The organism is Pseudomonas khavaziana, from assembly GCF_036704165.1.
In the GTDB taxonomy this organism is placed as follows: Bacteria; Pseudomonadota; Gammaproteobacteria; order Pseudomonadales; family Pseudomonadaceae; genus Aquipseudomonas; species Aquipseudomonas khavaziana.
The window spans coordinates 4,592,942-4,821,279 of sequence record NZ_CP129946.1 but is presented as its reverse complement, the minus strand read 5'-3'; the positions used below and the strand labels follow the sequence as shown (position 1 = coordinate 4,821,279).

Genomic DNA, 228,338 nt, shown 5'->3' with positions numbered 1-228,338 from the left:
CGCGGCTTGCGCTGGATTCGCGGCGAGGCTACGCCTGAGGAGTTGCCGGGAGGTGGAACGCTTTGGCACGGTTATGTATCGGATATCTCCGACCTTAAACGGGTCGAGGAAGAACTGCGTGCGCTGTCGATCACCGATTCCCTGACGGGGATCTATAACCGTCGCTACTTCCAGGATCGCCTCAAGGGCGAGGTGCTACGGCTTAATCGCAACTGCGGTGCGTTGTCGCTGATCATGCTTGATATCGATCACTTCAAGCGCATCAATGATCAGCACGGGCACGGGGTGGGCGACGCAGTGCTGCAGGAGTTGTGCAAGCGCATAGGCCAACGCGTACGCCGCACCGACGTGTTTTGCCGGCTGGGTGGGGAAGAGTTCGCGGTGCTGTGCCCCAATACTGATGGCACCCAGGCCTATAGCCTGGCGACTCAGTTGTGGCAGTCGTTGCGCGACACGTCGATGGAACCGGTGGGCATCGTCACCGCCAGCTTTGGCGTGGCCAGCTGGCGGATCGATGAAGATATCGACGGATTGCTGCTGCGCGCTGATTCGGCGGTGTATGTGGCCAAGCAGGCGGGCAGGGACCGGGTCGAGGCGTGTGGAAGTGGGCAAGCCCTAATGCCAGACGGTTTGTAGGAGCGAGATTGCTCGCGAAAAAAACATCGGCGCCGCGTTTATTCAGGAGTCACGCGTTATCGCTGAGGTTTTTCGCGAGCAAGCTCGCTCCTACAGGGTAGTGTGGTGCTTTAGAGAACCGGCGCGGCGGCAACGGCCTTCGGCTGGCGATACAGGTCCAGCAGCACCTGGTCCAGCACCGACGAGGCGCCCCACGGTTTGTTGTCATTGAGGATCGCCACCACCGCCCAGGTATTGCCGTTGTTGTCGCGGCTGTACCCGGCAATGGCACGCACGGTATTCAATGTGCCGGTCTTCACATGGGCTTCGCCGCGCATGGCGGTGGTCTTCAGGCGTCTGCGCATGGTGCCGTCGGTGCCAGCGATTGGCATCGAGCTGATGTACTCCGCCGCATAGGGGCTTCTCCAGGCCGCTTGCAGCATGGCCGCCATTTCGCGGGCGCTGACCCGTTCGGCGCGGGACAGGCCAGAGCCGTTTTCCATCACCAGGTGCGGCGCGGTGATGCCTTTCTTCGCCAGCCACTGGCGCACGACGCGTTGCGCGGCCTTGGCATCGTCTCCATCGGCATCGTTGCGAAACTGCGCGCCCAGGCTCAGGAACAACTGCTGGGCCATGGTGTTGTTGCTGTACTTGTTGATGTCGCGGATGATTTCCGCCAGGTCCGGTGAGAACGCACGGGCCAGCACCTTGGCGTCCTTGGGCACCGGCGCCTGGATATCACGGCCCTGGATGGTGCCGCCCAATTCCTTCCAGATTGCACGCACGGCACCGGCGGTGTAAGTGGCGTGGTCAAGCAGCGACAGGTAAGTCTGCGAGCTGCAGCCATCGGCCAGTTGGCCGCTGACAGTCACGGTCACACTGCCGTCGGCGGCAGTCACGGGGCTGTAGCGCACATCACCGGTGCACTGCTTGGCGTTGGTGACCTTCACTTGGTTATCTATACGAATGCTGGCAATCGGCGGCTCAACCGACACGATCACCCGCCCCGAATCGTTGCGGGTCACGAAGCGCAGGGCCTTGAGGTTGACCAGCAGGGCATCGGGCTTGACCAGGAACGGCTTGTTTTCGTCATTGCCGTCGTCGTTGAACTCAGGCAATTGCGGCTGGTTGAAGAAGTTGCGGTCCAGTACCAGGTCGCCAGTGACTTGCTGCACGCCGTTGGCGCGCAGGTCGCGCATCAGCAGCCAGAGTTTTTCCATGTTCAGCTTGGGGTCGCCACCGCCCTTGAGGTACAGGTTGCCGCGCAACACGCCGCCGCTGAGGGTGCCGTCGGTGTAGAACTCGGTCTTCCACTGGTGGTTGGGGCCGAGCATTTCCAGGGCCGCGTAGGTGGTGACCAGCTTCATGGTAGAGGCCGGGTTCACTGAGACATCGGCGTTGAAGACGGTGGCTGTGCCGGGGCCGTTCAGTGGCAGCATCACCAGGGACAGCGCGGTGTTTTGCAGCTTGGCTTTCTGCAGGGCCTGGGCAACGCTGGGCGGCAGGGTGGTATTAATAGGGGCAGCAGTGGCACAGAAGGCCAGTGGCAAGAGGAAACTGGCGACTAACACTGAACGTAAAGATTTGATCATAAGAGGTAAAACCCTACTGCTGAGGAGGGTGAAAAGGTGAGGGGTATGAAAGAAAATCCCTCAATGGTCACGAAAGTGTCGGCATTATGCCCCAAGCTGGAACCACTTGTAGCTCAACGATAGCTGCTAATCGCGGTTTTTTTGTCGGCAATTGCCCGCCCGTCCCAGAGAGTCGGGCAATTGCCGCCTTAAACTGCTAAAGTGCCGCCCGTTATTACTTATGAGGATTGTTCCAATGGCGACTAACCGTTCCCAGCGTCTGCGCAAAAAACTGTGCGTTGATGAATTTCAAGAGCTGGGTTTCGAACTGAACCTGGACTTCAACGAAGGCCTGAGTGAAGAAGCTATCGACGCTTTCCTCGAAGCATTCATCAAAGAAGCCATGGAAGCCAACGGCCTGGGCTATGTCGGCGGCGACGACTACGGTCTGGTTTGCCTGCAGAAGCGTGGCTCGGTTTCCGAAGAGCAGCGCGCTGCTGTTGAAGCCTGGCTGAAAACCCGTTCCGAGCTGACCAAGGCTGAAGTCAGCCCGCTGCTGGACGTGTGGTATCCGGAAAAGCCGATCAACGCGGCCAAGTGATACTAAAAAAAACGGCGACCTGAGGGTCGCCGTTTTTTTATGCCTTGCGCCAATTCAGAATCAGCAACGTCAGCACCCCCGCCACAATCCCCCAGAACGCCGAACCGATGGAAAACAACGTCAAGCCTGACGCCGTGACCATAAAGGTGATCAGCGCCGCTTCCCGTTCTTTCGGCTCATTCATGGCAATACTCAGGCCGTTGATGATTGAGCCAAACAGCGCCAGGGCTGCAATCGACAGTACCAATTCCTTTGGCAGCGCTGCGAACAGTGCCGCCAACGTGGCGCCGAATACCCCGGCAATCCCGTAGAACACCCCGCACCACACCGCTGCGGTGTAGCGCTTGTTGCGGTCTTCATGGGCATGGGGCCCGGTGCAGATCGCCGCGCTGATGGCCGCCAGGTTGATACCGTGGGAGCCGAACGGTGCCAGCACCAGCGAGGCCAGGCCGGTGGTGGTGATCAGCGGCGACGCCGGCACGTTGTAGCCGTCGGCCCGCAGCACGGCAACGCCGGGCATGTTCTGCGAGGTCATGGCCACCACGAACAATGGAATGCCGATGCTGATGGTCGCCGCCAGTGAGAAGTGCGGCGTGGTCCACACCGGGGTCGCCACTTCCAGGTGGAAGCCGCTGAAATCCAACAACCCCATCAACCCAGACAGCGCGGTGCCAATCAGCAACGCGGCGAGCACGGCATAACGCGGGGACAGACGCTTGATGACTAGATAGGTGAAAAACATCCCCAGCACCAGTCCGGTACGATGCTGCGCGGCGACAAAAATCTCGCTGCCGATCTTGAACAGGATTCCCGCCAGCAGTGCCGCCGCCAGCGACGCCGGGATCCGCTTGACCAGCTTTTCAAAGCTGCCGGTCAACCCGCAAATCGTTACCAGCACCGCGCAGGTGATGTAGGCGCCAATGGCCTCGCCATAACTCACGCCGCCTAAACTTGTGATCAACAGCGCCGCGCCGGGTGTGGACCAGGCGATGGTAATAGGCGTGCGATAGCGCAACGACAGGCCGATGCTGCACACCGCCATGCCGATGGAAATCGCCCAGATCCACGAGGAAATCTGCGCCGTGGTCAAGCCGGCGGCCTGGCCGGCCTGGAACATCAGCACCAGGGAACTGGTGTAGCCGGTCATCATGGCGATAAAGCCGGCGACGACGGCCGACGCGGAAGTATCGGCCAGCGGGCGCAAGGGCGCTTGGGTGGCATCGGTCATGGAGGGGTATTCCTTTTACCTGACTACGCACAGTGTAGGAGCGAGCTTGCTCGCGAAAAACGCCAACGATGACGCGCGGTTTCTGGAGGATTGCTGCGCTCTCGGATTTTTCGCGAGCAAGCTCGCTCCTACAGTGCGATATCGTTTATGGGAAATCGTGGAATCAAGCCTAAACTCAAACGTAACGAGTCATTGCAATACAGCCGGGGCCGCAAACAGCCGTACAGTGTGTTGGCGCATCGGGTTGTGTACAATGTGCACTGTTTTTAGGTGATACTTGCCAGCAAACCTTTGTTGCCGTATTACCGTTATTTCGCCGCCGTTCTCCCTACCCGAGTGCCCATGAACGAACAGTTGCAACCTCTCAAGAAACAACCGCGAGCCGGCAAGGCCGGTCGCAGCGGAACCCAGGACGATATCGTCTACGCGCATATTTTCGAGGCGATCCTCGAACAACGCCTGGCGCCCGGAACCAAATTGAGTGAAGAGGCACTGGGCGAGATCTTCGGCGTGAGCCGCACCATTATCCGCCGTGCGCTGTCGCGCCTGGCCCATGAAGGCGTGGTGCTGCTGCGGCCCAATCGCGGCGCGGTAGTTGCCAGCCCAAGCGTGGAAGAAGCGCGCCAGGTATTCATGGCCCGGCGCCTGGTGGAGCGGGCGATCACTGAATTGGCGGTGCAGCACGCCACCGCCGAGCAGTTGGCCGAGTTGCGCCAGATGGTCAACGACGAGCGCGACAGCTTTTCCCGTGGCGATCGCGGTGCGGGTATACGCCTTTCGGGCGAATTCCACCTGAAACTGGCCGAGGCAGCAAAGAACGCGCCGCTGATCAGCTTCCAACGCAGCCTGGTGTCCCAGACCTCATTGATCATCGCCCAGTACGAAAGTGGCAACCGCTCGCACTGCTCCTACGATGAACACACCCAGTTGATCGACGCGATCGAAGCCCGCGATGCGGTGCTGGCGGTGAACCTGATGATGCATCACATGGACCACATCGACAGCAAGCTCAACCTCGATGAAGAAAGCGCGTCGGATGACCTGCATGCGGTGTTCTCGCACCTTTTACAGACCAAGAAGCCAGGGCGCCCGTCGGTAAAACTCTAATCTCCCTGATTCACTGGGGGACAAAAATGTGGGAGGGGGCTTGCTCCCGATAGCAGAGTGACAGTAGCAGATAGGCTGACTGACACACCGCTATCGGGAGCAAGCCCCCTCCCACATTGGTTTTGTGTTGTGGCTGGAATCAGCGTTGATGCACCAACTGCCCGGCCGCATAGGTCTGCAACACCGCTCGATCATCCCCCAGTGTCATCAGCACAAACAACGTCTCGGCAATATTATTGGCCTGCTTCAAGCGATAGCTGAGCAGCGGCGTGGCGTTGTAGTCCAGCACCAAAAAGTCCGCATCCGTGCCAGGCTGCAACGTGCCGATCCTGTCTTCCAGGCGCAACGCCCGCGCACCACCCAGTGTCGCCAGGTACAGCGACTTGAACGGGCTTAACCGTGCGCCCTGCAACTGCATGACCTTGTAGGCTTCATTCAATGTTTGCAGGAGCGAGAAGCTGGTACCGCCACCCACATCGGTGCCCAGGCCTACGTTGAGTTTGTGTTTTTCCGCCATCGGCAGGTTGAACAAACCACTGCCGAGAAAGAGGTTCGACGTCGGGCAGAATGCGACCGCCGAGCCGGCCTCTGCCAAGCGTGCGCACTCGTCATCACACAGGTGCACGCCGTGGGCAAATACCGAGCGCTCGCCCAGCAGTTTGTAGTGGTCGTACACATCCAAGTAGCCGCTGCGCTCCGGGAACAGTTCCTTCACCCACTCGACTTCCTGCTTGTTCTCGCTGATGTGGGTCTGCATGTACAGGTCCGGGTATTCCCCCAGCAGTTTCCCGGCCAGCGTCAATTGTTCCGGCGTGCTGGTGGGGGCGAAGCGAGGCGTCACCGCATAGTGCAAGCGGCCCTTGCCGTGCCAGCGTTCGATCAGCGCCTTGCTTTCCTGGTAGCCGGATTCAGGCGTATCAGTCAGATAGTCCGGCGCGTTGCGGTCCATCATCACCTTGCCGGCGATCATGCGCAGGTCGAGCTTCTCGGCCGCTTCAAAGAATGCATTCACCGATTGCGGGTGCACGCTGCCGAATACCAACGCAGTGGTGGTGCCGTTGCGCAGCAGTTCCTTGATGAAGATGTCCGCGACTTCCTCGGCGTGGGCCTTGTCGGCGAACTGGCTTTCACACGGGAAGGTGTAGGTGTTGAGCCAATCCAGCAGTTGCTCGCCATAGGCACCGACCATGCCGGTCTGCGGCAGGTGGATATGGGTGTCGATCAGGCCGGGGGTGATCAGCGCGTCCTGGTAGTGGGTGATGTCGATATCGGCAGGCAGGCTCGGCAGCAGATCGCTGGCGTGACCGAGCGCGCTGATCTGGCCATTGTCGATCACCAGCAGGCCATCTTCGAAATACTCGTAGGAGGCTTCGATGCCAACCACGGCAGGGTCGTCGATGCTGTGCAGTATGGCGGCACGGTAGGCTTTGCGAGTCAAAGGCATGGTTATCTCAACTTAGATAGCTTGGCTGCGGCGCGAAGCCGGCAGCAATTTGGCAATGGGTTCGGCGCCGGCAGTGTGCTGTCCGAAATTGGCGTTATAGGTGGCGATGATTTCGCCGGCAATGGAGATAGCGATCTCCACCGGCAACTTGCCCTTCACCTCGGTGAGGCCCATGGGGCAGCGCATGCGTTGCAGCTGCGCGGTGTCGAAGCCGCGGTCACGCAGGCGGTGTTCGAATTTCACGCGCTTGGTCTTCGAGCCGATCAGGCCGAAGTAGGCGAAGTCATTGCGCTTGAGCAGGGCGGCAGTGAGTTCCAGGTCCAGCGAGTGATTGTGGGTCATGACGATGCAGTAACTACCCGCTGGCAGGTCGGCAATTTCATCGACCGGCTCTTCGCTGACGATTTTACGCGCGCCTTGCGGGATGTGCTGCGGGAATTCCTGCTCGCGGGAATCGATCCAGCGCACCCGGCAAGGCAGGCTCGCCAGCAATGGCACCAACGCACGGCCGACGTGGCCGGCGCCAAACACGGCGATGTGCGCCTGCGCCTGGCCCATGGGTTCGAACAGCAGCACGGTCACGCCACCGCAGCACTGGCCCAGGCTGGCGCCGAGGCTGAAGCGCTCCAGATGGGTGTTCTGCTGGCCGCGCACCAACATGTCTCGGGCGATCTGCATCGCCTTGTATTCCAGATGCCCGCCGCCGATGGTGTCGAAGGTATGGGCGGCGCTGATGACCATCTTTGAACCGGCATTGCGCGGCGTGGAGCCGAGCTCTTCGATGATGGTCACCAGTACGCAGGGTTCGCCCTGGTCTTGCAGGGTGGCGAGGGCGCTGATCCAGTTGTTCATGTTCACCTCAACATTACTGTTGTCAGTTCGGTCGTCATCGGGAGCAAGTCGAATCGTCGCACCGCCCCTCCCACATTTGCTCTGTGAATACCTTCAAATGTGGGAGGGGGCTTGCCCCCGATGGCAGCGCCGCGGTCTAGAGCGAAGCCATCTCAGTTTCAGCCTCAATGGCCTTCACCGCCTGTACCTGCCGCATCTGCTCACACCCCCACAACACCCGCTCCGGCGTCGCCGGCGCATCGATCTTCGGCTGCTGGCGATAGTCAGCCAAACTCGCCACCGCATCCTTGATCGCGCACCACGAAGCAATCCCGAGCATGAACGGCGGCTCACCCACGGCCTTGGAGTGGAACACCGTGTCTTCCGGGTTCTTGCGGTTTTCCACCAGCTTGACCCGCAGGTCCAGCGGCATGTCCGCTACGGCGGGGATCTTGTAGCTGGCCGGGCCGTTGGTCATCAGCTTGCCCTTGTCGTTCCACACCAGCTCTTCCATGGTCAGCCAGCCCATGCCCTGGATAAAGCCGCCTTCGACCTGGCCGATGTCGATAGCCGGGTTAAGCGAGGCGCCCACGTCGTGGAGGATGTCGGTGCGCAGCATCTTGTATTCGCCGGTCAGGGTGTCGACGATCACTTCACAACAGGCGGCGCCGAAGGCGTAGTAGTAGAACGGCCGGCCCCGCGCCTGACTGCGGTCGTAGAAGATTTTCGGGGTCTTGTAGAAGCCGGTGCTCGACAGCGATACCTGGGCGAAATACGCCTGCTGGATCAACGCTTCGAACGTCAGGATCTGCTCGCGTACGCGCACATGGCCGTTGCGGAACTCCACGTCCGCTTCGCTGACGTCGTACTTGCGCGCGGCAAATTCCACCAGGCGCTGCTTGATGGTCTCAGCGGCATTCTGCGCCGCCTTGCCGTTAAGGTCCGCACCGCTGGAAGCGGCAGTGGGCGAGGTGTTGGGCACCTTATCGGTGTTGGTGGCAGTGATCTGTACGCGGTCGATGTCCACCTGGAACACTTCAGCCACCACCTGGGCGACCTTGGTGTTCAAGCCCTGGCCCATCTCGGTGCCGCCGTGGTTCAAGTGGATGCTGCCGTCGGTGTAGATATGGATCAACGCACCGGCCTGGTTGAGGAAGCTGGCGGTAAAGGAAATGCCGAATTTCACCGGGGTCAGCGCCAGGCCTTTTTTCAGGATCGGGCTGTGGGCGTTGTACAGGCGAATCGCGTCGCGGCGCTCGGCATACTGGCTGCTGGCTTCAAGCTCGGCGGTCATCTCTTCGAGCATATTGTGTTCGACGGTCTGGTAGTAATGGGTGACGTTGCGCTCGGTCTTGCCGTAGTAATTGGCCTTGCGCACCACCAACGGATCGAGGGCCAGATGGCGAGCGATGGCGTCCATCACTTCCTCGATGGCGACCATGCCCTGGGGGCCGCCGAAGCCGCGATAGGCGGTGTTGGACGCGGTGTTGGTCTTGCAGCGATGGCCGTTGACCGTGGCATCGCCCAGGTAATACGAGTTGTCGGCGTGGAACATGGCGCGGTCGACAATCGAGTTGGACAGGTCCGGCGAGCAGCCGCAGTTACCCGCCAGTTCCAGGTTGATGCCGTGCAGGCGACCGCTGTCGTCGAAGCCCACGTCGTATTCGATATAGAAGGGGTGGCGCTTGCCGGTCATCAGCATGTCTTCGACCCGTGGCAGGCGCATCTTGGTCGGCTGACCAGTGAGGCGCGCCACCACCGCGCACAGGCATGCGGGGCTGGCGGCCTGGGTTTCCTTGCCGCCAAAACCACCGCCCATGCGGCGCATGTCGACCACGATCTTGTTCATCGACACGTCGAGTACTTCGGCCACCAGCTTCTGCACTTCGGTGGGGTTTTGCGTGGAGCAGTAGACGATCATGCCGCCGTCTTCGGTGGGCATGACCGAGGAGATCTGGGTTTCCAGATAGAAGTGTTCCTGGCCGCCGATGTGCAGGGTGCCCTGGATACGGTGCTTGGCGCTCGCCAGCGCCGCGGCCGAGTCACCGCGCTGGTGGGTGTGGCTGTCGAGCACGAAATGCTTGTTGCGAAAGGCCTCGACTACATCCAGTACCGGCTCCAGATCTTCGTATTCGATCACGGCGGCCATCGCCGCCTTGCGGGCAGTCTCCAGGTCGCGGGCCGCCACGGCCAGCACCACCTGGCCTACGAACTGCACGGTGTCGATGGCCAGCAACGGGTCGCCGGGCATCAATGGGCCGATGTCTTTCAGGCCCGGTACGTCTTCATGGGTGATGACAATGCGCACGCCATCAAAGGCATAGCAGGGCGCAGTGTCGATGCTGAGGATGCGGGCGTGGGCACGGTCGGACAGGCGCGCATACAGGTGCAACTGGTTGGGAAATTCCAGGCGGTCATCGATGTACTGCGCTTCGCCGCTGACGTGTTTGGCGGCGCTGTCATGCTTGACGCTGCGGCCGACCCCGGAGGTCAAGTCCTGGGCAAACAGCTCGGCCAGTTCGGCCTGGGTCTTTACGACGGCGTGATGGTTAGACATAAGCGGTCACCCGAGTCTCGATGTGCGGCGTTTGCAGCTCGATGAAGTATTTGCGCAGCAGGTTCTGCGCGCTGAGCAGGCGGTATTCCTTGCTGGCGCGGAAGTCCGACAGTGGGGTGAAATCCTCGGCCAGGGCGGCGCAGGCTTTTTCCACGGTGGCGCTGTTCCAGGTAGCGCCCACCAACGCGGCTTCGCAGCTTTTTGCGCGTTTTGGCGTGGCGGCCATGCCGCCGAAGGCAACGCGGGCTTCGTTGATTACCCCATTGTCGATCTTCAAGTTGAACGCGGCGCAGACTGCGGAAATATCATCGTCCAGTCGCTTGGACACCTTATAGGCACGAAACAGCGCATGGCCTTTGGGTACGATGATCTTCTCGATGAACTCGCTGTCCTGGCGAGCGGTGACGCGGTAATCGATGAAATAGTCTTCCAGTGCCAGGGTGCGGCGGGTGTTGCCTTTGCACAGGACGATCTGCGCACCCAGGGCAATCAGCAGCGGTGGCGAATCACCAATCGGCGAGGCGTTGCCGATATTGCCGCCCAGGGTGCCCTGGTTGCGGATCTGCAGGGAGGCGAAGCGGTGCAACAGCTCGCCAAAGTCCGGGTAGTGGTGATGCAGCGCGGCGTAGCAATCGGAGAGGGCCGTGGCCGCGCCGATTTCCAGGTGGTCGTCGAAATCTTCGATGCGCTTCATTTCTTCAATGTTACCGACGTAGATCATCACCGGCAGGGTGCGATGGAACTGGGTGACTTCCAGCGCCAGATCGGTGCCGCCGGCCAGCAGGCGGGCTTGGGGGTAGGCATCGTAGAGGTCAGCCAGGTCGGCGACGGTCAGCGGCACCAGGCAGCGTTTGTCGCCGCTGTTGAGTTCGCCGGTCTGGGTTGGTGCGATGCTTTTGAGACGTGCAATGGTGTCGGCCTGGCGACTGTCGAACTGGTCCTGGGGCTTGTTGCAGCAGGCTTGTTCAGCGGCGGCGAGGATCGGGCGATAACCGGTGCAGCGGCACAGGTTGCCGGCCAGGGCTTCATGGGCTTTCTGGCTGTCGGGGGCATCGCTGTTCTTTTGCAGGGCAAACAGCGACATGACGAAACCCGGGGTGCAAAAGCCGCACTGCGAGCCGTGGCACTCGACCATGGCCTGTTGCACGCTGTGCAGCTGGCCCTGGTGCTTGAGGTCTTCGACGCTGATCAGTTGCTTGCCGTGCAACGACGACACAAAGGTCAGGCAGGAATTGAGGCTGCGATAACGAATCTGCTCGGCACCCTGATCGTTGGTGTGCAATTCGCCGACCACCACGGTGCACGCACCGCAGTCGCCGCTGGCGCAGCCTTCCTTTGTACCGGGCTTGCCCACATGCTCACGCAGATAGTTGAGCACGGTCAGGTTGGGGTCCAGGGCGTGCTCACTACGGAGTTCCTGGTTGAGTAAAAACTGGATCACGGAAGGCCTCGCAGACTCATTATTGTTGTTAACCGCTTTGCGCCGAATCTAGTCATGTCTGACTTTTCGGTCAATGGTTTTCTGACTTAAGGGTCAAGAAAATGCGGTCGCAACACTTTCAATTATGGTTCAGTCTTCTGGAACCGGTGTTTTGGGCGGTGTGCAGGCTTTGCACATTGCTTATTTCATGCCAAATTCGCCACGGTGGGCGTAGCGCCATCAGCGGGCCAATGCGCTACACTGCCGCGCTTGTACCGATAGAAGATTTTGAAGGGAAAACATGACGTTCAAGGCGCCGGACAGTCTCGCCGAGCAAATTGCTCACCACCTCGCCGAACGTATCATTCGCGGCGATCTCAAGCCTGGGGAGCGGATCCAGGAACAGAAGGTCACGCTGGCGCTCAACGTCAGCCGTGGTTCCGTGCGTGAAGCCTTGCTGATCCTTGAGCGTCGCCACCTGATCGCAATACTGCCGCGCCGTGGCGCCCATGTCACCGAGCTCACCGCGCACAAGGTGCAGAGCCTGTGTACGTTGATGGGCGAGATGTACATCCTGCTCGGCAACGCGGTAGCCGAAGGCTGGCAAACCCAGGCCGACATGGCGCCGTTCCTGCAGATCCAGCAACGGCTGCAAGCCAGTTACGAGCGTGAGGATATCCGCGCCTTCGTCGAAGAAAGCTTCAATGTGATGCGCGCCGCCTACCCCTTCGCCAACAATCCGTATCTGCAGGAAACCGTCGAAAACCTGCAACCGGCGATGAACCGCGCTTATTACCTGGCCCTGGATCAGCGCAAGGCGTCCATGAGCGAATATCTGGCGCTGTTCGAGCAATTGCTGGCTGCCGTACTGGCCCGTGATCTGGTGCAAATTCGCCTGGTGCTGTCGGCTTACTGCGAGCGCAGCAGCTCGCTGGTCATCGCTGCGCTGGCGGACGCCTAGACGTGCGGCTCAAGTGCATCAAGTTGGCGGGGTTCAAATCCTTCGTCGACCCCACTACGGTGAACTTCCCCAGCAACATGGCGGCAGTGGTTGGGCCCAATGGCTGCGGCAAGTCGAATATCATCGACGCCGTACGCTGGGTGATGGGCGAGAGCTCGGCAAAAAACCTGCGCGGCGAGTCGATGACCGACGTCATCTTCAATGGCTCCACCAGCCGCAAGCCGGTGAGCCAGGCCAGCATCGAGCTGGTGTTCGATAACTCCGACGGTACTCTGGTCGGTGAGTACGCGGCCTATGCGGAAATCTCGATCCGCCGCAAAGTCACCCGCGACAGCCAGAACAGCTACTTCCTCAACGGCACCAAGTGCCGTCGTCGCGACATCACCGACATCTTCCTCGGCACAGGCCTGGGCCCGCGCAGTTATTCGATCATCGAACAGGGCATGATCTCCAAGCTGATCGAAGCCAAGCCCGAAGACCTGCGCAATTTTATCGAAGAAGCGGCGGGTATCTCCAAGTACAAGGAGCGTCGTCGCGAGACCGAAAACCGCATCCGCCGCACCCATGAAAACCTCGCCCGCCTGACTGACCTGCGCGAAGAGCTGGAGCGCCAGTTGGAGCGCCTGCACCGCCAGGCCCAGGCCGCCGAAAAATACCAGGAATACAAGGGCGAAGAGCGTCAACTCAAGGCGCAACTCTCGGCCCTGCGCTGGCAGGCGCTGAATGACCAGGTGGGCCAGCGCGAAGCGATCATTGGCACCCAGGAAATCAGCTTCGAAGCGCTGGTGGCCGAGCAGCGCAACGCCGACGCCAGCATCGAGCGCCTGCGTGACGGCCACCATGAACTCTCCGAACGCTTCAATCTGGTGCAGGGCCGTTTCTATTCAGTGGGCGGCGATATCGCTCGAGTCGAGCAGAGCATCCAGCACGGCCAGCAGCGCCTGCGCCAGTTGCAGGATGACCTGAAGGAAGCCGAACGCGCGCGCCTGGAAACCGAATCGCACCTGGGCCATGACCGCACCTTGCTGCTGACCCTCGGCGAAGAGCTGGACATGCTCACCCCCGAGCAGGAAATCACCAACGCTGCCGCCGAAGAAGCCGCCGCCGCCCTGGAAGAAGCCGAAACCACCATGCACGGCTGGCAGGAGCAGTGGGACGCCTTCAACCTGAAATCGGCCGAGCCACGCCGCCAGGCCGAGGTGCAGCAGTCGCGCATCCAGCAGCTGGAAACCAGCATGGAACGCCTGGCCGAGCGCCAGCGCCGTCTGCAGGAAGAGCGCGTATTGCTCGCCGCCGACCCGGAAGACGCGGCGATCATGCAGTTGAGCGAGCAACTGGCCGAAAGCGAAATGACCCTCGAAGAGCTGGAGGCCAGCGAAGAACAGCAAGTGGAGCGCCTGGAGCAATTGCGTCAGCAATTGCACACGGCGACCCAGGCGCAGCAACAGGCCCAGGGGGATTTGCAGCGTCTCAATGGTCGCCTGGCATCCCTTGAAGCGCTCCAGCAAGCCGCGTTGGACCCTGGCACAGGCACGGCCGAATGGCTGCGCGACCAGCACTTGGCCGAGCGTCCGCGCCTGGCCGAAGGCTTGAAGGTAGAGGCCGGTTGGGAGCTGGCGGTGGAAACCGTTTTGGGCGCCGATTTGCAAGCCGTGCTGGTGGACGATTTTGGCGGCTTTGACCTGGCCGGCTTTGCCCAGGGCGACCTGCGCCTGCTCAGCCCTGCGGCCGATGGCACGCGGGTGCCGGGCAGCCTGCTGGACAAGGTTGAGGCGGCGATCGACTTGTCGCCGTGGCTGGGCCAGGTCAAGCCGGTTGAGTCACTTGAGCAGGCCCTGGCCCAGCGCGGCCAGTTGACGGCCGGCGAAAGCCTGATCAGCCGCGACGGTTATTGGATCGGCCGCCACTTCCTGCGGGTACGCCGTGCCAGTGAAGCCGAAAGCGGTGTATTGGCCCGAGGCCAGGAAATTGTCAATCTGACCGCCGAGCGTGAGGAGCGCGAAGCCACCCTCGAAAGCCTGGAAACCGAACTGCAAACCCTGCGCGCCACCCAGCGCCAGCAGGAGACCGGCCGCGAACACCTGCGCCGGCTGTTGCAAGACGAGGCGCGCCAGCAGGGCGAATTGAAAGCCCAACTGTCGGCGAGCAAGGCCAAGGTCGAACAACTGACCCTGCGCCTCACACGCCTCGATGAAGAAGTGGCCGAGATGGGCGAGCAGCGCGCCCTGGAACACGAACAGATCGGTGAAGCACGCCTGCAATTGCAGGAAGCCCTCGACAGCATGGCCCTGGACACCGAGCAGCGCGAGTTGCTGCTGGCCCAGCGCGACAGCCTGCGCGAGCGCCTCGACCGCGTACGCCAGGAAGCGCGCCAGCACAAGGATCACGCCCACCAGTTGGCAGTGCGCCTCGGCTCGTTGCGCGCCCAGCATGATTCCACGCGTCAGGCCCTCGAGCGCCTGGAGATGCAGTCCGAACGCCTGACCGAAAAGCGCGAGCAACTGAGCCTGAACCTGGAGGAGGGCGAGGCGCCACTGGAAGAGCTGCGCCTCAAGCTCGAAGAGTTGCTCGATAAGCGCATGACCGTCGACGAAGAACTCAAGACCGCGCAGATCGCCCTCGAAGATGCCGATCGCGAACTGCGTGATGCTGAAAAGCGCCGCACCATGGCCGAGCAGCAATCCCAGTTGATCCGCGGCCAGCTCGAACAACAGCGCATGGAATGGCAGGCCCTGACTGTGCGGCGCAAGACCTTGCAGGACCAGCTGCTTGAAGACGGCTATGACCTGCACGGCGTGCTCAACACCTTGACCGCCCAGGCCAATGAGAAAGACGCCGAAGAAGAACTTGAACGGATTGCCGCACGCATCCAACGCCTGGGCGCGATCAACCTCGCGGCCATCGATGAGTACCAGCAGCAGTCCGAGCGCAAACGTTACCTGGATGCCCAGGACGCCGATCTGGTGGAAGCCCTGGACACCCTGGAAAACGTGATCCGCAAGATCGACAAGGAAACCCGCAACCGCTTCAAAGATACCTTTGATCAGATTAATGGCGGTTTACAGGCGTTATTCCCAAAAGTTTTCGGTGGTGGCAGCGCTTACTTGGAACTGACGGGCGAAGATCTACTCGATACAGGGGTAACGATCATGGCGCGGCCTCCGGGCAAGAAGAACAGCACCATCCATTTGTTGTCCGGCGGCGAAAAGGCGCTGACCGCATTGGCCCTGGTATTTGCCATCTTCAAGTTGAACCCGGCGCCGTTCTGCATGCTCGACGAAGTGGATGCGCCGCTGGATGACGCTAACGTGGGACGCTACGCTCGGTTGGTCAAAGAGATGTCCCAGACCGTGCAGTTCATCTATATCACCCACAACAAGATCGCCATGGAAATGGCCGATCAGTTGATGGGGGTCACGATGCACGAGCCGGGTTGTTCGCGATTGGTCGCGGTGGATGTGGAAGAAGCGATGGCGATGGTGGAATCCTGAACCACGCCAGGAGAGAGAATTTTCAGCACGATGTAGGGCGGTTTACCGGTCTGGCGAAAGTGGCAAATGGACATATTTGTTCAAGGCATTTTGACAGACGGTGTAAAGTTGTCTTTGGTCGTGCTAGTTTAATGTCAATTTTTCGTGTGCGTGGGCAAAACGCCAGTCAGAACATAGAGTTGGCGCCACGTTTTAAAGCGGTTTGCACGGTGCTAAACCCCTTATTTTTCAGCATTTTTTATAGAGGCACGGGATTACATGGAAATCGGTCTGCGCGAGTGGCTGATCGTCATCGGCATTATTGTCATTGCCGGTATTCTTTTTGATGGCTGGCGCCGGATGCGCGGTGGCAAGGGCAAGCTCAAGTTCCGCTTGGACCGAAACCTGTCCAACCTGCCCGACGACGACAGCAGCGCCGAGCTGCTGGGGCCGCCCCGTGTGCTGGATACCCATAAAGAGCCGCAACTGGACGAACACGACTTGCCGTCGATGAGCGCGCCGGTGCGTGAAGCTCGCGAGCCGTCGTCCAAGCGCGGCAAGCGTGGCAGTGCAGCGGTAGCCGAACCGCACCAGGGCGACCTGAACCTCGACGTTGATGACGGCCCGAGCTTCAGCAGCCGTGACAACGATTTCCCCGACGAGACCCCGACCAAAAGCGCAGCGCGCCAATCGGTGAACGATCAGCCGGCCGCCGAAGAAGTGCTGGTGATCAGCGTGATCTGCCGCGATGCCGGTGGTTTCAAAGGCCCGGCACTGTTGCAGAACATCCTCGAAAGCGGCCTGCGTTTTGGCGAGATGGATATCTTCCACCGCCACGAAAGCATGGCCGGCAATGGCGAAGTACTGTTCTCCATGGCCAACGCGGTCAAGCCGGGCACCTTCGACCTGGACGATATCGACCTGTTCAGCACTCCGGCGGTGAGTTTCTTCCTCGGCCTGCCGGGCCCGCGTCACCCGAAACAAGCGTTCGACGTGATGGTGGCTGCGGCCCGCAAGCTGTCCCAGGAACTCAACGGCGAGCTCAAGGACGACCAACGCAGCGTCCTGACCGCCCAGACCATCGAACATTACCGTCAGCGCATCGTCGAGTTCGAGCGTCGCGCCCTGACACAGAAACGCTGAGGTTCGATCATAAGCGTTGTCTGTAGAATCCATGCACTAACATATTGAGCAGCTTCGGCTGCTCTTTTGCTTTATGAGAGAACACCCATGACCGCCGCCCATACCCGCATCCTCGAACTGCGCGCTGAACTGGATCAGCACAACTATCGCTACCACGTGCTCGACGAGCCGAGTATTCCGGACGTCGAGTACGATCGCCTCTTCCACGAACTCAAGGCCCTGGAAGCCGAGCACCCGGAACTGGTGACGCGCGATTCTCCGACGCAGCGGGTCGGCAGTGCAGCGCTGTCGGCGTTCACCCAGGTCAAGCACGAGATCCCAATGCTCAGCCTGGGTAACGCCTTTGATGAAACCACCATGCTCGAATTTGATCGCCGGGTCACCGAGGGCCTCGACCTGCCGGTGGGCGATCTGTTCGGCGCTGGCGCGGCGGTGGAGTACAGCTGCGAGCCGAAGCTGGACGGCCTGGCAGTCAGCCTGTTGTACCAGGATGGCGAGTTGGTGCGCGGCGCTACCCGTGGTGATGGCACCACGGGCGAAGACATCAGCGTCAATGTGCGCACCGTGCGCAATATTCCCTTGAAGCTGCATGGCACGGGTTGGCCCACCACCCTTGAAGTGCGTGGCGAAGTGTTCATGTCCAAGGCCGGTTTCGAGCGCCTGAACGCCTCGCAACTGGAAGTGGGTGGCAAGACGTTCGCCAACCCGCGCAATGCTGCGGCCGGGAGCCTGCGCCAACTGGATTCGAAGATCACCGCCAGCCGCCCACTGGAATTCTGCTGCTATGGCATCGGCCAGGTGACCGCAGATATCAGTGACACCCATATCGGTAACCTCAAGCAGTTGCAGAAGTGGGGCATGCCGATCAGCCACGAGCTGAAGCTGGCCAAGGGCATCCAGGAATGCCTGGACTACTACCGCGATATTGGCGAGCGGCGTAATGCGCTGGGCTATGAGATCGACGGCGTGGTGTTCAAGGTCAACAGTATTGCCTCCCAGCGTGAACTGGGCTTCCGCGCCCGCGAACCGCGCTGGGCCATCGCGCATAAATTCCCGGCGATGGAAGAGTTGACCGAGTTGCTCGACGTGGAATTCCAGGTCGGCCGTACCGGCGCCGTGACGCCAGTGGCGCGCTTGAAACCGGTCAAGGTGGCCGGTGTGACCGTGGCCAACGCTACCTTGCACAACATGGACGAAGTGGCACGCCTGGGACTGATGATTGGTGACACGGTGATCATCCGCCGCGCCGGTGATGTGATCCCGCAAGTGGTCTCGGTAGTCACCGAGCGTCGCCCCGAACACGCCCGTGCGGTGCAGATCCCCGACAGCTGCCCGGTGTGCGGCTCCCATGTGGAGCGCACGCAGTTGGTTAAGCGCAGCAAGGGCAAGGAAACCGTCAGCGAAGGCGCGGTGTACCGTTGCGTCGGGCGCCTGGCCTGTGGCGCGCAGCTCAAGCAGGCGATCATCCATTTCGTCTCGCGTCGTGCCATGGATATCGACGGCCTGGGTGACAAGACCATTGAGCAACTGGTGGATGAAAAACTCATCGGCTCGCCGGCGGATCTCTACAAGCTCAAGTATGAACAGATCATCGACTTGGAAGGCTTCGCCGATATCTCCAGCAAGAAGCTGATCAGCGCCATCGAAAACAGCAAGACGCCGACCCTGGCGCGCTTTATCTATGCCCTCGGCATTCCCGATGTGGGCGAGGAGACCGCCAAGGTGCTGGCGCGCTCCCTGGCTTCGCTGGAGCGTGTGCAGAAGGCCTTGCCGGAGGTGCTGACGTATTTGCCGGATGTGGGGTTGGAAGTGGCCCATGAGATCCATAGTTTCTTTGAAGACGACCACAACCAGGAAGTGATCGGTGCGTTGTTGGCAGCGGACGAATGCGGTCTGCAATTGCAGGACCAGGGCGACCTGAGCGCCGAATTCGCTGCCAGCACCACCTTGGGCGGCTTGCTCGACAAGCTGCACGTGCCTTCCGTAGGGCCGGGCGCCGCGCAGAAACTCGCGGACAAGTTCGGCACCCTTGAAGGCGTGATCAAGGCTGACTGGCTCGACATGCGCCAGGCGCTGCCCGAGAAGCAGGCCAAGGCCGTGCGCGACTTTTTCGACAATGCCGACAACGCCCATCGCGCCCTGGCCATCGAGCAACAGCTCAAGGACTTCGGTATGCACTGGCAGAGTGAGAAGAAGGTGGTCGAAGGCTTGCCGGAAGCCGGGCACACCTGGGTGCTTACCGGCTCCCTGGAGCTGATGAGCCGCGATGTGGCCAAGGACAAGCTCGAAAGTCTGGGAGCCAAGGTGGCCGGTTCCGTTTCGGCGAAAACCCACTGTGTGGTGGCGGGACCGGGCGCCGGCTCGAAACTGGCCAAGGCCAGTGAGCTGGGCCTGAAAGTACTGGACGAAGAGGCCTTCGTCGCCTTCCTGGCCAAGCACAACATCACCGTCTGATTGATCGTGGGAGCGATCTCTCAACACTGTAGGAGCGAGCTTGCTCGCGAAGAACCGGAGGACGCCGCTGTGAACCAGGCGCCCCGCGTTATCGTTAAGGCTCTTCGCCAGCAAGCTCGCTCCTACAGGGAGCAGAGGCGTGTTGAACGATCTCTCACGAGAAATGATCTAGTCTCTGTCACTCCAGGGGGAGATCGCCATGTTCCGCTACTTCGAGCAACTCAGTTCGCGCATCGCCGCGCCGTTCATGGCCCAACCTTCGCGCAACAGCAAGGTGTGGCAATGCCGGTGTGGCCAGTCGCTGTTCTTTCGCAACAGCCAATGCCTGGCCTGCCAGGCGGCGTTGGGTTACCGGCCGCAGCAAAGCCGCCTGTCGTCCTTGCAACCTGGGCCTGCGGTCGGCACTTGGCTGGCGGACGATCATCTCGATGCCGGCGCTTTCCGGCGCTGTGCAAACCTCGATTCACCCGCCGCCTGCAACTGGCTGATTCCTGCCCACAGCACCGCGACGCTGTGCGTGGCCTGCAGCCTGAACCGCACCATTCCCGATCTGTCGATTGCGCAAAACCCCGAACGTTGGCGCAAGGTCGAAACGGCCAAGCGCCGGCTGGTGGCACAACTGATCAGCCTGGGCCTGCAAGTGCTGCCCAAGAGTGTCGACGAAGACACTGGCCTGGCCTTTGACTTCATCGGCACCGACCTGCAAGGCAATGCGCCCACCACCGGGCATGCCAATGGCCTGATCACCCTGGACATCAAGGAAGCCGACGACGCCCACCGCGAAAAAGTCCGCGTACAGATGCACGAGCCGTACCGCACCTTGCTCGGCCATTTTCGCCATGAAGTCGGCCACTATTACTGGGATCGCCTGATTGCCGACAGCCACTGGCTTGAACCTTTTCGTGCCCTGTTCGGCGATGAGCGCGCCAGTTACGCCGACGCCCTCGACCAGCACTACCAGAACGGCCCGCGCCCGGACTGGCAACAAAACTGCGTCAGTGCCTACGCCACCATGCACCCTTGGGAAGACTGGGCCGAAACCTGGGCTCACTACCTGCACATGATGGATGCGGTGGACACTGCCCTTGGCTTTGGCATGAGCGCCCGCGAGATGGACCTGGATTACCAGCCGTTTGCCCTGGCGACGCTGTACGATCCCGAGCATCCTGGTGGCCCGGCATTCCTCAGCTTCGTCAACGCCTGGATTGAACTGGCCGGCATGCTCAACGAACTGTCCCGCGCCATGGGCCAGGCGGATTTCTACCCGTTCGTGCTGCCGTCGGCGGTGATTGCCAAGTTGCACTTTATTCACCTGGTCATCCAGGAAGAGGGCGGCAGGGCCGATGCGGTCCTGCAGGCACAATGATTAACCCCTGTGGGGAGGGGTAAGCCCCCACATTGGATGGCGCAATTGTTGAACGCCATGGCAAGTACTTGAAGCTTCTCATTTTTTACGGTTGTAACTTCCGATGAGATGGGTACAATGGCGCGGCTTGCCGAGAGGCCAGCGTCGTTATGGTGACCCCATCGGTCCCCCCGCAACGATTACCCGTGAACCTGGTCAGAGCCGGAAGGCAGCAGCCACAGCGGGAACATTGTGTGCCGGGGTGTGGCTGGTGGGGTTGCCTCCATAACGCTCCCTCCTGCGGTCCCTTCTTCGATTTCCATTCTATCCTGCCAGTGCGACGCCTGCCGTACAGTGCATGACGGTCATCTCACGACCAGTGGCATACTCCCAAGCGTCTCTTTCCACTGGCTACGAGGCTATATGCACTCGGAACATTTTGATTTATCCAGCCCTGTGTTCTTGCCAATCACCGATGAAACCTGTTCGGGTTTGTTGGTTTGCGACGGTGCTGGCGCGCTCGTAGCCCTGAGTGAACCGGAGTTGGCTGCAGTGCTGGTTATCCAGAATCTGGCGCAGGTGCCGGAGCCCGACCTGAGCGCCAGTGGTGCGGAAAAAGTCTTGGCCAAGCTCATTGACTGGGCGGCAGAGGCCAGCCATTCGACAAGCGTGTCCCTGCTCTCCGAAGCACAGCGGCTGTTCGACCAAAGGAAACTGTACTTCGGCCTCAATGTGGTCAAAAGCCTCAGGCTGCGTTTTCTGCTGGCGGAGGAAGTACAGGCGCGAGACTACCTGTTGCCCAGCGGCAAATGGGACTTTGAATATAAAGTGCGCCACCTCAAGGCAAATGACCCGTTCAGCAAACAGATGGTCACGCCCCGGCACCGCGAACGCTGGTTGAGCGCCGAGCAAGACAAGCTGGTCAGGACCTTCCGTGCCAACCTGAACGAAGACCTGCATGTCCAAGGCTACGCGGGCATCGGTAAGAGTCACCTGCTGGTGGCCTTGATGGAGCACCTGCGCCCGGAAAAAACCTTGCTGCTGGCGCGTACCCCGGCAAAACTGGAAACCCTGCGTGCGCGCATGGTGGGCGTTCGCGAGCGAAAGGCCGGGCATACCTTCTACGCGTTTGCGCATGCCCTGTTGCATGGCCCAAGGCCCAAGCCGTTGGATACTCAAGCAAGGGCGCCGAGCAAGCAGGCACTGGCTCGGGAGCTGAATATCTTCGGCTTCCGGCGCTTGGAGGGGCAGGCGGTGGTGGATGTCTGCCTCAAAGTGCTTGAAACCTACTGCCGCTCCTGGGAATACAGCCTGTCGGCGAAGCATCTACCGCATTTCAAGCAGCCGCTGTCCAGCGTCGATGCGCGGGCACTGCTCGAATATGCCAGCCGGTTGTGGAGCTACCTTGAGGCGAATCCGGCCTGGGGCAGCCAGACGGGCTTTGAAGCCTTGTTGATGATCAAACGCGCCAGCCTCGCCGGCTGCGTGGTGCCCGAGCGCTATACCCACGTACTGATCGACGAGAGCCAGGACATTCCGGCGCCGCTGTTACAGATCATCGAACGCGGCCGCCAGGTGCTGATCACGCTCGGGGATGAGTATCAACAGGCCAGTGGCGGTGTGGTCAAGCGCTCCCGTGAAGTTCGCCACACGGACGTGTGCTACTCCGTGCGTTCGGGACGCAATGTCGAGCGCCTGGTCAACCCACTGATCAGCCAGCACTCGGATAAAAGCAAAGTGCTTTTCGAGGGCGCACGGGATGCCGACGTGGGTATCGAGTTTTACCCGCAGGGTTTCGTACCCCCGCAGGGTTGCGTGGTGCTGACCGCGTCCCATTGGGACACCATGAAGTGGGCCATGCAACTGAGCGAAGCCCGTTGCCCCTTCGGCCTGGCGAGCAAAGAGGCGCAGCAGTCGCTCAAATACTTCATGGATACGGTTGTAGCGCTGTTCAAGCCGGACTTCTACAGCAACGAGTTCAATGACAGCGGCCCTCATCCGTTTTTCAGCGATATGGCTGATTGGCAGCAGGTGCGTGAAGCCTGCCAGTTCGACGAGGCGTTCCTGTGGGTCGAGGCCGAGCTGGAAAAAGGCTTTAACCTGTCTGATGTCACGCGTTTGAACAGGCTGAGCGGTCATCCGGATGAGCGCTGCCTGTTGATGCTGGCCCAAGACGCCGGTGGCATGGAATTCGACCGGGTGCTGCTCACGCCCGAGTTGCTGACCAACGTGAAGTTCAAGGACGCCTACGCGTTCGACCAGCGGCTCTGCGCGGTCTATATCGCGATTTCCCGGGCCAGGATGCAACTGTACCTGCCCTACGATGTGGTGGAGTGGCTTGACTACCACCAGTATCAGAAGACCCGTGAATCCCATGGTTACTGACGGATTTACCAGGCTGTTTCACAACTTTCAAAAAGCCTTCTGGACAATCCGCAGACCACCTTGCTAGCTTCCGCCAGCCACTTGTTTCAGAGTATGACAAGGGTATGGAATTGACATTGAAGTGCTATCACTTCTTTCACTCACAAGGATGTCTGTCATGAAAAGCCTGCAAGGGTTGCCTCGTCTTATCAGTGCTTCGGTAGGCGCCCCCGGTAAAGCCCGCAACTTGGCCGCCGATGTTCAGTGCATCCAGTATTTATTCAACCTGATCATTCCAAAAATGGGCTTCGCCCTGCAGGAAAACGGCAAGTGCGACGGCCAGTTGGTGCAGTGCATCAGTCAGTATCAGTTCCGCCATCTCAAATACGCCCATCCCGATGGAGTGATCGACCCCACGGGGCGCACGTTCAACAGTCTGATCGAAGAGGCGGTAAAGGTACCGGTGAAGGCTTTCCCGACTATGCGCATTCCGACTTTTATCAATGTGTTCGGTAATAACAACGTCGATGCGGTGCAGGCCACGGTGAACGTTTATCTGGACCGTGTGCGTGCGATGATCGAAGCCGAGCGGCGTAACCGTCAGTTGATGCTTCAGGCCACCTGCGACGGCGGTACCACGCTCAGCGATACGGATTTCCAGAATGCCGCCAAGCAACTGGGCAACGGCATCTCGGTGAATGTGGTCAAGGCCTTCGCTACCGTGGAGTCCGGTGGGAAGGTGGGCTTCGGGCCGGCCAAGTTGCCGATCATCGCCTTCGAAGGCCATCATTTTCGCAAGTACACCAAGCACATCTACGACCAGTCGCACCCGCTGCTGTCGTACATCTACAAGAAAAAAGCCGGGCCGCAGTGGCAGACCAATAACAAGGACCAGGTCAAGGCCTGGGAAACCATGGCCACCGCATTCGCCCTGGACCAGGAAGCGGCATTGATGTCGGCATCCTGGGGCATGTTTCAGGTCATGGGATTCAACTTCGCATCCTGCGGTTTCAAGACGGTGTTTGAGTTTGTCGCCGCGTTGAAAGTGAACGCCGGTAATCAACTCAAGGCCTACATCAGCTTTTGCAGCAAGAGCACGGCGTTGATGAGTGCGATGAAAAACAAGGATTTCACGGCCATGGCCCGTAACTATAACGGCGACGACTACGGCAACTATGACGTGCTGATGAAACAAGCCTACGAAGCCTTTGAAGGGAAGAAATAAGATGATTCGTTTTCTGGCGATGGGCGTGTTGTCATTGTGCACGGTGGCGTCGGCACTGGCTGGCTCGCCAACCTTGCATTCGGGCAAGTACGAAGGGCTGATGCTGGCGGTGACGCCTGGGCATCAGGTCGAAGGTTTCTATGCCGAGGCGATGGGCGAGGGCGTGAGCCGCCGTTGCACCTTCTACCTGCAAGGCAAGCCTGAGGCGCTTACCACCTGGTTGGACGCCGCCTACCCAGGCAGCGTGGCTGTGGCGCCCGACGGGGTGATCCTGATGGTGGAGCAGGGCCGTCAACACCCCGGCTGTATCAACGTGCTGATGCCGGAAATCGCCACCGGCCTGGACCTGACCCAGACCGCCAGCAAAAAGTGGATCGGTTTGGTGACCGTATCCGCCGACAAGGCTTACCTGCTTAAAGCCCCGGGTGCCAAGGCCGCCAAGCGTCCCTACATCGTCAAGGATGATGTGGTGGGTGTGCTGGCGTTCAAGGATGGCTGGGCGCAGGTGGAGTTTATCAATGCTGACGAGCGCTCCTTTACAGGGTGGATCAGCCAGGACCAGTACGCGCGATTGGTTGCACCGAAGCGCTGAACATGTGGACAAGCCCTAATGCCAGTCAGTTAAGGCTTCTGTAGGAGCGAGCTTGCTCGCGAGAAACCCATAGACGCCGCGTTTATTCAGGAGGCACGCGTTATCGTTGACGTTTTTCGCGAGCAAGCTCGCTCCTACAAAGGGCAATGAAGCCCCCTCCCACATTTAGGAATGTGTCAGCCAAAGGTTTCGCGCAGTAGCCCGGCAAATGCATCCCGCGCCAGATGCCGCTGGGTGTCCTTGTGCCAAAACAGCAGGTTGTCTACCGCTGCCAGTTCGTCAAACCGATAGGACGCCAGCTGATTGGCTTGTTCATAGCGCGCCAGAATGCCCTCGGGCGCCAGTGCCACGCCAATCCCCGCGCTGACGCAGCCGATGATCGTGCCCCAACTGGCATAGCTGGCAATTGCCGGCTTGAAGTCATGGGGCTTGAGCCAGTTTTCCAGGGCGGCGCGATAGGGGCAGCCTGGCGGCCATACCAGCAGCGTGCGACCGGCCAGGTCCTCGGCGCTGTGGATGGGGGCGCTGGAGGCGCTGGCGATCAACACCAGGCGCTCGCTGTAGACCACACTCTGCTCCAGCTTCGTACGTTTGCCACCGGCGGCCACCAGGGCCACGTCCAGGCGGTGGTGTTGCAGGTCGTCCAGCAATTGTGCCCAGGCGCCGGTGACCAGTTCCAGGCTGACGTCGGGGTAGCGTCGGTGGTATTCCGCCAGCAGCGGTGGCAGGCGGCCGCTGGCGCTGGATTCCACCGCACCGATGCGCAAGGTGCCACGGGGAATGGCGTTGGCATCCACCGCACGTTTGGACTCGTCCACCAACGCCAGGATGCGTTCGCAGTAATCCAGGAAGATCTCACCCGCGGCGCTGATCGCCAGGCCGCGGCCGGCGCGAATAAACAGCGGCGTGCCCAACTCGCTTTCCAGCTGCTTGATGCGTGTGGTGATGTTGGACGGCACACAGTGCAACTGCAGGGCAGCCTGGGCCACGCTGCCGGTTTGTGCCACGGCGCGCACCATTTTCAGTTGGGCCAGTTCCATTGCTCAGTTCCCTTGATTTCAGAAGTCAGAAACACTTAATTGTCCCAGGCCCGGCCTGGGCCAAGACTGACGGCATGCCTTCTCAATGTGTGGATGCCGTCGATGAATACCCCGTCACCTCTAAAGCTTACGCTAGTCATTGCCGGCGTCATCCTCTGTTGGGCCTATTCGCCCATCGGCGTGCACATGGGGCTGCACAGCTACAGCCCCGGTCAATTGGCGTTGCTGCGGTTCCTGATTGCATCGGTATTCATGGGGGGCGTGGCGCTGGTGGTCGGTATCGGCCGCCCGCAGGTGCGCGATCTTCCCTGGCTGCTGGTCTTGGGTTTCTTCGGGGTGTTCCTGCACCACACCAGCATCAATAGCGGTCAGCAATGGGTGACGGCGGCGGCGTCCAGCGTGTTGGCACAGTCGGCGCCGTTGTTCAGTGTGTTGATCGCGTTTTTCTGCTTGAAGGAACGGGTCAGTGCCTGGCGCTGGGCCTGTGTGCTATTGGGCCTGGCCGGCGTGCTGGTAGTGATCTGGGGCGACCATGGCGTGGGCGACATCGACCCTCGGGGCTTGCTGATTCTGCTGGCGGCGTGCTCGTGGAGTGTGTATTTCGCCATCGCGCGGCATTACGCCCATCGCTACAGCCCGTTGACCCAGGCGTGCTACATGGTGTGGTCCGGCACCTTGATGCTTTGCGTGAACCTGCCGGGCCTGCCTGCTGCCGTCGGACAGGCGCCACTGGCAGAAAACTCCGCCGTACTGGTGCTGGGCATTTTCCCCAGCGCCCTGGCGTATCTGGCCTGGGGTTATGTGTTGAAGCACGTTGAAGTCAGCCGCGCTTCGGTGGCGATGTACCTGATTCCACCGGTGGCCATGGTGATGGCCGCGACGCTGCTCGGCGAGCATGTGGCCCTACAGGTGATGCTGGGGGCGGTGATCGTGCTGGCCAGCGTGGCCGCTATCAGCCTGGAGGGCCACTGGCGTTCAATCGTTCATGCAGGACGTGCGCAAAAGCCCGCTGTGGGGCGAATCGGGCCAGCTTCGTCAGATTAGACGAGCGTGCCGGATGCAATTTCCCCCTTGCTCCGCTAGCATTACCGGCTTCCGCTTCCCAGTTGCGACGGTTTTCGATGAGTTATCAGGTTCTTGCACGTAAATGGCGCCCGCGCTCGTTCCGCGAAATGGTCGGCCAGACCCATGTGCTCAAGGCTCTGATCAATGCCTTGGACAGCCAACGGCTGCACCACGCCTACCTGTTCACCGGTACTCGCGGGGTGGGCAAGACCACGATTGCGCGCATCATCGCCAAGTGCCTGAATTGTGAAACCGGTATCACTTCAACGCCTTGCGGCACCTGTTCGGTATGCCGCGAGATCGACGAGGGGCGTTTTGTCGACCTGATCGAGATCGACGCCGCGAGCCGCACCAAGGTCGAAGACACCCGCGAGCTGCTCGACAACGTGCAGTACGCGCCGAGCCGTGGCCGCTTCAAAGTCTACCTGATCGACGAAGTGCACATGTTGTCCAGCCACTCCTTCAACGCCCTGTTGAAAACCCTGGAAGAGCCGCCGCCCTACGTTAAGTTCATCCTGGCCACCACCGACCCGCAGAAACTTCCTGCAACGATTTTGTCGCGGTGCCTGCAGTTCTCCCTGAAAAACATGACCCCCGAGCGGGTGGTCGAGCATTTGACCCACGTGCTGGGCGTCGAGAACGTACCGTTCGAAGACGACGCGCTGTGGTTGCTGGGCCGCGCTGCCGACGGTTCGATGCGTGACGCCATGAGCCTCACCGACCAGGCCATCGCGTTCGGCGAAGGCAAGGTCATGGCTGCCGATGTGCGCGCCATGCTCGGCACCCTAGACCACGGTCAGGTGTTCGATGTGCTTCATGCGCTGATCGAAGGCGACGCCAAGGCGCTGCTCGAAGCGGTGCGCCACCTGTCGGAGCAAGGCCCGGATTGGAACGGCGTGCTCTCGGAGATCCTCAATGTGCTGCACCGCGTCGCCATTGCCCAGGCCCTGCCGGAAGGCGTCGACAACGGCCATGGCGACCGTGATCGCGTATTGGCCCTGGCCCAGGCGTTGCCGGCCGAGGATGTGCAGTTCTACTATCAGATGGGCCTGATTGGCCGCCGGGACCTGCCCCTGGCGCCGGACCCGCGCGGTGGCTTTGAAATGGTGCTGCTGCGCATGCTGGCGTTCCGGCCGGCGGATTCGGCAGACGCGCCGAGACAGCCGCTAAAGCCAGTGGGGATCAGCCAGGCCACAGTTGATTCCGCCAAACCAGTGGCTGGCGCGGCAGTTGTTGCGCCAGTAGTCGCTGCGCCCGTACCGGTTGCACCGACGCCTGAACCTGTGCCGGTTGCAGCAGCGCCTGTGGTTGAACCTGCGCCGGTTGTCGAGCCAGAGCCTGTGGTCGACCTGCCCTGGAATGACCCGGTCGAAGCCGAAGCCGAGCCAGAGCCTGAGCAACAACCCGCCGTGGAGCCCATGCTGGAAACCGCCGGCGAGCAGCCCGAGCTGACGCCGATGCCGGCGCCGACCCCGGACAGCGTCGTGCCGGATGCCCCTGAATGGGGGTCGGCACCGGTCCCCGAGCCGACGGTCGCCCAGGTCGAGGCTGCAACCCCAGGCATTGACCTGGACGATGAACCGCCGCTGGATGAAGACTACATCGAGCCGGACATGGACTCGGCCTACAGCTACCTGGACGAATTGGCCAGTGAGCACACCGCCGAGCCAGCGCCCGAGCCCGAGGCAGAACCGGCTGCGGCCCCGGCCACCGGCCTGGCCCTGCAATGGCTGGAATTGTTTCCGAAATTGCCGATCTCCGGCATGACCGGCAGTATCGCCGCCAACTGCACCCTGATTTCCATCGAGGGCGACCACTGGCTGTTGCACCTGGACCCGGCCCATAGCGCCTTGTTCAATGCCACCCAGCAGCGCCGGCTCAACGATGCGCTCAACCAGTACCATGGGCGCACGCTGACCATCGCCATCGAGCTGATCAAGCCCGAGCAGGAAACCCCGGCCCAGGCGGCGACCCGTCGGCGCCTTAACCGTCAACGCGAGGCCGAGGATTCGATCCACGCTGATCCGCTGATCCAACAAATGATGCAACAGTTCGGTGCGGTCGTCCGTCACGATACTATTGAACCTGTCGAAGCCCCGGTGTCCCAGGCGTCATGACTCCGGGCTACTAACTTGATCCACGTACTTTTGAGGTGATTCCCATGATGAAAGGTGGCATGGCCGGCCTGATGAAGCAGGCGCAGCAGATGCAGGAAAAGATGGCCAAGATGCAGGAAGAACTGGCCAACGCCGAAGTCACCGGTAAAGCCGGTGGCGATATGGTCAGCGTGGTGATGACCGGTCGTCACGACATCAAGCGCGTGAGCATCGACCCGAGCCTGCTGGAAGGCGTCAGCGACGATGACCGCGAAGTGCTCGAAGACTTGTTCGCCGCTGCCGTCAACGATGCCGTGCGCAAGATCGAGGCCAACAGCCAGGACAAAATGTCCGGCGTGACCGCTGGCATGCAATTGCCACCGGGCATGAAGTTGCCGTTCTGATACACACTTTGGCTGGACTCAAATGCCGGGCATTGCGCCTGGCATTTTTTTTGGGCCGACGAAACATCGAACCTCAACCCGTTACCCAGGGTCTGCACCCTATACCGTTGAATTTTCATCGATAACAGGAGCCCCGCTGATGCCTCAAGAAATGACGCTCAATCAACGCATCGTTCTGGTCTCACGCCCCCAAGGCGCGCCCACGCCAGAAAACTTTCGCCTGGAGCGCGTGAGCCTGCCAGACCTGGCAGATGGCCAAGTGCTGTTGAAGACCCTGTACTTGTCGCTGGATCCCTACATGCGTGGGCGCATGAGCGACGCACCGTCCTACGCCGCGCCCGTGGAAATCGACGAGGTAATGACCGGAGGTGCTGTCAGCCGTGTCGAGCAATCGCGCCACCCGAAATTCGAGGTGGGCGACCTGGTGGTGGGCTCCACCGGCTGGCAGAGCCACTGCATTTCCGATGGGAGTAACCTCATGCCAGTGCCCAAGGGCTTAGCGAGTCCGTCGATGGCGTTGGGTGTGCTGGGCATGCCGGGCATGACCGCCTACATGGGCCTGATGGACATCGGCCAGCCCAAGACCGGGGAAACCCTGGTGGTGGCCGCTGCGTCCGGTGCGGTGGGCTCGGTGGTGGGCCAGGTGGCCAAGCTCAAGGGCTTGCGTGTGGTGGGCATCGCCGGTGGTGCGGACAAGTGCCGCTATGTAGTGGATGAGTTGGGCTTTGATGCCTGTATCGACCACAAAAGCGCGGACTTTGCCAACGAACTGGCCATGGCGTGTTTCAAGGGTGTAGACATCTACTTCGAAAACGTCGGCGGTAAAGTCTTCGATGCCGTGCTGCCGTTGCTCAACCCCAAGGCACGCGTGCCGCTGTGCGGGTTGATTGCCGGTTATAACACCCATGAAGCGCCGAGCGGCCCTGATCGCCTGCCGGCACTGCAGCGTACCTTGCTGACCAAGCGGGTGCGTATCCAGGGTTTTATCGTGTTCGACGACTATGGCGACCGCCAGCCGGAGTTCCTCAGCGCCATGGCGCCTTGGGTGCGCGATGGCAAGATCAAGTTCCGCGAGGACGTGGTCGATGGCCTGGAGCAGGCGCCAGAAGCTTTTATCGGCTTGCTCGAGGGACGCAACTTCGGCAAGTTGGTGGTGCGCGTCGCACAGGATTGAGTATTTGACGCTAATCCGGGGCGCGGGTATAAACCGCGTCTCGTTGTTTTGTCGGACCCTTCGCCCATGAGCTTCAGCCCCCTGATTCGCCAACTGATCGACGCCTTGCGCACGCTGCCCGGTGTCGGCCAGAAAACCGCCCAGCGCATGGCCCTGCAATTGCTGGAGCGTGATCGCAGCGGCGGCACCCGCCTGGCCCAGGCCCTGAGCCAGGCCATGGAAGGCGTGGGCCACTGCCGTCAGTGTCGCACCCTCACCGAAGAAGAGCTCTGCCCCCAATGCGCCGACCCACGCCGCGACGACACCTTGCTGTGCGTGGTGGAAGGGCCGATGGATGTTTATGCAGTGGAGCAGACCGGCTATCGCGGGCGCTACTTCGTGCTCAAGGGCCATCTGTCGCCCTTGGATGGCCTGGGGCCGGAAGCCATTGGCATTCCGCAACTGGTCGCACGGATTGAAGCGCAGGGCACCTTTACCGAAGTGATCCTGGCGACCAACCCGACCGTGGAAGGTGAAGCCACGGCGCATTACATCGCCCAGCTGCTGACCAATAAAGGCTTGATCACCTCGCGTATTGCCCATGGTGTACCGTTGGGTGGCGAGTTGGAGCTGGTCGATGGTGGCACCTTGGCCCACTCGTTCGCGGGTCGCAAGCCGATCGCGCTCTAACATCCGCAGCAGGATCAAATGTGGGAGGGGGCTTGCTCCCGATTGCTGTGTGTCAGTCGACAGGGTTATTGGCTGATCCACCGCTATCGGGAGCAAGCCCCTTCCCACAGTAGTTTTATGGTGCCAGTGATAACTGTGCATGGCTTGATAACCAAGCAAGCGCTTGGTAAGTTCGCTCCATCTCGCCATGGAGCTTGCCGATGTCTGCCTATCAGGAATACTTCGATCCCAGCCACCAGTTGATCCGCGACAGCGTGCGCCGTTTTGTCGAGCGCGAAATGTTGCCCGGCGTCGAGCAATGGGAGGAAGCCGGCAGCTTTCCCCGTGAGCTCTATCGCAAGGCCGGCGCGGCGGGCATCCTCGGCATCGGTTATCCCGAAGCTTTTGGAGGTAACCACGAAGGCGATCTGTTTGCCAAGGTCGCCGCCAGCGAAGAACTGATGCGCTGCGGTTCTGGTGGCGTGGTGGCAGGGCTCGGCTCCCTGGATATCGGCCTGCCGCCCATCGTCAAATGGGCCCGGCCCGACGTGCGTGAGCGCATAGCGCCTCGGGTGCTGGCCGGCGAAAAGATCATCGCCCTGGCGGTGACCGAGCCCAGCGGTGGCTCAGATGTAGCCAACCTGCAAACCCGCGCCGTACGTGAAGGCGAGCATTACCGTGTAAGCGGCTCCAAAACCTTTATCACCAGCGGCATTCGCGCTGACTTCTACACCGTAGCCGTGCGCACAGGCGGGCCGGGCTTTGGCGGCATCAGCCTGTTGCTGATCGAAAAAGACACCCCGGGGTTCACCGTTGGCCAGCCGCTGAAGAAGATGGGGTGGTGGGCATCGGACACCGCCGAGTTGTTCTTCGACGATTGCCGCGTACCCGCCGGCAACCTTATCGGCGCTGAAAATATGGGCTTTGCCTGCATCATGAGCAATTTCCAGAGCGAGCGCCTGGCCCTGGCCTTGATGGCCAACATGACCGCGCAACTGGCCCTGGAGGAGAGCCTCAAGTGGGCCACCCAGCGCGAAGCATTCGGCAAGCCCATCGGCAAGTTCCAGGTGCTCAAGCATCGCCTGGCGGAAATGGCCACCGCCGTGGAAGTCTCCCGGGAGTTTACCTACCGCCAGGCTGCCAGGATGGCCGCCGGCAAGAGTGTCATCAAGGAGATTTCCATGGCCAAGAACCTGGCCACCGATACCGCTGATCGGGTGACTTATGACGCGGTGCAGATATTGGGGGGGCAGGGGTATATGCGTGGCAGCCTGGTGGAGCGGCTTTATCGCGATAATCGCATCCTGTCTATTGGTGGGGGGACGCGGGAGGTGATGAACGAAATCATCAGCAAGCAGATGGGGCTGTGATATGTGTTGGTCTTGAGGGCCTCATCGGGGGCAAGCCCCCTCCCACATTTGACTGCGTTCACAGAACAAAGGTGGGAGGGGGCTTGCCCCCGATGGGGTCAGTCCTGACAAAGACTATCTTTCAGTCAACCCAAACTGCGTCAGGCAAAACGTCGGAATCCCCATGTCTTCCAACCGCTGCGACCCACCCAGCTCCGGCAAATCAATAATCGCCGCGGCTTCAAAAATCTTCGCGCCCATGCGTCGCACTAGGTTCGCCGCCGCGATCAAGGTGCCGCCAGTGGCGATCAGGTCATCGAACATCAGCACCGAATCTCCTTCGCACAGGCTGTCGGCGTGCACTTCCAGGAAGGCTTCGCCGTATTCGGTCTGGTAACCCTCGGCCAGCACGTCTGCAGGCAGCTTGCCCTGTTTGCGAAACAGGATCAGCGGCTTGTTGAGCTGGTAGGCGATGATCGAACCGATCAGGAAGCCCCGCGCATCCATCGCGCCAATATGGCTGAAGTCGGCTTCGACGTAACGCTGGGCAAAGCTGTCGGCGACCAGACGCAGGGCGCGGGGCGATTGGAACAGTGGGGTTATGTCACGAAAGATAACCCCAGGCTTGGGGAAGTCGATGACAGGGCGAATCAGGGATTTGATGTCGAACGAATCGAAAGTCATCGTCGCAGAGTCCTGGGCGGAAAATGGACTCGAAGTATACCTGCGGCCTCGCTGATTGGCGCGGCCGCAGTCTGGATCAGACCTCCAGTGAACCCCCGGCCAGTGCGCACAACTGGATTGGATCAAGGATATGCACTTCCTTGCCCTCGGCGGCAATCAGCTGGTTCTGCTGGAAGCGGGTAAATACGCGGGACACGGTCTCTACCGCGAGGCCCAGGTAATTGCCGATTTCGTTGCGTGACATGCTCAGGCGGAATTGGTTGGCTGAGAAACCACGGGCGCGGAAGCGCGCCGACAGGTTGACCAGGAATGTCGCGATGCGCTCGTCGGCGGTTTTCTTCGACAGCAGCAGCATCATTTGCTGGTCGTCACGAATCTCACGGCTCATCACGCGCATCAACTGGCGACGCAACTGTGGCAGCTGCAGGGCCAATTCATCCAGGCGCTCGAAAGGAATTTCGCATACCGAAGTCGTTTCCAGCGCCTGGGCCGATACCGGGTGAACCTCAGTGTCCATTCCCGACAGCCCGACCAACTCGCTGGGCAAGTGGAAACCGGTGATTTGTTCTTCGCCGCCATCGCTGAGGCTGAATGTCTTCAACGCACCCGAACGTACTGCATAGACCGAATCGAACTTGTCGCCCTGGCGAAACAGGAACTCGCCTTTTTTCAACGGGCGGCCGCGTTTCACGATGTCGTCCAGCGCATCCATGTCTTCCAGATTCAATGAAAGTGGCAGGCAGAGGGGGGCCAGGCTGCAATCCTTGCAGTGAACCTGGTTGTGAGCGCGCAGTTTGGCTGGCTCAGACATTTCTTAAATCCTTGTGGGAAAACACACATAAGACGTAAGGGTAACGTACTGGGGGGCATGGAGGCCAGCGTGTACAAAAAACCTGTCGGAATATAAAGATTTGCCCGAAGCGGCCGATAGCACTGCCATCAAATATGAATGCGGGTAGTTCAAACCATGTTATCTCTCAGTACTCAACTCGCGTCGCGAACTCAGATCCAGGCGCTGCCCGAAACCAAGAAGGCTACTGAATCCGATGTTGCCGAGATCCCGACGACTGATGCAGCCAAGCCCGCCGTTTCAGTGACCATTTCAGGTGCCGCGATGAAAGCTGCGGCCGCTGAAAAAACCTCAAACAGTGATATCGACGACAGCGGCTTGGCGGACAATGTCAAGAATCTGCTCAAGATGATTCGCGAGATCAAGAAGCAAATTGCCGAGAAGCAGGCTGAGATGGCGGCGGTGATGGCCGACAAGAACCTCAGTCCGGAACAGGCCCGCGCCCGACTTTCCGGCCTGCAATCGGCATTGAGTGGGCTGCAGGCGAGCTTGACCAGCGCCCAGGCGTCTCTCACCAAGGCGATGAAAGACATGAGTGCCGGTGACGCGGTCAAAGCGGCCAGCCTGGCAATGAAGTAATAGCCTTTAGATGACCCGCGAAAATCGCTGCCTGTTCTGGTGCTCCAGATAGGCATCGAACACCATGCACACCGAGCGCACCAACAGGCGCCCCGCCGGCAGTACACGGATGCCCAGGGCATCCAGCTCGATCAAGCCATCGGCAGCCATGGTCTCCAGCTGCGGCCATAGCTCGGCGAAATAGCCGCGAAAATCGATGTTGTACCTCTGTTCGATCTCCCCGAATGCCAAGCTGAAATTGCAGATCAGTTGTTGGATTACTTCCCGGCGCAGACGATCATCCGTGGTACAGACCAGGCCACGGCTGGTCGCCAACTGCGCGCCCGCCAAGGCATTCTGGTACTGGCTCAGATCACTGCTGTTCTGACAGTACAGGTCGCCGACCTGGCTGATCGCCGACACTCCAAGCCCAATCAGGTCGCAATGCCCGTGGGTGGTGTAACCCTGGAAGTTGCGCTGCAGCGTGCTTTCTTCCTGAGCGATGGCCAGCTCGTCGTCAGGTAGGGCGAAGTGGTCCATGCCGATATAACGGTAGCCGGCCTGGGTCAGTTGCTCGATGGTGGTTTGCAGCATCAGCAGTTTCTCGCTCGGCGAGGGCAGGTCGTCGGTGTTGATCCGCCGTTGCGGCATGAAGCGCTCCGGCAAGTGCGCGTAGTTGAACACCGACAGGCGGTCGGGCTGCAGGCGGATGACTTCCTCCACGGTACGAGCGAAATTCAGCATCGACTGCTTGGGCAAGCCGTAGATCAGGTCGATATTGATCGAGCGAAATTGCAGGGTGCGTGCCGCATCGATCACCGCGCGGGTTTCTTCCAGGCTTTGCAGGCGATTGACCGCCCGTTGCACCTCGGGGTCGAGGTCTTGCAGGCCGATACTCACGCGGTTGAAGCCCAGCTCACGCAACAAGCCCATAGTGGCCCAGTCGGCTTCGCGTGGGTCGATTTCGATACCGTAGTCGCCTGAGTCGTCATCCAGTAAATTGAAGTGCTGACGCAGGCAGGCCATCACCTGGCGAAGTTCGTCGTGGCTGAGAAAAGTGGGTGTGCCGCCGCCCAGATGCAGCTGCTCAACAGTTTGCTTGGGGTCGAGGTGACAGGCCACCAGCTGGATTTCCTGCTCCAGGCGCTGCAGGTAGGCCTGGGCGCGGCCGCGGTCCTTGGTGATGACTTTGTTACAGGCGCAGTAGTAGCAAATGTTGGCGCAGAACGGCACGTGCACATATAGCGACAATGGCCGCACGGCCTTGCGGCTGTCACGCAGGGCGTGGAGCAGGTCGAAGGTGCCGACCTGGCTGTCGAATTGTACGGCGGTGGGGTAGGACGTGTAGCGCGGCCCCGCTAAGTCGTAGCGGCAAATCAGATCTGTGTCCCAACGAATGGCGTCGAGCATGCGGGCGGTCCCCGGGAATGGCTAGTGGGCCGAGTCTAGGGGCAGGGCTGGGCAGGCATCTTGATTTGCATCAACGGGGAGCGGCGCTATGCCACATGGCCTTTAGTGCCCCATCAGCCAGTGCTGATGCGGGCCCGGCAGGGTCCAGATACCGAAGATCATCACCAGCACGCCCCCGGCGACGCGCACGCTGCGCTTGCGCAATAACGCGGTCACGCGTTCGGCCGCCAGTCCGGTGGCGAGCAGCACCGGCCAGGTGCCCAGGCCGAAGGCCAGCATCAGCACTGCACTGTCCAGCGCATTGCCCTGGCTCGCCGCCCAGAGCAGGGTGCTGTAGACCAACCCGCACGGCAACCAGCCCCACAACGCGCCCAGCAGCAAGGCGCGAGGCAGGCTGGACACCGGCAGCAGGCGGTTGGCAACAGGTTGTATATGCCGCCACAGGCCGCGCCCCAGGCTTTCGATACGGGTCAGGCCGCTCCACCAGCCGGCCAGATAAAGGCCCATGCAGATCAGCAGCAGCCCGGCGAGCACGCGCATGAACATCGCCGCCGGGCTGTTGGCCACCGCCCAGCCAGCCAGGCCAATCAGTAACCCCGCCGTTGCATAGCTGAGGATGCGCCCCAGGTTGTACGCCAGCAGTAGGCGAAAGCGGCGGCTGCGTTGCTCCTTGGGGATCGCCAGGGTCAGCGCGCCCATCAGCCCGCCGCACATGCCCAGGCAATGGCCGCCGCCGAGCAGGCCAAGGATCAGCGCCGAGACCAGCAGGGGCGCCAGCTCAAGCATGGGGCGGGTCTTTGGGCGGTTGCTCGGGGCCATTGGCTTCGTCGATGGCGGCCAGGTGATTCGGATCCTGATCGTCGAACAACACGCTGTGGGCCGGGCCATCGAGATCCTCGTACTGGCCGCTGTCCACGGCCCAGAAGAAGATGTAGATCGCCACTCCCACTAACAGCAGCGCCGCCGGAATCATCACGTATAGAGCTGGCATCTGCACTCCATGCCCACGCGGCTCAGGCCGGCAGTGGGCGGGTTATCAAGGTGGTGCCAGTTGCCGGCGCGCTCGGCAGGCGAGTCAGGCGCAAGGCGTTGAGCACCACGGTCAATGAGCTGAGGGACATGCCGATTGCCGCCCAGATTGGAGTAATCCAACCCAGGGCGGCAAATGGCAGCATGAGGCCATTGTACAGCCCGGCCCACAGCAGGTTCTCAATGATCACCCGGCGAGTGCGTCGCGCCAGGCTGAAGGCTTGTACCAAGGCATCCAGGCGGTTGGACAGCAGCACCGCGTCGGCACTGGTTTTCGCCAGGTCCGTAGCCGAGCCCATGGCTACGCTGATATCGGCGGCGGCCAGCACCGGCACATCGTTGACGCCATCGCCGAGCATCAGCACTTTGCGGCCTTCCTTGTGCAGATTCTGTAGCACCCGCAGCTTGTCGTCAGGGCGCAGGCCACCGTGGGCTTCGTCGATGCCCAGCTCAAGGGCGACACTGGCGACCATCGGCGAACTGTCCCCCGAGAGCAACAGCGTACGCCAGCCGCGTGCCTTGCATGCTGCCAATAAGGCGGGAGCATCGCTGCGCAGGCGGTCGTCCAGCACGAACCAGGCGAGGGCGCCGTTACGATCGCCCAGCAGCAGCCATTGCCCGGCTTCATCCGGCGCCGCCGGCATCGCGCAACCACTGAGCGCGCAGACAAACGCCGGTTGGCCGATTCGCAAATACTGCTCTCCCACACGACCCTCCAGGCCGAGCCCCGGAGCGCTGAGCACTTCGTCGGCGGCTAGCGGCGCACGCCCGAATGCGCGGGCAATCGGGTGTTCCGAGCGGTTCTCCAGAGCGGCGGCGAGGCTCAGGCATTGGTCGCTGTCCAGCGTGCCCAGGGGCCGGATGGCGCGCAATGCCAGGCGTCCTTCGGTGAGGGTGCCGGTCTTGTCGAAAATCACCGTATCGATCTGGTTCAGGCCCTCGAGCACATGGCCACGAGTCAATAGCAACCCAAGGGTGTGCAAGGTGCCGGTGGCAGCAGTGAGGGCGGTCGGCGTGGCCAGGGACAGCGCGCACGGGCACGTGGCCACCAGCATCGCCAATACGATCCAGAACGCCCGGGATGGGTCCAGCTCCCACCACAGCAGGCCGATCAGCGCGGCGGCGATCAACGAGCACAGCAGGAACCACTGCGCGGCGCGGTCGGCGATCTGCGCCAGGCGGGGCTTCTCGGCCTGGGCGCGCTCCAGCAGGCGCACGATGGCGGACAACCGTGTGTCATGGCCAAGGGCGCGCACTTCGACGCTCAGAGCACCTTCCACATTTAGCGTGCCGGCGGTGACGCTGTCACCAATCCCCCGGGGTTGCGGCAGGTACTCGCCGGTCAGCAGGGATTCATCGATGCTGGATTGGCCATCGAGAATCACGCCATCCGCCGGCAGCACCGCACCGGGGTGCACCAGCACGCGGTCACCCAGCGCCAACTCACTGAGCAGGATGCGTTCGCTCTGGCCATCCTCTTTCAAGCGCAGGCAGGAGGCAGGCAACAGATTGACCAACTGAGCGGTGGCCGCTGCGGTGCGCTCCCGGGCGCGACGCTCGAGGTAACGCCCAGCCAGCAGGAACAGCGCAAACATGCCCACCGCATCGAAATATAATTCGCCCACACCGGTGATCGCGGTCCAGATGCCCGCCACGTAGGCGCCGCCAATCGCCAGGGACACCGACACGTCCATGGTCAGGTGGCGCGTGCGCAAGTCGCGCAGGGCGCCCTTGAAGAAGGGTGCGCAGCTGTAGAACACGATGGGCGTGGTCAGAAACATCGCGACCCAGCGCAGGATCACATGCAGCTCCGGGCTCAGGTCGATATTGAATTCCGGCCAGGTAGCCATGGTTGCCATCATCGCCTGGAACCACAGCAAGCCGGCGACGCCCAGTTGACGCAGGGCCAGGCGGTTCTCACTGGCCAATTGCTCGGCGGCGCGGTCGGCGTGGTATGGGTGGGCGGCGTAGCCGATATGGCGCAGTTCGCTGAGCAATTGGCTCAACGGCAATTGCCCATCGGCCCAGCGTACCTGCAGGCGGTGATTGGACAGGTTCAGCCGGGCCTCGGCCACTGCGGGCAGGCTGCGCAGGTGTTTTTCGATCAGCCAGCCGCAGGCGGCGCAGCTGATACCCTCCATCAACAGGGTGGCTTCGGCAAGGTCGCCTTCATGGCGCACAAAGGGTTTTTGCACATCGGCGCGGTCGTACAGCGCCAGCTCATCCACCAGTTGCACCGGTAACGTCTCGGGGTTGGCCGAGGCTTCGCTGCGGTGCTGATAATAGCTTTCCAGCCCACCGGCAACGATGGCCTCGGCGACCGCCTGGCAGCCCGGGCAGCACAGTTCGCGGCGCTCGCCGAGGATCTGGGCGGTAAACCGGCTGCCGGCGGGGACGGGCAGGGCGCAGTGGTAGCAGGGGGTGGGTTGGGTCATGGCTCAGTTCCGCAGATCGTTCCCACGCTCTGCGTGGTAACGCCTCGCTGGACGCTCCGCGTCCGCTTTTGTGACGCAGAGCGTCACGGGCTGCATTCCCACGCAGAGCGCGGGAACGATCAAGTTACGGCTTCAGGTCTTCGGCACCCTGCAACGGCTCGTCACCCAGCAGCAAGTCCTTGTCATGGCTGACCTCTTCTTCTTCGAACATCCGCCAGGTCTGGTCACCTTCCACGCCGAGCAATTCCACGAAGCGCCGGCCTTCGACCTTATCGGTGACCTGACCGATATAGCGGCCCTGCCCAGTGTCACTGCGGGCCAGGACGATCTTGCGATCCTTCTCCGGCTGGGTTGGGGAAATCAGGTTCAGTTCCAGGGTCGCCGGGCCGCTGTTGCCGGTCAGTTGCAGTTCGACTTCGCCGGTCAGTTCATCCAGGTGCAGCCTGGCGCGCAATTGCAGGGTCTGGGCCAGGCGTTCGCGGTCCAGGGAGCGGTTGATGCCTTTGCCGGCCTCGTAGTAGTTGTCGTTGACCAGGTTGTCCGGGTTGTTCACCGCGATGGTCACCATGGACAAGGTCAGCGTCACCGAACAAGCCAGGATCGCGATGATGATCCAGGGCCAGAGGTGCTTGTACCAAGGGCTTGCGGCAGTGGCTGAGGACATTGGTTCTATTCCCTGTTAACGGACTTGTGGGCCGATGAATCGGCTCTTGGCTTCAATATGAATGCTGGTGTCATCGGCGTCCTTGAGGATGAACGTCACCTCGTTGGTGCTCGACGGCAACTGCTCAGGCGCACTCGACAGCTCTACCGGCATGCTGACGATATCGCCGGCAGCCACCTTGATTTCGCGTCGGCCTTGCAGCTTGAGGTCCGGCAGGCCGGCGGCGTCGAGCACGTAGGTGTGGTCGCGCTGGTCCTTGTTCATGATCTTCAGGCTGTAGACGTTCTCGATGCGCCCTTCGGCGTTTTCGCGGTACAGCACGCGGTCCTTGCTGACATCGAAGCCGACCAGCGAACGCATGAAAAATGCGCCAACCAGCAGGCTGATCATTGCCAGCAGCACCAGCGCGTAGCCGATCAACCGTGGGCGCAGCTTATTCGTCTTCTGCCCGGACAGGTTGTGCTCGGTGGTGTAGCTGATCAACCCGCGGGGGTATTCCATCTTGTCCATGATGGTGTCGCAGGCATCGATACAGGCGGCGCAACCGATACACTCGATTTGCAGGCCGTCGCGGATATCGATACCGGTCGGGCATACCTGTACGCACATGGTGCAGTCGATGCAATCGCCCAGGCCCTGGGCCTTGTAGTCGACGCCCTTTTTGCGCGGGCCGCGTACTTCGCCGCGCCGCGGGTCGTAGGAAACGATCAAGGTGTCCTTGTCGAACATCACGCTCTGGAAGCGCGCATACGGGCACATGTAGATGCACACCTGTTCACGCAGCCAGCCGGCGTTGCCGTAGGTGGCGAGGGTGAAGAAACCCACCCAGAAGTATGACCAGCCGTCGGCCTGGCCAGTGAAGAAGTCGAACACCAGTTCGCGGATCGGTGAGAAATAGCCGACGAAGGTCATGCCAGTGGCAAAGCCGATCAGCAGCCACAGCGTGTGCTTGCTGAACTTGCGCAGGAACTTGTTGGCGCCCATGGGCGCCTTGTCCAGCTTGATGCGCTGGTTGCGGTCGCCTTCGGTGACCTTTTCGCACCACATGAAAATCCAGGTCCACACGCTTTGCGGGCAGGTATAGCCACACCACACACGCCCGGCGTACACGGTGATAAAGAACAGCCCGAAGGCCGCAACGATCAGGATGCCCGAGAGCAGGATGAAATCCTGGGGCCAGAAGGTCGCGCCAAAAATGAAGAACTTACGCTCCGGCAGGTTCCACCACACAGCCTGGTGGCCGCCCCAATTCAGCCACACGGTGCCGAAGTAGAGCAGGAACAAACCGGCGCCACCAAGCATGCGCAGGTTGCGGAACATGCCAGTGAAGGCGCGAGTGTAGATTTTCTCTCGCGAGGCGTAGAGGTCGACGCTGTTGCTCGCGTTTTTGGCAGGCGGGGTAACGTCATGTACCGGTATCTGGTTGCTCATCATTGCATCCCACGGCGGTGGAGATTTGCCTCGGCCAGTACGTGCCAGCCGCGGTCAAATTGGGGGTATTGCAGTGGCCTGATGATACGCCCCCGAGGGTATGTCAGGGGTGCGACCTTTGGTCGCGTTGGGGGAAATCAATTGATGGTGTACATGACCTGGATCAATTGACTTGTGAAGTATGGACGTTTTTTGCTCGCAAGACGGTCATTCGTCCCATGGATTGATCAGCGCAACGCCGCTGGACTTGAAGTCGCTGACATTGCGTGTGACCACGGTAAGCCCATGAACCAGAGCGGTTGCGGCAATCAACGAGTCACTTTCGTTGGCGCGGTCTGGAACATGCAAGTGTGCGCAGCGCAACGCGACAGCAGCATCGACGGGCAGGATTCTGGCATCAAAGGCGGGCATTACGTGACGCTTGAGCCAGGTCCGCAATACCTTCCCCTGAGCCGGGTCTCGCCGTTCGATGCGCAGGACGCCGGTTTCCAGTTCCTTCAGCGTGATCGCCGAGATAAACATACGCGGCGCAATCACGCTTTTTGCCCAGGCAACGACATTTGCATCAGCCTGGGGTTTACGCAGTTCAGAAATTACATTGGTGTCGAGTAGATACATCAAGAAAGGTCCACGGGTCGATGAATGATCACGGCACGTTCGGTTTCGAAGTCGATATCGGCCGCTTCCGGCATCACCAGCAGGTCAACGATGTCGGCATTCAAACCTGTGAGTTTCTGGTAGTCCTCAATGCTTAGCAGTACATGGGCAGGCTTGCCGCGATCGGTGATGAAAACCGGGCCGTTGCGGGCGGCTTTTTTGGCACCACTTGTGTCTTGGTTGAATTCGCGGCTGGAAATTGTCGTGATGGTCATGGGGCAACCCCCTTCGTTAGACTTGATGTAGTTACGTTACTACTTTGGCGGGGCGCGTGGCAAGTTCGAGGTATGAGCGGTACTCAATGACAGTCTTGAATGGCCGACGGGAGCCAGAAACAAAAAAGCCCCGCCAGCTTTCGTTAGGCGGGGCTTTTTTATGTGCGAGGATTTATTGCTCTTCTGCCTTCTTATCCCCATGGGACAGGCTGTACACATACGCCGCCAGCAAATGCACCTTGTCGTTCCCTTGCAGTTGCTCCTGCGCCGGCATCTGGCCTTGGCGACCATAGCGAATGGTCTGCTGCAGCTGGGCAAAGCTCGAACCGTAGATAAACGCCCCCGGATGAGTCAGGTCCGGCGCGCCCATTGCAGGCGTGCCTTTACCGGCCGGGCCGTGGCAGGCCACGCAGTTGGCGGCGAAGAGTTTTTCACCGTTGGCCACGTCGGCCTTGGCACCTTCCGGTAGCTTGCGGCCGTCAAGGTTGGTCACCACAAAGCCCGCGACGTCAGCCACCCCTTGCTCGCCGATGACTTCGGCCCAACCTGGCATCACCGCGTGGCGACCCTGCATGATGGTTTGCTTGATCGTCTCCGGTTCGCCACCCCAGCGCCAATCGGCGTCGGTCAGGTTGGGGAAGCCGTAGGCGCCCTTGGCGTCGGAGCCGTGGCACACCGAGCAGTTGGAGGCGAACAGGCGGCCGCCCATTTTCAAGGCTTGCGGGTCCTTGGCAACTTCTTCAATGGGCATCGAGGCGAATTTGGCGAAGATCGGCCCAAACTTGGCGTCCGACCTGGCCATTTCCTTTTCCCATTCGTGCACGCCGGTCCAGCCGGTCTGGCCGTTGGCGAAGGAGGTTTGCTTGTCGTTGTCGAGGTAGTTGTAGCCCGGCAACAGGCCCTTCCAGTTGCCCAGGCCGGGATACAGCACCAGGTAGCCGAGGGCGAAGACGATGGTGCCGACAAATAGCATGAACCACCACTTCGGTAGTGGGTTGTCGTACTCCTCGATGCCATCGAACGAGTGGCCGACGGTCTCGTCCGTCTGTTCGCTGCGCTGGCCCTTGCGGGTCGACAGCAGCAGCCAGGTCAGGGCGAAGATGGTACCCAGGCTCAGGACTGTGACGTACAGACTCCAGAACGTAGTCATTCTTTGTTACTCCTAGACGCTTGCTCGACGTGCTTGATGGCTTCGGGGTCATCCGCGAAGGGCAGCATGGTCGCGTCGTCAAACTCCGACTTGCGCCGTGGGCTGAACACCCACAACGCCAGGCCGATAAAGGCCAACATCACCACAACGGTGCCCAGGCCACGAATCATCCCGATATCCATGTAGGTCACCGTTTGCTTTTGATGATGGTGCCAAGGCCTTGCAGATAGGCCACCAGTGCGTCCATTTCGGTCTTGCCCTTCACAGCGGCCGCTGCACCGGCGATGTCTTCGTCGGTGTAGGGCACGCCAAGGGTGCGCAAGACTTCCATCTTCTTCGCGGTGTCCTTGCCGTCGAGCTTGTTTTCCACGAGGAACGGATACGCTGGCATTTTCGACTCAGGCACCACGTTGCGCGGGTTGTAAAGGTGCGCACGCTGCCAGTCATCGGAGTATCGCCCGCCGACACGGGCCAGGTCCGGCCCGGTGCGCTTGGAGCCCCACAGGAACGGGTGGTCCCATACGCTTTCACCGGCGACCGAGTAGTGGCCGTAGCGTTCGGTTTCGGCACGGAACGGGCGGATCATCTGCGAGTGGCATCCTACGCAGCCGTTGGCGATGTAGACGTCGCGGCCTTCCAGTTCAAGGGCGGTGCGCGGCTTCATGCCTTCGACCGGCTTGTTGGTCACGTCCTGGAAAAACAGCGGCACGATCTGGGTCAGGCCGCCGATGCTCACGGCGATGACCATGAAGAAGGCCAGCAGGCCGATATTCTTCTCGACTACTTCATGCTTCATCAGTGGGCTCCCACTACGGCGATCTTGGCGGCGGCTTCGGCTTCTACAGGGTCAGAGGCACGCACGGTGCGCCAAACGTTATAGGCCATCAACAGCATGCCGCTGGCAAAGAACGCTCCGCCCAGGGCACGCACGATAAAGCCCGGGTGGCTGGCCTGCAGCGCTTCGACGAAGGAGTAGGTGAGGGTGCCGTCATCGTTGATCGCACGCCACATCAGGCCCTGGGTGATACCGTTGACCCACATCGAGGCGATGTAGAGCACGGTGCCGATGGTGGCCAGCCAGAAGTGCGCATTGATCAGCCCGACGCTGTGCATCTGCACGCGGCCGAACAGTTTGGGGATCATGTGGTACAGCGCGCCGATGGAGATCATCGCCACCCAGCCCAGTGCGCCGGCGTGTACGTGGCCGATGGTCCAGTCGGTGTAGTGGGACAGCGAGTTGACGGTCTTGATCGCCATCATCGGCCCTTCGAAGGTCGACATGCCGTAGAACGCCAGGGACACCACCAGGAAGCGCAGGATCGGGTCGGTGCGCAGCTTATGCCAGGCGCCCGACAGGGTCATCATGCCGTTGATCATGCCGCCCCAACTTGGGGCCAGGAGGATGATCGACATCGCCATGCCCAACGATTGTGCCCAGTCCGGCAGCGCGGTGTAGTGCAGGTGGTGAGGACCGGCCCAGATGTACAGGGTGATCAGCGCCCAGAAGTGCACGATGGACAGGCGATAGGAGTAGATCGGGCGCTCGGCCTGTTTCGGTACGAAGTAGTACATCATGCCGAGGAAACCGGTGGTGAGGAAGAAGCCTACGGCGTTGTGGCCGTACCACCATTGGATCATCGCATCCGTCGCACCCGAGTACGCCGAGTAGGACTTGAACAGGCTGACCGGCAAGGACGCATGGTTGACGATGTGCAGCATCGCCGTGACCAGGATGAATGCCCCGTAGAACCAGTTGCCCACGTAAATGTGCTTGGTCTTGCGCTTGACGATGGTGCCAAAGAACACCACTGCGTAGGTCACCCAGACAATCGCGAGCAAAATCGCGATCGGCCATTCCAGTTCGGCGTATTCCTTGGTGGTGGTGTAGCCAAGGGGCAGGCTGATGATGGCGCCGACGATGACCGCTTGCCAGCCCCAGAAGGTGAAGGCAGCCAGGCTGTCGGAGATCAGGCGGGTCTGGCAGGTGCGCTGCACGACATAGTAGGAAGTGGCAAACAACGCACACCCACCGAAGGCAAAGATCACCAGGTTGGTGTGCAGCGGGCGCAGGCGACCGAAGGTCGTCCATGGCAGGTCGAAATTCAATTGCGGCCAGACCAGTTGCGAGGCGATGAACACCCCGAGCCCCATGCCAAGGATCCCCCAGACCACCGTCATGATGGCGAACTGGCGGACTACCTTATAGTTATAAGCAGTCGGACTGATTGCTGTGCTCATTCTAAGGTTCCACGGTTTAGGTTTTTTTATAGGTAAAATCGGTCGCAAGTATGTAGAAAGCGAGGGGCCATTGCAACGCAATGGCTGACCTGTATCAATGCGTTCCACGCCAGATTCTGCGCCCTTTCCATGTTTGGCGTAAGGATTAAATCCGAAATAGAAAGCTGATCAAGTGGACAGGAATTTTAGGGGGCGCAACGGATACCGTCGCCTACGCCAGAATTGCTCCACTGTGGGAACAAGCGTAGACCCGAATATGAGGGGGGGAAAGTTGGGTGTTGCGAGGGTGCGACACTTGGTCGCGACTGGAGCATGTGGCGAGGGAGCTTGCTCCCGCTGGGCTGCGCAGCGGCCCCAAAATCTTGGGAGCGCTTCGCACTCCAGCGGGAGCAAGCTCCCTCGCCACAGGTAGACCTCTTACTGCGGTTGGCTGTCTGGCGTTGCACCTTCAGTATTATGGGACAGGCTGTACACGTAAGCCGCCAGCAGATGCACTTTGTCATTACCTTGCAGCAGTTCCTGAGCAGGCATCTGGCCCTGGCGCCCATGGCGAATGGTCTGCTGCAACTGCGCCAGGCTGGTGCCGTAGATAAACCCGCTTGGCTCGGTCAGGTTCGGCGCGCCCATGGCTTCCACGCCGTGGCCTTGTGGGCCATGGCAAGCCACGCAGGTGGTGCTGAATGCGGCTTGGCCGGCGGCCAGGTCAGCGCTGTTGTCCGCTGGCAAGGGCAGCTTCGCCAGGTCGTGGCGCACATAGGCGGCGACGTTCTTCACGCCGTCCTCACCCAGCACTTCACCCCAGGCCGGCATCGCCGCGTGACGACCGGCCATGATGGTGGCCTTGATCGCTTCGGCCGAACCGCCCCAGCGCCAGTTACTGTCCGCCAGGTTCGGGAAGCCATAGGCGCCCTTGGCATCCGAGCCGTGGCACACCGCGCAGTTGGAGGCGAACAGACGACCGCCCATCTTCAACGCTTGCGGGTCCTTGGCGACTTCTTCCACAGGCATCGCCGCGAATTTGGCGAAGATCGGCCCGAACTTGGCGTCGGCCTTGGCCATTTCCTTGTCCCATTCCTTGGTCTGGGTCCAGCCGTCCTCATAACCTGGCAGCACGCCTTTCCAGTTGCCCAGGCCCGGGTAGAGGATCAGGTAGCCGACGGCAAACACCAGGGTGCCGGCGAACAACATGAACCACCACTGGGGCAGCGGGTTGTCGTATTCCTCAATGCCGTCGAAGGCGTGGCCCATGGTCTGGTCGACGCTGCCCTTGGTTTCGCCCTTGCGGGTGCCGACCAAGAGCCAGGTCAGGCCGATCAGGCTGCCGAGGGTCAGTACGCAGATCCATGTACTCCAAAAGGTGGTCATGGCCGAGTGCTCCTTGTTGCTGGCTCTGCTTGAGCGTCGGTTGGGGAGGGTTCATCGGCAAACGGCAGCATGGTCGCATCGTCAAACTCCGACTTGCGCCGTGGGCTGAACACCCACAGCGACAGGCCGATAAAGGCGATGGCGACCACCAGCGTACCTAGGCCGCGGATGGTGCCTGCATCGAATTCAAATCCCATGGCTCACCTCTTGCTCTTGATGGCAGTGCCGAGCACTTGCAGGTAGGAAACCAGCGCGTCCATCTCGGTCTTGCCCTTGAGGCTGGCGACCGCGCCATTGATGTCGTCGTCGGTGTAGGGCACGCCGAGGGTGCGCATCACTTTCAACTTGGTCTCGGTGTGGCTGCTGTCGACGGCGGCGGTGACCAGCCATGGATAGGCCGGCATCTTCGACTCCGGTACCACGTTGCGCGGGTTGTACAAGTGCGCGCGGTGCCAGTCGTCCGAGTAGCGCGCGCCAACGCGGGCCAGGTCTGGCCCGGTGCGCTTGGAGCCCCACAGGAACGGGTGGTCCCACACGCTTTCGCCCGCCACCGAGTAGTGACCGTAGCGTTCGGTCTCGGCGCGGAACGGGCGGATCATCTGCGAGTGGCACTGCACGCAGCCTTCGCGGATGTAGATGTCGCGGCCTTCCAATTGCAACGCGGTGTAGGGCTTCATGCCTTCCACCGGTTTGTTGGTCACGTCCTGGAAGAACAGCGGGACGATCTGGGTCAGGCCGCCGATGCTTACGGCGAGCACCATCAGCAGCATCAGCAGGCCGACGTTCTTTTCAATCGTTTCGTGTTTCATCATCGACTCCTCAGGCCATCTGCGCTGCGGCGGTGTGTTCGGCGGCTTGGAGGGGTGGCGCCGAACGCACGGTGCGCCACGTGTTGTAAGCCATCAGCAACATGCCGGTGAGGAAGATCGCACCGCCCACCAGTCGCACGATGAAGCCTGGGTGGCTGGCCACCAGGGTTTCGACGAAGGAGTAGGTCAAGGTGCCGTCTTCGTTGACTGCACGCCACATCAGGCCCTGGGCGATGCCGTTGACCCACATCGAGGCGATGTAGAGCACGGTGCCGATGGTGGCCAGCCAGAAGTGCGCGTTGATCAGGCCGAGGCTGTACATCTGCTCGCGACCGAAGACTTTCGGGATCATGTGGTACAGCGCGCCGATGGAGATCATCGCTACCCAGCCCAGTGCACCGGCGTGTACGTGGCCGATGGTCCAGTCGGTGTAGTGGGAGAGGGCGTTGACGGTCTTGATCGCCATCATCGGACCTTCAAAGGTCGACATGCCGTAGAACGCCAGGGACACCACCAGGAAGCGCAGGATCGGGTCGCTGCGCAGCTTATGCCAGGCGCCCGAGAGGGTCATCATGCCGTTGATCATGCCGCCCCAGCTCGGGGCCAGCAGTACCAGCGACATCACCATGCCCAGGGACTGAGCCCAATCCGGCAGCGCGGTGTAGTGCAAGTGGTGGGGACCTGCCCAGATGTACAGGGTGATCAGCGCCCAGAAGTGCACGATGGACAAGCGATAGGAATACACCGGACGTTCGGCCTGTTTCGGCACGAAGTAGTACATCATCCCCAGAAAGCCCGCGGTGAGGAAAAAGCCCACAGCGTTATGCCCATACCACCACTGCACCATGGCATCCGTCGCACCGCCGTACAGCGAGTAGGACTTGGTCAGGCTGACCGGGATTTCCAGGTTGTTGACGATATGCAGGATCGCCACGGTGAGGATAAACCCGCCGAAGAACCAGTTACCCACATAGATATGCTTGGTGTTGCGCTTGGCCACGGTGCCGAAGAACACAATGGCGTAAGCGACCCAGACGATGGTGATGAGAATGTCGATCGGCCATTCCAGCTCGGCGTATTCCTTGGAGCTGGTGTAGCCCAGCGGCAAGCTGATCGCGGCCAGCAGGATCACCAGCTGCCAGCCCCAGAAGCAGAACGCTGCCAGTTTCGGCGCAAACAGCTGGGTCTGGCAGGTGCGCTGTACCGAGTAGAACGAGCTGGCGAACAGCGCGCAGCCCCCAAAGGCAAAGATCACCGCGTTGGTGTGCAACGGACGCAGTCTCCCGAAGCTGGTCCAGGGCAGATCGAAATTGAGCGCAGGCCAAACCAATTGGGCGGCGAGAAAAACCCCGAGCCCCATGCCGACGATGCCCCACACCACCGTCATAATGGCGAATTGGCGGACCACCTTGTAGTTATAGGCGGTACTTAAAGTAGTGTTCATGGTTCCCCATCCACGGTTCAACCCAAGCAGATGCGGCACTTGGGCTGGAGTTATAGGCAGACTAAAAAGCGAGGCAAGCATGGGCAAAGAGCACAAGGCCAGTATTGACGGGGATCAATGGGCGCAGTGTGTGCGCGAACGCGGCTGGCTGTGGGATGTCGCCACGGGTACGGCTTCGAGCGAGCCGGTCACCCTGATCCTGGCCCATGGCGCCGGCGCGCCAATGGACTCGGCATTCATGGATGACATGGCTGCACGCCTTGCCGGGCATGGCGTGAACGTATTGCGCTTCGAGTTCCCGTACATGGCCCAGCGCCGTGTGGATGGCGGCAAGCGCCCGCCGAATCCGGCGCCAAAACTGCTGGAATGCTGGCGCGAGATTTATGCCGAGGTGCGACGTCATGTCGCTGGGAAACTGGCGATTGGCGGCAAGTCCATGGGCGGGCGCATGGCGAGTTTAGTTGCCGACGAGTTGGGGGCCGATGGCTTGGTGTGCCTGGGGTATCCGTTTTATGCGGCGGGCAAGCCAGAAAAACCACGGGTCGAGCATCTGGCCGGGCTGAAGACGCCGACATTGATTGTGCAGGGTGAGCGCGATGCGCTGGGTAATCGGGCGGCGGTGGAGGGTTATGATTTGTCGCCGGGCATCGAGGTGATGTGGCTGGTGGCAGGGGACCATGACCTGAAGCCGTTGAAGGCTTCGGGGTTTACCCATGAGCAGCATCTGGAGGCTGCGGCGGTGCAGGTGTCGAGTTTTTTGCTGAGTCTTGAATGAAACCTGTGGCGAGGGAGCTTGCTCCCGCTGGGCTGCGCAGCGGCCCCAAAAGTCTTGGGAGCGCTTCGCACTCCACCGGGAGCAAGCTCCCTCGCCACAGTGGTCTACCGGTTGAAGCGCTCTACCAGCGAATACTGGGTATTGGCGGTATGCGTCAGCTCTTCACTCAACTGCGCCGAGTTCATCGCCTGCTCCGACGTCTGATCGGCCAACAGCGCAATGGTGCTGATATTACGGCTGATCTCTTCGGCCACTGAGCTTTGCTCTTCGGTGGCGGCGGCAATCTGGGTGGTCATGTCGGTGATATTCGCCACCGCTTCGCTGATGCCCACCAACGCCTGGTCCGCTTCCATCACCCGCGCCACACCTTCTTCAGCCTGGCGATGCCCGGCGTCCATGGTTTGCACGGCCGCAGCCGCGGTGTGTTGCAGCTTGGCGATCAGGGTATGGATCTGCCCGGTGGACTCTGCTGTCCGCTGGGCCAACTGGCGCACTTCGTCAGCCACGACGGCAAAACCACGGCCCATCTCACCGGCACGCGCCGCTTCGATGGCGGCGTTGAGAGCCAGCAGGTTGGTCTGGTCGGCGATGCCTTTGATCACATCGACCACGCCGCCGATCTCATCGCTGTCCTTGGCCAATTGGGTGACGGTTACCCCAGTCTCGCCCACGGCCGCCGACAGCCGCTGGATCGCTTCGCGGGTTTCCCCGGCGATATCGCGACCGCGCCCGGTCAGGCGGTTGGCTTCCTGGGTAGCGTCGGCGGTGCGCTGCACATGGCTGGCAACTTCCTGGGTGGTCGCGGCCATCTGGTTGACCGCAGTGGCGACCTGTTCGGTCTCCACACGCTGGCGTTCCAGGCCACTGGAGCTGTTGTGCGCCAGGGTGTTGGAGCGTGCCGCCTGGTCGTTGAGGTGTTCGGCGGTGTCCTGCAAGCGCGTAAGACAGGTCTTCAGACGTGCTTCCTGGCTGAGGATCGACATCTCCAGGCGCGCCTGGGCGCCACGGCTGTCGGTGTACATCTGTGCGATCAACGGGTCGGAGGTAGTCTGCTCGGCCAGGCGCAGCAAACGCTTGAGGCCGCGCTGCTGCCAGCTCAGGCCCAGCAGGCCCAACGGCACCGACAGCGCCGCCGCCAAGGCGAAGCCCCATTGGGACGTAAGGGTGGCGCCGATCATGAAGCTCAATTGGCTGACCAGGATAAACGGCAGCCAGTCCTGCAGCACCGGCAGCCACTTGTCCCGCTGGGGAATGGCCGACTTGCCTTGGTTGATACGTTGGTAGAGCGCTTCGGCCCGGCGGATCTGCTCGGCGGTGGGCTTGATGCGCACCGATTCGTAGCCGACCACCTGGTTGCCGTCGAAGACCGGTGTCACATAGGCGTTAACCCAGTAGTGGTCACCGGTCTTGCAGCGATTCTTGACAATGCCCATCCATGGCAAGCCTTGTTTGAGCGTTGACCACATGTGCGCGAACACCGCCGACGGCACATCCGGGTGACGCACCAGGTTGTGCGGCGCCCGGGTCAGCTCGTCGCGGGTGAACCCACTGATTTCGACAAACGCATCGTTGCAGTAGGTAATGACACCCTTGGCATCTGTGGTGGAGATCAACCGTTGCTGAGCGGGGAAGGTACGTTCGCGCTGGGTAACGGGTTGGTTATTACGCATGATTGTTCAATCCGCAAGGCTTTCAGGGGTTATCGGCCATGGCGGGCATTTATTTAACTTATTTTTGCAACAATCCGGACGAGCGGGTTTACGCTCAGCCGGCCAGCATCGGATACGTAAACAGCCCGAAGTGAAGCAGATTCAAGCCAAAGTGCGTGGCAATCGCCGCGCCCAACCCGCCGAAGCGATACGCCAGGCCGTAGCCGACGCCGGCAATACTCGCCAGCAGCACCCACTGCCAACCGGCGCCCAGGTGTACCAGCCCGAATAACAACGAGGCCAGCAGCAGCGCGAGGTTCTCGCCGTAGGGCAGGTGCTTGAAGCGCTGACCCAGGCCGCCCTGGATATAGCCACGGAACAGCGCCTCTTCAACCAGCGTCACCAGCAGCAGGTTATTCAATACCCACAGCCACGCCTGGTCCGGCCACTTCGGTGCCCAGCTGATCATGCCCAGCAGGGCGGCGCCACCCAGGGCGGCGATGGCGGTCAGGGTCAGGGCCATGGCCGTGATGCAGATCGACAGGCGCAATGACCGCCGCGCCACAATCCATGGGCAGGCCAATAGCAGCCAGAAGCCGATCAGCGGTTTGTCCTGGTTCAGGTACATCGAGAAGGGCACGGCGTCAGGGGTAAAACGCTGGGGTGCGATGCCCCGACCGTTGTAGAAACCCGGGAGCCAGTGCATCGCCAGGCCCAGGGCCAGGACGATGAACAACCCGTGGCCCAGGTAGCGGGCCCAAGGGTTGCGTTGCTGGCGTACGGCATAACCGGCCACCAGCAGCAGCGCCACGGACACCGCTGCCAGCAGGCCCAGTTGGCCGTAGAGCAAGGCCACGACATAGCCAATGGAAAGCAGCGTGAGGTACAGCCAGGGCAGGGCAATCATGTGAAATCCTTGGAAAAAACTGGGCGGCATTATAGCGAGCGGCCTGGTCCGACGGCATGAAAACTCCTCCACGCAAAAAGGCTGTAGGGAAAGGATTGCCAAGTAAGTTTGCGGGTGGTTATAGTCGACGCGTCTTTATCCCTTCAAAAAGATCAGCACATGCCAGCTTCCCAGCGCATAGCGGTAGTCGATTCAGCGGTCAACGCTGTGGTCGTGCCGTGCGGCGCCAAGCAGCCTGCGCAGATCAGTCACTACCCCCCACCTGTCAGTAGCACGCCGGTGTACGCAGTCGTATCACCGCCGGGTGTTGGCATTTCGGGCTGATCAGCTGTTCGCTGTAGCCCTGTGCCTACCTGAAAAAACCTACTGAAATTCGGTATTTACCGAGTCGGCTTTTTTGCCTGATCACAGGTGGTAACTCATGTCTGTTCTTTCGAAACAATCCGTGGCCGCGGCGGCCTCGACAAGCCTGTTTGTGCTGCTGTGGAGCAGCGGGGCGATTTTCTCCAAGCTGGGCCTGGCTCATGCTTCCCCCTTTGCCTTTTTGCTGATCCGGTTTGCCATCGCCCTGGTCGGGCTGGTGGTGCTGGTGCCAATCCTCAAGTTGCAGCTGCCACGTCCCGGCAAGCCCATGCTGTATGCGGTGTCGACGGGCCTGGTGCTGCTGGGGGCCTATCAGATTTTTTATCTGCTGGCCCTGGATCTCAAAGTCACGCCTGGGGTGATGGCGACCATCATGGGCGTGCAGCCGATCCTCACCGTGGTGCTGGTCGAACGCCAGCGCTCCTGGCGCCGGTTGTTCGGCCTGGGGTTGGGCCTGGCCGGGTTGATCATGGTGGTGTACCAGGGTATCGGGCTGGCAGGCATGTCCCTGGCCGGCATGCTGTTCGGGCTGCTGGCGCTGGCGAGCATGACGTTGGGCTCGATCATGCAAAAGCGCATTACCGACAATCCGTTGGGCACGTTGCCGCTGCAATACCTGGCCGGGCTGTTGTTATGCGCGGTGTTCGTGCCATTCCAGCCCTTCCATTTCGAGCACAATGCGAGCTTTTACCTGCCGGTGCTGTGGATGGGGTTGGTGGTATCAGTGCTGGCAACGCTGTTGCTGTACCGCCTGATCGCCCGGGGCAACCTGGTGAATGTCACCAGCCTGTTCTACCTGGTGCCGGCGGTGACGGCGGTGATGGACTACTTGATCTTCGGCAATCGGCTGGCGCTGTTGAGCCTGCTGGGGATGCTGTTGATCATCGTCGGTTTGGTCTTTGTATTCCGTAAAAACTGAAACCCAGCCCTGTAGGAGCGAGCTTGCTCGCGAAGAACGTCAACGATTACGAGGGCATCCTGAATGAACAGAGTGCTCTCAGGTTTTTCGCGAGCAAGCTCGCTCCTACCTTTGGGGGTGTAATTTGGCCGGGCGCAGCACCAACCACAACGCGCCTGCAATCAACACACCGCCATACAGATGGGCCATGGACAACGGCTCATCCAGCAGCAACGCGCCCCAGAGCACGCCGAATGGCGGGATCATAAAGGTTACAGTCATCGACTTGACCGGGCCAATCGATGACAGCAAGCGGAAGTACAGGATGTAGGCAAACGCCGTGCACACCAGCCCCAACCCCAGCAACGACGCCCATACCTGCCAGCCGCCCCAGCTCGCCGGTGGCTGGCTGATGGCGCTGTAGGCAAAAAACGGCAGCAGGAACAATGTAGCGCCCAGCATGCTGCCCAGGGCCGACAGGCGACTGTCCAACCCGCCGCGCTGATCCAGCCAGCGCCGCGCCAGAAAACCGGCAAAGCCATAGCAGGTGGTCGCCAGCAGGCACGCCAGTGCGCCCATCAACAATTGCAGATCAAAGGCCACCGGCCCCGCACGCGTGAGCACGGCTACGCCAAGCAGCCCCAGGGCTACCCCCGCGACTTTCGACGGTGTCAGGCGTTCGCTGAAGAACACCCCGCCAATCAGCACGCCCATCAGCGGCGTGGTGGCATTGAAGATCGCCGAATAACCCGCCGGCAATACCTGGGCCGCCACCGAGTACATGGTCGCCGGGATCCCTGAGTTGATTACGCCCAGCAGCAGTACCGTCTTGAACTTGCCCTGGAAATCCCAGCTCACGCGCATCATCGCCAGGATCACCAACAACCCCGCGGCAGCAATCGACACGCGGAAAAATGCAGTCGGCACGGTGCCGATTTCCGGCGCGATGATGCGCATGAACAGGAAACTCGCGCCCCAGATGGCCGCCAGTCCCAGCAAGTAGAAGGTATCAACAGGTCTCACGGAAAACTCCTACGCCAATCAGGCGGGGAGTGTTGCCCAGCGTCTTGGTCGACACAATCTCTAAGTACCGCGGCCCATGAAAAATCTTCCTTCTCCTGCCACCGTTCACTGGCTAAGCTCTGGGCTTCCAGCTACCCGCTCGAGGTTTCCCGCATGTCGCAGCCCGCCCTCGCTATCGCCCGGATGATCCTCGACGGTTTTGATGATTACCGTGAGCACTTTCGCCTGATCACCGATGGCGCCCGCGAACGTTTCGAGAAGGCGCAGTGGCAGCAGGGGCAGGCCGCCTCGGCGGCGCGTATCAACCTCTATGAAGAGAAAGTCGCCGAGGTCACCACGCGCCTGCGAGCCAGCACCGAAGCGGCCGCGCTGCTGGACATCGACCTGTGGCCCCAGGTGAAAAGCGCCTATATCGACCTGATCGACCTGCGCTTTGACGATGAACTGTCCGAGACCTGGTACAACTCGATCTTCTGCGGCCTGTTCAGCCATGACCTGATCAGCGACCGCTGCATGTTCATCCACACCACTCGGCCAAGCCAGCGCCGTGCAAGGGCGGCGCAAACCCGGATCTACACGCCAACCGGTAATATTGCGCAGATGCTCGCGCAGGTGTTTGCTGACTACAGTTTCAGCGAGCCCTACGCCGACCTGCCGGCAGACCTGCAACGCCTCGAAGCCCAACTGCGGGAAAACCTGCCGGATTGGGTATGCAAAGACCCGGACCTCAACGTCGAGTTGTTTTCCTCGGTGCTCTACCGCAACAAAGGTGCCTACCTGGTAGGGCGCATCTACACACGTGACGAACAATGGCCCCTGGTCATTCCGCTGCTGCACCGCGAAGGCCGTGGCATCCAGATCGATGCGCTGATTACCGACGAAGCCGACGTGTCGATCATTTTCTCGTTCACCCGTTCCTATTTCATGGTCGATGTACCGGTGCCCGCCGAATTCATCGGCTTTCTCAAGCGCATCCTGCCGGGCAAGCACATTGCCGAGCTATACACTTCGATCGGCTTCTACAAACACGGCAAATCCGAGTTCTACCGTGCGCTGATCAACCACCTGGCCACCACCGATGACCAGTTCATCATGGCCCCCGGCGTGCGCGGCATGGTCATGAGCGTGTTTACGCTGCCGGGCTTCAACACCGTATTCAAGATCATCAAGGACCGCTTTTCGCCGTCAAAAAACGTCAACCGCGCCACGGTGATCGAGAAGTATCGCCTGGTTAAGAGTGTCGACCGGGTGGGGCGCATGGCCGACACCCAGGAGTTCGCCGACTTTCGCTTCCCCCTGGGCAAGTTCGAGCCAGAGTGCCTGGCCGAGCTGCTGGAAGTCGCTGCCGGCACGGTCCAGGTCGAAGGCGACACGGTACTTATCCGCCACTGCTGGACCGAGCGGCGCATGACCCCGCTCAACCTCTACCTCGACAACGCCAACCCCGCCCAGGTACGCGAAGCCCTGGAAGACTACGGCCTGGCGATCAAGCAACTGGCAGCGGCGAATATCTTCCCCGGCGACATGCTGCTGAAAAACTTCGGCGTCACCCGTCACGGCCGCGTGGTGTTCTACGACTATGACGAAATCTGTTTCCTTACCGAAGCCAACTTCCGGCATATCCCCGCGCCGCGCACCCCCGAGGATGAAATGGCCTCCGAGCCCTGGTACTCCATCGGCCCGCTGGACGTGTTTCCCGAGGAATTCCCACCGTTCCTGTTTGCCGACGCCGGCCAGCGCAAGCTGTTCGACGAGCTGCATGGCGAGTTGTACAACGCCGATTACTGGAAGGGCCTGCAGGACGCAATTCGTGCCGGCAAGGTCATCGATGTGTTCCCCTATCGCAGAAAGGACCCGCTTTAACGCATCCCGGTGAGGGAGGGGGCTTGCTCCGATGGCGGTGAATCAGTCAACACCTTCATTAACTTACCCGCCGTCATCGGGAGCAAGCCCTCTCCCACATGTTTGACCTGCCAGATGAGTCGCTTTTCTGCCACACTTGCCGGCCGCGTATAACATAGATGACCGTCGAAGTAGCTGATGACTGACCAAGCACCCACCATCGACCAACTGCTCAAAACCCTCGATCACGCCATGCTCGCCGACCGCCACCGCTTGCGTCGGCAGTTGCTCGAGCTGCGCAAGAAGCCCGATGAGGACAAGCTGGCGCAGTGGGTGGCGCGCATGCAAGCGTCCTGTGCCCAGGTCACGGCACGGCGCGCCAGCCTGCCGGTGATTCGCTATGACGACAGCCTGCCGATTGCCGCCAAGCGCGATGAGATCAAGGACGCGCTGCTCAAGCACCAGGTACTGATCATTGCCGGCGAGACCGGTTCGGGCAAGACCACTCAGTTGCCGAAGATCTGCCTGGAAATCGGCCGCGGCCAATACGGCCTGATCGGCCACACCCAGCCGCGCAGGATTGCGGCGCGCAGTGTCGCCAGCCGTGTAGCAGAAGAGTTGGCCACGCCATTGGGCGCGTTGGTCGGCTATCAGGTGCGCTTCGAAGACCAGAGCGATGCCAACACCCTGGTCAAGCTGATGACCGACGGCATCCTGCTGGCCGAGACCCAGAACGACCGTTACCTCGAGCGCTACGACACGATCATCGTCGACGAAGCCCACGAACGCAGCCTGAACATCGACTTCCTGCTCGGCTACCTCAAGACCCTATTGCCGCGTCGCCCTGACCTGAAAGTCATCATCACCTCGGCGACCATCGACCTGGAGCGCTTTTCCAAGCACTTCGACGACGCGCCGATTGTCGAGGTGTCGGGCCGCACCTTCCCGGTGGACACCTGGTATCGCCCGCTGACCCTGGAGCAGGACGAAGAGGGCAACCGTGTCGAGGACGACCTGACCGTCGACCAGGCGATCCTCGCCACCCTCGATGAAATCGCCGCCTATGAGCGCAGCGAGCGACGCAGCCCCGGCGACGTGCTGGTGTTTTTGCCCGGCGAGCGTGAGATCCGCGACGCGGCCGACATGCTGCGCAAAGCCCAGCTCAAGCACACCGAGATCCTGCCGCTGTATGCGCGCCTGTCACCGGCCGAGCAGCAGCGCATTTTCCAGTCCCACCCAGGGCGGCGCGTGGTGCTCGCGACCAACGTCGCAGAAACCTCCCTGACCGTGCCGGGCATTCGCTACGTGATCGACAGCGGCACGGCACGCATCAGTCGCTACAGTTATCGCGCCAAAGTGCAGCGCCTGCCCATCGAGGCGATCTCCCAGGCCAGCGCCAACCAGCGTAAGGGGCGCTGTGGCCGGGTCGAGCCGGGCATTTGCATTCGCTTGTACAGCGAAGAGGACTTTATCGGCCGCCCGGAATTTACCGACCCGGAAATCCTGCGCACCAACCTCGCCGCGGTGATCCTGCAAATGCTGCACCTGCGCCTGGGCGAGATCACCGATTTCCCGTTTATCGAACCGCCGGATGGCAAGGCGATCAGTGACGGTTTCAACCTGCTGCAAGAACTCTCGGCGGTGGACCGCAACAGCCAGCTCACACCGCTGGGCCGCCAGCTCGCCCGCTTGCCGGTGGACCCGCGCATGGGTCGCATGTTGCTGGAAGCGGCCAAGCTCGGCAGTTTGCAGGAAGTGTTGATCGTCGCCAGCGCCATGTCGATCCAGGATCCCCGCGAGCGCCCACCAGAACGTCAGCAAGCCGCCGACCAGGCCCATGCGCAGTGGAAAGATCCGGACTCGGACTTCGCCGGTTTGGTCAACCTGTGGCGTGGCTTTGAAGAGCAACGCCAGGAATTGACCGCCAGCCCGCTGCGCAACTGGTGTCGCAAGAACTTCCTCAACTACCTGCGCCTGCGCGAGTGGCGCGATTCCCATCGCCAGTTGAGCCTGATCTGCCGCGACATGCAGTTGAGCGTCAATAAAGAACCGGCGGACTTTCCCAAGCTGCACAAGGCGGTGCTGTCCGGCCTGCTCAGCCAGATCGGCCAGAAGACCGAAGACGGCGATTACCTCGGTGCGCGGCAGCGGCGTTTCTGGATCCACCCCTCGTCCGGTATCGGCAAGAAGCGCCCGCAATGGCTGATGACTGCCGAGCTGGTGGAAACCACCAAGCTCTATGCGCGCATGGTGGCGAAGATCGACGCCGACTGGATCGAACCGCTGGCCGGGCACCTGATCAAGAAAAACCATTTCGAGCCCCATTGGGAGAAGAAGCGCGGCCAGGTGGTGGCATTTGAGCAGATCACGCTGTTCGGGTTGATCATAGTCGGGCGTCGGCCGGTGCATTACGGGCCAATTGACCCGGTGGTGTCCCGCGAGTTGTTTATCCGGGAAGGCTTGGTACGCGGTGAGATTCAGTCCCGGGCCAAGTGCCTGGCAGCCAACCAGCGCCTGCTGGAGCAACTCGACGAACTGGAAGCCAAGGCCCGCCGTCGCGACATCCTGGCCGACGAAGAAACCCTCTACGCCTTCTACGACGCGCGCCTGCCGGCGGAGATCCACCAGACGGCCACCTTTGACAGCTGGTACAAGGTCAACAGCCAGAAAGATCCGCAATTGCTGATCATGCGCGAAGAAGACGTGCTGGCCCGTGAGGCCAGCGAAGTCACCGCCGCGCATTATCCGGACACCTTGCACCTGGGCGACCTGGCGCTGGCCTTGAGTTACCACTTCGAACCCAATCACCCCCGCGACGGCGTCACCCTGCGCGTGCCGGCGCCGTTGCTGCCGGCCTTGCCGGCCGAGCGCCTGGAGTGGTTGGTGCCCGGCGTGATCGAAGCCAAGTGCATCGCCCTGGTGCGTAACTTGCCCAAGGCGCTGCGCAAGAACTTCGTGCCGGTGCCGGACTTCGTCAAGGCGGCACTGCAACGTATCGAGTTCGGCCAGGGCTCGCTGCCCCAGGCGCTGGGGCGCGAACTGCTGCGCATGACTGGTGCGCGGGTCAGCGATGAAGCCTGGGCCGAAGCGGCACAACAGGTGGAAAGCCACCTGAAAATGAACCTGGAAGTGGTCGACGGCCAGGGCAAGTTCCTTGGCGAAGGCCGCGACCTTGCCGAGTTGACCGCACGGTTTGCCGAAGCCAGCCAGGCCGCCCTGGCCGTGCCGCAGACCGCGAAAAGCCAGCAGCCGGTGGAGGCCAAGGTGTTCGCGGCGGTGGCCGAAAAGACCCAGCAAAACATCGCCGGGCTGTCGATGACGGTGTACCCGGCGCTGGTAGAAGAAAACGGTACGGTCAAGGAAGGCCGTTTCTCGACCGCCGCCGAGGCTGAGTTCCAGCATCGCCGCGCGTTGCAGCGTCTGCTGATGCAGCAATTGGCCGAGCCGGCGAAATTCCTGCGCGGCAAATTGCCGGGCTTGACCGAGTTGGGCTTGATGTACCGCGAGTTGGGGCGTATCGACGCGCTGGTGGAAGACATCCTGCTGGCCAGCCTCGACACCTGCGTCCTGGAAGGCGAAGCCAGCCTGCCTCGTGATGGCGCCGGCCTGGCGGCTTTGGCGGAACGCAAGCGCGGCAGCTGGACCGAACACGCCGAACGCCTGGCGCGCCTGACCCTGGAAGTACTGAAGCTGTGGCACGGCCTGCAAAAGCGCTTCAAAGGCAAGATCGACCTGGCCCAGGCGGTAGCCTTGAACGATATCAAGCAGCAACTGGCCAACCTGGTGTACCCGGGGTTCGTGCGCGAAACCCCGGCGCAATGGTTCAAGGAACTGCCGCGTTTCCTCAAGGCCATCGAGCTGCGCCTGGAAAAACTGCCGAGCCAGGTGCAGAAGGACCGGGTGTGGAGCAGCGAACTGGGCGGCCTGTGGGTGCAATACCAGAATCGCCTGAACAAACACACCCAGGAAGGCAAGCGCGACCCGCAGCTGGAGCTGTACCGCTGGTGGCTGGAAGAATATCGTGTGTCGTTGTTTGCCCAGCAGTTGGGCACCAAGGTACCGATTTCCGATAAGCGCTTGAGCAAGCAATGGAGCCAGGTGGAGCCCTAATTCCGAAGCTGAACAGACCCAACTGTAGGAGCGAGCTTGCTCGCGAAAAACGTCAACGATAACGCGTGTTTCCTGAATAAACGCGGCGCCTATGGGTTTTTCGCGAGCAAGCTCGCTCCTACAGGCATTAGGGCTTGCCCCTCCCACAATTGGTGTTTGCGTGGCCTATAGCGCCAAATCCTTGGGGTTGTGGCAAACTTCGCGGTCACAAGATTGAATAACGAATTGCCAGTTTGATGCCTGCCTGATGGACTCAAACGACTTACAGTTTGGTACGACGGTACCAATATCTTCTGCCTGACAGATTTAGAGGAACGACCGTGCATAACGTCGTCATCAGCGGCACCGGCCTGTATACCCCGGCCAACAGCATCTCCAACGAAGAGCTGGTGCAGTCTTTCAATGCCTACGTACAACAGTTCAACGCAGACAACGCTGCCGCCATCGAGCGTGGCGATGTGCAAGCGCTGACTGAGTCGAGCGCGGCATTCATCGAGAAAGCGTCCGGTATCAAGAGCCGTTTTGTGATGGACAAGGACGGCATCCTCGATCCTCAGCGCATGGCCCCACGCTTGCCCGAGCGCAGCAACGACGAATGGTCGGTGCTCTGCCAAATGGCCGTCGGCGCCGCCGAGCAGGCCCTGCAACGCGCCGGCAAGACAGCCGCCGATATCGACGGCGTGATCGTCGCCTGCTCCAACCTGCAGCGCGCCTACCCGGCGATTGCTATCGAAGTCCAGGAAGCCTTGGGTATCCAGGGCTTCGGTTTCGACATGAACGTGGCGTGCTCCTCGGCCACCTTCGGCATCCAGAACGCGGCCAACAGCATCCAGTTGGGCCAGGCCCGGGCGATTCTGATGGTCAACCCGGAAGTCTGCACCGGCCACCTGAACTTCCGTGACCGCGACAGTCACTTCATCTTTGGTGATGCCGCCACTGCGGTGATCCTGGAGCGCGCTGACCTGGCGACGTCCGAGCACCAGTTCGAGGTGGTGAGCACCAAGCTGCTGACCCAGTTCTCGAATAACATCCGCAACAACTTCGGCTTCCTCAACCGCACCGCGGAAGAGGGTGTCGGCGCCCCTGACAAGCTGTTCGTGCAGGAAGGCCGCAAGGTCTTCCGCGATGTCTGCCCGATGGTGGCCGAGTTGATTGGTGCCCACCTGGCGGAAAACCAGTTGGACGTCACCGATGTGAAGCGCTTCTGGCTGCACCAGGCCAACCTGAGCATGAACCATCTGATCGTGAAGAAACTGCTGGGGCGCGAGGCGTCGGTGGAAGAAGCGCCGGTGATTCTCGATACGTATGCCAATACCAGCTCCGCTGGTTCGGTGATTGCGTTTCACACCTATCAGGACGACTTGCCCAAGGGCACCGTGGCGGTGCTCAGCTCGTTCGGCGCCGGCTATTCCATCGGCAGCGTGATCCTGCGTAAACGCTGATTGCACGGCCGGACGCGGTCAAATGTGGGAGCTGGCTTGCCTGCGAAGGCATCGGCTCGGTGTGCCTGAATCACCGAGTTGTCTGCATCGCAGGCAAGCCAGCTCCCACATTGACCGTATTTCCAAGGCAATATCGAGGTAAACGATGGCAGCAGCGGACGACGCGCACCTGCTTGAACGCCTGCTCAAGGGAGAGCAGCGGGCCTATAAGGAATTGGTCACCACTTACCAGAGTGCAATGCGAGCGGTGGCCTATGCCATCGTCGGCCAGCGCCACGCCGACGAAGTCGTGCAAGACGCCTGGCTCTCGGTGGTGCGCAACCTGGCCAAGTTCGAAGGACGCTCCAGCCTCAAGACCTGGCTGCTGACCATCACCGCCAACGCTGCCAAAGGCCGTTACAAACACAATCGCCGGGAAGTGCTGCTCGACGATTTGCCTTCGCCCCACGGCACCATTGGTGATGACCGCTTCAGCCCGGATGATGGCCATTGGGCGGTCGCTCCGTATGCCTGGCACCAGGACACCCCGGAAGCGTTGCTGACCGAAGATGAATTGCGCAAATGCCTGGAGCATACGATTCTGAGTCTGTCCCAATTGCAAAGCGCCGTGCTGGTGTTACGTGAGCGCCAGGGCCTGGAACTGGAAGAAATCTGTAATCTTCTAAGCCTTTCGCTCTCCAACGTGCGTGTGCTGTTGCATCGGGCACGGCTTAAAGTCTTCGCCACTGTGGAGCATTTTGAGGAAACGGGCGAATGTTGACCTGTAAAGAACAAGTAGCACGCTCCAGCGACTATCTCGATGGGCAACTGACCTTTCGTGAACGTCTGATGGTGCGTCATCACTTGATGTTCTGCCCGAACTGCCGGCGCTTTATCCGTCAGATGCGCCTGATGCAGGCGACGCTCAAGCGTATGCCGCAGGAGCCGGTGAACGGTGCTGATGCGCTGGCTGAACAACTGGCCGCCGAGAGGCGTAAAGACATCATGTAGGAGCGAGCTTGCTCGCGAAGAACCCACAGGCAACGCGTTTATCCAGGATACCGCGTTATCGTTGACGTTCTTCGCGAGCAAGCTCGCTCCTACATGTTAAGCGTTAGAACTTGGCTTCAGCATCCAACTGCAAGGTGTTGGTATTGGCATCCCGCTGAGTGCGGCTGGCGAAGTCAGCCTTGGTCAGGAAGTAGGTGGCGCCGAGGGCAAAGTTCTTGTCGATGTCGTAGCTGACCTTCATCTTATGGCCGCGCGAACCGGTGGTGCCGTTGGCGAAGTCCGAATCGGTGAAGGCGCCTACGACGGCATTACGTTGAACGTCGCGGTAGTTGTAGTCCAGGTTGAAACCGAACACCTTGGACTTGGCACCCAGCAACCACGCGGTGTCCTGGTCGGTCACCGCATCGTTGTTCTTCACGTACTGGCCGTAGAACGCCAGGGGCACTGCCAGGCCGCCGATATCTGCCTGGGCAAAACCTTCATACAGGCGGAATTCGTTGTTGGCCGAGTTGCCGTTGACCGCCAACGCGCAAGGCGTGGTGGTGGTTGTGCAGCGGCTGTCCTCGTCATTTTTGTAGGCGTAGACGCTGCCGCCCAAGGTCATTTTCAGGTTGTCGGTGACCGAGAAACGCGTACCCAGCTGGCCGGATGTCAGGCGCAGGTCGTGGCGGAACTGCACGCCGTCGCCGTCGACGTTGTCCTTGAGATTGTAGTTACCGAGGCTGCCGAACAGTTCGGCGCTGCTGCCCAGTGGGTATTTGTAGGTGACGGCCAGGCCTTCCGGGTTGATGTCGCTATCCCAGATCACGTCGCCCATGCTCACCCATGGCTGCAGCATCTTGCCGCCGATCACGTGCAGGTTCTTGATCTGGTCCGGGTGGTAGTCGATGTAGCCCAGGTCCAGCCAGATCGATTTTTTATCGAAGTAGCCATCCTGATCCTGGTTGGTCGAGCGCGCGTCGTCGCCGCCACCGGTGGCGATGCGGATGCCGGTGTCCACCTGTGGGTTGATCTCGGTGTAGGCACCCAGGCGGGCACGGATACGTTGACGGTCCTTGTCACGCCCGCCGTTGTTGGGCTCGCCATCGATCTTGATGGTTTCCTGGCGGAAGCGTACGTCACCCTTGAACTGGGTCTTGGCGGCCCAGGCCAATTTTTGATCGAAGCTGCTCAGCTCGTTGGTTTTTTTCGCGGTGGCCGCGATCTGCTCGTTGGTCTCTTGTTGAGCTTGCCGTGCGATCTGCTGTTCTTTCTGGTCCCTGGCCAGCTCTGCTTGCAGTTCGCTGTACTGCGCTGCAGTGATCTGGCCGTTGGCCTTGAGCATGTCGAGCAATTTAGCGTCGACTGCAGCGCTGGCCGGTAGACTCAGGGCCAGCAACAGGCCGCCACACAGGACCGCCGCAGTTTTAGTGGAAGCAAGACGCATATCAATCTCCGAAAGTGAGGAGGGATGGCAAACCATCCAGGACACAACCGACCAATGACGGACGGAAAAAATGTCGCCCGGTAGACCCAGGCGCTCTAAAAACTGGCGTCAGTATCGCGACCGTTTATGACGGAGTAGTGGCTAAGTGATTTCATCTAGATGACAAATGGGGTGAGACTGGAACTATTTATTTCCAAGTCTGTCAGCGTGTTTTCAAGGTGTGCACGGGGTTGCGATAAGCGATACTCGCCAGGCTTTAACGCCAAGAATCAGTGAGGATGCCGATGCCGTTGCAACGCCTGGACAGCCTGTCCGAAATCGCCCCTGAGGTCTGGGACGCCCTGGTGCCGCAGGCGCAGCCGTTTGTACGGCATGGGTTCTTGAGCGCGCTGGAGGACAGCGCCAGCCTGGGGCCGCAATCGGGCTGGCAGCCTGAGCATCTGCTGCACTGGGAAGGGCAGCGCCTGGTGGCGGCGCTGCCGAGCTATCGCAAATGGCATTCCTATGGCGAGTATGTGTTCGACCATGGCTGGGCCGATGCCTGTGAGCGCGCGGGTATCGACTACTACCCCAAGCTGCTGACGGCGGTGCCGTTCAGTCCCGTCAGCGGCCCACGCGTTTTGGCCGCCAATGCCGGGGACGGCTTCGAGTTGCTCAAAAGTCTGCCGGGCTACCTGGAGATCGAAGGGCTGTCCAGCGCCCATATCAATTTCACTGACGCCTTGGCCGATGAGGCCTTGGCCCGGCAGCCGGGCTGGATGCAACGCCTGGGTTGCCAGTTTCATTGGCAGAACCGCGGCTACCGCGACTTCCAGGATTTTCTCGATGCCTTGAGTTCACGCAAGCGCAAGCAGATGCGCAAGGAGCGCGAGCAAGTGGCGGGGCAGGGCATCGAATTCGAGTGGCTGCAGGGCCATGAACTGAGCGAAGCTCAATGGGATTTCGTCTATGCCTGCTATGCCAATACTTATGCAGTCCGCCGCCAATCGCCCTACCTGACCCGCGCGTTTTTCAGCCTGCTGGCCGAACGCATGCCCGAGGCTATTCGAGTGGTACTGGCCAAGCAAAGCTCGCGCCCGGTGGCCATGGCCTTCAGCCTGATCGGTGGCGACAGCTTCTACGGCCGCTACTGGGGCTGCCTGGCGGAATTCGACCGACTGCACTTCGAAACCTGTTTCTACCAGGGCATGGACTACGCCATCGCCCACGGCCTGCAACGCTTCGACGCCGGTGCCCAGGGCGAGCACAAATTGATTCGCGGGTTTGAGCCGGTGATTACACGCTCATGGCACTACCTGCGTCATCCGGGGCTCAAGAGTGCCGTAGCGGACTTTCTTGAGCGTGAACGGGTGGGCATCCTGGCGTATGCCGAAGAGGCGAGGGCAGCCCTGCCTTATCGGCAGGGCTGAACCATCGGTCTGGCAGTACTGCAGGTGAACGGTCAAATCGCTATTCTGTATGTACAAAAGTACATACAGGATGTGCCATGCATTTTGAGTGGGATGAAGCCAAGAACAAAGCCAATATTTCTAAGCACGGCATCGATTTTAACGACGTCCCTGATATTTTTAGACACCCAATGCTGGCCTTGCGCGATGATCGGGCGGATTATGGCGAAGAGCGTTGGATCAGTATTGGCTGGATCAAACTGTTAGTGGGTGTGGTCGTATATACCGAGCGGCGTGGTGATGTGATCCGTATCATCTCCGCCCGAAAAGCAACCAAGAAGGAGGCCAAATACTATGACGCAAACATCGAAAACTGATTGGGAGCGCTTGGCCAAGATGAATGAAGAAGAAATCGATACCAGTGATATCCCCGAGCTGGACGCCGAATTTTTCCGGCGTGCCGAGCTTCGTGTCCCGGTGAAGCAGGCGGTGACTATTCGACTGGATGCCGACGTTCTCGAGTGGTTCAAAGGCCAAGGCACCGGATATCAGACACGTATTAATCAATTGTTGCGTCAGTATATGCAAGCCCACCAAGGTTGAAGCGCATTCAATTGAAGTCAGTAAAACACCCTGTAGGAGCGAGCTTGCTCGCGAAGAACATGCAGACGACGCGGGATTACAGCTGTCAGCACTGCGTCATCGTTGGCATTTTTCGCGAGCAAGCTCGCTCCTACAGGGATTGGGTCAAGCGGGTTTTTCTTCACCCAACCATCGGTAGGTAATACCGCCGATCACCGCGCCGAGGATCGGCGCGAGCCAGAACAACCATAACTGCTGGAGTGCCCAACCGCCGACAATCAAGGCAGGCCCCGTGCTGCGGGCTGGGTTGACCGACGTGTTGGTGACCGGGATCGAGATCAGGTGGATCAGCGTCAGCGCCAGGCCAATGGCGATAGGCGCGAGGCCTGCCGGGGCACGGCGGTCGGTGGCTCCAAGGATGATCAGCACGAACATCGCTGTCATCACCAGCTCGCAGACCAGCCCTGCCGCCATTGAATACCCGCCCGGTGAATGCTCGCCATACCCATTGCTTGCCAGCCCGGAGGCCAGTTCGAACCCCGGTTTGCCGCTGGCGATGAAGTACAGCAGAGCGGCGGCGAGGGTGCCGCCGATTACCTGGGACACGATATAGGCCGGCAACTCCTTGGCTGGGAATCGTCCGCCTACCACCAGACCCACCGAAACGGCCGGGTTAAGGTGGCAGCCGCTGATGTGCCCGATGGCAAATGCCATGGTCAGCACTGTGAGCCCGAACGCCAGGGCCACACCGAGCAGGCCGATTCCGACATTGGGAAACGCTGCGGCCAGCACCGCACTCCCGCAGCCGCCCAACACCAGCCAAAACGTACCCAGCCCCTCTGTGATTGAACGTTTGAACAAAGACATGTGCCACGTCCTTGATAGATAGCTCTACCGAATCAGTAAATCAGTGATGCTCCCTGCAGATTTACTTCAGCGCCCATCTGGGCACTGCACTGAGTACAGCAGGGTTTTTACACAAATCCAGGCCATGAAAAAACGCCAGATGCCTATGGGCACTGGCGCGTGTTGTAAATGATACTGAGTGGATGCGATCAAATGTGGGAGGGGGCTTGCCCCCGATAGCGGTAGGTCAGCCAAGATCACTGTTGCTGGGGCGACGTCTTCGCGGGCAAGCCCCTTCCACCCCTTAAAAGGTATTTGCATCAGTCGATGCCGACGAATCCTCCGGTCTGGTGCTGCCACAATCGCGCATACAGCCCCTTGTGGGCCAGCAACTGGGCATGGCTGCCGCTCTCGGCAATCTGGCCTTTTTCCAGTACGACCAGGCGATCCATGCGTGCGATGGTCGACAACCGGTGGGCGATGGCAATCACCGTCTTGCCCTGCATCAGGGTTTCCAGGCTTTCCTGGATCGCCGCTTCCACTTCCGAGTCCAGCGCCGAGGTGGCTTCGTCCATGATCAGGATCGGCGCGTCCTTGAGCAGCACGCGAGCGATGGCGATACGTTGGCGCTGGCCGCCGGAGAGTTTCACCCCGCGCTCACCCACATGGGCGTCCAGCCCGGTGCGGCCTTCGGAGTCCGACAGCAGCGGGATGAACTCATCGGCGCGGGCCTTGTGCACTGCGGCCCAGAGCTCTTCGTCCGTGGCGTCGGGCTTGCCGTACAGCAGGTTGTCGCGGATCGAACGGTGCAGCAGCGAAGTGTCCTGGGTGATCATGCCGATCTGTTCGCGCAGGCTTTCCTGGGCGACTTCGGCGATATTCTGGCCGTCGATCAGGATACGTCCGCCCTGCAGGTCGTAGAGGCGCAGCAGCAGGTTGACCAGGGTCGATTTGCCCGCGCCGGACGGGCCGATCAGGCCGATCTTCTCCCCGGCCTTGATCTCCAGGTTCAGGCCACCAATGATTCCGCTCTTCTTGCCGTAATGGAAATCCACCTGTTCGAAGCGCACTTCACCCTGGGGCACGCTCAGGCGTGGGGCGTTGTCGCGGTCAGTCACGGCCAGTGGCTGGGCAATGGTTTTCAGGCCGTCCTGCACCATGCCGATGTTCTCGAAAATGCCGTTGACCACCCACATGATCCAGCCGGACATGTTGACGATACGGATCACCAGGCCGGTGGCCAGGGCAATCGCACCCACCGAGATCAGCGAGTGGGTCCACAACCACAGGGCCAGGCCGGTGGTGGTGACGATCAGCAGGCCGTTCATGGTGGTAATCGCGATATCCATGCTGGTCACCACGCGGCTGGCCAGTTGGGTTTTTTCGGTCTGCTCGATGATTGCTTCCTTGGCGTATCGCTGCTCGTATTGGGTATGGGCGAACAGTTTCAAGGTGGTGATATTGGTATAGCCGTCGACAATTCGGCCCATCAATTTGGAACGCGCTTCGGAGGAGATTACCGAGCGTTCCTTCACACGTGGCACGAAGTAACGCAGTGCCAGGCTGTAGCAGATGATCCAGCTCACCAGCGGGATCATCAGGCGCCAGTCGGCCTCGGCGAACAGCACCAGGGCGCTGATGGCGTAGATCGCCACGTGCCAGATCGCATCCACCGCCGCCACGGCGGAATCGCGCAGCGAGTTACCGGTCTGCATGATGCGCTGGGCAATGCGCCCGGCGAAGTCGTTCTGGAAGAAATTCAGGCTCTGCTTGAGCACGTAGCTGTGGTTCTGCCAGCGAATCAGGCTGGTCATGCCGGGGCTGATGGTCTGGTGTACCAGCAGGTCGTGCAGGGCGCCGAAAATCGGGCGCAAGAGCAGGGCGACCACGGCCATCCAGATCAGCTCGGTGCTGTGGATCTGGAAGAAATCGGCGGGCGGCGTGCCCTGGGCCAGGTCGATGATGCGGCTCAAATAGCTGAACAACGCGACTTCGATCAGCGCGCCAATCAGGCCCACCACCAGCAAGGCGGCGAAATGCGGCCACACCTGGCGCAGGTAGTAGAGATAGAAGGGCAGGACTTTATCGGGAGGCGCGGCGCTGGGCGCGTCGCGGAAAATATCGATCAGTTGTTCAAAACGACGATAGAGCATTAGGCTTGACGCCCGCCGTGCGGGCTCTCCTTTCAAATGCGCGCGCTGCCTTGTGGGCTGCGCGCGAAGCTTGCTGCTGACCTCAGTCGATGCGCTTGGCCGACTTGATCAGGACAGGATCGATTGGCACGTTCTGCATGCCTTGCTTGGTGGTGGTCTGGGAGTTGACGATGATGTCGACCACATCCATGCCCTTGACCACTTTGGCGAACACGGCGTAACCGGCATCGCGGCCCGGATCCAGGAAGGCATTGTCGGCGACGTTGATGAAGAATTGGCTGGTGGCCGAGTTCGGGTCATTGGTGCGCGCCATCGACAAGGTGCCACGCACGTTATGCAGGCCATTGCTGGCTTCGTTCTTGATCGGCGCTTCGGTCGGTTTTTGCGCCATTTGTGCAGTGAAGCCGCCGCCTTGGACCATGAAACCCGGGATCACGCGGTGGAAAATCGTGTTGGTGTAGAAGCCTTTGTCGACATAGGCCAGGAAGTTCTTGGTACTGATCGGCGCCTTGACCGGGTCCAGTTCGATTTCAATGTCGCCATTGGTCGTGGAGATCAATACGTGAGGCGCCTTGGCAGGTTCGGCCGCCATCAGGTTGGCAGCGAACAGAACGGAACCGGCAAAGAAGGCGATTTTTTTCAGCATGGGTCAGTGATCCTGGGTAGTGGTTTCGACGGTCTTTAGAAAATCGAGCAAGGTCGCGTTAAAGACTTCGGGTTGGTCCAAGGGCGTGGCATGGCGGGAATCTTCAATGACGACCAGCCGCGCATCGGGCAGCAGTTTTACATAGTTTTCTTTCTGCGCCACGGGGGTGTAGTCGTGGTCGGCGCTGATGACCAGGGTTGGACAGGTAATCCTCGAAAGTTGTTCCTGCACGCCCCAGCCCACAATCGCGTCGAAGCTGGCGAGATAAGCACGTTTGTCGTTCTTTGCCCAGCGTTTGGCCATCTTGCGCCGCAGGTCGGCTTGCTCAGGTTTTGGGAACAGCCGTTCGCCCAGGGCATTGCCGATGGTGCTCAGGTTCAGCACGCGGGCCAGGGTCCAGCGCTTGGCCCACTGCCAATAGTCATCGGCGCTGCGTACCTTGACCTCGGGCGCGCTGTTGACGATGCACAGGCTCTTAACCCGCGTGGGTTCATCCACCGCCAGTTGGAAGGCGATCATACCGCCCATGGATAACCCCACCACGTGGGCCGCGGGCAGGTCCAGATGTTCGATCAGCGCGACCAGGTCGAAGGTGAACCCCTGGATGCTGTAGCGCTCGCGGGGTTTATCGGAGCGCCCATGACCGCGCACATCGACCACGATCAGGCGATAGTGGCGGGCTAATACCGGCACTTGCAGCTCCCAATCCTGGCTGCTTGAGCCCAGGCCATGGATCAGGATCAGCGGGCTGCCGTGGCCGTATTCCTCGTAATGCAGGCTGCAGCCTTCATGCTCGAACCAGGCCATGGATGAACTCCGTTTCAGGCTTGCAGGGGCGCGGCAAAGGGCGCGTCCAGGGGAGCGGTATCAAAGGTGCGCAGCAGTTCCACGAGGATCTGCGTCGCCGGCCCCAGGGGTTTGTCTTTGTTCGAATACAGGTAGAAGGTCGGGTGGCGGCTGCCGCCCTGTGCCAAAGGCAGCTGCTTGAGCACGCCTTCGTTCAGTTCGCGCTCGACCATGTGCCGGGGCAGCCAGGCAAAACCCAGGCCGCTGCTGACGAAGGCGGCGGCGGTGGCCAGGCTGCCGACGGTCCAGCGCTGTTCGGCGCCGAGCCAGCCGACATCCCGCGGTTGCTGGCGACCGGAGTCGCGGATCACCACCTGCATCTGGCCTTCCAGGTCCTGGAAGCTGAGTTCGCGGCCCATGCGGTGCAAGGTGTGCTCGGGATGGGCGACGGCAATGAATTCCACCGCACTCATTTCAGTGCCCAGGTAACCGGGGATGCTGAAGCTGCAAATCGCCAGGTCGGCCACGCCTTCCATCAGCAATTCTTCAACCCCCGACAGCACTTCTTCGCGCAAGCGTACGCGGCAACCGCGGCTTTGGGGCATAAACGCGGTGAGGGCGCGCACCAGGCGCGCATTGGGATAGGCAGCGTCCACCACCAGGCGCACTTCAGCTTCCCAGCCCTGTTCCATATGGTGGGCGAGGTCTTCCAACTGGCTGGCGTTCTTCACCAACTGCCGGGAGCGGCGCAGCAGCACTTCACCGGCCTCGGTCAGCACCGCCTTGCGCCCGTCGATGCGCAGCAGCGGCACACCCAGTTGGTCCTGCATACGGGCCACTGTGTAGCTCACCGAGGACTGTGAACGGTGCAGCGCTTCTGCGGCCTGGGCGAAGCCGCCGTGGTCGACCACGGCTTGCAACGTGCGCCATTGATCAAGGGTAACGCGGGGCGCTTTCAAGATGAGCTCCTCTTGTCCTAAGCTGGCGGTCCTTATTGGAGACTGCCGAATGAGAAAATTCTGTTGTGTGTTGCTGGCGCTGCTGCCGTTGAGCGCATTTGCCTACCCCATCGACGTGACTAAAAAGATCGACGGCGTAAGCGTGGACTACACCGCATCCGATGTGGACGCCGACATCAGTTCGATCCAGTTGAGTAACTACGGCACCCACGATGCGGTGTGTTCGGTAATCTTCACCAACGGCCCGGAATCGCCGCGCCGTCGCACCGTGACCGTACCCGCCGGCAAAAGCACCAACACCACGGCCAAGTTCAACCGCGCGATTATCAAAATGCGTATTGCCTTGGACTGCGCTCCAAAATAAAGCAGCGGAGCATGCCAGACAGGAATACTCCGCTTAACAACAAATTTCTAGATGGGTTATAGCAGTTTTTTGCGCTTTTTTATCGAATAGGCCCTGGTTAACCTTCGCTCCATCGACTTACAGCAATTACCGATGGAGCCTACCAAGCCATGTCCAATGTCCTGATCATCGAAAGCAGTGCGCGCCAGCAGGATTCAATCTCCCGCCAGCTCACCCAACAGTTCATCGGTCAATGGCAGGCAGCCCATCCGGCGGACCGCATCACCCTGCGTGACGTGGCGCGCAATCCCGTTCCCCACTTGGACGCCAACCTGCTGGGTGGGTGGATGAAACCCGCCGAGCAACGCAACGACGATGAACAGGTGTCCCTGGACCGTTCCAATGAATTGACTGACGAACTGCTGGCTGCCGATGTATTGGTGATGGCTGCGCCGATGTACAACTTCTCCATCCCCAGCACCCTTAAAGCCTGGCTGGACCACGTGTTGCGGGCCGGTGTGACTTTCAAGTACACCACCACCGGGCCACAGGGTTTGTTGACCGGCAAGCGTGCCATCGTACTCACTGCTCGTGGCGGCATTCACGCCGGCGCCACCTCGGATCACCAGGAACCGTACCTGCGCCAGGTCATGGCTTTTATCGGGATTCACGACGTGACCTTCATTCACGCCGAAGGGGTGAACCTGGGGGCGGGCTTCCAGGAGAAGGGCGTCAATCAGGCTAAAGCACTGCTGGCGCAGGTCGCTTGAAGCGTTAATCGCCAGATAATCCCGCGCTGGTTATATAGCGCCACGCAAACCCTTCAAGTACGCGTATCGAACCTCCCTTTGCACTTGTTGCTCCTGAGTGCTCCTGCCCGACTGCCGCTTAAGCGAGGTCGGGTTTTTTTTGCGCCGAGTTTCTTCAAGCCACGAAAAGCTTTAATGTCGCGACCATTCGAAATGAGGCGCGCATGGGCTATCTACTGGTTGTCACCCTGATTCAGGCATTTTCCTTCAGCTTGATCGGCGAATACCTCGCCGGTCACGTCGACAGCTACTTTGCGGTGCTGGTGCGCGTGGTGCTGGCGGGGCTGATCTTTATCCCGCTGACCCGCTGGCGCTCGGTGGAGCCGGCGTTCATGCGCGGCATGCTGGTGATCGGTGCATTGCAGTTCGGTGTGACCTATGTGTGCCTGTACCTGAGCTTTCGCGTGCTGACGGTGCCGGAAGTGCTGCTGTTCACCATCCTCACGCCGTTGCACGTGACCCTGATCGAAGACGCGCTTAATCGCCGTTTCAACCCTTGGGCGCTGGTCGCAGCCTTGGTGGCGGTGAGCGGTGCGGCAGTGATTCGTTTTGATCAGATCACTCCACACTTCCTGATGGGGTTCTTGCTGCTTCAACTGGCCAACTTCACCTACGCGGCCGGGCAAGTCATGTACAAGCACCTGGTGGCGCGTTATCCGAGTGACCAACCGCATTTCCGGCGTTTCGGTTATTTCTACCTGGGCGCCCTGCTGGTGGTGTTGCCCGCATTCCTGCTGTTCGGCAAGGCTGATTTCCTGCCGCAAGCGCCGCTGCAGTGGGGCGTGCTGGTGTTCCTGGGAGTGGTCAGCACCGCGCTGGGCATGTACTGGTGGAACAAGGGCGCCTGCCTGGTCAATGGCGGCACCCTGGCGGTGATGAATAACCTGCATGTGCCGGTGGGGCTGCTGCTGAACCTGCTGATCTGGAACCAGCACGAGCCGCTGGGGCGTTTGGCCTTGGGCGGCCTGGTGATTCTGGCGGCGGTGTGGATCAGCCGGCTGGGTGTGCGTCAGGCGGTATCGTCTCCTCTATCGTGATCACGACTTTACCTTTGGCCCGGCCTTGTTCCAGATAACTCAAGGCCTCGGCCGTCGACTCGAAAGGGAAGATACGGTCGATCACCGGCTTGATAATGCCGGATTCAACCAGCGCGGTGAGTTCATCCAGTTGGGCGCCGCTGTCGCGCATGAAGACGAAGTCATAACGGACGTTTTTTCTGCGCGCTTTGCGGCGAATGCCGCTGCTCAAGACACCCATGACCAAGCCCAATCCCCACGACAGGTTTTGCTCGCGAGCGAATGCCGGCGTCGGTGGCCCTGAGATGGAGATGAGCTGGCCGCCCGGCTTGAGAATGTCGAGTGACTTTGCCAGCGCATCCGGGCCGAGGCTGCTCAAGACCACGTCGTAGTCTCTGAGCACGGTTTCGAAGTCTTGCTGCTTGTAGTCGATCACTACATCCGCGCCCAGCGCCTTGACCCACTCGACGTTGGCGGTACTGGTGGTCGTGGCGACAAAAGCGCCCAAATGCCTGGCGAGCTGGATGACGATACTGCCGACACCACCGGAGCCGGCGTGAATGAAGACCTTCTGGCCTTTTTTCAGCCGCGCCGTTTCAACCAACACCTGCCACGCCGTCAGCGCGACCAGGGGCAGAGAGGCGGCTTGCTCCATCGTGAGGTTTGCAGGTTTGCGTGCCACTGCGTCTTCGCGTACCGCAATCAGCTCGGCGAACGTTCCGATGCGCTGCTGGGGAGGGCGAGCATAGACTTCGTCACCCGGCTTGAAGCGTCGTACCGCCGACCCCACGCTGAGCACCACACCGGCCAAGTCATTGCCCAGGGTCAACGGCAACGCATACGGCAGGATCAGTTTGAATTCGCCTTTGGCGATTTTTGCATCCAGCATATTGACGCTGCTGGCATGCACTTGAACCAGCACGTCATGTTCACCCACCGCCGGTGCCGGGGCTTCGGTGAGGCGGCCTGTGTGCTTGCCGTAACGCTCGATTGAAAATGCCTTCATGGTTCAACGCTCATGGCTTGGACGGGAAGGGCAGGCGCCTATGCATCGCAGTAGCACAGCACGCCTGCAAAAGGGTTGATCAGGCTTTGACCAGGTAGCGTTCGGCTACCTCGGACTGCTTGATCTGCGCCAGCAAGCCTTGTCGCGCTGCCTGCAAGGCATCCCAGCGTGCGCCGTCCTGCAACGGCGGGATAGTCACGGGCTCGCGCCGGTCAAAGCCGATCAACGCCGCATCAACCAGGTCACCCACTTCCATCACGTCCGTGAGGGTATTGATGTCAATGCCAGCCCGCTCCCAGATCTCGGTACGCGTGGCCGCCGGCAGCACGACTTGTACGTAAACGCCTTTGGGAGCCAGCTCAAGGCTCATACCCTGGGACAGGAACAGTACGAACGCCTTGGTGGCGCCATACACCGTCATGCCGAACTCCGGCGCCAGGCCCACGACCGAGCCTATGTTGATGATAGCGCCGTCACCTGCTGCCGCCAGGCGCGGGGCGATGGCGCTGGCAAGTCGCACCAGCGCCGTGGTGTTGAGCGCAACCAACTGAGCGACGCTGTCGCTGGACTGTTCAATAAAGCTGCCGGACTGCGCGGCCCCGGCATTATTCACCAGCGTGCCAATGCTGGCGTCCTCGCGCAGGCGCGCTTCAACCGCTGCCAGGTCAGCGCTTTGAGTCAGGTCGGCGGGGAGGATATCAATGGTGATGGCGTGCTGTTGGCGCAGGCGGGCGGCGAGCGCTTCCAGGCGCTGGATGTCACGGGCGACCAATACAAGATTGTGGCCGCGCTGGGCAAAACGCTCGGCGTAGGCGGCGCCAATGCCGGTCGAAGCGCCAGTGATGAGAACGGTAGTGGAAGTGCTCATGGTGTGATGCTCTGTGGATGCGATGAGGTTTTATGATGTCGATCATAATCAAAACTGTCAACGGTTTTGATTATGATCGACATCATAGTAAGATGCCTATATTGCAGGGCAGCAGGAGGGCAAAAAATGAAGATCACCAAGACGCAATCACAGAGCAATCGAGCGCATATCGTCGCGACGGCTTCCGAACTGTTTCGTGAACGCGGTTTCGATGGGGTAGGTGTGGCCGAATTGATGGCTGCCGCCGGTTTTACCCAGGGCGGCTTTTACAAGCACTTCGGCTCCAAGGCGGATTTGATGGCGGAAGCGGCCGCCAATAGCCTGGCGCAGTCGCTCGCGAGCAGCGCGGGGATGGAGGCGGGGGAGTTTTTCGAGGTGTACCTGTCCAGGCAGCACCGCGATCATCCCGGCGGCGGATGCACATTAGCGGCGTTGTGTGCAGACGCTGCGCGTCAATCGGACACGCTCAAGCAGACCTTCGCCAACGGGTTGGAAAACACGCTGCAAGCCCTGGAGGCAAAGTACAACGCGGCGCAGGACGAATCACAGGAAGACGGGCGCGCGAAAATGCTCAACCGGATGGCCCACGCCATCGGCGCCATTGTGTTGTCGCGGGCGTGCCCGGATGATTCCGCCCTGGCCGATGAAGTGCTTGAGGTGTGTCGCAAGGAGATTACGGCATCACTGCCGTAATCCCGTTCGGGTCACATCACGCCGTTTCGACGTTGGACACCTGGGTGGCCCCGGCCAACGCAGGCAATACGCCGGCGCGCAGGTCATTGCCGCTCGGTTGCTGATACAGGCTCAACCCGAACTCCGGCAACACCGCCAGCAGATAATCAAAGATATCCCCCTGGATCCGCTCGTAATCGCCCCACGCGGTGGTGCGGGTAAAGCAGTAGATCTCCAGCGGCACGCCTTGGGCGGTGGTTTGCATCTGGCGCACCATGCAGGTCATGTTCGGCTGGATGTCCGGGTGGCTTTGCAGGTAGGCCAGGGCATAGGCGCGGAACGTGCCGAGGTTGGTCATTCGCCGGCGGTTGGCCGAGAGCTGCGCGCTTTGGCCCTGGGCTTCGTTCCAAGCCTTGAGTTCGGCCTGCTTGCGCCCGATATAGCCGGTGAGCAGGTGCACCTGGGTCATGCGCACTTCTTCGTCATCGCGCAAAAAACGTACGCCGCTGGCGTCGATATACAGGCTGCGCTTGATGCGCCGCCCACCGGAAGCCTGCATGCCGCGCCAGTTCTTGAACGACTCGGACATCAGGCGCCAAGTGGGGATGGAGACAATGGTCTTGTCGAAGTTCTGCACCTTGACCGTATGCAGGGTGATATCCACCACATCACCGTCGGCGCCCACCTGGGGCATTTCGATCCAGTCGCCGACCCGCAGCATATCGTTGCTGGTCAACTGCACGCTGGCGACGAATGACAGCAGGGTGTCCTTGTACACCAACAGGATTACGGCTGACATGGCACCCAGACCCGACAGCAACAGCAGCGGCGATCGGTCGATCAGCGTCGCGACAATGATGATTGCGCCAAATATGAACAACACCATCTTCGCCAATTGCACGTAGCCCTTGATCGAGCGGGTGCGTGCGTGTTCGGTGCGTGCGTAGATGTCCAGCAAAGCATTGAGCAGTGCGCTCATGGCCAGGACCAGGAACAGAATGCTGATCGCCAGGGCCACATTGCCGATAAACAGGATGGCGGTCTTGCTCAGGCCCGGCACCAGGTAAAGGCCGAACTGGATCACCAGGGACGGCGTCATTTGTGCCAGGCGATGGAAGACCTTGTTGTGCTGCAGGTCGTTGAGCCAGTGCAGGGCCGGTTGCCGGCCAAGCAACTTGATGGCGTGGATGATCAGGTAGCGCGCTACCCGTCCGAGCAGCAGGGCCACCACCAGCAACACCAGCAAGCCGAGGCCGGCGTGCAGCAGCGGATGTTCATCGAGGGTGCCCCAGAGGTCCTGGGCGTTGAGCCAGAGCTGTTTGATATCCATGAATGAAACCGATTCTTCTGTAAGGCAAGACGAGGGGGGATTAGAGCATTTAAGTGCAACAAAGTTGACGCTGTAGACAAATACGCTGACAAAAAAGCAGCTGATTAGCCCTGTTCGCGTAAAGAAACTCGGTTTGGACGCGCGAAACCGGTAACCTATGCCGCTGATATTTTGTATTTCTTCGAGGTAGCACCCGTGTTTTCCCAATTCGCCCTGCACGAACGCCTGCTCAAAGCCGTGGCCGAGCTTAAATTTGTCGAGCCTACGCCTGTGCAAGCAGCGGCCATCCCGCTCGCGCTCCAGGGGCGTGACCTGCGGGTGACGGCTCAAACCGGCAGCGGCAAGACTGCTGCTTTTGTCTTGCCGATCCTGCACCGCCTGATCGGCCCGGCCAAAGTCCGTGTGAGCATCAAGACCTTGATCCTGCTGCCGACTCGCGAGTTGGCCCAGCAGACCTTGAAGGAAGTGGAGCGCTTCTCGCAGTTCACCTTCATCAAGTCCGGCCTGATCACCGGCGGCGAAGACTTCAAGGTCCAGGCTGCCATGCTGCGCAAGGTGCCGGACATCCTGATCGGCACCCCGGGGCGCATGATCGAGCAACTCAATGCCGGCAACCTTGATCTCAAGGAAGTCGAGGTGCTGGTGCTCGACGAAGCCGACCGCATGCTGGACATGGGCTTCGCCGATGACGTGCAGCGCCTGGTGGCCGAGTGCGTCAATCGCCAGCAGACCATGCTGTTCTCCGCCACTACTGGCGGTTCGACCCTGCGCGACATGGTCGCCAAGGTCCTGAACAACCCCGAACACCTGCAGGTCAACAACGTCAGCGATCTCAACGCGACCACGCGCCAGCAGATCGTCACCGCCGACCACAACGTGCACAAAGAGCAGATCCTCAACTGGCTGTTGGCTAACGAGACCTATCAGAAGGCCATCGTGTTTACCAACACCCGGGCCGCGGCTGACCGCATCTACGGTCGCCTGGTGGCGCAGGACTACAAGGCGTTCGTGCTGCACGGCGAGAAAGACCAGAAGGACCGCAAGCTGGCCATCGACCGCCTCAAGGCAGGCGGCGTGAAGATCCTGGTGGCCACCGACGTCGCCGCCCGCGGCCTGGACGTGGACGGCCTGGACATGGTGATCAACTTTGACATGCCCCGCAGCGGCGACGAATACGTACACCGTATTGGCCGTACCGGGCGTGCCGGCAACGATGGCCTGGCCATCTCGCTGATCTGCCACGGCGACTGGAACCTGATGTCGAGCATCGAGCGCTACCTCAAGCAGTCGTTCGAGCGCCGCACCATCAAGGAAGTCAAAGGCACCTACACCGGGCCGAAGAAGGTCAAGGCGTCGGGCAAAGCCGTGGGCGTGAAGAAGAAAAAGACCGACGCCAAGGGCGACAAGAAAAAGGCAGGCGCCAAGTCGCCGACCAAGCGCAAGATCGCCAACCGGCCGAAGACCGACAACCTGTCGCTGGTCAGCAAGGACGGCATGGCGCCGCTCAAGCGCCGCAAGCCAGAAGCACCGGCTGCCGAATAAGCAGATGGGCAAAAAAACCGGACAATGTCCGGTTTTTTTATGCCTTTATCGTTCCCACGCTTTGCGTGGGAATGCCTCCCGGGACGCTCTGCGCGCCGCCGTACTCAGCTTTTGGCCTTGGCGGCAGCTTCTTTCAGTTCCTTTAGCCGGGCATCAATCAACTGGCACTTGTCGGGAAACTCTGCGCTCTCAGTATCCAGATCCATTTTCTGCAACTCGTCATTCATCTCCTTGGCCTTGGTTGGGTTCTGCTCGGTGAGCTTGGTCACTTCCTTGGCCAGTTCTTCGCGCTTGGCCGTGGCCTCGTCGAGCGTACAAGCCCAGGCGGGCAGGGCGGCAAGCAACGTGGCGGCGATGGCCAGGTTTCTCAGGGTTTTCATGGTCGGACCTCCTTGGCGGTATAGGCAGTTGAGGCGGCGAACGTCTGGAAAGTTCAGAGAAATGACGCCCGTCTATCCGGGTGAACGGCCAGTGCCCGCACGTGTCACTACCTATGACGGGCTAATTTTCCATCGGCCTGCAGGAGGAATCAGGATGACGACTTACAACTGGGATCTGATCGAACGTCTGCTGCATGAAGTGCAGAACGGCGAGGGCAGCTTTGCCCCGCGTAAATACGCCGAGCAGGAAGCCGCTGATAAAGCGACGGCTGGCGAGGACACCGGCAACCTGGATGCGCTGAAAAAAACCGCTGCGGACTACGAAGCGTTGTTGTTCAAGCGCGGGTTCATTGAGTCGCGTCCCGAAGAGGAAGGCGGCAACGGTGAGAACTTCATCTTGACTGAGCGGGGTGCAAGGCTATTGGCGTTGATCGACAGCTCGATTCCTGGCAATGAGCACCCCCGTCAAGTGATGGACGAGCAGGAGGACGCGCTGGATGAAGCGACCTTCGATCAAGTCTCTTCCAAAGCTGCGATTGCCGGTGGCGCTATATAACCCCTGAATCCAATGTGGGCGGGAGCGATGCTCCCCTCCCTATTGATTTGCGCCAGCCTTGAGGCATTTAAGGGCTTTGAAATCGCCCCGTACGCCGTCGATTTTTTGCTTCAGTTTCTGCCGCTGTTGCACCGTGCTCTCAGCCATCAGGTCCACGATCAGACTGCGCGCTGCTGCTTCGGTCTGGGCATAGGCAGCACGGTATTCAGGCGTCCATAGGCTCTCCCTGTCCACCAGCAAACGTTGCATCTTCTGCGGGAAGTCGGCGTCGTGGCGGTGCTCGACGGCCTCGATAAACTGCGCCTGCCAATGGGCGCGGTTGCCGATCCACGCGTGGTTCTGTTCACCCAGGGCGATGGACCAGGCCGTTACGCGGTTTTGCTGGCTGGCGCTCAGCGGGCCGATCCAGGCGTCCAGGCGCTTGCTCATGCGCTCGGCGCGTTCTTTGATCTGCTGGGCCAGCGGTGGCTTGAGGTATTCGTCCTGGCGTTTGCGCAGGTCCTTGGCAAGGGCCTCGCTCATATCCTTGACCTGTTGATCATCCAGACCCTGCAGCAACTGCACGGCGGACGGGGTGATCTCCCGCGCGATCTCGGCAATCGCCTGCTTGGCTTCGGCGGTTCGGGTCTGCAGCGCAGCGTCAGTGATTTGGTTGCTGTCGACCATTTGCTGCAAGCGGTCCAGCCAGTCCAGGTAACCCGGCAATTGCGTGGTGCAATGCCAGGCCAGGTGTTCCTTGAGGGTGTCGTTGAACCAGCTCTTTTGCCCGGCGTTCATGTCCAGGTAGTCGTTGAGGGTCCAGGGGATGATCACGTCGAGATTACGGTAGGCCAGGCCCACGCGATTGCAGCCGGCGAGCACCAGGCTCAGGGTCAACAGTACCATCAGGAGTTTGAGCCGGCGCAACATGGGCGAGTCCTTGCACGGATGGGGTTAATGCATGTGAACCTGCGCGAGGTGCGACAGTTCAGCCCATCAATAAAACGGCCGGACAGCCTTCAAGGTCAACAGGCCGTCACATTGCGAATTATGTCCGGAGTAGGCCGAGCAGTCACCGCCGCTGAGGCTGGAATCGCTGTAGATCAGGTCCAGGTCAATGCCTTTCCACGCCCGGGAAAATTGCACCGACCAATCGCTGAAACTGCTGATGGCGCCGTTCTCCACCGAGACCGGTGTGCCCAATTGGTGGGTGGTGTACTTCATGCTGACGCCGATACCGAAAGGCTGGGTGCCGCCGAGGTCGGCAAACAGGGTGCTGTCCTGGCGGTCGGGGTCGTTGCTGAAAGATACGCCAAAGCGGTTACCCAACAGATTCAGGCCGCCATAGAACTCCTGGCTGTCGAGGGGGCTGACCTTGGGGTAGCTGTAGTGAATCAAGCCCACTTCATAGCCCAGGGTCTGGTCGAAAGGGCGTTTGAAACCCAGGTAGGAGTCGACTTCGAGATTGTTGGGTGAGGACAGGCCCATGTTCGGCGAAAACTGGCCGAAATACAGGCCGCTGTCGTGGCTCAAGTCCAGGCCGCCGTGGAACGAGTCGCTACCAGGGGAGGTCGGCTTGACCAGGCCCTGAGCCATACTCCGGCTGGGGGTGGTGCCCAATTTCAGGTCGAAGTCACCCAGTTCGCGCTGGAAAATCTGCGCTTCGGCCAATGGGCTGGCGACTAGGATACTGACCAGGAAAATACAGCGTTTAAGCATGCTTCACTCCATGAAAAGCGAGGAGCAGTAACGGATGGGTTCGAGCAGATGCCCGTGCTAGACGTGTGCAAGGATACCGGCGAATGCCAGGCGTTGAGACCCGTTCGTCGATTAGCTTGATATTGGATGCGGTGCGAGGGTGTTTCGAACTCTAGTCCTAGCGCCTTGAGGGCAAGACGCTTAGGGACCAGATGCAGTGCGCAGGTATTACTTCTTGCCCAGGCTGATCTGCTTGGACGGGCCGAAAGTCTGGCCACTCACGCCCTTGGCAATCTGCTGGATTTCGCCACCGGACTTGAGGAACGCAGCAATCTGGCTGTTGATCGATTCGCTGGTTTCAACGGCGGGAGCTGGCTTTGCTTTGCTGTTGGATGCTTTTACGCGCATGGCGGCCACTAACCTGTAGAAAATTAACTTGGCCAGGCATCGTACAGGAAATACTTGACAATTGCTTGGCAAATATCCCCGGGCAATAAGTTACAGGCCTCGGGATAAACGCAGATAATCGATGAAATAAAGCGCTAACTTACTGTTTTAGCTCGGAACCATTGGGCGGGCCGAAGAGGGTGACACGGCAAAATTCAACCGATTGATCAGACGAGTGGAGCGTTGCCAGTGTAACGCCATGCCAGCCCGTGATTTTTCAGGCGTACGCGCGTGCAAGGCGCAACTCGGGTAGAATGCCGCCCACGCAATGAGGGTATTGGAAATGGCTTTAATCGGGCGCTACAACAGCTTGCAAGTGGTCAAGCATACTAACTTCGGTTTGTACCTGGATGGTGCGCAAGATGGGGAAATCCTCTTGCCTAATCGGTATATCCCTAAAGATATTCCCAGTGAAGATGAAGACTGGCTTAACGTTTTCATTTATCTGGACAGCGATGACAAACTTATCGCCACCACCGAAAAACCCAAAGTTCAAGTCGGCGAATTTGCCAGTTTGAAAGTTGTGGAGGTCAACAGCATCGGTGTATTCCTCGATTGGGGGTTGCCAAAGGATCTGCTGCTGCCGTATTCGGAAGAAAAACGCCAATTGACCGCGGGTGAGTATTGCGTGGTGCACGTCTACCTCGACAAGCACACCAAGCGCATCACCGCCACCGCACGTCTTGACCGCTACCTGGACAAGACGCCAGCCAACTACCAAGTGGGCCAGGAAGTCGACCTGCTGGTGGCCGAAGCCACGGACATGGGCTTCAAGGCGATCATCAACAACAAGCACTGGGGCCTGATCCACAAGAACGAAGTGTTCAAGTTCCTGCGCCCGGGCAAGGAAGAAAAAGGCTTTATCAAGGAGATCCGTGCCGATGGCAACATCAGCCTGAGCCTGCAACCGGTTGGCCAGGAAGCAGCCTCCAGCCTGAACTCCAAGATCCTCGCCAAGTTGCGCGACAACAATGGCACGCTGCCGGTCAGCGATAAAAGCGATCCGGCCGTGATCAGCAACTTGTTCGGCGTGAGCAAGGGCAACTTCAAGAAGGCCATTGGTGCGCTCTACAAGCAGGGCCAGATTGTGATTCATGCCGATCGCATTGAACTAAGCTGATCGCGCCTGGATCTTTGTAGGAGCGAGCTTATTGTGGCGAGGGAGCTTGCTCCCGCTCGACTGCGCAGCAGTCGCGAGCTTTTGGGGGCGCTTCGCACCCCAGCGCAAGCAAGCTTGCTCGCCACAATACGCTCGCTCTTACAAAGGCTTGTGTCATGTCCAAGAGAACGCTCTTCGCCTACCTCGGCACCCTGCTCGCCTTTCTCATCCTTGACGGCCTATGGCTCGGCGTCCTGATGGGTCCCACCTACAAATCCCTGCTCGGCCCGCTGATGCTTGATCAGCCGCGCCTGTTGCCGGCGGTATTGTTCTATCTCCTGTATGTGCTCGGTTGTGTGGTGCTGGTGATCTTGCCCAGCGCAAGCTGGCAACGCGCTGCGCGTTTGGGCGCCCTGCTTGGCCTGGTGGCCTATGGCACTTATGACCTGAGCAACTGGGCCACGCTTGAAGGCTGGTCAGCCGGGCTGGCGGTGATGGACATGGCGTGGGGCACCTGCCTAACGGCGATGTGCTGCACCGTCGGCCATCTGTGTGCACATCGGCTGCGTCGGTAGGGAGCGGTTGATCAACACTGAGCCTGCCAATAACAACCCGGTGCCTGCGATGGCCAGCGCCGGTTGCAGGCCACCACTGAGGTGGCTGCTCACCGACGCCAGCAGCGGCCCGCTCAGTTGGCCGATGGCAAAGCTGGCGGTCAACAGCCCGGTGCTGCGTTGGTAGCCGTGGGGCGCGACTTCCCGCAAGCGGGCCATAACCAATTGCATGCAGGCCAGGAAGGGCGCACCGCACAGCAACACACCGAGCGCCAGGCCCCAGCTATTGCCGAGCAGGCAGGCAAACACGCCTGCTGCTTGCAGCCACAAGGTCGCCATCAGCCAGTGGCGGGTGGTGTGTGGGTCCTTGCGGCGCAGGCTTGCCACCGCCACACCCAGCGCGGCCGCCAGGCCAAAGCAGGGCCAGAACAGATCGGCCTGCCAGGCGCCTTTGAACTGTGCGCTGGCCATCTGTGAGAGAAAGGTCGCCGGTATGATGTAGCCCAGGCCGTATAAAAAGTAAATCCAGCACAGGTGCGCGATGCTGCCGTTATTACCTGCGCTGGTGGCCTGTGCAGGTGCGAGGGTCGGCTTGGGTAAAAACGCCAGGATCGCCAGCAGCATCAGCAACGCCACCACGCCGTAGATCAACCACAGCGTGGCAGAACTTTGCCCCCTGAGATTCGAGCCCAGCGCCAGCAAACCTGTCAGCAAGATCCCCAGCCCCGGCCCGGCAAAGATCAACGCGCCCAGGCGTGGTCTTCCGGCGGCAATCGCCAGCGGTTGGCTCAAACTGGTGATCATCACCAACACCCAGGCGCTTGCCACGCCGGTGCCGAAGCGCAACAGCAAGTGTGGCCAGAACCCGTTGGCCCAATACGACGCCAGGGTCAGCAATACGCAGAGCCATAGCCCGCCGTAGAGGCGCCCGCGTACATGCTGATGGCTGCGGGCAAAGATCGAGTCCACCGCGCCCACGAAGTAGCCCAGGTAGTTGGCGGCGGCGATCAGCCCGGCGCCGGTCAGGTCGATCTGACCTTCGCTGAGCAGATGTGGCATTTGCGGAGTGAGGGCAAAGCGGCCAATGCCCATGGCCATCATCAGGGCGATGAAGCTGGCGAGTAAACGAATCAGCGGTGACATGCTCAGGGTTCCTGCAAGAAAGCGAATGACTTGCAGGCTAAGGTGGATTGACTTTCTGTAAAAATGAATAATAGTGAGAAACTTGTTCAGTTTTGGAGAAAGGTATGGAGTTCAGTCAATTGCGGATTTTCCAGGCGGTGGCAGAAGAGGGCTCCATTACCCGTGCGGCTGAGCGTCTGCACCGCGTGCCCTCGAACCTGTCGACTCGGCTCAAGCAGATGGAGGAACAGCTCGGCGTCGAGCTGTTCGTCCGTGAGCGCCAGCGTTTGCAGCTTTCTCCTGCGGGCAAGGTGCTGCTGGACTACAGCACTCGGCTGCTGGCGCTGCATGACGAAGCCCACGGCGCCGTACAAGGCGGGCAACCGGCCGGTGACTTTGTGTTGGGTAGCATGTACAGCACCGCGGCAGTCCACTTGCCGAAACTGCTGGCGCGTTATCACAAGACTTATCCCATGGTGAACCTGCAGGTGCAGTCGGCACCCAGCGGGGAACTGCTGGAAGGTTTGATCACTGGGCGTCTGGACGCAGCTTTTGTGGACGGTCCGATGACGATCGCCAGCTTGGATGGCGTGCCTTTATGCGAAGAGCGTCTGGTACTGATTTGCGAGGCTGATCACCCGCCGGTGCGCGGTCCACAGGACGTGGCTGGCCGTTCGGTGTTCACTTTTCGACGCAGCTGCGCCTACCGCACCCGCTTGGAAACCTGGTTTTCCCATGATCGCGTCGCCATGGGGCGGGCGATCGAGATCGAGTCCTACCAAGGCATGCTCGCTTGCGTGATCGCCGGTTCCGGGGTGGCGTTGATGTCCGAATCCATGCTCAACAGCCTGCCAGGCAAGGACAGCGTGTCCGTTCATCCGCTGACTGGGCCTTTTGCCACTGCAACCACCTGGCTGATGTGGCGAAAGGGTATGCTCGGCGCTAACCTCAATGCATGGATCGACCTGCAGCAAGAGGGTAGGGCCGAGTCTTTGCCAGATACCCGTGCGATTGCTTGAACGATCCGTCAGGATTCGGATCAATCCAGTAATAGTTCGTTGTGGTTTCGTTCAAGCAATACCTAGGACTTAAGGCTACTATCACTGTAGGAAACGGCGACAAAACTCACGCCGACCAGCACTACCCTCAAAGGGGGCAACCATGAAAGAGAAAATCCAGAACTGGCTCCATGACCTTGGCGTTGCGCTGGGCTTGATCGAGCCACCGCTGCAACCGGTGCCGATCCGTACTGATGATGAGCAGCGTCGGCCACGTCGCCGCTAAGCATTCGCTCTCGCATTTGTTTGCTCAAGGCGAAAAAAAACGGGCGCGACCTCCGACGTCGCGCCCGCTGAAGAAACTCGCTAAATCCTTTTATAGCTCAAACCGTCCGAGCCGCCACTGTATCCGGTCGGCGCGACACTAAGCTCACCAGCACAAAACTCACCAGCGCGACCGCCAGGCTGTAGTAAATCGGCGTGTTTGCGGCCAGCCCATCCTTGAACATAAACACCAGTGCGGTCACAAAACCCAGGGTCATGGACGTAATTGCGCCCGAGGTTGTTGCGCGCTTCCAGAAGATCGCGCCAATCAATGGCACCAACATACCGCCTACCAGCAGGTTATAGGCCAGGGTCAGGGCGCTGATCACATCGTTCACCACCAGGGCAATACACAGTACGGCGACGCCGGTCAGCAGGGTGAACAAGCGGTTGATGCGCAGGCTCGATTGCTTGCCACCGCGCAGCCGTGGCAGCAGGTCCTCGGTCAGTACGGTGGAGGCGGCGAGCAAGCCGGCGCTGGCGGTAGACATCATCGCGGCCAGTGCGGCGGCGATGACCAGGCCACGGATGCCATCCGGCAACGAAGCTTTGACGATGGCGGCGAAGGCATTGTTGACGTTGTCCAGGTCCGGGATCAGCACATGGGCGGCCATGCCGATCAGCGCACAGGCCAAGCCGTAGAGGATGCAGTAGAAACCTGCGAACGTGCCGGCGTATTGGGCGACCTTTTCATCACGGGCAGTGAACACCCGTTGCCAGATATCCTGGCCGATCAGGATGCCGAAGAAGTAGATCATGAAGTAGGTGATGATCGTGTCCCAGCCAATGGCGGTGAAGCTGAAGCTCGACGCTGGCAGCTTGGCCACCAGTTCGTCCCAGCCGCCGACGCGGTACAGGCAGATCGGCAGCAGGATGAACATCAAGCCGACGGTCTTGATCACGAATTGCACGATATCGGTGAGGGTCAGCGACCACATGCCGCCGATGGTCGAATACACCACCACCACCCCACCACCTACCAGTACCGACATCCAGAACGGCAGGTCGAACAGCACTTGCAGCACAGTGCCGATGGCCAGGATCGAAGTCACCCCGATCATCAGCGCGTAGGCCAGCATGATCACCGCACTGGCCTGGCGCGCCATGGGGTTGTAGCGTTTTTCCAGGACCTGGGTGACGGTGAATATCTTCAACTTCAACAGCGGCTTGGCCAGGAACAGGTTCAGCGCGATGATTCCCGCACCCAGCGCGGCGCACAGCCAGAAACCGGAAATGCCGTGCACGTAGCCCAGGCGCACGGTGCCGACGGTGGAAGCGCCGCCCAATACCGTGGCGGCCATGGTACCCATGTACAGCGACGGGCCGAGGTTACGGCCGGCCACCAGGTAGTCTTCGTGGGTTTTAGCACGGCGCATGCCGTAGTAGCCGAGCACGAGCATGCCGGCGGCGTAGAGGAGTACGACGAATAAATCCAAAGCCATGGCGGTGATTCTCCGATTATATTTTTTATGGTCGATCAGGCGGCAGCCGGCTCCGTAAACACGCGAGCGAAAGTCAGGTATCTCGAGGAGGGGGCTCTACGACCCCCTTGGTTGTCAGTGTGTAAAGACGGTTCTTGTTATTTTCATACCCCGTGTGCGTTCATCAGCGATGCGCCACGCCCGGCAGTACGCAAAGCATCTCGTACAGCAGGTTGGCGCCGAGCAGCGAGGTGTTGCCGGTGGTGTCGTAGGGCGGCGAAACCTCTACCAGGTCGCAACCAATCAGGTCGAGGCCCTGGCAACCGCGGATGATCTCGATGGCCTGGATGGTGGTCAGCCCACCGATTTCCGGGGTGCCGGTGCCGGGCGCCCAGGCGGGGTCGATGCCGTCGATGTCGAAGCTCAGGTACACCGGGCCGCCGCCGACTTTCTCGCGTACTTCGGCCATCAACGGCGCGAGGGAGTGATGCCAGCATTCTTCGGCCTGTACCACGCGAAAGCCCTGTTTGCGGCTCCAGTTGAAGTCTTCGGCGGTGTAGCCCTGGGCACGCAGGCCGATCTGCACCACGCGGTCGCAATCGAGCAAGCCTTCTTCCACGGCACGGCGGAAGGTGGTGCCGTGGGCAATTTTCTCGCCGAACATATGGTCATTGACGTCGGCGTGGGCGTCGATGTGCACCAGCCCGACCTTGCCGTGTTTCTTGTGGATCGCCCGCAGGATCGGCAGGGTGATGGTGTGATCGCCCCCCAGGGTCAGGGGGATCACATCGTGCTCAAGGATTTCATCGTAGGCTTCTTCGATGATGCGCACGGCGTCGAGCAGGTTGAAGGTGTTGATCGCCACGTCGCCGATATCGGCCACCGACAGCGAGTCGAACGGTGCCGCGCCGGTGGCCATGTTGTACGGACGGATCATCACCGACTCGGCTCGGATCTCCCGTGGGCCGAAACGCGTGCCGGCGCGCAATGAGGTGCCGATATCCAGGGGCACGCCAATAAAGGCGGCGTCCAGGCCCTTGGCCGTTTGCAGGTGAGGAAGACGCATCATGGTGGCGATGCCGGCGAAGCGCGGCATTTCGTTGCCGCCCAGTGGTTGGTGGAAAATCTTGTCCACGGGATTGCCTCATCGTTGTTTTGTTTATTAGTGGGCGATTCTGCGAAAAGCCTGGCGTAGGAAGAATCGGCTGGGGCAAATACTTAGTTCAGATTTTTCTAAACTAATGACTGGGGTAAACTCCCTGATCCTGTAGGAGCGAGCTTGCTCGCAAAAAACGTCAGCGATGACGCAGGCATCCAGAATGTACGCGGCGTCCTCAGGTTTTTCGCGAGCAAGCTCGCTCCTACAGTTAGTTGAAGTTTGTGGAGACCCTATGGCCAACGCCTTGCCCGACCTGAAACTGCTGCGCATCTTCGTCAGCGTCGTGCGCCATCAGGGTTTCGCCAATGCCCAGCACGAACTCAACCTGTCCACATCGGCCATCAGCACCTATATGAGCCAGCTGGAATCAGCCTTGGGCCTGGTGCTGTGCCATCGTGGTCGTGGTGGTTTCAGCCTGACCAGCAAGGGCGAGCTGTTTCATCAGGAAACCCTGCGCCTGCTGGGCGAACTGGAAGGCTTCGAACAATACGCCGCGGCGTTGAAAGGCGAGCTGCGCGGTACCCTCAAGCTCGGCGTGCTCGACTCCACCGTCAGCGACAAGGCCTTGCCCTTCGCCGAGGTGATCGGCGCCTACAGCCTGGAGCACCCGGCAGTGCACCTGCACCTGTCGGTGATGAGCCCCTATGAACTACAACTGGGTGTACAGGACAACCGCCTGGACCTGGCCATCGGCGCGTTTTCCAATCGCATGAGCGGACTGGTCTACATGCCGCTGTACCGTGAACAGCACTGGCTTTATTGCAGCACCCGGCATCCGCTGTTCAATGAGCGGCGTATCCCTGAACAAGTGATCACCCAGCAGCGCATGGTCGGCCGTGGCTATTGGAGCCAGGCCGAGTTGGCGCGCCATGGTTTCAAGCACAGTGCCGCGACGGTGGAAAGTATGGAGGCTCAACTGATCCTGGTGCTGTCCGGCGCGTACATCGGCTACCTGCCCGAGCACTACGCCCAGGCGTGGGCCGACAAGGGCGACCTGCGTGTATTGCTGCCCGCCACGTTCGGCTATCAGGCACCGTTTTCGATGATCATGCGCCGTGGTCGCAGCCGTGAACCGCTGATCCAGACTTTCCGCGACTTGCTCAAGACCCAGCTCAACCAGGCCTGAAAACACATGTCCAGACCCCAATGCCCGCGATGCCTGCGGCCGACCACTCACTGCCTCTGTGCGCTGATCCCCCACCTCGACAGCCGTACCCGCGTGTTGTTGTTGCAGCATCCGAGCGAGGTCAACCATGCGCTCAATACCGCACGGTTGGCGGCGTTGGGCTTGAATAATGCGCAGTTGCTGGTGGGCGAGGTGTTTGATGACCTGGCGACGTTATTGAGCGCGCCTGGGTATCAGGCTCGGCTGTTGTTTCCTGCCGATGATGCCCAGCCTTTGCAAGCCTACGCGCCCGATGACCAGCCGCTGTTGCTGGTGGTGCCCGATGGCACTTGGCGCAAGGCGCGCAAACTGTTGCACCTCAACCCGTTGCTGGCGGCGTTGCCTCGGGTGACATTGGCCAACGGCGGCGTCTCCCGGTATCGCTTGCGCAAGGCGCCGGGGCCCGGAGCCTTGTCGACGCTCGAAGCCATCATGCAAGCGCTGCAGGTACTGGAAGCGCCGGTATCCTTCGAGCCGCTGCTCAAACCCTTTGAAGCATTGATTGAGGGGCAGATTGCGGCGATGGGGGAAGAAATTTTCCGGAGAAATCATGGCGGCGGACGGCAGGAGTAGCAGGTTTATCGAGGCGCGACCATCGGGAGCAAGCCCCCTCCCTCATTCGACCGCATTCTCATGATGGAATGCGATCAACTGTGGGAGGGGGCTTGCTCCCGATGGCGTCCGAACAGTCGCCAATTTGTTCGCTTATTCCTATAAGCCATAAGCACCACACTTTGCGTGATATGGCCCGCCGGCCTTTCCCGGTATGATGTTCGCCCCGCAGTCTGGATTGCGAATACGCCATGACCTTGCAGTACCCAACAATCGCCGATTGCGTCGGCAACACGCCCCTGGTCCGCTTGCAACGCATGGCGGGTGAAACCAGCAATACCCTGTTGCTCAAGCTCGAAGGCAACAACCCGGCCGGCTCGGTCAAAGACCGCCCGGCACTGTCGATGATCGCGCGCGCCGAGCTGCGTGGGCAGATCAAGCCCGGCGACACCCTGATCGAAGCCACCTCCGGCAACACCGGGATCGCCCTGGCCATGGCCGCCGCGATCAAAGGCTACAAAATGGTGCTGATCATGCCCGACAACGGCAGTGCCGAGCGCAAGGCAGCAATGACCGCCTATGGCGCTCAGCTTATTCTGGTGAGCCAGGAAGAAGGCATGGAAGGCGCCCGTGACCTCGCTGAGCGCATGGCCGCCGAAGACCGTGGCGTGGTACTGGACCAGTTCGCCAACGGTGATAACCCCGAAGCGCACTACACCAGCACCGGTCCGGAAATCTGGCGCCAGACCCAGGGCACCATCACTCATTTCGTCAGCTCCATGGGCACCACCGGTACCATCATGGGTAACTCGCGCTACCTCAAGGAGCAGAACCCGGCGATCCAGATCGTTGGCCTGCAACCGATGGAAGGCGCGGCCATCCCAGGCATCCGCCGCTGGCCCGAAGAGTACTTGCCCAAGATCTACAACGCCACGCGGGTGGACCGCATTATCGACATGGCCCAGCGTGAAGCCGAAGACACCACACGCCGCCTGGCCCGTGAAGAGGGCATATTCTGTGGCGTGTCCTCCGGTGGTGCCGTGGCCGGTATGTTGCGCTTGTCCAAAGAGGTGGAAAACGCGGTGATCGTCGCGATCATCTGTGACCGAGGCGACCGCTATCTGTCGACCGGCATTTTCGACGAACCCAACTGATGGCCAAGCACGAGAGAGGCCTGCGCTTCCAACCGACGGGCGGCAGCCGGGCCCCACAGATACCCGTGGGCAAGAAACAGCGCCTGACCATTGAGCGCCTGGCCAATGACGGTCGGGGCATCGTGTTCTTTGAAGGCCGCACTTGGTTTGTAAATGGTGCGTTGGCCGGCGAAGAGGTGGAAGCACGGGTGTTGGGCGCCCATGGCAAAGTGGTCGAGGCGCGCACCGAGCGGGTGTTCCAGGCCAGCGAACTGCGTCGCCCGGCACCCTGCGCCCACGTTGGCCGTTGCGGTGGTTGCAGCGTGCAGCACCTGCCCCATGAAGAACAACTTGCCCTGAAACAGCGCATGCTCGCCGAGCAATTGTCGCGGGTGGCCGGTGTCGAACCGCAAGAATGGGCGCCGCCATTGAGCGGGCCGGAGTTCAGTTATCGGCGTCGCGCCCGTGTGGCGGTGCGTTGGGACGCCAAGGCAAAGCAACTCGAAGTGGGTTTTCGCGCCGTAGCCAGCCAGGACATCGTCGCTATCGATGATTGCCCCGTGCTGGTACAGGCCTTGCAACCGATCATGCAGCGTCTGCCGAACATGCTGCGTCGTTTGAGCAAGCCGCAGGCGCTGGGGCATGTGGAGTTGTTCAGCGGCTCCACCATCGCGGTGTTGCTGCGGCATATGGCGCCGTTGTCCGAGGCTGACGTGCAGATCCTCAAGGAGTTCTGCGCCTTCCATGACGCCCAATTGTGGCTGCACGGGGAAGGGCAACCGGAACCCGTCGAACCCGACCTGGCCCTGGGTTTCCGACTGGACGCCTGGGATCTGGAGCTGGCTTACCGGCCGGGAGACTTCGTGCAAGTCAACGCCGGGGTCAACCAGGCGATGGTTGCCCAGGCCCTGGAATGGCTGGCGCCACAGTCCGACGAACGGGTGCTCGATCTGTTTTGCGGCCTGGGCAACTTTGCCTTGCCACTGGCTCGTCAAGCACGCGAAGTGGTGGCGGTGGAGGGCGTACAGGCCATGGTGGACCGCGCCGCACTCAACGCTGAGAGCAACAATGTGCATAACGCACAGTTTTTCCAGGCGGATTTGTCCCAGCCTTTAACGGACGCGGAGTGGGCCAAACAGGGCTTTTCTGCGGTACTCTTGGACCCACCCCGCGATGGTGCCCTGGAGGTTGTGCGCAAGCTCGCCACCTTGGGGGCCAAGCGCCTGGTGTATGTGTCCTGCAACCCGGCCACGCTGGCGCGGGACACGGTTGAGTTGGTCAAGCAAGGCTACCGGCTAAAGCGTGCCGGGATCCTCGACATGTTTCCGCAGACCGCGCATGTCGAGGCCATGGCGTTATTTGAAGCGGGCTAGGATGCCCGTTTAATCCGACTGGCCTGCATTCTCCAAGGCCCTGATCCGCCAGGGAGTCTGCTGCAAAAGGTCAGCGATGATTCATTGGCGCACTGAAGGTGCGTCGTAGGGAAGGTAAGCAAGATGGTACAGGTGAGAGCACACCAGCCGATCAACACCGACGGCAGTATCAATCTCGAGGCATGGCTGGATCATGCCGTCAGTGTCGACCCGGCACTGGACCGTGAAGCCTTGAAGGCAGCCTGCGAGTTCGCTCGTGAGTCTGAGCAGCAAGACAATGCGGCCAAGAACCTGTGGGCCGAAGGCACTTCAAGCTTTCGCACCGGGTTGGAAATCGCCGAGATCCTGGCCGATCTCAAGCTCGACCAGGATTCGCTGATCGCCGCCGTGCTCTATCGCGGCGTGCGTGAAGGGCATATTCCGTTGGCAACCGTTGGCCAGCGCTTCGGCTCAGTGGTGGCCAAGCTGATCGACGGCGTGCTGCGCATGGCGGCCATCAGTGCCAGCCTCAGCCCGCGCCAGTCGATGGTGCTGGGCACCCAGGGCCAGGTGGAAAACCTGCGCAAGATGCTGGTGGCGATGGTCGACGACGTGCGCGTCGCCCTGATCAAGCTGGCCGAGCGTACCTGTGCGATCCGTGCGGTAAAAACTGCCGACGACGAGAAGCGCAACCGCGTCGCCCGCGAAGTCTTCGACATCTATGCTCCGCTGGCCCACCGCCTGGGTATCGGCCATATCAAGTGGGAGCTGGAGGATCTGTCCTTCCGCTACCTGGAACCCGAGCAATACAAACAGATTGCCACGCTGCTGCATGAGCGGCGCCTGGACCGCGAGCGCTTTATCAGCGATGTGATGGGCCAGCTGCGTTCCGAGTTGCAGGCCACCGGCGTGGACGCCGACATCAGCGGCCGCGCCAAGCACATCTATTCCATCTGGCGCAAAATGCAGCGCAAAGGCCTGGCTTTCAGCCAGATCTACGACGTGCGCGCCGTGCGCGTGCTGGTGCCGGAAATGCGCGATTGCTACACCGCGCTGGGTATCGTCCACACCCTGTGGCGCCATATCCCCAAGGAATTCGACGACTACATCGCCAACCCCAAGGAAAACGGCTATCGCTCGCTGCACACCGCGGTAATCGGCCCCGAGGGCAAGGTGCTGGAAGTGCAGATCCGCACCCACGCCATGCACGAAGAGGCCGAGCTGGGCGTGTGCGCACACTGGCGCTACAAGGGTACCGACGTCAAAGCCGGGTCCAACCAGTACGAAGAGAAAATCTCCTGGCTGCGCCAGGTGCTGGAATGGCACGAAGAACTTGGCGACATCGGCGGCCTGGCCGATCAACTGCGCGTGGATATCGAGCCGGACCGGGTCTATATCTTTACCCCTGACGGCCATGCCATCGACTTGCCCAAGGGCGCCACGCCGCTGGACTTCGCCTACCGCGTGCACACCGAAATCGGCCATAACTGCCGCGGCGCCAAGATCAACGGGCGCATCGTACCGCTCAACTACAGCCTGCAAACCGGTGAACAGGTCGAGATCATCACCAGCAAGCACGGCACGCCGAGCCGCGACTGGTTGAACCCGAACCTGGGCTACATCACCACCTCGCGGGCGCGGGCGAAAATCGTCCACTGGTTCAAGCTGCAGGCGCGCGACCAGAACGTCGCTGCCGGCAAGACCCTGCTCGAACGCGAGCTGGCGCGTCTGGGCCTGCCCCAGGTGGACTTTGACAAGCTGGCCGAAAAGGCCAACATGAAGATCGCCGAAGACATGTTCGCTGCCCTCGGTGCCGGCGACCTGCGTCTGGCGCAACTGGTCAACCTGGCCCAGCAACTGGTCGAGCCGGAGCGCGGCAACGAACAGCTGGAACTCATCCCACGCAAGGCCACCGGTTACAAGCCGGGCAAGCGTGGTGATATCCAGATCCAGGGCGTGGGCAACCTGATGACGCAAATGGCCGGCTGCTGCCAGCCGCTGCCGGGCGACGCCATTGTCGGCTACATCACCCAGGGCCGTGGCGTGAGCATTCACCGCCAGGACTGCGCCTCGGTGCTGCAACTGGGCGGGCGCGAGCCGGAGCGGATCATCCAGGTCAGCTGGGGCCCGGTGCCGGTGCTCACCTACCCGGTGGACATCATCATTCGTGCCTACGACCGTTCCGGTTTGCTGCGGGACGTCTCGCAAGTGCTGCTTAACGAGCGGATCAACGTGCTGGCGGTCAATACCCGTTCGAATAAGGAGGACAACACGGCGTTGATGTCCCTGACCATCGAGATTCCTGGGTTGGATGCGCTGGGGCGTTTGCTCGGGCGGATTTCCCAGTTGCCGAACATCATCGAGACGCGGCGTAACCGTACCCCATGAGTAACTGGGTGAACGCCGTTTAAAGTGTGGGAGGGGGCTTGCTCCCGATAGCTGCCTATCAGTTGATACATCTGGTGACTGAAACACCGCTATCGGGAGCGAACCCCCTCCCACATTAGATCTTCAGTGGAAAGAGATTGATGTATTCACTAGATGACCTGCTGCACCTGATGAACCGCCTGCGCGACCCGCAATACGGGTGCCCGTGGGACATCAAGCAAACCTACGCAACAATCGTCCCGCATACCCTCGAAGAAGCCTACGAAGTGGCCGACGCCATCGAGCGTGGCGATTTCGATCACCTGCAAGGCGAGTTGGGCGACCTGTTGTTCCAGGTGGTGTATTACAGCCAACTGGCCCGTGAAGAAGGTCGCTTCGAATTTGCCGGCGTGGTTGATAGCATCACGCGCAAGCTGATTCGACGCCATCCTCATGTGTTTCCCACCGGCGACCTGTATGCACCGCTGGATATTCCGCAATTGAGCGAAGAACAGGTCAAGGAGCGCTGGGAGCAGATCAAGGCCGAGGAGCGTGCGGAAAAATCCGATGCACCCGAGCAACTTTCCCTTCTGGATGATGTGCCAACGGCCTTGCCTTCACTGTCCCGTGCGGCCAAATTGCAAAAGCGCGCCAGCCAGGTCGGTTTCGACTGGCCAGCCGCCTTGCCGGTGGTAGACAACGTGCGTGAAGAGTTGGATGAAGTGCTCGAAGCCATGGCCGATAACGATCCGCAGGCCATTGCCGATGAAGTCGGTGACCTGCTGTTTGCCGCCGTCAACCTGGCCCGTCACCTCAAGGTCGACCCGGAAACTGCGTTGCGCGGCGTCAATGCCAAGTTCGAGCGACGTTTCCGTTTTATCGAACAGGCATTGCGCGATGCACACCAACCCATAGAAGATTGCACCCTCGAAGCGTTGGACGCCCTGTGGGGCGAAGCAAAACGCCAGGAAAAGAATGTGTCCAGCTGCGGTTGAGCAGTTGCCTAAGTGAGTAAGCACCATGAGCCTTTCCCTTCGCGACCAGTTGCTCAAAGCAGGTCTGGTCAACCAAAAGCAGGCCAAGCAGGTCGGCAAAGAGAAACAGAAGCAGCAGCGCCTGGTCCACAAGGGCCAGGCCGAAGTCGATGACACCCAGGCACGCCTGGCCGCCGAGGCCCACGCCGAGAAGGTCAAGCGGGACCAGGAGCTGAACCGTCAGCAACAGGAAAAAGCCGAGGCCAAGGCCCGTACTGCGCAGGTCAAGCAACTGATCGAGACCTCGCGCCTGCCTAAGCTGACCACCGAGGACTACTACAACTTCGTGGATGACAAGAAGGTCAAGCGCCTGTCGGTCAACACGTTGATGCGCAACAAGCTGAGCAACGGCTCCCTGGCCATCGTGCACCACGGTGGCGGCTACGAGGTGATCCCACGGGAAGCGGCGCTGAAGATCCAGGAGCGCGCGCCTGAGCGTATCGTGCAGCTCAATATCCTGACTGAAAGCCAGGTGCCGGATGAGGATGATCCGTACGCCGCCTACCAGATTCCGGATGACCTGATGTGGTAAACCTTTAGATATGAAAAACCCCGCTCGAAAAGGCGGGGTTTTTGTTTGCAGGCACTCCAGCTGCGTGGGGCTGGGATGGCTGCTGGATTTCAGGGTTTCAGGAGCTTTGTGCCTGGCGTTGCAGTTCAAGAGTTTCAAGCTCGTTTTTATAATTATGAGCGTCGCTCTCGTTGTGAAACATGCCGACCAGCAAATCTTGTTGGTGTACATCCCAGATGTGAATCCCATGGCCCAGTGCTTCGTGGGACATATGTGCATCGTCGCGTTCAGTTACTTTTACAGTCATCTGCTTGCTCCAATCTCTGGTTGATCTGCGGCAAGTCGTCGCAGGCCTTTGTTATATGTTTTGTTAGCTTGCTAAGTAAACGGTTTTTGCACGCAACAATTTATTGCAGCAGGCGCAACAATCGCGCAGGCCGCTAAAACCGGGGCATTCGGTCGCAGGGTCATGAGTTTTATGACAAAAGTTTCATGTTCCAGCCTGGCTGTGAGCCTTTTATCGGCTCTGCCGTCGCTATCGGGAGCAAGCCCCCTCCCACAGTGGAATGCATTTCAAATGTGGGAGGGGGCTTGCTCCCGATGGCGTCAGAATCTTCACAACAAACTTTCCAGGCAAAAAAAAGCCCCGCATTCAGCGAGGCTCTTTTGCAGCACATCAGCAATCAGCTGCCCTTGACGGCCTGACCATCAACAGTGCCATCCTGCAGCATGATGTTGTATTCCTTGCCATCCGTCTCAACCTGGCGCAGGGCTACCAGGATGCCGCCCTGGTCCTTGGCAAACCACATCTGGGTAATGCGCTTGCTCTGTGACGGGTCACGCACGCGCTCGACCTTGATCGCATCGATCGAGCCCACCTTGGTCTGGACTTTTTCCGGGCCGATTACGCGGAAGTCGTAGGTATCGGTATCAGTGCCTTCGACCACGCGGTAGCTCATGCTTTTCTTGCCGGCGGCGACGTCGCGCTGCAAGGCGAGCTGGTAGGTGGACTTGTCGAGCATGCCACTTTCGAGAGTGACATTGACCGGGTCTTTGTTTTCAAAGCCGGTGACTTTCTTGGCGCTCTGGTCGAAGTCCAGATTGATTTTCTTCGCCTTGCCCAGCCCACCGCGCTCGAAGCTGTAGCTCTTGGGTTGCAGGGTGTCCTTGTCGAACAGGATCACGCTGGTTTCGGTCAGGCTGGCAATCATCATCGACGCCTTGAAGTTCAAGGTCCAGGTGCCGTCGCCATTCTTGACCAGGCTGCGTTCAGCCGAACCACTCATGGGCAGCTGTTTCCAGTCGGCGGTGTAGCTGACGGAGAAAGGGTGAAGGTCTGCCGCTTGTACGGCAGGCAAAGCGAACAGCGCAAAAGCGAAGAGCAGGGCGCGACGCATAAAATCTCCTAGGTTCGAATCAAGTGGCCGCTGGCCGCGAGTAACTGACCGTCCAATAATGCACCCTGTTCACCAAGAATCAACCGCCCCTCGGCAAACCAGCGAACAGCCAGCGGGTAAATCCTGTGTTCCTGGGTATGAACCCGTTGCGCAAGCGTCTGCGCCGAGTCGCCTGACTCTACCGGAACCACTGCCTGTACGACCAGAGGCCCGCCATCGAGTTCCTCGGTGACAAAGTGCACGCTGCAGCCATGCTCGCTGTCGCCAGCCTCAAGGGCGCGCTGATGGGTGTGCATTCCTTTGTACTTGGGCAGCAGGGAAGGGTGGATATTGAGCAGGCGTCCTTCGTAATGCCGCACGAAATCAGCGCTGAGGATACGCATGAAGCCGGCCAGCACCACCAGTTTGGGCTCAAAGGCGTCAATCAGTTCGATCAAGGCGCGGTCGAAGGCTTCGCGACCATCGAACGCCTTGTGATCCAGGGAGCGGGTTTCGATACCTGCGTCCCTGGCGCGTTGCAGGCCGTAGGCGTCGTTGCGGTTGGAAATCACCGCAGCGATGCGCACCGGGCTGTCGCCGATGCGCGTGCTGTCGATCAGGGCCTGCAAGTTACTGCCGGTGCCGGAAAGCAGCACCACGACATCACAGGTCGAAGGCATCAGTGAGCCTTGAGGTTCTTCAGTTCAACCTGGGCTGCGCCTTCCGGAGCAGTGGCGATCTGGCCAATGACCCAAGGTTGCTCACCGGCTTCACGCAACACGTTCAGCGCGGTTTCAACGTGCTCTTGCGCCACGCAGATGACCATGCCCACGCCGCAGTTCAGCACGCGGTGCATCTCGGTTTCGTTGACGTTGCCTTTCTCCTGCAGCCAATCGAAGACTGCCGGGCGCTGCCAGCTGGCCACGTCGACAATCGCCTGGGCGCCTTTTGGCAATACGCGCGGGATGTTGTCCAGCAGGCCGCCGCCAGTGATGTGGGCCATGGCCTTGACTGCGCCAGTGTCCTTGATCAGCTTGAGCAGCGGCTTGACGTAGATGCGGGTCGGGGCCATCAGCAGGTCGGTCAGTGGCTTGCCGTCCAGCTGGATGTTCTCGATGTCGGCGCCGGAGACTTCGATGATCTTGCGGATCAGCGAATAGCCGTTGGAGTGCGGGCCGGACGATGGCAGGGCGAGCAGGGCGTCGCCGGCCGCCACCTTGGAGCCGTCGATGATCTCGGCCTTTTCCACCACACCGACGCAGAAGCCGGCCAGGTCGTAGTCCTCGCCTTCGTACATGCCTGGCATTTCAGCGGTTTCGCCGCCGACCAGGGAGCAACCCGACAGTTCACAGCCGGCGCCGATGCCGGTCACGACCTGGGTCGCGGTCTCGACATTGAGCTTGCCGGTGGCGTAGTAGTCGAGGAAGAACAACGGCTCGGCGCCGCACACCACCAAATCGTTGACGCACATGGCAACCAGGTCGATGCCGATGCTGTCGTGCTTGTTCAGGTTCAGCGCCAGGCGCAGCTTGGTGCCCACGCCGTCGGTGCCGGACACCAGTACAGGCTGCTTGTAGCCGGCCGGGATTTCGCAGAGGGCGCCAAAACCGCCCAGGCCGCCCATGACTTCGGGGCGCGCAGTGCGCTTGGCGACGCTCTTGATGCGTTCGACCAATGCTTCACCGGCGTCGATGTCTACACCGGCGTCCTTGTAGCTCAGGGAGGGTTGCTTGCTCATGATCCAGGCCTTTAGGGGGGATTTCTGGGTAACGACCGAGCGGGCAGGCGCTTTTGGTAAAAGGCCCAGCCGTTGACGGTCTGCGAAGGCGCGCGATTTTATCAGGCTTGAGGGGCAGCGGCCATCCTCGGGCCGACGGGCAGGGCCATATAGGTAGAAAACCGCTGAAAAAATCCTGATCGGCTCTGCTTGGGTGGCTGTTAAGGTATAGCCTTGGAACCGTAATCGTTATGACAGCACCAAAACTTATCGAGGCCCTGTGAATGTTTTGCTGGCTGGTGTGGTCACAGCCTGGCTAAACCGGTTTCACACGGTCTGTTCCAGCCGCTAATTTGTCGTTCGGGAATCTTCCATGCGTCTGTGTAAATTCTTTTTTGTAGGCTGCTTGTCGTTGGTCAGCCTGGCGAGCCATGCCGAAACCCTCAATGGCCTCTATCAAGTACTCGAGCCCGTCAGCAGCCAGTCGCCCCAAGAGCGCGACCAGGCCACCCAGCGTGCCGTGCAGACCCTGGTGATCCGCCTGACCGGCGACGCCAAGGCGGCCGACGGCCCCGGGCTGGCGGCAATCCGCAAGGACCCGCAACAAATCATCAGCCAGTACGGCTACGACGCCGGCCCACCGGAAAGCCTGCAAGTGGACTTCGACCCGGTCAGCACTGATCGCGCCTTGCGTGACGCGGGCCTGTCGATCTGGGGCAGCAATCGGCCGTCGATCCTCGGTTGGTGGCTGAACGATTCCACCGAAGGCAGCAGCCTGGTCGGCGATGGCCAGACGGTTGCCCAGGCGCTGCGCCGGGCCGCGCAACACCGTGGCTTGCCGCTGCGCCTGCCGCTGGGCGACCTGGATGAGCAGGTGGTTGCCACTGCGCCAAACCTGGAAAGTGCCGACGCCACGCCCTTGCGCGCAGCCTCCGAGCGCTACGGCGCCGATGCTTTGCTCGCTGTGCACGCGCGTCAGGAAGGCAATCAGTGGCAGGCCAAATGGCGCCTGTGGCTGGGCGACAAGGCCGAGCAGGGCACTGCCCAGGGCGCTGACACTGCCGCACTGGCCGATGCTGTATTGCTGGCGGTCAGCCAAGCGCTGGCGCCGCGCTTTGCGGTCAAGCCGGGGGTGAGCAGCGAGCAGATGCTTGAAGTGCAAGGCATGAACCTGGAGCGCTACGCGGCATTGGGCCGCTTGCTGGAGCCTTTTGGTGGCCAGCCGCAATTAGTGGACGGCAATCGCATTGTGTATCGCGTCAATGGCAGCGCCGAGCAGCTGCGTACCCAATTGAGCCTGGCCAAATTGCAGGAAATTCCCGCAGGTGAAGTCCCGGTTCAGCAACCGCTGGTGGATGACACGCAACCGGCGCCTGCACCTGAGCCCCAGGCACAACTGCGTTTTCGTTGGTAAATGGTGCTCCTCCTTCTATATAAAAGGAGGGCGTAGATAGATAACAGATGGAGTGGTTTATGGCGGATACGCGTCGTTGGGTGTGGCTTGGCGGGATTGTCCTGCTGTGCGGTTTTGTGTTCTTGCTGCATTCGATCCTGACGCCGTTTCTGGTGGCGCTGCTGCTCGCGTATCTGTTCGATCCCGTGGTGGATCGCCTGGAAAAAGCCGGTATGTCGCGCACCTGGGGTGTGGTCACGGTGTTTGCGCTGTTCACACTGATTATCACGGCGCTGGTGTTGATACTGGTACCGATGTTGGCCAAGCAGCTGTTTCGCCTCTATGAACTGGCGCCGCAGATGCTCGACTGGTTGCAGCACACGGCAATGCCGTGGGCGCAGTCCAAGTTTGGGCTGGCGGATGGTTTCTGGAAGTTCGACAAGGTCAAGGCGGCCATCAGCGAACATATGGACAAGACCACCGACATCGTCAGTGTGGTGCTCAGCCAGGCGACCGCTTCAAGCCTGGCGCTGATCGGCTGGTTGACCAACCTGGTGCTGATCCCGGTGGTGGCTTTCTACCTGCTGCGGGACTGGGACATCATGATGGCCAAGATCCGCAGCCTGCTGCCCCGTGACCGTGAAGAACGCATCGTCTCGCTGGCAGGAGAATGCCATGAGGTGCTCGGTGCATTTGTCCGCGGCCAATTGCTGGTGATGCTGGCCTTGGGGGTTATCTACGCTGCCGGTCTGATGGCGATCGGCCTCGAGCTGGGGCTGTTGATCGGCCTGATCGCGGGCCTGGCGGCTATTGTGCCGTACATGGGCTTCGTGATTGGCATCGGTGCGGCGCTGGTGGCGGGCTTGTTCCAGTTTGGCGGCGACCTGTACCCGATGCTGGGGATTGTCGCGGTATTCATGGTCGGCCAGGCCTTGGAAGGCATGGTGCTGACGCCGCTGCTGGTGGGTGATCGGATTGGCCTGCACCCGGTAGCAGTGATCTTTGCGATCCTGGCCGGTGGCGAGTTGTTCGGCTTTACCGGCATCCTGCTCGCGCTGCCGGTGGCGGCGGTGATCATGGTGCTGGTACGGCATGTACACGACTTGTATAAGGATTCGGACGTGTACACGGGCATCGATGAGCCTGATTTGTAATCGTGATGTCACAAACCCGGCCCAGGCCGGGTTTGTTGTTTATGGCGGCGGGTGCGTCAAACAATCCGCGTAAATTCACCAGGTTAACGCAAACCTTTGATTTTGCTTGTGGTCTGCTGCATTGTGCGCCCGGCGTCACGGGTATAAACTTTGCAAACTTTACATAGAGGCCACTAACGGTTCGATGGGAGCCGTTCAGTCAGCATGAAACCGATTCAGCTGCCCCTAGGTGTGCGTCTGCGTGATGACGCTACCTTTATCAACTACTACCCAGGCGCCAATGCCGCTGCACTCGGCTATGTCGAGCGGCTCTGCGAAGCCGACGCCGGGTGGACTGAAAGCCTGATCTATCTGTGGGGCAAGCATGGCGTGGGGCGTACCCACCTGCTGCAGGCCGCGTGCCTGCGCTTCGAGCAGATGGGGGAGCCGGCGGTGTACCTGCCCCTGGCCGAGTTGATGGATCGCGGTATCGGCATCTTCGACAATCTTGAGCAGTACGAACTGGTGTGTCTCGACGACTTGCAGGCAGTGGCCGGCAAAGCGGAATGGGAAGAAGCGCTGTTTCACCTGTTCAACCGCCTGCGCGACAGCGGCCGGCGCCTGCTGATCGCCGCATCGACTTCACCGCGTGAGCTGCCGGTGAAGCTGGCTGACCTCAAGTCTCGCCTGACCCTGGCGCTGATCTTCCAGATGCGCCCACTATCCGATGAGGACAAGTTGCGTGCCCTGCAACTGCGTGCGTCCCGTCGCGGCCTGCACCTGACCGACGAAGTCGGGCACTTCATCCTTACCCGTGGCACGCGCAGCATGAGCGCGTTGTTCGATTTGCTCGAACAGCTCGACCAGGCGTCGTTGCAGGCCCAAAGGAAATTGACGATCCCTTTCCTGAAAGAGACGTTGGGTTGGTAAGCGGTTGATTTGCCACGGTTCGGCACTTTTCAGGCGCCAGAAAACCCGCGTTCGAGCCCAGCAGGCCACGCAGCAGCAGCGATAATTGGAGTTACGGCTTAGATGTCATAGTCGAAACCAGAAGTCACATAGATCACGATTGAATTTGCAAATCGATGTGATAGAGGGCATAGTCTCGGCTTCTTTACACATCAGCCACGGTCGTGCCCATGCTAAATCGCTTCGCACCCCTCGTGCCTCTCGCACTCGTTACCCTGTTGTTTGGTTGCGCCTCCCACCCTCAGCAGGTGGTAGAGCAGCAGCAGAAGCCACAACAGCAGACTCAACAAAAATTTGTCGCCGCCCAGTCTTCCACTGTTTATGAGGAAGAGCTGGCCACTGAAAAGGAACTGGCCGATTTCTCCGGCAGCAAGCCTTACCAGCTGCCTTTGCTGGCCGACAGCATTCTTGAACGCGGCAAGTCTCTGATCGGTACCCGTTACCGTTTTGGCGGTACCTCTGAAGCTGGTTTCGACTGCAGCGGCTTCATCGGCTACCTGTTTCGTGAAGAAGCCGGCATGAATCTGCCTCGCTCGACGCGCGAAATGATCAACGTGGATGCACCGTTGGTCGCACGCAACAACCTCAAGCCGGGTGATCTGCTTTTCTTTAGTACCAGTGGTCGCGGGCGTGTCAGCCACGCTGGTATCTACTTGGGTGATAACCAGTTTATTCACTCCAGCAGCCGCCGCAGTGGTGGTGTCCGGGTCGATAACCTGGGTGACAGCTACTGGAGCAAAACCTTCATCGAAGCCAAGCGCGCACTCGCCATGGCCCCGACTACGGTTACCGCTAGTAAGTAAAGTTAAAGTGATACTTGAAGTTTGACGTGTAAGCGCTAGAATCCCTGGACATTGTTGTCATCCGTTCGCGCGAGCTTTGCTTGCGCGTTCTGGTTTTCAACGTTCGGCAGCGAAAGCCGCATCCAGACCAGGATTGTTCTGCACATGTCGACCTCGGCCCGCCTGATTCTTATTGTTTGCGCCGCGCTGCTCAGCGCCTGCGCAAGCCGTCCACCGCCGCCCGCGCCTGTAGCGGTCAAGCCCAAGCCGGTGTTCAACTACGCTACCCAGAATTTCTCGCCCGCTGCCGAAGACGTGCTCTTCCGCGCCCTGGGCCTGGTCGGCACGCCTTATCGTTGGGGCGGTAACACGCCGGACTCGGGGTTTGATTGCAGCGGCCTGATTGGCTTTGTATTCCGCGATGCCGCCGGGATCTCCCTGCCGCGCACCACCCGCGAGCTGATTGTGATGCGTGCCCAGGACGTCAGCGAGCAGAACCTGCAAACCGGTGATCTGCTGTTCTTTGCCACTGGTGGTGGTTCGCGGGTCAGCCATGCGGGGATTTATGTCGGGGAAGGGCGCTTTGTGCATGCGCCGCAAACCGGCGGTACGGTGAAGCTGGATACGCTATCCAAAGCGTATTGGCAGAATGCCTACCTGAGTGCAAAGCGAGTGCTGCCCGGGAATCTGGCACGCAACCCTTAAGTCGTACACAGATCCAAATGTGGGAGGGGGCTTGCTCCCGATAGCGATCTGTCAGCTGAGTATGTGCTGACTGTTACACCGCTATCGGGAGCAAGCCCCCTCCCACATTGGTTTTATAGTGCTCCTGAGATGGGTTACTTGGCTGCCGAAACCCGCCAAACCTTATTGCCCACATCATCGGCCACCAGCAAATCCCCTTGCTGGTCGATCACCACACCCACTGGCCGGCCCATGGCTTTTTCATCGCTGTTGAGAAACCCCGTCAGCACATCCACCGGCTGTCCTTTTGGCTGGCCCCCTTCAAACGGCACGAAAATCACCTTGTAGCCACTGTGCGGCTTGCGATTCCACGAGCCATGCTGGCCGATAAACGCACCATTGCTGAACTGCGCGGGCAGTCTGCTGCCCTCGGCGAACGTCAGCCCCAGTGAGGCGGTATGAGGGCCTACCGCGTAGTCCGGCGCGATGGCCTTGGCGACCAGATCAGGGTTTTGCGGTGTGACACGCACATCCACATGCTGGCCGTAATAGCTGAAAGGCCAGCCATAAAACCCGCCATCCTTGACTGAGGTGATGTAGTCAGGCACTAGGTCACTGCCGATTTCATCGCGTTCATTGACCGCCGTCCACAGCTTGCCGCTCTGAGGTTCCCAGGCCATGCCGTTAGGGTTGCGCAGGCCGGAGGCGAAAATGCGGTGCTTGCCGGTGGCGCGGTCGACTTCCCAGATTGCGGCGCGGCCCTGCTCTGCCTCCAGGCCGTTTTCACCGACGTTGCTGTTGGAGCCGACGCTTACATACAGCTTGCTGCCATCCTTGCTGGCTACCACGTTTTTCGTCCAGTGGTGGTTCAAAGGCCCGCCCGGTAAGTCCACGACCTTGGTGCCCTGGGCTTTGATCGCGGTTTCACCCGGCTGATAGGGGAAGCGCAGCAACTTATCCGAGTCCGCCACATATAGGTCGTTGCCGACCAGTGTCATGCCAAAGGGCGAATTGAGATTCTCCAGGAACACCGTGCGGGTTTCGGCCACGCCATCGTGATCGACATCGCGCAGCAACGTAATGCGGTTCGGGCTCGGCACGCCGGCACCGGCACGGCCCATGACCTTTTCCATTACCCAGCCGCGCACGCCTTTGGAATCGTCCGGCTTGGGTGGCGCATTGGTCTCGGCCACCAGCACGTCGCCATTGGGCAGCACGTAAAGCCAGCGCGGGTGATCCAGGCCCTCGGCGAACGCGGCAACCTGGGTGCCGGCAGCAGCAGTTGGCTTGGCGCCCTCAGGCCAGCCAATGGCCGGGGCGATATTGACGGTGGGGACCAGAGTCTTGTTCGGTTCCGGCAGCTTGGGCGCGGGCCCGGTACCGTCGGAGACCTGCAAGGTTGAGCTTTCACCGCAGGCGGCGAGGCCGCCGGCGAGCATGATCAGTAAGGCGAGTCGGGTTTTATGCATGGTTTTCTCCTTGATACCTGTAAGGGTAGAGAAGCAGGGTGTACGGATGGTTCAAGTACCAGGCCAGCTTTAATTGACGCTCCACCCCCAACCCACTAACCTTCGCGGCTTGTTCCAGGTGCTCTGTGGCGTGCGCGTCGGCAGAGTGAAACAGGGAAGCCGGTGAGTGAGCGCACTTGTACACAGTGTTGCCGCGATTCCGGCGCTGCCCCCGCAACGGTAAATGAGTCAAGACGGTGCTGTTTGCCACTGTATCGCTCGCGATATGGGAAGGCGCGCCCTCGGCTGCATCGATACGACGCGCCACTCATGAGTCCGGAGACCGGCCTTGAACATTCAACAGCATCACGGTGGGCGATGCTTGGCTGTCTGTTTTGTCTTTTTCCTGCCCGCCGTTTTTTGTCCAGCCCCAACGGAGAGCTGCCATGACCGATTCCCCTGACCGCGACGAACGCCACCTGGCGCGCATGCTGCGCAAAAAAGCCGTGATCGACGAGCGCATCGCCAATTCGCCGAATGAGTGCGGCCTGTTGCTGGTACTGACCGGCAATGGCAAAGGCAAGAGCAGCTCGGCCTTCGGCATGCTGGCCCGCGCCATGGGCCATGGCATGCAGTGCGGCGTGGTGCAGTTCATCAAGGGCCGCAACAGCACCGGCGAAGAGCTGTTCTTTCGGCGCTTTCCCGAGCAGGTGCGTTTCCATGTGATGGGCGAAGGCTTCACCTGGGAAACCCAGGACCGCCAGCGCGACATCGCCGCCGCCGAGGCGGCCTGGGCCGTGTCCCGTGCAATGTTGCAAGACGCCTCTATCGGCCTGGTAGTGTTGGACGAGCTGAACATTGCCCTCAAGCACGGCTACCTGGACCTGGATCAGGTACTCAGCGACCTGCAAGCCCGCCCGCCAATGCAGCATGTGGTGGTCACCGGCCGCGGCGCCAAGCCGGAACTGATTGAAATGGCCGACACGGTCACCGAAATGGGCATGCTCAAGCACGCGTTCCAGGCCGGTATCAAGGCCCAGAAAGGCGTCGAACTTTGAATCAGCCCCGTCATTGCCCGGCCGTATTGATCGCCGCTCCGGCGTCCGGCCAGGGCAAAACCACCGTCACCGCCGCGCTGGCGCGTTTGCATCGCAACCTGGGACGCAAGGTACGCGTGTTCAAATGCGGCCCGGATTTTCTCGACCCGATGATCCACGAGCGCGCCAGCGGGGCGCCGGTGTATCAACTGGACATGTGGATGGTGGGCGAGCAGGAAAGTCGCCGTCTGCTCTGGGAAGCGGCAGGGGAGGCTGACCTGATCCTGATCGAAGGCGTGATGGGTTTGTTCGACGGCACGCCCTCCAGCGCCGACCTGGCGCGGCACTTCGGCGTGCCGGTACTGGGCGTGATCGATGGCACCGCCATGGCCCAGACCTTTGGCGCCCTGGCCCTGGGCCTGGCACGTTATCAACCCGACCTGCCGTTTGCTGGCGTGCTGGCCAACCGTGTCGGTACTTTGCGTCATGCCCAGTTGCTCGAAGGCAGCCTCACCGAGGGCTTGCGCTGGTACGGCGCGTTGTCCCGGGAGACCGGCATCGAACTGCCCAGCCGCCACCTGGGCCTGGTGCAAGCCAGTGAATTGAATGACCTCGATGTGCGCCTGGACGCCGCCGCCCAGGCCCTGGGCAGCAGTTGTGAAGTGGCCCTGCCGCCGCCCGTGACCTTTGCCGCGCCCGCCGTGATCGAGGCCGAGCCGTTGCTCGCCGGCGTGCGCATCGCCGTGGCCCGTGACGAAGCCTTTGCCTTTACCTACGGCGCCAGCCTTGACCTGTTACGGGGGATGGGCGCTGAGCTGAGCTTTTTCTCACCGATCCATGATCGCCAACTGCCGCAAGCTGACAGTCTGTATCTGCCCGGCGGGTATCCGGAATTGCACCACCAGGCCCTGTCGGCCAACATCCCGATGCTGGAGGCCATCCGTGCGCATCACGGCGCCGGTAAACCGCTGCTTGCTGAATGCGGCGGCATGCTCTACCTGCTCGATTCGCTCACCGATGTGCACGGTTCTCGTGCCGAACTGGTGGGCCTGCTGCAGGGCGATGCAGTGATGCAAAAGAAACTTGCAGCCCTGGCTCTGCAAAGCGTCGAACTGCCGGAAGGCGTCCTGCGCGGCCACACCTACCACCATTCCCTGACCAACACCGAATGGGCGCCAATTGCCCGCGGCCTGAGCCCCAACGGTGGGCGCGGTGCCGAAGCGGTGTACCGCCAAGGGCGGATGACCGCGTCCTACGTGCACTTTTATTTCCCGTCGAATCCTGGCGCGGTGGCCGCGTTGTTCGCGCCAGACCTTGAGACCGCTATCGCAGGCAAGCCAGCTCCCACAGTTGACCGAGTTGAAACCCAATCCAATGTGGGAGGGGGCTTGCCCCCGATGAGGCCATGACTGACAACGCCTTCCCCAAGGCCGACCGCGACGCTGTCTACCGCGCCATCGCCGAACGCCGCGACATGCGCCACTTCACTGGCGGCAACGTCGCCCCGCAACTGCTGCAGCGCCTGCTCCAGGCTGCGCACCAGGCGCCCAGCGTCGGCCTGATGCAGCCTTGGCGTTTTATCCGCATCAGCGACCGCACCCTGCGTGGGCAGATTCAACAGTTGGTGGAAGAAGAGCGCGTGCGCACCGCCGAAGCCTTGGGCGAGCGCTCCGATGCGTTCATGAAGCTCAAGGTCGAAGGCATCAACGACTGCGCCGAGGTATTGGTGGCCGCACTGATGGATGATCGCGAGCGCCATATCTTCGGGCGCCGCACCCTGCCGGAAATGGACATGGCGTCTCTATCCTGTGCAATTCAGAACCTATGGCTGGCGGCGCGCGTGGAAGGCTTGGGCATGGGCTGGGTCTCGCTGTTCGAACCCCAGGCCCTGGCCGAGCTGCTGGGCTTGCCGCCCGGTGCCAAGCCCCTGGCGGTGTTATGCCTGGGACCGGTGGCGCAATTCTATCCGGCACCGATGTTGCAGCTTGAAGGCTGGACCGAGCCGCGACCGCTGAGTGACATGCTGTATGAAAACAAGTGGGGAGTGAGTCAATGAGTGTGGCCTTGCTGTGTGTCGCTGCGGTGGCGCTGGATGCGCTGCTGGGTGAGCCCAGGCGCTGGCATCCGCTGGTGGCGTTCGGCAATTTCGCCGGGCGTATCGAGCAGCGTTTCAATACCGGTGGACGCGGCTGGCGCAGCCATGGCGTGACCGCGTGGTTTATCGCGGTGGTGCCGCTGACCCTGCTGGCCACGGCTTTGTCATGGGCGCCGTTGATTGGCTGGCTCGTGGAAATCCTGGCGTTGTACTGCGCCCTTGGCATGCGTAGCCTGGGTGAGCATGTGACCCCGGTGGCCCAGGCTCTGCGCAGGGATGACCTGGACGAGGCGCGCAAACGCGTGAGCTACCTGGTCAGCCGCCAGACCAGCGAACTGGACCGCACTGAAGTCGCCCGCGCCGCCACTGAGTCGGTGCTGGAAAATGGCAGCGACGCGATATTCGCCGCGCTGTTCTGGTTCGTGGTGGCCGGTGTGCCGGGCGTGGTGCTCTATCGCCTGAGCAACACCCTGGATGCCATGTGGGGCTATCGCAACGAACGCTTCGAACGTTTTGGCTGGGCTGCCGCCAAGATAGACGATGTGCTCAACTATATTCCTGCGCGCCTGGTGGCTTTGACCTACGCGTTATTGGGCAAAACCCGCCTAGCCCTCAAATGCTGGCGCACCCAGGGCCCGACTTGGGACAGTCCCAACGCCGGGCCGGTGATGGCTGCCGGTGCCGGTGCACTGGGGGTCGAATTGGGCGGTGCGGCGATTTATCACGGCGAGGTACATCAGCGCCCGCAGTTGGGCGAAGGTCCACCGGCCGACGCCGATTCCATTGATCGCGGCTGGCAACTGGTGCAACGCGGCGTATGGTTGTGGTTGTTAGTCCTGTGCGTGGGGGCACACATCTATGCTTGAACACGGTGGTCGGCTGCGAAAGGCCGCGATTGAGTATGGGATTGCCGAAGCGGATTGGCTCGATCTGTCCAGTGGCCTGGCGCCCTGGCCGTGGCCGATTCCCGAAATCCCGTTGCGTGCCTGGGCGCGCCTGCCGGAAAGCGACGACGGCCTGGAGCAGGCCGCCAGCGACTATTACGGTACCGCCCAGTTGTTGCCGGTGCCGGGCTCCCAGGCCGCGATCCAGTTGCTGCCGCGCCTGCGTCGCTCCGGCAAGGTCGGCGTGCTCTCGCCCTGTTATGCCGAGCACGCCGAAGCCTGGCGTCGCGCTGGCTACGTGGTGCGCGAAGTGCAGGAGCAGGAGGTCGATTTCTTTCTCGACAGCCTCGACGTGCTGGTGGTGGTCAACCCCAACAATCCCACAGGCCTGAGCCTGCCCCCACAGCGCCTGCTGGACTGGCATGCGCGGCTGGCCCAGCGCGGTGGCTGGCTGGTGGTGGACGAGGCCTTCATGGACGTTACCCCAGAGTTGAGCCTGGCCAGCCATACCCATGAGGTCGGTTTGATCGTGCTGCGTTCATTCGGCAAGTTCTTCGGCCTGGCCGGTGTGCGCCTGGGCTTTGTGCTGGCCGAGCGCAAGCTGCTCAAGTTGCTCGCCGAACAGGTCGGGCCCTGGGCCGTCAGCGGGCCGACACGGGTGCTGGGCCAAGTGTGCCTGCGCGACACCGCCGGGCATACCCGCCAGCGCAAACGCTGCATCGAAGCCGGCCAGCGCTTGTTTGAATTGCTTGAACGCCGGGGCTTTGAGCCCCACGGCGGTTGCGCGTTGTTCCAGTGGTTGATTACGCCGCACGCCGAACGCCTGCACGAATTCATGGCCCAGCGCGGCATCCTGCTGCGCCTGTTTGTGCATGACAGCAGCGTGCGTTTCGGCCTGCCCGACACCGACGCCGATTGGCTGCGACTCGACCAGGCCCTGGCCGCCTACAAGGAAGCCACATGAGTACCCTGATGGTGCAGGGCACCACCTCCGATGCCGGCAAGAGCACCCTGGTGACCGCGCTGTGTCGCTGGCTGGTGCGTCAGGGCGTGGCGGTGGTGCCGTTCAAGCCGCAGAACATGGCGCTCAACAGCGCCGTCACCGCCGAAGGCGGCGAAATCGGCCGTGCCCAGGCGGTCCAGGCCCAGGCCGCCAACCTGGCGCCCCACACCGACATGAACCCGGTATTACTCAAGCCCAACAGCGACACCGGTTCCCAAGTGATTATCCATGGCCGCGCCGTGACCAGCATGAACGCCGTGGCCTATCACGACTACAAGGCTATCGCGATGCAAGCGGTACTGGCTTCCCACGCGCGTTTGAGCCAGGCCTACCCGGTGGTGATGGTCGAGGGCGCGGGTTCCCCGGCCGAGATCAACCTGCGTGCCAACGACATTGCCAACATGGGCTTCGCCGAAGCAGTGGATTGCCCGGTGCTGTTGATCGCCGACATCAATCGCGGCGGCGTGTTTGCCCATCTGGTCGGCACGCTGGAGCTGCTTTCGCCCAGTGAGCAGGCGCGGGTCAAGGGTTTCATCATCAACCGTTTTCGCGGTGATATCGCGCTGCTGCAGCCTGGGCTGGATTGGCTGGAGGCACGCACTGGCAAGCCGGTGGTGGGGGTGTTGCCCTATGTGATGGACCTGCACCTGGAGGCCGAAGACGGTATCGACCAGCGCCAGGTCGACAAGGCCGCCCAGGTGCTCAAGGTGGTGGTGCCGGTGTTGCCGCGTATCAGCAACCATACGGATTTCGACCCGTTGCGCCTGCACCCCCAGGTGGATTTGCAGTTTGTCGGGCCGGGCCAGGCGATTCCTGCGGCTGACTTGATCATCCTGCCGGGCTCGAAAAGCGTGCGCAGCGATTTGTCGTTCTTGCGTGCCAATGGCTGGGAGGCAGCCGTGGCGCGGCATTTGCGTTATGGCGGCAAGGTGCTGGGGATTTGCGGTGGGTTGCAGATGCTGGGCGAGCAGGTGCATGACCCGCTCGGGCTGGAGGGTGTGGCCGGGTCCAGTGCTGGTCTTGGGTTGCTGGCGTTTACTACGACGCTGGAGGAGGAGAAGCAACTGCGTAATGTACGCGGGCGCTTGGTGCTCGAGGATGCGGAGGTCAGTGGGTATGAGATTCATGCGGGGGTGACGTCGGGTGATGCTTTGGTCAGCGCTGCCGTGTTGCTGGACGATGGGCGCAGCGATGGGGCGCTGAGTGCGGATGGGCAGATTCTTGGTACCTACCTGCATGGGCTGTTTGAGGCACCGGCGGCGTGCAGTGCGTTGTTGCGTTGGGCTGGGTTGCAGGATGTGCAGGAGGTGGATTATCACGGGTTGCGTGAGCGTGATATCGAGCGGCTGGCGGACTTGGTTGAGCACCATTTGGACACCGATTTGTTGCGCAACCTATGTGGGATCTGACGGTGTTCGAATGTGGGAGGAGGCTTGCTCCCGATGGCGGCCTGTCGGTGTACATATCCATTGCTGCGGTAACGGCCACTTATGGTTCCGCTCTTACAGCGGGTCACTTTTGAAAAGCGCAAAAGTAACCAAAACGCTCTTGCCCCACCACTCGGCACCTCGCCCAGGCTCGGTGTGCCCTCACTCCGGCTTGAATCCGTGGGCCGCCGTCATGGGCCATCCCTGGCCCAGGACGGCTAACCCGGCGTCCTGCCGGGTTACCCACGGATCTAAGCCTGCGTTCGGCCAGCGTGGTTTGACGGGGCGCCTAAGATCAAGATCAAGAGCGACTCGCTTCGCATCGTGGATACGCTGGCGGCGTGTCTGCTTTTCTGTAGGAGCGAGCTTGCTCGCGAAAAACCTGAGAACGCCGCGTTCATTCGTGAGCGTGATATCGAGCGGCTGGCGGACTTGGTTGAGCACCACTTGGACACCGATTTGTTGCGCAACCTATGTGGGATCTGACGGTGTTCAAATGTGGGAGGGGCGGTGCGACGTTTCGACTTGCTCCCGATGGCGGCCTGTCGGTGTACATATCCATTGCTGCGGTAACGGCCACTATGGGTTCCGCTCTTACAGCGGGTCACTTTTGAAAAGCGCAAAAGTAACCAAAACGCTCTTGCCCCACCACTCGGCACCTCGCCCAGGCTCGGTGTGCCCTCACTCCGGCTTGAATCCGTGGGCCGCCGTCATGGGCCATCCCTGGCCCAGGACGGCTACCCCGGCGTCCTGCCGGGTTACCCACGGATCCAAGCCTGCGTTCGGCCAGCGTGGTTTGACGGGGCGCCCAAGATCAAAAGCAAGATCAAGAGCGGCTCGCTTCGCATCGTGGATACGCTGGCGGCGTGTCTGCTTTTCTGTAGGAGCGAGCTTGCTCGCGAAAAACCTGAGAGCGCCGCGTTCATTCTGGCTTCCCGCTCCATCCATGACTTTTACAGGGCTTATTCCATGCTCCAACTGATCTTGGGCGGCGCACGCTCTGGCAAGAGTCGCCTTGCTGAAAAGCTCGCCAGCGATAGCGGTTTGCAGGTCACTTACATCGCCACCAGCCAGCCGCTGGACGGTGAAATGAATCAGCGGGTTGCCCTGCATCGTGAGCGTCGTCCAGACCATTGGGGGTTGATTGAAGAACCCCTTGAGCTGGCGCGGGTGCTGGGTGAAAACGCCGCTGCCGAGCATTGCCTGTTGGTGGACTGCCTGACGTTATGGCTCACCAATCTTCTGATGCTCGAAGACGCTGATCGCCTGGCGTTTGAGCGCGATCAACTGCTGCAAACCCTGGCGTCGCTGCCGGGTGAAATTATTTTTGTCAGCAACGAGACCGGTCTGGGTGTCGTGCCGCTGGGCGAATTGACTCGCCGTTATGTGGATGAAGCCGGTTGGCTGCATCAAGCCTTGGCCGAGCGGTGTCAGCGTGTTGTGTTGACGGTCGCCGGCCTGCCCCTGACTTTGAAAGGTACTGCGTTATGACGGATTCCTGGTGGCTCAAGCCCTGCAAGGCCATTGATGCCGCTGCCCACGAACAGGCGCTGGCGCGCCAGCAGCAGTTGACCAAGCCAGCCGGTTCCCTCGGTCAGTTGGAGGCGCTGGCGCTGCAGTTGGCAGGCCTGCAGGGCCAGGTCAAACCGTCGGTAGATCGACTGTGGATCGCGATTTTTGCCGGCGATCATGGCGTGGTTGCCGAAGGCGTGTCGGCATTTCCCCAGGAAGTGACCGGGCAGATGCTGCATAACTTTGTCACCGGTGGTGCGGCGATCAGTGTGTTGGCGCGGCAGCTGGATGCGCAGCTGGAAGTGGTCGACCTCGGCACCGTCACGCCGTCGCTGGATTTGCCCGGCGTGCGTCACCTGAATATCGGCGCGGGCACGGCCAATTTCGTCGATGGGCCGGCGATGACTCGGGCCCAGGGGCAACTGGCCCTGCAAGCCGGACGAGACAGCGTGAGCCGCGCCCTGGACAGCGACGCGCAGTTGTTTATCGGCGGTGAGATGGGCATCGGCAATACCACTGCGGCCAGCGCCTTGGCCTGTGCCTTGCTGGATTGCCCGGTGAGTGATCTGACAGGCCCGGGCACGGGTTTGAATGCCACGGGTGTCAGCCACAAGGTCGCGGTGATCGAGCGGGCATTGGCGGTGCATGCCGCTCAGCGTGGTGATGCGTTGCAAACCCTGTTCAACCTCGGCGGCTTTGAAATGGCGGCGTTGGTCGGCGCTTATCTGGCCTGCGCCCAAGAGGGCATTGTGGTGCTGGTGGATGGCTTCATCTGCAGCGTTGCCGCACTGATGGCGGTGCGCTTGAACCCGGGATGTCGCGAATGGCTGGTGTTCGGCCATCGGGGCGCCGAGCCGGGCCATCGCCATGTGCTGCACAGCCTGGATGCCCGACCTTTACTGGAGCTGGGCCTGCGCCTGGGCGAGGGCAGTGGCGCGGCGCTGGCGGTACCATTGTTGCGCCTGGCGTGCGCGTTGCACGGGCAGATGGCAACGTTCGCCGAAGCGTCCGTGGCGGATCGCCCCGCATGACCTTGCGCCTGGACCTGCTGCGCCACGGCGAAACCGAGCTGGGCGGCGGCCTGCGTGGCAGCCTGGACGATGCATTGACCGCCAGGGGCTGGGCACAGATGCGCGCCGCAGTGGTCGAGCAGGGGCCGTGGGATCGGCTGATCAGCTCGCCGCTGCAACGCTGTGCCTTGTTTGCCCAGGAGTTGGGGGCACAGCTTGACCTGCCGGTGAGTCTTGAGCCTGATGTGCAAGAACTCCACTTCGGCGCCTGGGAAGGCCAGAGCGCAGCCGCACTGATGGAAACCGACGCCGAAGGGCTAGGGTTGTTCTGGGCCGATCCATACGCGTTCACGCCGCCGCAAGGCGAGCCGGTCAGTGAGTTTTCCGAACGGGTGCTCGGCGCTGTCTCCCGACTGCATCAAGCTTATGCTGGCCAGCGCGTGCTATTGATCAGCCACGGCGGCGTGATGCGCCTGCTGTTGGCCCGCGCACGCGGTTTGCCCCGTGAGCAATTGCTGAATGTCGAAGTCGGCCACGGCGCGTTGTTCAGCCTGCAGGTTGGCGCCGACAGCGTCTTGAAGGAAGGAACCTGACGATGCTGCCATTTTGGATCGCCCTGCAATTTCTCAGTAGCCTGCCGATCCGTTTGCCGGGCATGCCACAGCCTCAAGAGCTGGGCCGCTCGTTGCTGTTTTATCCGCTGGTGGGACTGCTGTTCGGCCTGCTGCTATGGGGCCTGAACCTGGTGTTGATGGGCGCGCCGTTGCTATTGCATGCCGCGCTGCTACTGACGGCCTGGGTGCTGCTCAGTGGCGGCCTGCACCTGGATGGCCTGGCGGACAGCGCCGATGCGTGGCTGGGTGGCTTTGGTGACCGCGAGCGCACCCTCAACATCATGAAAGACCCGCGCAGCGGGCCGATTGCGGTGGTCACCCTGGGCCTGGTGTTGCTGCTCAAGTTCAGCGCGTTGGTGGCCCTGATCGAACAGCACAATGGCGCTGCCTTGATCCTGGCGCCGCTGATCGGGCGGGCTTCGATGTTGGCGCTGTTTCTCACCACGCGCTACGTACGTGCAGGAGGATTGGGCCAGGCATTGTCCGATCATTTACCGCGGATTGTCGGCCAACAGGTACTGATCCTCTGCGGCCTGGCATGCATCCTGATTGGTGGTTTCAACGGCGGCATCGCGGTGTTGCTGGCGGCGCTGTGCTTCGTGTGGCTGCGTCATTTGATGGTCAGGCGTCTGGGCGGCACCACGGGCGATACGGCCGGTGCGCTATTGGAGCTGCTTGAAGTTGCCGTCCTGGTCGGGCTGGCCCTGTAACCCTTTCTTGCATTTCCTTAACTGCGGGTATATACACGCTCTATGCTTGCCTCCCAATGTTTGTGCACCAACCTGCGACGCGCCGCCCGTGGCGTCAGCAGGCATTACGACGGCGCTCTCGACGGCTTCGGGATCAACGTTGCCCAGTATTCTCTGCTGTGTAACTTGCAGCGCCTCGACCAACCGAGCATTTCCAGCCTGGCCGAGGCCATGGGTCTGGACCGCAGTACCTTGGGACGTAATCTGCGTGTATTGGAAGGCGAAGGGCTGGTGCAGTTGGTCGAGGGCGACGATCTGCGCAACCGCCTGGTGGTGTTGACCGAATCAGGCCAGCAGCGACTGGCCGCGGCCTTGCCGGCATGGGAAGCGGCGCAACAGAAGCTGATTGATAAGTTGGGCGCCGAAAAGCGCGAAACGTTGTTGGCCTTGCTGGACGAACTCGCCTGAAGCGCGGTTTGTTCGACTATAAGCGGGTATATACCCGCGAGCGGAGAATAAGAAATGACCTCAATGTGGCGCACCAGTGGTTGGATCCTTGTGGGGAGTGCGCTGATCCTGGCGTTGTCCCTGGGCGTACGGCATGGCTTCGGCCTATTCCTGTCGCCCATGAGCAGCGAGTTTGGCTGGGGGCGTGAGACCTTTGCCTTCGCCATTGCCTTGCAGAACCTGATCTGGGGCCTGGCCCAACCGTTTACCGGGGCCTTGGCCGACCGGTTCGGCGCGACCAAGGCAGTGTTTGTCGGCGGCGTATTGTATGCCGCGGGCCTGGTGCTGATGGGCATGTCCGACTCTGCGTGGTCGCTGTCTCTGAGCGCAGGCTTGCTGATTGGGATTGGCCTGTCCGGTACTTCGTTCTCGGTGATTCTTGGTGTGGTCGGCCGCGCCGTAGCCCCGGAAAAACGCAGCATGGCCATGGGCATCGCCAGCGCCGCCGGTTCCTTCGGCCAATTCGCCATGGTCCCCGGCACCCTCGGCTTGATTGGCTGGCTGGGCTGGTCTGCGGCACTGCTGGCGTTGGGCTTGATGGTGGCGTTGATCCTGCCGCTGGTCGCGATGCTCAAGGATCGACCGCTGCCGGTCACGGTCGGTCAGCAGACCCTGGGCGAAGCTCTCAAGGAAGCCTGCTCTCACTCAGGGTTCTGGCTGTTGTCCTTCGGCTTTTTTGTCTGTGGTTTCCAAGTGGTGTTTATCGGCGTGCACTTGCCGGCGTACCTGGTCGACCAGCACCTGCCGGCCACGGTAGGCACCACGGTGCTGGCCTTGATCGGCCTGTTCAACGTGTTCGGCACCTACACGGCCGGTTGGCTGGGCGGGCGCATGTCCAAGCCGCGCCTGCTGACCGGTTTGTACCTGTTGCGGGCCGTGGTGATTGTATTGTTCCTGTGGGCGCCGGTCACCGAAGTCAGCGCGTATCTGTTTGGCATGGCGATGGGGTTCCTGTGGTTGTCCACCGTCCCCCTGACCAACGGCACTGTCGCGACCTTGTTTGGTGTGCGCAACCTTTCAATGCTCGGTGGGATTGTGTTCCTGTTCCACCAACTCGGCTCATTCCTCGGTGGTTGGCTGGGCGGGGTGGTCTATGATCGAACCGGTAGCTACGATTTGATCTGGCAGGTGGCGATTCTGCTCAGCCTGCTCGCTGCGGCCCTGAACTGGCCGGTGCGTGAGCGCCCGGTGGCGCGTATGCAGGCGCAGATGGAGGCGGCATGAGGCTAGCGGTGCGCGTTATGGCCATGGCGGCGGTGTTGGCTCTGTTGCTGCTGGCCTGGTGGGGTTGGCAACAGGGCGGCCTGGCGTTGATGCAACTGGGCATGGCGATCTGTTAAGTTCAATGCCTGAACTGACTCAAGGAATGTCGACATGCTGATACGCTGGCTCGCTGTACCCGTCCTCATGGCTGTTGGCAGCGTGGCGATGGCCGCCAGTTGCCCCCCGTTACTGGAGGGGCAATTACCCAAGTTGCGGGCCAAGGAATCCATCGACCTGTGCCAGCAATTCGCTGGCAAACCCTTGGTGATCGTCAACACGGCGAGCTTCTGTGGCTTTGCTCCGCAGTTCAAAGGCCTGGAAGCGTTGTATCAGCGCTACAAGGACCAAGGCCTGGAAGTGATTGGCGTGCCGTCCGATGATTTCAAACAGGAAGCCAAGACCGGCGAAGAAACCGCCAAGGTCTGCTACGTGAACTACGGCGTGACCTTCACCATGACCGAACCACAGAAGGTCAGGGGGCCGGACGCAGTGCACCTGTTCAAGCTGCTGGCGCAGCAGAGCAGTGCGCCGAAGTGGAATTTCTATAAATACGTGGTGGACCGCCAGGGCAAGGTAATTGCCAACTTTTCCAGTGTGACCAAGCCGGACAGCCCGGACCTGATCAAGGCAGTGGAAGAGGCATTGGCGTCCAAGCCCTGAGCCGCGACCAATGAAAAGCCCCGCCTCCTGAGCAGGAGAGCGGGGCTTTTTTATACCGCCGAGAATCAGAAGCGGTAAGTCATGCCCAGGCCGAAACCGTTGGCGCTGTTTTCATACTTGGCGTTGTAGCTGGCCAATTGGTTGGAGCGTGCAACCTTGACGTCTTCCTCCTTCAGGTAGGAATAGGCCAGGTCGACGGTCATGTTCGGCATGACCTCGTAGCCCAGGCCCAGGCTGAAGATCGTACGGTCGCCGGTCGGGATGCGTGGCGAACGATCCGTATTGTTGGTCGGCGATTGGTCGAAGGTCAGGCCGGTACGCAACACCACTTGCTTGGTGAGCTGGTACGAGGTGCCCACGGCGTAGGCCCAGGTATCGTGCCAGTTCTGGTCTTCCTTGATGGTGCCGATCAGGGCGGGGGCGAGTACGCCGCCGGAAGTGCCGCCGACGACACCCTCGTTCTTGACGGTGATGTCTTTCAAGCGGCTCCAGCGCGTCCAGGTTGCACCCGCATAGAGTTTCCAGGCGTCAGTCAGGTCCTGGGTGACCGACAGGTCGTAGGACTCTGGCGTGTCGATCTTCAGCGACGCATCGTAGCGGTTGCTGCGCAGGGCGCCAGCGGTCGCAGCCGGGCCGCTGACTTCGGTGTGCCCGTCCAGCTTGTAGCTGACCTTGGAGTGATAGGTCAGGCCGACGCGAGTGGTATCGGTGGCTTGTACCAGCACGCCGATGTTGAAGCCCAGCGCGGTGTCGTCGCCCTTGATCTTGATATTGGTGGATGGCGCGGCAGGGTTCAGCGTCAGGTCCGATTCCAGGGTGCCGGCGATGCGGTTGAAGGTCGGGCCAAAACCGACGGAAACGCGATCGTTGAAGGCGTAGCTGACCGTCGGCTGGAAGGTGATGACTTTTACTTCGCTTTTGCTGCCAAAAGGAGCGCCCTGGAAGCCGCTTTCGTAGTCAGTCACCAGGCCGAACGGTGCATAGACGCCGAAACCGACAGCCCACTGATCGTTGAGTTTATTGGTGTAGAAACCGAAAGGGACGGCAGTAAAAGGCACCATGTCGCCTTTGTTGCTACCGCGGGAACGGCCGCTGACGTCGCTGATATCAGTGGAGGCATCAATGGCAGCAACACCGCCGGTGATCTGTTGACCTTCCAGGCGTGCCATGCCAGCAGGGTTACCGAACACAGTGCTTGCATCATCGGCAGAGGACGAGCGACCTGCGAAACCGGTACCCATCCCGCTGACGCTCTGTTCGTTCAGGGCAAAGCCGCTGGCAAACAGTTGGGAGGATGCCATGGCAACGGCGAGGCTAAGTGTGGTCTTGAGCATTACTTTTTTCATTATTAGAACTCCGTGGTGATCACCGCTGCGGAAAGTATCAATAAATTTCGCATCGCGCTATAGGCTGTAACGCTGGAGATAGAGCGGTTTTGTAGGACAATCCGACCAAAATTCAGGTTTTTTGCCGAATCTTGCATTTTGCCCGGTCAGCATGCCACCTGTTTTATGGGGCAGACGCAGGTTTGCCACGCCTGGGTAAAATCTCGCAGACGACCTTGCGGGTGGAAAATTTCTTTCCAGATACGCGCCATGGCGAGCACATCGCCGGGTGTGGGCAAGGCGGGGCTATTCTGCTCCACCAGCAGCCAGGCGATGGCGGTGGCGTAGCGCAGATTTACCGTCAACTCCAACTGGGGCGCAGTGAGGAAAGCATGTTGGCTGGCGAGTCCGCGTACCAGGCTGGCCCGCTCGGGGTCCAGGGCCAGGTAGTCATCCCAGAGGGCGCGGTGGCGTGGTTCGGTGATGCGGTATAGGCCATGGCCGCGTCTATCATGCAGGGCCGAGCCAAGTTCCGACTGGCTGGCGGCAATGCCCAGCAACAGGGATTCGGCTGCCGCGTCATGACGGCCGAGGTACATCAACGTCGGCCTGATCACATAACGACACAATTCGCTGGCGGCAATACCCATACAAGCCTCAGTCCAATAAAGGGGTGGACGAGCCTGAGAAGGGAGGGCTTGGCAGCGGTGAATCGGATCTCAGGCCCGTCGCAAGCGGATCATGCCGCTCGAGTTGAAGTGTAGTGTCATATTCATGATGTAAAGGACTGTTTTTAAAACATCTTCTTCATTCGGTTATAACGTTTATATCTATTTGTACTTAATTCAACGGCATGCTGGCCAAATTCCAGGCAATAAAAAACCCTGTTTTTCAGACAGGGTTTTTGTATTTCAGCGACTCGGGTCGATCAGGCAGTCAGTGCCTGACGGGTACGCTCGATCACGGCCTGCAGCGGCTCTGCGCTGGAGTATTGATCGGGGTACAGGCGTTCGCTGTGACGTGCGATGCCGTGTTCGTTGACCAGGGTGAAGCTGAAGCAGCCTTTGCGAGCGGCCATGATCAGGCAGTTCATTGGGGCAAAAGCGTTAGTGAGGGTGCGAATGGCATCCTGAGTGTGGATTTGAGCGTTCATATTATTGGTGTTCCTACAAATGACACGGATAAGAACCGTGCAACGTTAAAACGTTCCAGTAACGCTGATCACCATTGATCAAGCGAAGAACCTGACTGGAACAAAGCAGCCAGTTTGAAGCGCTGATAAATTAGGCGCGCTTGGGCTGGCAGGTAGGTACTTAGGAGGGCAGGCAACACAACAGGGGCAAAGGTTCTGGGCCCAGGGTGAAGATCCTGATCAATTTGCAGGTTGGTTCGGTCAGAGTATTGAATCTTCGCGACACCCTTTGCTTGTTCAAAGGCTGTGTCGTCGCAAGGAATACCTGGAAACCATCGAGGTGGTCGATCCCATGTGTTCAGGGGATTGTTCGACCAGAATTGACTTTCAGCTTGGTACTAACGCCGCGGATAGTAACGGATCGAAATGGGGAAGGGAAGGGCAGCGTCAAAAAACTTCATCAGCCGCCGAGCCACCCGCGAAAGACCAGTACCGTCATTGACGCTGCCAGAGCGCAACCCAAGCCGTAGGCCGCAAGCGTCAAGCGTAGAGACTGCCTGGTCTCGATCACGCGTATGACCTCGTGCATGTCATTGATCCTGCCGTCACTCAATTCAATGCACAGGCTCACGGCGGTAAAGGTGGCCGATATCAGGATCGCGCTGGCGAACAGCGCGCCGTCCGGTGAAGGTAGCGCGGCATTGATGCCCAGGGAGGTCGCGCAGACAGCCAATAGCAGCAAGGCGAATAACAGAATTCCTTTCATCGGCCCTACAGGGTTGCGTTGTCGGTGGGGCAGTGTGGCGAGACGCGACACATTTGGAAAGTCCCTTGGTTTGTCCGGGCAGTAACATGTTTAAGGCATGTTGAATCAAAAAACGCTGACCTTATAACCTCCTCGCGGGTACTTGTGCACATTGGTTGCGGCGTGTGTAACCCTTCGGTTCCTGACCCTGGACGGCGCTCATTTGCCTGTAATCAAAATTTAAGTCAATGAAAAATCTCGCTTTTTTTTATTGGTGAAAAAATCGTCAGTTTGACCTGAGGCCCCATTCCATGGGCCTTTGAGCCAGTTCAAGGGGGGTTGTCCACTGAGTTATCCACAGCTTCTGTGGATTGTCCCGAGCGCTTGCTCTAGAACGGGCGTGCCGGGTTTTTTCAGCTTTACCTGTACGAAAAAAAGAGTAGAGTGGCGCGCCTTCCGTTCTGTCCCACAGTGCTTTATGAAGTTTCGCTCAGTATCACCTTCTGTTACCGACACTGCCCAAACTGTTACCACCCCCAAGCGTTTTTCCTTGAAGGTTGCTTTGTGGCTGCTCGACAGCCCGCGCCTTGGGCAGAGCAGCAATATCAAGCACTTCGCTGGACGCTTGCTCAAACAGCCCGCCCGTGAAGGTGTGGTTGCCGCGCAGAGTCGTCTCGGCCAACTGATGTGCCGCGAATGCGGGAACGCCCGCGACCGCCGTATAGGCCACGACCTGTTGCGTTCTGCCGCTCGCGCCGGCGACCGTCGCGCTCAGCGCGAACTGGGCCAGGTCGAAGACTGAGCTGTCCTCCAGCCCTGCGCTTGGTTACCCTTGTTTTTTTTCGGTGATGGCAGAAATGGCTATGGTAGTTGACTGGACCAGTATCGCCTTGGGGCTTGTTGGCGCAGCAGTACCTTTATTGGCGCTGTGCTGGCAACTCCAGCGACGTCTGAGCGCACGCGCTACCGGCTGGGAACTGCTGGAAGAGCGCCTGGCGACCGCGCAACTGGCCCAGGAGGGGCTCGCTGCCCAGTTGGACGCCAGTCGCGATGAGATCAGTGACCTGAGCCACGCCAATGCCGCCAAGCAGGCCGACCTGGCTGCCTTGCGCCGCGAAGTCGAATTGTTGCAGATCGACCGCGATAACGCCCGCGATGCCGCCCACGCCTGGAACCTCGACCGCAGTGCCAAGGAAGCCGAGCTGCGGCGTCTCGACGCCCTGGCGGCGGCCCTGAGCGCGGAACTGCGCGAGCAACAAGACAGCCATCAACAACGTCTCACTGACCTGCAAGGCTCACGGGATGAGCTGCGTGCGCAGTTCGCCGAGCTGGCCGGCAAAATCTTCGATGAGCGTGAGCAGCGCTTTGCTGAAACCAGCCAGGAACGCCTGGGCCAACTGCTCGACCCGCTTAAGGAGCGCATCCAGTCGTTCGAGAAGCGAGTCGAAGAAAGCTACCAGAACGAAGCCCGCGAGCGTTTTTCCCTGGCCAAGGAGCTGGAGCGCTTGCAGCAACTGAACCTGCGCCTGTCGGATGAAGCCACCAACCTGACCCGAGCCCTCAAGGGCCAGAAAACCCAGGGCAACTGGGGCGAGCTGATCCTTGAGCGGGTGCTGGAACATGCGGGCCTGGAGAAAGGCCGCGAATACCAGACCCAGGTCAGCCTCAAGGGCCCGGATGGCGAGCGTTTCCAGCCGGACGTACTGATCATGTTGCCGGGCGACAAGCAGGTGGTGGTCGATTCCAAGGTCAGCTTGACCGCCTATCAACAGTATGTCGCGGCGGACGACGATGTGATTGGCCAGGCCGCTTTGAAGCAGCATGTACTGTCCCTGCGCAATCACGTCAAAGGCTTGGCCGGCAAGGATTACAAGCGCCTCGAAGGTTTGCACAGCCTGGACTTCGTCCTGTTGTTCGTGCCGATCGAAGCGGCGTTTTCCGCGGCATTGCAGGCCGAGCCCAACCTGTTCCAGGAAGCCTTCGACCGCCATATCGTGATTGTCAGCCCCACTACTTTGCTCGCTACCCTGCGGGTGATCGACAGTCTGTGGAAACAGGAGCGTCAGAGCCAGAACGCCCGGGAAATCGCCGAGCGTGCCGGGTGGCTGTACGACAAGTTCGTGCTTTTTATCCAGGACCTGGACGAGGTGGGCAATCGGTTGCAGCAGTTGGACAAGGCCTACAGCGCGGCACGAAACAAACTGACGGATGGGCGTGGGAATCTGGTCAGTCGTACCGAGCAACTAAGGCTGCTCGGTGCCCGTGCCAGTAAGAGCCTGCCGGCGGATCTGCTGGAACGGGCGATGACAGATTCGGATGGTGTAGCGCATCTCCCCGAATAGACCTGTGGCCAAGTGTGGGAGGGGGCAAGCCCTAATGCCAGTCAGTTAAGCGGTCATCGCCTTCTGTAGGAGCGAGCTTGCTCGCGAAAAACGTCAACGATAACGCGTGTTTGCTGAATGAACGCGGCGCCTGTAAGTTTTCGCGAGTAAGCTCGCTCCTACAAAAAAGCCTTAACTGACTGGCATTAGGGCAAGCCCCCTCTTATCAAACTACATGTAAACTACTGATTTTAAAGAGTTAAAATTTAGTCCTAACGCCGGATATTTTGGCGGCGGTCCAGGTTGCTGCGCGACGGCGCCACGTCGACGATGTGACCGGGTTGTTGGGTTGTTGGGGCGAGTACATATCCGTTGCTTAGGTAACGGCCACTATAGGTTCCGCCCTTACGGCGGCTCACTTTGCAAAAGCGGCAAAGTAAGCAAAACGCTCTTGCCCCCGGCGTTTTTCAAGGTAGTTGTCGCGTCAACCGTCTGCTATGCCGCTTTTTGTTCGGTCTGCTGTTCCCTATCCGGATTCAGCAGCACCGTTCCTACTGGTTCCCAGTTACGTGTTTGTCCTGACCACCGTTCAGGTCTTTTCCGGCGCTCCCGCTCATACAGCTCATGACGCAGCGCCAGTATCTGATGATCTTTCCCTCCATGGCGCTCTGATGGGGTGACGAAGCGGATCCGGCTGTGCCTGTGTTCGCTGTTGTACCACCGCATAAAATCCCTCACCCAAGTCCGTGCAGCGTCTAAGCTGGCGAAGCCTTCCAAGGGCCATTGCGGGCAGTATTTCAATGTTCTAAACAGTGATTCCGAATACGGGTTGTCATTGCTTACACGTGGACGACCGCGAGAAGGCGTGATACCCAGCTCATACATTTTGCTTAACAGCGTCACCGATTTCATTGGCGCTCCGTTATCAGAGTGCAATACCAAGGGCTCACGCAGGCACTTCTCATTGATCACGCTACGTTGCAACAGCGCAGCAGCTTTTTCACCACTTTCTTCATCATAAACTTCCCAACCTACCGCCTTGCGGCTGTAAATATCTTCGATCAAATACAGGTAAAAATACTTACCGCGTATGGGCGAAGGAAGATACGTGATGTCCCACGACCACACCTGATTAGGCCTCTGAGCTGCGTGCGTTGTCGGCATTACTACGCGCCGAGGTCGTCGACTACGACCTCTGTGGTGTTGTTGGCCGGCTGCTCGCAAGATGCGATAAAACGTAGCTTCCGACGCCAGATACCGTGCTTCGTCTGCCAGGCGCGGAACGATCTGGCTGGGAGGTAAATGGGCGTATAGCGGGCTGTTGCACAGGGTTACGATGGCTTGTCTTTCAATTTCACTCAGCGCATTACGCGGCTTGGGCCGCAAGGTGGTGGTGCGCGCATCGGCCTGTAACTCTGGCGCCTGAGTCCAGCGCTGCAAGGTTCGCAGCGACAGTCCAACCTCTTGGCAAGCGCGTAATTTTCGGGCGCCTGCGACGATGGCTTCAATCAACCAACCCACCAACAACTGCCGTTCCGGCAAAGAAGTCAGTTGTCCTCGCCGTCGGTCCCCCAGTAATCGTTGAGCTTTTTTCGCAGCACTAACAACGCTGCGGTTTCGGCCAATGCAGCGTCTTTACGGCGCAGATCGCGCTCCAGCTCCAGGATGCGTTTTTTGTCTTTACGCGTCTGCTCATGGTCAGCCATTTTTTGGATCTGCACCGCCTCTTGACCGCTAATACAGGCTTGACGCCAAGCATTGATCTGCTCGGGGTAAAGGCCGTTTCGACGGCAGTACTCACCTAATTCAAGTTGCGTCAGGCTGGCTGTTTCAATGACAGCGGTCAACCGGGCCTCAGCAGACCATTTATCAGAAAGCGATATATCTTCTGGCACTTTGCTTCCTTGGACACTGGCCATCTTGCGCCAGGTATACAGCGATACATCGCTGACCCCTTCACGGCGACAAACTTCGGCTACCGTCAGGTTCAGCGGGGGAAGCAACATCTTAAGCAATGTGGCTTTACGTTCGGGTGAATAGTACGTCACAACCTGTCTCTTTCCGCCCTCGGTATGCTTTTTTGGGGGTAAATCAGGAGAGGCGACAACTATCCTGACACCGGGGGCCTCGCTTAGGCTCGGTGTGCCCGTAATCCGACAGGGATTTGGGGGGCCGCCGCCACGCGCCATCCATGGCGCGGGGCGGCTAAACCGGCATCCCTGCCGGTTTACCCCCCAAATCCCTGTCGAATTCCGGCCAGCGTGGTTTAACGGGGCGCCTTAGATCAAAAACACAGCGAGGCGGCCTTATAGCCGACCTGATCGTTGAAGTGTGCGCGTACCCCTGTGGGAGCGGGCTTGCCCGCGAAGGTCGTTAACGATGCCGCGGGAAACCAGAAAGAACGCGGCGTTCTAAGGTTTTTCGCGAGCAAGCTCGCTCCTACAGAAAGCACAAGCGCCGCCAGCGTATCTGCGATGCGCAGCGAGTCGCTCTTGATCTTGCTTTTGATCTTAGGCGCCCCGTTAAACCACGCTGGCCGAACGCCGGCTTGAAGCCGTGGGTAACCCGGCAGGACGCCGGGTTAGCCGTCCTGGGCCAGGGATGGCCCATGACGGCGGCCCACGGATTCAAGCCGGGGTGAGGGCACACCGAGCCTAGGCGAGGTGCCGAGTGGTGGGGCAAGAGCGTTTTGCTTACTTTTACGCCTTTCAAAAGTGAGCCGCTGTAAAAGCGGAACCATAAGTGGCCGTTGCCCAAATAACGGATATGTACCCAGGACGAAAACCAACATCCTGCTCGGCTGTCAGGCTGCCACGGGAACAAGCTCCCTAGTTTGCGGCGCGACAGCGTCACATCGAAGAGGTGGTGGCGGCTCCCACATTTTCACCGAGTACGACCCTTTACAGAGGCAGATGCCTGCTCAACAGTGCCCGCAACGCCGCCGGTTTCACCGGCTTGGCCAGGTAATCCAACCCCGCGCCATGCACCTCGGCGACCATCTCCGGGCGCCCGTCGGCGCTGATCACCACGCCGGGGATCGGCTCGGCCAATTGTGCCCGTAGCCAGCCCATCAGCTCGGTGCCGGTTTCGCCGTGGTCCAGGTGGTAATCCACCAGTGCCAGTTGCGGGCGCATGCCCTCGGCCAGCAGTGCCGCACATTGGGCCTGATTGGCTGCGGTCCAGACTTCACAGCCCCAGCGTGTGAGCAGGCTGCGCATGCCAATCAGGATGCTCTCCTCGTTATCCACGCACAGCACCCGGGCGCCGCTCAGAGGCAGGCCGTTTTCCGCCGGCGCCTTGGGTTGCGGGATGGCCTGGTTGCGCGCCAGCGGCACGCACACGCTGAAGACGCTGCCCTTGCCCGGCCATGAACGCACACTCAATTGATGGCCCAGCACGCGGCACAAGCCGTCGGCAATCGCCAGGCCCAGGCCCAGACCCTTTTCAGCCCGGGTCTGGTGGCTGTCCAGGCGCTTGAACTCTTCGAAAATCACCTTTTGTTTATCCAGCGGAATGCCTGGGCCGCGATCCCATACTTCCAGGCACAGTTCGCCCTGGCGTCGACGTACGCCAAGCAGCACTGGGCCGTCGGCATAACGGAAGGCATTGGTCAGAAAGTTCTGCAGGATCCGCCGTAGCAGCTTGATGTCGCTGTCCACCCGCAAGCGACTGCCGCGCCAACGGAAGCGCAAGCGTTGCTCATGGGCCAGCGCCTTGAATTCAGCGCCCAGGGTGTCGAACAGCTCATTGAGTACAAAGGGCTGGCGTTGGGGGTTGATCTTGCCGTTTTCCAGGCGGGAGATATCCAACAGGTCGCTGATCAGGTCTTCGGCCGAACGCAACGAGCTGTCCAGATGCTGCACCAACTGCCTGGCCTCGCTGGACAGCCCCTCGTGCTGGTGGGAGAGGGCGGCGGAGAACAGCCGCGCGGCGTTCAGCGGTTGCATCAGATCGTGGCTCACCGCCGCCAGGAATCGCGTCTTCGATTGGCTGGCGGACTCGGCCACGCCCTTGGCATCGGTGAGGGCCACGTTGAGCTGCGACAGTTCATGGGTGCGCTCGGTGACCCGCTGCTCCAGGCCCTCGTTGGCCTCGGTCAGCGCTTGTTCGGCTTCGCGAAACGCGGTGATGTCGGTGAAACTCATGACAAAGCCGCCGCCGGGCATCGGGTTGCCGATCAGCTCGATCACCCGACCATTGGGAAACAGGCGCTCGGAGGTGTGCGCACGGCCCTGGCGCATCCAGTGCAGGCGGCGCGCCACGTGCACCTCTGCCTCGCCAGGCCCGCACAAGCCGCGCTCGGCGTTGTAGCGGATGATGTCGGCAATCGGCCGGCCGACGCTGATCAGGCCGTCCGGGTAGTTGAACAGCTCCAGGTAGCGCCGGTTCCAAGCCACCAGTTTGAGGGACTGGTCCACGACGCTGATGCCCTGGGTGATGTTCTCGATGGCGCCTTGCAGCAGGGCACGGTTGAACTGCAGTACCTCGGAGGCCTCGTCGGCGATCCTTACGACGTCCTCCAGTTGCATTTCCCGCCCTTCAATCGCCGCTTTCACCACAGCTCGCGTAGAAGAGGCACCCAGTACGCCCGCCAGCAAGCGTTCGGTATGGGCGATCCAATCGTTGTCGGCATTCTGGTTGGGGTTGAAGCCTTTGCCCTGGCGATAGGCGAAGCGGATAAAACTCTGCTGGGCACGTTCTTCGCCGACAAAGCGTGCCGCCAGGCTGAGCAGGTCGCTGATCTGCACCGACAACATGGACCGGGCATTGGCGCGCTGGCTGATTTCCTGGCCGATGAAACGCCCAGCCTGCCAGTGTTCGGACACCCGTGTGCGTGACAGCATTGAAACCCACACGAACAAGGTGAAGTTACCCGCCAGGGAAAATACGGTGCCCAAGGTCAGCGACGTCACCGACAGCCCGAACGGGTGGGAATGCATCCAGGTCAGGCCGGGGAACAGGCTGAGCGACCAACCCAGGCTTTTCGCGGTAACTGGCAGGACCAAGGTGTAGAACCACAGGAATGTACCCGCGGCCAAGCCGGCGAACACGCCCCGGCGGTTAGCCTGCTTCCAATAGAGTGCGCCGAGCATTGCCGGGGCCAGTTGGGTCACGGCGGCAAAGGCGATCTGGCCGATGGTAGCCAGGCTGGCGGTGGAACCCAGCAGGCGGTAGCTCACATACGCCAGCAGCAGGATGATCACGATGCTCACCCGGCGTACCGAGAGCATCCAGTGGCGGAACACTTCAAATGGCCGCTCGGCGCTGGAGCGCCGTAACAGCCAGGGCAGCAGCATGTCGTTGGAAACCATGGTCGACAAGGCGATGCTGGCCACGATCACCATGCCGGTGGCGGCCGAGGCGCCGCCAATGAATGCCAGCACGGCGAGCGCCGGATGGGCCTGGGCCATCGGCAGGCTGATTACATAGGAGTCTGGCAGCACCGAGCCAGGCAGCAGCATCTTGCCGCCGAGGGCAATGGGCACCACGAACAGTGCGGCCAGGATCAAGTAGGCCGGGAACACCCATTTGGCCAGGCGCAGATCCTGGGGGTCGATGTTTTCAACCACGGTCACATGGAATTGCCGCGGCAGGCAGATGATCGCCATCATGGCGACGCCGGTCTGTACCACCATTGATGGCCAGTTAATGGTCTCTTTCCAGTATTCCTCCAGGCGTGGCGCGAGCATTGCCTGGCTGAACAGATCGCCGAAACCGTCGTACAAGCCGTAGGTGACAAACGCACCGACGGCAAGAAAAGCAAACAGCTTGACCAGGGACTCAAACGCAATCGCCAGCACCATGCCGCGATGGTGTTCGGTGGCGTCGAGGTTGCGCGTACCAAACACAATGGTAAACAGCGCCAACACCAGGGACACGATCAAGGCCGTATCCTGGGCCCGGGTGCCGGTGGTGTCAGGGCCGGCGCCGATCAACAGGTTCACCCCCAGTACGATGCCTTTGAGTTGCAATGCGATATAGGGCAGCACGCCGACCAGGCAGATCAACGCCACCACCACCGCCAGGGACTGGGATTTGCCGTAGCGGGCGGCGATAAAGTCGGCAATCGAGGTGATGTTTTCCTGCTTGCTGATCAGGATCATCTTTTGCAGCACCCAGGGGGCCAACACCAGCAACAGCACCGGTCCCAGGTAGATCGGTAAAAATGCCCACAACTGTTCGGCAGCCTGGCCTACAGCGCCAAAGAAAGTCCAGCTGGTGCAGTACACGGCCAGCGACAAACTGTAGACCCACGCACGCACACGCGGTGGCAGCGGCGCATGGCGGCGGTCACCGTAAAAGGCAATGGCAAACATAATGGCCATATAGGCCAGGGCAACGGCGGCAATCAGCCCGCTGGACAGCGTCATGGTAACTCCGAGCATAAGAACACCCGGGCACTCCAGGCCCGGTTGGACAGTCTCGCATGATGCCTGGGGTTAGTCAGTGTCGACCAAGGTCGTGTGGGATCTAATGTCGCAGGTGCGTCAGCGCGGTGGCAGGGTTTTCTGGCGCAGGATGTAGATCGTCACCAGTACCGCACTGGTCAGCATGAAGCCGCGTGCCCAGGGCAGGGGGACCAGGTAGCAGGAGATCGCGATGCTCAACCACATCAAGCCGATGGCGTAGACCTTGCCTTTGAGCGGGATGCCATTGCCGTCCAGGTAGTCACGGATCCAGGGGCCCAGGCGCGGGTGCTCTACCAGCCAGTGGTAGAAACGCGGGGAGCTTCGAGCGAAGCAGGCGGCGGCAAGCAGGAGGAAGGGCGTGGTCGGCAACACCGGTAGGAAAATGCCTATCACTCCCAGCGCTACACTCAGCCAGCCAATGGCCAGCAGCGCGTAGCGCAGGAGCGGCGAGCGGTTGCCCATGGGTGCCACGGGCAAGCGACTCAGTGGTGACGTGGCTTGAGGATCGCCGGTTTTTCGTCAGGCGCGTTGCACAGCAGGTACAGCGCGGTGAGGGCTTCCGGGATCTGTACGATCATGTCGTCCATCAGGTTGGCGTCGGCGGCGATGTCGGCGAATTCAGGCTGGTCGTCGAACAGGCCGGAACCGACCATGATCGGCAGGAGCATTTCGCTGACTTCTTCCTCGGCGGTTTCGAACCAGGCGGCTTCGCGCAGGAACACGCCTTCCATGAAACCGATGCACCAGCCGCGCAGGTCGGAGTCGTCCGGCTCTTCGCCGAGGTCCAGGTCGCATGGCAGCTCGAATTCCTCATCGGAAGCCAGCTGGCGACCGATGTGGGCCTTGAGGGCCAGCAGGGTGGCTTCGATTTCTTCGCGCTGGGCGGCGTCGGCGTAGTGAGGCTCTTCGGCGAACAAGGCGTCGATCCACTCACGGTCCGGCACGACGTCAGAAGAGATCGACAGGGCGGTCAGGTAGCCGTGGGCGGCCACATAGTCCAGCGCCTCGTCATGCAGCTCATCGGCGTCGAGGAAGGCTTGCAGGCGGGTTAGTTGCTCAGCGAAGGACATTGAAGGGCTACCTTGGGAATAAACGATGCTGAATTCTAGGCTTTCTTGAGCGCCCAGGCCAGCCGCACCGCACATTTGCCCGGTTTTAGCGTGGGCGTCTATTCGTCAGGCGCGCCCTTTGGCGGATGATGCTCGGGTATACTGCCGCGTTTTGTGATGCCCCTGCAGGCCCAGCGCCAATCCGGGAAAACTTCGCTTACGGATTATTTACCGTGGCAGCGCATTTTTTCGGCCAGCCTGTACAGAGGGATTTCGGCACCATTTTGGAGTTTTACATGCTCGAGCAGGCTCAACGCGTCCTCAAGGACATCTTCGGCTACGACAGTTTTCGTGGCCGCCAGGGTGCGATCATTGAGCGCGTGGCCAATGGCGGCGATGCCCTGGTGCTGATGCCTACCGGTGGCGGCAAATCGTTATGTTTCCAGGTGCCGGCGCTGTTGCGCAATGGCCTGGCCGTGGTGGTGTCACCGCTGATTGCGCTGATGGACGATCAGGTCGCCACCCTTGAAGAACTCGGTGTCGCCGCTGCGTCGTTGAACTCCACCCTCAGCGCCGAGCAGCAGCGTGACCTGGCCGCCCGCATCAAGCGTGGCGAGGTGAAGATGCTGTATCTGGCCCCCGAGCGCCTGTTGCAGCCGCGTATGCTGTCCTTCCTGCAGAGCCTGGACATTGCCCTGTTCGCCATCGACGAAGCCCACTGTGTATCGCAATGGGGGCACGATTTCCGCCGCGAATACCTGCAGCTTGGCCAACTGGCGGAACTGTTCCCCGACGTGCCGCGCATCGCCCTGACCGCCACCGCCGACAAACGTACCCGCGAAGAGATCGTCGAGCGCCTGCATCTGCAGAACGCCGAGCGTTTCCTGTCGAGCTTTGATCGACCGAATATTTTCTACCGCATCGTACCCAAGGAGCAGCCGCGCAAACAGTTGCTGGCGTTCCTGTCCGAGCGGCGCAGCGATGCGGGCATTGTCTATTGCCTGTCGCGCAAGAAGGTCGATGAAGTCGCCGCGTTCCTTTGCGAACAGGGCTATCCGGCGTTGCCTTACCACGCCGGCCTGCCGAACGATCTGCGTGCCTACCACCAGAAGCGCTTCCTCAACGAGGAGGGCCTGATCATGGTGGCGACCATCGCCTTCGGCATGGGTATCGACAAATCCAACGTGCGTTTCGTGGCACACATGGACCTGCCCAAGTCCCTGGAGGCCTATTACCAGGAAACCGGGCGTGCCGGCCGTGATGGCCTGCCGGCGGATGCCTGGATGGTGTACGGCCTGCAGGACGTAGTGATGCTCAAGCAGATGCTGCAGAACTCCGAAGGCGACGAACGCCATAAGCGTCTGGAGCAGCACAAGCTCGATGCCATGCTGTCGTTGTGTGAAGAGACCCGCTGCCGGCGCCAGACGCTGCTGGCCTATTTCGACGAAGACATGCCCGAGCCCTGCGGCCACTGCGATAACTGCATCGACGGTGTGCAGACCTGGGACGCCACCGAACCGGCGCGCCAGGCATTGTCGACGATCTACCGCACCGGCCAGCGCTATGGCGTGGGACACTTGGTGGATGTATTGCTGGGCAAGGACGACGAAAAAATCCGCAGCTTCGGCCACGAGAAACTCTCGGTCTACGGCGTTGGCAAGGCCCGCGCCGAAGGCGAGTGGCGCTCGCTGTTCCGGCAGATGGTTGCCCGTGGCCTTGTCGACATCGATATCGAGGGCTACGGCGGGCTGCGCCTGAATGACAGTTGCCGACCGTTGCTCAAGGGTGAAGTGAGCCTGGAGCTGCGCCGTGACCTCAAGCCGCAGACCACCGCCAAGAGCAGCAGCACCAGCCAGGCCAGCCAGCTTGTGCGGGGCGAGGAGCGCGAACAGTGGGAAGCCCTGCGCACCTTGCGGCGCAAACTGGCGCAGGAACACAGCGTGCCGCCCTACGTTATCTTCCCCGACTCCACCTTGCTGGAAATGCTTCGCGAACAACCCACCACCATGGCCGAGATGGCCCGGGTCAGCGGTGTGGGTGCGCGCAAGCTGGAGCGTTACGGCCAGGCGTTCCTCGAAGTGCTCGGTGGCCAGGCTGAAGCACCGAAGGAAGTGGCTGATATTCGCCACGAACTGATCAGCCTGGCCCGCGCTGGCATGACCCCGATCCAGATCGCCGGCCAGCTGCAATGCTCGGAAAAAAATGTGTATACCTTGCTCGCCGAAGCCATCGGCAAGCAGCAACTGTCGTTGGAGCAGGCTCTTGATTTGCCTGAGGATTTGCTCGGCGAAATTCAGGATGCATTTCTCGATGGAGAAGGCGAATTGCCACCTGTCGCTGAGATCGCTCCATTGTTTACCGGGCGTGTTCCTGAGGGCGTTTTGTACTGCGTGCGTGCCGCCTTGCAGTCGGAATTCGAAATTTAGTGTGCCAATTACGACAATGTAACGAATCAGTACATACCGGGCCTTGCCTACTGACATGGCTCATGCTTAGCTGACTAATAATTAGCCATACTTTATTTTCAGTCTTAAACATGAGTTTTTTATGCCGTTAACCGATCAACACCGTTTTGGCATGCAATTGGCGCAAATGTCCCGAGGTTGGCGCGCCGAGCTGGACCGCCGCCTGGCGGGGCTGGGCTTGTCCCAGGCGCGCTGGCTGGTGCTGTTGCATTTGGCCCGTTTTGCAGAAGCCCCTACCCAGCGTGAATTGGCACAAAGTGTCGGCGTGGAAGGGCCAACCCTGGCGCGCCTGCTCGATAGCCTGGAAGGCCAGGGCCTGGTGCAACGCCAGGCCGTGGTGGAAGACCGTCGCGCCAAACGCATCCTGCTATGTGATACCGCCCAGCCGCTGATTGACCAGATCGAGACCATTGCCACGGCGTTGCGTCATGAGTTGTTCGTAGGGGTGAATGAAGAGGATTTGCGCGTGTGCATGCGTGTGCATGAGCACATTCTGGCGAACCTGGAAAAGTCCTGATTCCTAATTTGCCGAGGACCAAATGTGGGAGGGGGCTTGCTCCCGATTGCGGTGGGCCAGCTACAGAATTGTTGACTGATACCCCGCCATCGGGAGCAAGCCCCCTCCCACATTAGCTCGATGCTGTGTCAGAAGGTCTGGCCCAGGTTCAAGTACACCGCCTTCTGATTATCATCATTGAATCCATAGCTGAAATTCAGTGGCCCCAACGGCGTATCAAACCCGAGGAAGATACTCGCGGCGTTGATATAGCCGCTGTCGAACTCATTGTCGTTGTTCCACGCCCGACCCCGTTCCAGTGAGGCGCCCAGGTACAACGGGAAGTCCAGCGGCAGGTATGAGCGCGGGGTCAGCCGGCGGAAGTACACCGCGCGCATCAGGCTGACGTTCTGCCCCGAGATCGCATCCTGGCGAAAGCCCGACAGTTGCCGCGCTCCACCCAGCTGGAAGGCGGAAATCACCACATCCGAATCATCCAGGGTGCGCCCGTAACGACCGCCCAGTATCAACGTGTCCGGGCCGTGGCTCATGGCCTTGTCCAGCTTGAACTCCCATTGGCGGTAGCGCTGGTCCGAGCCCAGCCCCGGTTCGAACTCACGATAGGCCAGGCCGATGTCTTCGCCGCTATGGGGGAAGTACACGTTGTCAAAGGAGTCGAATGAATATTTAAGTTCATAGAAGCCTTCGCTGAAGCTCACGCTCGGCAGGTCGCGGTCACCAATACGTACGTCGGCCTTGCCCCAGGCTTCGCCAACGCCGAAGCGGATCTCGCCGCTGTTGCCGATCTGCCGGCCCACGTTCAAGCCGAAGCCGTAGCGTTCCAGGCGATATTCGGAAATGGGGTCGTTGTCCAGGACCAGCTCTACGTTCTGCGCCTCGGCTCTGATATACGGCGCGACAAAGTAACGCGAGCCGGTGTCCATCGGCTGGTAGAACTCGCTGTACAGCTCTTGCCGATCACCGATCTGCACCCGCGTCAGCCATTCGGCGCCGAGGCGGTTGATACCGTTGACGCGATAGCTGGCGCCGAGGTTGAAGGCGCTGTCGCCGCGCATGTCATCCGACAGGTTCAAGCCCAGGCGCAGGTAATCGGTGCCGCTGCGTTTGCCGCGCGCGCTGATCACCAGGGTATTGTCCTGACCTTTTTTCACCACGCGGTATTGCACCTGCTCGAAGTAATCCAGGCCGTACAAGGTGCCCATGTCCGATTGCAGGCGGCCGAGGTTCAGCGGCTCGCCCAGCCCCTGGCGGATGTAGTAGCGGATCACGTCGTCGCTGACTTTGGAGTCGTTTTCCACCTGTATCGCGGTGATCACCGGGGTGCGTTCGCCCGGTGTGCGAGCAGCCACCAACTCAGGGTCGATGGGCTCGGCGGGGCGCAGGTGCGCCAGGCGTACATCAAGGGCGCGGGTGGCGCGGTAGCCGGCGTCGATCATGTCCTTGGCGCGGCCGAAGTCCGTCACGCCATAGGCGGCCAGGGGCGGCTGGATCAGCACATCCTTGGGGTTCAGGGCCTTGAGTTGTTCTTCGGAGTTGCGCCGGGTCATCAGGGTGATGGATTGGTTGAGCACGTCCACCACGGTTGCCAGTTGCTTGCGCGAGCGCAGCGGGGTGCCGATATCGACCACGATGGCGATGTCGACGCCCATCTCCCGCGCCACATCCAACGGAATATTGTCGGTCATGCCGCCGTCCACCAGCAGGCGCCCGTCGAGCTCCACCGGGGCGAACACGGCAGGGATCGACATGCTGGCGCGTATCACCTGGGGCAGGTGGCCCTTGCTGAACACGACTTTTTCGCCGGTGGTGATGTCGGTGGCCACGGCGCGGAACGGGATCGGCAACTTGTCGAAGTTACGGGTGTTGCTGCTATGGGCAAACATGCTTTCCAGCAGCAGTGCCAGGTTCTGGCCCTGGATCACGCCCAGCGGCAGGCCGAGGCTGCCGTCGTCGCGGAAACTGAGTTTCTGCTTGACCAGGAAATCGCGGTCGTCCTGTTTGCGTCGAAACGGTACGTCTTCCCGCGGTGGAGCGTCCGACAGGGCCTGCTGCCAGTCGATACCCAGCGCCAGCTTTTCCAGCTCGTCGATCTTGTAGCCCGACGCGTACAGCCCACCAATCACCGCGCCCATACTGGTGCCGGCAATCGCGTCGATATGGATGCCCTGTTCTTCAAGTGCCTTGAGCACGCCGATATGCGCCAGGCCGCGGGCGGCACCGCCGGACAGCACCAGGCCGATTTTGGGGCGTGGTGTTTCCAAGGCGTCGGCAAGCAGGGGGACAAGGCACAGGAACAGGCAGGACAACAGGCGGCGCATCATCAATCTCGAGGCTGGGCGATAAAGGCCGCTATTATAGCCACCCGATGCGTCGGGCCCGTCATGTCAGGAGCCGCTTAAATTATGTCTGCAAGCAAACCCGAGATTGTTATCACTTATTGCACCCAGTGCCAGTGGCTGCTGCGCGCTGCCTGGCTGGCCCAGGAGCTGCTCAGTACCTTTGCCGATGACCTGGGGCGCGTGGCGTTGGAACCGGCCACCGGCGGCGCCTTTCGTATCACCTGTGATGGGGTGCAGATTTGGGAACGCAAGGCCGATGGCGGCTTCCCCGAAGCCAAGGTGCTTAAACAGCGGGTGCGCGATCAGATCGACCCGCAGCGCGATCTGGGCCATAACGATCGTATGCAATGAAGGTCACCGCCACAGAGGGCGGTGACCCTATCGCTATTTGGCGGCAAGCTTTTGCTTGATAAAACCAACCACCCACGTCAACACCAACCCACCGACGCCACCGCCGACAATATTGCTGCCGACCGCAGCCACATCCAGCGCTTGGCCACTGGTGGTGCCGGTGAGTGCGGCGACAATCTGGCCCAGCACCAGGCCGCCGACCCCGCCGAGAAAGGTATTGAGCCCTGTCCCCAGGCTTTGCCTGGTCATACCGGCGATGTTGCCGCCGACGGCACCGCTGATGATCTGGACCAGCAAGCTGATGAGCATTTCCATGATGAAGCTCCTGCATCGCATTGAGGGATGACCACTCGCTTGCAGCAACTTCAGAAAACACCATGGCTGTCGTCGAGGAGTCTTTATCCGTTGAACGACTACAGACTGTTGCGGACGCTTGAAGTATAGATCAGGCCGCCGTAGCCGGCTGTTTCGCCTGGCTGGCGCTGCCCATCAAGCCGGAAAGCACGATGGCGACGATGATCAAAGCGCCGCCTAGCAGCATGCGCAAGGTCGGCGTTTCGGCGAACAGCAGCCAGGCCACGCTGATGCCGTAGACCGGTTCCATGGCAAACACCACCGAGGCGGTGCGCGCCTTGATCACGGCGAGGCTGGCGACAAACAGGCTATGGGCAAGGCCCGTACAAAACACGCCCAGCAGCCCGATCCATAGCCAGTCAATGGCGCGTACATCCGCCAGCCCCGGGGCTGCCACCGGCAGCAGGCAGGCTGCGACCACCACGTTCTGGCACAGCGCTGCCTGCACAGCAGGAATGCGTCCGGAACTGGCGCGATTGTTCAACGACAACAAGGAGAACAATAATCCCGAAGCGATCCCCCACAGCAACCCGCCCGTGGCTTCGCTGGCAAGGTTGAAATCCGGGGTGACCAGCACCAGGCCAACGCTGACCAGGACCACCAGCAGCACTTCATTGGCACGAATGCGTTCGCGAAATATCAACCCTTCAAGGATCACGGTAAAGGCCGGGAAGGCGGTGAACCCCAGGGTCGCCACGGCTACACCGGCGACTTTGACGGCAATGAAGAACGTTACCCAATGGGCGGCCAGCAACACACCGCTGACCAACAGGCGGCGCCAGTCGCGCATCTCCAGTTTCTTCCAGGACGCGTTGCTGGCAAAGCGGGCAAACACCGCCAGGGCAAGCACGGCAAACGCGGCACGCCCAAATACGATGATGGCGGGGGAGGCCGCCGCGAGCTTGCCGAATACGCCGGTGAGGCCAAACATCAATGCGCCGATATGCAGGGCGCCAAGGGCTGAACGGGGAGTCATTGCGATCCTTGAACCAACGGGGTAACAGCCTCGCAGTCTAGAGGGTTGGTTCGCGGACGTCTGTCGCCGGCCTCGCGTCTTTTAGCGTGGGGCTCTCGTCAGTCGCCCCGGCGCAGGGCGCGAGGGGAGGCACCAAACTCGCGCAGCATGGCTGCACTGAATGCGCTTTGCGAGGCATAGCCAACGCGCTCGGCAATCTCACCAATGGCCAGCGGTGTGCCGCGCAAAAGCTCCAGCGCCATGTGCAGGCGACGACTGCGAAGATAATCCATCGGCGTCTGCCCGCATTCGGCCATGAAGCGTGCATGCAGGCGCGCCACGCTAAGCCCGGCGATACGCGCAAGGTCAGCCACCTGCAACGGGTGCGCAGCGTGGCGCTGGATATGGGCATTGAACGCCGCATAAGGCAAGCGTCGACCTGGCAGCGCTTGGGCCTGGGGATGATTGAAACTGGCCAGTAACAGCACCGCACCTTGCTGGACGATCAGCGGGTCGTGCACCGGGCTGTGCGCCAGCCACTCCACCAGTTGGCTTTGCCTGGGATCCAGCGTCAGTCGCGACGGTTGCCCCAGCAAGCGACGACTGGCATCGGCATGCTCACCCAAAGATTGCACCACCCAATGCTCGTTTGGCACATCCAGCACCAGGCAACGGCTGCCATCACGGCTGCCGCAGGCGTGGTGGGTGGAGAAGGGGAGCACCATCACGCTGCTTTCGCGTACCTGGCTGCCACGGCCATTGACTTCCAGGTCCAGGTGCCCGGACAGGCCGAACACCAACTGCGCATGATCATGGCTGTGGGCGATGGGCGCTTCGAGGTAGTGGCGTAGCGTGAGGCTCGGGCTCATCGCGGTCTCCAGGGCGGCAAGGCGCCAGTCTACAACGCTTTGCGCGCATCGAGCGCTGTCATGAGACTGACGCACAGCTGTCATGGGCTATTAATCGCCAAGGCGCAAGCTCGCGAAAACAGCGTCGAGGGATGCCCATGACCCATGCCGAGTTCACCAAGCCCAGCCGCAAGCAACGGGTGCGAACCCTGTGGATTTCCGACGTGCATCTGGGCACCCGGGATTGCCAGGCCGAACACCTTTCACAGTTTCTCAAGGGCTACCACGCCGACAAGGTCTACCTGGTGGGCGACATTATCGACGGTTGGAAAATGCGCGGCGGCATGTATTGGCCCCAGGCTCACACCAATGTGATCCGTCGCCTGTTGACCATGGCCAAGCGCGGCACCGAGGTGATCTACGTCACTGGCAACCATGATGAGTTTTTAAGGCGCTACTCCAAGCTGATCCTGGGCAATATCCAGTTGGTGGACGAGGCGGTGCATGTGACCGCCGATGGTCGGCACCTGTTGGTGATCCATGGCGACCAGTTCGATGTGATCACCCGTTATCACCGTTGGCTGGCGTTCCTTGGTGACTCGGCCTACGAATTCACACTCACCCTCAACCGCTGGCTCAATCATTGGCGTGCACGCTATGGCTACGGCTACTGGTCGCTGTCGGCGTACCTGAAGCACAAGGTGAAAACCGCGGTGAGCTTTATCAGCGATTTCGAAGAAGCGATTGCCCACGAAGTCACCAAGCGTGAACTGCATGGCGTGGTGTGCGGGCATATCCACCATGCCGAGATTCGCAAGGTGGGGGAGGTGGATTACCTCAATTGCGGAGATTGGGTGGAGTCATGCACGGCGTTGATCGAGCACTGGGATGGGCATATCGAGTTGTATCGGTTGGCGGATGCCCAGGCCAGGGAGGCGCAGCTCAAGGCTGAAATGGTCACTGGCTAAAAGCCTCGCCTCGGTAAAAATGTGGGAGCCGCCACCACCTCTTCGATGTGACGCTGTCGCGCCGCAAACTAGGGAGCTTGTTCCCGTGGCAGCCTGACAGCCGAGCAGGATGTTGGTTTTCGTCCTGGGTACATATCCGTTATTTGGGCAACGGCCACTTATGGTTCCGCTTTTACAGCGGCTCACTTTTGAAAGGCGCAAAAGTAAGCAAAACGCTCTTGCCCCACCACTCGGCACCTCGCCTAGGCTCGGTGTGCCCGAACGAAGGCTTGAATCCGTGGGCCGCCGTCATGGGCCATCCCTGGCCCAGGACGGCTAACCCGGCGTCCTGCCGGGTTACCCACGGCTTCAAGCCTGCGTTCGGCCAGCGTGGTTTAACGGGGCGCCTGAGATCAAGATCAAAAGCGACTCGCTGCGCGTCGCAGATACGCTGGCGGTGCTTCTGCTTTTTCTGTAGGAGCGAGCTTGCTCGCGAAAAACCTGAGAACGCCGCGTTCTTTCTGGTTTCCCGCGTCATCGTTAACGACCTTCGCGGGCAAGCCCGCTCCCACAGGGGGACGCGCACGCTTCAACGATCAGGTCGGCTTAAGGCCGCCTCGCTGTGTTTTTGATCTCAGGCGCCCCCCCAAATCCATGGCGGATTACGGGCACACCGAGCCTAGGCGAGGTGCCGAGTGGTGGGGCAAGAGCGTTTTGCTTACTTTGCCGCTTTTGCAAAGTGAGCCGCCGTAAGGGCGGAACCATAAGTGGCCGTTACCTAAGCAACGGATATGTACTCGCCCCAACAACCCAACAACCCGGTCACATCGTCGACGTGGCGCCGTCGCGCAGCAACTTGGACCGCCGCCAAAATATCCGGCGTTAGGACTAAATTTTAATTCTTTAAAATCAGTAGTTTACTTGTAGTTTGATAAGAGGGGGTAAGCCCCCTCCCACATTGGGTCCCGGGGTTTTCAGTTGGAAACGTCGGCGATAGCTTGGGCCAGCACTGTCAAACGTGTCGCATCCACCCCGGCCACGTTGGCCCGGCCTGAACTGACCATATACACGCTGTGCTTCTCGCGCAGTTGCTTGACCTGATCGGCACTCAAACCGGTATAGGAAAACATCCCGCGTTGTGCGCCGATATGGGCAAACTTCTCGGCCAAGCCATGGGGCGCCAAGGCTTCCACCAACCCGGAACGCAAGTGCGCGATCCGCGAACGCATGGCCTCGACTTCCTCGCTCCAGAGTTTTTTCAGCTCGGCATCACCAAGAATGGTCGCTACCACGGCAGCGCCGTGATCCGGCGGTGTCGACCACAGGTTGCGAGCGATATTCGCCAGCTGGCTGCGCACATCGATGAGTTTTCCCGCATCCGCTGCACATACGATCAACGCGCCTACCCGGTCGCGATACAGGCCGAAATTCTTCGAGCAGGAACTGGTGACCAGCACTTCCGGCAGCTCGGCTGCAAACAACCGCACTGCCCAGGCGTCCTGCTCCAGGCCATCGCCGAAGCCCTGGTAGGCAAAGTCGATCAGCGGCAGCAACTGGCGTTCGCGCACGATCTGCAATACCTGGCGCCAGTCATCCCGTGACAGGTCGAAGCCAGTCGGGTTATGGCAGCAGGCGTGCAGCAGCACCACATCGCCCTCGGGCACCGTCTCCAGGGTTGCCAGCATCGCCGCCACATCCAGGCGGTTGTCACTGCCCACGTAAGGGTAATGACTGACCTTGAGGCCAGCCTTGGCGAAGATGGTCTCGTGGATCGGCCAGGTCGGGTTGCTCAGCCACACGCCACGGCCAGGCAGGTTCTGGGCGATAAAGTCAGCGCTCAGGCGCAAGGCGCCGGTACCGCCTGGGGTCTGGGTGGCGCTGGCACGGCGCTCGCGCAGCAAGCTTGAGTCGGCACCGAGCACCAGCTCGCTGATCAGCGTACCGAAAGCCGCGTCGCCATGGCCGCCGATGTAGGTCTTGGTCACCTGGGTATCGACCAAGCGCTGCTCCGCAAGCTTGACCGAGCGGGGAATCGGCGTCAGGCCTTGGTCGTCCTTATACACGCCCACGCCCAGGTCGAATTTGTTCGGGTTGGCGTCCTGGGCATACAGGTCCATCAGCCCGAGGATCGGGTCGCCGGGCACGCGGCCAATGGCGTCGAAGTGCATTACTTGCGGCCCTCGGCGGTCTTGGCCACTTCGTCGGTGCGTGCGGCCATGATGAAGTCGTTGCGGTGCAGGCCCTTGATGGAGTGGCTCCACCAGGTCACGGTGACTTTGCCCCATTCGGTGAGCAGGCCAGGGTGATGGCCTTCGGCCTCGGAGATTTCACCCATGGCGTTGGTGAAGGCCAGGGCGAATTTGAAGTTCTTGAACAGGAAAACCTTTTCCAACTGCATGACGCCGTCGCGCACTTCGATGTTCCAGTCGGGGATCTGCTTGAGCAGCACCGGCAGTTCTTCATCGCTGACTTGCGGGGCATCGGCGCGGCAGGCTTCGCAGTGGGCTTGGTTCAAGATGGTCATGGGAGGTGTCCTGAATTCGAATGTATGAAGGTCAGTGGCGTTACCCTAAAGCAACGCGGGGCCAGGGAACAGACTCACCTGGCGTTAAAACCTGAGGTTCACGCGGCTTTTGGTTTCGGAGGGAATTTCGGGGCGTGCAGCCCTAATTCCATACCGCGCTCGACCATGCCCATGATGTCTTCCTGCGCCACGTCGAACAGGCGCTTGAGTTCGGGCAATACGAAATACAGCGGTTGCAGGATGTCGATACGATACGGCGTGCGCATCGCTTCCAGCGGGTCGAAGGCTTGATGCTCGGGCTCGTCCGACAGGCAGTACACGCTTTCTTTAGGCGAAGACAGAATGCCGCCACCGTAGATGCGCCGCCCCTGGGGCGTATCCACCAGGCCGAACTCGATGGTCATCCAGTACAGGCGCGCCAGGTACACCCGTTGCTCCTTGGTCGCCGCCAGGCCGAGCTTGCCGTAGGTGTGGGTGAATTCGGCGAACCAGGGGTTGGTCAGCAAAGGGCAGTGGCCAAAGATCTCGTGGAAAATATCCGGCTCTTGCAGGTAGTCCAGTTCTTCGCGGGTGCGAATGAACGTCGCCACCGGAAACTGCTTGCTGGCGAGCAGTTCGAAGAAGGTCTGGAAGGGAATCAGCGCCGGCACGCGGGCCACTTGCCAGCCGGTGGTTTCGGCCAGCACCTTGTTGATTTCGCCCAATTGGGGGATGCGATCCAGGGGCAGGCCGAGCTTGTCGATGCCGTCCAGGTATTCCTGGCAGGCGCGACCCTCGATCACCTTGAGTTGACGAGTGATCAGGGTATTCCACACCGCATGTTCTTCCGGCGGGTAGTGGATAAAACCTTGCGCATCGGGCTCGCGGGCCACGTAGTGCGTCTGCTTCATACGGCTCTCCTGCTAGGCATTCGTTCTTGTTATGTCCTGCGATGCACTATTGATAACCCGGTGGGCGCAGGATTCCATCTACGTTGTTCCTGGGTATGTAGGAAAAATCACCGTTATTCGTAAAGTATTCGTTACGGATGGATGACTTATCCGCGCTATGGGCTGGGAAACGCCTACGCTCTGTCACATAATCTTGACGACTATCTGCGCCCGGCGGCAAAAAGACGCGGCGCCTACCTACTTTTCGAGCCTTTTCATGCGTATCAAAGTGCATTGCCAGAACCGCATCGGCATCCTGCGGGACATCCTCAACCTGCTGGTGGAATACGGCGTCAACGTCGCCAAGGGCGAGGTCGGCGGGGAACATGGCAATGCCATCTACCTGTTTTGCCCGAACCTGGTGAACATGCAGTTCCAGGCACTACGCCCGCAGTTCGAAGCGATTGGCGGCGTATTCGGCGTCAAGCGAGTAGGGCTGATGCCCAGCGAGCGGCGGCATATGGAACTCAATGCGCTGCTCGGCGCCCTGGAGTTTCCAGTGCTGTCCATCGATATGGGCGGCTCCATCGTGGCCGCCAACCGTGCGGCGGCGCAGTTGCTCGGGGTGCGGGTGGACGAAGTGCCGGGCATTCCGCTGTCGCGCTACGCCGAGGACTTCGACTTGCCGGAGTTGGTGCGCGCCAGCAAGTCGCGCATCAATGGCCTGCGGGTCAAGGTCAAGGGGGACGTGTTCCTGGCGGATATCGCGCCGCTGCAATCCTCCGAACACGATGACAGCGAAGCCATGGCTGGCGCTGTGCTCACCTTGCATCGCGCCGACCGCGTCGGTGAGCGTATCTATAACGTGCGCAAGCAGGAGCTGCGTGGTTTCGACAGTATCTTCCAAAGCTCCAAGGTCATGGCCGCGGTGGTCCGCGAAGCGCGGCGCATGGCGCCGCTGGATGCGCCTCTATTAATAGAAGGTGAAACCGGCACCGGTAAAGAGTTGCTGGCCCGTGCCTGCCACTTGGCCAGTCCCCGTGGGCAATCACCGCTGATGGCGCTCAACTGCGCAGGGTTGCCCGAGTCGATGGCCGAGACCGAACTGTTCGGCTATGGCCCCGGGGCTTTTGAAGGCGCGCGGGCCGAAGGCAAACTCGGCCTGCTGGAGCTGACTGCGGGCGGCACCTTGTTCCTTGATGGGGTGGGGGAAATGAGCGCGCGTTTGCAGGTCAAACTGCTGCGCTTCCTGCAGGACGGCTGCTTTCGCCGGGTCGGAAGTGATGAAGAGGTCTACCTGGATGTGCGGGTGATCTGCGCCACTCAGGTGGACTTGTCGGAACTCTGCGCCCGAGGTGAGTTTCGCCAGGATCTTTATCACCGGCTCAATGTGCTGTCGTTGCATATCCCGCCGTTGCGTGAATGCCTCGACGGCCTGGTGCCACTGGTTGAGCACTTCCTCGACCAGGCCAGCCGACAGATTGGCTGCCCTTTGCCTAAGCTCGCGCCCGCGGCGATGGATCGCTTGAGCCACTACCACTGGCCAGGCAACGTAAGACAGCTGGAAAACGTACTGTTCCAGGCCGTGTCGCTGTGCGACGGTGGGGTGGTCAAGGCCGAGCATATCCGCTTGCCGGACTACGGGGTGCGCCAACCCCTTGGGGATTTTTCCCTGGAGGGCGGGTTGGAGGAGATTGTTGGACGGTTCGAGAAGGCCGTGCTGGAAAGCCTTTATGCCGAACATTCCAGCAGTCGGCAGCTTGGCAAACGCCTGGGCGTGTCGCACACCACCATCGCCAATAAGCTGCGCGACTACGAAATTCTCAAGGCCGACAAATAATTCGCTGACACTACGCGGTCAAAAATGTGGGAGGGGGCTTGCTCCCGATGGCGGTGTGTCAGCTACAGGTGAGCTGGCTGATACACCGCCATCGGGAGCAAGCCCCTCCCACATTTGATCTTCGTCGTTTTCCAGGTCGGTGATTGCCGCAGGCGGCAGTAGTCCGCCGTTTTTTCGACTCGCTCTCAAGCCTCAAATCATCCTGCTCCGCCGCAAACCCCCGCGGCGCCTGGACTTGAGCCTCTTTTTAAAAGTTGGTTCGCAAATTGCTTAAGCCTCATCAGTACAGCGGTGGGCGGCAAGCGTCCGTCAGAAAGAGGATAGAGCGTGGACAAATACCTTTATGTGGCAATGACCGGCGCCAGCCAGAACGCACTGGCGCAGAAGGCCCATGCCAACAATCTGGCGAACATTTCCACCAACGGCTTCCAGCGTGACCTGGAGCAGGCGCGTTCGATGCCGGTGTTCGGTGACAGCTTTCCGGCGCGGGCATTTGCCATGACCGAGCGGCCGGCCACTGATTTCTCCCCGGGGGCGATGATCGAAACCGGTCGTGACCTGGATGTAGCCGTCAGCGGCGACGGTTGGATGGCCGTGCAAACCCCGGATGGCGGCGAAGCCTACGTGCGCAGCGCCAGCATGAATGTGGATGCCCTGGGCGTGCTGCGTGCCGGCAACGGTATGCCGATCATGGGCAACGGCGGCCCGATTGCCGTGCCGCCGCAGCAGAAAATCGAAGTGGGGGCGGACGGCACCATCAGCATTCGCGCCATGGGCGAAGGCCCGCGGGTGATGGCGGAAGTGGACCGCATCAAGCTGGTCCAACCCGACCTCAAGAACATGACCAAGGGCCTGGACGGCACCATCCACACCAAGGATGGCCAGCCGGCCCAGGCCGACGCGAACGTCACCCTGACCTCGGGCTTCCTGCAGGCGAGCAACGTCAACGCGGTAGAGGAAATGACCGCGGTGCTGGCGCTTTCCAAGCAGTTCGAGCTGCACATCAAGATGATGAACAGCGCTAAAGAAGACGACCAGGCCATGACTCGCGTCATGCAGATGAGCTAAGCCCCTAACTAATTTCGTCGCACGGCGCCAACAAACAGGCGCACGAAGGAGAACAGCATGCTTCCGGCTCTATGGGTTGCCAAGACAGGCCTGTCCGCCCAGGACACCAACCTGACCACCATTTCCAACAACCTGGCGAACGTCTCGACCACGGGCTTCAAACGTGATCGCGCCGAGTTCCAGGACCTGCTCTATCAAATCAAGAAGCAGCCGGGTGCCCAGTCGACCCAGGACAGCGAATTGCCATCGGGCCTGCAACTGGGTACCGGTGTGCAGATCGTCGGCACCCAGAAAAACTTCAGCGCCGGTAACCTGCAGCAAACCGGACAACCGCTGGACATGGCCATCAACGGCCGTGGCTTCTTCCAGGTGCTGCAACCGGATGGCACCACCTCTTACACCCGTGACGGCACCTTCCACCTGGACTCCAATGGCCAGATCGTCACTGCCAACGGCTTCGCCCTGGAGCCTGCTGTCGTGGTTCCGCCCGACGCCAAGACCTTCACCGTCGGCAACGACGGCACCGTGTCCATCACCGTCGCTGGCAACCCGGCGTCCCAAGTGATCGGCAACCTGCAAACCGCCGACTTCATCAACCCGGCCGGCCTGCAGGCGATGGGCAACAACCTGTTCCTGGAAACCGCCTCCAGCGGCGCGCCGCAAATCGGCACCCCTGGCCTGAACGGTTTCGGCACCACTCTGCAAAGCACCCTGGAAACCTCCAACGTCAGCACCGTTGAGGAGATGGTCAACATGATCACCACCCAGCGCGCCTACGAGATGAACTCCAAGGTGATTTCCACCGCCGACCAGATGCTTTCGTTCGTTACGCAGAATCTGTAATCCAGTCTGGGGCGCTTTCAAGAAGCGCCTGCAACACCATGAGGTAAGGGTCATGAATCGCTATGTTTCCGTTTTGGCATTGAGTGGGATCGCCGTGCTCGCGGGGTGTGTTGCCCCGACGCCAAAGCCCAATGACCCGTACTACGCGCCGGTGTTGCCGCGCACGCCATTGCCGGCGGCGGCCAATAACGGCTCGATCTACCAGGCCGGTTTCGAACAGAACCTGTACAGCGACCGCAAGGCGTTCCGGGTCGGTGACATCATCACCATCACCCTCAACGAGAAGACCCAGGCCAGCAAGAACGCCAACTCGCAGATCGGCAAGAACAGCAAGACCAGCATCGGCCTGACCTCGTTGTTCGGCGGCGGCCTCAACACCAACAACCCCTTGGGCGGCGGTGACCTGAGCCTGGACGCCGGCTACAGCGGCGACCGCGCCACCAATGGCAAGAGTGCGGCAGGGCAGGGCAACAGCCTGACCGGTTCGATCACCGTGACCGTGGCCGACGTATTGCCCAACGGCATCATCGCCATACGCGGCGAGAAGTGGATGACCCTCAACACCGGCGATGAGCTGGTGCGCATTGCCGGGATGGTCCGCGCCGATGATATTTCCACCGACAACACCGTGCCTTCGACGCGGATTGCCGATGCACGCATCACCTACTCGGGTACGGGTTCGTTTGCTGATGCCAGTCAGCCGGGCTGGTTCGACCGGTTCTTCCTTAGCCCGCTGTTCCCTTTCTAGGTGGCCACTTTGAACTTCAAACAGCTGATGGCGACGGCACTCTTGCTGGCCTTAAGCGCTGTGGCCCAGGCCGAACGCCTGAAGGACATCGCCAGTATTTCCGGCGTGCGCTCCAACCAGTTGATCGGCTATGGCCTGGTGGTGGGGCTCAACGGCACGGGCGACCAGACCACCCAGACGCCGTTCACCCTGCAGACCTTCAACAACATGCTCTCGCAGTTCGGCATCAAGGTGCCGCCAGGCTCGGGCAACGTCCAGTTGAAGAACGTCGCCGCCGTGTCGATCAGCGCCGACTTGCCGCCGTTCGCCAAGCCGGGCCAGGTGGTGGATATCACCGTTTCGTCCATGGGTAACTCCAAGAGCCTGCGTGGCGGCACCTTGCTGATGACGCCGCTCAAAGGTATCGACGGCAACGTCTACGCCATCGCCCAGGGCAACCTGGTGGTGGGCGGGTTTGACGCCGAAGGCCGCGATGGTTCGAAGATCACCGTCAACGTACCGTCGGCCGGGCGCATCCCCGGTGGCGCCTCGGTTGAACGCACCGTGCCGAGCGGGTTCAACCAGGGCAACAGCCTGACCCTGAACCTCAACCGTTCCGACTTCACCACCGCCAAGCGCGTGGTCGACAAGATCAACGATATGCTTGGCCCTGGTGTAGCCCAGGCCATCGACGGCGGCTCGATTCGCGTCACCGCGCCGCTGGACCCAAGCCAGCGCGTGGACTACCTGTCGATCCTGGAAAACCTTGAAGTCGACCCCGGCCAGGCCGTGGCAAAAGTCATTATCAATTCGCGTACCGGCACTATCGTGATCGGTCAGAACGTCAAGGTTTCGCCGGCAGCGGTGACCCACGGCAGCCTGACGGTGACCATCACCGAAGACCCGATCGTCAGCCAGCCGGGGCCGCTGTCCAACGGCCAGACCGCCGTGGTCCCGCGTTCGCGGGTCAACGCCCAGCAAGAAGCCAAGCCGATGTTCAAGTTCGGCCCCGGCACCACCCTGGACGAGATTGTCCGCGCGGTGAACCAGGTGGGCGCAGCGCCCGGTGACTTGATGGCGATCCTTGAAGCTTTGAAACAGGCCGGCGCCTTGCAAGCCGACCTCATTGTGATCTGAGGCCATGGCCATGGATATGCGCAAAAGCGGCATCAGCAGCACGGCGGACTCGGGGTCTTACTCCGACTTGAACCGGCTTAACCAGCTCAAGGTCGGCGCCGATAAGAACAGCGAAGGCAATATGCGCAAGGTGGCGCAGGAGTTCGAGTCGCTGTTCCTTAACGAGATGCTCAAGTCCATGCGCTCGGCCACCGACGCCCTGGGCAAGGACAACCCGCTGAACACCCCGGCGGCCAAGCAGTATCAGGAAATGTACGACCAGCAGTTGGCGGTCTCGATGTCCCGCGAAGGCGGCGGTATCGGCCTGGCCGACGTGCTGATGCGCCAGATGCAGAAGAACAAGCCGGTGCAGGCCCAGGCCGCCACCTTGCAAGGCCCGGCAGCGGATGTGCCGGTGAAGAAAGTCGATGTGCCGACCGAGATTGGCGCCGGTACCCAGGCCGACGGGCCGCTGGGCCGCTCCAATGGTCAGCGGCCTTTGTGGGCGTATCGCGTGGCGGTTCCTGAGGGCACCAGTGCGCACACCAACGACATGGAGCTGATGAACCAGCGCCGTATCGCCTTGCCAAGCAAACTGGCCGACCGCCTGCTGGCGGGCATCGTGCCGAGCGCCCCGGTCACTGCCGAAGCCAAAAGCGCGCCCCTGCGCAACAGTGCCGCCGACGACAATGTGGTCAGCAGCGCCGCCCGCAGCTTTGCCGTGCCAAGCGGACAAATGCAGGTCTATGGCCGCGCCATTGCCCAGCCACCGCTGGCGCCGGCGAAAAAAGCCTTCAGCTCCCAGGACGAATTCGTCGCCACCATGCTGCCGATGGCCAAGGCGGCCGCCGCGCGTATCGGTATCGATCCCAAGTACCTGGTGGCCCAGGCCGCACTGGAAACCGGCTGGGGCAAATCGGTGATGCGCGCCGAGGACGGCAGCAGCAGCCACAACCTGTTCGGCATCAAGGCCGGCCAGAGTTGGCAGGGCGGCCAGGCCCGTGCGATCACCAGTGAGTTCCGCGATGGCGCGATGGTCAAGGAAACGGCGCAGTTCCGTTCCTACAACTCCTACCAGGACAGCTTCCACGACCTCGTGACTCTGCTGCAAAGCCATGATCGCTATAAAGAAGTTGTGAAATCAGCCGATAACCCGGAACAGTTTGTACGCGAGTTGCAAAAAGCCGGTTATGCAACCGATCCGGCTTACGCCAGCAAGATTTCGCAGATCGCAAAAAATATGAACAGTTACCAGAACTACGCTGCCGCTGGCGCAACCACACATTTATAAGGTCTGAACCATGAGTTTGCTCAGTATCGGGATGTCAGGGCTCAACGCCGCTCAAGGATCGCTGTCGGTCTTGAGTAATAACATCGCCAACGTTAATACCCCAGGGTACTCGCGTCAGCAGACCACGCAGAATACCAACGCGTCGAACCCGTTCGGCGGTGTGTTCATCGGCACCGGCACCACCCTGGCTGACGTGCGCCGGGTGTACAACGAATACCTCGACACCGCCTACCAGAACAGCACGGCCCTGAACAACGATGCCAAGGCATATCTGGATCAGGTCGGTGCCGTCGACAAAGTGTTGTCGGACAAGACCACCGGTTTGTCCTCGGTGCTCAGTTCGTTCTTCGCCACCCTGCAGACCGCGGCGTCCAACCCCAATGATCTGTCTGCGCGGCAACTGCTGGTGACCAACGCCCAGACCCTGAGCAGTCGTTTCAACGCGATCTCGACGCAGTTGACCCAGCAGAAAGAGACCATCAACAACCAACTGAGCAGCATGAGTGAGCAGGTCAATCAATTGACCGCCTCGATTGCCTCGCTCAACAAGCAGATCACCCAGGTGCAAGGCGCGTCGGGCAATGCGCCGGCCAACCTGCTGGATTCGCGTAACGAGGCGGTACGCTCGCTCAATGAGCTGATCGGCGTAACGGCCACCGAGAAGAACGGCCAGTTCAGCGTGACCACCGGCACCGGCCAGTCCCTGGTAGAAGGCGGGATCTCCAATACGATTTCCGCAGTGCCGAGCAAAACCGATAACAGCCAGTACACCATTCAGTTGGACAACAACGGCACCCCCATGGACCTGGGCGGCGTGATCAGCGGCGGCAGCATCGGCGGCCTGTTGCGTTATCGCAGTGATGCCTTGATGCCGGCTATCAACGACCTGGGCCGTATCGCCATAGCCACCGCAGACACCATCAACAATCAACTGGGCCAAGGCCTGGACCTCAATGGTGACTTCGGCGTTTCGTTGTTCAAAGACATCAACAGCGCCGTCGCCATTGCGTCGCGCAGCCAGGGGGCAGCGGGCAACAGTGCCGGGGCAAGCAACCTGAATGTGACGATCAAGGACAGCAGCAAGTTGTCCGCGTTCGACTACACCGTGAGCTTCAACGACAAGACCGACCCCAACAAGGTCACGGTACTGCGTTCGGACGGCAAGGCCATGGGCACCTTTGATATGTCCTCTACGCCGCCGCCGACCATGGACGGCTTTACCCTGGCACTGGATGGCAAGGGCACGATGGCCTATGGCGACAGCTTCAAGGTCAGCCCGACTGCCACCGGGGCCAGTGCGATTGGCGTGGCGCTCACCGATGCGAACAAGCTGGCGTTTGCCGGCCCGTTGGCGGGTACCAGCAGCAACACCAACAGTGGCACGGGCACGTTCACCCAGCCGTCCCTGACAGTACCGCTGGATATTAATGGCGGCGCCGACACCGCACAGTTGCGCGCCGGTATTGAAAACTCGATGCCGGTGAAAATGGTCTTTGCCAAACCGGCCGCCGATGGTACGCAGTCCTACACGATCAGCGATGCCAAGGGCAACCCGATCAGCACCGGCTCGATTATTCCGGGGCAGGGCAACAAGATCACCGTGGACGTGCCGATGCGCGACGCCAGCGGTGCCGCTATCCCTGGCAAGAGCTTCAAGTTCGACACCACCGTTAACGGTTCACCGGCAGAAGGCGACAGCACCACATTCGCCTTCAACAGTGGCGGCAAGTCCGACGGCCGCAACGCCCAGGAACTGCTGAACCTGCAAACCAAGGCCACCGTCGGCATGGGCGATGGCAATGGCGGCACCAGCCTGGTGGGGGCCAACAGCAAGCTGGTCTCGCAAGTGGGGGCCAAGGCCAGCCAGGCCGGAGTCGACACCGCCGCCACCGGCGCCTTGCTGAGCGCCAACAAGGAAGCGCGCAACTCGGTGTCCGGGGTCAACCTGGATGACGAAGCGGGCGACATGATCAAGTTCCAGCAGTACTACACCGCGTCGTCGCAGATCATCAAGGCTGCGCAGGAAACCTTCACCACACTGATGAATGCCCTTTAAAGGAGGCTGGGACGATGCGTATTTCTACACAGCAGTATTTCGAGACCAGCTCTGCCAAGTATCAGAACAACTATTCCAGTGTGGTCAAGGCCCAGGACCAGGCCAGCACCGGTGTTCGTGTGCAAACCGCCGCGGATGATCCGGTAGCGGCGGCGCGCTTGCTGATGCTGCAGCAGCAGAAAGACATGCTGGGGCAGTTCAATGGCAACATCGACACCCTGAAAAACTCGCTGACCACCCAGGAAAGCGTGCTGGAAAATATCAATATCGCGATTCAGAGGGCCAGCGAGTTGGCGCTCAAAGCGGGTAACGTCGGCATCAGTGACGCGGATCGTAAATCGACCGCCGCGGAGATCGGCGCCATTGAAGACCAAGTCCTGGGCTTGCTCAATACCAAGGACGCCAGTGGTAATTACATGTTCTCCGGGAGCAAGACCGACACGCCTCCCTACGCCCGTAACAATGATGGCACCTACAGCTACCAGGGCGATGACACGCCGTTGAGCCTGAAGGTTGCGGAGAACCTGTCGGTAGCCATGGGCAATACCGCCAAAAGCATGCTGGAAAGCTCGGCGAACACTGGCCGTACGCAAACAGCACCTATCCTTGTGCCGCCAGCGGTCGATGATGGGAAGGTCACGGTGTCGGCCGGCCTGATTGCGGCTAACACCAGCTATAACAGCAGTTTTTCCGATGGTCAGCCGTATAAGTTGACCTTCACCAGCAGCACTCAATATGTAGTAACCGACAATGCCGGCAAAGACATTACCTCTGAGATTCCGGGCAACGGCACTTTCGATGCCACCAAGGAAGGCGGATCGAGTATCAAGCTGCGCGGGGTCAAGTTCGACATTGGCTTGAACCTGGGCAAGGACGCGCTGGGCAAGGACATACTGCCCGGCGCGCCAGCAGACGCCATTGTCAAGGATCGGGAATTCAGCCTCTCGGTCAAGCCGGACACCTTCAGCGTATCGCGCACCCCGAGTAATCCCTCCACTGCACAGCTGAGTGGTGGCACGGTGAGCGATCCGGCGGCCTACGCCAGTACCTTTCCCAACTCCGGTGTCATCGTCAAGTTCGGTGCGGCCGGCGCCTATGACCTGTACGCGCAGCCTTATACGGCAGACAGCCAATCCATCGCCAGCGGTACCCTGGCGGCCGGTGCAACCTCGATCACGGCGGCAGGGGTGACCTTCGATGTCACCACCGCGCCGGCTCCAGCCGCCGGCGACCAGTTTTCGATCGGCGCCACCAGCAACAAGAACGAAAACGTCCTCGACACCCTGAGCCATTTGCGCAAAATCCTGGAAACGCCGTCAGACGGCAATCCGGCGGCGCAGAAGGAACTCAAGGATGTGGTGGCCAAGTCCATTGGCAACCTGACCAATGCCTACAGCCAGATCGACCAAGCGCGCGGCTCCCTGGGTGCGCGCCTCAATGGCCTGGACATTCAGTCCAAGGAAAACGTCAGCCTGGACCTGGCCAATACCACCACCATGAATGCCTTGGGCAACGTCGACTTCGCCGAAGCGGCCATCAACCTGAGCTTGCAGCAGACCATGTTGCAGGCCTCGCAGCTGGCCTTTGTGAAAATCTCGCAGTTGAGCCTGTTCAACAAGATGTAAACGGCTTTTAGTCAAGCGGCCTACTCTGGAAACAGGGCGGGCCGTTGTCGTTTATGGGGTTTAATTGTTGAAAGGTTTTGCACAAAGCACACAAAATTGAGTGACCTGTGAGTCATAAAGCGCATCTTCACTGTATCGTGTGAAAAGGATAAGTCGTCGCAGGGTCCTTGCGCGGTGGCTTTCAGCGAGATTTTCATGGGGTTATCCCCTTTATTGTCAGCACTCCCGGCGTAGCCCGAGGGGTGTTCTCCAGCTATTTAGTATTGGGAAGCCATAATGATTGGCATAAAAAGCATCGCCAGTTACGTGCCGGCAGACGGGATCGATAACTACGCCCAGGGTGCCAAATTCGCCAAGGATGAAGAGTTCATCATCGGCAAGATCGGTTCGGCGTTCCTGCCGCGCAAGGAAGCGGCACAGGAGACGTCCGACCTGTGTGTCGAAGCGGTCAACGCTTTATTTGCCAACAACCCGGAGTTGAAGCGCGAGTCCATCGACGCGCTGATCGTCGTCACCCAGAACGGCGATGAAGAGGGCTTGCCTCACACCGCAGCCATCGTCCAGGACAAACTGGGTCTGCCGACCCACGTGGCAGCCTTCGATATCTCCCTGGGCTGCTCCGGCTACGTCTATGGCATCTATGCGATGAAGGGCTTCATGGAAGCCGCCGGCCTGAAAAACGGCCTGCTGATCACCGCCGACCCGTATTCGAAGATCGTTGATCCGGAAGACCGCAACACCACCATGCTGTTCGGCGATGCCGCCACCGCCACCTGGATGGGCGAAGATGCACCCTGGTTGCTGGGCAAATCCAAGTTCGGCACCGACGGCTCCGGCGCGCCGCACCTGAAGGTCAGCGACGGCGTGTTCTTCATGAATGGCCGCCAAGTGTTCAACTTCGCCTTGCTCAAGGTGCCGGCGCACTTGCACGAGCTGCTCGCCGAGTCGGACCTCAAGGCCGATGACATCGATGCCTTCTGTATCCACCAGGGCAGTGCGGCCATCGTCGATGCCGTGGCGCGCCGTTTCGAAGAGGCGCCGGTGGACAAGTTCATCAAGGACATGGTCGAGACCGGTAACACCGTGTCGTCGAGCATTCCGTTGCTGCTGGAAAAGCACGTGATGGACGCCACCTGGAAGCGTGTGGCGATCAGTGGTTTTGGTGTGGGCCTGTCGTGGGGCTCGGCGATCCTCTATCGCCCGTGATGTTTTAGCCGCTGCATAAAAAACGCCGATGATCCTTCGATCATCGGCGTTTTTTTGTGCCCCCTGTAGGAGCGAGCTTGCTCGCGAAGAACCTGAGAGCGCCGCGTGTATCCTGAATGCCCGCGTCATCGTTAACGCTCTTCGCGAGCAAGCTCGCTCCTACAAGGGGGCTGTCTTGAAGGCGAAGTTTTGGCGCCAGTAACCCGTGATTGCTGGCGTTTCACGTCTCTATAAGGCCTTGAAATACAAGGGCTGGCACAGGGCTACTAAAAAAAATCAAAAAAATCCTCAAGCAACCGGCTACCACGACGATAACTATTACGTAGGTTCTCTAGGCCACACCCGGCGGTCGCCAGGGCCGGAAGCCGCAGTATCCAAACCACGAGGATTTCGTCATGGCATTATCAGTAAACACCAACATCACCTCCCTGGGTGTCCAGAAGAACCTGAACAAAGCTTCCGACGCTCTGAGCCAGTCGATGAACCGTCTGTCCTCCGGCCTGAAAATCAACAGCGCCAAAGACGACGCTGCCGGCATGCAGATCGCCAACCGTCTGAACAACCAGGTCAAAGGCCTGAACGTTGCCATCGCCAACGCCAACAACGGCGTGTCGATTGCCCAGACCGCTGAAGGCGCAATGCAGGAATCCACCAACACCCTGCAGCGTCTGCGTGAACTTGCCCTGCAAGCGGCCAACGGTGATAAAAGCGACGCTGACCGTGTTTCCCTGCAGCAGGAATTCACCGCTAAAGTGGGTGAGCTGAACCGTATCGCCAGCACTACCACCTTCGGTGGTCGTAACCTGCTCGACGGCTCGTTCAGCAACGTAGCCTTCCAGATCGGCGCCAACGCCAACGAGACTATCTCGTTCGGTATGACCGACATCAGCTCCACTGCTCTGAAGGGTAACTACAAAGAAGCCAGCGTTAACAGCACTGCATTGACTGGTTTGGCCGCGACTGCTACTGGTTCGGTACTCACTGATAAAGCCACTACTACGGGCACCGCTGCTGCGGGCGCGACAGCGGCTACCGACACTCTAAAGATTAACGGTACAGTAATCAGCCTTGGTGCTTTCGCTGCTACTGACAAGGGCGCAGCAGCTGTTGAGGCTATCAATAAGCAGACCGCTACCACTGGTGTTACTGCTAGTGCCGACGCCGATGGCGTCCTGACATTGTCCTCCACCAAGGCGATCAAGCTTGAAGCTGGTGAGGTTGCTGCTGCAATTCCTGGCCCACCCCCTGTCGCTGCCAAAACTGATGGCTTGGCCAGTCTCAATCTCACTGCTGCAGCTAACATCCCTACTACCAGCAATTTGACCTCTGCCGGCTCCATTTCTGTGAATGGTACTGAGGTAAAGTGGGATAAAAACGCTACCATGGCTAGCGTTCTCACTGACCTGACCGCCGCTGCTGGTGGTACAGCGACTGGTGCATCGGCGACCTTCACTGAAGGCCGTGTCAAGTTGACCTCGGGTGACGGCGCAGACATCAAGCTGTCCAACACCACGAGCGGTTCGCTGTCGCAGTTGGGCCTGTCGGCCGGTACTACCCAGGCTAAGCTGACCGCTGACACCTCTATCGACGTAAACGGTGTTGAAGTTAAGTTCAAGAAGGGTGATACCGCTGACGCAGTAGTAGCTTCGATCAACAGCGCCAGCACCGGTGTACAAGCCAGCAAAAACGCTGACGGTACTCTCAACCTGTTCGCAGACAAAGACATTACTATCAAAGACGGCAGCGCTGGTACCGGTCTGAAAGCTCTGGGCCTGACCGCTGTTTCTGACGCTGGTACCAAGGCGGCTGTCACCATGGAAACTAGCGTTTCCGACCTGAACATCCTGACTGCTGCTGCTTCGCAGCAGGCTGTTCAAGCTCTGGACGACGCCATGCAGCAAATCGACAGCCAGCGTTCGCAGCTGGGTGCCGTACAAAACCGCTTCGCCAGCACCGTGGCCAACCTGCAGAGCATTTCGCAGAACTCCTCCGCTGCCAAAGGCCGCGTAGAAGACGCTGACTTCGCTTCTGAAGCCGCCGAGCTGACCAAGCAACAAACCCTGCAACAGGCTTCCACTGCGATCCTGTCCCAGGCCAACCAACTGCCATCGTCTGTTCTGAAGCTGCTTCAGTAATAGCGCTAGCGGTTAAATAACGGGAGGGTGCGTTTAACGACGTGCCCTTCCGTTTTTTCAGTTTGGAGGTGGTGACATGGACATGAGCATCAAGCTGAACCCGTCTTACCCCGCAAGCACGGCACAGGCCAGTCTTGGCGCTGTATTGGCCCCGGTAAAGCCAGCGGCCAGCAGTGAACCGGCCAAGGTCGAAGAGCCGCAGCGCATGGCGCTGGAAAAGGCTGTTACCGATATACGTGAGTTTGTGCAGGCTTCCCAGCGCAACCTGGATTTTTCCATCGATGACTCCACCGGCAAGGTAGTGGTCAAGGTGATCGCCACCGACAGTGGTGAAGTAATTCGACAGATACCATCAGAGACTGCGCTGAAATTGGCGCAGAACCTGAGCGATGCTGGCAGCCTGTTGTTTGATAGCAAGGCTTGAGTTGGCACGAAACATGTTTCTGATAGCGGTCTAAGCGTTTAAGCGCCAAAAAAACGGCCGCCCCAGGACAAGGAGAATGGCAAATGGCTAGTTCAACGATTTCCGGCCCAGGTTCGGGCTACGACACCCAGGCTATCGTCAAGGCGTTGGTCGGTGCCGAGCAGGCACCCAAGCAGGCTCAGATCACCAACGAGCAGAAAAAAGCCACCGTGCAGTTGTCGGCCGTGGGCTCGGTCAAGACGGCGTTGGAAGCCTACCAGGCGGCGATCACCAAGTTGAACAATACCTCGGCCTTCAACGGGTTGGCGGCGTCTTCTTCGGAAGAAAAAAACGCCAAGGTCACTCTGGGTGACGGCGCATCCAGCGGCAAGTACGTGTTGAAAGTCACTAATCTGGCGACCGCCTCGAAAGTCACCACTGCGGTGAATGTTGACGGCGCAACCGGCAAGGCTAACAGCACGGACGAAGACCAGACGCTGACCATCAATCAGTCGGGCAAAAGCTACGATGTGGTGATCCCCGGCGGCGCGACCCTGCAGCAGGTGCGCGAGTCCATCAATACCCAGCTCTCGTCCCAAGGCATCAGCGCCAACGTGCTGAGCGACTCCAATGGCGCGCGGTTAGTACTGACGTCGACTAATATGGGCGAAGGCACCGACATCACCCTCAGCGGTGATTCGCAGTTGGCCACCGGGTATGACAAAGGCACGGCTCCGACCAATGCCAAGTACTCCATCGACGACATCGAGATGTCTTCCAACAGTAACAAAATCACGTCAGCGATCAGCGGCGTGACGCTGGAGTTGCTGGACACCATTGACCTCAAAAAGCCCACGACCATCACCGTGGCCAGCAACACTGACACCTTGAAAACCTCGGTGCAGTCGTTCGTCAGCGCGTACAACACGCTGATGACGGCGATCAATACCCAGACCAAAGTCACCGCCACCGGCGACGCCTCCACTACCACCGCGGGCGCGTTGACCGGCGACGCGTCGATGCGTCAGTTGGTCAACAGCCTGCGCTCCGAGTTGGTCAGCGGTTCCGGTGCGGGCACCATGACCAGCCTGGCGCAGATGGGCATCAGCACCGACCAGAAAACCGGTTTGCTGAGCCTGGATGACAAGGCGTGGGACAAGGCTGTGGTCAAGGGCGCTGGCGATATTGCCAAGCTGTTCACCGGCGACACTGGCTTGATCACGCGCATGAACAAGGCGACCAAGAGCTACGTGGGTACCACGGGCACCCTGGCAACCCGGGCGACGGATCTCAACAACAAGTTGACCGACTTGACCAAAGAGACGGCCGACCTGACACGACGCATGGACGCCTTGCAGAAATCCCTGACCGCGAAGTACACGGCCATGGACACCATGATCGCGCAGATCAACGCCAGCAGCTCCAGCATCTTGACCACCCTCAACTCGCTGAACAACCCGAAATCGAACTGATGGACGGCGCGCTTTCAGGCCCTGATTCAGGGCCTTTGCGTTTGGTTGGGGATTAAAGTTTTTGTCGCCACGGTCGAAAAACTGGTTAAGCAAACCGATTCGATTGTCGCCAGTTACGAGGTAGCAACATGAACCCAATGAGAGCCCTTCGTCAGTACCAGAAGGTCAACGCCCATGCGCAGGTCTCCGAAGCCAGCCCGCACCGCCTGGTGCAGATGCTGATGGAGGGCGGCCTTGACCGCATGGCGCAGGCCAAGGGTGCGTTGAGTCGCGGGGATATCGCGCAAAAAGGCCTGATGCTGGGCAAGGCGATCGAAATCATTTCGGGCCTGCGTGATGGCCTGGAGCCGGAGAAAGCCGAAGACCCGGAAGCGATCCAGCGTCTGGATGCCTTGTACAACTACATGGGCAACCGCTTGGTCGAGGCGAACCGTGTCAATGACGCCGAGATGATCGACGAAGTCGCGCGCCTGCTGATCACCGTCAAGACCGGCTGGGATGCCATCGCTCCACAATAAGGCCGATCGCCTTGAGGTACACATTATGAGCCATGCACTGCAACGCATCGACGAAACCCGCGAAGCCCTTCTCGGCGCGCTGGCTGAGCGTAATTGGGAAGCTGTCGGGGAGTTGGATCTGGGTTGCCGTGCGGTGATTGATGAGGTGCTCAATGAGGCACCGGTAGACGAGGGCGCGTTGCGCGAGAAACTGGAAAGTTTGTTGGTGGTGTACCAGCAGTTGCTGGAAGTCACGACCGGCGAGCGCCAGGCGATTTTCGAAGAGATGTCGCAGATCAACCAAGCTAAAAATGCGTCAAAGGTTTACCATCTGTTCGGCTGAATGGGCTCAGTTGGTCCGAACGGTGCGTCATATATTTGACTGTGCCAGCATTTTTGACTTAACTAGTGCTGTTTTCAGATTTCAGACGTCTAGTAAGTAAGAAATCTTACAAGCGTCTTGATTGCCCTCATTCCGGGGCAGGAAGTTTTACTAGGGAAGTTGCTATTGCATGTGGCGTGAAACCAAAATTCTGCTGATCGATGACGATAGCGTCCGCCGCCGCGATTTAGCGGTGATTTTAAATTTTCTCGGTGAAGAAAATTTGCCCTGCGGCAGCCACGATTGGCAGCAGGCGGTCAGCTCGTTGGCGTCGAGCCGTGAAGTCATCTGTGTGTTGATCGGGACGGTAAACGCTCCTGGCGCAGTTCTGGGCTTGTTAAAGACACTGTCAACCTGGGATGAGTTCCTTCCAGTGTTGCTGATGGGCGATATTTCTTCCGTGGACCTGCCGGAAGACCAGCGCCGCCGTGTGCTTTCCAATCTGGAAATGCCGCCCAGCTACAGCAAATTGCTCGATTCCCTGCACCGCGCCCAGGTCTATCGCGAGATGTACGACCAGGCCCGCGAGCGCGGCCGTCACCGTGAACCCAACCTGTTCCGCAGCCTCGTCGGCACCAGCCGGGCGATCCAGCACGTGCGCCAGATGATGCAGCAAGTGGCCGATACCGACGCCAGTGTGCTGATCCTCGGCGAGTCGGGCACCGGCAAGGAAGTGGTCGCGCGTAACCTGCACTATCACTCCAAGCGCCGCGACGGGCCGTTCGTGCCGGTCAACTGCGGGGCGATCCCGGCAGAGCTGCTGGAAAGCGAATTGTTCGGCCACGAGAAGGGCGCCTTTACCGGGGCGATTACCAGCCGTGCCGGGCGCTTTGAACTGGCCAATGGCGGCACCCTGTTCCTCGACGAAATTGGCGACATGCCGCTGCCGATGCAGGTCAAGCTGCTGCGCGTGCTGCAGGAGCGTACCTTCGAGCGCGTGGGCAGCAACAAGACCCAGAGTGTCGACGTGCGCATCATTGCCGCCACCCACAAAAACCTCGAAAGCATGATCGAGGTCGGCAGCTTCCGCGAAGACCTGTATTACCGCCTCAACGTATTCCCTATCGAAATGGCCCCGCTGCGTGAGCGCGTGGAAGACATCCCGTTGCTGATGAACGAGCTGATCTCGCGCATGGAGCATGAGAAACGCGGTTCGATTCGCTTCAACTCCGCCGCGATCATGTCCCTGTGCCGCCACGGCTGGCCGGGCAACGTCCGCGAGTTGGCCAACCTGGTGGAGCGCATGGCGATCATGCACCCCTATGGGGTGATCGGCGTGGTCGAGTTGCCGAAGAAATTCCGCTACGTCGACGATGAAGACGAGCAACTGGACAGCCTGCGCAGTGACATGGAAGAGCGCGTGGCGATCAACGGCCATACTCCGGACTTCGGCGCCACCGCGCTGTTGCCGCCCGAAGGCCTGGACCTCAAAGACTACCTCGGCAACCTGGAACAGGGGCTGATCCAACAGGCCCTGGACGACGCCCATGGCATCGTCGCCCGCGCCGCCGAGCGTTTGCGTATCCGTCGAACCACCCTGGTGGAGAAGATGCGCAAGTACGGTATGAGCCGCAAAGAAGGCGATGAACAGGCGGATGATTGACGCCTGTTTTTCAACGCATTGATTTAGGGTGCCCGACCTCACCAATACTGTTCAGTTTATGACGGTGCCTGTTGCCGTCATACTGCGTTGCCGCTCCTCCCCATAGCGAGCTATGAGTCGTCGCGGCGCCTTGTCTGACAGCAACAGTCACTCGTCAAAACGGAACTGTATTGGCGAGGTCGGACACCGGCGATTTTTTCGGCACGGGTATTGCTACAACCCTCGCAACGTTCCGTTTAACTGACGGTCAGCCCAGCGAGAGAGCATCATGCCCCACGCCGCCCAACTAGCTACGGCCCCTGCCATCCAGGGGCTGGTTTCGCCTGTAGAACCGCCGACCCGCCAGGGCCTGGAGCAAGCGTTCTCACAGTTCAGCCAGATGTCGAGCCAACTGACCGACTCCTACAGTCTGCTCGAAGCCCGGGTGTCCGAGCTTAAAGGCGAACTGGCGGTGGTCAGCGCCCAGCGCATGCAAGAGCTGGCCGAGAAAGAGCGCTTGGCCAACCGTCTGCAAAACCTGCTGGACCTGCTGCCCGGTGGCGTGATCGTCATTGACGACCAGGGCCGCGTGCGCGAAGCCAACCCGGCCGCCTGCGACCTGCTCGGCCTGCCGCTGGAAGGCGAGCTGTGGCGTGAAGTCATCACGCGCTGCTTTGCGCCGCGTGAAGACGACGGCCATGAAGTCTCCCTCAAGGACGGGCGTCGCCTCTCTATCGCTACCCGCTCCCTGGACGCCGAGCCGGGCCAATTGGTGCTGCTCAACGACCTGACAGAAACCCGTCACCTGCAAGACCAGCTGGCCCGCCACGAACGCTTGTCGTCGCTGGGGCGGATGGTCGCATCCTTGGCCCATCAGATCCGCACACCGTTGTCGGCGGCGTTGATCTACGCCAGTCATTTGACTGATGAGCAATTGCCGGCCGCCACCCACCAACGCTTTGCCGGGCGCCTCAAGGAGCGCCTGCATGAATTGGAGCACCAGGTGCGCGACATGCTGGTGTTTGCCCGCGGCGAATTGCCGCTGACCGACCGCGTCACGCCTGCCGGCCTGATGCAGTCCCTGCAAGCGGCGGCGGCCACCCATGTCCAGGACGCCAACCTGCGTTGGCAGTGTGACAGCCACCAGGGCGAGTTGCTGTGCAACCGCGACACCCTGGTCGGCGCGCTGCTCAACCTGATCGAAAATGCCACCCAGGCCAGCGGCCCGGGCGCACGCCTGAAAGTGCACCTCTATACCCGTGAACAAACCCTGCGCCTGTGTATCAGCGACAGCGGCAGCGGCATCGAGCCGCAGGTGTTGCAACGCCTGGGCGAACCGTTTTTTACCACCAAGGCCAACGGTACTGGCCTGGGCCTGACCGTGGTCAAGGCGGTGGCCCGGGCCCATCAGGGACAATTGCAGCTGCGTTCCCGCCTGGGGCGTGGCACCTGTGCATTGATGACCTTGCCGCTGTTTTCCAGTGCGGCAAGCGCGGAGTAAAACGACTATGGCTATCAAGGTTTTATTGGTGGAAGACGATCGCGCCCTGCGTGAAGCATTGGCTGATACGCTGCTGTTGGCGGGCCATGACTACCGTGCGGTCGGCTCTGCCGAGGAAGCCTTGGAGGCGGTCGAGCAGGAGGCCTTCAGCCTGGTGGTCAGCGACGTCAACATGCCCGGCATGGACGGTCACCAGTTGCTCGGCCTGCTGCGCGCACGCCAGCCGCAGCTGCCGGTGCTGCTGATGACCGCCCATGGCGCCGTGGAGCGGGCGGTGGACGCCATGCGCCAGGGCGCGGCGGATTACCTAGTCAAGCCTTTCGAGCCCAAGGCATTGATCGAACTGGTGGCCAGGCATGCCCTGGGTGTGATTTCGGCGGGCGAGGGCGATGGGCCGATTGCCTTTGAACCGGCCAGCGCGCAATTGCTGGAATTGGCGGCGCGGGTAGCGCGCAGTGATTCCACCGTACTGATTTCCGGCGAGTCCGGCACCGGTAAAGAAGTGCTGGCGCGTTACATTCACCAGCAATCCAGCCGTGCCAAGCAACCCTTCATTGCGATCAACTGCGCGGCGATCCCCGACAACATGCTTGAAGCCACCTTGTTCGGCCATGAAAAGGGCTCGTTCACCGGCGCCATCGCGGCCCAGGCCGGCAAGTTCGAACAGGCCGACGGCGGCACCATCCTGCTCGACGAAATCTCGGAAATGCCGCTGGGCCTGCAGGCCAAGTTGCTGCGCGTGTTGCAGGAGCGCGAAGTGGAGCGGGTGGGCGCACGCAAGCCGATCCAGCTGGATATCCGCGTGGTCGCCACCACTAACCGCGACCTGGCCGGCGAGGTGGCGGCGGGGCGCTTCCGTGAAGACCTGTTCTACCGGTTATCGGTGTTTCCCCTGGCCTGGCGCCCGTTGCGCGAACGCCCGGCGGACATTCTTCCGCTGGCCGAGCGCCTGCTGAACAACCACGTCAAAAAAATGAAGCACGCCCAGGCGCGCCTGTCGGCCGAGGCCCAGGCCTGCCTGGTCAGCTACCCGTGGCCGGGTAACGTGCGCGAACTGGACAACGCGATCCAGCGCGCGTTGATTTTGCAACAGGGCGGCCTGATCCAGCCCCAGGACTTCTGCCTGGCCATGGGCAATGGCGCGGCGCCGTTGCCGAGCCTGGCGCCGGCGCCGGTGGTTGCCGAGGCGGAATCGGCCGGTGCCCTGGGCGATGACCTGCGCCGCCGCGAATTCCAGATGATCATCGACACCCTGCGCGCCGAACGCGGCCGCCGCAAAGAAGCGGCCGAGCGCCTGGGCATCAGCCCGCGCACCTTGCGCTACAAGCTGGCACAGATGCGCGACGCGGGAATGGATGTGGAAGCGTATCTGTTCGCCACCTGACTTCGCGCCAATACCGTTTTTTGTAGGAGCGAGCTTGCTCGCGAAAAACGTCAACGATAACGCGTGCTTCCTGGATGCTCGCGGGGTCCATGAGTTCTTCGCGAGCAAGCTCGCTCCTACAAAAAACGTGCGGTAACAAGTTCGACAAGCTTTGTCGCCTTTTCTTACGAGTTGTCACAGAGCTGGCACCCTTGTTGCTACCTCCCCTATAAGAGCGGCGTAGCGTCAAAAAAATGCGGGTTGTCGGAGAGAGAAGTTCATGAGCCAGGGTATTGAGTTCAATCGGTTGATGTTGGATATGCGCGCCATGCAAATGGACGCCATGGCTCAGCCGAAATCCGTCGCGCCAGCACCGGAATTGGGCCAAAGCAGTTTTGCCGACATGCTCGGCCAGGCAATCAATAAAGTCAGTGATACCCAGCAGGCGTCCAGCCAGCTGGCCACTGCGTTCGAGATCGGTAAAAGCGGCGTGGACCTCACCGATGTGATGGTTGCCTCGCAAAAGGCCAGTGTGTCCTTCCAGGCCTTGACCCAAGTGCGTAACAAGCTGGTTCAGGCTTACCAAGACATCATGCAGATGCCGGTTTAAGGACGAGATTTAAGTCATGGCTGAAGCACTCTCCGACAACCTCCCCGCCAAGACAGACGGCAAACCGCCGCTGTTTGGCCTGTCGTTCCTGGAAAACCTCTCGGAAATGACCATGCTGCGTCAGGTGGGCCTGATGGTCGGCCTGGCGGCCAGCGTGGCGATCGGTTTTGCCGTGGTGTTGTGGTCGCAACAACCTGATTACCGTCCGCTGTACGGTAGCCTGGCGGGCATGGATTCCAAGCAGATCATGGAAACCCTCGCCGCCGCCGACATCGCCTACACCGTGGAGCCCAACTCCGGGGCTTTGCTGGTCAAGGCCGATGATGTGGCCCGTGCGCGGATGAAATTGGCTGCCGCTGGCGTGACGCCGTCCGACAGCAATATCGGTTTTGAAATCCTCGACAAGGACCAGGGCCTGGGTACCAGCCAGTTCATGGAAGCCACCCGCTACCGTCGTGGTCTGGAAGGCGAACTGGCGCGCACCATCTCCAGCCTGAATAACGTCAAGGGTGCCCGTGTGCACCTGGCGATTCCGAAAAGCTCGGTGTTCGTGCGTGACGAACGCAAGCCCAGCGCCTCGGTACTGGTCGAACTGTTTTCCGGCCGCTCCCTGGAGCCTGGCCAGGTGCTGGCGATCGTCAACCTGGTGGCTACCAGCGTTCCGGAATTGAGCAAGTCGCAAATTACCGTGGTCGACCAGAAGGGCAACCTGCTCTCCGACATGGCGGAAAACTCGGCGCTGACCCAGGCCGGCAAGCAATTCGATTACAGCCGCCGCATGGAAAGCATGCTCACCCAGCGCGTGCACAACATCCTGCAACCGGTGCTGGGCAACGACCGCTACAAGGCGGAAGTGTCTGCCGACGTGGACTTCAGTGCCGTCGAGTCCACCTCCGAGCAGTTCAACCCTGACCAGCCGGCGCTGCGCAGCGAGCAGTCCACCAGCGAGCAGCGCACCGCCGCCAATGGCCCGCAAGGTGTGCCGGGGGCCTTGAGCAACCAGCCACCGTCGGCCGCCTCGGCACCGCAGACCACCGGGGGCGCTGCTGCCACTGCTGGCGCGATCCAGCCCGGCCAGCCGCTGCTGGATGCCAACGGCCAGCAGATCATGGACCCGGCCACCGGCCAGCCGATGCTTGCGCCGTATCCTGCGGACAAGCGTAACCAGTCCACCAAGAACTTCGAACTCGACCGTTCTATCAGCCACACCAAGCAGCAACAGGGCAAGATCAATCGCCTGTCGGTGTCGGTGGTGGTCGATGACCAGGTCAAGGTCAACGCCGCTGACGGTGCCGTCACCCGTGCACCCTGGACCGCCGACGAATTGGCGCGCTTCACGCGCCTGGTGCAGGACGCCGTCGGTTTCGACGCCAGCCGTGGTGACAGCGTCAGCGTGATCAACATGCCGTTCTCCGCCGAACGCAGCGAAGTGATTGCTGACCCGGCGTTCTACACCCAGCCCTGGTTCTGGGACATCGTCAAGCAAGTGCTGGGGGTGTTGTTCATCCTGGTGCTGGTGTTCGGCGTGCTGCGCCCGGTGCTCAACAACATCACCGGTGGCAGCAAGAAACAGCTGGCCTTGGCCGGTGGTGACGTCGAGTTGGGTGGCATGGGCGGCCTGGACGGCGAACTGGCCAACGACCGCGTCAGCCTCGGCGGCCCGCAAAGCATCCTGTTGCCAAGCCCGAGCGAAGGCTATGACGCTCAGTTGAACGCAATCAAGAGTCTGGTAGCAGAAGACCCGGGCCGTGTGGCTCAGGTCGTGAAAGAGTGGATTAACGCAGATGAATGATCGAGCCGCTGTGGCCAAGCTTTCCCGGGTCGACAAAGCTGCAGTGCTGCTGCTGTCCCTGGGTGAAACCGATGCCGCCCAAGTGCTGCGCCACATGGGCCCTAAAGAGGTCCAGCGTGTAGGCGTGGCCATGGCGCAGATGCGCAATGTGCACCGCGAGCAAGTCGAGCAGGTGATGAGTGAATTCGTCGAGATCGTCGGCGACCAGACCAGCCTGGGCGTCGGCTCCGACAGCTACATCCGCAAGATGCTCACCTCGGCCCTGGGCGAAGACAAGGCCAACGGCCTGATCGACCGCATCCTGCTGGGTGGCAACACCAGTGGCCTGGACAGCCTCAAATGGATGGAGCCGCGTGCGGTGGCTGACGTGATCCGCTACGAGCACCCGCAGATTCAGGCGATCGTGGTGGCCTACCTGGACCCGGACCAGGCCGGTGAAGTGCTCGGCCACTTCGACCATAAAGTGCGCCTGGACATCATCCTGCGCGTGTCGTCGCTGAACACCGTGCAGCCGGCGGCGCTGAAAGAACTCAACACGATTCTCGAGAAGCAATTCTCGGGTAACTCGAATGCCTCGCGCACCACCCTGGGTGGCATCAAGCGCGCGGCCGACATCATGAACTTCCTCGACAGCTCGGTCGAAGGCCAGTTGATGGACTCGATCCGCGAGATCGACGACACCCTGTCCGGCCAGATCGAAGACCTGATGTTCGTGTTCAACAACCTTGCCGATGTCGACGACCGTGGCATCCAGGCGTTGCTGCGCGAAGTATCCTCCGACGTGCTGGTGCTGGCCCTCAAGGGTTCGGACGAAAACGTCAAGGAGAAGATCTTCAAGAACATGTCCAAGCGCGCCTCGGAGCTGTTGCGCGACGACCTGGAAGCCAAGGGTCCGGTGCGCGTCAGCGACGTGGAAACCGCCCAGAAGGAAATCCTCACCATTGCCCGCCGTATGGCCGAAGCCGGAGAAATCGTTCTCGGCGGGAAGGGCGGCGAAGAAATGATCTAAGGCGCCTCCCATGTCGAACAAAGATGAGACGCCCAGCGATCTGATTCGCGCGCGGGATGTCGGTGGGTTCGACATCTGGTCGCTGCCCAGCTTCGATCCCCATGTGCCGCAGCCTGAGCCTGAACCGGTCGAGGAAGCACCGGCGGAAATGGAAGAAGTGCCGCTGGATGAAGTCCAGCCACTGACCCTCGACGAGTTGGAGGCCATCCGCCAGGAGGCCTACAACGAAGGCTTTGCCGCGGGTGAAAAAGACGGTTTTCGCAGCACCACCCTCAAGGTCCGCCAGGAAGCCGAGGCGGCGCTGGCCACCCAAGTGGCCAGCCTGGAACGCCTGATGGCCAACCTGTTCGACCCGATTGCCGAACAGGATACGCAGCTGGAAAAATCCATGGTCGGCCTGGTACAGCACATCACCCGCCAGGTGATCCAGCGCGAGCTGGTGCTCGATTCCAGCCAGATCGAAAGCGTGATGCGCGAAGCCCTCAAGCTGCTGCCCCTGGGTGTCGGCAATGTGCGCTTGTACATCAACCCGCAGGATTTCGAGCAGGTCAAGGCCCTGCGCGAGCGCCATGAAGAAACCTGGCGCATCGTCGAGGATGCCGCGTTGCTGCCCGGTGGGTGCCGCGTCGAGACCGAACACAGCCGCATCGATGCCACGGTGGAAACCCGCATCAGCCAGATCATGGCCAAATTGCTGGACCAACTGCATGAGCAAGCCCTGCACCCGGCAGAGCCGGACTTGAGCGTTGACCTGGACGCCTCCGATGCGCCTTGATCGCACCAGTTTCGCCAAGCGCCTGGGCAGCTACGCCGAGGCGACCGAGTTGCCCGGCCAGCCGATCCTCGAAGGGCGCCTGTTGCGCATGGTCGGCCTGACCCTCGAAGCCGAGGGGCTGCGCGCCGCCATGGGCAGTCGTTGCATGGTGATCAACGACGACAGTTACCACCCGGTGCAGGTCGAAGCTGAAGTAATGGGCTTTTCCGGCAGCAAGATTTTCCTCATGCCGGTGGGCAGCCTCGCCGGCATCGCCCCCGGCGCCCGCGTGGTGCCGCTGGCCGATACCGGTCGCCTGCCCATGGGCATGGGCATGCTCGGCCGTGTGCTCGACGGCGCCGGGCGCGCGCTGGACGGCAAGGGCGGCATGAAAGCCGAAGACTGGGTGCCGATGGACGGGCCCACCATCAACCCGCTCAAGCGCAACCCTATCAGCGTGCCGCTCGACGTGGGCATTCGCAGCATCAACGGTTTATTGACGGTCGGTCGCGGCCAGCGCCTGGGCCTGTTCGCCGGTACCGGCGTGGGTAAGTCGGTGTTGCTGGGCATGATGACGCGCTTTACCGAGGCCGATATCATTGTGGTGGGCTTGATCGGTGAGCGGGGGCGTGAGGTCAAGGAGTTCATCGAGCACAGCCTCGGTGAAGAAGGGCTCAAGCGTTCGGTGGTAGTGGCCTCGCCTGCGGACGATGCGCCGCTGATGCGCCTGCGCGCCGCCATGTACTGCACGCGCATCGCTGAATATTTTCGCGACAAGGGCAAGAATGTCCTGTTGCTGATGGACTCGCTCACACGTTTCGCCCAGGCCCAGCGGGAAATCGCCCTGGCCATCGGCGAGCCGCCCGCTACCAAGGGCTACCCGCCGTCGGTATTCGCCAAGTTGCCCAAACTGGTGGAACGCGCTGGTAATGCCGAGGCCGGCGGTGGCTCGATCACGGCGTTCTATACGGTGCTATCCGAAGGCGACGACCAGCAGGACCCGATTGCTGACTCGGCGCGAGGCGTGCTCGACGGACATATCGTGCTGTCGCGGCGGTTGGCGGAAGAGGGGCACTACCCGGCCATCGATATCGAAGCGTCCATCAGCCGGGTCATGCCGTCGGTGGTCACGCCCGAGCATATGGCCCGTGCCCAGCAATTCAAGCAGCTGTGGTCACGCTACCAGCAGAGCCGCGACCTGATCAGCGTCGGTGCCTATGTGGCCGGTGGCGACCGCGACACCGACCTGGCCATCGCCTTGCAACCGCAACTGGTGACCTACCTGCGCCAGGGCCTCAACGACAAGATCAGCATGGCCGAAAGCCAGGCGCATCTGCAGTCCATCTTCGCCCCCGCGCCGGGCGGCTAAGCCATGGCCAACAGCCGCGCCGCGCGCCTGGCCCCGGTGGTGGACATGGCCGAGAAGGCCGAAAAAGCCGCCGTGCAGCGTCTGGGTTATTTCCAGGGCCAGGTGCGCCTGGCGGAGAGCAAGCTGGGCGACCTGGAGCGCTTTCGCGTCGAATACCAGCAACAGTGGATCGAACGCGGCAGCAAGGGCGTGTCCGGCCAGTGGCTGATGGGTTATCAGGGCTTTCTCAATCAGCTTGAAACAGCCGTCGGCCAACAGCGCCAGAGCCTGGCCTGGCACCAAAACAACCTCGACAAGGCCCGTGAGGCCTGGCAAGCGGCGTTCGCCCGTGTCGAAGGGCTGCGCAAGCTGGTGCAGCGCTATATCGACGAGGCCCGGGCCATCGAAGACAAACGCGAGCAAAAGCTGCTCGATGAATTGTCCCAGCGCCTGCCCCGCCACGAACAGTTCTAACTGACGACGCAGGACAAATGTGGGAGGGGCGGTGCGACGATTCGACTTGCTCCCGATAGCGGTGTGTCAGCTATGGATTTGTTGACTGACACACTGCAATCGGGAGCAAGCCCCCTCCCACATTTGATCCGATGTGTTGCTTGGATCCGGTTCGCCTGCTACACCTTGTTGCACAGTGCCAACGACAAGGAAGCAGTCACATGTCAGTCGAGTCAGAAGTATCCCTGGACGGGAAGAAGTTGACGATCGCAATCAAGGGCCGGTTCGATTTCGGCAGTCATCAGGCGTTTCGGGACGCCTACGAGCGTTTCTACAAGGTGCCCGAGACCTATATTGTCGATCTCAAGGAGACCACCTACATGGACAGTTCTGCCTTGGGCATGCTCCTGCTGCTACGTGATCACGCCGGCGGAGAGGACGCTGAGGTCCGTGTGCTCAACAGCAACTCCGACGTGCGCAAGATCCTCGCCATCTCTAACTTCGACAAGCTGTTCGACATCAGTTGAGCGCCCTGGCCCCGGTCCTTGAGGCGCTGACCATCCTGATCGCCGAAGATAGCGCCGCCGACCGTCTGTTGCTGTCGACCATCATTCGTCGCCAGGGGCACCGGGTGCTGACCGCCGGCAATGGTGTCGAGGCGGTCGAGATCTTTGCCCACGAGCGCCCGCAACTGGTGTTGATGGACGCGCTGATGCCGGTGATGGATGGCTTCGAAGCCGCCCGGCAGATCAAGCAATTGGCGGGGGAGGCGCTGGTGCCGATTATCTTCCTCACCTCGTTGCGTGAGAGCGAAGCCCTGGCCCAGTGCCTGGATGCCGGTGGCGACGACTTCCTGCCCAAACCCTACAACCCGCTGATCCTGGCGGCGAAGATCAACGCCATGGACCGCCTGCGGCGCCTGCAGGCCACGGTCCTGCAACAGCGTGACCTGATCGCCAGGCACCACGAACACCTGCTGCATGAGCAGCGGGCGGCCAAGGCGGTGTTCGACAAGGTTGCCCATTCCGGTTGTATCAACGCCGCACCGAATATCCGCTACCTGCAATCGCCCTATGCGCTGTTCAACGGTGACTTGCTGCTGGCGGCCTACACACCGTCCGGTGACATGCATGTGTTGCTCGGCGACTTCACCGGCCATGGGCTGCCTGCTGCCATCGGTGCCATGCCCCTGGCCGAGGTGTTCTACGGCATGACCGCCAAGGGTTATGGCTTGACCCAGACGTTGCGAGAGATGAACGCCAAGCTCAAGCGTATCCTGCCGGTGGACATGTTCTGCTGTGCCACCTTGCTGTGCCTGAGCGCCCAGCGGCGGGCGGTGGAGGTGTGGAACGGCGGCATGCCCGAAGGCTATGTGCATGAAGTCGCCACCGGCCGGCGCACGCCGTTGATATCGCGACATCTGCCCTTGGGGGTGTTGTCGGCGGAGGCGTTCGATGACAGCACCGAGGTCTGGCCCATGGCCTTGGGCGACCGGGTGTTCCTGCTCTCCGATGGCGTGCTGGATACCGCTGACGCCAACGACCAACTGTTCGGTGCCGCCCGCTTGCAACAGGTGTTCGCCGCCAACCGCGAGCCCGACCGCCTGTTCGAGGATATCGAACAGGCCCTGGCAGCATTTCGCGGCCAGGCGCGGGACGATGTGAGCATGGTCGAGATCACCTTGCTGTCCGCTCCGCCGCTGCGGGTGGCTGAGCCGATGTATGCCGACAGCGGCCAGTCGAGCCCGCTGGACTGGTCGGTGAGTTTCGAGTTTCGCGCCCAGACTCTCAAAAACTACAACCCGCTGCCGTACTTGCTGCAGCTGCTGCTGGAGGTCCACGGCCTGCGCGAGCAGGGCGGGGCGCTTTATAGCGTGATGGCCGAGTTGTATTCCAATGCCCTGGAGCATGGCGTGCTCGGCCTGGATTCGGCGCTCAAGCGCGATGCGCAGGGTTTTGCGCAGTATTATCGCCAGCGCAATGAGCGGCTGGCACAATTGAACAGCGGCTATGTGCGCGTGCATGTGCAGGTGGTACCGACCGACCAGGGCGGCACCATGACCTTGCGGGTTGAAGACAGCGGGTCGGGTTTTGACGTAGACAAGGAATTGGCGCGGCCGGTGGACGTCGACCGTCTGTCTGGCCGGGGCTTGAGTCTGGTGCGTCAATTGAGCAGCGCCGTACGCTGGTCCGATGGCGGGCGCAGTGTCTGCGTGGAATTTTGTTGGGAGGCTCTGGCATAATCCGCCGATTCTTGATCAAGGAGCGAGCAAGTGGCTGAGATTCATTTGGACCCCGACGTGTTGTCGGACCTGCAGGAAGTGATGGAGAGCGAGTACCCGACGTTGCTCGACACCTTTATTGAGGACTCGCAAGAGCGCGTCGCAGCACTGCGCAAGGCTGGGGGCGACGCCAAAACGTTGGGACGGATTGCCCACAGTTTCAAAGGCAGCAGCGGCAATCTTGGGGCGGTGCGTTTGGCCCAATTGTGTGAGTTGCTGGAGACCGAGGCCGTCGAGGCGGCCTCGGATTTAGGCGCTCTGGTTGATCAGATTGATCATGAGTTCGCGCTGGTCAAGCCACTGTATGAATGTAGGAGCGAGCTTGCTCGCGAAAAACGTCAACGATAACGCGTGCTTCCTGGATGAATGCGGCGCCTGTGAGTTTTTCGCGAGCAAGCTCGCTCCTACATTGAATCTGATATATCCAGGCATTTTGTAAACCTGGCCCGACTCTTGCTCTATCTCCATGGACTGCATCCCCGACCTTCATGCAGTGGAGACCCTTACTTATGCCAGTCGCTCCCAATTCGCTTCTACAGGCTGCCCCCGCGACCAAGCCTCAAGCGCCTGTCGCCACCCCGGCGGTAGCGGCTGCGGCCCCGCGTGACAAGGGTGCTGGCTTTGCTCAAGTGTTTGCCAACCAAGGTCCCAAGCCGGCGCCGAAGGTCGGCGACAGCCCAGGCAAAGTCACCCGTGACAAGCCTGCTGATACCAACGCCAAACCGGCTGCCGATAGCGATACGCCTGCCGCCAGCAAACCAGCGGTTGCCGATAACGGCAATTCCTTGCCTGCCAAGCCGGCGGCCAAGACCGACGACGGCGCTGGCAGCGACGGCGACAAAGCCACCGACCCGTCCCAGGCGCAGCAGCCCCCGGTTGACCCGGTGGTTGATCCGGCGGTGATCGCTGCGGTGACGCCGGTGCCTGTGCCCGTGCAAGCCTCGGCTCCCGCCGTGGCCGCCGAGGACGCGGCCCTGCCGGTCGCCGTGACCGACGAAGCCAAGCTAACGGCCTTCGACCCGGAGGCTGACCCCCTGGATGCGATGCCCGCTGTGCGCCTGGCGATGGAGCAGGGCGGTCACGTGTCGGCCAGCAGCCAGGCGGCGCAGAAAACCGCGCCCCAGGATCAACCGACCGCCGCGCAGAGCTTTGCCGCCGGCCTGGCCACTATGGTCGACCAGCAAGCCACCAAGGACAGCACCGACCAGGGTGGCGACAATGCTTTCAGCGGTTTGATCGATGACGGCCTCAAGGACCTCAAGAACGCCAACAGCGACACCCGCGTGGATGATTTCGCCAACCGCCTGGCCGCGCTGACCCAGGCCGCCACGCCGAAAACCGCGAATGCCTTGCCGCCGGTCACCAATGCGCCGCTGGCCATGCACCAGAGCGGCTGGACCGAAGAAGTGGTCAACCGCGTGATGTACCTCTCCAGCGCCAACCTCAAGTCGGCGGAGATCCAGTTGCAGCCGGCTGAATTGGGGCGTCTGGATATCAAGGTCAATATGACGGCGGACCAGCAGGCCCAGGTCAACTTCATGAGCGGCCATGCGGTGGTGCGTGAAGCGCTGGAAAGCCAGTCTGGGCGCTTGCGCGAAATGTTCGCCCAGCAAGGTATGGGGCAGGTGGATGTGAATGTGTCTGACCAATCGCGGGGGCAGGACCAGCAGCAACAGCAGGGCCAGGCGCGGGGCGTGGGCAGTGGCGGTCGGCGTGGTGATAGCGCTGACACTGGCAGTCAAGTTGACGTGGCTGAAGTTGCAGCGCCAGTGACCTCAACCGTGATCGGCTCCAGCGCCGTCGATTACTACGCCTGACCTGAGTCAAATAGAGATCCAAATGTGGGAGGGGGCTTGCTCCCGATAGCAGTGTGTCAGTCAACAAATCCATTGCTGACACACCGCTATCGGGAGCAAGCCCCCTCCCACATTTGTTTCGTGGTGTTGGTTCTTCCCGTATTGCCAGACAACTCTGGCATAACACTTGCTCTTGCCTTCCCGTAGATCTATGAATCCCCGAATAGTGACGGATTATTGGCATGGCGAAGAGCGACGACGCAGCAACTCCCCCCGCAGCAGGCAAAGGCAAGCTCAAGCTGATCCTGCTGATTGTGCTGGGCCTGCTCCTGGCCATCGGCGCCTCGATTGGCGGCACCTGGTACATCATGCACAGCAGTGCAAGCAAGCCGGTGCCCGCCGCTGAAACCGCCACCAACGTCAAGCAACCGGCAATCTTCGAACAGATGCTTCCGGCGTTTGTTGCCAATTACAACGTCAACGGTCGTCAGCGCTACCTGCAGGTGAGCATCACCTTGCTGGCGCGCAACCAGGCGGACCTGGATGCCCTCAAGGTGCATATGCCGGTGATCCGTAACAACTTGGTGATGCTGTTCTCCGGCCAGGCCTTCGACAGCCTCGCCACCCCGGTCGGCCAGGAAATGCTGCGTCAGAAGGTCACTGCAAGCGTGCAGGAAGTGGCCCAGAAAGAACTCGGCAAAGTCGTGGTCGAGCAGGCGCTCTTCACTAACTTCGTATTGCAGTAGGATCACGACATGGCCGTGCAGGACCTGCTGTCCCAGGATGAAATCGATGCGCTGTTGCACGGCGTGGACGATGGTCTGGTACAGACCGAAATGGCTGCCGAACCCGGCAGCGTCAAAAGTTACGACCTGACCAGCCAGGATCGCATCGTCCGTGGACGCATGCCGACCCTGGAAATGATCAACGAACGCTTTGCCCGCTACACCCGCATCAGCATGTTCAACATGCTGCGCCGTTCGGCGGACGTGGCGGTGGGCGGCGTGCAGGTGATGAAGTTCGGTGAATACGTGCACTCGCTGTACGTGCCCACCAGCCTCAACCTGGTCAAGATCAAGCCGTTGCGCGGCACCGCGCTGTTCATCCTCGACGCCAAGCTGGTGTTCAAGCTGGTGGACAACTTCTTCGGTGGCGACGGCCGCCACGCCAAGATCGAAGGGCGTGAGTTCACCCCCACCGAACTGCGTGTAGTGCGCATGGTGCTGGAACAGGCCTTCATCGACTTGAAGGAGGCCTGGCAGGCGATCATGGAAGTCAATTTCGAGTACATCAACTCGGAAGTGAACCCGGCCATGGCTAACATCGTCGGCCCCAGCGAGGCGATTGTGGTGTCGACCTTCCACATCGAGCTCGATGGTGGTGGCGGCGACCTGCACGTGACCATGCCGTACTCGATGATCGAGCCAGTGCGCGAGATGCTCGACGCCGGCTTCCAGTCCGACCTCGACGACCAGGACGAGCGCTGGGTCAAGGCCCTGCGCGAAGACCTGCTGGACGTCGACGTGCCCCTGAGCGCCACCGTGGCTCGTCGCCAGTTGCGCCTGCGGGATATTTTGCACATGCAACCGGGGGACATCATCCCCGTCGAGTTGCCGGAAGAACTGATCATGCGTGCCAACGGCGTGCCGTCGTTCAAGGTCAAGCTCGGTTCCCACAAGGGCAACCTGGCGCTGCAGGTGGTCGAGCCGATCACCCGCCGCTGATGCACCCCTATTTATGAATGTTTGCTTCGCCGAGGACATGTAATGGCTACCGAACACGAAAACACTTCCGCCGAAGACCAGGCCCTGGCCGACGAGTGGGCTGCGGCCCTGGAAGAAACCGGCGATGTCGGTCAGGACGACATCGACGCGCTGCTGGCCGCCGACGCCGCCACCGCACCGGCTGGCAATCGCCTGGCGATGGAAGAATTCGGCAGCGTGCCGAAGAACAATGAGCCTGTGACCCTCGATGGTCCGAACCTGGATGTGATCCTCGACATCCCGGTATCGATCTCCATGGAAGTGGGCAGCACTGAAATCAACATCCGCAACCTGCTGCAACTCAACCAAGGCTCGGTGATCGAGCTGGACCGCCTGGCCGGTGAGCCCCTGGACGTGCTGGTCAACGGCACCCTGATCGCCCACGGCGAAGTGGTGGTGGTCAACGAGAAGTTCGGCATTCGCCTGACGGACGTGATCAGCCCGAGCGAACGCATCAAGAAGTTGCGCTGAGATGAAGTATTCGATGGCGGGACTGTTGCTGGCGCTGCCATTGAGCGCCCTGGCGGCGGAGCCGGTTGCCCAGGCGGCTGCGGCGCCGGTGGTCGGCAGCGGCGTCGGCGGGCAATTGACCCAGCTGGTGCTGGGCCTGTTGCTGGTGGTCGGCTTGATATTCGTGCTGGCCTGGCTGATGCGCCGCGTGCAGGGCATCGGCCCGGGCAATGCCCAGGTCATCGAGCTGGTAGGCTCGCGCGCCCTCGGCCCACGGGATCGCCTGGTGCTGGTGCAGGTCGGCGAGGAGCAGATCCTGCTCGGCATCACTCCCGGGCGCATCACCCCGCTGCACGTACTCAAGACACCGGTGGACACGGCCAAGACCGAGGCCGCCACGCCAGAATTCGCCCAGCGCCTGATGGAGTTGCTGGGCAAGGATCAGAAGGATAAGAAGTAATGCGCGTTTTCTTGACGCTCATGCTGTTGCTGGCCGCGCCGATGGCCCTGGGGGCCGACCCGTTGTCGATCCCGGCGATCACCCTGGGCACCAACGCGGCCGGTGCCCAGGAGTATTCGGTCAGCCTGCAGATCCTGCTGATCATGACCGCGCTGAGTTTTATCCCGGCGTTTGTCATGCTGATGACCAGCTTCACGCGGATCATCATCGTCTTCTCGATCCTGCGCCAGGCCCTGGGCCTGCAACAGACGCCGTCGAACCAGATCCTCACCGGCATGGCCCTGTTCCTGACGCTGTTCATCATGGCGCCGGTGTTCGACAAGGTGAACCAGCAAGCCCTGCAACCTTACCTCGCGGAAAAGCTCAACGCCCAGGACGCGATCGACAAGGCCCAGGGCCCGATCAAGGACTTCATGCTGTCGCAGACCCGTTCCAGCGACCTCGAGCTGTTCATGCGCCTGTCCAAACGCACCGACATCGCCACCCCGGACCAGGCGCCGCTGACTATCCTGGTGCCGGCGTTCGTCACCTCTGAATTGAAGACTGCGTTCCAGATCGGCTTCATGATCTTTATCCCGTTCCTGATCATCGACCTGGTGGTGGCGAGCGTGCTGATGGCCATGGGTATGATGATGCTCTCGCCGTTGATCATCTCGCTGCCGTTCAAGATCATGCTGTTTGTGCTGGTGGACGGCTGGGCGCTGATTATCGGCACCCTGGCCGGCAGTTTCGGAGGCGTGTGATTTGTTAGGTGAAGCAGCATGACCCCAGAAGTCGCCGTCGACCTGTTCCGTGAAGCGCTGTGGCTGACCACCATGATGGTCGCCGTGCTGGTGGTGCCGAGCCTGCTGGTCGGCCTGTTGGTGGCGATGTTCCAGGCCGCGACCCAGATCAACGAACAGACCTTGAGCTTCCTGCCGCGCCTGCTGGTGATGCTGGTCACCCTGATCGTCGCCGGCCCGTGGCTGGTGCAAACCTTTATGGAATACATCCTGCAGCTGTACGGCAGTATTCCGCAGTTGATCGGCTGACCTGATGCAGTCGTTGCTGGCCCTCACCGACACCCAGATCAGCACCTGGGTGGCTTCGTTCATCCTGCCGCTGTTTCGCGTGGCGGCGCTGTTGATGAGCATGCCGGTGTTCGGTACCACCCTGGTGCCGCAGCGTGTGCGGCTGTATTTCGCTGTCGCCATTACCGTGGTGATCGTGCCCGGTTTGCCGCCGATGCCGCCGGTGAACGCGCTGGACCTGAGTGCGCTGTTGCTGATTGCCGAACAAATACTGATCGGGGTGATACTGGGGTTCTCCCTCACGCTGTTCTTCCAGGCGTTTGTAATCGCCGGGCAAATCATCTCGATCCAGATGGGTATGGGCTTCGCTTCGATGGTCGACCCCACCAACGGTGTGTCGGTGGCGGTGATCGGGCAATTCCTGACCATGCTGGTGACCTTGCTGTTCCTGGCCATGAACGGCCATTTGGTAGCATTCGAAGTGCTCACCGAGAGTTTTACCACCTTGCCGGTGGGCTCGGGGCTGGTGGTCAATCATTTCTGGGAGCTGGTGGGACGCCTCAGCTGGGTGCTGGGCGCCTCGCTGCTGCTGGTGCTGCCGGCGATCACCGCGCTGTTGGTGGTTAACATTGCGTTTGGCGTGATGACCCGTGCGGCGCCGCAACTGAACATCTTTTCGATCGGTTTCCCCTTGACCCTGGTGTTGGGCATGGGGATTTTCTGGATCGGCCTGGCTGACATTCTCAATCAGTATCAACCGCTGGCCACCGATGCCTTGCAGTTCTTACGTGATCTGGCACGGGCGCGCTGAGCCATGGCCGAGAGCGAGAGTGGTCAGGACAAGACAGAAGACCCCACGGAGAAACGTAAAAAGGACTCCAGGGAAAAGGGCGAGATTGCACGCTCCAAAGAGCTGAATACCTTCGCCACCATGATGGCCGGCGCCGGTGCCTTGCTGATCTATGGCGGTGGCCTGGCGCTGGACCTGATGGAACTGATGAAGCACAACTTCAGCCTGCCCCGTGAGGTACTGCTCAGCCCCGGCGCCATGGGCCAGTACCTGCTGCACTCGGGCCAGATCGCGATCCTGGCGGTGCAACCGATCCTGATCACCCTGTTGCTCGCCGCGCTGATCGGCCCGGTGGCGCTCGGCGGCTGGTTGTTCGCCGCCGGCAGCATGGCGCCCAAATTCAGCCGCATGAACCCCGGCGCCGGGCTCAAACGCATGTTTTCCGCCAAGGCCCTGGTGGAACTGCTCAAGGCCCTGGCCAAGTTCATCCTGATTCTGTTCGTGGCCCTGGCCGTACTGTCGTCCGACATCGATGACTTGCAGCGCATCGCCCATGAGCCGCTCGAATCCGCGATCATCCATAGCGTGCAAGTGGTGGGCTGGAGTTCCCTGTGGATGGCCTTGGGGCTGATCCTCATCGCCGCGGTGGATGCGCCGATCCAGCTGTGGGAAAGCCACAAGAAACTGCTGATGACCAAGCAGGAAGTGCGCGACGAACACAAGGACCAGGAAGGCCGCCCCGAGGTCAAGCAACGCATCCGCCAACTGCAGCGGGAAATGTCCCAGCGCAAGATGATGGCCTCGGTGCCCGACGCCGACGTGATCATCACCAACCCGACCCACTACGCCGTGGCCCTCAAGTACGACCCCGAAAAGGGTGGTGCGCCGATGTTGCTGGCCAAGGGCAGCGACTTTACCGCGCTGAAAATCCGCGAAATCGCCGTGGCCAACGACATCCTGCTGCTGGAATCCCCGGCGCTGGCGCGGTCGATCTTCTACTCCACCGACCTCGACCAGGAAATCCCGGCCGGGTTGTACCTGGCGGTGGCCCAGGTGCTGGCGTACGTCTACCAGATCCGCCAATACCGCGCCGGCAAGGGCAAGCGCCCGGACCCACTCAAAGACCTGCCGATCCCGCCGGATTTACGTCGCGATTCCTGAAATCGAGCTTTTATGCCTGCCTCTGTAGGAGCGAGCTTGCTCGCGAAAAACTCAGGGTCGTCGCGTTCGTCCTGATTCCCGCGTTATCGTTGCCCGCCTTCACGAGCAAGCTCGCTCCTACAAGAGGGTGCCCATTACCTGTCAACTTTGACAGTAGCCATGACGCCGCCTTCACTGTTTGATACAGCGATGGGGCGCGCAGCCATGCGCGCCTCGGGAGGTACAGGTGGATAAGGGCACGGTCAGGTGGTTCGATGCGGTCAAGGGCATTGGCTTTATTGCCCGAGACCGTGATGGCAATGAGGTTGCTGTTGAGTCCAAAGGCGCTAAGAACGCTGAAGTTCCGCCCGCCGCGCCCAAGCGGCGAAAACCCCGCAAGCGGAAAAAATCACTGGATACATGATTCGACGGCGCTAGCACCCATCGGCTGCTCGCGTCTACCTGTCAACTTTGACAGTAGCCAAAGGGCGCGTGCCGTTGTTTAGTACAGATCGCAAGCACTTCGCGCATGTAGTAAACCGGATGCAGGGGAGAGCGGTATTGAAGCTGGCTACAGGTACTGTCAAATCCTATGAGCTGACTCGGGGAGAGTGGTTGATTGCGCTGAATGACGAGCAAGAAAGCGTTTTCATCGACTGGAGCGATTGGCATTGGGCTGCACTGTCGATTGGTGAGCAGATAACGTTTCAGATGATCCATAAACCCAAGGGCGTTTATGCGCTTCCCGTCGACGCGAGCGTGCAGGGCGGGTCTATCGGTGTAAGGAGAAAGGCAATGGCAACGGGTACTGTGAAGTGGTTCAACGCGGAGAAGGGCTTCGGTTTTATTACCCCGGATGATGGGAGTGCGGATGTTTTTGCCCATTACTCGGCAATTACCACGGCTGGATACAAAAGCTTGCAAGAAAACCAAAAAGTGGAATTTGATATGGCACAAGGACCAAAAGGTCCGCAGGCCGAGAATATACGGCCTCTTTAAAGGCTTTGATCGTTCCCACGCTCCTGCGTGGGAATGCATCCCGTGACGCTCCGCGTCACACTTGCGCAGGGCTCAAGCCGTGCACCAGCCTCGGGGATGCAGAGCATCCCAGGCGGCACCCCAAATCCTTGTCAGAAATTTCCTTGGTGCCTGCTCCGTACACAGATCCAGATTTGGATGCTGGCTTACCCTCCAGGCCGCCGTATTCCGGCTGTCGGAACCATTAACCGACTGTTAACTTTGACAGTAGTCCGGGCCATGCCTTTACGGTTAGATAAGGTTGTGATGTCGCACGCGGATGTGCGGCTATGGAATGAGTCGAGGGGAGCCATCATGGCAATGGGCACGGTCAAGTTCTACAACGCAACTAAAGGGTTTGGATTTATCACTCCGGACAACGGTGGAGCGGAAGTTTTTGTTCATGTTTCAGCAGTTAAGAATTCGGGTTTGGGAGAGCTTTCGGAAGGGCAAAAGGTGCAATACGATCTCGAAAAGGGGGTTTCGGAAAAGGACTCTGCGGTAAATCTTAAACGCGTGAGTTAAGCATTAACTGTCAATCAAAAATCAATCGGTATTCAAGTCATTCCCACGCTCGCGCGCGGGAATGATTGGTTTGACGGCGGCGATCAGAATTTGTCATCAGTGGTTTATTGCCTGACACGCAGCAATAGGAGGTAAGCCTTCCCACATTTTCAGCCGTGTTATCCGCTGCTTGCGGCGCTCGCCGGTTCTGCGCCAGCGTGCACGCGATCAGCCAGTAATTGCGCCAGTTCGATCAACTGCGCAACGCCGAGCAACTCCTCTCGTTTAGGGCCTTCCAGGTCAAATGCCAGGTCGCAGCTCAGGGCATTGGCCGAAGCGAGTGTTTCACTGAGGTTGACCAGCAGGTCTTCGCTGCTGATGCCGTCGGCTACGGTAAACAGCCGGATGGGGGGATTTGGGGTGGGTTTGATCATTGTGAAGTTCCTCGGTAAAGGTGGAGCTGCCACAGATCGCCGCGACGCGATGGAGGGTGGCAGCTGTGCGCAGGTTCGCGGACCGGTTACCAAGGAACCCGGCATACCCGAAGGTATCCCGCGCACAGCCACCATAAGGCCGCACAGTAGACGACAAAAAATCGCTGACTGAAAGCGGACAATGACGCTTCTGCGCATTGGTAAACCGGGCCGCGACGCCCGTCCGCTGCGTTTGCAGCGGTGTACGGAGACTAAAGAGCCGGTTTCCTAGGGGCAACCCCAAATCCTTGTCAGAAATTTCCTCGGTAGCACTGGCTGTCCACAGCTCAAATGTGGGAGGGGGGCTGATTTCAACTCAGATAAGTTCAGTTGATTGTCGAGCGCGTTACGCCTACGCCGATCATCGGAATCATCAGCAACCTGTCAGGTTTGACAGTAGTCAGCAGTCTCTTCTCACGGTGTCATGGGTAGGCAGCACTTTATCTGAGCAAGTCGATAGATGTGAGGAGAACGGTAATGAGCGAGGGTACTGTGAAGTGGTTTAACGCGGAGAAGGGGATTGGTTTTATAACCCCGTATGGTGGGGGGAAGGATATTTATGTGCATTGGAGGGAGTTGCAAAACAAGAACGAAGCTTTGCGTGAGGGGCAGAAAGTGAGCTTTGAATTAGTGGAGCGCACAAAAGGCCCTGTGGCCACGGGGGTAAGAGTCCTTTGAAAGCCTGATTGATCGTTCCCACGCTCCTGCGTGGGAATGCATCCCGTGACGCTACGCGTCACCCTTGCGCAGGGCTCAAGCCGTGCACCAGCCTCGGGGACGCAGAGCATCCCAGGCGGCACCCCAAATTCTTGTCAGAAATTTCCTTGGTGCCTGCTCCGTACACAGATCCAGATTTGGATGCTGACTTGCCCTCCAGGCCGCCGTATTCCGGCTGTCGGAACCATTAACCGACTGTTAACTTTGACAGTAGTCCGGGCCATGTCTTTACGGTTAGATAAGGTTGTGATGTCGCACGCGGATGTGCGGCTATGGAATGAGTCGAGGGGAGCCATCATGGCAATGGGCACGGTCAAGTTCTTCAACGCAACCAAGGGGTTTGGGTTTATTACTCCGGACGCCGGTGGAACGGAAGTTTTTGTTCATATTTCAGCAGTTGAGCGTTCGGATTTGCCAACGCTTGTAGAAGGGCAAAAGGTGCAATACGACGTCCTAAGCGATAGGCGGACGGGAAAGGAAGTTGCGGAAAATCTCCGAAGCGTGACGTAAGCATTAACTGTCAATCAAAAATCGATCGCTATTCAAATCATTCCCACGCTCGCGCACGGGAATGGTCGATTCGACGCTGGCGATCAGTATTTGTCATCAATGGTTTAATTACCTGACACACAGCACTGGGGAAGACTTCCCCCGTTTCAGCCGTATCACCCGCTACTTGCGGCGCTCGTCGGTTCTGCGCCAGCGTGCACACGATCAGCCAGTAATTGCGCCAGTTCGATCAACTGCGCAACGCCGAGCAACTCCTCTCGTTTCGAACCTTCCAAGTCAAAGGCCAGGTCGCAGCTCAGGGCATTGGCCGAGGCGAGGGTTTCGCTAAGGTTGACCAGCAGGTCTTCGGTGCTGATGCCGTCGGCTACGGTAAACAGCCGGATGGGGGGATTTGGGGTGGGTTTGATCATTGTAAAGCTCCTTACGAAAATGGAGCCGCCACTGATCGCCGCGACGCGATGGGGGGTGGCAGCTGTACGCAGGTTCGCGGACCGGTGAAGGAGCAACCCGGCATACCCGAAGGTATCCCGCGCACAGCCGCCATAGCGCCGCACAGTAGACGATAAAAAACCGCTTACTGAAAGGGAGATGGTGCTTTTGCTCCGTTGTGAACCGGGCCGCGACGCCCGACCGCTGCGTTTGCAGCGGTGTACGGAGACTAGAGAGCCGGTTTCCTAGGGGCAACCCCAAATCCTTGTCAGAAATTTCCTCGATAGCCCCGGCTGTACACAGATCAAATGTGGGAGGGGGCTTGCTCCCACATTTGGATTGATTTACACCCGGTGACCCGGGGTGTTTGCGAGGTTCTCCGAGCCCAAAAGCAAAGTTGGAAGGCTTCTTGCAACCCCGCCTCCAAGTCGCCTTCCAGCGTCAAAACTTTGCTTCAAGGACACGAGGAATACCGGTGGTAGATCGCTCTCAAATGCTCAACACGGCCCGTGGCACCCTGACTGACCTGTCGCGGGGCAATCTGGGTGTGCCGTTGTTGTTGCTGGTGATGCTGGCAATGATGATGTTGCCGATGCCGCCGTTCCTGCTCGATGTGTTCTTCACTTTCAACATTGCCCTGTCCGTCGTGGTCCTGTTGGTCTGCGTGTATGCGCTGCGGCCGCTGGATTTCGCGGTATTCCCCACTATCCTGCTGATTGCGACTCTGCTGCGCCTGGCGCTGAACGTGGCGTCGACGCGGGTGGTGATGCTCCACGGCCAGGACGGCCACGCCGCCGCCGGTAAGGTGATCCAGGCCTTCGGTGAGGTGGTGATCGGCGGTAACTACGTGGTCGGTATCGTGGTGTTCGCGATCCTGATGATCATCAACTTCGTGGTGGTGACCAAGGGCGCCGGGCGGATTTCCGAGGTGAGCGCACGCTTTACCCTCGATGCGATGCCCGGCAAGCAGATGGCCATCGACGCCGACCTCAACGCCGGCCTGATCGACCAGAACCAAGCCAAGACCCGCCGCCTGGAAGTGGCTCAGGAAGCCGAGTTCTACGGCTCCATGGACGGTGCGAGCAAATTTGTGCGCGGTGACGCCATCGCCGGCCTGTTGATTCTGTTTATCAACCTGATCGGCGGTATTGCAGTCGGTATCTTCCAGCACGGCATGACCTTCGGCGATGCCGGCAAGGTGTACGCCTTGCTGACCATCGGTGACGGTTTAGTGGCGCAATTGCCATCACTGTTGTTATCCACAGCGGCGGCCATCATGGTCACCCGTGCTTCGGGCTCCGAAGACATGGGCAAGCAGATCAGCCGGCAGATGTTCGCGTCTCCCAAGGCCTTGGCCGTGGCGGCGGGCATCATGGCGATCATGGGCATCGTGCCGGGCATGCCCCACGTGTCGTTCCTGACCATGGCGGCCTTGGCCGGTGGCGGTGCCTACCTGTTCTGGAAAAAGCAGAACCAGGTCAAGGTCCAGGCCCTGCAGGAGGTTGCACGCCAGCAGGAACTGCTGCCATCCCCGGCCCGCGCCCAGGAAACCAAGGAGTTGGGCTGGGATGACGTGACCCCGATCGACATGATCGGCCTGGAAGTCGGCTACCGCCTGATCCCGTTGGTGGACCGCAACCAAGGCGGGCAATTGCTGGCGCGGATCAAGGGCGTGCGCAAGAAGCTGTCCCAGGACCTGGGCTTTTTGATGCCCACCGTGCATATCCGCGACAACCTCGACCTGGCCCCCAGTGCCTACCGCCTGACCCTTATGGGGGTGATCCTGGCCGAAGCCGAGATCTACCCGGACCGCGAACTGGCGATCAACCCCGGCCAGGTGTTCGGTACCCTCAACGGCATCACCGCCAAAGATCCGGCTTTTGGCCTGGAAGCGGTGTGGATCGAAGTCAGCCAGCGCAGCCAGGCCCAGTCCCTGGGTTACACCGTGGTCGATGCCAGTACGGTGGTCGCCACCCACCTCAACCAGATTCTCTACAAGCACTCCCACGAGCTGATCGGCCATGAGGAAGTCCAGCAATTGATGGGCTTGCTGGCCAAGTCGTCGCCGAAACTGGCCGAAGAGCTGGTGCCGGGCGTGCTGACGCTGTCGCAATTGCTCAAGGTATTGCAGGCGCTGCTGGCCGAACAGGTGCCGGTGCGCGACATTCGCAGCATTGCCGAGGCCATCGCCAACAATGCCGCCAAGAGTCAAGATACTGCCGCTCTGGTGGCGGCGGTGCGCGTCGGATTGTCCCGTGCAATCGTGCAAAGCATTGTAGGCATTGAGTCCGAGCTGCCTGTTATCACCTTGGAGCCAAGGTTGGAACAAATATTGCTCAATAGTATTCAGAAGGCCGGTCAGGGCCAGGAAGAAGGTGTTTTGCTGGAGCCGAGCATGGCTGAAAAGCTGCAGCGTTCGTTGATCGACGCCGCGCAGCGCCAGGAAATGCAGGGCAACCCGGTCATTCTTTTGGTGGCCGGTCCGGTTCGGGCGATGTTGTCGCGCTTTGGACGCCTGGCTGTACCGAATCTGCACGTGTTGGCTTACCAGGAAATTCCTGACAATAAGCAAGTGACTATCGTCGCGACAGTAGGGCCCAATGGCTGAGGTAGTGGGTTATGCAAGTTAAGCGTTTTTTCGCCGCCGATATGCGTCAGGCCATGAAGCTGGTCCGTGATGAGCTGGGCGCCGACGCCGCGATTATCGGTAACCGTCGGATTGCCGGCGGTGTCGAGCTGACGGCTGCGCTGGATTACACGCCCCAGGCCCTGGCCCCGCGTGTGCCGAACATGGAACTCGAAGACGAGCTGCGCAAGACTGCCTCGCGCATTGTGTCGGCCCAGGCTGAACTGAGCATGCGTGGCGACAGCGATGCCAGCACCAATCGCCAATTGTTCGCCGGCCTGCCATTGACCGCCGCCGAGCCGCTGGTAGAACCGACGTTCATCGAGCCACCGCGTCCAGCTGCGCCAGGCCCGGCCGCCGCTGTCGACCAACGTGTGTTCGACTCGATGCGCTTTGAACTCAACGGTCTGCGCGAATTGCTCGAAGTGCAGCTGGGCTCGCTGGCCTGGACGCAACTGCAAGGCAGCAAGCCGCAACAGGCCAACCTCTGGCGTCGCCTGCAACGCATCGGCCTGTCCGGCCCGTTGTCCCGCGATTTGCTGGCCTTGACCGCCGAAGTCGAAGAACCCCGCCAGGCCTGGCGCATGCTGCTGGCGCACTTGGCACGCATGATCGCGACGCCGGAAATCGAACCTCTGGAAGAGGGCGGTGTGATTGCCATGGTCGGCCCTGCCGGCATGGGCAAGACCACCACCCTGGCCAAGCTGGCCGCTCGTTATGTGCTCAAGTACGGCGCACAGAATATCGCCCTGGTGAGCATGGACAGCTACCGCATCGGCGCCCAGGAGCAGCTCAAGACCCTGGGGCGCATCCTCAATGTGCCGGTGACCCACGTCGACCCGGGCCAGTCCCTGGCCAATGCCCTCGACCCGCTGCTGCGCAAGCGCGTGGTGCTGATTGATACCGCCGGCCTGCAAGCCAGCGACCCGGCGCTGCGCATGCAACTCGAAAGCCTGGCCGGGCGTGGCATCAAGTCGAAAAATTACCTGGTGCTTGCAACCACCAGCCAGAAACAGGTTCTTACCGCTGCTTATCACAGTTACAAGCGTTGCGGCCTGGCCGGTTGCATCCTCACCAAGCTCGATGAAACTGCGAGCCTGGGCGAAGTGTTGAGCCTGGCCATCAGCCATGAATTACCGGTCGCCTACCTGACCGACGGGCCGCGGATCCCGGATGATCTGCATCTGCCGCGCCGTCATCAGTTGGTCAGCCGTGCCGTAAGTGTGCAAATGCAAGAAGAGCCTAGCGAGGAAGCGATGGCCGATATGTTCGCCGACCTTTACCACCACCCGGCTAAACGGGTCGGTTAAGGCAGGATGAACACCGTGAAATGTACCTACATCGATGGTCTGCAAGCGATTCACGCGGCCAAGCCATGTAGCCTGCGTCTAAGCAAGACAAGGTAAAGAAATAAAATGGGCAGCATGCATCCCGTACAGGTGATCGCGGTGACCGGCGGCAAAGGTGGCGTCGGCAAAACTAACGTGTCAGTGAATTTGTCCCTGGCCCTGGCAGAGCTTGGCCGTCGCGTCATGCTGCTGGATGCTGACCTGGGCTTGGCGAACGTGGACGTTCTGCTGGGGCTGACACCCAAACACACCCTTGCCGATGTGATCGAGGGCCGCTGTGAGCTGCGCGATGTGCTGCTCCAGGGCCCCGGTGGCATCCGCATCGTGCCGGCGGCCTCGGGCACCCAGAGCATGGTGCACCTGAGCCCCGCGCAGCATGCCGGGCTGATCCAGGCCTTCAGCGATATCGGCGACAACCTCGACGTGCTGGTGATCGACACTGCCGCCGGGATCGGCGAGTCGGTGGTCAGTTTTGTGCGCGCCGCGCAAGAAGTGCTGCTGGTGGTGTGCGACGAACCCACTTCGATCACCGACGCCTACGCGTTGATCAAACTGCTTAATCGTGACTACGGCATGAACCGCTTCCGCGTGCTGGCCAACATGGCCCAAAGCCCGCAGGAAGGGCGCAACCTGTTCGCCAAGTTGACCAAGGTCACGGACCGCTTCCTCGATGTGGCTTTACAATACGTCGGCGCAGTTCCCTATGACGAGTGTGTGCGCAAGGCCGTGCAAAAGCAGCGTGCGGTCTACGAAGCGTTCCCTCGTTCCAAGTGCGCACTGGCGTTCAAGGCCATTGCCCAGAAGGTCGATACCTGGCCATTGCCCGCCAACCCCCGGGGGCATCTGGAATTTTTCGTCGAGCGTTTGGTGCATCAGACGAGCGCAGGACCGGTGCTATGACATCCAGCGGCTACAACCTTTACAAAAAGTCGGCACGTGACAGCCAGGGCGAACTGATCGAGCGTTACGCGCCCCTGGTCAAGCGCATTGCCTATCACTTGTTGGCGCGCCTGCCGGCCAGTGTGCAGGTCGAGGACCTGATCCAGGCCGGCATGATCGGCCTGCTCGAAGTGTCGACCAAATACGACGCGAGCAAGGGTGCGAGTTTCGAGACGTATGCGGGCATCCGCATCCGTGGCGCGATGCTCGATGAAGTGCGTAAAGGGGATTGGGCGCCGCGTTCGGTACACCGCAATACGCGCATGGTCAGTGATGCAATTCGTGCAATTGAAGCAAAAACCGGTCGTGACGCTAAAGATCATGAGGTTGCGGCCGAACTCCAATTGAGTCTCGACGATTATTACGGGATTTTGAACGATACCTTGGGCAGCCGCCTGTTCAGTTTCGACGACCTCTTGCAGGACGGCGAACACGAAGGGCTGCACGAGGACGGCGCGAGTACGCACATGGAGCCTTCGCGCGACCTGGAAGACGAACGTTTCCAGGGCGCGCTGGCCGATGCGATTGCCAACTTGCCGGAACGTGAGCGGCTGGTGCTGGCGCTGTACTACGACGAAGAGCTGAACCTCAAGGAAATCGGTGAGGTCCTGGGGGTCAGTGAGTCGCGTGTCAGCCAGTTGCACAGCCAGTGCGCGGCCCGCTTGCGGGGGCGGTTGGGAGAGTGGCGCGCGCGCTGACAGGCAGTGTGGGGACACTGCAACGCGATACCGCGAAGGTGATAGGCCTTCGCGGGTTTGGCCCGTGGTGCCCCCGGCAGTCCTTTTTGTGTAACGCCTGTTGATTGAAATGGCGCGTCCAGGTGCTGGGCGCGTTTAAGACTGCTTGGAGGTCGAATTGGACAAGAACATGAAAATCCTCATCGTTGATGACTTCTCAACGATGCGGCGGATCATAAAAAACCTGTTGCGTGACCTTGGGTTCACCAACACGGTCGAGGCGGATGACGGCATCACGGCGATTCCGATCCTCAACAGCGGCAGCATCGATTTTCTGGTAACCGACTGGAACATGCCGGGCATGACCGGTATCGATCTGCTGCGCCATGTACGTGCCGATGAAAAACTGCGCAGCCTGCCTGTGTTGATGGTGACCGCTGAAGCCAAGCGTGAACAGATCATCGAAGCCGCCCAAGCCGGGGTCAACGGTTACGTGGTCAAGCCATTCACTGCACTGGCTTTGAAAGAGAAGATTGAAAAAATCTTCGAACGCATCGGTCATTGATGCTGCCACGGGGGAGCTATGGAGCATAACGAATCATCGCAGGCCGACTTCGAGTCGACCCTGAAAAAACATGCTCACCGCTTGGTCGACAGCCTGGAAAAAGGCCAGTTCGCCGATGCGGTGCAGTTGATCCATGAGCTTAACCAGACCCGTGATCGCGGCCTGTATCAGGAAGTGGGCAAGCTCACACGCGAGCTGCACAGTGCGATCGTCAATTTCCAGATTGACCCGCGCATGCCCCAGGCCGAAGAGATTTCGCAAATCACCGACGCCACCGAACGCCTGTCCTATGTGGTCAGGCTGACCGAGGCGGCGGCCAACCGCACCATGGACCTGGTGGAAAACGCCACGCCGTTGGTCAATGGCATGGCCAGCGAAGCCCAGGCCTTGAGCGTTGACTGGGGCCGCTTCATGCGTCGTGAAGTGGGGGCTGAAGAGTTTCGGGAATTGGCCCGTCGGGTCGAAGGTTTCCTGTCGCGCAGCGAGCAGGAAAACCGCACGGTGGCCAGCAACCTCAACGACATCCTGCTCGCCCAGGATTACCAGGACCTCACCGGCCAGGTGATCAAGCGCGTGACCCAGTTGGTCACCGAAGTGGAAAGCAACTTGCTCAAATTGGTGCTGATGGCCGGCCAAGTCGACCGTTTTGCCGGCATCGAGCATGACCGTGAAGCGATCCTCTCGGAAAAAGATCCACAAAAACATCTCGCCAAGGGTGAAGGTCCGCAGATTCATGCCGATAAACGTGAAGACGTTATGTCAGGTCAGGATGACGTAGATGACCTGTTATCCAGTTTAGGCTTCTAAGGAGCACACCCATGAGCTTCGGCGCCGATGAAGAAATCCTTCAGGATTTCCTTGTAGAGGCCGGCGAAATTCTAGAGCAACTGTCCGAGCAACTGGTCGAGCTGGAAAGCCGACCGGATGATGCGAACCTGCTCAATGCAATTTTTCGCGGTTTTCACACTGTAAAAGGGGGCGCCGGCTTCCTCCAGCTCCATGAGCTGGTGGAGTGCTGTCACATCGCCGAGAACGTGTTCGACATCCTGCGCAAGGGTGAGCGGCAGGTCGACTCGGAACTGATGGACGTGATTCTAGAAGCACTGGATGCGGTCAACGGCATGTTCAGCGAAGTGCGCGAACGTGCGCCGATCACTGCGGCCACTCCGGAACTGCTGGCGGCCCTGGCGCGCCTGGCGGAACCGGCTGCGGCTGCGCCGGTAGCACAAGCTGAGCCGGAACCTGTGGTGCAAGCCGAGGCGGACGTGACCGACAGCGAGTTCGAACAGCTGCTCGATTCGCTCAATGCGGTCAAGGCCGAAGCCGAAGCCCCGGCGGCGCCTGTGGCCACGCCGACCAGCGAAGACATTACCGACGCAGAATTCGAATCCCTGCTCGACCAGTTGCATGGCAAAGGCCAGTTCGCAGCCGATGCCGTGACACCCGCTGCGCCAGAAGCACCGGCTGCCAGCGCCAGCACCGACATTACCGACGATGAATTCGAGGCATTGCTCGACCAACTGCACGGCAAGGGCACGTTTGTAGCCGAAGCCCTGCCGGAAGTCGCCGCCACTGCTGCCACTGCTGCCACTGCTGCCGCAGCTCCAGCGGCTCCAGCGGCCAGCACCGCCGCTCCGGCCGGCGACGGACTGATCTCCGATCACGAGTTCGAAGCCTTGCTGGACGAGTTGCATGGCAAAGGCAAGTTCACCGAGGTAGCCCCGGCTGCCGCGGCTGCGGTCGCCGCCGCACCGGTTGCCGCCAAAGCTGCCGCGCCGGTCGCCAAGCCAGCCCCGGCCCCAGCGGCCGCCCCGGCACCTGCGCGCGCAGCGGCACCGGCGGCGGCGGAAAAGCCCGCCAGTGAAGCCGAAACCACCGTGCGCGTGGATACCGCGCGCCTGGACGACATCATGAACATGGTTGGCGAACTGGTGCTGGTGCGTAACCGCCTGGTGCGCCTGGGCCTGAACAGCGGCGACGAAGCCATGCAGAAGGCCGTGTCGAACCTCGATGTGGTCACCGCTGACTTGCAGACCGCCGTGATGAAGACACGGATGCAGCCGATCAAGAAAGTCTTCGGCCGTTTCCCGCGCTTGGTTCGCGACCTGGCGCGCCAGCTCAAGAAAGAAATCAACCTGGAACTGGTGGGCGAAGAAACCGACCTCGACAAGAACCTGGTCGAGGCCCTGGCCGACCCGCTGGTCCACTTGGTGCGCAACGCCGTCGACCATGGCATCGAAACCCCGGAAGAACGCGAAGCCTCGGGCAAGTCCCGCAACGGCAAAGTGATCCTGGCGGCGGAGCAGGAAGGCGACCATATCTTGCTGTCGATCACCGATGACGGCAAAGGCATGGACCCGAACATCCTGCGGGGCATCGCCGTCAAGCGCGGCGTGATGGACAAGGACGCCGCCGACCGCCTGACCGACACCGAGTGCTACAACCTGATCTTCGCCCCGGGTTTTTCGACCAAGACCGAGATCTCCGACGTGTCCGGCCGTGGCGTGGGCATGGACGTGGTGAAGACCAAGATCAGCCAGCTCAACGGCTCGATCAATATCTACTCGACCAAGGGCCAGGGTTCCAAGATCGTCATCAAGGTGCCGTTGACCCTGGCGATCATGCCGACCCTGATGGTGATGCTGGGCAACCAGGCGTTCGCTTTCCCGCTGGTCAACGTCAACGAGATCTTCCACCTCGACCTGTCGCGCACCAACGTGGTGGACGGCCAGGAAGTGGTGATCGTGCGCGACAAGGCGCTGCCGCTGTTCTACCTCAAGCGCTGGCTGGTGGCTTCGGCTGCCCATGAAGAACAGCGCGAAGGCCATGTGGTGATTCTATCCGTGGGCACCCAGCGCATCGGCTTTGTGGTCGACCAGTTGGTGGGCCAGGAAGAAGTGGTGATCAAGCCTTTGGGCAAGATGCTGCAGGGAACCCCGGGCATGTCGGGCGCCACCATCACCGGTGACGGTCGCATCGCGCTGATTCTCGATGTTCCGAGCATGCTCAAGCGTTACGCCGCACGGCGTATTTGATTCTGGTGGGGCAGGGCGGTCACGCCTGCCCCGCCTAACGGAGTGTTTATGGCAGTCAAGGTCCTGGTGGTGGACGATTCGGGTTTCTTCCGCCGCCGCGTCTCGGAAATTCTTTCCGCCGATCCAACGATTCAGGTGGTCGGCACGGCCACCAACGGCAAAGAGGCGATCGATCAAGCTATTGCCTTGAAGCCGGACGTGATCACCATGGACTACGAGATGCCGATGATGGATGGCATCACGGCCGTACGTCATATCATGCAGCGCTGCCCCACCCCGGTATTGATGTTTTCCTCGCTGACTCACGAAGGCGCGCGAGTGACCCTCGACGCACTGGATGCCGGCGCGGTGGACTTCCTGCCGAAGAATTTCGAAGACATCTCGCGCAACCCCGAGAAGGTCAAGCAGATGCTGTGCGAGAAGGTGCACAGCATTTCCCGCAGCAACCGTCGCAGCCTGTTCAGCGCACCTGCACCTGCACCTGCACCTGCGCCCGCGCCCGCAGCGCCTGCGCCGAGTTCGTCGTTTGCACGCCCGGCGCCTGCGCCCGTGGCTCGGCCTGCGGTGGCGCCGGTACGTACCGCAGCGGCACCGAGCGCTCATTCGCCAGCGCCCAAGCGCAAGGCATACAAACTGGTCGCCATCGGCACCTCCACCGGCGGCCCGGTGGCCTTGCAGCGGGTGTTGACGCAATTGCCGGCCAACTTCCCGGCGCCGATCGTACTAGTGCAGCACATGCCCGCCGCGTTCACCAAGGCATTTGCCGAGCGCCTGGACAAGTTGTGCCGCATCACCGTCAAGGAAGCCGAGGATGGTGACATCCTGCGCCCTGGCCTGGCGCTGCTGGCCCCGGGTGGCAAGCAGATGATGGTGGATGGCCGTGGCGCGATCAAGATCCTGCCGGGCGACGAGCGCCTGAACTACAAACCGTGCGTGGATATCACCTTCGGTTCGGCAGCCAAGTCCTACGGTGACAAAGTTCTGGCGGTGGTGCTTACCGGCATGGGCGCCGACGGCCGTGAAGGCGCACGCCTGCTCAAGCAGGGTGGCAGCACCATCTGGGCCCAGGACGAGGCCAGTTGCGTGATCTATGGCATGCCCATGGCCATCGTCAAGGCTGACCTGGCCGACGCGGTCTATAGCCTGGACGACATCGGCAAGCATCTGGTGGAGGCCTGCCTCTGATGGATGTCTTGAGCCTGATCGGCATCACCATGGCGTTTGTCGCCATCATTGGCGGCAACTACCTGGAAGGCGGCCACCTTGGCGCCTTGGCCAATGGCCCGGCGGCGCTGATCGTGATCGGCGGCACCGTGGGCGCGGCACTGTTGCAGTCGCCGCTGAGCTCGTTCAAGCGTGCCATGCAGATTCTGGTGTGGATCATTTTCCCGCCACGGGTCGACCTGCCAGGCGGCATCGACCGTGTGGTCAACTGGAGCCTCACCGCACGCAAGGAAGGCCTGCTGGGCCTGGAAGGCGTGGCCGATGCCGAACCCGACAACTACGCACGCAAAGGCCTGCAATTGCTGGTGGACGGCGCCGAACCGGAAGCGATCCGCAGCATTCTCGAGGTGGATTTCTACACCCAGGAAAGCCGTGATATCAACGCCGCCAAAGTCTTTGAAAGCATGGGCGGCTACGCGCCGACCATCGGCATCATCGGTGCGGTGATGGGCCTGATCCACGTGATGGGCAACCTGGCCGACCCCTCGCAGCTGGGCAGCGGCATCGCCGTGGCGTTTGTCGCCACCATCTACGGCGTGGCCAGTGCCAACCTGGTGCTGCTGCCAGTGGCAAGCAAGCTCAAGTCGATTGCCATGCGCCAGTCGCGTTATCGCGAGATGCTGCTCGAAGGCATCCTGTCGATTGCCGAGGGCGAGAACCCGCGCTCCATCGAATTGAAGCTCCAGGGCTTCATGGATTGATGCACATGAGCACCCGTATCCCCGTAGGAGCGAGCTTGCTCGCGAAGAACCTGAGAGCGCCGCGTGCATCCAGAATGCCCGCGTCTGTATTGACGTCTTTCGCGAGCAAGCTCGCTCCTACAGTGGGGTGGGTGTGTGGGGGGGGGAGCCTGTGAGCCGTCGCCGTCGCGAGCCCGAGGAACATGTCAATCATGAACGCTGGCTGGTGTCCTACGCGGACTTCATCACCCTGCTGTTCGCGTTTTTCGTGGTGATGTACTCCATCTCGTCGGTCAACGAAGGCAAATACAAGATCATTTCCCAGGCGCTGGTGGGCGTGTTCAACGATACCGAACGTGCCCTCAAGCCGATTCCCATTGGCGACGAGCGGCCCAAGACCGTGACGCCGGCCAAGCCACTGGTCAACGACAGCGATGAAACCGCCGCCGGCGTCGGTGGCACCAGTGATCCGCTCAAAAGCATCGCCGATGACATCAGCGCCGCGTTTGGCGACCTGATCAGCTCCAACCAGATGACCGTACGCGGCAACGAGCTGTGGGTGGAGATCGAGCTGAACTCCAGCCTGTTGTTCGCCAGCGCCGATGCATTGCCGAGCGACCAGGCGTTCACCATCATCGATAAGGTGGCGGCGATCCTTAAACCGTTTGAAAACCCGATCCACGTGGAAGGCTTTACCGACAATTTCCCCATCAGCACCGCGCAGTACCCGACCAACTGGGAGCTGTCATCCGCCCGAGCGTCGAGCATTGTGCGCATGCTGGCCATGCAGGGGGTCAACCCCCAGCGCCTGGCTTCGGTGGGCTATGGTGAATTCCAGCCGGTGGCCAATAACGCCACGGTGGAAGGCCGTGCACGCAACCGCCGGGTGGTGTTGGTGGTGTCGCGCAACCTGGATGTACGCCGCAGCCTGACCGGCACCGGCACCGCTAATGCAACCCCGGATGCGGCGTTGAAGCGTGCTGGCACACAAACTGCACCGCCCGTAGTCAAGTCGCCGGTCAGATCGAGTAACGTCAATTCTCCGTCGCCGGCTCAATAACCTTATGCAATGTCTCGGTCGCGCCTATGCCCACCGGGAGGAACCAACCGAATGAGAGTCTGGGCAGTTGCCAATCAAAAGGGTGGAGTCGGCAAGACCACCACTTCCATCGCCTTAGCCGGTTTGCTGGCCGAGGCGGGCAAGCGTGTGGTCGTGGTCGACCTGGACCCCCACGGTTCCATGACCAGCTATTTCGGCTATGACCCGGATGCGCTGGAACACAGCTGCTATGACCTGTTCCTGCACAAGGGCAGCGTGGCGGCGGATTTGCCTGGGCAACTGTTGCTGCCCACCAGTAACGACAACATTTCGCTGTTGCCGTCGAGCACCGCCCTGGCCACCCTCGAGCGCCAGTCGCCGGGGCAAAGTGGCCTGGGTCTGGTGATCGCCAAGACCCTGGCGCAGCTGTGGCAGGAGTTCGACTACGCAATCATCGACAGCCCGCCTTTGCTTGGCGTGCTGATGGTCAACGCCTTGGCGGCCAGCCAGCAACTGGTGATTCCGGTACAGACCGAACATTTGGCGGTCAAGGGCCTGGAACGCATGGTGAGCACCCTGGCGATGATCAACCGCTCGCGCAAGCAGGCGCTGCCATTCAGCATTGTGCCCACGTTGTTCGACCGTCGTACCCAGGCGTCCCTCGGCACCCTGCGGGTATTGCGTGATGCGTACCCGGAGACGATCTGGAATGGCTATATACCCGTGGACACGCGCCTGCGTGACGCCAGCCGCGCCGGGCTCACGCCATCGCAGTTCGACGGCAAGAGCCGTGGAGTGCTGGCGTATCGTGCATTGCTCAAGCATCTGCTGTCGCAGCAGCTTGTGGCGCAGGTGGCGTGATGAACCGTCCCGTCGACCTCAAGACCCGGCCGCAACTGGCACTGCAATCCTACCTGGATGCCTTGCTGCAGGATGCGACCGAGGAAGAGCTGCCGGAGCCGATTCTGGTGCTGGAACCTGCTGTCGAACCCCCCGGCACGCTGGATGAATTCCAGCTGGCGGTGCTCGAGGAGCAGGCCCGCGATGCACTTGCCGAGGCTGCACCTGTGGTGGTGCCGGTCACGCCAGACCCGGTTCCGCCCGTGGTGGTCGAGCCATTGGTTGAAGTGCACTTGCCGCCGAGCATCACGCCGCCGCCGGTGACCGGCGATGGTCGCCCTTCATGGGCTGCCGAGCCGTTCGAGTGCCTGCTGTTCGATGTCGCCGGGTTGACTCTGGCGGTGCCGCTGGTGTGCCTGGGCTCGATCTATTCGTTGGAAGGCCACGAACTGACGCCGCTGTTCGGCCAGCCGGAGTGGTTCCTCGGCATTCTGCCCAGCCAGGCCGGCAACCTCAAGGTGCTGGATACCGCGCGCTGGGTCATGCCCGACCGCTACCGCGACGACTTCCGCCAGGGTTTGCAATACGTGATCTCGGTGCAGGGCTACGAGTGGGGGCTGGCAGTGCATCAAGTCAGCCGCTCGCTGCGCCTGGACCCGAATGAAATCAAATGGCGCAGCCATCGCGGCCAGCGGCCATGGTTGGCGGGCACCGTGATCGAACACATGTGCGCCTTGCTGGATGTCGCTGAACTGGCCGAGTTGATCGCCAGCGGAGCGGTCAAGGCGATGCCACAGAACAAACGCAGTTGATTGAACAATAAGGTCCGCGCGCGAGTGCGGTCAGAGCAGCCTATACGCCGTGTCGAACGGCACTTGAAGGGGTCAGAGAGATGAACAAGTCAGCGTCCGCACAAGGTTTGGATGATCCGATCCTGCAATGGGTTACCTTCAAACTGGACAACGAAACCTACGGCATCAACGTCATGCGTGTGCAGGAAGTGCTGCGCTATACCGAAATCGCGCCAGTGCCGGGTGCGCCAAGCTACGTGCTGGGCATCATCAACCTGCGCGGCAACGTGGTGACCGTGATCGACACCCGCCAGCGCTTCGGCCTGGACACGGTCGAAGTCAGCGATAATACGCGCATTGTGATTATCGAAGCCGACAAGCAAGTGGTCGGGATCATGGTCGACAGCGTGGCCGAAGTGGTCTATCTGCGCCAATCGGAAGTGGAAACCGCGCCGAACGTGGGTAACGAAGAGTCGGCCAAGTTCATCCAGGGCGTGTGCAACAAGAACAACGAACTGTTGATTCTGGTTGAGCTGGACAAGATGATGAGCGAAGAAGAATGGTCGGAACTGGAGAGCATCTGATTGTTCCTTGAGGCAGCGGTGATTGTCCTGGCCCTGTTATGGGCCGGGACCTTGGCGTTTGTGCTGCGCTATGTACGCCAGCAACGGGAGTTGGCCCTGCAACAGGCCGAACGCGATGCGGTGCGCGACCGGCGCATCCTGGAACTGGTCAAGCGGGTCGACCACTTTCAGCAAAGTGCCGTGCGGGTCGGGGATGAAGTGCATGAGCTGCGCGCGATTCTTGCGCCATTGCCGGATAAGTTGGTGCAGTTGGAGCAGCGCGATCCTTCGAACCTGTCGTTTGCCCAGGCCGCCAAGCTGGTGGGCATGGGCGCGACCGTGGATGAGCTGACGCAGTCCTGCGGGTTGACCCAGGCTGAGGCGCAGTTGATGAGTAAGTTGCACAAGAGCTGATGGGGGCTGGGCTTGCTGGGTTCAAGGTGGGAGGGGGCTTGCCCTAATGCCAGTCATTTAAGGCTTTTTGTAGGAGCGAGCTTGCTCGCGAAAAACTCACAGGCGCCGCATTCATTCAGAAAGCACGCGTTATCGTTAACGTTTCTCGCGAGCAAGCTCGCTCCTACAGAGGGCGATGTACGTTTAACTGACTGGCATTAGGGTATGCCCCCTCCCACCTTTTGATCGCCATACATCAGTCAATTTTCTCCAGCCACAGACTTTTCCTGTTCCCCAAGGGTCAACATCCTTCAAGCACCCTGACCCAGGAGATACCCCCAAATGACCACCCCCAAAGCCCTGTTGATCCTCCATGGCAAACAAGCCCTGAACGAGGACGTGCGTGCCGCCGTGCTGGCCAGGCGCAAGCAGGGTTGGGAACTGGCGGTGCGAGTGACCTGGGAAGGTGGTGATGCCCAGCGCCTGGTCAACGAAGCACTGGATGGCGGGTATACCCATATCATCGCCGGTGGCGGCGACGGCACCCTGCGCGATGTGGCCGAGGCCATGGCCCTGGCCAAGACCGATGCCAGCCTGGTGCTGATGCCCCTGGGCACCGCCAATGACTTCGCCAAGGCCGCCGGCGTGCCGTTGGAACCGGCTGGCGCATTGGCCTTGCTTGACGTTCAACCCAGGGCAATCGACCTTGGCCAGGTGGGCGGGCAGATCTTCCTGAACATGGCTACTGGCGGTTTCGGCAGCCAGGTCACGGCCAACACCTCCGAAGACCTGAAGAAAGTCCTCGGCGGTGCCGCCTACCTGTTCACCGGTTTATCGCGCTTCAGTGAATTGAAAGCCGCCTACGGGGAGCTGGAAGGCCCGGATTTCCACTGGAAGGGCGAGCTGCTCGCACTGGGTATCGGCAACGGGCGGCAGGCCGGTGGCGGGCATGTCCTGTGCCCCGGCGCATTGGCCGATGATGGATTGCTCGACGTCAGCATCCTGCCGGCCCCCCAGGAGGTGGTCGGTACGCTGCGTGAGTTGATGAACAACGGCTGGGGCCTGGACACCATGTTCGTTCGAGCACGCCTGCCATGGGTCAATATCAAGGTCGCGCAAGGCTTGTATATCAACCTCGATGGTGAGCCGCTGGAAGGCGATGACCTGCATTTCGAGGCATTGCCCAAGGCCCTGCGTGTGCACCTGCCGCTGGGATCGCCGTTAGTCGTCCAGGCTGATGATCTGCTCGCGCACGGCGAATAGCACCAGGCCCGCCACGTCGAAAATCTGCAGGCGCTTCATGATCTGCGAGCGATGGGCTTCCACGGTCTTGATGCTCAGCCCCAGGCCGTGGGCGATTTCCCGGGTGGACTTGCCGCGTACGATCAGGCGCAGGATTTCCAACTGCCGCGCCGTCAGGTTGTGGCTGTGGGCAACGGGGGCGCTCTGACCCTGGCTGTGGATCAGCGCCTGGTTGATCACCGTATGGGCGATGGCGGGGCTCAGGTAGCGTTCGTTGTTACGCAGGGCCAGCAGGGCATGCTCCAGCTCGCTGGCGGTAGTGTCCTTGAGCAGGTAGCCATGGGCGCCAGACTCCAGCGCACGCATGATCAGCTCGGGGTCGGTGTGCATCGACAGGATCAGCACCTTGCACTTGGGGTAGGCATTTTTGAGTTGCTGCAACGCATCCAGGCCGCCGGTATGTTTCATCGACAGGTCGAGTAACACGATGTCCGGCTGCAGGGCACTGAATTGCTCAAGCAGTTGCGCACCATCGCTGGCCTCGCCGACCACACTGTAGCCGGGGATATCCAGGATCAGCGCACGCACACCGGCACGAATCAATGCGTGGTCATCGACCAGAAGTAAAGTGCAGGTCACTCGAGAACCTTAGGGGCGCTGGCCCGTTTGAGGGTGCGGGGCGCCCAGGGGAAAAGCGCGTCGATGCGTGTGCCTTTGCCTGGCTGGCTGCTGACGGTCAAGCTGCCCCCCAACTGATCGGTTCGCTCCGCCATGCCTGCCATGCCCCGTTGGCCTTCCCGGGCGGGGTCGGTGGCAGGCGAGAAGCCTCGGCCGTCATCGCAGATCATCAGCGACAAGCCCTCGGGCAGGCGTTGCAGGCGCACCAGCAGATTGTGCGCCTGAGCATGGCGAAGCATATTGGTGACGGCTTCCTGGGTGATGCGAAAGGCCGCCACGGCCATTTCTTCGGGGATGCCGGTCAGCCGTTGCTGGCACTCCAGGCTCCAGCACACCTGGGTGTTCTCCAAGACCTTGAGCAGGTGCGCACGCAGGCTGGCTTCCAGGCCCAGGCTTGCCAACTGGCGAGGGTTGAGGATAGCGGACACGTCGCGCACCTTGGCCAGGGTTTCGTTGAGTGTATTGCACAGCACCGAGCAATGGTTTTGCAGGTCTTGGGGCAGGCGGCGTTGCAGCCATTCGCTTTGCAATTTGGCGGCGGTCAGCAGTTGGCCAATATCGTCGTGCAGTTCGCGGCTGAGACGGTGGCGTTCGTTTTCCTGGACTTGCAGCAGGCGGTCGGCCAGTTCCTGGGGCTCAAACTTGATGGCTTTGCGCGAGCGCCACTGTTGCAGGCCGACCACCACCAGCGTGGCGAGGTTGAGCAGCAGGATCAATAACAGCAGCGGCGCGTCCTGCACGTAGGCCCATAGACTGGCCAGCGTTGCGCACAGGCACAGGGCGAGGACTACGCGACGTGCATGAATGCCCGACACGGACCTTGCGATGAGTGACTTGAGGCTGGCGTACATAGCGGATGGAGCCAATGAGGGTTCGCTGCGGGAAGACCGGTCATGGCGGTTGACTGGGCTCTGTTGGGAATGCGCTGCCGAATCGTATTTATCCATGATGAAGTTAAGTCACTTCGAGCGGGGCATAGTACCACCACTATTACCGTTGGTCGCCTGGCACTTTCCGTATTGGTTGTATTGGCCACGTCAACACCCTGAGCAATAGTCCCAGAGTTCAAAGATAGCCAGTTGTATGAATTAGAGTAGTTTGTACAACTACTGAAATGGGGGGGGCTAAGTGGGTTTCATCGTTTGAGCAAAAGCGGTCGTTTTCAGATAGCTCAGGTATTAAATACGACCTTTGCGGCTCACGGTCCCTGTTGCAAACGAGACTGCAAGTCAGGGGCATGATCTTTTTGCGGGATCTGCGAGGTCACCGTTGCAATCAGCGATACCTGCTCACTGTCATCCAGGCCCAATTCGCCGGTACGGATGTCGATCAGCTCCAGTTGCCAGGCCAGCAGTGTCAGGCAGTCATGCAGCGCATCCAGTGCCTGGTCATGCAACTGCACGGGGCTCACAGCATTGGCGATCAGGTACTGGATATGCCGGGAGAACTCGCTGATCGCCTGCAAGGCCAGGCCGTCGGCTTTTTCAGCCAGTTTCGCCAGGTTGGCCTTCATGCAGTCGATGGCGTCGCTGTCGTTGCGGATCAGGTGCAGGTGGCTCAGGCATTCTTCAGACTTGGCCAACAGCATTTCAGCTTCCAGCAGAAAATCGGGAAGTGCTGTTTGCCATTCGTTTGCGCTATTCATCATGCAAGTCTCCACAACTTAAGGTCGGGTGATGAGATGTCGCACCGGGCGAATAGCTTAAAACTAGCGCTGAAATTTGACGGAGATCTGTAGGTCGCTTCCGATAATTTAGTAGGAAATTTATTTGAATACATACGAGTGCCCTGCATGGCCCTCATGATCCAAGGCGATTGCACAACTTCAGTTGCCGGTATGTAAGTGCCTGAAAGACCCGTAGGTCGTGGGCTTGGGATGGCAAACAAAAGCCTGACTCCATTCATGCAATGAGAATGGCGTCACATTAATGGCTATTAGATATCGCGAATATCAGGTTGGGCCTGATTGTGCCTAGGGGAATCCCTTACATGGCGGAACCTCGCGTCGATTTGAATGTCGCGCAAGGCTCGTTACTCTCATATGGAGAGGTCGTTGCAGTAAAGCATGATGTCAGTGTGACATCAATGCGTTTGCGTGGCATTTTACGTGGGTCAAGGTCTGGCGCGCGCCGCCGATAACCCACTTTAAGAGCGACGCACGCATCCGTTGCATACCCCCAGCACACCAGGAGCTTTCAATGGCCGGCATTCTCGACACGGTAGATCAACGCACGCAATTGGTGGGGGAGAATCGCCTGGAGATTCTCATGTTCCGCCTGGCTGGGCGGCAGTTGTTCGCCATCAACGTGTTCAAGGTGCAGGAAGTGCTGCAACTGCCCAAGCTGACCCTGATGCCCCAACGCCATCCTTTCGTGTGCGGGGTGGTCAACCTGCGTGGCCAGACCCTGCCAGTGATCGACCTGTCCCAGGCCATCGGCATGCGTCCTCTGGTGCCAGGGCCGAACAGCACCATCATCGTCACCGAATACAACCGTTCGGTGCAGGCCTTCCTGGTGGGCGGCGTGGACCGCATCGTCAACATGAACTGGGAAGCCATCCTGCCTCCGCCGACCAGCGCCGGACGCCAGCATTACCTTACCGCCATCAGCAAGGTCGATGACCAGTTGGTGGAAATCATCGACGTGGAGAAAGTCCTCGCCGAGATCGTGCCCTACAACGCCAAGGTTTCCCGGGAAAAACTCGAGGACCCGATCCTGGAGCGTGCCCGTGGCCGCGAAGTGCTGCTGGTGGACGACTCCAACGTGGCGCTGTCGCAGTTGCGTGACACCCTCGGCCAGTTGGGCGTGAAGATGCACATCGCCAGTGACGGCCTCAAGGCTCTGAACATGCTCAAGGCCTGGGCTGACACGGGCCAGGTGATGACCGACAAGCTGCTGATGATCTTCACCGACGCCGAAATGCCGGAGATGGACGGCTATCGCCTGACCACCGAAATTCGCAATGATCCGCGCCTGCGTGGCCTCTACGTGGTGCTGCACACTTCACTGTCGGGCAGCTTCAACGAGTCGATGGTCAAGAAGGTCGGCTGCGACAATTTCCTCTCCAAATTCCAGCCGGACAAGCTGGTGGATGTGGTGCGCCAACGACTGATGTTGGACGAAGTGCCTGTCTGAGTTAGGATGACACTTTGTGTCCTAGGAATGCAGGCCCATGCTTCGTCTCAGTGCTTTGTACCGTTACCCGTTGAAATCCGGCAAGGGCGAACCCTTGCAGCAGATCGGCCTGGATAAACTCGGGTTGCACGGGGATCGACGCTGGATGCTGGTGGACGAAGCCAGCGGGCGGTTCCTGACGCAACGGGCCGTGGCGAAGATGAGCCAACTGTCGGCGCTGTGGAACAGCATGGGCGGCCTGACCCTCAGTTCGCCCGGTCATGCGCCGCTGGAGGTGGCTTTGCCCGGCGACGAGGACTTACGCGGTGTCACCATCTGGCGCGACACCCTGCGCGTACCGGATGCGGGCGATGCAGCGGCGGCCTGGGTCAGTGCGTTCATCGGCAAACCCACGCGCCTGGTGCATATGCCCCTGGAGCGTGCGCGTTCTACCGACTCCGGTTATGGCCAGGATCACGATCAGGTGGGGTTCGCCGACGGTTACCCCTTGCTGCTGATCGGGCAGGCTTCTCTGGACGACCTGTGTGCGCAGATCGGCCGGCCGATGGAGATGCTGCGCTTTCGTCCCAACCTGGTGATCGAGGGCGCCGAAGCCTTCGCCGAAGATGGCTGGAAACGCTTGCGCATCGGCGACGTGGAGTTTCGGGTGGTCAAGCCGTGCTCGCGTTGCATCCTCACCACCATTGACCCGCAGACCGGCGAGCGCAGCCCCGACCGAGAGCCTTTCGCGACGCTGGAGACCTATCGCAAGACAGAGAAGGGCGCGATGTTCGGCCAGAACCTGGTCAACGACGGCATCGGGCGCCTGGAAGTCGGCATGCCGGTGACGCTGCTGGAATAAAAAATGCCCGTCTCGCTGGAGACGGGCATTTTTGTTTGCCGGTGATGCTTAGCCGCGGTATTCACACAGGTAAGCGGTGTCCACGGCGACCTTCAACTGGAACTTGCTGTTGGCCGGTACGTTGAACTGGCTGCCGGCGGCGAAGGTTTCCCAGTCGCTGCTGTCGGGCAGCTTGACGGTCAGGGCGCCGGAGACCACGTGCATGATTTCACGCTGGGCGGTGCCGAATTCGTATTCACCCGGGGCCATCACGCCGATGGTCGCCGGCCCTTCTGCGGTGCCGAAAGCGATCGACTTGACGGTGCCGTCGAAGTACTCGTTGACTTTGAACATGGGTGAATCCTCAAAAAAGGGTCAAGGCTTACGCCACCACTGTAGGAGCGGGCTTGCTCGCGAAGATCGTCAACGATAACGCAGCGCATCCGGTTAAACGCGGTGCTCTCAGGTTTTTCGCGAGCAAGTTCGCTCCTACAGGTGGGCAGCATCAAGGAAAGTGGTTGTCCAGTATGCCCAAGGCTGCAAGCGCTGCCTAGACCGGCAAAATCAACGGCAACAGGCGTGCGGTGTTGCGCGCATCTTCCAACGCGCGATGCTGCTGGCCATGGAACTGCATCCCCGCCAATTGCAGGGCGCCATTGAGGCCCAGCGGCTTGTCCAGGCGCCGGGCCTTGGCAAAGCGTTGCTTGAGATTCACATGGGGCGTTTGGCCAAGCGCACTGCCCAGGCCATGGCGTTGCCATTCCAGCTCAAGCTGCACGCGATCGTAATCCCCCCAGCTGGCCCAGCCTTCCAGGCGTGCCTGATGCTGGCCCAGCCAGCGCTCGAACAGCGGCCACACCTCGGTGATCGGTGCGGCTGCGTCGATATTGGCCTGGGTGATGTGGGTCAGTTTGCGGCAAAAGGGCGTCAGCAATGGCCGTCGCAGTGGCCGCACAAAGCGCTGGAAGTGATCCAGTTCGCGACCCTGGCGGTTGACCAGGCTGGCGCCGATCTCGATGACTTCCATCTCCGTCACGGGCCAGCCGCCGTCATCCGTTGTGGCTTCAAGGTCAATAATCAGCCAATGAGGCATGGTGCAGGTTCCCGTACTCGTCCCTTCCTGATGGGGATAGAGCGTAGCCCGGCCATGTAGTTCCGCCCAGGGCCGTTATTCGATCTCCAGCAAAACCTGGCGATTGCGCACTTGATCGCCCGTCACGACCTGCACGCCCTTGATGATGCCATCGATGCCGGCCTTCAGCGGGTGCTCCATTTTCATCGCTTCGAGCACCAGCAGCAGTTGGCCTTTGCTGACCCGCTCACCGACGCTGACGCGTATGTCGACGATGGCGCCGTCCATGGGGGCCTTGACCGTGCCACTGCTGGCGTCGGCCCGGCGGCTGGCGACTTGCTGGGTGCGGTTGACTACCTTCATGCCGGGCAGCCACAACTGGGTGTCGTCAAGGTGGTAGGCGATACGCCGGCGGATACCATTGAGTACCCATGTAGCCCAACGCCCGTCGGTGGTGAGTTGCAGGGCGTCGACACTCACGGTGTGGATTTCGCCATTGGCCTCAAGGCGATAGGTACACGGAGCATTGGCATTGTTGCGCCATCCTGCCAGACCTTGGGGATGCTGGTCGGCGCTGTGTCTATAAAATAGCGCTGCTGCCAAGCTGAGCTGTTCGTTTGAGAGCACCTGGGGCGGTATTTCGCCGAAGTGTTCGGCGATAAATGCGGTGCTGAAATCGCCGACGATAAAACCCGGATGCTTGAGCAAATCAGCCAATAGCTGCTGATTCGTGGTGACGCCGAGTAACACCGTGTCTTCCACCGCCCGCAGCAACTTACGTCGGGCCTCTTCACGGTTGGCGCCATGGACGATGATTTTGCCCAGCATCGGGTCATAGAACGGGCTGATTTGGTCTCCTTCACACAAACCATGGTCAATACGCACGCCGGGGGCGGGCTCCCAACGCAACACTTCACCGGTTTGCGGCAGGAAACCCTGGGCCGGGTCTTCGGCGTACAGGCGCACCTCCATGGCATGGCCGTTGAGGGCTACATCGGCCTGTGCCAACGCAAGGGGCTGGCCGGCGGCGATGTGCAGTTGCCAGGCCACCAGGTCGAGGCCGGTGATCAGTTCGGTCACCGGGTGTTCGACTTGCAGGCGTGTATTCATTTCCAGGAAATAGAACCGGCCGTTGCGGTCGAGCAGAAACTCCACGGTGCCGGCGCCGACGTAATTCACCGCCTGTCCAGCCTTGAGCGCGGCTTCGCCCATGGCCTGGCGCAACTCGGCGGTCATCACCGGGCAAGGGGCTTCTTCGATGATTTTCTGATGGCGGCGCTGGATCGAACAGTCGCGCTCGCCGAGGTAGATCAGGTTGCCATGGCTGTCGCCGAACAGTTGCACTTCAACGTGGCGTGGGTCGACCAGCGCCTGTTCGAGGATCAGTTCGTCGCTGCCGAAGGCGTTCATGGCTTCCGAGCGTGCGGTGCGCAGTTGCTCCAGCAACTGTTCGGGTTGGTGCACCAGGCGCATGCCACGCCCACCGCCACCGGCGCTGGCCTTGATCATCAAGGGGAAACCGATGCGTTCGGCTTCCCGTTGCAGGGTGGCATCGTCCTGGGCGCTGCCTTGGTAGCCGGCGATACAAGGTACGCCGGCATCGAGCATGGCGAGCTTGGACAGGCGCTTGCTGCCCATCAGTTCGATGGCTTCGACGCTGGGGCCGATGAAGGTGATATTGGCGTTCTGGCAGGCACGGGCGAAGTCGGGGTTTTCCGAGAGGAAGCCGTAGCCAGGGTGGATGGCGTCGGCGCCGGTGCGTTGGGCGGCGTCGAGGATGGCAGCTATGTTCAGGTAGGACTGATGGGCGGGGGCGGGGCCGATGTTCACGGCTTCGTCGGCCATCTGCACGTGCAGGGCGTGGCTGTCGGCGTCGCTGTACACGGCGACGGTGCGGTAACCCAATGCCTGGGCGGTACGTTGGATGCGGCAGGCGATTTCGCCGCGGTTGGCGATCAGGATTTTGCTGAAGGCGGGCATTGGTCTATTCCTTGAAGGATGGATTGGCTGTTCTGGCCTCATCGGGAGCAAGCCCCCTCCCACATTTCGGTCTGCGTACATCCGGTAAATATCCACCCCATTCAGCGAGCCCACCGAGGCTTGCGCTTGTGCACAAACGCCTGTGTGCCCTCAATCCCTTCCTCGCTCGCCACTGCCTCGGCAAACCACTGCGCCCCGCGGTCCAGCACGGCACCAAGCGGCTCATCCACGCTGGCCAGCAACAGGGATTTGGTCCGCGCATTAGCCGCCGGCGCACACTGCAGCACCTGTCCAAGCACTTCGTCCAGGCGCTGAGCCAGTGCCTGGGCATCGAGCTCGACAAAATGCACTACCCCCAACCGCTCGGCTTCAACCCCATCGAACCGTGCCGCCGTCAGCGCCAGTCGGCGTGCCTGGGTCAAGCCGATGCGCTTGACTACAAACGGCGCAATCTGCGCCGGCAGCAACCCCAGGCGGGTCTCGGGCAAGCCGAACTGGGCCTGGTGGTCGGCGATCGCAATATCACTCACGCACGCCAAGCCAAAGCCGCCACCCAGCACCGCGCCTTGCAGCAATACAATCACCGCCTGCGGCAGCGCCTCTACCTCTTGCAGCAAGGTGCCAAATGCCCGGTTCAACGCTTGTAACTGACCGCCTGCGCCGACCAAGTCCTTCACATCGGCCCCCGCGCAGAAGTGCCCACCCGCGCCACTGATCACCACGGCGCGCACCTGGCTGTCCAACTGTGCCAATACCGCACGCAGTTCCTTGACCATTGCCAGGCTCATCGCATTGCGACATTCGGGCCGGTTGAGGGTGATATGCAGCACGCCGTTATGGGCTTCGAGCAGCAAGGTGTTCATGGCTTTTTACCGGGCAGGGTGCCCATCAGTTTGCAGATGATGCCCAGCATGATTTCGTCGGCGCCGCCGCCAATCGATACCAGGCGCACGTCGCGATAGGCGCGAGCAACCGGGTTGTCCCACATGAAGCCCATGCCGCCCCAATATTGCAGGCAGCTGTCGCTGACCTCGCGGCCCAGCCGCCCGGCCTTGAGCTTGGCCATCGACGCCAGGCGAGTGACGTCCTGGCCCTTGATGTATTGCTCGGTGGCCTGGTAGACCAAGGCGCGCAGGCATTCGATTTCAGTGCCAAGTTCGGCCAGGCGGAAATGGATCACCTGGTTGTCGATCAACGCCTTGCCGAAGGTCTGGCGCTCCTTGCAGTACGCGATGGTGCTGTCGATGCAGTACTCCAGGCCCTTGATCATATTGGCCGCGCCAAACAGGCGCTCTTCCTGGAATTGCAGCATCTGCATCATGAAGCCCGCACCTTCCTGGCCGATGCGGTTGCGCTGCGGCACGCGCACGCCGTCGAAGAACACCTGGGCGGTCTCGGAGCTGTGCATGCCGAGCTTTTCCAGGGGTGGGCTGACGCTGATGCCCGGGGTGTTCATCGGCACCATGATCAACGATTTGTTGATGTGCGGCTTGTCATCGGAGGTGTTGGCCAGCAGGCAGATAAAGTCGGCGCTGGGCGAGTTGGTGATCCACATCTTGCTGCCGTTGATCACGTAGTCGCCGCCGTCCTTGCGCGCATGGGTCTTGAGCCCGGCCACATCGGAGCCGGCGCCGGCTTCCGAAACACCGATGCAACCGACCTGTTCGCCGCTGATGGCCGGGCGCAGGAATTCGTCGCGCAGTTCATCGCAGCCGAAGCGGGCCAGGGCCGGGGTGCACATATCGGTCTGCACGCCGATGGACATGGGGATGCCGCCACAGCGAATGCTGCCGAATTCTTCCGCAGCGACGATGGAATAGCTGTAGTCAAGGCCCATGCCGCCGAACTGCTCCGGCTTGGAAATGCCCAGCAGACCGAGGTCGCCGGCTTTGCGGAAGATTTCATGAATAGGAAAACGCCCGGCTTTTTCCCATTCATCCACATGGGGGTTGATCTCGCGGTCGACGAAGGCGCGCACTGTGCGGCGCAGTTCCTGGTGTTCTTGGGTGAAGATCATTTTTTATTGTGCTCCCTGTTGGGACGCGGAGCGTCCTGGGCTGCATTCCCACGCGGGAGCGTGGGAACGATCATCGTCGTTAGAAACGCGCTACACCAAAGCTGTTCGGTTGCAGTTGCCGCCGTTCGGCTTCATCACAGATATCCAATAGAAACCCGAGCAAGGTACGGGTATCCCGTGGATCAATCAGCCCGTCGTCCCACAGGTTGGCGCTGCCGTAGAGTGCGGTGGATTGGCTGTCGAGCTTCTGCGCGGTGACCTGTTCGAGCATGTCCAGCACCTTGGGATCGGGCACCAGGCCATCCTTCAACTGCTTAGCTTCGGTGACGATGCGCAGCACCTTGCCGGCCTGCGCGCCGCCCATCACCGCCGTGCGGCTGTTGGGCCAGGCAAAGATAAAGCGTGGGTCCAGGCCGCGGCCGCACATCGCATAGTTGCCGGCACCGTAGGAACCGCCGACGACAATGGTGAGCTTCGGCACACGGGCGTTGGCCACCGCCTGGATCATCTTTGCGCCGTGCTTGATCACCCCTTGCTGTTCAGACTCGGTGCCGACCATGAAACCGGTGGTGTTGTGCAGGAACAGCAGTGGTGTGCGGCTCTGGTCGCACAGCTGGATAAACTGCGCGGCCTTGCTCGCGCCCTTGGGCGTGATGGGACCGTTGTTGCCGATCACGCCGACGGCGCGCCCCTGGATCTGCAGGTGGCCGCAGACGGTGTGGGCGTCGAACTCGCCCTTGAATTCAAGAAAGTGCGAGCCGTCGGCCAGGCGTGCGAGTATCTCGCGCACGTCGTAGGGTTTTTTCGGATCATCGGGGATCAGCCCCAGCAACTCTTCAATGGGATACAGCGGCTCTGCGTAGGCCCGTTTGGGCGCGAGGGGCAGACGCTGATTCCACGCCAGCAAGCCGACAACTTCACGCACGATGCGCACACCGTCGGCATCGTTTTCCGCCAGGTACTCAGCAGTGCCCGCGGTTTGCGCGTGCATCTCGGCGCCGCCCAGTGCCTCGTCGCTGGCGATTTCGCCGGTAGCGGCCTTGAGCAGCGGTGGTCCGGCGAGGAACAGCTTGGCCTTGCCGCGCACCACCACTACGTAATCCGACAAGCCCGGTTGATACGCACCGCCGGCGGTGGCCGAGCCGTGCACCACCGTGACCTGCGGCAGGCCCATGGCCGACATCCGCGCCTGGTTGGCGAAGCTGCGCGCGCCCTCGACGAAAATCTCGGCGGCATAGTTGAGGTTGGCACCGCCGCTTTCGGCCAGGGTCACCACCGGCAGTTTGTTTTCCATGGCGATCTGTTGCAGGCGCAGGGATTTTTTCAGGCCGGAGGGAGAAATGGTGCCGCCCTTGATTGCGCTGTTGTTGGCCACCACCAGCATGCGTACACCGCTGACATAGCCGATACCGGCAATCAGCCCGCCACCGGCGGCGCTGCCATCCTTGTCGTCGTGAAGTTTGTAGCCGGCAAGGCTGGCCAATTCGAGAAACGGCGCGCCGGGGTCGAGCAGCAGGTTGAGGCGCTCGCGGGGCAGCAGTTGGCCGCGCTTGTCGAACTTGGGCTTGGCTTCCTGGGCCTTGGCAAACAGGGTGTGCTCCAGTTGGCGCAACTGGGCGATGGTGGCCAACATGGCCTCGCGGTTTTGCGCGAACTGCGGGCTGTGGGTGTCGATCAGGCTTTCAATCATTGGCATAGGGTTATCGCTCCACCTTGAGTACATCCGGCAGGTAGGCGCGGTGGAAACCATTGAACGGTTCGCTCGGCGCCTGCGCCTTGTGCAGCGGCCACGCCCGGCTGCCCAGGCTGGCGGCGCCGTCGATGCGCAGGGTGCTGCCGCTGACGAAGGCCGCAGCCGGGCTGAGCAGAAATACGATGGCGGCGCTGACTTCCGACTCGGTGCCGATACGCTTGAGCGGTACATGTTCGCGCAGCGTCGGGATCACCGCCTTGAACGCGCCTTCATAGGTGTCCATGCCGCTGGAGGCGATCCAACCGGGGGCCACGGCGTTCACGCGAACCCCGGCGTAGCCCCATTCAAACGCGGCGGTCTTGGTGAAGTTGTCCATGCCCGAGCGCGAAGCGCCGGAGTGACCCATGCCTGGCATGCCACCCCACATGTCGGCGAGCATGTTGACGATGGCGCCACCGTGTTGGCTCATTGATTGGTTGAACACCTCCCGCGCCATCAGGAAACCGCCCACCAGGTTGGTGCGCAGTACGGTTTCAAAGCCTTTTTGATTGATTGCAGCCAGGGGCGACGGATATTGGCCGCCCGCGTTATTGACCAGGCCATGGATCGGGCCGTGATCGTGCATGACCTGGGTGATCAACGTCTTTACCGCCTCTTCATCACGGATATCACAGGCCAGCCAATAGGCGACGCCGCCGTCTTCGGCAATTTCCGCCGCGACCTTCTGCAGCTTGTCCGTCTTGCGCCCCACCAGAATGACACGGGCGCCAAGGGCCGCCAGTTCATGGGCGGTGCAGCGGCCAATGCCACTGCCGCCACCGGTGACAATCACGGTTTGCCCCTGGAACAGGTCGGCTTTGAAGATCGAGTTGAAGGCCACGGCGAGGGTCCTTTAGGTCAATTGATCGGCGATGTGTTGCGGCACGGCGATAGGAATTTCCAGCAACTGCTGGGCGAAGGCCTTGCCTTGGGGGTCGATGCGCAGGCTGGCGATGCCGCCACCGCCCAAGGCATTTTCCAGCAGGAAATTCAGGCTGTGGCTGCCGGGCAAATACCAGCGTTCTACACGGCCACAGATCGGATCGAGCACATGGCCCATCCAGTCGACGATCACCTCCGGGGTCAGCGTTTCGGCGATCCACGGCAGGTAGTCGGGGTGGCGGGCGATCACGCCGATATTGCTGTGGTTACCCTTGTCACCGGAGCGCGCCACGGCAAGTTTCACCAGCGGTACATTGGCGTCGGCGCGACCCTGGGGTTTGGCGGGCTCAATGGGTGCGGCCGGGGTGAGCATGGCGGCAGAGGCGGGCAGTTCGACAGTATGGCGTTGGCCTTGGTAGTCGATGACCACTTCGCAGCACGATTTGTCGATCAGGAACGAAAACAGCCGGATCAGCGGATACACCGTGGGCCGCCCGCCGACGATGCCGGTCAACCCCGGCGCCATGCCGGTGGCCGCCTGGGCGATCTCGCGGGCGAACAGCACCAGCGCCTGCTTGCTCGGGTGCCGTACGGCGAGCTTGACCACCACCTCGCGGCAGTCCTCACGCCGTGCATGGGTACCGTAGGTGGCTTCGCTGCCGAGCAGTTCGATATTGACCTCGGAGTAGGGCGCCCAGCCACGTTGGCTGAACAGCTCCGAGGTCTTGTTGATGATCGCCTCGCTGACTCGCTCGGCCTTGGCCACTGCGTCAATGCCTGCAAGCAGGCAACTGGCGGTACAGCGAAAGCCATCGGGGTAGGTGACGCTGACCTTGTACTGATCGGTGGGTGGCAGTCCCCTGGCGCCATGCAGGCGTACAGAGTGTTTGCCCTGTTGCTGCAATTTGACCTGGCTGAAATCGCAGATCACGTCCGGCAGCAGGTAGGCACGCGGGTCGCCGATTTCATACAGCAGCTGTTCAGCCACGCTGAGTTCGCTGATCAGTCCGCCGCTGCCCTCGACCTTGTTCACGGTGAACTGGCCGTCGGCGCTGACTTCGACGATGGGGAAACCGATGTGCTCGTAGTCCGGCACATCGCGCCAATCGGTGAAGTTGCCGCCGGTGCACTGGGCGCCGCATTCGATGATATGCCCGGCCAGGGCAGCCTGCGCCAGGCGATCGTAGTCTTGCCATGACCAGTTGAATTCATGCACCAGTGCTGCGCTGACCACTGCACTGTCGACCACCCGGCCGGTGATAACGATATCGGCGCCCAGCTCCAGGGCCTGGGCGATGCCTGGCGCACCGAGATAGGCATTGGCGGATACGCACAGAGGCGGCAGAGGGGCACCGGTGAACATGTCGGTGACCGTGGCCAGGTGCTTGAGCTGGGGTTGCAGGTCATCGCCGAGCAACACAGCGATTTTCAGCCCGTTGCCGGCCTGGTCGCAGGCCGCTTGCAGCGCGGCGGCGCATGCCTGGGGGTTGATGCCGCCGGCATTGCTGATCACGCGGATACCCTGGCGCTGGATATCCGCCAGCAAGGGCGTGAGCACCTCGACAAAATCCGTGGCGTAACCGGCCTTGGGGTCTTTCATGCGCGCACCGGCCAGAATCGACATCGTGACCTCGGCCAAATAGTCGAACACCAGGTAATCCAAGGCACCGTCATGCACCAGCTGGGCGGCAGCGGTGCAGGTGTCGCCCCAGAAGGCGCTGGCGCAGCCGATACGAACCGTCTTGCTCATGAGAAATCCTTGCTCTAATGGCTGGCGTCGAGACTACCAAGCAAGCGCTTGGTTTGTAAACTGTCGAAACAAGTTTCACCCAAGCGCTTGCTTGGGTAGCTGCCACGGCCTAAATTGCCGCCCAAGACGTCAGCAGAAGTGAAGGAGAGTAGCGTGGATGAGCACAAAGCCCTGGGGGTGATGCGCACCATGGTCGACGGTGGCCAATTGACCGACCCGGAAAGTGCGCGGGGCAAATTGCTGCAAACCGCAGCTCACTTGTTTCGCAACAAGGGCTTTGAGCGCACCACCGTGCGGGATTTGGCCAGCGCCGTGGGCATCCAGTCCGGCAGCATCTTTCATCACTTCAAGAGCAAGGATGAGATCCTGCGGGCAGTGATGGAAGAAACCATCCGTTACAACACCGCGTTGATGCGTGCTTCGCTGGAGGAAGCGACTAACGTGCGCGAGCGTGTGCTGGCGCTGATTCGCTGTGAGTTGCAGTCGATCATGGGCGGCAGTGGCGAGGCCATGGCGGTGCTGGTCTACGAATGGCGCTCGCTGTCGGCCGAAGGCCAGGCCCAGGTGCTGGCCCTGCGTGACGTGTACGAGCAGATCTGGCTGCAGGTTTTGGGTGAGGCCAAGGCCGCCGGCTATATCAGGGGCGACGTGTTTATCACCCGACGCTTCCTGACCGGCGCGCTGTCGTGGACCACCACCTGGTTCCGCGCCCAGGGCAGCCTGACCCTTGAAGAGTTGGCTGAAGAGGCCTTGCTGATGGTGCTTAAGTCAGACTGAGGCGCAAGTTATTAAATTTGATGGCGAAAGTTGTCTCTCCAGATAAAAACGCCTAGCTTATCGCCATCAAAGAATTCAACGGTGTGTGCCTCGATGTTTTCGCCATGGCGGCTGGCTGCAGGATTTACATTATGGGCACTGGGCAGCGCCGCCTGGACGCAGGCGGGTGCTGCGCAATTGGTGAGGGTCGGTGCGGCGCACTTTCCGCCCTACACCGTACGTCCCGAGCAAGGGGCCGACACCGGTTTGCTGCCGCAATTGCTCGAGGCGCTGAACGCTGAGCAAAGCGACTATCAGTTTGTACTGGTACCCACCTCTATCCCCCGGCGTTTTCGCGACTTCGAGCAAGGTCGGGTCGATATGGCGATCTTCGAAAACCCCTCCTGGGGCTGGCAGGAGATTGCCCATACCAGCGTCGACATGGGCCTGGAAGACGCAGAAATCTTCGTCGCCCAACGTCAGGCCGGGCGCGACCAGAGTTACTTCGCCGATCTCACTGGCAAGCGCCTGGCGGTATTCAGCGGCTATCACTACGCTTTCGCCAACTTCAACCCCGACCCCAAAAACATGGCCGAACACTTCAACGCCACGTTGACCTATTCCCATGACAGCAACTTGCTGATGGTGGCGCGTGGGCGTGCGGATATCGCGCTGGTCACCCGTTCTTACCTGAGTGATTTCATGGTGCGCAACGCGAGCATGGCCAGGCAGTTCCTGGTGTCGGAGCGCATTGACCAGGTTTACCATCATTACGCGTTGCTGCGTCCCAAGGCACCGATCACAGGTGATGCGTTTTACGCATTGCTCAAGGGTCTGCGGGACAATGGCCAGATGCTGAAGATCTTTGAGCCTTATCGCATTGATGTAACACCGCTGCCCTGAGATCTCAGGGGGACAAAATGTGGGAGGGGCGGTGCGACGATTCGACTTGCTCCCGATGGCGGCCTTGCGGCTGACGAGGATGTTGGACCGTGTACATATCCATTGTTTAGGTAACGGCCGCTATTGGTTCCGCTCTTACAGCCAGCCCTTTCAAGGTCTTTGGAAAAAGCCCCAAAACATGATCGTTTTTTGACCAAAAGAGATGCTGGCTGAGCCAAATTCAACTCGTTTATTTCTTAATTTAAGCCTGGAATTGGCGTAGGACGCGATTTAGGCAAAGACCTTGAAAGGGCTGGCTCTTACAGCGGGTCACTTTTGAAAAGCGCAAAAGTAACCAAAACGCTCTTGCCCCCCCAAATCCCTGTCGAATTGCGGCCAGCGTGGTTTAACGGGGCGCTTCAGATCAAAAGCAAGATCAAGAGCGACTCGCTTCGCATCGTGGTTACTGACGGTCGTTATGTCAGAGTTGTGTTGATACCCATGCTCACCGGGGCAAGCCCTGATGCCGGTCAGTTAAGCGCAGATCCCCTGTGGGAGGGGGCTTGCTCCCGATAGCGGTGGGTCAGCCACCGTCAATGTTTGCTGGGCTGACGTCTTCGGGGGCAAGCCCCCTCCCACATTGATCGAGTTCGACATCTGTTATCAGAGACCAGTTGAATCCCCGCGCCGCTCCTTCCACATGTGTTTGCGCCGCGTTCAAACCCTGCGCGCAAACGTATCGCTATGGCTGCCCGACACCTTGCGGCAATGCACCAACGCATCGCGAATCATGAAATTCACCAACGTCGGCGAAACCCCGAGTTCCTTGGCAATGTCCTTCTGCGGCACGCCGTGCAGGCGGTACATTTCGAACGCGTAGCGGGTGCGTTGGGGCAGTTGCGTCAGGGCGTCGGCGATGTTTTCCAGGGTGTTGAAATTGATGTGGGAGGTTTCCGGTGAAGCGCCGTGAATAACCACATTCAAGCCTTCCTCTTCGGTCCCGGAGTATTTGAGCTCCAGGGCCTGCTTGCGGTAGTGATCGATGGCCAGGTTGCGCACGATCTGGAACAAGTAGCTCAGCTGGGCCTTGAACGATGAAGTGATCGTCGGCGCAGACTGCAGTCGGAAATAGGCGTCTTGAACCACATCTTCGGCGCGGGAGCGGCAACCGGTGATACGTGCCGCGATCTTCACCAGCATGAGTCGATTGTCGACAAACGCCTGGAGAAGGGGTGAATCGCACCTGCCTGTGGATACTTGTTCCGTCATGGAAATCACCTTACTGCTATTAGGTTAGGGGAGGGCGTCCCTGCTGAGGCCTCCTACACATCGGGCAACAAATTATGCTGAATGATAATGATTGTCAAATGAGAAGGCGAACTAATCTTATGCCTTTGTGAAAGGTGTGAGCCACGTCTCGCTCGTCCCTGACGACTAATTATTTACCTCTGCCGTCCGTTCTTCTGGGTGACAGGCCTGTTAGTACAACGGCCAAGGATCAGTACCCGCAGGAGGACCAGATGGGTTTTTATCGTGCATTCGGCATGTTGCAGTTTGGAGTCCTCACGTCATGAGTGCGCCATCCCGGCTGCGCCTGTTTTGCCTGCCTCATTCAGGCGCCAGTGCCTCGGTCTACGCTCGCTGGCGTCGCGCCCTGCCGGATTGGCTGCAGGTGTGCCCGCTGGAATTGCCCGGGCGGGGCCTGCGCATGGACGAGCCGTTGCAGCGCGATATCAAGGCCCTTGCAGCACAGTTGGCCGAGGAAATCAGCCGTGACCTCGACGGCCCCTATGCTCTGTTTGGCCACAGCCTTGGCGGGTTGCTGGCCTTTGAATTGGCCCATGCCTTGAGTGCGCGCGATGTGCCGGCGCCTCTGGCGCTGTTTGCTTCCGGCACCGCCGGGCCGGCGCGACGCGATGTCAGTGAATACGCCATCGAAAAAAACGATACCGAACTGATCGCCCGCTTGCGCCAATTACAGGGCACCGCCGAAGAAGCCCTGGCCAACCCCGAGTTGATGCAGTTGATGCTGCCGATCCTGCGCGCTGACTTCCTGTTGTGCGGCAGCTTCACCTATGGCGAGCGCAAGCCCCTGGGCCTGCCGATCCATGTGTTCGGCGGCAAGCAGGACAGCGTGCGCGCCGACCAGTTGCTCGACTGGCAGCTCGACACCGCCAGCGGTTTTTCCCTGGACATGTTTGACGGCCACCACTTCTTCCTCGTGCAGCACGAAAGCGCCGTGCTGCGTTGTGTGCGCCGCTATGCCGAGGAACATCTGGCGCGCTGGCGCATCGACGCGGCGCGGCAACGGCTTGCCGTCTGAGCGCTCCCCACTGTCGATTTTTCAAGTAAGCCGAATTTCCCGTAAGCCGATTTCAGGCAGGAACCCCATGATGGACGCCTTCGAACTCCCCCGCACTTTGGTCCAGTCCCTTCAACGCCGTGCTGCGCAGACACCGGACCAGGTGGCTCTGCGCTTCCTGGCCGAGTCGGCCGAGCAGAGCGTGGTGCTCAGCTACCGTGATCTGGACCTGCGCGCCCGCACCATCGCCGCCGCCTTGCAAGCCATGGCCGGCCCGGGCGAGCGTGCGGTGCTGTTGTTCCCCAGCGGCCCGGACTACGTCGCGGCGTTCTTTGGGTGCCTGTACGCCGGGGTGATCGCGGTGCCGGCTTATCCGCCGGAGTCCACGCGCCGTCACCACCAGGAGCGTTTGCTGTCGATCATCCAGGACGCCGAGCCGCGCCTGCTATTGACCATTGCCAGCCTCAGCGAAGGCCTGGCGCAGATCGAAAACGCACCGCCAGTATTGAGCGTGGACAGCCTGGATGCACAGCAGGCCGAGCACTGGCTCGAGCCCGAGCTGCAAGCTGACGACATCGCCTTCCTGCAATACACCTCCGGCTCTACCGCCTTGCCCAAGGGGGTGCAGGTCAGCCATGGCAACCTGGTCGCCAACGAAGTATTGATCCGTCGTGGCTTCGGCATCGACCTCAACCCCGATGACGTGATCGTCAGCTGGCTGCCGCTGTATCACGACATGGGCCTGATCGGCGGTCTGTTGCAACCCATTTTCAGCGGCGTGCCCTGCGTGTTGATGGCGCCAGCCTACTTCCTCGGCCGCCCATTGCGTTGGCTGGAAGCGATCAGCGAATACGGCGGCACCATCAGCGGCGGCCCGGATTTCGCCTACCGCCTGTGCAGCGAACGGGTCAGTGAGTCGGCCCTGGAGCGCCTGGACTTGAGCCGCTGGCGCGTGGCCTATTCCGGTTCCGAACCGATCCGCCTCGACACCCTGGAACGCTTCGCGGAAAAATTCGCGGCCTGTGGTTTCATCCCGAATAATTTCTTCGCTTCCTACGGCCTGGCCGAAGCCACCCTGTTTGTCGCCGGCGGCACCCGTGGCCGCGGCATCCCCGCGATGCACATGGACGAACAGGCCCTGGCCGCCAACCGCGCCGAACCCGGACAGGGCAGTGCGATCATGAGTTGCGGCACCAGCCAGCCGGACCACGCCGTGCTGATCGTCGATCCTCATACCCTGGCGGAGCTTGCCGACAACCGCGTCGGTGAGCTCTGGGCCACGGGCCCGAGCATCGCCCACGGCTACTGGCGCAACCCCGAAGCCAGCGCCAGGACCTTCGTCCAGCACGCCGGCCACACCTGGCTGCGTACCGGTGACCTGGGGTTTATCCGCGACGGCGAGGTGTACATCACCGGTCGCCTCAAAGACCTGCTGATTGTGCGTGGTCACAACCTCTACCCCCAGGACATCGAACAGACCATCGAGCGCGAAGTGGAAGTGGTGCGCAAGGGCCGGGTCGCCGCGTTTGCGGTGAATGACCAGGGCGTGGAAGGCATCGGCATCGCGGCGGAAATCAGCCGCAGCGTGCAGAAAATCCTGCCACCCGAAGCGCTGATCAAGGCGATCCGCCAAGCCGTGGCCGAGGCTTATCAAGAAGCCCCGAGCGTGGTGGTGTTGCTCAACCCCGGTGCCTTGCCGAAGACCTCCAGCGGCAAAGTACAACGTGCAGCCTGCGCGATTCGCCATGCCGATGGCAGCCTCGACAGCTACGCGCAATTCCCCGGGCAGCTGGGGCAGGCGAGCGAAGTGGCGCTGGAATCGGACCTGCAACAGCAGATCGCGGCGATCTGGTGTGAGCAACTGCAACTGACCAGCGTGGCCGCCGACGATCATTTCTTCCTGCTCGGCGGCAACTCCATCACCGCGACGCAAGTGGTCGCGCGTCTGCGCGAAACCCTGGGCCTGGAGCTGAACCTGCGCCTGCTGTTTGAAGCGCCAACCCTAGCAGCCTTTGCCGCCTCCGTGGCGCAATTGCAACGGGACGGCGGCGTTGCCGAAGGCGCGATCCACGCGCTGTCGCGCCACGAAGACCTGCCCCAATCCCTGGCCCAGAACCGTCTGTGGATCACCTGGCAACTGGACCCACACAGCAGCGCCTACACCATTCCCGGTGCCTTGCACCTGCGCGGCGAGCTGGATGAAGACGCGCTGCGCTCAAGCTTCCAGCACCTGATCCAGCGCCACGAAGCGCTGCGTACGCGTTTTTACGAACGTGATGGGCAAGCCTTCCAGCGTGTAGAACCGCAGGTGGATTTCGCGCTGCAAGTCATCGACCTCAGCGACCTGCCCCACGCCGAGCGCGAAGCCCGTGCGCAACAGATCCGCGAAGACGAGGCTCATACCCAGTTTGACCTGGAAAAAGGCCCGCTGCTGTGGGTCACCCTGGTGCGCCTGGATGATGAAGACCATCAACTGCTGGTGACGCTGCACCACATCATCGCTGATGGTTGGTCGCTGAATATCCTCATCGACGAGTTCTCGCGGCTGTACGCCGCTGCCGTCCAAGGCCAGAACCTGGACCTGCCACCGTTGACCTTGCACTACGCCGACTACGGCAGTTGGCAGCGCCAATGGTTGGCCGAAGGCGAGGGCCAGCGACAACTGGTGTATTGGAAAACGCAGTTGGGTGAAGAGCATCCCGCCCTGGACCTGGCCACTGATCATCCGCGTTCTGCCCAGCATCTGCACAGTGCTTCGCGCCATAGCGTGCGCCTGGATGCACGCCTCAGCGCCGCGATTCGCCAGACCGCCCAGGCCCACGAGTCGACGCCGTTCATGCTGTTGTTGGCGGCGTTCCAGACCCTGCTTTATCGCTACAGCGGGCAGCACGATATCCGTATCGGCGTGCCCAATGCCAACCGCCCGCGCCACGAAACCCAGGGCCTGATCGGGTTCTTTATCAACACCCTGGTGCTGCGTGCCGAACTGGATGGGCGCCAGCCGTTCAACCAGCTGTTGGCGACCACGCGCGAGACGGCAATGGCCGCCCAGGCCCATCAGGACCTGCCTTTTGAACAACTGCTGGAAGCCTTCCCCCAGGCCCGCGAACAGGGCCTGTTCCAGGTGATGTTCAACCACCAGCAACGTGACCTCAGCGCCTTGCGCCGCCTGCCGGGCCTGCTCGCCGATGAACTGCCATGGCACAGCCGCGAAGCCAAGTTCGACCTGCAATTGCACAGCGAAGAAGACCGCAACGGGCGCTTGAGCCTGTCGTTTGACTACGCCGACGAGCTGTTCGAGACCGCGACCATCCGGCGCCTGGCCGAGCATTTCATCCACCTGCTGCAAGCTGTGTGCGCCCAACCCCAGCAAGCCCTCGGCGACCTGCCGTTGATGCTGGCCGACGAACAGCACGCCTGGAGCGCAGCACCTTGTGAACCGGCCCGGCAATGGCTGCCCGAGCTGCTCAACCAACAGGTCTCGGACGCCACCGCGCTGGTCTGGCAGGACGGCAGCCTGACCTTCGCCCAGCTGCACACCCAGGCCAACCGCCTGGCCCATTACTTGCGCGACAAGGGCGTTGGCCCGGACGTGTGCGTGGCCATCGCCGCCGAGCGTTCGCCGCAACTGCTGGTCGGCCTGCTGGCGATCATCAAGGCCGGTGGCGCCTACGTGCCGCTGGACCCGGATTACCCCGCCGAGCGCCTGGCCTTCATGCTCAAGGACAGCGGCGTGCATCTGCTGCTGACCCAGACAGCGTTGCTGGCGCAGTTGCCGACTGCCGAAGGCGTCTGCGTGATCGCCATGGACAGCTTGCACCTGGACCGTTGGCCAACCCAGGCACCGGGCCTGCACCTGCACGGCGACAACCTTGCCTACGTGATCTATACCTCCGGTTCCACCGGCCAACCCAAGGGCGTGGGCAACACCCATGGCGCGCTGGCCGAACGTTTGCAGTGGATGCAGGCCACTTACCAACTGAATGAAACCGATGTGCTGATGCAAAAGGCGCCGATCAGTTTCGACGTGTCAGTGTGGGAATGCTTCTGGCCGCTGATCACCGGTTGCCGCCTGGTGCTGGCGGGGCCGGGTGAGCATCGCGACCCGCACCGCATCGCGCAGTTGGTGCAGGAACATGGCGTGACCACGTTGCACTTCGTGCCGCCGCTGTTGCAGGTGTTTATCGACGAGCCGTTGGTGGCCGAATGCACCAGTCTGCGCCGCCTGTTCTCCGGTGGCGAAGCCTTGCCCGCCGAGTTGCGTAACCGCGTCCTCGCGCAATTACCTGCAGTGCAACTGCATAACCGTTATGGCCCCACCGAGACCGCGATCAATGTCACCCATTGGCATTGCACTGCCGCCGATGGCGAACGCTCGCCGATTGGTCGGCCCTTGGGCAATGTGATCTGCCGCGTGCTTGACGAGCAGCTCAACCCGTTGCCGGCCGGTGTGCCGGGTGAGTTGTGCATCGGCGGCATCGGCCTGGCCCGCGGTTACCTTGGCCGTGCCGGGCTGACCGCTGAACGCTTTGTCGCGGACCCCTTGGGCGCGCCGGGTGCACGCCTGTATCGCACCGGGGATCGCGCACGCTGGAATGCCAATGGCGTACTTGAATACCTCGGGCGCCTGGACCAGCAGGTCAAACTGCGTGGTTTTCGTGTGGAGCCGGAAGAAATTCAAGCGCGGCTGCTGGCCCTTGATGGCATCGCCCAAGCCGTGGTGCTGGTACGCGATGCGCAATTGATCGGTTACTACACCGCCCACACCGAACTGGACGCACAACAACTCAAGGCCGCCCTGGCCGCCGAGTTGCCGGAGTACATGGTGCCGGCGCTGCTGATGCGCCTGGACGCCATGCCCCTGAGCCCGAGCGGCAAGCTTGACCGCCGCGCCTTGCCGGAGCCGGTCTGGCACACCCGCGAACACATCGAACCGCACACAGCGTTGCAGCTGCAAATCGCCGCGATCTGGCGCGAGGTCCTCGGCCTGCCACGCATCGGCCTGGGCGATGACTTCTTCGCCTTGGGCGGGCACTCGTTGCTGGCCACGCAAATCATCTCCCGCACCCGCCAGGCCTGTGACGTCGAGCTGCCGTTGCGCACCCTGTTCGAAGCCAGCGAGTTGGGCGCCTTTGTCGAGCAAGTCGGGCTGATCCAGGCCGCGGGCCAACGCAACCAACAGACGGCAATCGCCAAGGTCGACCGCAGCGCGCCGGTGCCGTTGTCCTATTCCCAGCAGCGCATGTGGTTCCTCTGGCAGATGGAGCCCGACAGCCCGGCCTACAACGTCGGCGGCATGGCGCGCCTGCGCGGCGTGCTGGATGTGCAGCGTTTCGAGGCAGCGTTGCAGGCGTTGATCATGCGCCATGAAACCCTGCGCACCACCTTCCCGAGCGTCGACGGCGTGGCATGCCAGAAGGTTTCGCCGCAGGCCGCTGTGCGCATGGACTGGCAGGACTTCTCGGCGCTGAGCGAAACCGAGCGCCAACAGCGTTTGCAGCAACTGGCGGCTCAAGAAGCGCACACGCCGTTCAACCTGGAAACCGGGCCGCTGTTGCGGGCCTGCCTGGTCAAGGCCGGCGAGCAGGAACACTACTTGGTGCTGACCCTGCACCATATCGTCACCGAAGGCTGGGCCATGGACATCTTTGCCCGTGAACTCAGCGCCTTGTACGAAGCTTTTATCGACGAACGCGACTCGCCGCTGGCGCCGCTGCCGGTGCAGTATCTCGACTACAGCGTGTGGCAGCGCCAGTGGCTGGAGTCCGGCGAGCGCCAACGCCAGCTGGATTACTGGATCGCGCAACTGGGCACTGAACACCCGTTGCTGGAGCTGCCCTCCGACCGCCCAAGGCCAGCGGTACAAAGCCACCAGGGCGAGCTGTACCGCTTCGACCTGAGTGATGAGTTGGCCTCCCGTGTACGCGCCTTCAATGCCGAGCGCGGCCTGACCCTGTTCATGACCATGACCGCGACCCTGGCCGTGTTGCTCTACCGCTACAGCGGCCAGACCGACCTGCGCATCGGCGCCCCGGTGGCCAACCGCATTCGCCCGGAAAGCGAAGGGCTGATCGGCGCGTTCCTCAATACCCAGGTGCTGCGTTGCCAGCTCAATGGGCAGATGAGTGTCGCCGAACTGTTCGAGCAAGTACGCCATACCGTGATCGAGGGCCAGTCTCATCAGGACCTGCCGTTCGACCATCTGGTCGAAGCCCTGCAACCGCCGCGCAGCGCGGCGTACAACCCGCTGTTCCAAGTGATGTGCAACGTGCAGCGCTGGGAGTTCCAGCAGCGCCGCCAACTGGCGGGCATGAGCGTCGAGTACCTGGCCAACGATGCGCGGGCGACCAAGTTCGACCTCAATCTGGAAGTCACCGACCTCGACCACCGCCTGGGTTGTTGCCTGACCTACAGCACCGACCTGTTCGACGAGCCGCGCATTGCGCGCATGGCCGAGCATTGGCGCAACCTGTTGCAAGCCTTGATCGCCAACCCGCAGCAGCGTCTGAGCGAATTGCCGTTGCTGAGCGCAGATGAACAGCGCGCATTGCAAGACAGCCTGGGGGTGGAGAAGGGCCAACATCGCCTCGACCAGTGCATCCATCAGCTATTCGGCCAGCAGGCCAGCCAGCGTGCCGATGCGCCAGCGTTGACCTTTGTCGGTGTGACCCTGACTTATGCTGAGCTGGACGCCCGCGCCAACCGCCTGGCCTGGATGCTGCGCGAACGCGGCGTGGGCCCGCAGGTGCGTGTCGGCTTGGCGCTGCCGCGCTCGCTGGAGATGGTCATCGGCCTGCTGGCGATCCTCAAGGCCGGTGGCGCCTACGTGCCATTGGATCCGGAATACCCGCTGGACCGCCTGCACTACATGATCGAGGACAGCGACATCGGCCTGCTGCTCAGTGATGCGGCGATGTTCGAAGCCCTCGGCGAATTGCCGGCGACGGTGGCGTGCTGGTGCCTGGAAGATGACCTGCCGGTGCTGGCCAATTATCCCGCTGATGCACTGCCGTTTGTGAGCCTGCCGCAGCACCAGGCGTACTTGATCTACACCTCGGGCTCCACCGGCAAGCCCAAAGGCGTGGTGGTGTCCCACGGTGAAATCGCCATGCATTGCCAGGCGGTGATCGAGCGGTTTGGCATGCGTGCCGATGACTGCGAGCTGCACTTCTATTCGATCAATTTCGATGCCGCCACCGAGCGTTTGCTGGTACCGCTGCTCAGTGGTGCGCAGGTGGTGCTGCGCGCCCAGGGGCAGTGGGACGCCGAAGAGATCTGCGCACTGATTCGCACCCATCGCATCACTATCCTCGGCTTCACCCCCAGCTACGGCAGCCAGTTGGCCCAGTGGCTGGCGACCCAGCAGCAGACCTTACCGGTGCGCATGTGCATCACCGGTGGCGAGGCATTGACCGGGGAGCACCTGCAGCGCATCCGGGCGGCGTTCATGCCCGAGGTGTTCTTCAACGCCTATGGCCCGACCGAAACGGTGGTGATGCCCTTGGCCAGCCTGGCACCCCAGCAGGTGGAGGAGGGCGCCGGCAGCGTGCCGATTGGCAGCATCATCGGTGAGCGCATGGCCTACATTCTCGACGCCGACCTGGCGCTGGTGCCCCAAGGCGCCAGTGGTGAGTTGTATATCGGCGGCGCCGGCCTGGCCCAGGGTTATCACCGCCGCCCGGGCATGACGGCGGAGCGCTTTGTCGCCGACCCGTTTGCCGCCAATGGCGGGCGTCTGTACCGCACCGGCGACCTGGTGCGCCAACGCGCCGATGGCCTGGTGGAATACCTGGGGCGCATCGACCATCAGGTGAAGATCCGCGGTTTCCGCATCGAGCTGGGCGAGATCGAAACGCGCCTGCTGGAACATCCCGCCGTGCGCGAGGCGGTGGTGCTGGCACTGGATGCGCCAAGTGGCAAGCAACTGGTGGCCTACCTGGCCAGCGACGCCGAACACACCGCCTTGCGCGACGCGTTGAAGGCGCACCTCAAGGCGCAACTGCCGGACTATATGGTGCCGGCGCATTTGATCGTGCTGGACAGCATGCCGCTGACCGCCAACGGCAAGCTCGACCGCCGCGCCTTGCCGGCGCCGGATCCGGAGGTCAATCGCCAACACTACGTGGCGCCACGCAACGCGCTTGAACACACCCTGGCGCAGATCTGGTGCGCGGTGTTGAACGTGCAGCAAGTCGGCCTCGACGATAACTTCTTTGAGCTGGGCGGCGACTCGATCCTGTCGATCCAGGTGGTCAGCCGTGCACGTCAGGCCGGCATTCACTTCAGCCCCCGCGACCTGTTCCAGCACCAGACCGTACAGACCCTGGCGGCCGTCGCCACCCGTTCGGAGCAGGTCACGGCCGAGCAAGGTGTATTGACCGGCAGCTCCGGGCTTACGCCGATCCAGCATTGGTTTTTCGACACTGACATCCCCGTACGCCAGCACTGGAACCAGGCGTTGGTGCTAAAGCCCCTGCAACTGCTCGACCCCCATCGCCTGGAGCAAGCCCTGCTGGCGGTGCTGGAACACCACGACGCCCTGCGCCTGAGCTTCACCCGGCGCGACGCGCAATGGCACGCCGAACACCTGGCCGTGCCGGAAGGCGGCGTGCTGATGCAGGCCCAGGTGGGTGATATGCAACAGTGCACCGCACTGTTCACCGACACCCAGCGTAGCCTCGACCTGGAACACGGGCCGCTGTTGCGTGCCCTGCTGGTGGACGGGCCGCAGGGCCAGC

General features: G+C 60.8%; 208 protein-coding genes, 1 other RNA gene, 1 pseudogene and 1 riboswitch (2 of these 211 running past the window's edge). Of the genes and pseudogenes, 131 read left to right on the top strand and 79 right to left on the bottom strand.

Annotated features, from left to right (window positions below):
- Nucleotides 1-636, top strand: the 3' portion of a protein-coding gene (locus QYQ93_RS21435; protein WP_338475428.1) for a diguanylate cyclase. 1,770 nt of this gene lie to the left of the window's left edge; 636 of the gene's 2,406 nt are visible here — the last part of the coding sequence; its start codon lies beyond the left edge, outside the window; it ends in the stop codon at nt 634-636.
- 110 nt (nt 637-746) lie between these two features.
- On the opposite strand, the gene dacB is transcribed toward QYQ93_RS21435, so the two are convergent.
- Nucleotides 747-2,207: a D-alanyl-D-alanine carboxypeptidase/D-alanyl-D-alanine endopeptidase gene (gene dacB / locus QYQ93_RS21430; protein WP_338475427.1), complete on the bottom strand. Its 1,461-nt coding sequence runs from the start codon at nt 2,205-2,207 to the stop codon at nt 747-749.
- A gap of 235 nt (nt 2,208-2,442) precedes the next feature.
- On the opposite strand from dacB, the gene QYQ93_RS21425 reads away from it, so the two are divergent.
- A complete protein-coding gene (locus tag QYQ93_RS21425) occupies nt 2,443-2,787 on the top strand; it encodes a YggL family protein (RefSeq protein ID WP_003193255.1) in 345 nt (114 codons plus the stop codon).
- Between the two features lie 37 nt (nt 2,788-2,824).
- Here the strand turns inward: QYQ93_RS21425 and QYQ93_RS21420 are convergent, their stop codons facing one another.
- A complete protein-coding gene (locus QYQ93_RS21420; RefSeq protein WP_043047064.1) occupies nt 2,825-4,015 on the bottom strand; it encodes a benzoate/H(+) symporter BenE family transporter in 1,191 nt (396 codons plus the stop codon).
- A gap of 342 nt (nt 4,016-4,357) precedes the next feature.
- On the opposite strand from QYQ93_RS21420, the gene QYQ93_RS21415 reads away from it, so the two are divergent.
- On the top strand, nt 4,358-5,122 hold the full coding sequence (locus QYQ93_RS21415; RefSeq protein WP_043047063.1) for a GntR family transcriptional regulator: 765 nt from the start codon (nt 4,358-4,360) through the stop codon (nt 5,120-5,122).
- A gap of 139 nt (nt 5,123-5,261) precedes the next feature.
- On the opposite strand, the gene guaD is transcribed toward QYQ93_RS21415, so the two are convergent.
- The 4 genes from guaD to xdhA all read right to left on the bottom strand — a co-directional run bounded on the left by guaD (nt 5,262) and on the right by xdhA (nt 11,395).
- Nucleotides 5,262-6,566, bottom strand: coding sequence for a guanine deaminase (guaD, locus tag QYQ93_RS21410; RefSeq protein ID WP_338475426.1), 1,305 nt, complete (start codon nt 6,564-6,566; stop codon nt 5,262-5,264).
- Between the two features lie 12 nt (nt 6,567-6,578).
- On the bottom strand, nt 6,579-7,418 hold the full coding sequence (gene xdhC / locus QYQ93_RS21405) for a xanthine dehydrogenase accessory protein XdhC (protein ID WP_338475425.1): 840 nt from the start codon (nt 7,416-7,418) through the stop codon (nt 6,579-6,581).
- Between the two features lie 136 nt (nt 7,419-7,554).
- Nucleotides 7,555-9,954, bottom strand: coding sequence for a xanthine dehydrogenase molybdopterin binding subunit (gene xdhB, locus QYQ93_RS21400; RefSeq protein ID WP_338475424.1), 2,400 nt, complete (start codon nt 9,952-9,954; stop codon nt 7,555-7,557).
- Complete coding sequence (xdhA, locus tag QYQ93_RS21395; RefSeq protein WP_043047059.1) at nt 9,947-11,395, bottom strand: xanthine dehydrogenase small subunit; 1,449 nt, start codon at nt 11,393-11,395, stop codon at nt 9,947-9,949. Before xdhA ends, xdhB begins: the two co-directional genes overlap by 8 nt.
- Before the next feature lie 280 nt (nt 11,396-11,675).
- Between xdhA and QYQ93_RS21390 the strand changes: the two genes are divergently transcribed.
- From QYQ93_RS21390 to ligA, 4 genes are all read left to right on the top strand, one after another.
- Complete coding sequence (locus QYQ93_RS21390) at nt 11,676-12,335, top strand: GntR family transcriptional regulator (RefSeq protein ID WP_124401540.1); 660 nt, start codon at nt 11,676-11,678, stop codon at nt 12,333-12,335.
- Between the two features lie 2 nt (nt 12,336-12,337).
- Nucleotides 12,338-15,826: a chromosome segregation protein SMC gene (gene smc / locus QYQ93_RS21385; RefSeq protein ID WP_338475423.1), complete on the top strand. Its 3,489-nt coding sequence runs from the start codon at nt 12,338-12,340 to the stop codon at nt 15,824-15,826.
- Between the two features lie 258 nt (nt 15,827-16,084).
- Nucleotides 16,085-16,948, top strand: a complete 864-nt coding sequence (zipA, locus tag QYQ93_RS21380; RefSeq protein ID WP_043047056.1) for a cell division protein ZipA — start codon at nt 16,085-16,087, stop codon at nt 16,946-16,948.
- An 87-nt stretch (nt 16,949-17,035) separates the two neighbouring features.
- Nucleotides 17,036-19,402, top strand: a complete 2,367-nt coding sequence (ligA, locus tag QYQ93_RS21375) for an NAD-dependent DNA ligase LigA (RefSeq protein ID WP_338475422.1) — start codon at nt 17,036-17,038, stop codon at nt 19,400-19,402.
- A gap of 24 nt (nt 19,403-19,426) precedes the next feature.
- On the opposite strand, the pseudogene QYQ93_RS21370 reads toward ligA, so the two are convergent.
- Nucleotides 19,427-19,516, bottom strand: a pseudogene (locus tag QYQ93_RS21370) (outer membrane lipoprotein carrier protein LolA); the annotation flags it as partial.
- An 85-nt stretch (nt 19,517-19,601) separates the two neighbouring features.
- Here QYQ93_RS21370 and QYQ93_RS21365 point away from each other — a divergent pair.
- From QYQ93_RS21365 to QYQ93_RS21345, 5 genes are all read left to right on the top strand, one after another.
- Nucleotides 19,602-20,768 (top strand): zinc-binding metallopeptidase family protein, encoded by a 1,167-nt coding sequence (locus QYQ93_RS21365; protein WP_043047054.1) that lies wholly within the window; start codon nt 19,602-19,604, stop codon nt 20,766-20,768.
- Between the two features lie 159 nt (nt 20,769-20,927).
- Nucleotides 20,928-21,024: signal recognition particle sRNA small type (gene ffs / locus QYQ93_RS21360), an RNA gene on the top strand.
- Between the two features lie 146 nt (nt 21,025-21,170).
- Complete coding sequence (locus QYQ93_RS21355; RefSeq protein ID WP_338475421.1) at nt 21,171-23,132, top strand: hypothetical protein; 1,962 nt, start codon at nt 21,171-21,173, stop codon at nt 23,130-23,132.
- Between the two features lie 157 nt (nt 23,133-23,289).
- Nucleotides 23,290-24,336: an N-acetylmuramidase family protein gene (locus QYQ93_RS21350; protein ID WP_217883194.1), complete on the top strand. Its 1,047-nt coding sequence runs from the start codon at nt 23,290-23,292 to the stop codon at nt 24,334-24,336.
- 1 nt (nt 24,337) lies between these two features.
- Nucleotides 24,338-24,928 (top strand): hypothetical protein, encoded by a 591-nt coding sequence (locus QYQ93_RS21345; protein WP_338475420.1) that lies wholly within the window; start codon nt 24,338-24,340, stop codon nt 24,926-24,928.
- A gap of 176 nt (nt 24,929-25,104) precedes the next feature.
- Here QYQ93_RS21345 and QYQ93_RS21340 read toward each other — a convergent pair whose 3' ends face one another.
- A complete protein-coding gene (locus tag QYQ93_RS21340) occupies nt 25,105-25,968 on the bottom strand; it encodes a LysR family transcriptional regulator (RefSeq protein ID WP_043047050.1) in 864 nt (287 codons plus the stop codon).
- A 102-nt stretch (nt 25,969-26,070) separates the two neighbouring features.
- Between QYQ93_RS21340 and QYQ93_RS21335 the strand changes: the two genes are divergently transcribed.
- The 6 genes from QYQ93_RS21335 (at nt 26,071) to QYQ93_RS21310 (ending at nt 32,725) form a co-directional block, all read left to right on the top strand.
- The gene (locus QYQ93_RS21335) at nt 26,071-27,012 is read left to right on the top strand and encodes a DMT family transporter (protein WP_338475419.1); all 942 of its coding nucleotides are present in this window, start codon (nt 26,071-26,073) and stop codon (nt 27,010-27,012) included.
- Between the two features lie 77 nt (nt 27,013-27,089).
- A complete protein-coding gene (dnaX, locus tag QYQ93_RS21330) occupies nt 27,090-29,150 on the top strand; it encodes a DNA polymerase III subunit gamma/tau (RefSeq protein WP_338475418.1) in 2,061 nt (686 codons plus the stop codon).
- A gap of 44 nt (nt 29,151-29,194) precedes the next feature.
- Complete coding sequence (locus QYQ93_RS21325) at nt 29,195-29,533, top strand: YbaB/EbfC family nucleoid-associated protein (RefSeq protein ID WP_017527493.1); 339 nt, start codon at nt 29,195-29,197, stop codon at nt 29,531-29,533.
- Between the two features lie 139 nt (nt 29,534-29,672).
- On the top strand, nt 29,673-30,707 hold the full coding sequence (locus QYQ93_RS21320; RefSeq protein WP_043047047.1) for an NADP-dependent oxidoreductase: 1,035 nt from the start codon (nt 29,673-29,675) through the stop codon (nt 30,705-30,707).
- Nucleotides 30,708-30,773: 66 nt separating this feature from the next.
- A complete protein-coding gene (gene recR, locus QYQ93_RS21315) occupies nt 30,774-31,376 on the top strand; it encodes a recombination mediator RecR (RefSeq protein WP_043047046.1) in 603 nt (200 codons plus the stop codon).
- 200 nt (nt 31,377-31,576) lie between these two features.
- On the top strand, nt 31,577-32,725 hold the full coding sequence (locus QYQ93_RS21310) for an acyl-CoA dehydrogenase family protein (protein ID WP_217883190.1): 1,149 nt from the start codon (nt 31,577-31,579) through the stop codon (nt 32,723-32,725).
- 114 nt (nt 32,726-32,839) lie between these two features.
- On the opposite strand, the gene QYQ93_RS21305 is transcribed toward QYQ93_RS21310, so the two are convergent.
- Nucleotides 32,840-33,388, bottom strand: coding sequence for an adenine phosphoribosyltransferase (locus QYQ93_RS21305; protein WP_057011878.1), 549 nt, complete (start codon nt 33,386-33,388; stop codon nt 32,840-32,842).
- Between the two features lie 76 nt (nt 33,389-33,464).
- Nucleotides 33,465-34,199 carry a fumarate/nitrate reduction transcriptional regulator Fnr gene (gene fnr, locus QYQ93_RS21300; protein ID WP_043049008.1) on the bottom strand — a complete coding sequence of 245 codons (735 nt, stop codon included), beginning with the start codon at nt 34,197-34,199 and terminating at the stop codon, nt 33,465-33,467.
- Between the two features lie 156 nt (nt 34,200-34,355).
- Between fnr and QYQ93_RS21295 the strand changes: the two genes are divergently transcribed.
- Nucleotides 34,356-34,817: a hypothetical protein gene (locus QYQ93_RS21295; protein ID WP_043049012.1), complete on the top strand. Its 462-nt coding sequence runs from the start codon at nt 34,356-34,358 to the stop codon at nt 34,815-34,817.
- Between the two features lie 6 nt (nt 34,818-34,823).
- On the opposite strand, the gene hemN is transcribed toward QYQ93_RS21295, so the two are convergent.
- From hemN to ccoN (QYQ93_RS21215), 16 genes are all read right to left on the bottom strand, one after another.
- Nucleotides 34,824-36,206 carry an oxygen-independent coproporphyrinogen III oxidase gene (gene hemN / locus QYQ93_RS21290; protein WP_043049006.1) on the bottom strand — a complete coding sequence of 461 codons (1,383 nt, stop codon included), beginning with the start codon at nt 36,204-36,206 and terminating at the stop codon, nt 34,824-34,826.
- 102 nt (nt 36,207-36,308) lie between these two features.
- Complete coding sequence (locus QYQ93_RS21285; RefSeq protein ID WP_043049005.1) at nt 36,309-36,992, bottom strand: sulfite exporter TauE/SafE family protein; 684 nt, start codon at nt 36,990-36,992, stop codon at nt 36,309-36,311.
- Entirely contained in the window at nt 36,985-37,197 is a 213-nt protein-coding gene (gene ccoS, locus QYQ93_RS21280; protein ID WP_005790284.1) for a cbb3-type cytochrome oxidase assembly protein CcoS, read from the bottom strand. Before ccoS ends, QYQ93_RS21285 begins: the two co-directional genes overlap by 8 nt.
- 22 nt (nt 37,198-37,219) lie before the next feature.
- Nucleotides 37,220-39,670, bottom strand: a complete 2,451-nt coding sequence (locus QYQ93_RS21275) for a heavy metal translocating P-type ATPase (RefSeq protein ID WP_043049004.1) — start codon at nt 39,668-39,670, stop codon at nt 37,220-37,222.
- Between the two features lie 124 nt (nt 39,671-39,794).
- The gene (locus QYQ93_RS21270) at nt 39,795-40,334 is read right to left on the bottom strand and encodes a FixH family protein (RefSeq protein WP_057011873.1); all 540 of its coding nucleotides are present in this window, start codon (nt 40,332-40,334) and stop codon (nt 39,795-39,797) included.
- Nucleotides 40,335-40,349: 15 nt separating this feature from the next.
- Nucleotides 40,350-41,765, bottom strand: a complete 1,416-nt coding sequence (ccoG, locus tag QYQ93_RS21265; protein ID WP_338475417.1) for a cytochrome c oxidase accessory protein CcoG — start codon at nt 41,763-41,765, stop codon at nt 40,350-40,352.
- A gap of 207 nt (nt 41,766-41,972) precedes the next feature.
- On the bottom strand, nt 41,973-42,383 hold the full coding sequence (locus tag QYQ93_RS21260) for a type II toxin-antitoxin system VapC family toxin (protein ID WP_043048999.1): 411 nt from the start codon (nt 42,381-42,383) through the stop codon (nt 41,973-41,975).
- Nucleotides 42,383-42,637, bottom strand: a complete 255-nt coding sequence (locus QYQ93_RS21255) for a type II toxin-antitoxin system Phd/YefM family antitoxin (RefSeq protein WP_043048997.1) — start codon at nt 42,635-42,637, stop codon at nt 42,383-42,385. The genes QYQ93_RS21260 and QYQ93_RS21255 overlap by 1 nt, the downstream gene beginning before the upstream one ends.
- 172 nt (nt 42,638-42,809) lie before the next feature.
- Entirely contained in the window at nt 42,810-43,787 is a 978-nt protein-coding gene (ccoP, locus tag QYQ93_RS21250) for a cytochrome-c oxidase, cbb3-type subunit III (protein WP_056845629.1), read from the bottom strand.
- On the bottom strand, nt 43,784-43,969 hold the full coding sequence (locus QYQ93_RS21245) for a cbb3-type cytochrome c oxidase subunit 3 (protein ID WP_338475416.1): 186 nt from the start codon (nt 43,967-43,969) through the stop codon (nt 43,784-43,786). The genes ccoP (QYQ93_RS21250) and QYQ93_RS21245 overlap by 4 nt, the downstream gene beginning before the upstream one ends.
- Before the next feature lie 5 nt (nt 43,970-43,974).
- On the bottom strand, nt 43,975-44,583 hold the full coding sequence (gene ccoO, locus QYQ93_RS21240; RefSeq protein ID WP_003193167.1) for a cytochrome-c oxidase, cbb3-type subunit II: 609 nt from the start codon (nt 44,581-44,583) through the stop codon (nt 43,975-43,977).
- On the bottom strand, nt 44,583-46,025 hold the full coding sequence (gene ccoN, locus QYQ93_RS21235; RefSeq protein WP_043048995.1) for a cytochrome-c oxidase, cbb3-type subunit I: 1,443 nt from the start codon (nt 46,023-46,025) through the stop codon (nt 44,583-44,585). Before ccoN (QYQ93_RS21235) ends, ccoO (QYQ93_RS21240) begins: the two co-directional genes overlap by 1 nt.
- A 417-nt stretch (nt 46,026-46,442) precedes the next feature.
- Entirely contained in the window at nt 46,443-47,390 is a 948-nt protein-coding gene (gene ccoP, locus QYQ93_RS21230; protein WP_043048993.1) for a cytochrome-c oxidase, cbb3-type subunit III, read from the bottom strand.
- On the bottom strand, nt 47,387-47,587 hold the full coding sequence (locus tag QYQ93_RS21225) for a CcoQ/FixQ family Cbb3-type cytochrome c oxidase assembly chaperone (RefSeq protein ID WP_043048991.1): 201 nt from the start codon (nt 47,585-47,587) through the stop codon (nt 47,387-47,389). Before QYQ93_RS21225 ends, ccoP (QYQ93_RS21230) begins: the two co-directional genes overlap by 4 nt.
- Before the next feature lie 3 nt (nt 47,588-47,590).
- Nucleotides 47,591-48,199, bottom strand: a complete 609-nt coding sequence (gene ccoO / locus QYQ93_RS21220) for a cytochrome-c oxidase, cbb3-type subunit II (protein WP_003193159.1) — start codon at nt 48,197-48,199, stop codon at nt 47,591-47,593.
- 10 nt (nt 48,200-48,209) lie between these two features.
- Nucleotides 48,210-49,643 carry a cytochrome-c oxidase, cbb3-type subunit I gene (gene ccoN, locus QYQ93_RS21215; RefSeq protein WP_043048990.1) on the bottom strand — a complete coding sequence of 478 codons (1,434 nt, stop codon included), beginning with the start codon at nt 49,641-49,643 and terminating at the stop codon, nt 48,210-48,212.
- A 79-nt stretch (nt 49,644-49,722) separates the two neighbouring features.
- Here ccoN (QYQ93_RS21215) and QYQ93_RS21210 point away from each other — a divergent pair, with 79 nt between their 5' ends.
- Nucleotides 49,723-50,418 (top strand): alpha/beta family hydrolase, encoded by a 696-nt coding sequence (locus QYQ93_RS21210; protein WP_043048989.1) that lies wholly within the window; start codon nt 49,723-49,725, stop codon nt 50,416-50,418.
- A 104-nt stretch (nt 50,419-50,522) separates the two neighbouring features.
- On the opposite strand, the gene QYQ93_RS21205 is transcribed toward QYQ93_RS21210, so the two are convergent.
- Both QYQ93_RS21205 and QYQ93_RS21200 read right to left on the bottom strand, forming a co-directional pair.
- Nucleotides 50,523-52,088, bottom strand: coding sequence for a methyl-accepting chemotaxis protein (locus QYQ93_RS21205; RefSeq protein WP_043048987.1), 1,566 nt, complete (start codon nt 52,086-52,088; stop codon nt 50,523-50,525).
- A gap of 94 nt (nt 52,089-52,182) precedes the next feature.
- Nucleotides 52,183-52,974 (bottom strand): CPBP family intramembrane glutamic endopeptidase, encoded by a 792-nt coding sequence (locus QYQ93_RS21200; protein WP_338475415.1) that lies wholly within the window; start codon nt 52,972-52,974, stop codon nt 52,183-52,185.
- 421 nt (nt 52,975-53,395) lie between these two features.
- On the opposite strand from QYQ93_RS21200, the gene QYQ93_RS21195 reads away from it, so the two are divergent.
- Entirely contained in the window at nt 53,396-54,256 is an 861-nt protein-coding gene (locus QYQ93_RS21195) for a DMT family transporter (RefSeq protein ID WP_338475414.1), read from the top strand.
- A gap of 105 nt (nt 54,257-54,361) precedes the next feature.
- Here the strand turns inward: QYQ93_RS21195 and QYQ93_RS21185 are convergent, their stop codons facing one another.
- Nucleotides 54,362-55,258: a DMT family transporter gene (locus tag QYQ93_RS21185; protein WP_043048983.1), complete on the bottom strand. Its 897-nt coding sequence runs from the start codon at nt 55,256-55,258 to the stop codon at nt 54,362-54,364.
- 153 nt (nt 55,259-55,411) lie between these two features.
- Between QYQ93_RS21185 and aceK the strand changes: the two genes are divergently transcribed.
- The 5 genes from aceK (at nt 55,412) to QYQ93_RS21160 (ending at nt 63,642) form a co-directional block, all read left to right on the top strand.
- Nucleotides 55,412-57,121 (top strand): bifunctional isocitrate dehydrogenase kinase/phosphatase, encoded by a 1,710-nt coding sequence (gene aceK / locus QYQ93_RS21180; RefSeq protein ID WP_217883181.1) that lies wholly within the window; start codon nt 55,412-55,414, stop codon nt 57,119-57,121.
- A gap of 177 nt (nt 57,122-57,298) precedes the next feature.
- The gene (gene hrpA / locus QYQ93_RS21175) at nt 57,299-61,210 is read left to right on the top strand and encodes an ATP-dependent RNA helicase HrpA (protein ID WP_338475413.1); all 3,912 of its coding nucleotides are present in this window, start codon (nt 57,299-57,301) and stop codon (nt 61,208-61,210) included.
- A gap of 320 nt (nt 61,211-61,530) precedes the next feature.
- Nucleotides 61,531-62,652, top strand: coding sequence for a beta-ketoacyl-ACP synthase III (locus QYQ93_RS21170; protein WP_338475412.1), 1,122 nt, complete (start codon nt 61,531-61,533; stop codon nt 62,650-62,652).
- 145 nt (nt 62,653-62,797) lie between these two features.
- A complete protein-coding gene (locus QYQ93_RS21165) occupies nt 62,798-63,412 on the top strand; it encodes an RNA polymerase sigma factor (protein ID WP_043048978.1) in 615 nt (204 codons plus the stop codon).
- A complete protein-coding gene (locus tag QYQ93_RS21160) occupies nt 63,406-63,642 on the top strand; it encodes a zf-HC2 domain-containing protein (protein WP_338475411.1) in 237 nt (78 codons plus the stop codon). Before QYQ93_RS21165 ends, QYQ93_RS21160 begins: the two co-directional genes overlap by 7 nt.
- Nucleotides 63,643-63,745: 103 nt before the next feature.
- Here QYQ93_RS21160 and QYQ93_RS21155 read toward each other — a convergent pair whose 3' ends face one another.
- Nucleotides 63,746-65,068 (bottom strand): putative porin, encoded by a 1,323-nt coding sequence (locus QYQ93_RS21155; protein ID WP_217883177.1) that lies wholly within the window; start codon nt 65,066-65,068, stop codon nt 63,746-63,748.
- Between the two features lie 284 nt (nt 65,069-65,352).
- Here QYQ93_RS21155 and QYQ93_RS21150 point away from each other — a divergent pair, with 284 nt between their 5' ends.
- The 3 genes from QYQ93_RS21150 (at nt 65,353) to QYQ93_RS21140 (ending at nt 67,059) form a co-directional block, all read left to right on the top strand.
- A complete protein-coding gene (locus QYQ93_RS21150; protein ID WP_043049011.1) occupies nt 65,353-66,477 on the top strand; it encodes a GNAT family N-acetyltransferase in 1,125 nt (374 codons plus the stop codon).
- 77 nt (nt 66,478-66,554) lie between these two features.
- The gene (locus QYQ93_RS21145; RefSeq protein ID WP_338475410.1) at nt 66,555-66,833 is read left to right on the top strand and encodes a BrnT family toxin; all 279 of its coding nucleotides are present in this window, start codon (nt 66,555-66,557) and stop codon (nt 66,831-66,833) included.
- Nucleotides 66,811-67,059 (top strand): BrnA antitoxin family protein, encoded by a 249-nt coding sequence (locus QYQ93_RS21140; RefSeq protein WP_043048970.1) that lies wholly within the window; start codon nt 66,811-66,813, stop codon nt 67,057-67,059. Before QYQ93_RS21145 ends, QYQ93_RS21140 begins: the two co-directional genes overlap by 23 nt.
- Before the next feature lie 144 nt (nt 67,060-67,203).
- Here QYQ93_RS21140 and aqpZ read toward each other — a convergent pair whose 3' ends face one another.
- The 5 genes from aqpZ to QYQ93_RS21115 form a co-directional block, all read right to left on the bottom strand.
- Nucleotides 67,204-67,905, bottom strand: coding sequence for an aquaporin Z (gene aqpZ, locus QYQ93_RS21135; RefSeq protein ID WP_043048969.1), 702 nt, complete (start codon nt 67,903-67,905; stop codon nt 67,204-67,206).
- A 299-nt stretch (nt 67,906-68,204) separates the two neighbouring features.
- Entirely contained in the window at nt 68,205-70,037 is a 1,833-nt protein-coding gene (locus QYQ93_RS21130; protein WP_338475409.1) for an ABC transporter ATP-binding protein, read from the bottom strand.
- 82 nt (nt 70,038-70,119) lie between these two features.
- On the bottom strand, nt 70,120-70,683 hold the full coding sequence (locus QYQ93_RS21125) for a peptidylprolyl isomerase (RefSeq protein WP_043048967.1): 564 nt from the start codon (nt 70,681-70,683) through the stop codon (nt 70,120-70,122).
- 3 nt (nt 70,684-70,686) lie between these two features.
- Nucleotides 70,687-71,490, bottom strand: a complete 804-nt coding sequence (locus QYQ93_RS21120) for an alpha/beta fold hydrolase (protein WP_043048965.1) — start codon at nt 71,488-71,490, stop codon at nt 70,687-70,689.
- A 14-nt stretch (nt 71,491-71,504) separates the two neighbouring features.
- Nucleotides 71,505-72,428: a LysR family transcriptional regulator gene (locus QYQ93_RS21115; protein WP_043048963.1), complete on the bottom strand. Its 924-nt coding sequence runs from the start codon at nt 72,426-72,428 to the stop codon at nt 71,505-71,507.
- A gap of 49 nt (nt 72,429-72,477) precedes the next feature.
- On the opposite strand from QYQ93_RS21115, the gene QYQ93_RS21110 reads away from it, so the two are divergent.
- The 3 genes from QYQ93_RS21110 (at nt 72,478) to QYQ93_RS21100 (ending at nt 74,617) form a co-directional block, all read left to right on the top strand.
- A complete protein-coding gene (locus tag QYQ93_RS21110; protein ID WP_043048962.1) occupies nt 72,478-72,792 on the top strand; it encodes a hypothetical protein in 315 nt (104 codons plus the stop codon).
- A gap of 149 nt (nt 72,793-72,941) precedes the next feature.
- Nucleotides 72,942-73,541, top strand: coding sequence for an FMN-dependent NADH-azoreductase (locus QYQ93_RS21105; RefSeq protein ID WP_043048961.1), 600 nt, complete (start codon nt 72,942-72,944; stop codon nt 73,539-73,541).
- Between the two features lie 203 nt (nt 73,542-73,744).
- Nucleotides 73,745-74,617, top strand: coding sequence for a carboxylate/amino acid/amine transporter (locus QYQ93_RS21100; RefSeq protein ID WP_043048958.1), 873 nt, complete (start codon nt 73,745-73,747; stop codon nt 74,615-74,617).
- On the opposite strand, the gene QYQ93_RS21095 is transcribed toward QYQ93_RS21100, so the two are convergent.
- Nucleotides 74,571-75,602: an NADP-dependent oxidoreductase gene (locus tag QYQ93_RS21095; protein ID WP_338475408.1), complete on the bottom strand. Its 1,032-nt coding sequence runs from the start codon at nt 75,600-75,602 to the stop codon at nt 74,571-74,573. The two genes, QYQ93_RS21100 and QYQ93_RS21095, sit on opposite strands and share 47 nt — an antisense overlap.
- Nucleotides 75,603-75,681: 79 nt before the next feature.
- Nucleotides 75,682-76,470, bottom strand: coding sequence for an SDR family NAD(P)-dependent oxidoreductase (locus QYQ93_RS21090; RefSeq protein ID WP_043048955.1), 789 nt, complete (start codon nt 76,468-76,470; stop codon nt 75,682-75,684).
- Between the two features lie 126 nt (nt 76,471-76,596).
- Here QYQ93_RS21090 and QYQ93_RS21085 point away from each other — a divergent pair, with 126 nt between their 5' ends.
- Entirely contained in the window at nt 76,597-77,163 is a 567-nt protein-coding gene (locus tag QYQ93_RS21085) for a TetR/AcrR family transcriptional regulator (protein WP_043048954.1), read from the top strand.
- A 16-nt stretch (nt 77,164-77,179) separates the two neighbouring features.
- Here the strand turns inward: QYQ93_RS21085 and QYQ93_RS21080 are convergent, their stop codons facing one another.
- Entirely contained in the window at nt 77,180-78,472 is a 1,293-nt protein-coding gene (locus QYQ93_RS21080) for a mechanosensitive ion channel family protein (RefSeq protein WP_043048953.1), read from the bottom strand.
- Between the two features lie 195 nt (nt 78,473-78,667).
- Between QYQ93_RS21080 and QYQ93_RS21075 the strand changes: the two genes are divergently transcribed.
- Complete coding sequence (locus QYQ93_RS21075; protein ID WP_034117156.1) at nt 78,668-80,014, top strand: DEAD/DEAH box helicase; 1,347 nt, start codon at nt 78,668-78,670, stop codon at nt 80,012-80,014.
- Nucleotides 80,015-80,118: 104 nt separating this feature from the next.
- On the opposite strand, the gene QYQ93_RS21070 is transcribed toward QYQ93_RS21075, so the two are convergent.
- Nucleotides 80,119-80,394 (bottom strand): hypothetical protein, encoded by a 276-nt coding sequence (locus tag QYQ93_RS21070; RefSeq protein WP_043048952.1) that lies wholly within the window; start codon nt 80,392-80,394, stop codon nt 80,119-80,121.
- Between the two features lie 154 nt (nt 80,395-80,548).
- Between QYQ93_RS21070 and QYQ93_RS21065 the strand changes: the two genes are divergently transcribed.
- The gene (locus QYQ93_RS21065; protein WP_043048951.1) at nt 80,549-80,950 is read left to right on the top strand and encodes a hypothetical protein; all 402 of its coding nucleotides are present in this window, start codon (nt 80,549-80,551) and stop codon (nt 80,948-80,950) included.
- A 39-nt stretch (nt 80,951-80,989) separates the two neighbouring features.
- Here QYQ93_RS21065 and QYQ93_RS21060 read toward each other — a convergent pair whose 3' ends face one another.
- From QYQ93_RS21060 to QYQ93_RS21050, 3 genes are all read right to left on the bottom strand, one after another.
- Nucleotides 80,990-81,859, bottom strand: coding sequence for a DUF6279 family lipoprotein (locus QYQ93_RS21060; RefSeq protein WP_338475407.1), 870 nt, complete (start codon nt 81,857-81,859; stop codon nt 80,990-80,992).
- A 66-nt stretch (nt 81,860-81,925) separates the two neighbouring features.
- On the bottom strand, nt 81,926-82,648 hold the full coding sequence (locus tag QYQ93_RS21055; RefSeq protein ID WP_043048948.1) for a TorF family putative porin: 723 nt from the start codon (nt 82,646-82,648) through the stop codon (nt 81,926-81,928).
- A 207-nt stretch (nt 82,649-82,855) separates the two neighbouring features.
- Nucleotides 82,856-83,035: a hypothetical protein gene (locus QYQ93_RS21050; RefSeq protein WP_003193095.1), complete on the bottom strand. Its 180-nt coding sequence runs from the start codon at nt 83,033-83,035 to the stop codon at nt 82,856-82,858.
- Between the two features lie 322 nt (nt 83,036-83,357).
- On the opposite strand from QYQ93_RS21050, the gene QYQ93_RS21045 reads away from it, so the two are divergent.
- Together QYQ93_RS21045 and QYQ93_RS21040 are read left to right on the top strand one after the other, a co-directional pair.
- Nucleotides 83,358-84,194: a CvfB family protein gene (locus tag QYQ93_RS21045; protein ID WP_338475406.1), complete on the top strand. Its 837-nt coding sequence runs from the start codon at nt 83,358-83,360 to the stop codon at nt 84,192-84,194.
- Between the two features lie 155 nt (nt 84,195-84,349).
- Nucleotides 84,350-84,748, top strand: coding sequence for a DUF2177 family protein (locus tag QYQ93_RS21040; RefSeq protein WP_043048946.1), 399 nt, complete (start codon nt 84,350-84,352; stop codon nt 84,746-84,748).
- Here the strand turns inward: QYQ93_RS21040 and QYQ93_RS21035 are convergent.
- Nucleotides 84,692-85,870, bottom strand: a complete 1,179-nt coding sequence (locus QYQ93_RS21035; RefSeq protein WP_338475405.1) for a YbfB/YjiJ family MFS transporter — start codon at nt 85,868-85,870, stop codon at nt 84,692-84,694. The genes QYQ93_RS21040 and QYQ93_RS21035 overlap by 57 nt on opposite strands.
- A gap of 104 nt (nt 85,871-85,974) precedes the next feature.
- On the opposite strand from QYQ93_RS21035, the gene ptrR reads away from it, so the two are divergent.
- A complete protein-coding gene (gene ptrR / locus QYQ93_RS21030) occupies nt 85,975-86,868 on the top strand; it encodes a putrescine utilization regulator PtrR (protein ID WP_338475404.1) in 894 nt (297 codons plus the stop codon).
- A gap of 142 nt (nt 86,869-87,010) precedes the next feature.
- Nucleotides 87,011-87,133: a PA1414 family protein gene (locus tag QYQ93_RS21025; protein WP_003193089.1), complete on the top strand. Its 123-nt coding sequence runs from the start codon at nt 87,011-87,013 to the stop codon at nt 87,131-87,133.
- A gap of 97 nt (nt 87,134-87,230) precedes the next feature.
- On the opposite strand, the gene QYQ93_RS21020 is transcribed toward QYQ93_RS21025, so the two are convergent.
- Nucleotides 87,231-88,613: a sodium:solute symporter gene (locus QYQ93_RS21020; protein ID WP_043048942.1), complete on the bottom strand. Its 1,383-nt coding sequence runs from the start codon at nt 88,611-88,613 to the stop codon at nt 87,231-87,233.
- A gap of 163 nt (nt 88,614-88,776) precedes the next feature.
- Nucleotides 88,777-89,727 carry an agmatinase gene (gene speB / locus QYQ93_RS21015; protein WP_021490873.1) on the bottom strand — a complete coding sequence of 317 codons (951 nt, stop codon included), beginning with the start codon at nt 89,725-89,727 and terminating at the stop codon, nt 88,777-88,779.
- Nucleotides 89,728-89,983: 256 nt separating this feature from the next.
- Here speB and QYQ93_RS21005 point away from each other — a divergent pair, with 256 nt between their 5' ends.
- From QYQ93_RS21005 to QYQ93_RS20975, 7 genes are all read left to right on the top strand, one after another.
- A complete protein-coding gene (locus tag QYQ93_RS21005; protein ID WP_032895879.1) occupies nt 89,984-90,877 on the top strand; it encodes a LysR family transcriptional regulator in 894 nt (297 codons plus the stop codon).
- Between the two features lie 6 nt (nt 90,878-90,883).
- On the top strand, nt 90,884-91,489 hold the full coding sequence (locus QYQ93_RS21000; RefSeq protein WP_043048939.1) for a tRNA-uridine aminocarboxypropyltransferase: 606 nt from the start codon (nt 90,884-90,886) through the stop codon (nt 91,487-91,489).
- Between the two features lie 230 nt (nt 91,490-91,719).
- On the top strand, nt 91,720-92,622 hold the full coding sequence (cysM, locus tag QYQ93_RS20995; protein ID WP_338475403.1) for a cysteine synthase CysM: 903 nt from the start codon (nt 91,720-91,722) through the stop codon (nt 92,620-92,622).
- Nucleotides 92,622-93,974 (top strand): 23S rRNA (uracil(1939)-C(5))-methyltransferase RlmD, encoded by a 1,353-nt coding sequence (rlmD, locus tag QYQ93_RS20990; RefSeq protein WP_338475402.1) that lies wholly within the window; start codon nt 92,622-92,624, stop codon nt 93,972-93,974. The genes cysM and rlmD overlap by 1 nt, the downstream gene beginning before the upstream one ends.
- A 123-nt stretch (nt 93,975-94,097) precedes the next feature.
- Nucleotides 94,098-96,341 (top strand): GTP diphosphokinase, encoded by a 2,244-nt coding sequence (gene relA, locus QYQ93_RS20985; protein ID WP_043048937.1) that lies wholly within the window; start codon nt 94,098-94,100, stop codon nt 96,339-96,341.
- 140 nt (nt 96,342-96,481) lie between these two features.
- A complete protein-coding gene (mazG, locus tag QYQ93_RS20980; protein WP_338475401.1) occupies nt 96,482-97,315 on the top strand; it encodes a nucleoside triphosphate pyrophosphohydrolase in 834 nt (277 codons plus the stop codon).
- A 25-nt stretch (nt 97,316-97,340) separates the two neighbouring features.
- Complete coding sequence (locus tag QYQ93_RS20975) at nt 97,341-97,886, top strand: DUF2058 domain-containing protein (protein WP_014719402.1); 546 nt, start codon at nt 97,341-97,343, stop codon at nt 97,884-97,886.
- A gap of 97 nt (nt 97,887-97,983) precedes the next feature.
- On the opposite strand, the gene QYQ93_RS20970 is transcribed toward QYQ93_RS20975, so the two are convergent.
- The 4 genes from QYQ93_RS20970 to purM form a co-directional block, all read right to left on the bottom strand.
- Nucleotides 97,984-98,172 (bottom strand): hypothetical protein, encoded by a 189-nt coding sequence (locus QYQ93_RS20970; RefSeq protein WP_043048934.1) that lies wholly within the window; start codon nt 98,170-98,172, stop codon nt 97,984-97,986.
- A gap of 376 nt (nt 98,173-98,548) precedes the next feature.
- Nucleotides 98,549-99,262 carry a DUF3108 domain-containing protein gene (locus QYQ93_RS20965; RefSeq protein ID WP_043048933.1) on the bottom strand — a complete coding sequence of 238 codons (714 nt, stop codon included), beginning with the start codon at nt 99,260-99,262 and terminating at the stop codon, nt 98,549-98,551.
- A gap of 8 nt (nt 99,263-99,270) precedes the next feature.
- Nucleotides 99,271-99,921 (bottom strand): phosphoribosylglycinamide formyltransferase, encoded by a 651-nt coding sequence (purN, locus tag QYQ93_RS20960; RefSeq protein WP_043048932.1) that lies wholly within the window; start codon nt 99,919-99,921, stop codon nt 99,271-99,273.
- Complete coding sequence (gene purM, locus QYQ93_RS20955; protein WP_005790182.1) at nt 99,921-100,979, bottom strand: phosphoribosylformylglycinamidine cyclo-ligase; 1,059 nt, start codon at nt 100,977-100,979, stop codon at nt 99,921-99,923. Before purM ends, purN begins: the two co-directional genes overlap by 1 nt.
- A gap of 352 nt (nt 100,980-101,331) precedes the next feature.
- Between purM and QYQ93_RS20950 the strand changes: the two genes are divergently transcribed.
- The 5 genes from QYQ93_RS20950 to QYQ93_RS20930 all read left to right on the top strand — a co-directional run bounded on the left by QYQ93_RS20950 (nt 101,332) and on the right by QYQ93_RS20930 (nt 105,940).
- Nucleotides 101,332-102,372 carry a DUF2066 domain-containing protein gene (locus QYQ93_RS20950; RefSeq protein ID WP_043048931.1) on the top strand — a complete coding sequence of 347 codons (1,041 nt, stop codon included), beginning with the start codon at nt 101,332-101,334 and terminating at the stop codon, nt 102,370-102,372.
- Between the two features lie 59 nt (nt 102,373-102,431).
- The gene (locus QYQ93_RS20945) at nt 102,432-103,505 is read left to right on the top strand and encodes an AI-2E family transporter (protein ID WP_043048930.1); all 1,074 of its coding nucleotides are present in this window, start codon (nt 102,432-102,434) and stop codon (nt 103,503-103,505) included.
- Nucleotides 103,506-103,709: 204 nt separating this feature from the next.
- A complete protein-coding gene (gene hda, locus QYQ93_RS20940; protein WP_003193052.1) occupies nt 103,710-104,414 on the top strand; it encodes a DnaA regulatory inactivator Hda in 705 nt (234 codons plus the stop codon).
- Nucleotides 104,415-104,623: 209 nt separating this feature from the next.
- Nucleotides 104,624-105,256, top strand: coding sequence for a C40 family peptidase (locus QYQ93_RS20935; protein WP_338475400.1), 633 nt, complete (start codon nt 104,624-104,626; stop codon nt 105,254-105,256).
- A 144-nt stretch (nt 105,257-105,400) separates the two neighbouring features.
- Nucleotides 105,401-105,940 (top strand): C40 family peptidase, encoded by a 540-nt coding sequence (locus QYQ93_RS20930; RefSeq protein WP_034117134.1) that lies wholly within the window; start codon nt 105,401-105,403, stop codon nt 105,938-105,940.
- Nucleotides 105,941-106,074: 134 nt separating this feature from the next.
- Here the strand turns inward: QYQ93_RS20930 and QYQ93_RS20925 are convergent, their stop codons facing one another.
- Nucleotides 106,075-107,388, bottom strand: coding sequence for a sorbosone dehydrogenase family protein (locus tag QYQ93_RS20925; protein ID WP_338475399.1), 1,314 nt, complete (start codon nt 107,386-107,388; stop codon nt 106,075-106,077).
- Nucleotides 107,389-107,487: 99 nt separating this feature from the next.
- Nucleotides 107,488-107,733: riboswitch (cobalamin riboswitch) on the top strand.
- An 80-nt stretch (nt 107,734-107,813) separates the two neighbouring features.
- On the opposite strand from QYQ93_RS20925, the gene cobO reads away from it, so the two are divergent.
- From cobO to QYQ93_RS20860, 13 genes are all read left to right on the top strand, one after another.
- A complete protein-coding gene (gene cobO / locus QYQ93_RS20920; protein WP_043048925.1) occupies nt 107,814-108,425 on the top strand; it encodes a cob(I)yrinic acid a,c-diamide adenosyltransferase in 612 nt (203 codons plus the stop codon).
- The gene (locus QYQ93_RS20915; protein WP_338475398.1) at nt 108,422-109,813 is read left to right on the top strand and encodes a cobyrinate a,c-diamide synthase; all 1,392 of its coding nucleotides are present in this window, start codon (nt 108,422-108,424) and stop codon (nt 109,811-109,813) included. The genes cobO and QYQ93_RS20915 overlap by 4 nt, the downstream gene beginning before the upstream one ends.
- Nucleotides 109,810-110,460, top strand: a complete 651-nt coding sequence (gene bluB / locus QYQ93_RS20910; RefSeq protein WP_338475397.1) for a 5,6-dimethylbenzimidazole synthase — start codon at nt 109,810-109,812, stop codon at nt 110,458-110,460. Before QYQ93_RS20915 ends, bluB begins: the two co-directional genes overlap by 4 nt.
- Nucleotides 110,457-111,365, top strand: coding sequence for an adenosylcobinamide-phosphate synthase CbiB (cbiB, locus tag QYQ93_RS20905; RefSeq protein ID WP_043048922.1), 909 nt, complete (start codon nt 110,457-110,459; stop codon nt 111,363-111,365). The genes bluB and cbiB overlap by 4 nt, the downstream gene beginning before the upstream one ends.
- Nucleotides 111,358-112,347, top strand: a complete 990-nt coding sequence (gene cobD, locus QYQ93_RS20900; RefSeq protein ID WP_043048920.1) for a threonine-phosphate decarboxylase CobD — start codon at nt 111,358-111,360, stop codon at nt 112,345-112,347. The genes cbiB and cobD overlap by 8 nt, the downstream gene beginning before the upstream one ends.
- On the top strand, nt 112,344-113,795 hold the full coding sequence (locus QYQ93_RS20895) for a cobyric acid synthase (protein WP_338475396.1): 1,452 nt from the start codon (nt 112,344-112,346) through the stop codon (nt 113,793-113,795). Before cobD ends, QYQ93_RS20895 begins: the two co-directional genes overlap by 4 nt.
- 987 nt (nt 113,796-114,782) lie before the next feature.
- Nucleotides 114,783-115,304, top strand: coding sequence for a bifunctional adenosylcobinamide kinase/adenosylcobinamide-phosphate guanylyltransferase (cobU, locus tag QYQ93_RS20890; protein ID WP_338475395.1), 522 nt, complete (start codon nt 114,783-114,785; stop codon nt 115,302-115,304).
- Nucleotides 115,301-116,356 carry a nicotinate-nucleotide--dimethylbenzimidazole phosphoribosyltransferase gene (gene cobT / locus QYQ93_RS20885; protein ID WP_338475394.1) on the top strand — a complete coding sequence of 352 codons (1,056 nt, stop codon included), beginning with the start codon at nt 115,301-115,303 and terminating at the stop codon, nt 116,354-116,356. Before cobU ends, cobT begins: the two co-directional genes overlap by 4 nt.
- Nucleotides 116,353-116,928 carry an alpha-ribazole phosphatase family protein gene (cobC, locus tag QYQ93_RS20880; protein WP_338475393.1) on the top strand — a complete coding sequence of 192 codons (576 nt, stop codon included), beginning with the start codon at nt 116,353-116,355 and terminating at the stop codon, nt 116,926-116,928. Before cobT ends, cobC begins: the two co-directional genes overlap by 4 nt.
- A gap of 2 nt (nt 116,929-116,930) precedes the next feature.
- Nucleotides 116,931-117,659: an adenosylcobinamide-GDP ribazoletransferase gene (locus tag QYQ93_RS20875; RefSeq protein WP_043051621.1), complete on the top strand. Its 729-nt coding sequence runs from the start codon at nt 116,931-116,933 to the stop codon at nt 117,657-117,659.
- Nucleotides 117,660-117,701: 42 nt separating this feature from the next.
- The gene (locus QYQ93_RS20870) at nt 117,702-118,106 is read left to right on the top strand and encodes a MarR family winged helix-turn-helix transcriptional regulator (protein ID WP_043051622.1); all 405 of its coding nucleotides are present in this window, start codon (nt 117,702-117,704) and stop codon (nt 118,104-118,106) included.
- 63 nt (nt 118,107-118,169) lie between these two features.
- Entirely contained in the window at nt 118,170-119,369 is a 1,200-nt protein-coding gene (locus QYQ93_RS20865) for an MFS transporter (RefSeq protein WP_161796528.1), read from the top strand.
- A gap of 150 nt (nt 119,370-119,519) precedes the next feature.
- Nucleotides 119,520-120,068 (top strand): glutathione peroxidase, encoded by a 549-nt coding sequence (locus QYQ93_RS20860; RefSeq protein ID WP_338475392.1) that lies wholly within the window; start codon nt 119,520-119,522, stop codon nt 120,066-120,068.
- A 65-nt stretch (nt 120,069-120,133) separates the two neighbouring features.
- Here the strand turns inward: QYQ93_RS20860 and QYQ93_RS20855 are convergent, their stop codons facing one another.
- The 4 genes from QYQ93_RS20855 to QYQ93_RS20840 form a co-directional block, all read right to left on the bottom strand.
- Complete coding sequence (locus QYQ93_RS20855; protein ID WP_043051625.1) at nt 120,134-121,414, bottom strand: OmpP1/FadL family transporter; 1,281 nt, start codon at nt 121,412-121,414, stop codon at nt 120,134-120,136.
- A 146-nt stretch (nt 121,415-121,560) separates the two neighbouring features.
- Complete coding sequence (locus tag QYQ93_RS20850; protein WP_043051626.1) at nt 121,561-122,043, bottom strand: hypothetical protein; 483 nt, start codon at nt 122,041-122,043, stop codon at nt 121,561-121,563.
- Nucleotides 122,044-122,321: 278 nt separating this feature from the next.
- Nucleotides 122,322-122,546, bottom strand: coding sequence for a hypothetical protein (locus QYQ93_RS20845; RefSeq protein ID WP_005790139.1), 225 nt, complete (start codon nt 122,544-122,546; stop codon nt 122,322-122,324).
- A gap of 439 nt (nt 122,547-122,985) precedes the next feature.
- Nucleotides 122,986-123,291 (bottom strand): hypothetical protein, encoded by a 306-nt coding sequence (locus QYQ93_RS20840; RefSeq protein WP_043051627.1) that lies wholly within the window; start codon nt 123,289-123,291, stop codon nt 122,986-122,988.
- Nucleotides 123,292-123,748: 457 nt separating this feature from the next.
- Here QYQ93_RS20840 and QYQ93_RS20835 point away from each other — a divergent pair, with 457 nt between their 5' ends.
- Nucleotides 123,749-124,072 (top strand): hypothetical protein, encoded by a 324-nt coding sequence (locus QYQ93_RS20835; RefSeq protein ID WP_043051628.1) that lies wholly within the window; start codon nt 123,749-123,751, stop codon nt 124,070-124,072.
- A gap of 175 nt (nt 124,073-124,247) precedes the next feature.
- Nucleotides 124,248-125,612 (top strand): DNA recombination protein RmuC, encoded by a 1,365-nt coding sequence (gene rmuC, locus QYQ93_RS20830; RefSeq protein WP_206426343.1) that lies wholly within the window; start codon nt 124,248-124,250, stop codon nt 125,610-125,612.
- A gap of 474 nt (nt 125,613-126,086) precedes the next feature.
- Here the strand turns inward: rmuC and QYQ93_RS20825 are convergent.
- The 4 genes from QYQ93_RS20825 to QYQ93_RS20805 form a co-directional block, all read right to left on the bottom strand.
- Nucleotides 126,087-127,639 (bottom strand): IS3 family transposase gene (locus QYQ93_RS20825; RefSeq protein WP_124421718.1). Its coding sequence is split into 2 segments (ribosomal slippage): nt 126,087-127,177 and nt 127,177-127,639, totalling 1,554 coding nucleotides; the frame shifts between segments, so codons are not numbered across the junction.
- Nucleotides 127,640-128,491: 852 nt separating this feature from the next.
- A complete protein-coding gene (locus tag QYQ93_RS20815) occupies nt 128,492-131,962 on the bottom strand; it encodes a NahK/ErcS family hybrid sensor histidine kinase/response regulator (protein ID WP_338475391.1) in 3,471 nt (1,156 codons plus the stop codon).
- 117 nt (nt 131,963-132,079) lie between these two features.
- Complete coding sequence (locus tag QYQ93_RS20810) at nt 132,080-132,463, bottom strand: YbaN family protein (protein WP_043049656.1); 384 nt, start codon at nt 132,461-132,463, stop codon at nt 132,080-132,082.
- Nucleotides 132,464-132,483: 20 nt separating this feature from the next.
- Nucleotides 132,484-133,071, bottom strand: a complete 588-nt coding sequence (locus QYQ93_RS20805) for a YecA family protein (RefSeq protein WP_043049657.1) — start codon at nt 133,069-133,071, stop codon at nt 132,484-132,486.
- Nucleotides 133,072-133,346: 275 nt separating this feature from the next.
- Here QYQ93_RS20805 and recQ point away from each other — a divergent pair, with 275 nt between their 5' ends.
- Both recQ and QYQ93_RS20795 read left to right on the top strand, forming a co-directional pair.
- On the top strand, nt 133,347-135,476 hold the full coding sequence (gene recQ / locus QYQ93_RS20800) for a DNA helicase RecQ (protein ID WP_338475390.1): 2,130 nt from the start codon (nt 133,347-133,349) through the stop codon (nt 135,474-135,476).
- A 121-nt stretch (nt 135,477-135,597) separates the two neighbouring features.
- Nucleotides 135,598-136,032 (top strand): MarR family transcriptional regulator, encoded by a 435-nt coding sequence (locus QYQ93_RS20795; RefSeq protein WP_043049659.1) that lies wholly within the window; start codon nt 135,598-135,600, stop codon nt 136,030-136,032.
- Between the two features lie 128 nt (nt 136,033-136,160).
- Here the strand turns inward: QYQ93_RS20795 and QYQ93_RS20790 are convergent, their stop codons facing one another.
- Complete coding sequence (locus tag QYQ93_RS20790; RefSeq protein ID WP_338475389.1) at nt 136,161-138,350, bottom strand: patatin-like phospholipase family protein; 2,190 nt, start codon at nt 138,348-138,350, stop codon at nt 136,161-136,163.
- An 84-nt stretch (nt 138,351-138,434) separates the two neighbouring features.
- Between QYQ93_RS20790 and QYQ93_RS20785 the strand changes: the two genes are divergently transcribed.
- The gene (locus QYQ93_RS20785; protein WP_338475388.1) at nt 138,435-138,722 is read left to right on the top strand and encodes a SelT/SelW/SelH family protein; all 288 of its coding nucleotides are present in this window, start codon (nt 138,435-138,437) and stop codon (nt 138,720-138,722) included.
- A 33-nt stretch (nt 138,723-138,755) separates the two neighbouring features.
- Here QYQ93_RS20785 and QYQ93_RS20780 read toward each other — a convergent pair whose 3' ends face one another.
- From QYQ93_RS20780 to QYQ93_RS20770, 3 genes are all read right to left on the bottom strand, one after another.
- On the bottom strand, nt 138,756-139,037 hold the full coding sequence (locus tag QYQ93_RS20780; RefSeq protein ID WP_124402526.1) for a hypothetical protein: 282 nt from the start codon (nt 139,035-139,037) through the stop codon (nt 138,756-138,758).
- A gap of 130 nt (nt 139,038-139,167) precedes the next feature.
- Nucleotides 139,168-140,052 (bottom strand): DMT family transporter, encoded by an 885-nt coding sequence (locus QYQ93_RS20775; RefSeq protein WP_043049663.1) that lies wholly within the window; start codon nt 140,050-140,052, stop codon nt 139,168-139,170.
- Between the two features lie 98 nt (nt 140,053-140,150).
- The gene (locus tag QYQ93_RS20770; protein ID WP_338475387.1) at nt 140,151-140,900 is read right to left on the bottom strand and encodes an AraC family transcriptional regulator; all 750 of its coding nucleotides are present in this window, start codon (nt 140,898-140,900) and stop codon (nt 140,151-140,153) included.
- A gap of 137 nt (nt 140,901-141,037) precedes the next feature.
- Here QYQ93_RS20770 and QYQ93_RS20765 point away from each other — a divergent pair, with 137 nt between their 5' ends.
- On the top strand, nt 141,038-141,847 hold the full coding sequence (locus QYQ93_RS20765; protein ID WP_043049665.1) for a UDP-2,3-diacylglucosamine diphosphatase: 810 nt from the start codon (nt 141,038-141,040) through the stop codon (nt 141,845-141,847).
- A 953-nt stretch (nt 141,848-142,800) separates the two neighbouring features.
- Here QYQ93_RS20765 and QYQ93_RS20760 read toward each other — a convergent pair.
- The 3 genes from QYQ93_RS20760 to phhA form a co-directional block, all read right to left on the bottom strand.
- Nucleotides 142,801-143,994: an amino acid aminotransferase gene (locus QYQ93_RS20760; protein WP_338475386.1), complete on the bottom strand. Its 1,194-nt coding sequence runs from the start codon at nt 143,992-143,994 to the stop codon at nt 142,801-142,803.
- The gene (locus tag QYQ93_RS20755; RefSeq protein ID WP_338475385.1) at nt 143,994-144,350 is read right to left on the bottom strand and encodes a 4a-hydroxytetrahydrobiopterin dehydratase; all 357 of its coding nucleotides are present in this window, start codon (nt 144,348-144,350) and stop codon (nt 143,994-143,996) included. Before QYQ93_RS20755 ends, QYQ93_RS20760 begins: the two co-directional genes overlap by 1 nt.
- A gap of 98 nt (nt 144,351-144,448) precedes the next feature.
- Nucleotides 144,449-145,240, bottom strand: coding sequence for a phenylalanine 4-monooxygenase (phhA, locus tag QYQ93_RS20750; RefSeq protein WP_043049667.1), 792 nt, complete (start codon nt 145,238-145,240; stop codon nt 144,449-144,451).
- A 256-nt stretch (nt 145,241-145,496) separates the two neighbouring features.
- Here phhA and QYQ93_RS20745 point away from each other — a divergent pair, with 256 nt between their 5' ends.
- The 38 genes from QYQ93_RS20745 (at nt 145,497) to QYQ93_RS20560 (ending at nt 183,524) form a co-directional block, all read left to right on the top strand.
- The gene (locus QYQ93_RS20745; RefSeq protein ID WP_043049668.1) at nt 145,497-147,059 is read left to right on the top strand and encodes a sigma-54-dependent phenylalanine hydroxylase transcriptional regulator PhhR; all 1,563 of its coding nucleotides are present in this window, start codon (nt 145,497-145,499) and stop codon (nt 147,057-147,059) included.
- A gap of 327 nt (nt 147,060-147,386) precedes the next feature.
- A complete protein-coding gene (locus tag QYQ93_RS20740; protein ID WP_043049669.1) occupies nt 147,387-148,127 on the top strand; it encodes a flagellar basal body rod protein FlgF in 741 nt (246 codons plus the stop codon).
- A 57-nt stretch (nt 148,128-148,184) separates the two neighbouring features.
- On the top strand, nt 148,185-148,970 hold the full coding sequence (flgG, locus tag QYQ93_RS20735; RefSeq protein WP_003192986.1) for a flagellar basal-body rod protein FlgG: 786 nt from the start codon (nt 148,185-148,187) through the stop codon (nt 148,968-148,970).
- Nucleotides 148,971-149,022: 52 nt separating this feature from the next.
- Nucleotides 149,023-149,718: a flagellar basal body L-ring protein FlgH gene (gene flgH / locus QYQ93_RS20730; RefSeq protein WP_005790104.1), complete on the top strand. Its 696-nt coding sequence runs from the start codon at nt 149,023-149,025 to the stop codon at nt 149,716-149,718.
- Nucleotides 149,719-149,745: 27 nt separating this feature from the next.
- Nucleotides 149,746-150,834: a flagellar basal body P-ring protein FlgI gene (locus QYQ93_RS20725; protein ID WP_161793246.1), complete on the top strand. Its 1,089-nt coding sequence runs from the start codon at nt 149,746-149,748 to the stop codon at nt 150,832-150,834.
- 4 nt (nt 150,835-150,838) lie between these two features.
- Nucleotides 150,839-152,104, top strand: a complete 1,266-nt coding sequence (gene flgJ / locus QYQ93_RS20720; RefSeq protein WP_043049670.1) for a flagellar assembly peptidoglycan hydrolase FlgJ — start codon at nt 150,839-150,841, stop codon at nt 152,102-152,104.
- A gap of 10 nt (nt 152,105-152,114) precedes the next feature.
- Nucleotides 152,115-154,160 (top strand): flagellar hook-associated protein FlgK, encoded by a 2,046-nt coding sequence (gene flgK / locus QYQ93_RS20715; RefSeq protein WP_043049671.1) that lies wholly within the window; start codon nt 152,115-152,117, stop codon nt 154,158-154,160.
- Nucleotides 154,161-154,174: 14 nt separating this feature from the next.
- On the top strand, nt 154,175-155,785 hold the full coding sequence (locus QYQ93_RS20710) for a flagellar hook-associated protein 3 (protein WP_338475384.1): 1,611 nt from the start codon (nt 154,175-154,177) through the stop codon (nt 155,783-155,785).
- Nucleotides 155,786-156,061: 276 nt separating this feature from the next.
- Nucleotides 156,062-156,991, top strand: a complete 930-nt coding sequence (locus QYQ93_RS20705; RefSeq protein ID WP_005790096.1) for a ketoacyl-ACP synthase III — start codon at nt 156,062-156,064, stop codon at nt 156,989-156,991.
- A gap of 395 nt (nt 156,992-157,386) precedes the next feature.
- Nucleotides 157,387-159,126 carry a flagellin gene (locus QYQ93_RS20700; protein WP_043049673.1) on the top strand — a complete coding sequence of 580 codons (1,740 nt, stop codon included), beginning with the start codon at nt 157,387-157,389 and terminating at the stop codon, nt 159,124-159,126.
- Nucleotides 159,127-159,202: 76 nt separating this feature from the next.
- Entirely contained in the window at nt 159,203-159,550 is a 348-nt protein-coding gene (locus QYQ93_RS20695; protein WP_338475383.1) for a flagellar protein FlaG, read from the top strand.
- Between the two features lie 83 nt (nt 159,551-159,633).
- Complete coding sequence (gene fliD / locus QYQ93_RS20690; protein ID WP_338475382.1) at nt 159,634-161,001, top strand: flagellar filament capping protein FliD; 1,368 nt, start codon at nt 159,634-159,636, stop codon at nt 160,999-161,001.
- Nucleotides 161,002-161,129: 128 nt separating this feature from the next.
- A complete protein-coding gene (fliS, locus tag QYQ93_RS20685) occupies nt 161,130-161,519 on the top strand; it encodes a flagellar export chaperone FliS (RefSeq protein WP_043049676.1) in 390 nt (129 codons plus the stop codon).
- 25 nt (nt 161,520-161,544) lie between these two features.
- Entirely contained in the window at nt 161,545-161,841 is a 297-nt protein-coding gene (locus tag QYQ93_RS20680; protein WP_043049677.1) for a hypothetical protein, read from the top strand.
- 169 nt (nt 161,842-162,010) lie between these two features.
- Nucleotides 162,011-163,483 (top strand): sigma-54 dependent transcriptional regulator, encoded by a 1,473-nt coding sequence (locus tag QYQ93_RS20675; protein ID WP_043049678.1) that lies wholly within the window; start codon nt 162,011-162,013, stop codon nt 163,481-163,483.
- 268 nt (nt 163,484-163,751) lie between these two features.
- Entirely contained in the window at nt 163,752-164,963 is a 1,212-nt protein-coding gene (locus QYQ93_RS20670) for a sensor histidine kinase (protein ID WP_043049679.1), read from the top strand.
- Between the two features lie 7 nt (nt 164,964-164,970).
- Nucleotides 164,971-166,347, top strand: coding sequence for a sigma-54-dependent transcriptional regulator (locus tag QYQ93_RS20665; RefSeq protein ID WP_043049680.1), 1,377 nt, complete (start codon nt 164,971-164,973; stop codon nt 166,345-166,347).
- A gap of 259 nt (nt 166,348-166,606) precedes the next feature.
- Nucleotides 166,607-166,936, top strand: a complete 330-nt coding sequence (gene fliE / locus QYQ93_RS20660; protein ID WP_005790083.1) for a flagellar hook-basal body complex protein FliE — start codon at nt 166,607-166,609, stop codon at nt 166,934-166,936.
- Between the two features lie 16 nt (nt 166,937-166,952).
- Nucleotides 166,953-168,728, top strand: a complete 1,776-nt coding sequence (fliF, locus tag QYQ93_RS20655; RefSeq protein ID WP_043049681.1) for a flagellar basal-body MS-ring/collar protein FliF — start codon at nt 166,953-166,955, stop codon at nt 168,726-168,728.
- Nucleotides 168,721-169,737 carry a flagellar motor switch protein FliG gene (gene fliG, locus QYQ93_RS20650; RefSeq protein WP_003192957.1) on the top strand — a complete coding sequence of 339 codons (1,017 nt, stop codon included), beginning with the start codon at nt 168,721-168,723 and terminating at the stop codon, nt 169,735-169,737. The genes fliF and fliG overlap by 8 nt, the downstream gene beginning before the upstream one ends.
- A 10-nt stretch (nt 169,738-169,747) precedes the next feature.
- Complete coding sequence (gene fliH, locus QYQ93_RS20645; protein ID WP_043049682.1) at nt 169,748-170,512, top strand: flagellar assembly protein FliH; 765 nt, start codon at nt 169,748-169,750, stop codon at nt 170,510-170,512.
- Nucleotides 170,502-171,860 carry a flagellar protein export ATPase FliI gene (fliI, locus tag QYQ93_RS20640; protein ID WP_043049683.1) on the top strand — a complete coding sequence of 453 codons (1,359 nt, stop codon included), beginning with the start codon at nt 170,502-170,504 and terminating at the stop codon, nt 171,858-171,860. Before fliH ends, fliI begins: the two co-directional genes overlap by 11 nt.
- Nucleotides 171,861-171,863: 3 nt before the next feature.
- Nucleotides 171,864-172,313, top strand: coding sequence for a flagellar export protein FliJ (gene fliJ, locus QYQ93_RS20635; protein ID WP_043049684.1), 450 nt, complete (start codon nt 171,864-171,866; stop codon nt 172,311-172,313).
- 200 nt (nt 172,314-172,513) lie between these two features.
- Nucleotides 172,514-172,819 carry an STAS domain-containing protein gene (locus QYQ93_RS20630; RefSeq protein ID WP_043049685.1) on the top strand — a complete coding sequence of 102 codons (306 nt, stop codon included), beginning with the start codon at nt 172,514-172,516 and terminating at the stop codon, nt 172,817-172,819.
- Entirely contained in the window at nt 172,816-174,534 is a 1,719-nt protein-coding gene (locus tag QYQ93_RS20625; RefSeq protein ID WP_338475381.1) for a fused response regulator/phosphatase, read from the top strand. The genes QYQ93_RS20630 and QYQ93_RS20625 overlap by 4 nt, the downstream gene beginning before the upstream one ends.
- 30 nt (nt 174,535-174,564) lie before the next feature.
- Nucleotides 174,565-174,921, top strand: a complete 357-nt coding sequence (locus QYQ93_RS20620) for an Hpt domain-containing protein (protein WP_043049687.1) — start codon at nt 174,565-174,567, stop codon at nt 174,919-174,921.
- Nucleotides 174,922-175,082: 161 nt separating this feature from the next.
- Nucleotides 175,083-176,390: a flagellar hook-length control protein FliK gene (locus tag QYQ93_RS20615; RefSeq protein ID WP_338475380.1), complete on the top strand. Its 1,308-nt coding sequence runs from the start codon at nt 175,083-175,085 to the stop codon at nt 176,388-176,390.
- A gap of 221 nt (nt 176,391-176,611) precedes the next feature.
- Entirely contained in the window at nt 176,612-177,115 is a 504-nt protein-coding gene (fliL, locus tag QYQ93_RS20610) for a flagellar basal body-associated protein FliL (protein WP_043049689.1), read from the top strand.
- A gap of 9 nt (nt 177,116-177,124) precedes the next feature.
- On the top strand, nt 177,125-178,093 hold the full coding sequence (gene fliM, locus QYQ93_RS20605; protein ID WP_043049690.1) for a flagellar motor switch protein FliM: 969 nt from the start codon (nt 177,125-177,127) through the stop codon (nt 178,091-178,093).
- 42 nt (nt 178,094-178,135) lie between these two features.
- Nucleotides 178,136-178,603, top strand: coding sequence for a flagellar motor switch protein FliN (gene fliN / locus QYQ93_RS20600; protein ID WP_043049691.1), 468 nt, complete (start codon nt 178,136-178,138; stop codon nt 178,601-178,603).
- A 1-nt stretch (nt 178,604) separates the two neighbouring features.
- Entirely contained in the window at nt 178,605-179,042 is a 438-nt protein-coding gene (fliO, locus tag QYQ93_RS20595) for a flagellar biosynthetic protein FliO (protein ID WP_338475379.1), read from the top strand.
- Nucleotides 179,042-179,785: a flagellar type III secretion system pore protein FliP gene (fliP, locus tag QYQ93_RS20590; RefSeq protein WP_043049693.1), complete on the top strand. Its 744-nt coding sequence runs from the start codon at nt 179,042-179,044 to the stop codon at nt 179,783-179,785. The genes fliO and fliP overlap by 1 nt, the downstream gene beginning before the upstream one ends.
- 18 nt (nt 179,786-179,803) lie before the next feature.
- The gene (fliQ, locus tag QYQ93_RS20585; protein ID WP_003175300.1) at nt 179,804-180,073 is read left to right on the top strand and encodes a flagellar biosynthesis protein FliQ; all 270 of its coding nucleotides are present in this window, start codon (nt 179,804-179,806) and stop codon (nt 180,071-180,073) included.
- A gap of 4 nt (nt 180,074-180,077) precedes the next feature.
- The gene (fliR, locus tag QYQ93_RS20580; RefSeq protein ID WP_217881727.1) at nt 180,078-180,863 is read left to right on the top strand and encodes a flagellar biosynthetic protein FliR; all 786 of its coding nucleotides are present in this window, start codon (nt 180,078-180,080) and stop codon (nt 180,861-180,863) included.
- 3 nt (nt 180,864-180,866) lie between these two features.
- Nucleotides 180,867-182,003, top strand: a complete 1,137-nt coding sequence (flhB, locus tag QYQ93_RS20575; RefSeq protein WP_043049695.1) for a flagellar biosynthesis protein FlhB — start codon at nt 180,867-180,869, stop codon at nt 182,001-182,003.
- A gap of 226 nt (nt 182,004-182,229) precedes the next feature.
- Nucleotides 182,230-182,406 carry a cold-shock protein gene (locus QYQ93_RS20570; protein ID WP_124421754.1) on the top strand — a complete coding sequence of 59 codons (177 nt, stop codon included), beginning with the start codon at nt 182,230-182,232 and terminating at the stop codon, nt 182,404-182,406.
- A 371-nt stretch (nt 182,407-182,777) separates the two neighbouring features.
- The gene (locus QYQ93_RS20565; protein ID WP_043049704.1) at nt 182,778-182,981 is read left to right on the top strand and encodes a cold-shock protein; all 204 of its coding nucleotides are present in this window, start codon (nt 182,778-182,780) and stop codon (nt 182,979-182,981) included.
- Nucleotides 182,982-183,314: 333 nt separating this feature from the next.
- A complete protein-coding gene (locus QYQ93_RS20560; RefSeq protein WP_043049705.1) occupies nt 183,315-183,524 on the top strand; it encodes a cold-shock protein in 210 nt (69 codons plus the stop codon).
- Nucleotides 183,525-183,682: 158 nt separating this feature from the next.
- Here the strand turns inward: QYQ93_RS20560 and QYQ93_RS20555 are convergent, their stop codons facing one another.
- The gene (locus QYQ93_RS20555; protein ID WP_043049696.1) at nt 183,683-183,937 is read right to left on the bottom strand and encodes a DUF6124 family protein; all 255 of its coding nucleotides are present in this window, start codon (nt 183,935-183,937) and stop codon (nt 183,683-183,685) included.
- Between the two features lie 516 nt (nt 183,938-184,453).
- Between QYQ93_RS20555 and QYQ93_RS20550 the strand changes: the two genes are divergently transcribed.
- The gene (locus QYQ93_RS20550; RefSeq protein WP_338475378.1) at nt 184,454-184,654 is read left to right on the top strand and encodes a cold-shock protein; all 201 of its coding nucleotides are present in this window, start codon (nt 184,454-184,456) and stop codon (nt 184,652-184,654) included.
- 336 nt (nt 184,655-184,990) lie between these two features.
- Nucleotides 184,991-185,203, top strand: coding sequence for a cold-shock protein (locus QYQ93_RS20545; RefSeq protein WP_338475377.1), 213 nt, complete (start codon nt 184,991-184,993; stop codon nt 185,201-185,203).
- Nucleotides 185,204-185,358: 155 nt separating this feature from the next.
- On the opposite strand, the gene QYQ93_RS20540 is transcribed toward QYQ93_RS20545, so the two are convergent.
- Nucleotides 185,359-185,613 (bottom strand): DUF6124 family protein, encoded by a 255-nt coding sequence (locus QYQ93_RS20540; RefSeq protein WP_338475376.1) that lies wholly within the window; start codon nt 185,611-185,613, stop codon nt 185,359-185,361.
- Nucleotides 185,614-186,125: 512 nt separating this feature from the next.
- Between QYQ93_RS20540 and flhA the strand changes: the two genes are divergently transcribed.
- The 15 genes from flhA to yegS all read left to right on the top strand — a co-directional run bounded on the left by flhA (nt 186,126) and on the right by yegS (nt 201,616).
- Complete coding sequence (gene flhA / locus QYQ93_RS20535; protein ID WP_043049699.1) at nt 186,126-188,240, top strand: flagellar biosynthesis protein FlhA; 2,115 nt, start codon at nt 186,126-186,128, stop codon at nt 188,238-188,240.
- Between the two features lie 11 nt (nt 188,241-188,251).
- On the top strand, nt 188,252-189,568 hold the full coding sequence (gene flhF / locus QYQ93_RS20530; RefSeq protein ID WP_338475375.1) for a flagellar biosynthesis protein FlhF: 1,317 nt from the start codon (nt 188,252-188,254) through the stop codon (nt 189,566-189,568).
- 105 nt (nt 189,569-189,673) lie between these two features.
- Nucleotides 189,674-190,507, top strand: a complete 834-nt coding sequence (fleN, locus tag QYQ93_RS20525; protein ID WP_003192912.1) for a flagellar synthesis regulator FleN — start codon at nt 189,674-189,676, stop codon at nt 190,505-190,507.
- A complete protein-coding gene (gene fliA, locus QYQ93_RS20520) occupies nt 190,504-191,244 on the top strand; it encodes an RNA polymerase sigma factor FliA (RefSeq protein ID WP_043049701.1) in 741 nt (246 codons plus the stop codon). The genes fleN and fliA overlap by 4 nt, the downstream gene beginning before the upstream one ends.
- 169 nt (nt 191,245-191,413) lie before the next feature.
- Nucleotides 191,414-191,788 carry a chemotaxis response regulator CheY gene (locus QYQ93_RS20515; RefSeq protein WP_005790040.1) on the top strand — a complete coding sequence of 125 codons (375 nt, stop codon included), beginning with the start codon at nt 191,414-191,416 and terminating at the stop codon, nt 191,786-191,788.
- Between the two features lie 18 nt (nt 191,789-191,806).
- On the top strand, nt 191,807-192,595 hold the full coding sequence (locus tag QYQ93_RS20510; protein ID WP_043049702.1) for a protein phosphatase CheZ: 789 nt from the start codon (nt 191,807-191,809) through the stop codon (nt 192,593-192,595).
- Between the two features lie 11 nt (nt 192,596-192,606).
- Nucleotides 192,607-194,823 carry a chemotaxis protein CheA gene (locus tag QYQ93_RS20505; protein WP_338475374.1) on the top strand — a complete coding sequence of 739 codons (2,217 nt, stop codon included), beginning with the start codon at nt 192,607-192,609 and terminating at the stop codon, nt 194,821-194,823.
- A gap of 48 nt (nt 194,824-194,871) precedes the next feature.
- A complete protein-coding gene (locus tag QYQ93_RS20500; RefSeq protein WP_338475373.1) occupies nt 194,872-196,008 on the top strand; it encodes a chemotaxis response regulator protein-glutamate methylesterase in 1,137 nt (378 codons plus the stop codon).
- The gene (locus tag QYQ93_RS20495; protein ID WP_043051091.1) at nt 196,008-196,748 is read left to right on the top strand and encodes a flagellar motor protein; all 741 of its coding nucleotides are present in this window, start codon (nt 196,008-196,010) and stop codon (nt 196,746-196,748) included. Before QYQ93_RS20500 ends, QYQ93_RS20495 begins: the two co-directional genes overlap by 1 nt.
- A 151-nt stretch (nt 196,749-196,899) precedes the next feature.
- Entirely contained in the window at nt 196,900-197,787 is an 888-nt protein-coding gene (gene motD, locus QYQ93_RS20490; protein WP_043051090.1) for a flagellar motor protein MotD, read from the top strand.
- A 51-nt stretch (nt 197,788-197,838) separates the two neighbouring features.
- Entirely contained in the window at nt 197,839-198,627 is a 789-nt protein-coding gene (locus QYQ93_RS20485; RefSeq protein WP_043051089.1) for a ParA family protein, read from the top strand.
- The gene (locus tag QYQ93_RS20480) at nt 198,627-199,418 is read left to right on the top strand and encodes a CheW domain-containing protein (RefSeq protein WP_043051088.1); all 792 of its coding nucleotides are present in this window, start codon (nt 198,627-198,629) and stop codon (nt 199,416-199,418) included. Before QYQ93_RS20485 ends, QYQ93_RS20480 begins: the two co-directional genes overlap by 1 nt.
- Nucleotides 199,419-199,498: 80 nt before the next feature.
- Nucleotides 199,499-199,981, top strand: coding sequence for a chemotaxis protein CheW (locus tag QYQ93_RS20475; RefSeq protein WP_005790025.1), 483 nt, complete (start codon nt 199,499-199,501; stop codon nt 199,979-199,981).
- The gene (locus tag QYQ93_RS20470; RefSeq protein WP_046071807.1) at nt 199,982-200,374 is read left to right on the top strand and encodes a DUF2802 domain-containing protein; all 393 of its coding nucleotides are present in this window, start codon (nt 199,982-199,984) and stop codon (nt 200,372-200,374) included.
- 321 nt (nt 200,375-200,695) lie between these two features.
- Nucleotides 200,696-201,616, top strand: coding sequence for a lipid kinase YegS (yegS, locus tag QYQ93_RS20465; RefSeq protein ID WP_043051086.1), 921 nt, complete (start codon nt 200,696-200,698; stop codon nt 201,614-201,616).
- On the opposite strand, the gene QYQ93_RS20460 is transcribed toward yegS, so the two are convergent.
- From QYQ93_RS20460 to QYQ93_RS20450, 3 genes are all read right to left on the bottom strand, one after another.
- Complete coding sequence (locus QYQ93_RS20460; protein ID WP_043051085.1) at nt 201,575-202,234, bottom strand: response regulator transcription factor; 660 nt, start codon at nt 202,232-202,234, stop codon at nt 201,575-201,577. The genes yegS and QYQ93_RS20460 overlap by 42 nt on opposite strands.
- The gene (locus QYQ93_RS20455) at nt 202,231-203,124 is read right to left on the bottom strand and encodes a sensor histidine kinase (RefSeq protein ID WP_043051084.1); all 894 of its coding nucleotides are present in this window, start codon (nt 203,122-203,124) and stop codon (nt 202,231-202,233) included. The genes QYQ93_RS20460 and QYQ93_RS20455 overlap by 4 nt, the downstream gene beginning before the upstream one ends.
- A 347-nt stretch (nt 203,125-203,471) precedes the next feature.
- Nucleotides 203,472-203,921 (bottom strand): hypothetical protein, encoded by a 450-nt coding sequence (locus QYQ93_RS20450; RefSeq protein ID WP_200893594.1) that lies wholly within the window; start codon nt 203,919-203,921, stop codon nt 203,472-203,474.
- Nucleotides 203,922-204,471: 550 nt separating this feature from the next.
- Here QYQ93_RS20450 and QYQ93_RS20445 point away from each other — a divergent pair.
- Nucleotides 204,472-205,407, top strand: a complete 936-nt coding sequence (locus QYQ93_RS20445) for a chemotaxis protein CheV (protein WP_043051083.1) — start codon at nt 204,472-204,474, stop codon at nt 205,405-205,407.
- Nucleotides 205,408-205,444: 37 nt separating this feature from the next.
- Nucleotides 205,445-206,248 carry an MOSC domain-containing protein gene (locus QYQ93_RS20440; RefSeq protein WP_338475372.1) on the top strand — a complete coding sequence of 268 codons (804 nt, stop codon included), beginning with the start codon at nt 205,445-205,447 and terminating at the stop codon, nt 206,246-206,248.
- Nucleotides 206,249-206,296: 48 nt separating this feature from the next.
- On the opposite strand, the gene QYQ93_RS20435 is transcribed toward QYQ93_RS20440, so the two are convergent.
- The 8 genes from QYQ93_RS20435 to QYQ93_RS20395 all read right to left on the bottom strand — a co-directional run bounded on the left by QYQ93_RS20435 (nt 206,297) and on the right by QYQ93_RS20395 (nt 215,660).
- Nucleotides 206,297-206,581 (bottom strand): pyrimidine/purine nucleoside phosphorylase, encoded by a 285-nt coding sequence (locus tag QYQ93_RS20435; protein ID WP_003226701.1) that lies wholly within the window; start codon nt 206,579-206,581, stop codon nt 206,297-206,299.
- Nucleotides 206,582-206,777: 196 nt separating this feature from the next.
- Nucleotides 206,778-207,320, bottom strand: coding sequence for an exonuclease domain-containing protein (locus QYQ93_RS20425; protein ID WP_043051081.1), 543 nt, complete (start codon nt 207,318-207,320; stop codon nt 206,778-206,780).
- Nucleotides 207,321-207,395: 75 nt separating this feature from the next.
- On the bottom strand, nt 207,396-209,279 hold the full coding sequence (locus QYQ93_RS20420) for an acetyl/propionyl/methylcrotonyl-CoA carboxylase subunit alpha (RefSeq protein WP_338475371.1): 1,884 nt from the start codon (nt 209,277-209,279) through the stop codon (nt 207,396-207,398).
- Nucleotides 209,280-209,380: 101 nt separating this feature from the next.
- Complete coding sequence (locus tag QYQ93_RS20415) at nt 209,381-210,142, bottom strand: enoyl-CoA hydratase/isomerase family protein (protein WP_338475370.1); 762 nt, start codon at nt 210,140-210,142, stop codon at nt 209,381-209,383.
- Nucleotides 210,139-211,296 (bottom strand): citronellyl-CoA dehydrogenase, encoded by a 1,158-nt coding sequence (atuD, locus tag QYQ93_RS20410; protein ID WP_338475369.1) that lies wholly within the window; start codon nt 211,294-211,296, stop codon nt 210,139-210,141. The genes QYQ93_RS20415 and atuD overlap by 4 nt, the downstream gene beginning before the upstream one ends.
- 79 nt (nt 211,297-211,375) lie before the next feature.
- On the bottom strand, nt 211,376-212,992 hold the full coding sequence (gene atuC / locus QYQ93_RS20405) for a geranyl-CoA carboxylase subunit beta (RefSeq protein WP_338475368.1): 1,617 nt from the start codon (nt 212,990-212,992) through the stop codon (nt 211,376-211,378).
- A gap of 4 nt (nt 212,993-212,996) precedes the next feature.
- Entirely contained in the window at nt 212,997-213,869 is an 873-nt protein-coding gene (locus QYQ93_RS20400; protein WP_338475367.1) for an SDR family oxidoreductase, read from the bottom strand.
- A gap of 12 nt (nt 213,870-213,881) precedes the next feature.
- A complete protein-coding gene (locus tag QYQ93_RS20395) occupies nt 213,882-215,660 on the bottom strand; it encodes an acyclic terpene utilization AtuA family protein (protein WP_338475366.1) in 1,779 nt (592 codons plus the stop codon).
- A 153-nt stretch (nt 215,661-215,813) separates the two neighbouring features.
- On the opposite strand from QYQ93_RS20395, the gene QYQ93_RS20390 reads away from it, so the two are divergent.
- Both QYQ93_RS20390 and QYQ93_RS20385 read left to right on the top strand, forming a co-directional pair.
- Nucleotides 215,814-216,437, top strand: a complete 624-nt coding sequence (locus QYQ93_RS20390) for a TetR/AcrR family transcriptional regulator (RefSeq protein WP_043051074.1) — start codon at nt 215,814-215,816, stop codon at nt 216,435-216,437.
- A 93-nt stretch (nt 216,438-216,530) separates the two neighbouring features.
- Nucleotides 216,531-217,319, top strand: a complete 789-nt coding sequence (locus tag QYQ93_RS20385) for a substrate-binding periplasmic protein (RefSeq protein ID WP_043051073.1) — start codon at nt 216,531-216,533, stop codon at nt 217,317-217,319.
- A gap of 696 nt (nt 217,320-218,015) precedes the next feature.
- On the opposite strand, the gene QYQ93_RS20380 is transcribed toward QYQ93_RS20385, so the two are convergent.
- Entirely contained in the window at nt 218,016-218,567 is a 552-nt protein-coding gene (locus QYQ93_RS20380; RefSeq protein WP_043049829.1) for an RNA polymerase factor sigma-70, read from the bottom strand.
- A 301-nt stretch (nt 218,568-218,868) separates the two neighbouring features.
- On the opposite strand from QYQ93_RS20380, the gene QYQ93_RS20375 reads away from it, so the two are divergent.
- A complete protein-coding gene (locus QYQ93_RS20375; protein ID WP_338475365.1) occupies nt 218,869-219,621 on the top strand; it encodes a thioesterase II family protein in 753 nt (250 codons plus the stop codon).
- Nucleotides 219,622-219,688: 67 nt separating this feature from the next.
- A protein-coding gene (locus QYQ93_RS20370; protein ID WP_338475364.1) for a non-ribosomal peptide synthetase crosses the window boundary here: on the top strand, nt 219,689-228,338 show its 5' portion. Its footprint extends 4,247 nt past the window's final position; only the first 8,650 of its 12,897 coding nucleotides appear in the window; the start codon lies at nt 219,689-219,691; its stop codon lies beyond the right edge, outside the window.

Coding starts and splice junctions, on each gene's coding strand:
- dacB (WP_338475427.1), bottom strand. CDS start 2,207: ATGATCAAATCTTTACGTTCAGTGTTAGTCGCCAGTTTCCTCTTGCCA.
- QYQ93_RS21425 (WP_003193255.1), top strand. CDS start 2,443: ATGGCGACTAACCGTTCCCAGCGTCTGCGCAAAAAACTGTGCGTTGAT.
- QYQ93_RS21420 (WP_043047064.1), bottom strand. CDS start 4,015: ATGACCGATGCCACCCAAGCGCCCTTGCGCCCGCTGGCCGATACTTCC.
- QYQ93_RS21415 (WP_043047063.1), top strand. CDS start 4,358: ATGAACGAACAGTTGCAACCTCTCAAGAAACAACCGCGAGCCGGCAAG.
- guaD (WP_338475426.1), bottom strand. CDS start 6,566: ATGCCTTTGACTCGCAAAGCCTACCGTGCCGCCATACTGCACAGCATC.
- xdhC (WP_338475425.1), bottom strand. CDS start 7,418: ATGAACAACTGGATCAGCGCCCTCGCCACCCTGCAAGACCAGGGCGAA.
- xdhB (WP_338475424.1), bottom strand. CDS start 9,954: ATGTCTAACCATCACGCCGTCGTAAAGACCCAGGCCGAACTGGCCGAG.
- QYQ93_RS21390 (WP_124401540.1), top strand. CDS start 11,676: ATGACGTTCAAGGCGCCGGACAGTCTCGCCGAGCAAATTGCTCACCAC.
- zipA (WP_043047056.1), top strand. CDS start 16,085: ATGGAAATCGGTCTGCGCGAGTGGCTGATCGTCATCGGCATTATTGTC.
- ligA (WP_338475422.1), top strand. CDS start 17,036: ATGACCGCCGCCCATACCCGCATCCTCGAACTGCGCGCTGAACTGGAT.
- QYQ93_RS21365 (WP_043047054.1), top strand. CDS start 19,602: ATGTTCCGCTACTTCGAGCAACTCAGTTCGCGCATCGCCGCGCCGTTC.
- QYQ93_RS21355 (WP_338475421.1), top strand. CDS start 21,171: ATGCACTCGGAACATTTTGATTTATCCAGCCCTGTGTTCTTGCCAATC.
- QYQ93_RS21350 (WP_217883194.1), top strand. CDS start 23,290: ATGAAAAGCCTGCAAGGGTTGCCTCGTCTTATCAGTGCTTCGGTAGGC.
- QYQ93_RS21345 (WP_338475420.1), top strand. CDS start 24,338: ATGATTCGTTTTCTGGCGATGGGCGTGTTGTCATTGTGCACGGTGGCG.
- QYQ93_RS21340 (WP_043047050.1), bottom strand. CDS start 25,968: ATGGAACTGGCCCAACTGAAAATGGTGCGCGCCGTGGCACAAACCGGC.
- QYQ93_RS21335 (WP_338475419.1), top strand. CDS start 26,071: ATGAATACCCCGTCACCTCTAAAGCTTACGCTAGTCATTGCCGGCGTC.
- dnaX (WP_338475418.1), top strand. CDS start 27,090: ATGAGTTATCAGGTTCTTGCACGTAAATGGCGCCCGCGCTCGTTCCGC.
- QYQ93_RS21325 (WP_017527493.1), top strand. CDS start 29,195: ATGATGAAAGGTGGCATGGCCGGCCTGATGAAGCAGGCGCAGCAGATG.
- QYQ93_RS21320 (WP_043047047.1), top strand. CDS start 29,673: ATGCCTCAAGAAATGACGCTCAATCAACGCATCGTTCTGGTCTCACGC.
- recR (WP_043047046.1), top strand. CDS start 30,774: ATGAGCTTCAGCCCCCTGATTCGCCAACTGATCGACGCCTTGCGCACG.
- QYQ93_RS21310 (WP_217883190.1), top strand. CDS start 31,577: ATGTCTGCCTATCAGGAATACTTCGATCCCAGCCACCAGTTGATCCGC.
- QYQ93_RS21305 (WP_057011878.1), bottom strand. CDS start 33,388: ATGACTTTCGATTCGTTCGACATCAAATCCCTGATTCGCCCTGTCATC.
- fnr (WP_043049008.1), bottom strand. CDS start 34,199: ATGTCTGAGCCAGCCAAACTGCGCGCTCACAACCAGGTTCACTGCAAG.
- QYQ93_RS21295 (WP_043049012.1), top strand. CDS start 34,356: ATGTTATCTCTCAGTACTCAACTCGCGTCGCGAACTCAGATCCAGGCG.
- hemN (WP_043049006.1), bottom strand. CDS start 36,206: ATGCTCGACGCCATTCGTTGGGACACAGATCTGATTTGCCGCTACGAC.
- QYQ93_RS21285 (WP_043049005.1), bottom strand. CDS start 36,992: ATGCTTGAGCTGGCGCCCCTGCTGGTCTCGGCGCTGATCCTTGGCCTG.
- ccoS (WP_005790284.1), bottom strand. CDS start 37,197: ATGCCAGCTCTATACGTGATGATTCCGGCGGCGCTGCTGTTAGTGGGA.
- QYQ93_RS21275 (WP_043049004.1), bottom strand. CDS start 39,670: ATGACCCAACCCACCCCCTGCTACCACTGCGCCCTGCCCGTCCCCGCC.
- QYQ93_RS21270 (WP_057011873.1), bottom strand. CDS start 40,334: ATGTCCTCAGCCACTGCCGCAAGCCCTTGGTACAAGCACCTCTGGCCC.
- ccoG (WP_338475417.1), bottom strand. CDS start 41,765: ATGAGCAACCAGATACCGGTACATGACGTTACCCCGCCTGCCAAAAAC.
- QYQ93_RS21260 (WP_043048999.1), bottom strand. CDS start 42,383: ATGTATCTACTCGACACCAATGTAATTTCTGAACTGCGTAAACCCCAG.
- QYQ93_RS21255 (WP_043048997.1), bottom strand. CDS start 42,637: ATGACCATCACGACAATTTCCAGCCGCGAATTCAACCAAGACACAAGT.
- ccoP (WP_056845629.1), bottom strand. CDS start 43,787: ATGACTACGTTCTGGAGTCTGTACGTCACAGTCCTGAGCCTGGGTACC.
- QYQ93_RS21245 (WP_338475416.1), bottom strand. CDS start 43,969: ATGGATATCGGGATGATTCGTGGCCTGGGCACCGTTGTGGTGATGTTG.
- ccoO (WP_003193167.1), bottom strand. CDS start 44,583: ATGAAGCATGAAGTAGTCGAGAAGAATATCGGCCTGCTGGCCTTCTTC.
- ccoN (WP_043048995.1), bottom strand. CDS start 46,025: ATGAGCACAGCAATCAGTCCGACTGCTTATAACTATAAGGTAGTCCGC.
- ccoP (WP_043048993.1), bottom strand. CDS start 47,390: ATGACCACCTTTTGGAGTACATGGATCTGCGTACTGACCCTCGGCAGC.
- QYQ93_RS21225 (WP_043048991.1), bottom strand. CDS start 47,587: ATGGGATTTGAATTCGATGCAGGCACCATCCGCGGCCTAGGTACGCTG.
- ccoO (WP_003193159.1), bottom strand. CDS start 48,199: ATGAAACACGAAACGATTGAAAAGAACGTCGGCCTGCTGATGCTGCTG.
- ccoN (WP_043048990.1), bottom strand. CDS start 49,643: ATGAACACTACTTTAAGTACCGCCTATAACTACAAGGTGGTCCGCCAA.
- QYQ93_RS21210 (WP_043048989.1), top strand. CDS start 49,723: ATGGGCAAAGAGCACAAGGCCAGTATTGACGGGGATCAATGGGCGCAG.
- QYQ93_RS21205 (WP_043048987.1), bottom strand. CDS start 52,088: ATGCGTAATAACCAACCCGTTACCCAGCGCGAACGTACCTTCCCCGCT.
- QYQ93_RS21200 (WP_338475415.1), bottom strand. CDS start 52,974: ATGATTGCCCTGCCCTGGCTGTACCTCACGCTGCTTTCCATTGGCTAT.
- QYQ93_RS21195 (WP_338475414.1), top strand. CDS start 53,396: ATGTCTGTTCTTTCGAAACAATCCGTGGCCGCGGCGGCCTCGACAAGC.
- aceK (WP_217883181.1), top strand. CDS start 55,412: ATGTCGCAGCCCGCCCTCGCTATCGCCCGGATGATCCTCGACGGTTTT.
- hrpA (WP_338475413.1), top strand. CDS start 57,299: ATGACTGACCAAGCACCCACCATCGACCAACTGCTCAAAACCCTCGAT.
- QYQ93_RS21165 (WP_043048978.1), top strand. CDS start 62,798: ATGGCAGCAGCGGACGACGCGCACCTGCTTGAACGCCTGCTCAAGGGA.
- QYQ93_RS21160 (WP_338475411.1), top strand. CDS start 63,406: ATGTTGACCTGTAAAGAACAAGTAGCACGCTCCAGCGACTATCTCGAT.
- QYQ93_RS21155 (WP_217883177.1), bottom strand. CDS start 65,068: ATGCGTCTTGCTTCCACTAAAACTGCGGCGGTCCTGTGTGGCGGCCTG.
- QYQ93_RS21150 (WP_043049011.1), top strand. CDS start 65,353: ATGCCGTTGCAACGCCTGGACAGCCTGTCCGAAATCGCCCCTGAGGTC.
- QYQ93_RS21145 (WP_338475410.1), top strand. CDS start 66,555: ATGCATTTTGAGTGGGATGAAGCCAAGAACAAAGCCAATATTTCTAAG.
- QYQ93_RS21140 (WP_043048970.1), top strand. CDS start 66,811: ATGACGCAAACATCGAAAACTGATTGGGAGCGCTTGGCCAAGATGAAT.
- aqpZ (WP_043048969.1), bottom strand. CDS start 67,905: ATGTCTTTGTTCAAACGTTCAATCACAGAGGGGCTGGGTACGTTTTGG.
- QYQ93_RS21130 (WP_338475409.1), bottom strand. CDS start 70,037: ATGCTCTATCGTCGTTTTGAACAACTGATCGATATTTTCCGCGACGCG.
- QYQ93_RS21125 (WP_043048967.1), bottom strand. CDS start 70,683: ATGCTGAAAAAAATCGCCTTCTTTGCCGGTTCCGTTCTGTTCGCTGCC.
- QYQ93_RS21120 (WP_043048965.1), bottom strand. CDS start 71,490: ATGGCCTGGTTCGAGCATGAAGGCTGCAGCCTGCATTACGAGGAATAC.
- QYQ93_RS21110 (WP_043048962.1), top strand. CDS start 72,478: ATGAGAAAATTCTGTTGTGTGTTGCTGGCGCTGCTGCCGTTGAGCGCA.
- QYQ93_RS21105 (WP_043048961.1), top strand. CDS start 72,942: ATGTCCAATGTCCTGATCATCGAAAGCAGTGCGCGCCAGCAGGATTCA.
- QYQ93_RS21100 (WP_043048958.1), top strand. CDS start 73,745: ATGGGCTATCTACTGGTTGTCACCCTGATTCAGGCATTTTCCTTCAGC.
- QYQ93_RS21095 (WP_338475408.1), bottom strand. CDS start 75,602: ATGAAGGCATTTTCAATCGAGCGTTACGGCAAGCACACAGGCCGCCTC.
- QYQ93_RS21090 (WP_043048955.1), bottom strand. CDS start 76,470: ATGAGCACTTCCACTACCGTTCTCATCACTGGCGCTTCGACCGGCATT.
- QYQ93_RS21085 (WP_043048954.1), top strand. CDS start 76,597: ATGAAGATCACCAAGACGCAATCACAGAGCAATCGAGCGCATATCGTC.
- QYQ93_RS21080 (WP_043048953.1), bottom strand. CDS start 78,472: ATGGATATCAAACAGCTCTGGCTCAACGCCCAGGACCTCTGGGGCACC.
- QYQ93_RS21070 (WP_043048952.1), bottom strand. CDS start 80,394: ATGAAAACCCTGAGAAACCTGGCCATCGCCGCCACGTTGCTTGCCGCC.
- QYQ93_RS21065 (WP_043048951.1), top strand. CDS start 80,549: ATGACGACTTACAACTGGGATCTGATCGAACGTCTGCTGCATGAAGTG.
- QYQ93_RS21060 (WP_338475407.1), bottom strand. CDS start 81,859: ATGTTGCGCCGGCTCAAACTCCTGATGGTACTGTTGACCCTGAGCCTG.
- QYQ93_RS21055 (WP_043048948.1), bottom strand. CDS start 82,648: ATGCTTAAACGCTGTATTTTCCTGGTCAGTATCCTAGTCGCCAGCCCA.
- QYQ93_RS21050 (WP_003193095.1), bottom strand. CDS start 83,035: ATGCGCGTAAAAGCATCCAACAGCAAAGCAAAGCCAGCTCCCGCCGTT.
- QYQ93_RS21045 (WP_338475406.1), top strand. CDS start 83,358: ATGGCTTTAATCGGGCGCTACAACAGCTTGCAAGTGGTCAAGCATACT.
- QYQ93_RS21040 (WP_043048946.1), top strand. CDS start 84,350: ATGTCCAAGAGAACGCTCTTCGCCTACCTCGGCACCCTGCTCGCCTTT.
- QYQ93_RS21035 (WP_338475405.1), bottom strand. CDS start 85,870: ATGTCACCGCTGATTCGTTTACTCGCCAGCTTCATCGCCCTGATGATG.
- ptrR (WP_338475404.1), top strand. CDS start 85,975: ATGGAGTTCAGTCAATTGCGGATTTTCCAGGCGGTGGCAGAAGAGGGC.
- QYQ93_RS21025 (WP_003193089.1), top strand. CDS start 87,011: ATGAAAGAGAAAATCCAGAACTGGCTCCATGACCTTGGCGTTGCGCTG.
- QYQ93_RS21020 (WP_043048942.1), bottom strand. CDS start 88,613: ATGGCTTTGGATTTATTCGTCGTACTCCTCTACGCCGCCGGCATGCTC.
- QYQ93_RS21005 (WP_032895879.1), top strand. CDS start 89,984: ATGGCCAACGCCTTGCCCGACCTGAAACTGCTGCGCATCTTCGTCAGC.
- QYQ93_RS21000 (WP_043048939.1), top strand. CDS start 90,884: ATGTCCAGACCCCAATGCCCGCGATGCCTGCGGCCGACCACTCACTGC.
- cysM (WP_338475403.1), top strand. CDS start 91,720: ATGACCTTGCAGTACCCAACAATCGCCGATTGCGTCGGCAACACGCCC.
- rlmD (WP_338475402.1), top strand. CDS start 92,622: ATGGCCAAGCACGAGAGAGGCCTGCGCTTCCAACCGACGGGCGGCAGC.
- relA (WP_043048937.1), top strand. CDS start 94,098: ATGGTACAGGTGAGAGCACACCAGCCGATCAACACCGACGGCAGTATC.
- mazG (WP_338475401.1), top strand. CDS start 96,482: ATGTATTCACTAGATGACCTGCTGCACCTGATGAACCGCCTGCGCGAC.
- QYQ93_RS20975 (WP_014719402.1), top strand. CDS start 97,341: ATGAGCCTTTCCCTTCGCGACCAGTTGCTCAAAGCAGGTCTGGTCAAC.
- QYQ93_RS20970 (WP_043048934.1), bottom strand. CDS start 98,172: ATGACTGTAAAAGTAACTGAACGCGACGATGCACATATGTCCCACGAA.
- QYQ93_RS20965 (WP_043048933.1), bottom strand. CDS start 99,262: ATGCGTCGCGCCCTGCTCTTCGCTTTTGCGCTGTTCGCTTTGCCTGCC.
- purN (WP_043048932.1), bottom strand. CDS start 99,921: ATGCCTTCGACCTGTGATGTCGTGGTGCTGCTTTCCGGCACCGGCAGT.
- purM (WP_005790182.1), bottom strand. CDS start 100,979: ATGAGCAAGCAACCCTCCCTGAGCTACAAGGACGCCGGTGTAGACATC.
- QYQ93_RS20950 (WP_043048931.1), top strand. CDS start 101,332: ATGCGTCTGTGTAAATTCTTTTTTGTAGGCTGCTTGTCGTTGGTCAGC.
- QYQ93_RS20945 (WP_043048930.1), top strand. CDS start 102,432: ATGGCGGATACGCGTCGTTGGGTGTGGCTTGGCGGGATTGTCCTGCTG.
- hda (WP_003193052.1), top strand. CDS start 103,710: ATGAAACCGATTCAGCTGCCCCTAGGTGTGCGTCTGCGTGATGACGCT.
- QYQ93_RS20935 (WP_338475400.1), top strand. CDS start 104,624: ATGCTAAATCGCTTCGCACCCCTCGTGCCTCTCGCACTCGTTACCCTG.
- QYQ93_RS20930 (WP_034117134.1), top strand. CDS start 105,401: ATGTCGACCTCGGCCCGCCTGATTCTTATTGTTTGCGCCGCGCTGCTC.
- QYQ93_RS20925 (WP_338475399.1), bottom strand. CDS start 107,388: ATGCATAAAACCCGACTCGCCTTACTGATCATGCTCGCCGGCGGCCTC.
- cobO (WP_043048925.1), top strand. CDS start 107,814: ATGACCGATTCCCCTGACCGCGACGAACGCCACCTGGCGCGCATGCTG.
- bluB (WP_338475397.1), top strand. CDS start 109,810: ATGACTGACAACGCCTTCCCCAAGGCCGACCGCGACGCTGTCTACCGC.
- cbiB (WP_043048922.1), top strand. CDS start 110,457: ATGAGTGTGGCCTTGCTGTGTGTCGCTGCGGTGGCGCTGGATGCGCTG.
- cobD (WP_043048920.1), top strand. CDS start 111,358: ATGCTTGAACACGGTGGTCGGCTGCGAAAGGCCGCGATTGAGTATGGG.
- QYQ93_RS20895 (WP_338475396.1), top strand. CDS start 112,344: ATGAGTACCCTGATGGTGCAGGGCACCACCTCCGATGCCGGCAAGAGC.
- cobU (WP_338475395.1), top strand. CDS start 114,783: ATGCTCCAACTGATCTTGGGCGGCGCACGCTCTGGCAAGAGTCGCCTT.
- cobT (WP_338475394.1), top strand. CDS start 115,301: ATGACGGATTCCTGGTGGCTCAAGCCCTGCAAGGCCATTGATGCCGCT.
- cobC (WP_338475393.1), top strand. CDS start 116,353: ATGACCTTGCGCCTGGACCTGCTGCGCCACGGCGAAACCGAGCTGGGC.
- QYQ93_RS20875 (WP_043051621.1), top strand. CDS start 116,931: ATGCTGCCATTTTGGATCGCCCTGCAATTTCTCAGTAGCCTGCCGATC.
- QYQ93_RS20870 (WP_043051622.1), top strand. CDS start 117,702: ATGCTTGCCTCCCAATGTTTGTGCACCAACCTGCGACGCGCCGCCCGT.
- QYQ93_RS20865 (WP_161796528.1), top strand. CDS start 118,170: ATGTGGCGCACCAGTGGTTGGATCCTTGTGGGGAGTGCGCTGATCCTG.
- QYQ93_RS20860 (WP_338475392.1), top strand. CDS start 119,520: ATGCTGATACGCTGGCTCGCTGTACCCGTCCTCATGGCTGTTGGCAGC.
- QYQ93_RS20855 (WP_043051625.1), bottom strand. CDS start 121,414: ATGAAAAAAGTAATGCTCAAGACCACACTTAGCCTCGCCGTTGCCATG.
- QYQ93_RS20850 (WP_043051626.1), bottom strand. CDS start 122,043: ATGGGTATTGCCGCCAGCGAATTGTGTCGTTATGTGATCAGGCCGACG.
- QYQ93_RS20845 (WP_005790139.1), bottom strand. CDS start 122,546: ATGAACGCTCAAATCCACACTCAGGATGCCATTCGCACCCTCACTAAC.
- QYQ93_RS20840 (WP_043051627.1), bottom strand. CDS start 123,291: ATGAAAGGAATTCTGTTATTCGCCTTGCTGCTATTGGCTGTCTGCGCG.
- QYQ93_RS20835 (WP_043051628.1), top strand. CDS start 123,749: ATGAAGTTTCGCTCAGTATCACCTTCTGTTACCGACACTGCCCAAACT.
- QYQ93_RS20815 (WP_338475391.1), bottom strand. CDS start 131,962: ATGACGCTGTCCAGCGGGCTGATTGCCGCCGTTGCCCTGGCCTATATG.
- QYQ93_RS20810 (WP_043049656.1), bottom strand. CDS start 132,463: ATGGGCAACCGCTCGCCGCTCCTGCGCTACGCGCTGCTGGCCATTGGC.
- QYQ93_RS20805 (WP_043049657.1), bottom strand. CDS start 133,071: ATGTCCTTCGCTGAGCAACTAACCCGCCTGCAAGCCTTCCTCGACGCC.
- recQ (WP_338475390.1), top strand. CDS start 133,347: ATGCTCGAGCAGGCTCAACGCGTCCTCAAGGACATCTTCGGCTACGAC.
- QYQ93_RS20795 (WP_043049659.1), top strand. CDS start 135,598: ATGCCGTTAACCGATCAACACCGTTTTGGCATGCAATTGGCGCAAATG.
- QYQ93_RS20790 (WP_338475389.1), bottom strand. CDS start 138,350: ATGCGCCGCCTGTTGTCCTGCCTGTTCCTGTGCCTTGTCCCCCTGCTT.
- QYQ93_RS20785 (WP_338475388.1), top strand. CDS start 138,435: ATGTCTGCAAGCAAACCCGAGATTGTTATCACTTATTGCACCCAGTGC.
- QYQ93_RS20780 (WP_124402526.1), bottom strand. CDS start 139,037: ATGGAAATGCTCATCAGCTTGCTGGTCCAGATCATCAGCGGTGCCGTC.
- QYQ93_RS20775 (WP_043049663.1), bottom strand. CDS start 140,052: ATGACTCCCCGTTCAGCCCTTGGCGCCCTGCATATCGGCGCATTGATG.
- QYQ93_RS20770 (WP_338475387.1), bottom strand. CDS start 140,900: ATGAGCCCGAGCCTCACGCTACGCCACTACCTCGAAGCGCCCATCGCC.
- QYQ93_RS20765 (WP_043049665.1), top strand. CDS start 141,038: ATGACCCATGCCGAGTTCACCAAGCCCAGCCGCAAGCAACGGGTGCGA.
- QYQ93_RS20760 (WP_338475386.1), bottom strand. CDS start 143,994: ATGCACTTCGACGCCATTGGCCGCGTGCCCGGCGACCCGATCCTCGGG.
- QYQ93_RS20755 (WP_338475385.1), bottom strand. CDS start 144,350: ATGACCATCTTGAACCAAGCCCACTGCGAAGCCTGCCGCGCCGATGCC.
- phhA (WP_043049667.1), bottom strand. CDS start 145,240: ATGAAGCAGACGCACTACGTGGCCCGCGAGCCCGATGCGCAAGGTTTT.
- QYQ93_RS20745 (WP_043049668.1), top strand. CDS start 145,497: ATGCGTATCAAAGTGCATTGCCAGAACCGCATCGGCATCCTGCGGGAC.
- flgG (WP_003192986.1), top strand. CDS start 148,185: ATGCTTCCGGCTCTATGGGTTGCCAAGACAGGCCTGTCCGCCCAGGAC.
- flgH (WP_005790104.1), top strand. CDS start 149,023: ATGAATCGCTATGTTTCCGTTTTGGCATTGAGTGGGATCGCCGTGCTC.
- QYQ93_RS20725 (WP_161793246.1), top strand. CDS start 149,746: ATGGCGACGGCACTCTTGCTGGCCTTAAGCGCTGTGGCCCAGGCCGAA.
- flgJ (WP_043049670.1), top strand. CDS start 150,839: ATGGCCATGGATATGCGCAAAAGCGGCATCAGCAGCACGGCGGACTCG.
- flgK (WP_043049671.1), top strand. CDS start 152,115: ATGAGTTTGCTCAGTATCGGGATGTCAGGGCTCAACGCCGCTCAAGGA.
- QYQ93_RS20710 (WP_338475384.1), top strand. CDS start 154,175: ATGCGTATTTCTACACAGCAGTATTTCGAGACCAGCTCTGCCAAGTAT.
- QYQ93_RS20705 (WP_005790096.1), top strand. CDS start 156,062: ATGATTGGCATAAAAAGCATCGCCAGTTACGTGCCGGCAGACGGGATC.
- QYQ93_RS20700 (WP_043049673.1), top strand. CDS start 157,387: ATGGCATTATCAGTAAACACCAACATCACCTCCCTGGGTGTCCAGAAG.
- QYQ93_RS20695 (WP_338475383.1), top strand. CDS start 159,203: ATGGACATGAGCATCAAGCTGAACCCGTCTTACCCCGCAAGCACGGCA.
- fliD (WP_338475382.1), top strand. CDS start 159,634: ATGGCTAGTTCAACGATTTCCGGCCCAGGTTCGGGCTACGACACCCAG.
- fliS (WP_043049676.1), top strand. CDS start 161,130: ATGAACCCAATGAGAGCCCTTCGTCAGTACCAGAAGGTCAACGCCCAT.
- QYQ93_RS20680 (WP_043049677.1), top strand. CDS start 161,545: ATGAGCCATGCACTGCAACGCATCGACGAAACCCGCGAAGCCCTTCTC.
- QYQ93_RS20675 (WP_043049678.1), top strand. CDS start 162,011: ATGTGGCGTGAAACCAAAATTCTGCTGATCGATGACGATAGCGTCCGC.
- QYQ93_RS20670 (WP_043049679.1), top strand. CDS start 163,752: ATGCCCCACGCCGCCCAACTAGCTACGGCCCCTGCCATCCAGGGGCTG.
- QYQ93_RS20665 (WP_043049680.1), top strand. CDS start 164,971: ATGGCTATCAAGGTTTTATTGGTGGAAGACGATCGCGCCCTGCGTGAA.
- fliE (WP_005790083.1), top strand. CDS start 166,607: ATGAGCCAGGGTATTGAGTTCAATCGGTTGATGTTGGATATGCGCGCC.
- fliF (WP_043049681.1), top strand. CDS start 166,953: ATGGCTGAAGCACTCTCCGACAACCTCCCCGCCAAGACAGACGGCAAA.
- fliG (WP_003192957.1), top strand. CDS start 168,721: ATGAATGATCGAGCCGCTGTGGCCAAGCTTTCCCGGGTCGACAAAGCT.
- fliH (WP_043049682.1), top strand. CDS start 169,748: ATGTCGAACAAAGATGAGACGCCCAGCGATCTGATTCGCGCGCGGGAT.
- fliI (WP_043049683.1), top strand. CDS start 170,502: ATGCGCCTTGATCGCACCAGTTTCGCCAAGCGCCTGGGCAGCTACGCC.
- fliJ (WP_043049684.1), top strand. CDS start 171,864: ATGGCCAACAGCCGCGCCGCGCGCCTGGCCCCGGTGGTGGACATGGCC.
- QYQ93_RS20630 (WP_043049685.1), top strand. CDS start 172,514: ATGTCAGTCGAGTCAGAAGTATCCCTGGACGGGAAGAAGTTGACGATC.
- QYQ93_RS20615 (WP_338475380.1), top strand. CDS start 175,083: ATGCCAGTCGCTCCCAATTCGCTTCTACAGGCTGCCCCCGCGACCAAG.
- fliL (WP_043049689.1), top strand. CDS start 176,612: ATGGCGAAGAGCGACGACGCAGCAACTCCCCCCGCAGCAGGCAAAGGC.
- fliM (WP_043049690.1), top strand. CDS start 177,125: ATGGCCGTGCAGGACCTGCTGTCCCAGGATGAAATCGATGCGCTGTTG.
- fliN (WP_043049691.1), top strand. CDS start 178,136: ATGGCTACCGAACACGAAAACACTTCCGCCGAAGACCAGGCCCTGGCC.
- fliO (WP_338475379.1), top strand. CDS start 178,605: ATGAAGTATTCGATGGCGGGACTGTTGCTGGCGCTGCCATTGAGCGCC.
- fliP (WP_043049693.1), top strand. CDS start 179,042: ATGCGCGTTTTCTTGACGCTCATGCTGTTGCTGGCCGCGCCGATGGCC.
- fliQ (WP_003175300.1), top strand. CDS start 179,804: ATGACCCCAGAAGTCGCCGTCGACCTGTTCCGTGAAGCGCTGTGGCTG.
- fliR (WP_217881727.1), top strand. CDS start 180,078: ATGCAGTCGTTGCTGGCCCTCACCGACACCCAGATCAGCACCTGGGTG.
- flhB (WP_043049695.1), top strand. CDS start 180,867: ATGGCCGAGAGCGAGAGTGGTCAGGACAAGACAGAAGACCCCACGGAG.
- QYQ93_RS20565 (WP_043049704.1), top strand. CDS start 182,778: ATGGCAACGGGTACTGTGAAGTGGTTCAACGCGGAGAAGGGCTTCGGT.
- QYQ93_RS20560 (WP_043049705.1), top strand. CDS start 183,315: ATGGCAATGGGCACGGTCAAGTTCTACAACGCAACTAAAGGGTTTGGA.
- QYQ93_RS20555 (WP_043049696.1), bottom strand. CDS start 183,937: ATGATCAAACCCACCCCAAATCCCCCCATCCGGCTGTTTACCGTAGCC.
- QYQ93_RS20550 (WP_338475378.1), top strand. CDS start 184,454: ATGAGCGAGGGTACTGTGAAGTGGTTTAACGCGGAGAAGGGGATTGGT.
- QYQ93_RS20545 (WP_338475377.1), top strand. CDS start 184,991: ATGGCAATGGGCACGGTCAAGTTCTTCAACGCAACCAAGGGGTTTGGG.
- QYQ93_RS20540 (WP_338475376.1), bottom strand. CDS start 185,613: ATGATCAAACCCACCCCAAATCCCCCCATCCGGCTGTTTACCGTAGCC.
- flhA (WP_043049699.1), top strand. CDS start 186,126: ATGCTCAACACGGCCCGTGGCACCCTGACTGACCTGTCGCGGGGCAAT.
- flhF (WP_338475375.1), top strand. CDS start 188,252: ATGCAAGTTAAGCGTTTTTTCGCCGCCGATATGCGTCAGGCCATGAAG.
- fleN (WP_003192912.1), top strand. CDS start 189,674: ATGGGCAGCATGCATCCCGTACAGGTGATCGCGGTGACCGGCGGCAAA.
- fliA (WP_043049701.1), top strand. CDS start 190,504: ATGACATCCAGCGGCTACAACCTTTACAAAAAGTCGGCACGTGACAGC.
- QYQ93_RS20515 (WP_005790040.1), top strand. CDS start 191,414: ATGAAAATCCTCATCGTTGATGACTTCTCAACGATGCGGCGGATCATA.
- QYQ93_RS20510 (WP_043049702.1), top strand. CDS start 191,807: ATGGAGCATAACGAATCATCGCAGGCCGACTTCGAGTCGACCCTGAAA.
- QYQ93_RS20505 (WP_338475374.1), top strand. CDS start 192,607: ATGAGCTTCGGCGCCGATGAAGAAATCCTTCAGGATTTCCTTGTAGAG.
- QYQ93_RS20500 (WP_338475373.1), top strand. CDS start 194,872: ATGGCAGTCAAGGTCCTGGTGGTGGACGATTCGGGTTTCTTCCGCCGC.
- QYQ93_RS20495 (WP_043051091.1), top strand. CDS start 196,008: ATGGATGTCTTGAGCCTGATCGGCATCACCATGGCGTTTGTCGCCATC.
- QYQ93_RS20485 (WP_043051089.1), top strand. CDS start 197,839: ATGAGAGTCTGGGCAGTTGCCAATCAAAAGGGTGGAGTCGGCAAGACC.
- QYQ93_RS20480 (WP_043051088.1), top strand. CDS start 198,627: ATGAACCGTCCCGTCGACCTCAAGACCCGGCCGCAACTGGCACTGCAA.
- QYQ93_RS20475 (WP_005790025.1), top strand. CDS start 199,499: ATGAACAAGTCAGCGTCCGCACAAGGTTTGGATGATCCGATCCTGCAA.
- yegS (WP_043051086.1), top strand. CDS start 200,696: ATGACCACCCCCAAAGCCCTGTTGATCCTCCATGGCAAACAAGCCCTG.
- QYQ93_RS20455 (WP_043051084.1), bottom strand. CDS start 203,124: ATGTACGCCAGCCTCAAGTCACTCATCGCAAGGTCCGTGTCGGGCATT.
- QYQ93_RS20450 (WP_200893594.1), bottom strand. CDS start 203,921: ATGATGAATAGCGCAAACGAATGGCAAACAGCACTTCCCGATTTTCTG.
- QYQ93_RS20445 (WP_043051083.1), top strand. CDS start 204,472: ATGGCCGGCATTCTCGACACGGTAGATCAACGCACGCAATTGGTGGGG.
- QYQ93_RS20440 (WP_338475372.1), top strand. CDS start 205,445: ATGCTTCGTCTCAGTGCTTTGTACCGTTACCCGTTGAAATCCGGCAAG.
- QYQ93_RS20435 (WP_003226701.1), bottom strand. CDS start 206,581: ATGTTCAAAGTCAACGAGTACTTCGACGGCACCGTCAAGTCGATCGCT.
- QYQ93_RS20425 (WP_043051081.1), bottom strand. CDS start 207,320: ATGCCTCATTGGCTGATTATTGACCTTGAAGCCACAACGGATGACGGC.
- QYQ93_RS20420 (WP_338475371.1), bottom strand. CDS start 209,279: ATGCCCGCCTTCAGCAAAATCCTGATCGCCAACCGCGGCGAAATCGCC.
- QYQ93_RS20415 (WP_338475370.1), bottom strand. CDS start 210,142: ATGAACACCTTGCTGCTCGAAGCCCATAACGGCGTGCTGCATATCACC.
- atuD (WP_338475369.1), bottom strand. CDS start 211,296: ATGATCTTCACCCAAGAACACCAGGAACTGCGCCGCACAGTGCGCGCC.
- atuC (WP_338475368.1), bottom strand. CDS start 212,992: ATGCCAATGATTGAAAGCCTGATCGACACCCACAGCCCGCAGTTCGCG.
- QYQ93_RS20395 (WP_338475366.1), bottom strand. CDS start 215,660: ATGAGCAAGACGGTTCGTATCGGCTGCGCCAGCGCCTTCTGGGGCGAC.
- QYQ93_RS20385 (WP_043051073.1), top strand. CDS start 216,531: ATGTTTTCGCCATGGCGGCTGGCTGCAGGATTTACATTATGGGCACTG.
- QYQ93_RS20380 (WP_043049829.1), bottom strand. CDS start 218,567: ATGACGGAACAAGTATCCACAGGCAGGTGCGATTCACCCCTTCTCCAG.
- QYQ93_RS20375 (WP_338475365.1), top strand. CDS start 218,869: ATGAGTGCGCCATCCCGGCTGCGCCTGTTTTGCCTGCCTCATTCAGGC.